Genomic DNA, 230,686 nt, shown 5'->3' on the forward strand with positions numbered 1-230,686 from the left:
TCCTATCCTATACTCTATCAAAAAAACGCACAGAATCAGAGTAATTGGATTTGTCTATTTATATCATGTTACTAAATTAAGGACATTGTGTGAAATCATAAGAATGTAATTTATAGCTATAGAAAAACCAGCACCCCTTATAAGGAAGGAGTACTGGTTTTCTATTAACCAACTTTTATTTCAGATGATGATGGTACTTGTTTTGCTTGCTCCTTCTTCGCTAAACGAACTAGTAAATATGCGATAGGTGTATCAGCAATTGCTACTATAAATTTAAAGAAATATTGTGTGAAAATCATCCCAATTAGAACAGTGGTGGGTACTGTTCCTATAAATGCAACAACGATAAAAATAATGGTATCTAACAATTGACTTGAAATGGTTGATAAGTTATTACGTAACCATAATTTTTTCTCACCATGTTGTTTTTTTAGACGATGAAAAATAGACACATCGATATGTTGACTAACGACATACCCTAATAGACTGGCAATCATAACGCGAAAACTTCCGCCTAATATTGCTTCAAATTCAGCTTGCATTCCAAAGGCAGACGCAGCTGGTAAGTGTATTGCTATAAACACGAAAACCAGTGCCACGACCTGTGTAAAAAAACCTGCTCGTACTGTTTTCATCGCCGCTTCTTTTCCATAAACTTCACCAATAACATCGGTGATAAGATAAGTAACAACGTATACAATTGCAGCTGCAGGTAAGATAAACTCACCAATGCTAAATAATTTAACAGAAATAATATTTGATAAAATTAATAGTCCAACAAATAATGCATTCAAATAGACAAACATATCTTCTCTCCTAACTTATTTAAGGAGATTCTTAGCTAACCCTCATTAGCGATTATCAACTTTTTCTGGATACATATCGTGATTCATTAAACGGTGATCTGCTATTTCTTCAAACTTTGTCCCTTTTTTGCCATAATTACAATATGGATCAATCGAGATACCACCTCTTGGGGTAAATTTACCCCATACTTCTATATATCTCGGATCCATTAAATCTATCAAGTCATTCATAATAATGTTCATACTGTCTTCATGAAAATCACCATGGTTACGAAAACTAAATAAATATAATTTCAATGATTTACTTTCAACCATTTTCTCACCTGGAATATAACTAATATATACGACACCAAAATCAGGTTGATGCGTTTTTGGACACAACGTTGTAAATTCAGGACAATTGAATTTAACAAAGTAGTCACGATTTGGATGTTTATTATCAAATGTTTCTAATACATCAGGTGTATAGTCAAATGCATATTTCGTCTCTTGATTCCCTAATAACGAAAGATCTTGTAAGTCTTCATCTCTTCTTCCAGCCATCTGGCTAACCTCCCTTTTTACATATACATTAAAAAAAGCCCATCCCGATAAGGATATGGCTTTTGTAGTCATATGTCCTTAGTTTTTTATAGAGGGTTTGTTGCTAAGAACCTCTCCCATTATAGAACGGAATCGTATCCATTTACTCGGACTATTATATAGAGCGTGGAGCAAGATGTCAACGTTTTGACTTTCATATAGATACTAAGCCATTTCTTCAAATAATTTATCTAGAATAACAATTGCTTGATCTATTTCTTCTTTGTTTGTAGTGATTGGTGGAAGGATTCGAATAACCCTTTCTCCAGCTATGACAATAAGTAATTGATGCTCTTCACGAGCCTTCGTAACATAATCAATTGCTTTTCCAGTAACTTCAATTCCAATTAAAAATCCTTTTCCTCTTATATTGCTTATATTATCATACTTGGCGCTTAATTCTTCTAATTTCAACCAAAGATATTCAATTTGCACATTAGATTTCTCAAGTAAACTCGTACCTGATAATTCTGTTATCGTTGCTAAACCAGCTGTAGTTGCTAGTGGATTCCCACCAAATGTACTACCATGGGAGCCTGCTTCAAATGCTTTTGCCACATGTCCTTTCGCAATTAAAGCACCAATCGGAAATCCAGATCCTAATCCTTTTGCGACACTAATTACATCTGGTTCAAACCCATATTGTTGATAGGCAAACAGTGTTCCCGTACGTCCCATGCCTGTTTGAATTTCATCAATCATAATAAGAACATCATTTTCTTTACATAATTGAACGATTTTATCAACCCAAGCTTGATCAGCGGGGATAACGCCACCCTCGCCTTGAATTAGTTCTAGCATAACTGCACATGTCTCAGGATGGATTAGGTCTTCTAATGCAGCCATATCATTATAAGGCAAATAACGAAAACCTGGCATCAATGGTTGAAAGCCTTCCTGAATTTTTTCTTGTCCAGTTGCGGATAGTGTCGCTAATGTACGGCCATGAAAGGATTGATTAAATGTAACAACCTCAAAGGCTTTGTTTTGCTTTACTTTTTGTGCATAACGTCTAGCAATTTTTATCGCTGCTTCGTTTGCTTCCGCTCCACTATTGCAAAAGAAAACTTGATCACCAGAACTATTTTCCACTAATTTTCTTGCTAGCGCTTCTTGTGATGGTATCTGATATAAATTGGAGCAGTGCCATAGATTCCCCAACTGATTTTCTACTGCCTCTTTAACTGCATCTGGGACATGCCCTAAATTACAAGTAGCAAGTCCTGCCGTATAATCCAAGTATATTTTATCCTTATCATCCCAGACATAACTTCCCTTTCCTTTGGTTAATGTGATTGGAAAACGATTATATGTTGGCATTATTGCTGACATTTGGGTTGTAGAACTTGTTTCAGACATGACTAATCTCCTCCAATCGAATTCTTGTACCTACGTCTTTGCCATCGATAAAATCAAGTAAAGCTTGTGCATCCATGCCATTAACAATAGCAACTTCTGGCACATTTTCTGCAAGTGCTGCTAATGCCGCTTTCACTTTAGGAATCATTCCGCCTTGAATGACATTTGTAGCTATTAACGATTCAATTTGGATCTTATCCGTATGGTGCAATGTAACTTTCTTATCATTCTCTTCGATATAAATTCCAGGAATATCGCTAATAAAACATAGTTTAGCTTTTAATGCTTGTGCTATTGCAGCTGCTGCCGTGTCTGCATTGATATTATAACGTTGTCCCGCTTCTCCAATAGCAATTGGCGAAACAACTGGAATATAACCTTGCGCAATAACGCTGTGTAATAAATCAACATTGACATGATCAACTTCACCAACGTAGCCAAGACCCTTATCTTGTTTTACTTCTACAGCGTGCAAGAGATTACCATCGACACCACTCATCCCAAACGCCAAAGCATCCTCTTGTATCAAATTACGAACAATTTGTTTATTCACAGAGCCGCTTAAGACCATCTCAACCACATCTAACACTTCAGTAGTTGTTACACGTAAACCATTCACAAACGTTGTAGCAACGTCCATTTGCTTCAGACGAGAGGAAATTAGCGCGCCACCACCATGAACAATAATTGGTTGCACCTTTTCATCTGCTTGAATGCTAGCAATATTTTGATAAAAAGCTTGTGGAAGCTGATCAACAATACTTCCACCACATTTAATTATGATATACTCCATTTTTCCATCCCCTTATGTGCGATAGGAAGCATTAATTCTGACATATTCATAAGAAAGGTCACAACCCCAAGCAGTGGCATTACCTTTCCCATCACCAACACTAGCATGAATTGTTACAGTGTCCTGCATTAAATACTGCTTTGCTTCTGTTTCATCAAACGGTAAGGGCATTCCGTTTTTAACCACTTCAATCTTACCTAGTGCAACACAAACATCATCGGGATCTAACATTTCTCCACTATACCCAATTGCAGTAATCACACGTCCCCAATTCGCATCAGCACCATGAATAGCAGTTTTAACTAGATTAGATGAGATTATCGTTTTACTAATTGCTTGCGCAGCCTTCTCAGTATTGGCACCTGTGACTTGTACCTCAATTAATTTGCTAGCGCCTTCTCCGTCTCTAGCAATCTCTTTTGCAAGTGACTGACAAACAAAATGAAGCCCCTCAAGAAAGACATTCCACTCTGGATGTTCTGGATTCAATGTTTGATTATCTGCCATTCCATTGGCTAACACTAGCACCATATCATTCGTACTTGTATCACCATCAACCGTAATCATATTAAATGACTGATTCGTCAACTGTCTTAATCCGTCTTGTAATGCCTCATATTCAACGTCTGCATCTGTAGTAATAAAACTTAACATCGTCGCCATATTTGGGTGAATCATTCCCGATCCTTTAGCAGCTCCGCCAATTGTCACCTTTTTTCCGTTTATATCAAATTGAATCGCGATTCCTTTTTCTTTTGTATCTGTAGTCAGAATGGCATTTTCAAAACGGTTACTGTCTAAGTTTTTTTCCTCATCTATTTGTTTGATTCCATTCCGAATTGCATCCATTGGTAGGAAATCGCCAATAAGACCTGTCGAAGCAACAGCAGCGTGTTGAACAGGAATTTTTACTTTTTCAGCGAATAGTTTTCTCATCTCATAAGCATCAGCTAAGCCTTGCTTCCCTGTACAAGCGTTGGCAATACCAGAGTTAACAATTATTCCTTGTAACATGTGGTCCGTAGCGATACTTTCTTGGGTAACTTTTAATGGCGCAGCTTGAAAAAGATTCGTTGTATACACGCCTGCTGTTTGTGCAGCCTTCTCTGAGTACACCCAACCAAGATCGAGTTTCTTCTTACGAATACCACAGTGTAAGCCACCAGCAGTAAATCCTATCGGTGATGCAATATTACCGTTTGTAAGTAAATTAAACTTTTCTATTGTACTAATCTGATGCATTTTCCGTTCCCTCCTTATGGATAAATAGGGGGATAATCTAATCCCGATATTTCTTTCCAGCCATTGATGATGTTCATGTTTTGAATTGCTTGCCCTGCTGCACCTTTAACTAAATTATCAATTACCGAGACTATCGTTAGCTTTCCTGTTCGTTTATCTACGTGTAAGCCAATATCACAATAGTTACTTCCATAGACTTCCTTCGTTGTTGGAAGTACCCCTTCAGCTCGTACTCGTACAAAAGGATGATCTTTATAAAAGGTTTCATATAATTGTTGCACGTTCTCTTGGTCAATTGACCCTGATAGATTTGCATAAATCGTTGTCATGATCCCTCTCGTCATTGGTACGATATGTGGTGTAAATGTAACTTGCACTGCCTCATTTGCTTCCAGTCCTAATACTTGCTCCATTTCTGGAATATGCTTATGTGCTCCTAATTTATATGCTTTAATATTTTCATTCATTTCTGAAAAATGAACATTTAACGACAGGCCCCTACCTGCACCAGATACACCTGTTTTACCGTCGATTATAATACTGTTTGGCTCTATCCACCCTTTTTGAATGGCTGGAATTAAGCCTAAAAGTGTTGCTGTTGGATAACAACCCGGATTTGCAATTAGCTTTGTTTTTTTTATTTCTTCTTTATATATTTCACTAAGACCGTAAGTCGCTTGTGCTAAGTATTTTGCGTTCGCTGCTGGTGCTTCATACCACTTTTCATAATCTTCAGATGATTTCAAACGAAAATCTCCAGATAGATCAATACAAGTCACATTGTGATGTAAGAATTCAGGTACAAGTTCTTTACTAATATTGGATGGTGTCGCAAAGAATACTAGATCAATAGTTTCACTTAAAGCTGGAATGTCTAGAGCTGTCATGGGTAGTTCTAGAATGTCTGTCATATGCGGGTATACTTCTGAAAAAGATGTGCCATTTTTTGAATGCGAGATAATGGTAGTTAACTCTGCATATGGATGCATTTTAAGAAAACGAGCTAGCTCGATTGCACCATATCCAGTCCCACCGATAATTGCTACTTTCACGTCATTTTTCACTCCTAATCCGAACTTGATTGTGATTAATTATTATACTTTAAAATGTATGTTTATACAATAGTTATTTCGTTATTTTTGAAATATACATGTATTTTTGAATAAATATACGCTTTTTATGCATGTTTTGAATTATGTTACTGTCTAAAAGAAAACTCTTCTCGTAAAATTTAGACGGAGTAATAGATAGCAACTGTGACGGAGTTAGACTTGATTACCCGCTACGCTCCACAAGTAAAATGGGCTCGCTTTCCGTGGACACGGCTTCAGCTAATTCGGATAAGCAAAGACCGCTTTCCGAGTGGATCTTCAGCCCGTGGGATTGCGATTACTCATCCCATCGAAAACATTTGCTGTTCCCACAGGAGTCTCGCCCATTTCACTTGCTCCGCTGGATAGGCAATAACTGATACATCGTCTACTGTTCAGTATTTTTAATTGTGCTTATGACAATAGTTGTTCACGTTATGCTAATTGATTGTAGCGTAGGACAGTCGACTCCTGCGGGAAAAGCAACAGCTGAAAATCCCCCAGGAAGTGCTTTTTGCTTCCGAGGAAGTTGAAGCGTTGGGTCTGCGATTACTCGACCCATCGAAAAGACTTGCCCGCGGAAAGCGACTGACCGAAGCGAAAATCAACATGGCGGTTTATATCGCAGTTGATGAAAATTACGGTATAGGTTAGGGTGATTTCTCTTTCTTTGTTTATATTCTTTCATCAATGTAAATTTGATTTATTGATTATAATTAGTCACAAAAAAACACCCCGAAAGTCAGGCTTTTACTCTAACTTTTGGGGTGTTGTACGGTTCATACCACTTATAGTGTATGTCGTTTGTATTTTAGGTGTTCATTGCCTAGCACTTTATACTACATCTTATTAATAACTTTGTTTTCGAGTATACCTATTCCTTCAATTTCTAATGTAACCACATCATTCGGTTGTAGAAATTGTGGTGGATTTTGGGCAAAACCAACACCATCTGGTGTGCCTGTTAAAATAATATCTCCTGGCGACAATGTAATTAATTTTGAAATAAACGAAATGAGATATGGAACACTAAAGATAAGCTCCTTCGTGTTGGAGGCTTGACGAACCTCTCCGTTAACTCGGGATGTGATGGAAAGGCAAGACGGATCTATCAATTCATCCGTTGTGACAAGCCACGGTCCAATTGGTGTGCTTCGGTCTAATGATTTTCCTTGTAGCCATTGAGGTGTGCGCTTTTGCAAGTCACGCGCAGAAATATCGTTACCAATCGTATAACCGGCGACATAGTCGAGCGCATTACTCTCTTCAACTTCTTTTGCTTCTTTTCCTATCACCACAGCCAACTCTACTTCATAGTCAAGCTGTTCTGTTGCGGGTGATTTTTCAATTGCATCTTCAGGTCCAATTAACGCATTGGCAAACTTGGCAAATAAAACTGGATAGTCTGGTATATTACTTTTCATTTCGACGACATGATCTCTATAATTTGTTCCAATACAAATGATTTTAGATGGAGTTTGAACAGGAGAACCTATTACAACTTGTTCTTTTGAAAAATTCTCAACAGCTATTTTTTGGTCTATAACAAAAGTAACAGCATCCTTGGCACGATCAAACGCTAATTTTCCTAGTTTAAAAAATTCAGATGGATCAGAAGGTAATAACGTTTCAGCTATATAAGCTTTATCTATTTGTTCCGTATGTACCAACATTTTTAAGTAAGCCCGCTGCAAATCAATAATATAATCTCCTTGGACAAATCCAGTTCTAAAAGGTGCTAGTGTATTTTTTACTTGATACGTTACAAATTTCATCGTTCAATTCCCTCCTATACATTTTTACTTATTGTATCATTACTTTAAATTTTAGTGTGTACCTAATGATTAACACTTCTTTCAATCAACTATTGAATTTTCACACCGAAAATAAAAAAGATAGGCAGTTTTTTATGACTGCCTATCCAAACGTAAGTTATTTAATTAGCGTTCTTATAAATTCTTGATAGTTTTCACACTTAATTAACTGTTGAATTAAATGTGAATTGTCTACCATTTTCCCAAGCATTTCATACATGTTCTGCAAATCCTTTTGGCTGTCCTTTTCTACATTTAATAAGCAGATAAATTGTACGCGTTTTTCCGCCCAATCAATTGGCTTTTCTAATGTACAGATAGTAAGAAATGTACTATTCGTTTGAGCCGTGACAGGATGCGGAATTGCTACTAAATTTCCATATGCTGTTGGAGCGACTTTTTCACGTTCATAGACAAGATTAAGATAATTAGCAGGTATTAATTTCTTTTCTTCTAATTTATCTACTAAAAAATGAAGTACCTCATCTTTCGTCTGAAACGACTGGTGTAAGAATAATAAATCTTGTTTAATATACTCAAACACACTACTTGTATTATCAATTACAAAGGTCTCTATTTTGTCTAAATCTTTATCACTTAATATTGTGTTTACTTCTATTACTGGCACTGAGACTTTCTCTGTAATCGGTACGGAACTTACAATAAAATCGATTTCTTCAAATGGTATCTGTTGTAATTTGTAAAACTCGGTAGTTCCAATAACATCTAACTTGGAACCAAACTTTGATTTTAATTTGTATTTCAGTAACTGTGCGCTGCCTAAACCAGAAGCGCAAACGATTATACAGCGTTTCGGTCCAGTTTGTAATTTACTTCGCTCTATGGCCGCCCCGATATGCAAGGCAATGTAACCAATTTCGTTCTCATCAATGGTAACTGCCATTTCTTCTTCTAATACCATGCCTGCAACAATTCCTGCTTCAAATGCTAACGGATAGTTTGTCTTAATATCATCAATCATTGGATTTCGGACATTCATTCCATACTTATAACGATTAATTGCAGGCTTCAAATGTAAACCAAGACCAATGATCAATTCTCGATCATGCCGAATACCTAAGTGAAGTTTGGATTCAATTGAATTTAAAGCAAGCATTGTCATTCGGTAAATATTATCTTCCATCACTAGACCTATCTCTTGCTCACTCATGTTTGTTTGACTGACCATCTTAGTACCTAATAAATGAATGGCAATATAGGCGATTTCTTCTTGTGGAAAAGTAACACTCAAAATTCCTTCCGTTTTCAAAACAATTTTTTTAGCAACTTCGTACTCTTTTTGATCAATAATTTCATTTAGCTCTTTCTTAAATAGTGAGACATGATGTCCACTCTTAATACGCTTATATGCTATTGCAATATGAATAAATAAATTGTTTATTGCAATGTCAGATAATGTAATACCATTTTCTTTAATTTGATTTATAATAATGGACCAAATAGCATCAAGATTTTCTTGATTTGTGATGGAAGACAACTGATCTTGCCATATGGATTTCGCAACGCTTGCACTTCTATCAAATACATACTCTGACATCGCAAAACGTAACTTTACCTCACTACCAATCACCTTCATACCATAATTCGGTCGTTTATCTAAATGTATCGAATAATTTTCTAGTACCTTTTTGACTTGGCGCACATCATTTTGAATCGTTGATTTACTAATATGCATTTCATCACAGAGTTCATCTAGTTTTAAATAACCTTCCGCTAATAAAAAACGTCTGATTAAATACTTTATCCTTTCATCAGGTGAATCCGGTACAACAGCATCTTCACCTTTTTCTTCATCTAAGAATTGCTGTAAGTATGACCGAAAACGTTGATCGTCTTCTATATCCAACTGATATCCCGTTCCACGAATCGAATGAATTTTCGCACCATTAGACTCCAACAAGCGACCAAGTGCTTTTATATCATCACGTACTGTACGAGAAGTAACATTAATAATATTAGCAAGATACTCACTCGTAACTGCTTCTTCTGAAGCCATTAATTCACGCAAAATTTGAATAATCCGGGAGTGCAATCTATCATCCCCTTTATACTTCCTATCCCTTTACCTAACTCTATCTATTATAATTGATAGTTAGTTAGAAAAGCGTAGCAAATAACACTTGCTACGCTTTTATTTATCCATTAAAACCGTTATTTTTGGAAGCTTCAGCAAACCATGTAGCACTTTTCTTCGCTGTTCGTTCTTTTGTTTCTATATCAACTGAGAAAAAGCCGTAACGATTTTTATATGCGTTCATCCAAGACCAGTTGTCCATGAATGTCCACAAATGGTATCCTTTTGCATTACAACCTTCTTCAATAGCTTTATGAACCCATTTAAGATGTCCTTTAATAAAATCAATACGATAATCATCTTCGATTCTGCCATTTTTTAAAAAACGTTCTTCATTTTGAACACCCATACCATTTTCAGATATAAATGACTCAATATTTCCGTAATTATCTTTTAAATTAACCATAATATCATAAACACCTTTTTCGTAAATTTCCCATCCACGATATGGGTTCATTTTACGACCAGGCATTTCATAATTATCAAAAAACCAATCAGGCATAAATGGACTATATGGATTCGGCAAAGTTTCCTTCGCTTTCACACGACGCGGTTGGTAATAATTCACACCAAGAATATCAACAATATTCTCTTTTAATAATGTTTTATCGCCAGCTTGTGTATTAGGCAATTGTCCATGCTCTTCTAATAATGAAATTAAATCAGCTGGAAACTCACCTTTAACAGCTGGATCTAAAAAACTACGATTAAAAAACAAATCACAAACATGCGAAGCTTTTAAATCTGCAGGGTTCTGGCTACGTGGGTATGATGGTGTTAAATTTAAAATAATTCCAATTTTCCCATCATGTGATGCATGATAAACCTTTACTGCTTTTGCATGTGCAATCATCGTATTGTAGGCAACTTGTACAGCTTTTTTTGCATCTACAATATTCGGATAATGAAAGTCATATAAATAGCCACCTTCAACAGGAACAATTGGTTCATTGAATGTAAACCATTTTTTCACACGATCTCCAAACAGAGCAAAACTTTGGCGTGCATATTCTACAAATGCATCAACAACTTCACGGTTTTCCCATCCACCTTTTTCCTGTAACTCAAGTGGCATGTCAAAATGAAATAAATTAACAAAAGGTTCGATATCATTAGCAAGAAATTCATCAATGACGTTATTATAAAAGTTTACCGCTTCTTGATTGACGTGACCTTCACCACCTGGGATTAAGCGTGCCCATGAAATAGACATACGGAAAGTATTATGACCAATCTCTTTCATATTTTGAATGTCTTCTTTATATCGATGATAAAAATCAGATGTTGTTTCTGGTCCTACACCTTCAAAAAAACGATTTGGTTCTATTTCATACCAATGATCCCAAATGTTTTTTCCTTTTCCACCTTCTTTATCAGCGCCTTCTGTTTGGGTAGCGGATGCGGCACTCCCCCACCAAAAACCTTCTGGAAACTTATATTCTACTGCCATGGTTGCTTACCCCCTTTCTTATTTACTTCGATATATTTCAATAATTTCAATAGCAAGATCTCTTACTGTCATAGCTGTCATTAAATGGTCTTGTGAATGAACTAAGATAACATTGACAGATTGTCCTTCTCCACTAGCTTCTGCTTGTAATAATTTCGTTTGAAACTCATGTGCTTTTCCTAATTCTTCACCTGCTTCTTCTATTTTTTTATCAGCAGCCTCAAAATTTCCATCCTTTGCTTCATGAATACCTTCCATCGCACTTGACTTTCCGTTTCCTGCATAAAGAATTATTTGAAAAGCAATTTCAGTAATCGTATTATCCATTGTCACTGTCACCCCTATTTTAATTTTCTAATGAAAAGGAAATACGCATTCCTTCTCTATAAATACGAAAGAAATACGCATTATCCTTTTTACTTATCTGTTTGTTTTATGCTGCTTCATCTTTTTCATTTTGGTAATATTGTTTATCCATTATTTTCAAGAAAGGGAACCAAATTACGAATACAATTGCAATGTTAACTAGTTGTAGTACCGCACCCATGATATGATTACCAGTTGCCAGGAAACCACTTAATACAGCTGGTGTTGTCCACGGAACAATGACCCCGGCTGGTTTTGGTACAATACCTGTTGCCATTGAAAAGTATGTTACTAACGCTACAATTACTGGCGCTAATAACCACGGAATAATAACTAGTGGATTCATAATAATTGGTAAACCAAAGATAATTGGTTCATTCACATTAAAGATACCAGCTGGCGCACCTAACTTACCTAATTCTCTCATTTGGCGACTTTTCCCAATTATAAATATCCCTATAATTACCGCAAGCGTCATACCAGAACCACCAATACCTACAATAAAGGTATCAATAAACTGTTTTGTTACGATATTCGGAAGTTCCTCACCTGCTTGAAATGCTTGTAAATTTTGGTCATTCAATGCATACCAAATTGGATCAAATACGGAGTTGACGATAATTTGACCATGTAAACCAAAGAACCAAAATACTTGAATCAATAAGACTGCAATAATTGTTGCTGGTAACCCACTACCTAATACAGTCAATGGTTCTTGAATTAGTGTGTAGATAAAATTTTGTACTGTTTCAAATGGTGTATAACTGAAAATAATTCGGACTACTAAAAATACAGTTAGTGTCAATGCTATTGGAATAAGTGCACTAAACGAACGAGCTACAGCGGCAGGAACACCATCTGGCATTTTTATTGTCCAATCTCTCTTAACAATAGCTTGATAGATTTCTGCAGCAAAAAACGCAGTAAAAATACCTAAGAACATTCCTTCTGCTCCCAAAATTGAGGTTGGTATTACACCAGAAACCTCATCTAAAACTTGTGGTGTCAAAATTAAGAATGCAGCTAAGGCAACTACTCCACCATAAATTGACTCTCCACCTCTTTGCTCTACCATCTTATACCCTATACCTATGATAACAAAGAGACCCATAATACTTAAAGTTGCTGCTGATGCGGGACCTAAGGTATCTTGATAGGTTGCGTATGCATCTTCACTTATCCACTGATCTAAAAACGGAAAGTTAGCGATTACAACAAAGATTGAACCGAAAATGATTAATGGTAAAGCTACCATAAAACCATTACGTAGTGCGGTTAAATAACGGTTGTTATTCAGTTTATCCGCAACTGGCATAAGAACATTTTCTAATACCTCCATAAATCTGTTCATAAATTTTTCCTCCTTTATTTAATTTTCTGTTCAAAGATCAATTTATTTTTCGATTTTTTTATGACCTTTAAACAAATTTTTGATTCTTACTCGCCAATTAACTCTAACGCTTTATCTAAAACTGCTTTGCCATCAACACGGCCATATGCCATTGGATCGATAACATCTAGCGGTATTCCAACTTCTTCAGCTGTAACTGCAAATTTCTTCTTCATAAAACGCATTTGTGGTCCAATCAAAAGGACATCCGCACGTTTCATTTCACTTGGTGCTTTATCTTGTGCTACTGCCCAAATCTCAGTTTCAATTCCTCTTGTTTTTGCTTCTTCCTCCATCTTTGTAACCAAGAGGCTAGTAGACATACCTGCTGAACATGCTAGTAGTATTCTTTTCATCTTTATGTCCTCCTTTAAAAGGTAAGTTATTTTGTTCTTAAACTTATTATATTTTACAAGCGCTTTCATCACCACATATTGTTTTTCCGCATCAAAACGGAAATGGTTAATATTACTGCTCCAACACAACATTTCCTTAAGTCGGAATTACCATTAACTGCCGTAAAGTTCTAGTCTTACTCGCTACGTCAGCAAATGCTTTCCCTTTCCACGGGCACGGCCTCAGCTAACTTAGTAAAGCAAAGAACGCTTTACTAAGTGGATCTTCGGCTCGCGCTATTCCCGTAGGAGTGTCAAGCATTTGCTTCCTTTGCTAGTGGATCTAATTTTAAGCGTAAGACACAAAATCAATCGAAACATTTTCAAGAGACTAATGATTAATGTGTTTATTTGTAGTTCATAAAATGTGTAAAGACAAAACTAGCGGATCAAGTGAAATGGGCGACACTCCTGCAGGAACAGCGAATGTTTTTGATGGGATGAGTAATCGCAATCCCACGGGCTGAAGATCCACTCGGAAGCGTACTTTCTTCCGAGTTAGCTGAAGCCGTGCCTGCGGAAAGGGAGTCCATTTCGCTTGAGGAGCGGGGCATAAATTCTATTGTATTGCAATTTATATAAAGAATGTTACGTCGCAGTTTCTCTAAAGTTCGTAGGATGAATCGATAGGAGTACGAAGTCAACTTCAGCTTTAGATTGTGAGACTTCTTAGTTTATTTGCCAATTTCACTATGTGAAGATTGAGTAAATAGCAAAAAAAGCACCTCCTCTGAGCGTGCTTTTTCATAATATAATAGCTAATATAATTGGTAATGTAACGATACTAAGTAAGGTGCTAATTAAAGTAGCGCTGGAAACAAAGTCTGGTTTTGCATTGAATTGTACCGCGTACATTGTCGTATTCGCTGCAGTTGGCATTGCAGCCATCAATATCATTATTTGCTTCACAACATCATCTACAGGCATAAATAGTGTAATAACATATGCAATTAGTGGTGCAATAGCTAATCGAATGACTAACGCGACTGACAATTTCCCTACTTCTAATTTTTTTAATGAAATGGTAGCCAGTTGCATTCCCAAGACAATCATGATAATTGGAATTGCTGCAGCTGCAACCATATCAACTACAGTTTCAACTTGAGCTGGGATTGTCAGATGTAATGTATTTAAAGCCATACCTAATAAAGATCCATATACAATCGGCACTTTAATGACTTCTTTTAAAGGAGATAATTCTCGCTCCCCTTGACTTCCTTGTGCCGCAACATAAATACCGATCGTACACATAATTAACTGTTGTAGTACCATTAAAATAACAGCATAATGAAAGCCTTCCTGGCCAAAGACCAGTAAAACTAACGGCGTACCATAATTACCATTATTCATAAATGAACTAGCTAAAATAAAACCACTAGTATTTTGTTTATCCCACTTTTTAAAATAACCAATAAGATAACATATTGAAATACACGCTACACAAAGTACAAGCAAGTATATACTTAAATATAAATAATCGATGTTGATCGGATTTTGATAAAAAGTCTGAAATGCTAAAAAGGGAGATAAAATATATATTGCCATCGTTGAGATGGACTTTACTTCCATTTTTAATAACTTCATTCCAATAAATCCAAGTCCAAAAACACCGAAAATAGGAAGTAACACGCTGAAAAATCCCATCTGAATCACCAAACCTACTGTATTTTTTTCCATTTTGCTTTGCGAATCATTTGATTAATAATTTCCGAAAAAACTAGACCAATGGCAATAGCACCAGATATTAAAAATGCCTTTGCTGCTAGTTGTATTGCCATATTGTAATCATTCACCACAAAATTTCGCATGGCATCATAAGCTAAACCACCAGGTACCAATGGTATTATTCCAGATACTGTAAATATAATGATTGGAGTCTTATAAAACTTTGCACATAATTGACTTAACACAGCAACTAAGATAGAAGCTGCAACAGTTGCTACGACTGCATCAATACCATTAACTGTACATATTGTATAAACAAACCAACCTAACATACCCACTAACCCACATTGTATTAACCTGTTTTTCGGTGCATTAAAAATGACAGAAAAAGCTGCGGCCGCTATAAAACTAGTTACTAACTGCTCAATAATCATAGCGATCCCTTCTTTCTTTTCATTCTTAAACGATTAAGAAGACAACAGCGACACCAGCACCTATTGCAAAGGCCGTTAAAAATGCCTCTGCACTTTTCGATAAACCAGAAACCAAGTGACCTGCCATTAAATCACGAACCGCATTTGTAATTAATAAACCAGGTACCATTGGCATCACAGATCCAATAATAATTTTGTCTAATTCTATTCCGAACTCCATATAGATAAAGAAGTAGGAGAAGAATCCGATTAATAAGGATGCTAAAAACTCCGCAAAAAAGCGAATCTCAACAACACGATGAAAATAAATCATTGCTGAAAAACCAGTTCCTCCTACAATAAGTGCCGGTATAAAATCAATCCATTGTCCATTAAACATAATCGTAAAGCAACCACTAGCGAGAGCAGCCGCTACTATTTGCAGGTAAATTGGATAGGCGTGTGTCTGTTTCTCAATCACTTTTAACGCTGCACCAGCCTCTTCTAAGGAAAGCGCACCATTTGAGATATTTCGTGAAATACTATTAACTAGTGTAACTTTATTCAAATCTGTTGATCTTTCTACAATACGGACAAAATTTGTCGGTTCTGTTTCACTTATTGAAAACATTATACCTGTAGGTGTTACATGACTCTGGGAATTATCGATGCCAAAAGCAACTGCTATCCGCATCATTGTATCTTCTACACGATAGGTTTCGGCACCACCTTGTAGCATTAATTTCCCCGCCAGCAAACATACCTTTGTTATTTCTTTATTATGCATTTTATCTTCGCTCCACTTTTCATCCATTTATTATTATTCTTTACCATAAGGTAGGATATGATAAATCGTGATGAGGATTGTTCCTAATAAAGCCATCCAACCCATGTAAAAGTACATTGTATTCCCACCTGCTGACTCGATTAATGTACCACCACCAAGTGAACCAACAATACCAGAAAACCCAAAAAACACAGCCATAAAAAATAAGTGTCCTGTCGATTGTAATGCTTGTGGAATGAGTCTTGTTACATACTGAAAAGCCGCTAAGTAAAAAACACCAAATGACAAGCCGTGCATAAATTGCAACGCTACTACAAGAACTGGGCTATCGACTATCGCAAATAAAAACCAACGAAGTGTATAGAGTAATCCAGCCCCAATAATAAAAATAAGCGGATGGTATTTTCGAAACCAACGAGCAGCAAAAGCAAAAACTAACGCTTCACTAGCTACTCCAACGAACCAGGAAATACCAATCAAGCTCTCACTTCCACCCAACTGTGCAATGAATATACCAATATAACTATCATTTGCACGGTGTGTAATTGTAATCAAGAGAACAAGTCCTAAAAAAATAATGAATGGATAATTTTGTATAAGTCTTTTTAAATCCCGAAATTGAATTGGAGGAACTTTCACCCTAACATCTTTTAATTTGAAACAAACTAAAAGTGCCAATCCGCCCATAAATAAATACGGAGCTAGAAGGTATTTAATTCCGATCACTTCCAGCAATTCTCCAACTAATAAAGACGATGTTGCAAACCCAATGGAACCCCATGTTCGAATTGAACCAAATGAAATTCTAAGTGCATCTGCTCGTCTTTGGGAGAGACTATCAGCTAAAGCCCCAACTGGTGCAGTAAAAAAATAAAAAACGCCCGCTAATACTAATAATAATGGCAGTGTGGTCATTTGAAAGAAAATAGAACTACTTATTAATAGACCAACTAAACAGATTAATAACATTCGTTTTACGGTTTGATATTTGTCACTCATATAACCCCAAAATGGTTGGGAAAAAATAGAAACGGTCGGACCAACAGCTAACACCCAACCAATTTGTCTACCATCTAATCCTTTATATTGAAGTAATAAAGGTAAAAAACTAATGATCATTGTATTTGCACCATGAAAGCTAAACAATAACATCTTTAATGGTACAAGTGAATCCTCTTTAGCCATAAACCTCACTCCCTATCGAATTAGTTCCCATTTTGGATCTACTACTCTTTATTCTCTACCCTAGTTTACTATTATACGAGTAAATACTTTAGATGGAAAGGTAAATGAAAACATTAAGAAGAAGCCATTCAAATGAATGACTTCTCACTTCTGGACATTTTTAAAATTTGCACCTTTTTGTTATCCCTCTGATTTTGAAAACTTAAAGGTTGCCAATACAATAAACACAATACTTATTATGGACACTACAATAATTTCTTGTGAGAACGTTATGACATGGTTAAAGACTGTTAAATCTAAACCCATTGCCTCTCTAAGTGCCGGTTCCATTTTTTCTGGTTCAAGTATAATTTTTTTGAACATATCTACAGAATAGGTTAATGGATTAATTTTAACAATGAAATCCATCCACCCCGGCATCCCACTCAAAGGGAACAATGCACCTGATAAAAAGAGCATGGGGAAGATTAAAATTTGAACAACCATTTGAAATCCTTGTGATGTCTTTAAAGAACTAGCAATTAATAGGCCAATTGACGAAATTGCAAATGCCACTAAAAACATAACCGGTATAAGTTGCAATACCATGGATAAGGTTATAGATACACCAATAAACGGAACAAAAAGCAGCATCATTAGTCCTTGAAATACAGCTACCGTACTCCCACCAAGCACCTTGCCTATTGCAATCGTAACACGTGACATTGGTGAAACAAGTATTTCACGCATATAGCCGAACTCCTTATCTTGAACAACAGATAAGGAAGAAAAAATTGCAGTATTAAACACAGTCATCCCGATGATACCAGGAAACATGAATTCAACGAAATCAAAGTCTGCTAGTGGACCAGATGCATTTCCTTCCAGCATCGATGACAACGCTCCACTCATCCCGCTACCAAATAATATTAAAAACATGAAAGGCATTGCAAATGAACCGATCAATTGTGCTTTATCTCTAAAGAATTTAATAACATCCCTTTGCCAGATTGCTAAGATACCTTCCATTCTAACGTGGCCCCCTCATATTCTTTTTCATTAATTCTTTTTGTGAAACAGATTCTTCTCTTATTTCTCTGCCAGTTAAATTTAAAAACACATCATTTAATGTTGGACGTCTCAGATTTACTGTAGTAATCGGAATAGAAAAATTTCTAACAAATTCTACTAAAAAAGCACTCCCATCTTCGACTTGAAAACTTAATTTCCCTTCACCACTTTCTGTTACGTCAGTTTGATAGGTTTCTGTAATTAACCTTTTAGCTTTCCCATTATCAGCAGTAGATACTTCGATAATATCCCCACCAACGTTAGTTTTGAGTTGTTCTGGCGTATCAAGTGCTATTAATTGTCCGCCATCCATGACTGCCACACGATCACAAATTTCAGCTTCATCCATGTAATGCGTTGTTAAGAAAATGGTAATCCCTTGTTTTTCTTTCAGTTTTAAAATGTATTCCCAAATATGATTCCGTGTCTGTGGGTCAAGTCCAACTGTTGGCTCATCAAGAAATAAGACGCGTGGGTAATGCAGTAGCCCTCTAGCAATCTCTAATCGACGTTTCATTCCACCAGAAAAAGTTTCAACAATATTAGGACGTTTGTCCTCTAAGTCTACAATTTTCAGTACTTCTTTAATACGTTCTTCTCGTAATTTCTTCGGTACATTATAAAATTTACAATGCAACATTAAATTTTCATTTGCAGTTAATTTTTCATCTAAAGTTGACTCCTGAAAAATGAGGCCAATACTTTCTCGCACCTTATTTTTTTCCTTTACATTATCAAATCCATTAATTTTTGCTACACCTTCTGACGGCTTAGTAATAGTAGATAGCATATTAATTGTCGTACTTTTACCAGCACCATTTGGCCCAAGAAAACCAAATATTTCACCTTCAGCTACTTGTAAATCGAGGCCTTTAACTGCTTCAAAATCTTTGTATCGCTTTTTCAATCCTTTAACTTCAACAATATTACCCACTATTCAATCACCCTTTCTCGTTTGATTCACTCGTCTCCATCAGTTTTTTAAGTATATTAAGACCTGCTAGTATCGTTGCAAAATCTTCGTCCGTGACATCATCTACTAAATGCGCAAAAAAGCCTGTCATAGCTTTATGATGCTCATCAAATATTTCTGTCATCTGTTCTGTTGCTTTTACATATACAACGCGCTTATCAGTTTTGCTTCGATTTCGACTGATATAGTCTCTTTTTTCTAATCTATCTAAAATGCTTGATACCGTGCTATTCGCTAAACTCATTCTTTTACTAATTTCGCTGACTTTCAACCGCTTTTCTTCTGCTAGCATAAAGATAATCATCATTTGTGGTGGTGTAATAGGTTGATCTTTAAATACCTTACGCAAGCGGTGATTTAAACCTGCATTAATTTCACGAATTAGTGTAGCGATCTCTGTACCATGTTGTTCAGTTACCATCTGTTTACCAGCCTCATTAAATAAATTAATATTCGTATTCTAATATTTCGCATACGAAGTATTATAACATAAATAAATGTAAAACGTACGATAATCCTATATATATTTATAGACAAAAACTAGCGTATCAAATGAAATTGACGAGACCCTTGTAGGAAAAACGCGAGCTGAATTTCCAACGGTTTGAACTTCTAGCAAATAAAAAACAGGATTAGCATTTGCCGGTCCTGTTAAAAATCTTTATTTACCTATAAATAACTGTGTCCAATACGATCCGTTTTCTGCGTATCCTACTCCAATATGGGTAACCTTTTCATTTAATATATTCTTACGATGGCCAGGACTATTCATCCAACCTGTAACAACTTCCTCTGGTGACTTCTGACCTGAAGCAATATTTTCAGCAGCTGTTGTATAATCGACTTCAAATTGTTGCAACATTTCAAATGGCGAACCATAAGTTGGTGAAGTATGTGAAAAATAATTATTTGTTGCCATATCTTCTGATTTCTTTTGAGCCACATTTTCCACTGCATTATCAATTTCTAATTTTGCTAATCCATTTTTTTCACGTTCTTTGTTCGTTAAATTAGTCACTTCTGTTTGAAATTGGCTAGAGGATTGATTGGTTGCTTCATCTTGTTCCGTTTCTTCCGGAGTAGTTCGTATTCCTTCGTCTGTTGCCTGTTCTGGTTCTGTTGTAAAGATATTTTGCTCTTTTCCTGGAATAGGAAACTTAGGTGTACGTGTAGAGTGACGATCACTATCTCTAGACGTTTCATCTCCGCCACCAAAGCTGATTTGATCTGTTGTCATATCCGTATTTTCTGCTGGATTGCGCTCAATCTGTTCTGCCTGTTGATTTCCACAACCAGCCAAAATCACAAAACAAATTAATGTACTACCTATCATATAATTTAGCTTGTTTTTCACTTTCATCCCTCCTGGTCATACTATTTGCTGAATATCACCTTCTTATTCAGTCAAAAGTACTTTAACCAAGATGATGTAAAAATAACGCTAGAAACATACCTAGAGTTGTAATAAATCCAACAATTGGTCCTCCTTCTTTATAAGCTTCTGGCATCATTGTCGAAGCTACCATTGCAATTATCGCTCCTCCAGCGAAAGCACTCGTGATCGCTTTAACACTATCTGAAGCAGCTAAAAGCAAGACCCCTGCACCAGAACTAATAGCAGAAAACCCAACAACGAAAAGCCAGAGAATGAAAATTCTCTTTTTACTATACCCACTTTTCTGCAGGCTTACTGTACTTGATAATCCCTCTGGAATGTTACTTATAAAAATCGAAACAACTAATGCGGCACTAACCTTATCCCCATTTGCAATACTCATGCCAATCATTGCTGATTCTGGTAATGTATCCATAATTGTACCAATGAACATACCCAAACCCGAACTTGATTGATCTGTACCGAATGCTTCCGGCTGTTGATCCGGTTTTGTTTCTTTGCGTCTTTGACCACCGCGATGGGAAACTAAGATGTCTAGTATTGTAAAGATAAGTGCACCACCCAAGAAGCCAATTGCTATTTCGGTAAAGCCACTTATTTCAAGTGCGTCTTCTAATAATTCATAGCTTGTTGCTCCAATAAGTGCTCCTGTCCCAAGAGCCATAATAAATCCAATCAATCGCCTTGGAATAGAAAAATATAATGACATACAAGCACCTAGTAAAGTAGCAGAAGCGGCAAGAGTTCCCCAAAATACTGCGTTGCCCATTTAATCACCTCTATAGATAAAGAAAAACTTCGCAATAAACAATGCGAAGTTTGATTCATTCTTTTCTATAATTAATTTGCACAATCGGAGCAAAACTATTCTTAGGTCTCCACTTCATAATTTTACTTATGGCTTACGAAGTGCTCTTCTTTCTGCATAAGGAACACATTTATAACAAACTTGTACCTTTTTACCTTGGTCATCAAGATATGTTTGAGGTTGGGACGCTTTTTGACCACAAATATAACAACGTTTTGGTGCAAATAGACCTTTTAACCAATTCACATCAAAAACCCCCTTTTTATGATTATAAAATAAAAGAAACAATAAATTCAAAGAAAAAGGTTACCTTTCTTCTACTATTGTGGCGAAACCTTTCGGTAAGAAACTGGAGAAGCCAAAACGGTTGACGTGTTAATCGTTCCGTAGGGCATTAAACTATCTATTAGTAAGCGCATCCGTTCCATATTAGAAACTGCAGCCTTTAAAAAGTAACTGACATCTCCTGTTACACGATGACATTCAATAATATCATGTTTTTGTTGAACGAGAGATTCAAATTCACTTGGAGAAACTTTTAACGCACTAACCTGAATAATCAGTAATATTTCTCTTCCTACTCCAGGCAAAGAAACTCTCGCACTAAATCCTTCTATTATATCTTTCTCCTGCAAACGATGTAATCTTTCTGTCACACTTGGTCGACTTAATGCCAATTTTTTTGATAAATCACTAATCGATAACCTTCCATCTTCCTGTAAAAAATCTAATATTTGTAGATCAAGCTTATCCATTAGCACCACCCCTTAACAAAATGCATATTATACAAGCAATATAACTACTAATTCATATTATATTTATAATTTTATCTTCATTTTTGTATATTTATTTCTTTAATATTATTCTAACATAAAATATAGAAGGTATTTATTATTAACGAAGGGGTTAAAATATGAAAAGAATAATGAACATTATTTTTGGTATTATTATTGTTAGTGTTGGTGTACTCACACTGAAGCATGCAACTATTATTACAGGTGGCACTGCAGGATTAGCCTTAAATCTCTCTTATCTCATATTACATCCATTCTCTTTAATCTTCTTTTTAGTAAATATTCCATTTTATCTCTTTTCCTTTATTCGAATGGGGTGGCGATTCACTCTGACTACCATTCTCTCCGTGAGTTTCCTCTCCATCTTAACAAGTTTCGATCTACTATTGCCAACGATTACGTTACCTATTTGGTTTGGAGCAGTACTTGGAGGAACTTTTATAGGTTTAGGTTTATCTCTTTTATTTGCTAACGGATCGTCTCTAGGAGGCGCAAATATTTTAGCACTATTTTTACACAAGCGTTATAACTTTAATCCAGGTACAACTAATTTTTTATTTGATCTTATTGTCGTAATGACCGGTATATATACAGTTGGTTTCATTCGAGTGCTTGCATCAATCATTTCGATTGCAATGACTTCTTTTATTATTAGCTACTTCAAAAGTAGAATTGCTGAAAAAAATGCAAATATGATAAAGGTCAAAAAGACTGTTAAACTACAAACACAGAAAATACCTACACATTAATAGGTATTTTCTGTGTTTTTTATATAGTAATACTTGATACCATGGCATTTTTCGCTCTTGCCCTTCGATATATTCAGAGCATTAACGTTCCTAATCTTAAAACGGCAGTCTTACGGACGGTCTCACCGAAATAAAGTAATTTACTTATTTTGCTTCTTTGACTATAATTTAATGGTATGATTTTACTATAGGATAGTGAAGGGATGACTTTATAAGTTGAAGAAGAACACGATAATTACACTTGCGATCATATTTATATTAGCTATTGTTGGAATTGTGATACTAAATCAAATCCGAACACCTAAATTAGCAATTGAGGAGTTAGAACGAATTAACTATCAAGATACCTTCTCACAAGAAACTGATGATTATCTTGTGTATTTTTGGCAAAATAGTTGTGTTTATTGTGAAGAGGTAGAACCCGAAGTAATAGACTTTATCCAAAATAAAGAAACCGCTTTACTTCTTGTTGATATGCAAGATGCAAATAACCAGAGCTCTTGGTATGATTGGGAAAGTCACCATGAAGAATATGATATTAAAATCGGGGAAGTAAAAGAAAATGGGGAAGAGCAACTTAGTGAAGATGTTTTGCTTGAAGACTATACAGAAGATACAGATATTCTCTGGGAAATCAAGGTGAATGAAGATGATGAAATTATTATCACACACAACACCCCATACGCTAGCACAGAACCTGCGACAGCCGATGATATCGAGATTACTGGTACACCAACAATGATTCAAGTTAAAAATGGAGAATTTGTTGCCTATGCAAATGGATTGGAAGAAGTAAGAGCTCTATTAGAAGCAAACAAATAAGAGGGGGATATTCCCCTCTTATTTTTATATCCTTATACATATATCCACTTTTGTTTTAGTGCTTTTAACACAGCGTTTGTTCGGTCCGGCACCTCGAGTTTTCTCAGGATAGAACTAACATAATTTTTGACTGTTTTATCAGATAAATATAAGTGTGTTGCAATATCTATATTATTATAACCTTTAGATAATAATTGTAGTACTTCCCATTCTCTATTAGAAAGTAACCCAATTGGTTGGCTTGGTACTTTTGTTTGAATTCGTACGTAATCTGCCAACAAAAGACGAGAAAGCGCAGGATGGACATACTTCTTATCTTTTTGAACAAGTTCAATTGCTTCTATTAATTCTCTTTCTTCCATTCCATTATAGAAATAACCGTCCAAATTTTTTGTGAACAATTCATTTAATTTCTTACACTCTTTATCAGCAACCCAAATAATCACCTTTTTATTAGCTTGCTTATAAATTTCAATTATCTCTTTATGAGAGAGGTCTATCTCTAAGTCTAAAATGATCATATCGCTAAGTTCATTTGTAATTAAATCATCAGAGTAACTCGAGCCATCACTGACACGTATTACTGATTCTTGAAATCTCCGATTAAGCAATTGAACAATACCCTCTCTTAATAACGAGGGTTTTTTAACAAATAATATTTTCATTTTTATCACCTTTAAGTAAATTTAATTCATTTATGTATTTGCTTACAAGTTGTTATAGTAAGTTAAAAAAGGAAGAGAAAACTTGCTTAATCTGTCGTATTTTCTTTATTTAACTAAAAATTAATCCGTACTAAATATAAAAGTATATTTTATAATTTTTAATGATGATTAAAATCAGTAAATTGTGGTATATATGTACTATACCTTTTGTCACCCCCTAAAAGTTTAAAACCATTTTTATTACGTTCTTGTATATAATCTTGCTTTCAGTATTATTTTACCTAAATCAATAGTAATGATTTAAATCAATATAGTCAACTTTATTTTGATAAAAATCACTAATTTTACTAATAATTGTTTATGATTGATACAAATTCCCTATCTTTGTATTAGTATTAAAGTAACGAAATTGAACGGAGGGCTCTACGAAGATGCATACAATAGGGTTACGCATAAAACACTTACGAACCGAAAAAGGCGATTCAATGACAACATTAGGAAAGGCAATTGGTACAGACTCAGCCAATATAAGTAATTGGGAAAATGATAAACGAATACCCGGAGGAAAATTCATTATAGCTTTAAGTGAATATTTTAAAATTACAGCTGATTGGTTATTAAAAGGAAAAATAGGTGAGGAAACAAATTTTATCGAGCCTTCGCTTTTTATATCTAAAAAAAATGAATTGCATTCACATTTTTCTAGTTTAGCTTCAGAAGATCAACACTTTATCCAAGCCTTTGTTAGTTTTTACAGCAATTATAAAAACCGCGAACAAGGGATAACAACAGAATTTTATCAAGAGCTTCCATTACTTAAAAACAAACTAACAGGATCTTTATTATATGCTAATGATAATTTGCTTAAGTATATACCGATACCAAAACAACTCGCAAATGAAGGTGATTTTCTAATAATTGCTCCTGAAACTAAGGGTATTAAACAAGGGATTCAAACTGGAGATATCATTATTATCAAGAAAAAATACAAGGTTCAAAACGGACAACTAGTAATGGCTACGACTACTGATGGGGCCGTTAATCTGTATACTATTAAGAAAAACCAACAAATGATTCAATTAATAGCATTTGACCAGACAAAAGAAAGTGCTAATTCCAGTACAGAAGGCATTCAAATCCATGGTGTTGTTACAGGGGTATATAAATCAGAAGGTATATCGCTAGTCTAATTATACTATGTTGGTTTAGTACATAAAAAACTACAAACAAAAGCACTAACTACTCAAGAGTTGAATAGTTAGTGCTTTTATTTTGCCAATTCATTACAAGTCTTTACGGATTCTAGTAATCACTAAAAATCACTAGTTTTTCCACATAACACTATGTGTACCTCAAAAACTCATAACCATGACTTCCCCATGACATGCACTTTGTATCTATTTAGTAAATTCACTATAGCATGGAAGCAATCATTAACCTAGAATGTTGTTAGATTTTCTTACGTGAATTTTTAAATCCAGAGAATTCTTACAAAGGTCCACTTTGTCAATCTTGGAATAATTTCTTCTCTTTCCACTTCCCAAAACGATAATACATAAATGCAAATATACTGCTTAATACAAAACTTAGTCCCATTCCAATTGCAATACCCTTTTCTCCTATCGTTTCAGATAATAAATATGTTAATGGATAACGAAATAACCAAAAAGATATTACATTTAGAATTAGTACTTGATACATTGCACCAGCAGCTCGAACAATCCCATTTAACACAAAATTAACACCAAGAAAAGGATAAAAGAATGCCACAATCATCAGGAATTCAGAACCAAATCGGACTGCTTCTGGCTCTTGAATAAATAATTGAATGACTATACTAGCTGTCAGTAAAATAACTGACATGATGACTCCCATGATTATAAAGTTATAGATCAGCCCATATTTTGCGATTTGTCGCACTCTCTCCCATTTCTGCACACCAATATTTTGACCTGCCATACTATTCATGGCAGTCCCTAAAGCTTGAGCAGGGAGAATAAATAAGCTATCCAGACGTTGAGCTGCACTAAATCCAGCGACGACAGATTCACCATGCGATGTGACTACGCTAATAATAGCAGCTGATCCCGCAGAAATAACTGCCATCTGTAAACCTGAAGGAATTCCTAATTTCAAAATTAATTTCACTTCTGTTGCTTTTGGTAGGAATGGGAACACAAATGGTGCAAGATTACGTCTAAAGACAAAAATAATCCCATACAAAAATGCCACACCTTGTGATAAAATCGTAGCATATGCAGCACCTGTTACACCCCAATCTAATCCTGAAATGAAAAGGGGATCCAAAATAACATTTAAAATTACGGCTATGATAACAAATCTCAAAGGGGTCCGACTATCACCAAGCGCACGAAGCACTGTCCCAATAAAGTTATATCCTACTAGAAAGAAAATACCTAATGAATTAATACGGAGATAGGTAACTGCATCGTTGTGCATCGATGTAGGAGTTCCTAGTAAATTTACAATCCCTTCGGATGCTAAAAAACCAATAGAACCTAATAAAATCCCTAAAATACTTAACGTAACGACAAATGCATTAAGATAAACTTTTAAACCCTCTTCGTTCTCTTTAGCTTTTTGTTGAGAAAGAACCGTTAATGTTGTATTGTTTATACCTATAATGAAGGAAAGTAGTACGAAAATAATTGTACTAGATACAGCAATAGCACCCAGCGCATTACCTCCAAGTAAATTCCCCACCCATAAACTATCCGTAAATTGATAAGAAACTTGTAGTAGATTTGTCACCATAATTGGTGTTGAAAATACGAGAAGTTGCTTTATAATATTTCCTTCTGTGAAATCTTGCTGTTTTCTCATCAATTTAACTCCTTTGCTGTTCCTACTTGAATCTATTTATTGTATCATCTTTATTTTTAAAAAAGTAAAGATGTGCTTCCTTTTATCTCCAATGAATTAGAAACAAATTAAAAAGCTTCCTAACAATTTTCGTTAAGAAGCCTTTCAGTAGTATAGTATTCTCTAAAATAACTGTCTATTGTAGCTTTTATTATTCCAGTCCCTATCGAAAGTGCAGCTTCATCCAACATAAAATCTGATGCATGAAGTGAATGCTTCGTCTCTTCTGATTGAGCACATCCAAGAAAAAACATTGCACCGGGGATTTCTTTCGTGAAATGTCCGAAGTCTTCTCCACCCATACCGTATGGCGCATGGCTTATTTCCATACCAGGAAACAGCGACAATCCTGCATTTTCAATCATATCTATTAATTGATCATTATTATCTAATACTGGTTCGCCACTTTCTATTTCAAATTGATAATCCCCTTCAAAAGAGTAGACCAACTGAGCTACTTGGTCAATTTCTTTAATAAGTTGCTTTCTTACTTTATCTGAATAAGATCGAATAGTTCCGATAATTTTCACCGTATCTGGAATAATATTTGGATTTTGACCCCCACTTACTTTCCCTACGCTTATTGTTCCCACTTCTAATGGATCTATTTTCCTACTAATTACGCCATAAAGGCCCTGGAGGACAAATCCTAGCATCCAGATTGGATCTTTACTTTCATGTGGATAGCCACCATGTCCTCCCTTTCCCATAATAGTCAGACAAAAATTATCAACATTCGCCATACTTGCACCCTTATTAACTTGAATTGATCCAGTACGTTGCCAAGGACACATGTGTAAAGCTAAAAATGCATCTACTTGCTTCGTTAGACCAGCTTCTATAAAGTAAGGTGCGCCCGTTTTACCATCTATATCAGTATCCTCTTCCGCCGGTTGAAATATGAGCTTTACCGTTCCTCGAAAGTTTTCTGTTTGATAATCAGAAGCAACTAATACTGCTACACCTAATAGAATTGCCATATGGGCATCATGACCACAGGCATGCATGACACCTGGGTATGCAGAAGTATATGGGAGATCATTTTGCTCTGTGATTGGAAGTGCATCCATATCAGCCCGAATACCAATTACTGGACCACTTCCCTTCGTAATAGTTGCTATAATGCCATGTTTAGCAATTCCTCTTTCAATGGTAAATACGTTCAATGACTCTAACACTTCTACAATATAATCACTCGTTTGTGATTCTTGAAAACTCAATTCTGGATATTGATGAAAGTGACGTCTCCATTTATTTAACTGTTCTTCTAGTGCATAAGCCTGGTCCTTAATTAGATCCAATTGTTGTCTCATATGCACGACACCTCCTATCACGTAGTTGCAAAAAGCTTTTCTGGCAACAAGTGAAAAGCTTGCTCTAAATCATCTAGCAAATCTTCAATATCCTCTATACCAGCTGAATAACGAATCAATCCTTCTGGTATTCCCATGGCCGCTCTTTCCTCTGGAGTACATTCAACATGACTGGTCGTTCTTGAAGGACCTACCACTGTTTCAACAGCTCCTAAGTTCGCAGCTCGATTCGCATATTTCAACTTGGGTAACAAGTGACGAACTGTATCCACACCACCTTTTACAGCAAAACTTAACATACCACCATATTGTTTCATTTGTTCTGTTGCAATGGAATGACCAGGATGACTCTCTAATCCTGGGTAATATACCGCTTCAACAATATTTACTGTTTGTAAATATTTAGCCACCGCTAACGCGTTTTTACATTGTTTATCGACACGAAGCTTCAGTGTTTTCATTCCTCGGAGTAACAAGTATGCAGCCATTGGATCCAATGTTGCTCCATTAATTTCTCGATAATGATAAATCGCTTCAACTAATTCCTCAGATCCACAAACAGAGCCTCCTAGTGCATCCGCGTGTCCTCCTAAATATTTTGTTGCACTATGAATTACCAAGTCAGCACCTAATGCTAATGGGTTCTGATTAATCGGTGTTGCGAAGGTATTATCAACAATTACAACAGCTCCTGCCGCTTTTCCAACCTTCGCCATCCGTTTTATATCTGTTATTTTCACTGTCGGATTCGTAGGTGTTTCTAAATATAGTACGTTGCATCCTTTGGCAACTTCTTGCTCAATAGCCTCATGGTCGCCTGTATCACAAAGAACAACGTCAATATTCAATTTAGGTAAGAATTCTGTAAATATTTTATTTGTTCCACCATACGTGTCCTTAATTGATATAATCCGATCACCTGGTGAAAGTAATGTACCTAATGTGTTACTAATTGCTGCCATTCCAGTTGAAAAACTAGTAGCAGCTTTTGCTCCCTCAAGGTCTTTTATTTTTGCTTCAAATGCTTGCACAGTTGGATTCGTATTACGACCATATATATGACCTTCTTTCTTCCCGATTGCTACATCATACCATTCATCCATATCATCATAACCGAAAGATACACTATGAACTACTGGTACTTGTGTTGCTCCAAAAGCTAATGAATCTTTTTCTCCTGCCCATATTGCACGCGTTCCTATTTTTGCCTGTTTCATTATTATTCCCTCCAATAAAAGCTGATTAACTAATTATTCCTGATTGCTGTGTTCGTGGAAATGGATCTTGAACAATTAATTCTCTTGGATAATTTGCTAATGTTTCACATCCATTTTCCGTGATACGTACGGATTCACTTATTTCAATACCGTGTTGATCAAACCATAAAGCTGGAATAAAGTGAAAAGTCATATTTGGCTGCAAAATCGTAGTATCTCCTTTTCGAAGACTAGCGGTGTGTTCTCCCCAATCAGGCGGATAATTTAGTCCAACTGAATAGCCAATTCTCGCTTCTTTTTTAAAGCCGTATTTTTTAATCGACTTTCGCCAAACTTCTTCTACTTCACCACAAGTCATTCCTGGTTTCATCGCCTGAAGAACTTTATCCATTCCTTCCAAGACAACGGATTCTAAGTTTTGTAATTTACTAGTTGGTTTCCCTATAGATACAGTGCGTGCTAATGGAGAATGATATCGTTTATAACAACCAGCTAATTCAACAATTACAGCTTCTCCCTCAATATATTTACGATCTGACCATGTCAAATGAGGATTACCTGTATTCTCTCCTGAAGGAAGTAAAGGAACAATCGAAGGATAGTCACCACCATATTCCTCTGTACCACTAATCATGTTGTAGTACATCGTGGCGGCTGCATCACATTCTCTAACACCCGTACGAATCATTTCTGTACCCCTGAACATCGCTTGTTCAGCAATCTTTGCTGCTCTTTTCATATAGTGAATCTCCTGATCCGATTTAACCATTCGAACATAGTTGACAATCAAATCACCATCTTTAAATATTGCATTGGGTAAACCGCGTTTCAAACTATCATATGCCTTTGCTGAGAAATAATAATGATCCATCTCTACACCAATATTGCGATTACCTTGCCCGATTTGCGTCAATACTTCTGCAATATAATCCATTGGGTGATAGTTAGTCGAATTTACATAATAATCAGGATATGCCATCACATTTTCATCATAAAGCCATGTTGTAGCTTTCACTCCATTTGCATCCATATATCGTCCAATCCAAATTGGCTGTGCTTCATCAATAATAATAATTAGCATTTGATGCACATAAAAAGACCATGCATCATACCCCGTTAAATAGTACATATTAGCTGGATCAGAAATTAATAGGACATCAATTCCGCTTTCAGACATTTTTTGTTTTGTTTCTCTTATCCGATTTTGATACTCGATCAAATCAAAAGCTAGCATGTGCATTCCCCTTCCTGAATTAATAGAATATCTACTAATTCAAGTATTATTATCAGAATATTTATATATTTCTTTCTATTGTAAGGTTTGATCACATTTTATGTAATGTCCAAAATGTATGAAGTGATTTTTTTCTTTCCTACACATTTGCTAGGTGTGAGCACAAGCAATAATAATTTAATTCAACTTTCGAAGACTGAAAAGAGCAGATAAGACTTGGTCTAACTAGAAAATCACACAATACAAAATTTAAGTTGACTTCCCTTCCGTTTCACCTTAAGAACTTGATAGAAACTGCGACATAACATGCCGCTTTGGAAATATACTTCGCTTTCCGTGGGCACGGCTTCAGCTAACTTAGTAAAGCAAAAAACGCTTTACTAAGTGGATCTTCAGCCCGCGCTGTTCCCACAGGAGTCTACGTATATTTCCAAAGCTAGATATATGTTCTTTCGTGAGTTAAAAATTAGAATTATGAAGGAAAGACAATCCCTTTATTGTTAGTTTAATAACGTACACTTTAGCAATAAACAAGCTTATCAATTGTTTTGTTTTAAATTATAATGTGAACCTCAAAAACTAGTGAAAGAAGTAAGTGGTTGAGAGTCCTGTGGGATTGCGATTACTAACCCAATCGAACGCATGTGCTGCACCTACAGGACAAGGAATGCATCTAGGAGTTCATCCATTTGCTTGAGAAGCGGGTCAGGGGATTCTGTTAGGTCGCTGTTGATGGTAATTCAGATGCAAGTAACGTTAGTCAGAGTCTGTGCATGTTTAGTTATATTACAGTCCTTTAGAAAGTAGCTTCTTTTAAAGACCCCATCAAGCAATATATCAGCTGTTAAATCACTTCTCTTGACCAAACCAAATAACCGAACTACAGTTGAGATCTACTATAGTTCGGTTATTTGATTGACTTATTTTACTTTTGTCTCTTTATTGATTATCATTTTTCACTTGTTGCAGTTTCCAAATACGAACACTTAGTTCCAGTAAAAATGCATCGTCTGAATCAACTAAAGATAATTTTGTTAATGTTTCAATATTACGTAGACGATGTAATAATGATTGCCGATGTAAATTTAGGGCTCGGGCCGTTTGACTGACGTTTCCTTTATATTGATTATATGTTGAAAAAGTGTGGACAAGATCTGTCTGACGTTTTTGATCATAAATTAATAAATTATTTAAAGTCTGTTTCACAATATCCTTAACTTCTGGTTGATCAGATAAAGCCATTAACAATCGATCCACCTTCGTATCCTCATACATCGTTCGATTTCCGTAACCACCCTGTTCAATACCAATTTCAAGCGCAATTTTGGCTTTCCGATACGCATCTGAGAAGGAATAATCATCAATTTCTGGAGCTGCAATACCCCATGATATTACAATACCTTTCAACAACTCGCTTACACGACGTTCTACTTTATCTAAAAATTGATTAGCTATCTCCATATAAGCTTCTGGTGTTGCTTCTAAAAAGATGATTACTTTTCCAGCATCAAATGTCGTCATCGTTTTCACTGAAAATAATTCTCCAGCGTAAGTAATCTCCTTTTGAATGGCATAGTTTTGACTTTGTAAAGAAGAATTCTCTGATCGATCATTATCATATTGTTTAATAGCTTCACGATAATATAAATCTCCGACTAGACAAATATAATAGTACGTTAGGTCATATCCAAGTAAATCTGCTTTAGCAATTAAGTGATTGTCTTTGGCTACTTTCTGTTGCGCTAATTGTAAAACAAAATTATCTTTGAGTCGTACTTCAGTTAATTCAATTGCATTTTCTTTAACAAAGTATAAAGCGCATGCCGTTAATGCATGTTCTAATACATTCATTACAAACCACGAAAGTTGTTTTTTTTGTGTTGATTGCACCAATAAATACCCTTGTATCTTATGATTATTAATGACAGGGAGATAATAAATTGTTTGTTCCTTAACCTGATACGCTTCTAATAAATAATATAATGGATGTTCTCCCACTGATAAATCACTTTTACTAGTTTTTTCTTTATGCTTTAATTCTGTTTGAAAAGGTGTTAACCACTCATTAGAAAAACTCCTGTTTGCTCGGATAGAAAACTGGTTATCACTAATAGCAAGTGGTAAGTGTACATATTTATATAAAACCTGCGCTATATCCTGTAATCCCTTGTCATTCAATACACAATTGACCAATTGCTGACGAACGATTTCCGCCTCTTCTCTTTCGTCTTGTTTATCCGCAGTAATTTTCTGCATAATATTTGCTACAATATCACCAAACCGAACTTCCCAGGGTATATCAATTAAAATTAAATGTGACTGATTTGCTATTTGCAATAGATTACTAGGTATATCAAATACATATCTACCCGTGGCAAAGGCTAAAACGGAAGCACCAGATTGAATAATGTCTTTAACAAATGTTTCTAAAGCTTCCGGATCATTTTTGCACCCAATACCTGTCGTTAGTACAAATTCATTTTTACGTACAAAATTCTCAACTGGCGACTCTATGACAGATACCCACTCAATATTATTTGTTACGAGATTAGTTTCTCCTGCTTTTATTGTTGAAGATTCAAAGATTGAAAGTTCCAATATTTCTTGTGCCAATAACCCCATTAACTTCACCCCACAAAAAGGAATAAGATGATCAGACGCTATTCTATCGCATCTTAATCATCTTAGTTACTGTTATTTTAACACCCCTTCATTTTACCAAATATTCAGATAATTAAAATTAAATTTATCCGTTAATTTTAATCTTTTTGAATTCCAAAGCGAGCATTGATTTCCCCTCTTAGCAATTCTTTTCGGCCTTTACGTTCATCTTTACGTTTCTTTTTCAGCATCTCTTGTCTAATTTCGTAAGTTTGTACGCCTTCTTCTCTTTTATTAGCAATATCGATTAGTTGTTCAACATCCGCAAATGAATATTTACGATTACCTTTCGGAGAACGATCAGGAAAAATCAATTTCCTTTCTTCATAATACCGAATTTGTCGTTCGGTTAAGCCGGTTAGTTCACTTACGACGCCAATCGTGATTACTTTCCTCTCCTTATATGAAGGATTGTCAATCATAATTTTCACCGCCAAACTTCTTTTGTGTTTGTATTTTAGTTATTTCTTCTATTATACACAGTTTAATCGGTTATCTATATAGTTATGTCATATTATCTAACAAACAACAGGTAAAATAAACTTCCAATCAGAGAAATCATCTATAGTAAGACCACCATTGTATATTTTTTGACATAAATCACATTATAAAAAGTATAAAAAAGGAGCTCATACGATGGAGACTTTGAAAGATGTATTTTTAGTATTGGGACGGATTATTACAATTTTGCCTTTATTACTTGGTGTTACTATTTTCATGGGGAAACGGGCTATTGGAGAGTTACCTGTGTTTGACTTTTTAATTGTGCTAACACTTGGATCAGTGGTTGGCGCAGATATTGCAGATCCGAGTGTAAAGCATTTCCCAACCGCTGTAGCTATTATGGGCATCGGTCTGCTTGAAAGATTTGTAGCGCATATTAAATTAACTAATCGAAAGATAGGCCGAGCATTGACCTTTGAGCCAACCATTGTCATTAAAGATGGACAATTTTTAAGAAAGAATATGAAAAAAATACGCTATTCTATTGATAATATTCTTCTAATGTTACGACAAAATGATGTTTTCTATACAGAAGATGTTGAACTTGGAATCATTGAAGCAAACGGTAAACTGAGTGTTTTTAGAAAAGCTGAAAAGGACACACCAAACCGTGAAGATTTCGGTATTTTAAAACAAACCGATAGTATTTCACTTCCTATTATAATTGACGGCAAGTTGTATAAGTCTGTTCTAACTAGTTTACAAGTTGATGAAGCTTGGTTAATTGAAAAGCTAGAAAGACAAGGTATAAATCAGATTGAAGATGCTTTCTTTGCTTCCTTAACAGAAAACCTTTCACTTTATGTCACGATGAATTGCACTGATTTAGAGGTACCTCCGCTATATCACTAATAGCATGTAATTAGACTCGTACTGTCTTACTGATTTTGGTATAGTGTAAGGGAAGGAGGCGTCACTCAAATGGAAATATCTATTACGCAACCAGCGGTAAAATGGTTTATAAATGAAATGGAATTAGAAACAGGAGATACGATTCGCTTTTTCGCTCGTTATGGCGGGCATGGGGGAATACACAAAGGATTTTCACTAGGAATATCTACTAATGCTGAAGCGAATAATCCAATTATGCAAATTGAAGAACAGGGAATTACTTTCTTTGTTGAAAAATCAGATGCTTGGTATTTCGACAATATGAATTTTCATATTAAATATTCACGTAAACTTGATGAAGTTGATTTTTTAATAGAGTAGTATGTTGAGCGGCTCGTTTCATAAAAACGGCCGCTTATTTCATGATTAAGCAAATGAGTATTGCTTTCTATTTATCCATAGATCGGATTTTTCTAGTTGACTTGCGATAGTAAAGAGCATGTCTTCTTTACCTTTTGCTGCGATAAATTGTACGCCCATTGGTAGACCCTCATTGGTTAGATAGGTCGGAACACTCATCGCTGGTTGGCCTGTTAAATTAGCTAATTGTGTATATGGCGTATAGGTTAAACTAGGTAAAAACATTTCATATACCAGCTTTTGTTGTTCTGTCATTGTTAATTGATCGATTACTTTTAACTTTTCTATTTGTGCTTTAGTATGCGTTAATTCTCCATTTTTAGGTGCTGGATGTGCATTTGTTGGTGTTACATAAAAGTCATATTTCTGATGAAATTGTGCCATTTGTAGCGCAGCACTATCCCAACCTGCAAGACTTTGGCTATAAGCTGCTGCAGACACCTTTTCTCCAGCCTTATGTAATACCCATGTAACGATCTCCATATCCGCTAACGTTAACTCTCTACCTAACATTTTCTCCAAATTGATAATAACATGATTCATTTCCCCACTGTTCATCAAATAATAATTTTTCATTAGTGCTGTTCCCTCGACTGGATTTTCAAGTTCTTCTACATGGTGGCCCTGACCTTCTAACCACTTGACAACTTTTTGAACCGCTTTTTTAGCATCTTCACTAACTGGGGTCCCTACTGGCGAAGCAGTGGTAAAAGCAATTCGATACGTTTGATCCGTTGGTTTACGAACAAGTTCTGAATAACTCCCATCATATAGAGGTGTTTGAAAGGCTGCCTCAGGCTGGATCGTTTGCAAGAGATCTAGGAGTGCAGCACTATCCCGAACGGAACGTGTTAATGCAAAATCAATCGACGCTCCTTGCCATTGTCTTCCTACACCTGGTCCTACTGGCGTTCTTCCTCTCGTAGGTTTGAGCCCAAATAGCCCAGTAAACGAAGCTGGGATACGAATTGAACCACCACCATCACTCGCACCAGCAACAGGTACAATTCCTGATGCAACTGCTGCGGCAGAACCGCCACTTGATCCACCTGAAGAGTGATTAAGTTTCCATGGATTACGTGTCATACCATATGTTTTAGGTTCCGTAATATTTTTTAAACCGAATTCAGGTGTGTTTGTTTGTCCCAAAAATAAAAAACCAGCTTCTCGTAATTTTGCTACGAGGTTTGAATCAGCTTTGGCTACATTGTTTTGCAATAATTTTGAACCAGAACTCAGCACCTCTCCTTTTATTGATTGGGAAATATCCTTTAATAACATAGGGACACCAAAGAATGGCTGATCTATTCTATCTTCGTTACGAGCTTCCCGATAAACCTTATCTTTTCGTGTCCGAATTACCGCATTTAGGTCTGGATTTACTTCTTCTAATCGACGGAATGCCACGTCTAGTAATTCTTTCTGCGAGACTTGTTTACTTTTAACTAGTTGCGCTAAACCAATCGCATCATTATCTTGGTATGTTTTTATATCCAATGCTGCACCTCCGGAATTTTTTCATCTTTTTCTAGTATAGCCAACTTCCGTTCAAAAGAAAAAGCACATGCCTATTAAGAAGGACATGTGCTTTTTAAGACTCCATTTATTTTACTGTTATCTGAGCTACTACTTTTTGATTAGTCGGTTCAACTGTATCACCCGGTATCCCAAAGTATGGCGTGCCATCTTGATTCCAAAACAGCCTTTGAATTCTACCATGACGATTATGGTCATACAATGGATTGCCTTCTACCTCTTTATATGGACGTGCATGATAAACCAATACATCAAATCCGTCTTCATCTACACTAAAGCTGTTATGACCAGGTCCATACTCACTTGTTTCATCACTTGATACAAAAACAGGTTCTGGTGTTTTAGTCCATGATGCAGGATCTAATAGATTACTATTTTCATCAGCAGTCAATAATCCCATTGCATAGCGATCATCTGTTGCAGCACCAGAATATGCAATAAACACTTTACCATTACGATGAATCATTGCTGGACCTTCATTCACATAAAAGCCTGCCTGTTCCCAATCATATTCTGGAGTGGATAACAATACTTGTTTCTTAATTGTCCAAGGGTTTTCCATCTCTGCAATGTACATATTCGAGATTGTATCATTATCGACTTTTTGTGCCCAAACTAAGTACCGCTTATTATGATGCTCGAAAGTGGTTGCATCTAATGAAAAACTTTGAAATTCAGTATTTATTTGTCCTTTCTCTATCCAATTAGCCTCTAATGGATTAGCTCCGTCAGCTTCTAAAACATATGGTCGAATCTCCCAAACATCATCTTTTTCACCAGCCGCGAAATAAAGATACCATTTACCGTCAATAAAATGTAATTCTGGCGCCCAGATATGTTCAGACATTATTCCACTCTCATGTCTTTCCCAGACAGTTACCTCTTCTGCTTCAGGTAACTCCTCAATTGTTTTAGCACGACGCAATACAATTCGATCATATAATGGATAAGAGCCTGTAAAGTAATAATAGCCATCTGTATGTTTATATAAATACGGATCTGCACGTTTTTCAATTAGTGGTTTAGGAAATGTTTTTACTTTAAGAGTGCCCTCAACAGTAAATGAACCAGGACTTTTTAGATCGACAGCGTTTACATTTTCCCAATCAACCGGAAAATCTGCTTTAATTCCATTCTCTAACTCAACTTCAACATGCTTAGGTAATGTCGGTGATTGCCCTAATGCAATCGTTTCTTTACTAGTAGGTATTGTTTTTATTTGCATTTATTATCATCCTCTCACATAATCTGATTCTATTATAACAAAAACGTACTTATAAGTAACTAAAATTACCTAAATATTTTTTACATGTACGTATGTTTGTTTAAATGCATTATAAATATATTAAATAGGTAAATCCACATCATGAACTGAAAAATTAAGCCTTGGTGAACTTAAGAAGTCTTGCAATTAAAAGTTAAAATTAACCTCGTAGTCTTTTCGTTTTCATCTTACGAACTTGATAGAAACAGCGACATAACATACCGCTTTGGAAATATCCTCCGCTTTCCGTGGGCACGGCTTCAGCTAACTTAGTAAAGCAAAAAACGCTTTACTAAGTGGATCTTCAGCCCGTGCTGTTCCCACAGGAGTCTACGTAAATTTCCAAAGCTAGTTCAGATTCTACATGATGATTGCGTATGGAATAATGACACTTTAGTGAAAGATAAGCTTATCAATTGTTTATATTCTACATTACAATTACAGTTTTTCTTCAAACTAGCGGAGGAAGCACTAGGTTGAGGCTACTCGAATACTTTTTATTTTCATAATAGTTGGTGGCTACGAGACGAGTAACCATGGACGTTGAGTAAAAAAGAAAAAGGCCTCTTTTGGAGACCCTTAGACTTAGAATAAACCGACTGCATTCCCGCTTTCATCTACGTCCATTTTCAGTGCCGCTGGTTCCTTAGGCAAACCAGGCATTGTTAGTACATCGCCAGTTAGCGCAACAAGGAAACCTGCTCCAATAGATGGACGGAATTCTCTTACTGTTATAATAAAACCTTCTGGCCGACCTAGTAAGTTTGGATCATCTGATAAAGAGTATTGTGTTTTCGCCATACATATCGGCAGTTTATCCCAGTTATTAGCAATCATTTCTGTGATCTGTTGCTTCGCTTGCACAGTAAATTGTACACCTTCAGCACCGTAAACTGTTTTTGCGATCTTCTCAACTTTACTCTCAATTGAATCTTCTAATTTATAGAGATAATGAAAGTTGCTCTGTTTTTGTTCAATGATCTTAACAACCTTTTCAGCAAGTTCTAATCCACCTGCCCCGCCATGTTCCCAAACCTCAGTTAATGCAACAGCGACACCTTGTTCTTCACACCATTCCTTAACATAGGCAACCTCTGCCTCTGAATCCGTAATAAAACGATTAATCGCTACGACAAATGGTAGACCAAACGCTTCGATCGTTTCCATATGTTTTTTTAGATTTTTCATTCCAGCTCGTAATCCTACAATATCTTCTTTCTTTAATTCTTCTTTATTAACGCCTCCATGCATTTTCAGCGCGCGAATAGTCGCAACAATTACCACAGCATTAGGATCGAGCTCCCCAATTCGGGCTTTAATGTTTAAAAATTTCTCCGCACCAAGATCAGCACCAAAGCCAGCCTCCGTGACAACAAAGTCACCAAGTTTACTTGCCATCCTTGTAGCAAGTAAACTATTACAACCATGCGCAATATTGGCAAAAGGACCGCCGTGGATAATCGCAGGTGTATTCTCAAGCGTTTGTACGAGGTTCGGCATAATTGCTTCTTTTAATAGCAAAGTTAATGCACCTGCCATACCTAAGTCCTCAACGGTTACAGGAGTACTATCTGATCGATAACCCACAACAATTTTAGCCAATCGACGTCGCATATCTGCTCGATCTTTTGCTAAACAAAAAATTGCCATTATCTCTGATGCTACCGTAATATTAAATCCATCTTCTCTTGGTATACCTTGTTTTGGACCACCTAAACCAACAACAACATTACGTAATGCGCGATCATTTAAATCAACAACACGTTTCCAAACAATACGACGTGTGTCTATTTCACATGTATTCCCTTGAAAAATATGGTTATCAATAAAGGCAGATAAAGCATTATTAGTAGCAGTTATAGCATGAATATCACCAGTAAAGTGCAAGTTAATATCCTCCATAGGGATTACTTGAGAATATCCACCACCACTTGCTCCACCTTTAAGACCCATTGTCGGTCCTAATGAAGGTTCACGTAATGCAACAATAGCTTTATGCCCAGATCGATTAAGCGCTTGACCTAATCCAACGGTAACAGTTGACTTGCCTTCACCAGCTGGTGTCGGATTAATAGAAGTTACCAATATTAATTTACCGTCTTTTGTATCTTTGAGTCGATCCAATACAGAAAGTGAAAGTTTTGCTTTATATTTACCATAGGGCTCCCATTCCTCATCCTGTAACCCAAGATTTGTAGCAATCTCTGTAATTGATTTAATCTTTGCTTGGCTAGCTATCTCAATATCTGTTGGCACATCTGTTGGCACATCTATCTTCTTTTTCATCAACTCAACTCCTATATTTCATAGTAATCACTATGTGAAATTATGAACGAATTAATTATGATTATACCAAATCTAATCGTTTATGTGCATATACTATACTTAAACAAAAAATAGCCTCTAACTACTTTTAACAGTGCATTAGAGGACTTCTTATACTTTTATTGTATTTGTTTCTCTTCAACAAATTTACGCATCCGCTTCATTGCAGTATCCAATTGTTTCATCGAAGTTGCATAAGAACAGCGTACATAACCTTCTCCACTCTCACCAAATACACCGCCTGGAACAACAGCAACTTGTTGCTTCTGTAATAATTCCTCCGCAAAATCTTCCGAGCTCATCCCGGTTGACGTTACAGATGGAAATACATAAAAAGCTCCACCAGGTAAATGACAAGAGAGTCCCATGTCTTTTAGTGCTTTAACTACAAAGTTTCGTCGTTGCCTGTAACTTGTTTTCATTTCCAGCACACTACTTCTACCATTTCGCAATGCTTCTAATGCACCATGCTGCGCCATAGTAGGTGCACACATAATCGTATATTGATGAATCTTTGTCATTGCTTCTATAATTTGTTTCGGGCCAGTTGCATAACCTAAACGCCACCCAGTCATTGCAAACGCTTTTGAAAAACCAGAGATTAAAATGGTTCGTTGTGCCATTTCTTTTATAGCGGCAAAACTTGTAAATGTTTCGTCATACGTTAAATCTGCATAAATTTCATCGGAAATAACAATAAAATCATGCTTCTTTGCAAGCCTTGCAATTTCCTCCATCTCTTGTTTGCTTAAAACAGCTCCTGTTGGATTATTAGGACTACAAATCATTAACGCTTTTGTACGTGGTGTAATCGCCGCTTCCATTTGACTTGCTTGGATTTTAAATGCATATTCCTCTGTTGCATTTACTGTGATCGGAACTCCACCAGCTAAACGTACAGCAGGGACATAAGAAACAAAGCTCGGCTCCACAACAATTACTTCATCACCAGGATTTAATATCGCTCGCAATGCCACATCAATCGCCTGGCTAGCACCTACCGTAACGAGGACTTGATTTTCCGGATTGTATTCCAACTCATATTCTGTTTTTAAAAATTTGCTAATTTCTTGTCTTAACTCGAAAAGACCCGCATTTGCAGTATAAGAAGTAAACCCGCGTTCAAGTGAATGGTAACTAGCTTCAATTACATTCCATGGTGTGACAAAATCAGGTTCTCCTACACCTAATGAAATAACATTCTCCATTTTTGAAGCCAAATCAAAAAAACGTCGGATTCCAGAAGGCTTTAATTGATCGACATGGTGTGCAACATATGATTTCTCTTGTGTTTTCATGGCGATACCATCATCCTTCTATCTTGATCATCATCTTCTTCAAAAATAATGCCATCATGCTTGTATTTCTTCAATACGAAATGCGTAGTTGTTGAAACAACGCTATCTAATGTTGATAATTTATCTGATACAAATCGACTAATTTCCATCATTGTTTTACCTTCTACTGAAATCGATAAATCATAAGCACCAGACATCAAATAGAGGGCTTTTACTTCAGGAAATCGATAAATGCGTTCGGCCACTTTATCAAAACCAGTTCCTCTTGTTGGGGTCACCTTAACATCTATCATCGCTGTAACACCATCATACTCCAATACTTTTGCCCAATTAACTAAAGTTGAGTATCCTAAAATAGCACTTTCTTTTTCGAGTTTTTCCATCATTTCTTTCGTTTTATCAACATCCAAATCAAGCATACTTGCAATAGTTTCTACTTCTAAACGGCCATTTTTCTCTAAAAGTTTTAATAATTCTATTTCCTTCTCTTCCATGCTGTCCACCTACTTTTCTATGCTTTTCAATATTAAGATTATTTTGATAATTATAGCTAATCGTACTACAAAAGTACGATTAGGTAAATAACCAATTAACTACGATTCCATTTTACTATGTTCTTGCATATTCTAACAGTGAATAATTACTCAGGAGGAGCAAACTTAATGAAACTATCCTATACTGATATGGTTGCAATGTTTGGTATTGGCGGTGCCCACCCTGGAGGTCTGGGGATTATAAAGCAATGGGTAAAAAGGGTAAATCCAAATCCTCATCAAAGAATCTTAGATATTGGGTGTGGTACTGGACAAAGTTTACTTTATCTCGCCGAGAATACAGCAAGTCAGATCGTTGGAATTGACCAAAATGTATTGATGCTAGAAAAATCCTCTCAACGATTAAAACAGCATCCTCATGTTAACATCATACAGGCAAACGCAGAGGACTTACCTTTTCCTACACAATCAATTGATCATATCATTTCCGAATCAGTTACAGCTTTCACCAAAATTAAAGTTGCATTAAAAGAATACCAACGTGTACTGAAACATAACGGAATTCTAACGTTACTTGAAATGACGTCCAATCGCCAGTTAACTCCTGCTATACAAGATGAGATCAAACAATTTTATGGTGTTACCGCATTAATGACTGAAGAAGGTTGGATCAATGCGTTAAAGGAAACAGGTTTTAAATCTATTGAAGTTGAAAAAATCCCTGATTCTTTAGAAGCAGTGATTGATTTTGATCTAAACCAATCGATTGACCCTGCATATTTTGATTTAATGGCTAATCATTACAACTTAACAGAAAAGTATAAAGATGATTTAAGCGCACGCTTATATTACTGTCGAAAATAATCCTATAATTGAAAAGGAGGTAATATACCATTGGGGTGATTCAAACTAATAAATGGTTACAAAATTATTTAGCAACTAAAACAGGTAAATTTCCCGAGAACTTTGTTGTTCATATGGACACACTATGTGATCCGTTAGTTGCTTACTTTATAGATACAGATGCCCAAACAATTCAATGGCACCTTCTTCAACACGGCCTATTCTATCCTGATCCCCATGATAAACATACTATCCTTGCGATGTTTAAAAATGATTACTGGGGAATAGTTGAAGAACAATTTAATTCACTAAAACAAAGATGGAAAGGACCTGAAGTTCCGGTATTTCTTTTCCCATCGGACTTTACCAACAATCGTCTACAAGAAGAGTTTAGCGGCCTTTCTGGATTAAGCTATCCAGATAAAGTTTTTTTATTTATTAAAGATGATACCTCTCCCAAAAAACTAGAAGCTTTATTGACACATGAATATAGCCATGTTTATAGATTGCAATATAAGCCATTAAAAGATAAAACACTTAACTTATCTGATGCCATTGTGTTAGAAGGTATTGCAGAAATTGCTGTGCAACAATTAGTTGGCAATACCTATTTATCAAAGGCTACTGGCCTTTATACAAAAGAAGAAGCGCAATTCTATTGGAATGAATGGATAAAACCTAATCAACATCTTGTTAAAACAAACCTTCAACATGATCAATTAATGTACGGTGGAGAAGACATACCTAAATGGGCTGGTTATAACGTAGGGTTTCATCTTGTTAAAAATTATATGGAGAACAACAACATATCTTTGTTAGAGCTATTACAGATGCCCACAGATACTATCATTGAAAAATCTGCGTTCGACAAAAATGTGCGCTAGCCACCCGTCACCTATCCTATACAAATTCTATACTCCTGTCATATAGTATACTAACTCGGCAGGAAAGGAGTTTGCTTATGTCTCATTATCACAATCTTTGTAATAAAAACATTGGTCGTCCTGTATGTATTCGCACGATAGACGGTAGAGAGCACCGCGGTGTTATTCATCGCGTTAATGCTACACACGTTTATTTACAACCTATGCCTTCTAATAACCTTGGTGGATATGGTTATGGATTTTGGGGTCCAGGTGCTGGATTTGGATGGGGCGTTGCCCTTGGTTCAATCGCAACGTTAGCAGTACTACCATTATTCTTCTGGTAATATACCCTTTATGTATAACGAGGTAGGACTGTTTGTCCCGCCTCGTTTTTGTTACGTCTCAACTACCGCGATAAATTTGATAACCCCACGGTGATACCAATAACGGTATATGGTAATGCTCTTCCTTATTCGTAACGACAAAGCGAACCGGAATCTCTTCAAGAAAATGTGGTTCTTCTAAATCCATTCCTTTCCTTCTAAAATAGGAACCAATATAAAAGACTAATTCATATTGTGCTTGCTGTAATTCTGCTGTAGTTAATAATGGACTATCTAAACGGCCATCAGCATTTGTAACAACACTTTTGCGTATTGCCTTTATATTATTAGCTACAATTTCATATAATTCTATTTTAACATTATTTGCTGGCTTTCCATGTGTTAAATCTAATATATGCGTAGTTAATCCCGCCATTGGTAATCTCCTTTACTATGATTGCTTGATTTTCTCTTTTAACCGTAAGAAGGCAATTTTATTTATTTCTGTTAATGCTATTTCAAACTCTTCCTCTTTGGGTTGTAGGAATCGTTTTTCCATCGTTTGATAAATAATTGACTTATCCATACCCTTAACAGCAATAATAAATGGAAATCCGAATTTATCCATATAGGCTTTGTTTAATTTTAAAAAGGAAGCTAATTCATTCTCCGTTAAATCTTGCAAGCCTGCACCCTGCTGTTCCTTAGTCGATGCATCACTCATCTTTATTTTATTTCCTAAATTTGGGTGCGCGCGCATTAATTCCAGCTTTTCTTGTTTTGGGACATTTCCTACCACTTCCGACATTCTCTCAAATAATTGGTCAAAAGACGCAAACGGACGAAATACCTCCACTTTCTTTGCAACCCACGGTGATTTTTCAAAGATGCCACCTAACAATTCAATAAAATCCTCATTTGATAATTGATTGACTTCCTCTATTTGCAGCATTTGCTCATCTCCCCCACCAGATACGGATAATCTCTCTTAGTTTATACTATTACTACTATCTTATAGACAATTCTGAAAATAGTCATTGTCTATTACATACAATAGACAATCTTTTTATTGATCGTATTATACAATCGACCCTCAAAAAGGTTTGCTTATAACTCTAAAATGGTTTGCATCCGCAATGCTAAACGTACACGCAAGGAAAAATCCGGGTCTGTGAGAGGATGCCCGATAATTTCCTCGCACTTTTCTAATCGATAAACAACTGTATTACGATGTACATATAATTGTTTCGCAGTCTCAGAGATTTGGCAATGAGATTCCAAATAAACAAACAATGTTTGTAACAACGTTTGGCGATCATGTTGTGTCGGTTTAGCTAGGTCTTTTAATGTATTATGATAAAAGTCTACTAAATCATTTTCAGGTAGCATGCGTAAAAGCTCCAGTACATCCTTTGTTTGATAATATTGCATAAATCCTTTTTTTCCCGCTAATTGTCCAGCTTTCAGCGCATCTTGTGCTTCTGTGAAACTTGCTTTCACTTGAATGAAACCACGTGCTAAATTGCTAATACCAAAAGAAAGTAAATGATCAAATCGATCTAATATCTTTGTTTGAATGGTAGTTAACGCTTCTGTAATAACTGTATTTATTTCCATATGCACAGCATCTGCTTCAAATAACAAGACTACCAAATCACCTCTTGTAAAAAGATGTATCGATAATGGTAAACCGTCTAATTCTTCTTCGATAAATTCATAGATGGTGTCCATTTTACGTTGATTACTTGTAAAACTTTTTGTAGAGCCTAATTTATCAACTTTTCCTATAGTACATAGATAATAACTATCACTTTGTAGTGCAAATTCCTTTGCACGATTCAATGCCTCTTGATCTGAAGTAAAGCGATTTTCTGTAAAGTGAAAGAAAAATTCATTTCGGATTCTACGTTCATAATGCTTCAATGCATTTTCCTTCATCAATTCGAACGAAATAACATTAGCAGCTTGTTCTAATGTCAACATTTCTGCATGATGATCTGGACGAACATGTCCAAATATAATCAAATAGCCAGCTATTTTTTCATACGTATAAACAGCAGAAACCGTATACGTTTGTTTCTTTTCCATAGTTGAAAAGGTAAACAAAGAAGTTTTTGGAAAATATGCACTTAAATTATTTGAATAAAAATTGTCTATCACTTCACTTATTACATCACTTTTCTCTGAGCTAGCAATTGTTTTTCCGTAAGGATCCACAAGAACCACGGGAGAACGAATTAATTCTGTTACATGCAGCAATAATTTTTGAATGCCTTTTCCACTCATAATATGATCAGAAAATTGCTTATGCGTATCCAATGCAAACCTTAGCTCATCTGTTCTTTTATCCAAAATACTACTTAATGTTTGATTAACAATATCCCCAAGTGATGTATCTATTGGTAATTCAATAATAGGAAACTTCAACTCGTTAGCAAGCGCTTTCACTTCATTTGGGATTTCCATTAAAAATCGCTGTGTTTTAATCCCTAAAGCAGCACAGCCTTTTTTATCCATTGCAACAATTAAATCTAACAGAAGTTGTGGGTCATCTTTTACATGATAAGCTGTAGTTACCAATAACTCATTTGGCTTCAAATAATTACTTATATCAGGAGCATCCATCATATTAACATGTAAGATCTCATTTTCTTCCCCATCTAATCCCGCAATGATACTACAACCAGCTAAGGCCGGAATTTTCAAAGCTTCAGCTATATTCATATCAACATCTCCTTAAATATAAAACGTAACCGTATAGGTATAATTATCTATTCTATCACAATAGTTTGAACTTTTGTTTATTCTGCATAACAAATTAGCCTTATTAGCACATTATTGCTAATGAACAAAAGGAGACATATTGGTAAACTACATATTAAAGGCTTAATTGCTAGTTGAACCCTCCAGTGTAATAGCGTGCTTATACGCTCGTTTCCTTTGTGGAGGTCATACGATATATAGAATAGGAGGCCATATAATTGGTTATCAAATCAAGCCACGAAGTAAAAGTTACAGATGTGGAACAGATGGTTAAGTGGTTAGCTTCTTTCGGGCAATCAGCTGAGGGTGGTACTAATCGTTTATTATATAATGAAGCATGGATCGAGGCACAACAAGAATTAGAGCAAACAATGCAAGGTTTCGGATTAGCAACACATTTCGATGCGGTCGGAAATTTATTCGGAAAATTAGCTGGTACCAACACAGAAGAAAAAGCAATTATAACAGGCTCCCATATTGATACCGTTACAAACGGTGGTGTCTATGATGGCGTTTACGGTATTATAGCAAGTTTACTAGCGACGCAACGTTTGTATCAACGCTATGGATCACCTAAGAAAACGATTGAAGTCCTTTCCTTATGTGAAGAAGAAGGAAGTCGTTTCCCTATTACTTTTTGGGGATCCGGTAATATTACTGGAAAATATCAGATAGAAGATGGCGAGCGCATTAAGGATAACGAGAACACCATTTTGTTAGAAGCAATGAACAATGCAGGCGTTGCAAACAAAAATCAAAAATCAGCTTATCGTAACGATATTGCTTGCTTTATCGAATTACACATTGAACAAGGAAAGGTTCTCGAAAGTACGAATAAATCAATTGGTGCAGTTAGCCATATTGTCGGACAACGCCGCTTCGCTATCAACGTTATTGGAGAAAGTAATCATGCGGGTACAACCCCAATGCCACTCCGTAGAGATGCAATGGCCATAACCGCTGAAATCATTCATTTTATTACCGTTGAAGCAAAATTATTTGATCCCGATCTGGTTGCTACAGTTGGACAATTAAACACAAAGCCGAATACCTCAAACGTTATTGCAGGTGAAGTAGATTTCAGTCTTGATATAAGACACTTTGATGAGACCATCTTAGATCAATTTTATCAGAAACTCACTTTATTTATCGAAGAACTAGCAAACCTTCATAAAATGGAGATAAACTGTTCTCAATGGTTAAACGCAAAACCTGTTGCAATGGACAAGGAAATGACGAAATTGGTGGAGGAAATCGCCACGGAACAATCAATTCCGTATAAATCAATGATTAGTGGGGCTGGACACGATGCACAAATGTTCGGCAAATTTTATCCTACTGCCTTAATTTTTGTCCCAAGTAAAGATGGTATTAGTCATTCACCAAAAGAGTTTACAAGTAAAAAAGATTTAGAGAATGGTGTTGATATATTAACTGAACTTTTATATCGACTAGCTTATTAATAGGAGGAAAAACAAATGACTTATCACGAATTAAATATGCCACTCCGTACCATTATGACTCCTGGACCAGTTGAAGTTGATCCACGTGTGCTTCGCGCAATGGCAACACCAATTGTTGGTCAGTTTGATCCTTCCTTCACATCTGCTATGAATGAGGTAATGGGTATGTTACGGGAAGTTTTCCAGACTGAAAACCAATGGGCTTTTCCTGTTGATGGCACATCAAGAAGTGGCATCGAAGCTCTTCTATGTAGCGTTATCGAGCCTGGTGATAAAGTATTAGTTCCGATTTTCGGTAGATTTGGCCACTTACTTACTGAGATTTGTGAACGCTACGGTGCAGAAGTTCATACGATGACATGCCCCTGGGGAGAAGTTTTCAACCAAACTGATATCATTGAATTTATCAAGAATATTAATCCGAAAATTGTTGCGATTGTACATGGAGAAACATCAACTGGGTGTATGCAACCGCTTGATCAAATTGGAAAAGCATGCCGAGAATTAGACGCTTTATTACTAGTTGATGCAGTCGCCTCAATTGGCGGTGTCGAGATAAAAGTGGATGAATGGTATATTGACGGATTAATAGGCGGAACACAAAAGTGTCTATCTATCCCCTCAGGCATGGCACCGATAACATATAATAATAGGATAGAAGCTGTTCTTAACAAACGAAAGAAAGTTGAAAGTGGCATAGCAACAGAAGAAGACCGACTTCAAGAAGCTAACAACACAAGCAGCTTTATTAAAAGTAATTACTTAGATGTAAGCATGTTACAAGATTATTGGGGTCCGCGTCGTTTAAATCATCATACAGAAGCCACTTCGATGGTTTACGCACTTCATGAAGGCCTAAGAATTGTTTTAGAAGAAGGATTAGAAACGCGATTTGCACGTCACAAAGAACATGAAAAAGCACTTATTGCAGGTATTAAAGCAATGGGATTAGAATTATATGGTGATCCTTCTTGTAAATTACCTACCGTTACTTGTATTACTGTACCAAATGGTATCGATCCTGAATCCGTGCGGAAAATGTTACTTGACCATTTCGGTATTGAAATCGCGAAATCATTCGGTCCACTAGAAGGCAAGATCTGGCGTATTGGTACAATGGGCTATAGCTGTCGAAAAGAAAACATCTTAGCTGTACTGAGTGCATTAGAAGCTGTTTTAGTTCGTCACAGTGCTCCAATAAAAGTCGGAAAAGGTTTACAGGCCGCGCTTGATGTCTATCAAGCAGAAAGCATCGTAACATCTTAACATTGGAGGAAAATTAAATATGGAGATACTTGATTTATTAATTAGAAACGGCAATGTTGTTTTAGCTGATCGCGTTGAAAATCTTTCCATCGGTGTAAAAGATGGAAAGATTGTTCAAATTGAAAAGAAAATTGATAAAGAAGCAATAAAAGTCATTGATGCTAATGACTTATACGTTTTCCCTGGAATGATTGATGTTCATGTTCACTTTAACGAACCAGGCCGAACAGATTGGGAAGGTTTTGAGACTGGTTCCAACATGCTTGCCGCGGGAGGAATTACAACTTTTTTTGATATGCCTTTAAATGGTATACCATCAACAATTACTCTAGAGGCTTTTAAAGAGAAAAATGCAATCGCAAATAAGAAAGCCCGGATTGACTTTAAACTATGGGGGGGCCTTGTGCCAGGGAATTTAGATCAGCTAGCTGCCCTTTCAGAAGCAGGCGTAGTAGGTTTCAAAGCCTTTTTATCCGCATCTGGAAATGATGAATTTGAAGCAGCAGACGATTGGACATTATTAGAAGGCATGCGAGAGATTGCTGCCCAGAATAAAGTATTAGCACTTCATGCAGAAAGTAGAACAATTACTGACTTTTTAACAAAAGAAATGAAACAAAAAAACGCCACAACAGCCATAGACTATAGTACAACAAGGCCTATCATTGCCGAAGTTGAAGCAGTGGAGCGTGCGCTTGCGTACGCAAAAGTGACAAGTTGTGCGCTGCATTTTGTACACATAAGTAGCGCTGCTGCAATCGATAGAATCGAACAAGCACAGCTCAATGGATTAGATGTCACGGTCGAGACTTGTCCACATTATTTATTATATAACCAAGATGACTTAGTAAACAAAGGTGCAGTCGCCAAATGCGCTCCACCACTTCGAGAGGAAAACGAGCGACTACGTTTAATAGAAAAACTACGCGAAGGGAAAATTGATATGATTAGTTCCGATCATTCTCCAGCTCCTTTCGATTTAAAAGATCCTTCTCAGTATGATTTATTACATGCTTGGGGCGGTATTAGCGGCGGACAGTTTTCACTTATGGCGATGATAGAGCTCGCTCAGCTGTATCGCATACCTTTTGAAGAAGTAGGGAACTGGTGTGCCTTTAATCCTGCAAAACGCTTTAAACAACACCGTAAAGGAGCAATCGAAGTTGGGTATGACGCAGATATAGCTATTGTTGATTTGAACAAAGAGACCATTGTAAAGCCCGATAACTTCCTGGCTAAACATAAAGAAACACTTTACATGGATCGTGTTTTCCCATGCAAAGTTATCGAGACATTTAGCCGCGGCAATTCTGTTTATTCAACTGATTTAACAGAATAAGTTTGATAGATTCCTTGTAATTTTTTTGATTTGAAAACATCCTATATGATAGAAATTGCGACGCAGTGAAAATTTCTTACTCGCTTATCAAATGAAATTGACGACACTCCCTTTCCGCAGGAGTGTCGTCAATTTCATTTGATACACTAGTTTAAATTAAAAATACTACACTATGATGTGTATTGAAGTTAATTCAATTTTATTAACAGAAGCTAATCAATTAATTAATCTAGTCGAGGAAGCAAATGGTTTCGATGAAACAAAGTTTTTAATAAAAATAGCCTTTTGGTAATATAGCTAACACCACTAGACTAAAGCAGCTTTTTTATCTACATTGCATACAGTGTTTTCCAGTAAATCAAAACCTGTCACTTTACAGCCAGGTACATCCCCTTTGCGAATCGTTACTGATCCAGGTGTTCCTGTCATGATAACGTCTCCTGGGTTAAGTGTCATAATTTTCGAGAAGAAAGATACAATAAACCATGGAGAATACATCATATTAGCAATTGTATTTTTATGAACAACATGATCATTCAATAACGTTTGCACTTCGATCTTATCAATATCAGCAAATTCATCTCCTGTGATCAACTCACTTCCCAAACTGAAAAAAGTATCAAAGCTTTTTGCGCGTTGCAAGTAAAGCGGATCCTCGGCACGGATATCTTGGGCCGTCATGTCTAATGTAGAAGTGAAACCAGCTACATAAGAGGAAGCATCTATATAACTAACATCCTTACATGTTTCACCAATAACAATTGCTAGTTCAGCTTCTGCAGTAACATGGTTAGATACAGACGGTAATTCAATCCCTTCATTTGGACCGATGAGACTACTCGTAGGCTTCATGAAAAATACAGGATTTAATTTAGGCGCACCACCCGACAATTCCATTGCTTTTGCAACATAATTCATACCAATACCTAAAATTTTACCTGGCGAACGATATAATGTTGCTCGTTTAGCTCCACTTACACTTTTAAAGACATGCTCATGAATCTGTTCTTTGCCATATGATTGATACCATTGTTTTATATCTTTGAACTGATCAGCTTTTAAAATAGCATCCACTGTATGTTCCCAATTCTCATTAATAGCTTCACTAATTGTTTTAATTAAATAATAGTTTTCATCTTCGGCAATTGCCGCTTCTTCTTTTCCGTTATACTCCAAGGTAACTAGCTTCATCATTACACCTCCAAATTTTCTGCTTTACTTGCTTGCGTAAAAATAGTTTGCAACAAATTCTAATAACCGTCGATCTTGTCCGCGATTAGCAATTAGTGATAACCCGATCGGATTACCTTCTATTTGAGCAACCGGAATCGTAACTTGAGGCAGTCCAGACAAACCTGCAATACAAGTCAACTGCATTGCCCTTCCTCGATAATCATTTAATGCTTCACTCGGCATATCTTTCAAAGGGGCTGGACCCGGTGCGGTTGGAATAGCTAGTATTCCATCTTTTCCCAACAAGACATTCATTTGCTTTTGAATCTGCAATTGACGTTCTAGCGCTCTATCAAAAGTGCTCTGCGAGATTTTACTTGCCATAGCAAAACGCTCTTTAATTCCTGGCCCAAAATACGGATCTTCTTTTTCAATCCAAGGACCGTGCTCTGTCCAAATTTCTTTTCCTTGTAGTGTTTTAAAAATATCTGCCCATATCTCCAATCCCTCTACAGAAATTTCTTCTTCAACTAGCTTAGACACCGACTGATCTAGAATTTCTAAACCTTCTGATAATGATTCCTTAATAGTATCATCTACCAAATTCCATGGTTCACCACCAAAAATCAGTTTTTTAAATGGTGACGTATTATCCTCGTCATTAGTAAAAGGCAAGATCGCTTTACCAATCGTCTGTAACAGAATTGGATCACGTGTCATCCAACCAACCGTATCAAAGCTTTTTGCTAGTGGTATCACACCTTTTAAGGAAACTGATCCATGTGTCGGTCGAAATCCAAATATTCCACAATAGGATGATGGGATCCGAACAGAACCACCTGTATCTGTTCCTAATGCAAAATCGACTAGATTGGCAGCCACCGCAACCGCTGAACCACTAGAAGATCCCCCAGGTATGCGATTAGGAGCTTTAGGATTAACAGGTGTACCATAATGATGATTTTCGCCATTCAGACTATACATAATCTCATCTGTATGTGTTGTACCTTTTAACGTCGCGCCTTCTAAAAGTAATCTTTCTATGACTTCAGCATGTTCCTCAGCAGGCTTATGCGTCCGATACCAATCAGGATTCCCAGCTGTATTTAAATATTTTTTAATTGCAAAAACGTCTTTTACGGAAAAAGTTAAATCATCTAAATTACCATTCCCGCTCGGTTTTAACTCAAGGTTACTTTTTACGTATGCTTGATGTAAATCTTTCATCGGTATCAACTCACCTTCCACCTTGTAGTTACTTACGTTTGAGCAACCACTCTTTGTACTGCACGAATAATCCCGCCATAACCTGTACAACGACATAAGTTACCGGATAACGCTGTTTTAATTTGTGTTTCGGTTGGATTAGGTGTCTCCTGGAGCAATGCCTTTACAGCCATTACCATACCAGGTGTGCAATAACCACATTGGTAACCACCCTCTTCTAAAAATGCCTGTTGAACTGGATCGATATCCTCTTGGGTACTTAAGCCTTCAACTGTCGTAATAATAGCTTCATCGACTTGATAAGCCATCACTAAACACGAATTGACTAAGGCGCCATTTATCATAACCGAACAAGCACCACAACGTCCTATCCCACAAGAAATTTTCGTTCCAGTTAAATTCCATTCATCACGAAGTATATCAACTAACCGAATGGTTGGATCCACGTCAACCTGCTTATGTTCACCATTTACTGTCACAGAAATAGAAACAGCACGATTCTCTTTTTCTCTTATACGTTCACTTGTTCCCATTCGGTTTCACTCCTTTTATGTGCTGCAAATAAAATTTCTTCAGAAGAGACTGGTAAGCGATTAACCCTGTAGCCTATTGCATTATGAATTGCCTGTGCAATGGCTGGCGCAACTGCCACCGTACCTATTTCTCCAACTCCACGAGGACCGTAAGCATCCCCTTTTTCTAAATTTTCAATAGCTGTCGTTTCCATAGAAAAAGGAACATCTTCAATACTCGGAATTAAGTAGCTATCTAAGTTTTTCGTTACATAATGCCCTTTATCTATAATCGCATCTTCCATTAATGAATAACCTAATGCCATTACTCCTCCACCCTCAATTTGTCCGACATATCCCATTTGACTAACAACAGGACCTGCCGCAATTGATTGGTCTAGATCAATCATTTTGACCTTTCCGGTTAAAAGATCAATTTCAACTTGAGCAAAAGTTGCTCCAAACGTATATAGGTAATGTCCACCATCTACTGGATCAGGCGTTGTGGGAAAGTCAAAATTAGTCGTAACAACAAACTCTTCTGTTGGCGCTTGTAAAACAGCTTCTTGATACGTCATGATGCAATTTCCACTCGTATCAAAAACACCTCCATGACCTAAGCACAATTGCTCAACAGGAACATTCTTTATTTCACTAACTAAACGCAGGATCTTTTCTTGAAAAGCTGGTTTCATTTTGCGGATAGCCGTCCATACCATACTCGTTCCACGTGATGCTGTAGTTGACCCTGAAGAGGGAACTAAGTTTGTATCCCCAATTACGATCTTTAAATCATCAACTTTACAACCTAGTTCTTCTGTTACAACTGTTTCAATAACACTCAAAATCCCTTGTCCAGCCTCTTCAAAACCAAATGCTATTTCAATTTTACCTTCTTTATTTAATCGTATTCTCCCACCAGCTGGATCTAATCGACCATAACCTAAGCCGCCTCCATGCATCACGATGGCAGTTCCCATTCCTCTTACTTTCCACTTATTTTCCGGGAAATTAGCTACAGCCCTTTTTTTCTCCAAATGTTTTTTTATCGATTGCAGGGTATCTGCCATACCGTTAGTTGCCACTATACGATGACCCATCGGTCCGAGGTCTGTCTTATTTCTAATATTAAGTTGTCGAATCTCTAATGGCTCAAGGCCGACTTTGTCTGCTAATCGGTCAAGTTGGCCCTCCAACGCAAAGGTAATTTGATTACCACCAAACCCTCTAAATTCACCAGCCACTCCGTTATTTGTGAAAACTGATAATCCGTTTGTTTCTATGTGATCTATCATATACGGTCCTGCTGCATGTTCAACAGCAAAGTCTAAAATAGCGGGGCCTAGAGTTGAATAAGCACCAGTATCCGCTAAAATATCTACTTGATGGGCTACTAGTTTTCCAGTTTTGTCGACACCCGTCTTCATCTTTATTCGCATTGGGTGTCTTTTTATTCCAGAAATAACAGATTCTTGTCTTGTTTGATGTATCTTCACAGGACAACCAGTAGCGATCGCTAATAATGCACCATACGGTTGTACATTCAATTCATCTTTTCCACCAAAGGAACCGCCCATCGGACTGGATACAACTCGTATATCCTCCTCTTTCATTGCTAAAATACGTGCTAATTGAAAACGGTCTTTATAACCATGTTGCGTCCCCATATAAATGCTAAGTTTTCCATCATCTTCTGGGACTACAACGCCACCCTCCGTTTCCATATAGGCATGCATTTGGCGCGGTACATTATAAGTCTCTTCAACAATAAATTCACATGTTTCGAATCCTTCTGTTACATCACCTTTTTTATATCCCGCACGATGCAGTAGATTGCCATCCGGATGCAGTTTTGGTGATTCTTTAGACAATGCTTTTTCGGGATCATCAAGTATGGGAAGTTCTTCATACGTTACTTCAATCAACGTCAAAGCATATTCTGCAATTTCAAGAGATGTAGCAGCTACAGTTGCAATCGCATCTCCAACATAACGAACGAACTCTGAACATAGAACCGGTTGATCAGGCGTCACAATACCATATCCATTTAATCCTTGAATATCTTTATGCGTCACAACCGCTTTTACCCCAGAAAGTTGTTCCGCACGTTTTGTATCAATAGCTAGTATTCTTGCATGTGGATATTTGCTACGTAGTATTTTTCCATATAACATACCTGGGAACGACAAATCTGTTAAGTATTGCAATTTTCCAGTGACTTTCCCTTTTCCATCTGGTCGAATTCTTTTTTTACTTTTATAAGATTCCTTCTCAATCATTCGTTATCCTCCCTTTGCAGATCGATTAACTTCTCCAGTTCCGAAACAATCAAATTTGCAACAACGATCTTTCGATATTCTGGTGAAACAAACGGGTCTGAGACAGGTTTAAATACATCTTGTATCTTTTGATGAACAGTGCCTAGCAACTGGGTATCTAGCATATTCTGCGTGACTATTGCTTCGACAGCGGTTAATCTTATTGGTTTTGTGGCACCACCACCGGCTGCTATATATATATATTCCACTCTACCCTCTAAACTTAATCCGATAGATAAGGCAACCGTTACTAGAGAAGGAATAAACGATTCTCTTCTTCCTACTTTTTGGTAAAATGTATACGATTGAGCTGACACTTGTGACTGTGGCAATAAAATGGCCATTAGCAAAGCAGTATCTTGCTCACTTTGTAAATCTAAATAAACAGAAAGATCGTCTACATAAACTTCTCCATCATCAAACCACCGCACTTGTGCACCTAAAGCTAAAAGGGCTGGTATTGTATCACCGACTCGATAAGCGACATTCCCTCCAATCGTTGCTCTATTTCTTACTGCAGGTGAAGCCACTTCTCCAGCAGACTCTACTAAAATTTCAAAGTAATCTAGTGTATCATTATTCATTTGCAATTGTTTTAGAGTTGTAAGCGCACCAATTTCTAATTTCACTGCGTTATTCTCAGTAATCCACTTACATCCTTGTAAACTTCCAAAGTGATCCAAACGAATTAGATTAGACTTTAATGGTGTCCCTTGCTCCCGTTGTAATTGAATTAACGTACCAGCAGCAATATATTGTGCTTTTTCTTGATAAGTTTGTTTGATTTCCCATGCCTCTTTTATCGTATCTGGTTGCCAAATTCGACTACTTGGGCCAAGTCCATCTGATTGCTTCCCATTTATATTTGCGTTCGCATTAACCATGCATAATCACCTTCTGTATCTATATCATGAAAACAATATCTATCTTGAAAATTAATCACTTTCATTTGTGGATTTTCCTTACCGCGAAGAATCGCCCTCGCACCTTGATCACCTTTTAGATCCATTAATAACTCGTATTGTGAAGCATCAAAAAGAATCGGAGGTTGCGGTCGTTCTTGATAAGAAGCAGCGACAATCGGCATATTCTTCTCCTCATAACTTCGAATTAATTGATTGAGTATATCTACCGATACGAGTGGCTGATCTCCCAATAAAATCATCGCCGCACGAGCACCATATTTCCGACAAGTTTGTATTCCAGCTCGGACCGTGAACGCCTGCCCTTTTGAAGCTTGATCTGTTGTAATTCGCGACCACCTTGTTTGTTCATAACCTCTGAAGAAACGATCATCGATCCATTCGAGGGAATCGCCAGGTTTTGTCATAACCAACACGTGATCTAGATTTGAATGAATCGCTGTATCTAAGGCATGACTACCAATCGTATCTTCCTGAAACAGAAGGTTTAATTTATTTTGTCCCATTCTTCTACTTTTTCCAGCAGCTAGTAAAACGCCAAATATTTCACCCGTCATGAAGCTCTCACCTTCTTATCCAACGGCTTCTTTACTAACTTTACTAATTCAGCAACCACACTAATCGCAATTTCCTCTGGGCCTTCAGCTTCAATTGATAACCCAATCGGACTTGTAATGGTTGAAGGGATTTCTTTTCCTGCAAATAGCCTTTTTGTACGTTTAACTGAACCTAATATCCCGAAATAACGAAGCCTTTTTTCAAAAAGTTGTTGAATGATTTCTTTATCTTTTCTAAAGCTATGCGACATCAAAATAACAAAGTCATTTTCATTAATATCAATTGCTTCCATTACCTCTTCCGGAAACCCCAATATTATTCGTTCCGCAGTTGGGAAGACTTGTTTTTTACAGCGAGCTGGACGCCAATCAGCAACAGTGACAGCAAAACCAGTTTTACTAGCAAATTCAACCAAGGGTTCAGCATCTCTACCAGCACCATAAATAATTAAACGCGGTTTTGGTTGGAAATGATGAACATAATAACCAGATTTTTTTATCCCATTCCCTTTTTGATTAGACTGCTTTATATACTGAGCAAATTCATTTTTTAATTCTTCAGAAGAATCTCCGAACACATGACCAGTTTCCCCTTGAAAAATTACAGCATCATGAAAATTTGCATCACTAGGAATAGATTTAAACATAGTGACAGCGGAACCTTCTTGCAACACGCTGTTTAATTCCAAAAAATGATATCTCATGTTTGGAGTTACTGGTTCAATTAGAATGGTAATAACACCGTTACATCCAGACCCCTCACCCCAACTCCATTCATCAGCATTGCGCATATCATACGTGATAACTTCAGTTTTGACTTGATAGTTTTGCAACTCTATTCTAGCTGCTAAGTCTTCTTCCAAACATCCAGCGCTAAGCATACCTACCTGACTTCCATCTTCAGTAAAGAGCATCATTGCACCTTCCTTCTTATATGCCGAGCCTTTAACATCAATGATCGTAGCTAACACTGAGACTTGTTCTTGCTTTAAAGTGATCACATCTAAAACATCATGTATATCACGCATAGTAGCACTCTCCTTCCTGCAGTAGTTGTTTTTATTATATTATTCAGAAAATTAAAGATGATAAAAGGCTATGAAAAAACGCCATTATATAAAGGCGTTCCTTTTATAGCTAATGGATTTCGTTACGTTATATTATCTAACATTAATTGTTATGTTTTTTAACTTAACGTTATACTAATACTTTTCCAATCTTTTGTCACTAGTTATTCTATCTAATATGGAAAATGTATTTTAGCTTATTTAACTAACTTTGATAAACTGCTAGCTTAATTGTTGTACAGCAGTCCGTCTTGTCATACTTAATTCGATATCATTCCAAAATACTCCTTCCAATCATTAGATTTAAAAAAGCACAGACAAGAAGTCTGCGCTAACATTTTTATTCATCTTTTTCTTCTTCATTAAATAATTCAGGAATTTGATCAACTAATTTCTCAGCTAGTTTTCGATACATATTACTTCTGTTAACAAGCGCTACAATTAATAATACTTGTTCAATATAAGCTTGATCTTCTTTATCAAAGTCATCCGCTTCTTTCTTCACGTCAGTTGAAAGTTTGTTAGCGTCTACTTTAAAGTCATCAACATTTTTATCATATAAGTTAATATAGTGATCATATATCAATTCCAAGTCAGTTTGATCTAAGTCTACTTTATCATTTAAATCTGATAAGACGACTTTAATATCATTGATCGAGAGTGTTCCTTTTAACTGGTATATTAAATGAATAAGCATAATATGTTCTTTACTATACTTTTTATTTTTAATTGGGAATAGTAACTTGGCCTTTGCATAGTTATTAATCATTGTTTTGGTTAATACTTTTTCCTCCTCATTACGCTTACTTTTAGAAAAGGTATTCTCAAACAACTGCGTAACTTGATCCATATACAAGTCAATCGATGGAATGTCTTCTCGGTTTATTTTATTATTTAATTCGAGTTCTTCGATAATTTTATCTATGTTTTCCATATCAAAACCTCAACTTTTAGCGGTGGTATTTCGTTCCATTATAGCTTAGTATACCCGCTACGTAAATCTTGACGAGATTACAATATATGATTATTATAGTATGTAGTATTTAAAACTATATGTTGTAATAGGAGTGTTTATTTTGAAACAATATATTCGCGAACCAATAAATGGATTCACTCATTTAGCAGGTGCTATTCTTTCCTTTATAGCTTTACTGGCCATGGTTATTAAAGCCACTGCAACAACCGGATCCCCTATAGCTATCACAGCAGTAATTATTTTTGGGATTAGTATGATTTTGTTATATGCGACTTCAGCAACTTATCATATGGTTATCGCTAAAGATAATGTAATAGCTTGGTTAAGAAAACTTGATCATTCGATGATATTCATTTTAATTGCAGGAACATATACACCATTTTGCTTAATCGCTTTACAAGGAACAATAGGTTGGTTATTATTTGGCATTATTACAGTGATTGCAGTAAGTGGGGTTATCTTTAAGATGGTTTGGTTTGATTGTCCAAGGTGGCTCTCTACCAGTCTTTATATAGTGATGGGATGGATGATCATTTTCGTTGCTACGCCACTATCCTCTTCTATCGATCCTACCGGTATGTTTTTATTAATTTTTGGTGGTATTATTTATACTGTCGGTGGCATTATTTATGCAACAGAACCTAAATTTTTAGCATCTAAATACATGGGTTTTCACGAGATATTCCATATTTTTATTTTACTTGGAACATTAGCCCATTTTCTAAGTGTTTATTTCTATGTATTATAAAAACCAAGAGAATTCACTTGGTTTTTATAAATTCAACTATTTAATAACTAAACTTTCTCACCAAAAAATAAGCACTAATTGTTGACTATTCTAATTTTTCGTACAGCTATTATATCGCTTGAAAGTTTTTTAAAAGCCTACTATTTAAAAGTTTTCGTTTAGTACGAAACACCATCAACTGCGACGTAACAGAATTACCTGACCCGCTTCTCAAGTAAAATTGACTCCCTTTCCGCAGGCACGGCTTCAGCTAACTTGGAAAGGGAGACCATTTGCTTGCGTAGCGTATCTACAGTAATAGATTTTTGTTTGTGATAAGAATGTTACGTCGTAGTTTCTCTCAAGTTCGTATGATGAAACGTAATGGTGCTTATGAAAGAAGCGCGAAGTTGACTTTAATACCTGTTTCACACTTTGAAAGTTGCGTTAATAAGAAATAATTTCTTCACTTTCTGTATCTGAACCTTCTGACCTGATTTCTATCAGTAACTTGTGTGGAAGACAAATAATCGTTTCTCCTGGTTCACTCTTCCAACCCATCTTTACTCCAACTTGATCAGGACTATTATCTTCTTTAATACGAATCTCTTCACCATTAACTTCTATTAAATTATACTGATTTCCTTTTCCTTCTATGATAAATTGGTCATTACCTTCATGACCAGTCAATGTTATTTCTTGTATTACTTCACCATCTTGAATGATTGCTGCGACAACTTGATCTCCTTCATTTACTGTCTTTGACATTGAAAAAACAGTCAATGGAATAAATGATATTGCTATTAAAATAACGATGATAATAACATCGAACGGCTTCATTATTTTCATGACATTGCGCATATTAAAAACCCTCTCTATAATAAGCGTTTACACACATTTCTATATACGCTTATTATACCACTTTTGTTTATAATATAGGTGGCATTTCTAGATTTATGATAAAATGTATCTATTCTTCAAAATGGTTAGGTGATGCATATGCAAAATATTATTGATTTTTTACAGAACTATTTTATCGTTGGTCAACTGGTTATCGTTGCTTCCGTATTGGCATTAATATTATTCACACGTCTACTTATCTTGTGGATAGCAACAAAAAAAGGGACAGACTATCCAGAGCGTAACCAAGCGATTCGCTATTTTTTAAACTGGATTACTTTTTATTGTATTCTTTTGTTTCTATTCTTTTATTTCGGTGAAACCAGTTGGATGTTAAAATCATTCTATCAATTAGGATCAACTAACATTACGTTATCTTTATTCTTAATAATATTCTTAATTTTATCGTTTGCTTACCAGATTTCAAAAGTGTTAACTAGTTTATTCATGCCACGTATTTACGATCGTTATCAACTTGACCGAGGTATTCAATTTACTTTTAATCGTGTTTCTCACTACATGATTATGATTATTGCTGTTATGATCAGCATTTCTACAGTTGGCATCAACCTTAGTGCATTAACTGTTTTCGCAAGTGTTTTAGGTGTTGGTATTGGTTTTGGACTTCAAAATATTACATCTAATTTCATTTCAGGTATTATTTTATTATTTGAACGTCCAATTAAAGTTGGGGATCGTGTCATTGTAAATGACATTATTGGTGATATTGAACAAATCAACATGCGTGCTACCATTATTAAATCAATTGATAACGAGCATATTATTGTTCCTAACTCTTATTTCTTAGAAGAACATGTTATTAATCGCTCTTATAGCGATCCAACGATGCGTCTTGTGATTCCAATTGGTGTTGCTTATGGATCTGATCCAGAACTAGTCCGTGATTTACTCATCCAAGTGGCAAATGATGAATCATCTTCAACAGAATCTGTCTTATTAGATCCTTTACCTTTTGTTTATTTTACTGGATTTGGTGACTCATCATTAGATTTTGAATTATTCATTTGGATTTCTAATCCAAATGACATTGTCCGGGTCAAAACAAATGTTAATTTTCGGATCCATCATATACTAAAAGCACACCAAATCGAAATCCCGTTTCCACAACGAGATTTACACTTACGTTCAGTTGATTCAACCATTTATGAAAAATGGCATCAATAATCTCTCGTTAAAAGAACCGATATCAATTGATATCGGTTCTTTTAACGAGTACAATTATTAACGTCAATGGTTCCTTCTCGCAAAATCAACAAAACGAAAGCGATCTGGTCGATGACGTGATTCTGTATATTGAAATAAACTTGCATCATCTAAATAAACATAATTTTTAATCACAACAATATTATGAAAACCATCCAAATCAAGCAATTCACGATCTTCTCCAGTCGGCTCATCAACTGTTATTTCCTTTTTAGCAAAACTAATCGTCAAACCCACTTCCCCTTCTAGATAAGAATAGATGGAATCCTCACATATTTCCTTTGATAAGTGCGGAACATACTTTTCATTAAAATAATCCTTATCTAAAATCACCTTATCACCAGCAAGGTCTCTAACTCGTATCACTTGCCAAGCCTGATCTTTATTTGATACGTGTAGCTGTTTTTTTAAATATTCATTAGGCGTTGATAGTGATACATCATGAACGATTGTTTTCACTTTATTATCCATCTTGTTAGTCAACTCTTTAAAACTAACTAATCCAGAGACAGGAAAATCATATTTATTCCTCGGAATTACTAAGGAGCCTTTTCCTCTTACTTTTTGAATGTAGCCGTTTTGTGATAATAGATTGAGCGCTTTTCGAATTGTTTCTCGGGATGTTTCATATTGTTCTTTTAATTCATGCTCCGATGGTAACAACTGGTCATCTTGCCATGTACCATTATCGATCTGCGTTACAATTTCATTATAAATCACTAAATATTTATTCGTCATACTACCTACGTCCTTATCTGCCTACATATTTAAATAATATACAATGGACTCATATGGACGAAGTTTTCCAGATCGAAAATCCGTTGAAGAATCGCGATAATTTGAAAGCAAAATGGTAGACTCCATTATATCCAGTTCTAAATTACCCGTTAATTCGAAGTCAGATTCTTCTCCATAAAAATTATTAAGCACTAATAATTTTTCATTTCCATTATTACGTATATAAGCAAAAATAGCATGATGGTCATCTAAAATCAACTGATAATCACCTTCAACAATGATATCATATTCTTTTCGAAGCTGAATGAGCTTTTGGTAATGATAAAAGATAGAATCTTGATCCTCAAGTGCCGCTTCTGCATTGATGGTGGAATAGTTATCCGCTACATTAATCCAAGGAACATCTGCAGTAAAGCCAGCATACGGCTTATCATTCCATTGTACAGGCGTCCTTGAATTATCACGTGACTTTTGTTTGAGAATAGCAATAATCTCTGAGTCTTTAAAACCTTCTTCTTTCTTCATTTTATACATGTTTAGCGATTCGACATCTCGATAATCTTCTATTCGGTCAAACGCCGGATTCGTCATACCAAATTCCTCACCTTGATATATATAAGGTGTACCTTGCATCATATGGATTGTTGTAGCTAGCATTTTGGCTGATTCTTTGTGATACATTACATCATCTCCAAAACGCGAGACAACTCGTGGCTGGTCATGATTACACCAAAACAGCGCATTCCATCCACCACCTTGATGCATCTTTGTCTGCCACTCAGAAAGAATTTGTTTCAGTTTCTGAAAATCAAATCGTGCATTTGTCCATTTCTTACCATTAGGATAATCCACTTTTAGATGATGAAAGTTAAAAGTCATATCTAGTTCTTGACGTTCAGGGTTGGTATATTTAATACAATTATCTATCGAAGTTGATGACATTTCTCCAACTGTCATTATGTTATATTCCGAAAAAACTTGTGCATTCATTTCCTGTAAATAGTCATGAATCTTAGGTCCATCCGTATAAAACTTTCTACCATCACCAGGCGCAACCGAGCCGTCATCATTAGGAAATGCTTGATTCTTTGAAATTAAATTAATAACATCTAACCGGAAGCCGTCCACACCTTTTTCTAACCAAAAATCCATCATTTGATAGATTGTATCGCGGACTATTTCATTTTCCCAATTCAGATCAGCTTGTGTTTTATCGAATAAGTGCAAAAAATATTGACCCGTTGTTGTATCATATTCCCATGCCGGCCCACCAAATTTAGATTGCCAGTTTGTTGGCTCTTTACTATTTATTCCATCTTTCCAAATATAAAAGTCTCGATATGGATTATTTTTTGAGGAAGCTGCTTGTTTAAACCATTGATGTTCTGTAGAAGTATGGTTGACCACAATATCCATAATAATCTTCATATCCCGCTTATGTGCTTCTTCTAATAACTGATCAAAGTCTTGCATTGTGCCATATTCTTTATAGATAGTATAGTAATCACTTATATCGTAGCCATTATCATTCTGTGGGGAGTCATAAATTGGAGTGAGCCACAGTACATCGACCCCTAATTTATATAAGTAATCTAGCTTCTCAATAATCCCTTGTAAATCACCTTTACCATTAGCTGTTGTGTCATTAAAACTCTTCGGATAAATTTGATAAACCACCGCTTTTTTCCACCATTGCGTCATTTTGTGCTCACCTTCTTTGATTTATAGATAGGACAGCATAGCAACTATACGTTCATAGTCGCTATGCTGTCTATTTATTATTTTTTCCCTAAGCGTTGAAATGCATTTTGACCCATTTTCATTTTTGAGAAAAGCATTGTTAAGAATAATGGGACTACAATTGCTACTGCCATTGCTACAAAAAACATTAGCCAATGTGCAGCTTGGATTGATAGAAAACCTGGTATACCACCAACACCAATCGAGTTTGCCATGACACCACTACCAACTGAAATAATTGCTGCAATCGCAGAACCAATCATCGCTGCCAAAAACGGGAATCCATATTTTAGATTAATACCGAACATCGCAGGCTCTGTAACTCCTAAGTAACAGGAGATAGCCGCAGGAATTGAAACCTGCTTTTCTTTTTCATCATTACGGTTAATGATAATCATTGCAACTACTGCTGAACCTTGCGCAATATTAGATAACGCGATCATCGGCCATAAATTCGTTCCATTAAACTCACTCATTAGTTGTAAGTCTATTGCATTTGTCATATGGTGTAAACCTGTTATAACCAGTGGTGCATAGGCAAAACCAAACACTGCTGCAAATAACCAACCAAATGCTGAAGTTAACCCACTATAAACGATATCAGAAATCCATGCACCGATTTCCCATCCAATAGGTCCAAGTACGACATGCGCAATTAGAACTGCTGGTAATAATGCGAAAAACGGAACAAATATCATCGAAATAACATTTGGAATAACCTTCCTTAAGCCAATTTCAAGATAAGCTAACACAAAACCAGCTAAAATCGCAGGAATAACTTGTGCTTGGTATCCAATCATATTAACTGTGGCGAAACCAAAATCCCAAAATGGGATATCTGTTGATCCCGCTCCCGCTACACCATAAGCATTTAATAACTGTGGCGATACAAGCGTAAGCCCAAGCACAATACCTAGAATTTGTGTTGTACCCATTTTGCGTGTAACCGCCCAAACTATACCAACTGGTAAGAAATGAAATATCGCTTCACCTATTAACCATAAAAAAGAATGTGTCCCTGCCCAAAATTGTGATAGTTCGATTAGTGCTTGATCACCATTTGGTCCAAAGTTCGGAATATCACCAATTACATTACGAAAACCTAATATTAAACCACCAACTACCAAAGCCGGAATTAATGGCGTGAAAATATCTGCAAGATGCGAAATCATTCGTTGGATGAAATTCATATTTTGTTTTGCCGCAACTTTCGCATCATCTTTTGATGTATCACCTACACCAGCAATTTTAGAGAATTCTTGATAAAAAGTGGATACTTCATTTCCAATAATGACTTGGAATTGACCTGCGTTCGTAAACGTACCTTTAACTAGATCTATTTCTTCAATTTTATCTGTATCCGCCTTCTCGTTATCATTTAAAACAAAACGCATACGTGTTGCACAGTGTGTGACAACTGAAATATTATCACTACCACCAACGTACTCTAGTAAAGCTTTGGCTGAATCAGTGTATTTACCCATTGTGTTGACCCCTTTCTTCTTTTACGAAGATTAATTTTAGTTTATATCTAAATAAATGACTTATACAATAAGGACAAGATAACTTGTATATACATGTTATCTGATTACGCTTTCATTATATCTTGTATATACATGTTAGTCAATAAAAAATTAAAAGGACATCAACAATTTTTGTTGATGTCCTTGGTTTATCTTTTAAATAATATATTATTTTCTAGATGAATATGCTCAAATGTATTTGCCTCTAACTCCGCTAAGCGAGCATATGTCATTCGATATGAATTACACGAACCTTCTGGTAGAACAAATCCATTAGTAACAGCATACATTTCCTTTAATAAATCACCGATTAGTTGATGTTCATTTTGCATCTTATCCGACAGTTCTTGAATGAGAATTGCCGTTTCTGAATCTTTGGTTTCTTCGTATTGAAGTATGAGTGGAAATAACGTCGTTTCTTCTTCAAATAGATGTGACTCTATGTCTGACATAAATGTGTGATATAAAATATGTAGCTCTTTAAGATGTGTATGACTTTTACCATGCACCCGATATATTTTGGTTACAAATTGACTAAGTGGCTCTAATTCCTTGTGCAAATAATCGTGGTGATGTTCTAGAATATGTTCAACTAAGGCTGTGCTTGATACTTGATTCCAATCTGTCACTACGTTCCCCGCTTCTTTCCAACTATTATACGCTTGATTTATAGATTGAAGAAGGTTCTCAACATCCACTTCTTTATCTACTAATACTTCTTTAAGTGGCGTATCTCCCTCACAACAAAAATTAATTTGCTCTTTTTTAAAAATATCACTTGCTTGCGGGAAAGTCTTAACGATTTCTGCAGGTGTGTCATTTATTTGAAATGCTTGCATAAAATAACCTCCTAATAAAGTGTATATAAAGAACATAACGCACTTTTGTTTAGGAGGTTGTGAGATAAATCACTTATAAGTAAAGTTCATTACTAGTATTATTCAAATGCATTTTTATCTACATGAGCTTCATTTTCTTGTAATATTATTAACGCTTCTCCAAAATCTTCTTCTGCAACCTCACACTCTAACACTGTTTTATGTTCTGTCTGACCTGGTTTTAAAAGACCATCACCAAGTGCAGGAATTGGATAAGGAGAACTACTAGGAGTTGTAGAAGATTGTCCCCCACTTGCAGCTACCAATGGTACAACTACTTTATTTTTCAAACCATCGGAAACCTCATCGATCATTACATTGCGCACATTAACTTTATTGTTTAACTTTGCATGAACGCTTTCTGCATCATTTTCAGTCTTAAAATAAGCTTGTAAGGATTTAAACATTTTGATCATCCTTTCTAATTTTGTTTGAGTTTCTATTTATAATCTATACCATCCGTTACCCTACTACTCACAAAATAAACAATTACTAATTAATATTCTCTAATTCTTCCTTTAATACTAACGCTTGGTTATGCTGTTCATCCTTGGCTGCATACAAAAGTGTCACATTATCATTTGAACGAATAACGTCTTTTAGTTCCTTTAATGCTTCTTGTTTCTCTGAGTCTTCTTTTAACTCTGTTTGATATTTTTGTTTAAACGTTTGATACTTATCAGGATCATGTTGGAACCATTTCCTTAATGACGTTGACGGCGCTAGTTCTTTCAACCAATTATCCAACTGTAAATTTTCCTTGGAGATACCTCTAGGCCAAACACGATCAACTAATATTCTTTTCCCATCATCTTTTCTGATAGTTTCATATACGCGTTTTACTTTTATTGTCATTTATTATCACCTATTTTTTCTATTTCACTTACACAATGAAACTAAACCTCTATAATTGTAAATTTAGTCCAAACTTTTCAAAATAATTGAGACAGCATGTATTTTATTGCGTAACATGAGATTTAGTTATTAATGATAAAAGGTGGAGGTATAAATGAGGAAGTTCTCTAAAAGGGAATCAAGCTGGGTATTTTATGATTGGGCTAATTCTGCTTATTCTATTGTTATTACAACAGCTGTTTTTCCTATCTTTTATAAAGCAGCTGCGACGGAAGCTGGTGTTTCAGGGCCAAATTCAACTGCTTATCTTGGCTATACCATTTCTATTTTCACATTTATTCTAGCTATGATTGCCCCAATTTTAGGGACAATTGCGGATTACCAAGGATATAAAAAACGGTTTTTCACCTTCTTTTTCAGCTTAGGTATTACAGCCACCGCAACACTTGCTTTTATCCCTAGTGATAATTGGCTATTGCTCTTAATTTGTTATTTAGTAGCTTCGATTGGATCAACGGGTGCAAACATTTTTTATGACGCATTTTTAGTTGATGTTACAACAGACAAGCGCATGAATCGAGTTTCTGCACGCGGTTATGGTTTAGGCTACATAGGTAGTGCCATACCATTTTTATTAAGTATCGTCATTATTCTATTGGCACAGCAAGAAGTTTTACCCATATCTAGTATTACAGCAAGTCGAATAGCGTTTTTAATAACTGCAGCTTGGTGGGGTCTATTCTCAATCCCCTTATTAAGAAATGTAAAGCAACGCTATGCGATCAAACCTGAACCACACATTATTAGAAATAGTTTTAAACGACTTAGTGGCACCTTTAAAGAGGTTAAGAAATACCGAGCCGTATTTTTATTCTTACTTGCTTATTTCTTTTATATTGATGGGGTTGGTACGATCATTTCCATGTCTACTGCATATGGAACCGACCTAGGATTGAATACCACAAGTCTCTTAATTGTATTATTTGTTACCCAAGTAGTTGCGGCACCGTTTTCCATTTTATATGGAAGACTATCTGAAATCTTTAAAGGAAAAAAGATGTTGTATGCTGGAATCGGCGTATATATGGTAGTTTGCATCTATGCGTTCTTTTTAGAAACAATTGTTGACTTTTGGATTTTAGCAATGCTTGTTGCAACATCACAAGGTGGTATTCAGGCTATAAGTCGTGCATATTTCGCAAAACTCGTACCAAAGCATCAAGCTAATGAATTCTTTGGTTTTTATAATATCTTTGGTAAATTCGCATCCATTACTGGTCCATTGCTAGTCGGTATAACAACGCAAATAACAGGACGTTCAAACTTGGGTGTGTTTAGTCTTATCTTATTATTCATTGTAGGTATGATTATATTAAGACTTGTACCAAATCCAGATCAAAATCTCACTAATAATAACGCTATTATTCAAACAGATGACATTAACCCTTTATAACTAACTTAACTTTAGCGAGTGAAGGCATTTAAGTCTTGATAAACACGCGAAATTTCGCAATCTAAAGGTGAAGTTGACTTCAAACTACTTTCGTTAGCATCATTACGTTTCATCTTGCTAACTTGATAGAAACTGCGACGTAGATTCCATACTCGCTCCACAATTAAAATGGGATCGCTTTCCGTAGGCACGGCTTCAACTAACTCGGATAAGCATAATTCGCTTTCCGAGTGGATCTTCAGCCCGCGCTGTTCCCACTGGAGTCTCACCCATTTCAATTGCTCCGCTGGATAGGCGATAAAACTGATACATCGTCTACTGTTCAGGAATTTTAATTGTGCTTATGACAATAGCTGTTCACGTTATGCTAATTGATTGTAGCGTAGGACAGTCGACTCCTGCGGGAAAAGCAACAGCTGAAAATCCCGCAGGAAGTGCTTTTTGCTTCCGAGGAAGTTGAAGCGTTGGGTCTGCGATTACTCGACCCATCGAAAAGACTTGCCCGCGGAAAGCGACTGTCCGAAGCGAAAATCAACATGGCGGTTTATGTCTCAGTTGATGATTATTCTGATGCATGGAACGTTTTGTCAGAGTCTATGGATGTTTCACACGCTAAACTTAAAAAGCGACGGATTAGTACTTATTTTGGCTAAAAAGTTATGTGACTAGTATTTCTGTTTATTTACCGATTAACTTTTTGGTCATAGCATCTACTGGCAATGGTTTACTAAAATAATATCCTTGAATCAGGTCACCGTCATGTTCTTTAAAAAATTGCAATTGTTCCTTGGTTTCTACACCTTCAATTAAAACAGTTAGTCCTAATGATTTACCTAGTTGCATAATGGAATGTAACAATGCGGCATCCCGTTTGTTCTCCGGAACATTAATAATAAAAGAACGATCGATCTTTAAAGTATCAACTGGAAAATCTTTTAAATAATTTATCGATGAATACCCTGTCCCAAAATCATCAATAGAGATCGAGATACCTAAAGCTTTTAATTTATGCAGTTTGCTAATGATATGCTCTGGGTCAATTAATAGACTTTCTGTAATTTCTAATTCTAATGAAGCTGGCGACAAGCCTGTTTCATTTAAGGTTTGTTCCACTTTATTAACAAATTTCGGATGAACAAACTGTACGGCAGAAACGTTAACTGATACAGGTATAGCTTCGAACCCCTCTTCTTGCCACTTTTTATTTTGAACACAAGCTGTATACATTACCCATTCTCCAAGCTCAATAATAAAGCCTGTTTCTTCTGCAATCGGAATGAAGTTCGCAGGGCTAATCATGCCAAATTTTGGATCACTCCACCTAATTAAAGCTTCCATTCCTCTTAATTCCGATTCCACCGTATACTTTGGCTGATAATGAAGTGAAAATTCATTCTCTTCTAATGCGTGTTGAAATCTTTTTTCCAACCTCATCCGTTCTGCTAACTGTTCTGATAATTGCAGATTAAAATAAGCATAACTACGCGTTGTGAACTGTTTAGCTTGTTTCATTGCAAGAGAAGCAAATGTAAGCAAACTTTCTACATCCTGTCCATTCTCTGGGAATTGGCTTATTCCAATACTATAATCTAGTTGAATCTCTTCTCCTTGTAATAAATAAGGACGACTTAGTTTTTGCTCCAATTCCGTCAATATATCTTCTAAGGATAGCTCATTCGAATACAAAATAACAAAATCATCAGCAAAACTACGACATATCGGCGTTAATGTACATACTTGACGTAACCGCTCTGCTACTTGCAATAAAATGTTATCACTCAAGGCTTCTCCGTATGTATTATTTACATTACGAAAACGATGTAAATTGATACGTAACAGGCTACCTTTTTTATCTTGATTAATAATTTGTTGAATACGCTTCTTAAAAAAATCTAAGTTCATTAATCCTGTTACACGATCAAAGTTAGACAACTCTTTCATTTTCTTATTGGAGTAATTCTTTTCTTCAATCTCTTCAGTAACATCAAACTGTAATCCAATAAAATAAGTTAATTTACCTTCCGTATCATGGACAGGACTGATAATAAATTGATTCCAGAAATAGCTGCCATCCTTGCGATAGTTTTTTAAAACTACACCAGTTGCTTCTGCTTCCTTAATAGCATCTCTTACTTTATCTACTTCTTTTTGGTCTGTACTATTTCCTTGTAAGAATCGACAATTTTTATTTAAAACTTCTTCCTTATTATAGCCAGTCATTTCAACAAATCCTTGATTAACATAAATAAGTGGTAGTTCCCTTTTTGTAGCATCAACAACAGTTAAACCTACACCCATTGAATTAATAGCATCTAAGAAATGCGGAAGTTTCATTTCAGATTCAAATTGATTAAGAATATCAGTTCGTTGCATTAAATTTTCGACCCCTTTGACTTGTCCGTCTTCTTATTTACTATATCATGAGATGTTACTACTTGTTTAGTCAAAAGCTGTTGTAACTAAAAGGAAATTTACTTGAAACAGATAATTGGAGAAAAAATAAAAAACGGCGTATTCTAAGATTACTTTAATATAGAGGAGCTTTTAAATTGACTACACATAAATATTTCAACGGCGTGCCACTATCTGTTTTAGATCTTGCGCCTGTAAATGAAGGAAGCAATCCCGCTGCATCATTTAAACATAGCGTTGCATTAGCAAAAGACGCTGAGAAATTGGGTTTTCATCGTTATTGGTTTGCTGAACATCACAACATGCCAGGAATAGCAAGCTCAGCCACATCCGTCGTTATTGGACACATTGCTGGAGCCACCAAAACGATTCGTGTCGGTTCTGGAGGAGTTATGCTTCCTAATCACGCACCACTAGTAATTGCGGAACAGTTCGGAACTTTAGAGTCTCTATATCCAGGTCGTATCGATCTCGGTCTTGGCCGCGCTCCAGGTAGTGATCAAGGTACAGCTTATGCTTTAAGACGAACGTTGAACAGCTCAGCTGAAGAATTCCCAGAACAATTAGCAGAGTTACAAGCTTATTTTACTGAAGAGGGTAACAGAGGCGTTCGTGCAGTACCAGGACAAGGTTTAGCTATTCCTACTTGGTTATTGGGATCTAGCGGATTTAGCGCACAACTAGCCGCCGAAAAGGGGTTACCTTTTGCATTTGCGAGTCATTTCTCACCAGATTATACAATACCAGCATTAAACATTTATCGGGATCATTTCAAACCTTCTCATACGTTAACAAAACCATATGCCATGGTTGGCGTTAACATTGTTGCTGCTGATACAACGAAAAGAGCAGAGTGGCTAGCTACTTCACAGCAACAACAATTTTTAAGCATTATTCGTGGTAAGCCTACAAAATTACAACCACCGATTGATGACATTAATACTTTCTGGTCAGCACAAGAAAAAGCAGCTGTTGAAAAAACACTTGATTCGCGTTCAACTATCGTTGGAAATGCAAAACAAGTTCAAGAGAAACTAGCAGCCTTTTTAGCTGAAACAAATGCTGATGAAGTCATTATTAGCTCACAAATTTATCACCAGGAAGATCGACTACGTTCTTATGAGATAGTAGGAGAAATGTTACAAAAAAACGACTGATTGCTCAGTCGTTTTTTTTTGCGTAACTTTTATTATGCCATCCATTTTGGTGGTGTATCTTTACTCCAGTATACTTCGCCAATAGTGTGGTGTGTTTCATATCCATCTTGTTCTGTATGATAGTGGAAATTGAACCAATAGCCTTCTTGTGGACGGTTATCTCTACGAACATGGAAACGTGCAATATCTTGCTTTGTTCGCTCATCATATAAGTCAAATATTTTCTCACCATAACCAGCATATTGTGCTTCTGATACCTTAATATAAGGAACTTCATCACTTCCTACATCTTGTAAGATTGTTGCAACCACCTCTTCAATTCCAGGCAAAATTTCAGAAGTAAAGTTAGCTTCAATTCGATTCGAAATTTTCGGTCCTAACTTTAGGAAAGCTTGCGCCTTTGCTTGCTCTGTTAAGCTACTGATTGGATCTGTATCCGGAATAAATGCATCGACTATTTCAGTCGTTTCATCTATAAAAACAGATCCATTATCTACCAGAGAATCGTCTTTGGACGACTCGATTTCTTTATTACTTGCTTCCGTGTTTGTATGTAATTGTACCGGGGGGACATACATGCCTAACGTCATAATTGAAACCAATACGACAAATATTTTTTTCAACCAAATATTTTTCATCACGTAAGTACCCCCCTTTATCAATTACTGCTGTTATATTAAATTTTAGCATGATTATTTAGAAAGTCTATCTTTATATATACTTTTTAATCAAATTGAAATATTTTTATACATTTTCAGGCGCGCATCGCACATACTATTGGAAAAAAGGAGTGTAACCATGTCAGAAGAAATGAATTTATTAATGTTTAGTGGTGAATATGACAAAGCAATGGCAGGCCTAATTTTAGCAAATGCTGCACGTGAGCTTGATGTTGAAGTAACCATGTTTTTTTCTTTTTGGGGTTTATGGTTAGTTCGTGATCCCGAAAAAATTTCAAACGAGGCCAAGACTATTTACGAAAAAATGTTCAGCTCTTTTTCACCTAAGGGCATAGAGGACCTCCCATTATCAAAAATGAATTTTAACGGTTTAGGAAAAAAACTATTAGTTGATATGATTGATGATAACCATGCACCTCACCTTATACACTTCTTAAAAGGCGCACGAAAAAAAAATGTGAAGTTTTATGGATGTAAACTTTCAGTAGATATCATGGGCTTTAAAGAAGAAGAGTTATTACCTGAATTAGAAATCGTTGATGCAAAAACATATTTAAAAAGTGCGTTACAATCAAACATGCAGTTGTTTATCTAATAAAGTCTTTAGCCGTGACAAAATTATGTCTTATCCCTTTTATGCATAACACTTTCATCATTTAAACATAGGCTGATGGTAGATGTTTTTGATTAGAAGGGCGGATTGACGATGTTTAAAGCAAAGATCGGTAATAATATAAACTATCCAACTGGCGAGTTAGAACAACACTTTCAAGCATTTCGGAGACACATAGTTGGCCATCATCACGTATTTCATTCTCCTTATGGAATAAAAAAAATCATATACGCAGATTGGACGGCTAGCGGTAGACTATATCGTCCAATCGAAACAAAAATCACTAATCTTTTTGGTCCGTTTATCGGAAATACACACACAGAGTCAACTGTTACAGGAACCACAACAACAGAGGCTTATCATTATGCGAAAGAAATAATTAAAAGCCATGTCCATGCAGATGATTCTGACATATTAATCTCAGCTGGAACAGGTATGACGGCTGCTGTAACTAAATTACAAAGGTTACTAGGGATACGTGCCCCCGAAAACATGCAAAAGCAAATGCATATAAAGAAGGAAGATCGTCCAATAATCTTCGTCAGTCATATGGAACATCATTCTAATTATCTCTCTTGGCAAGAAACAATTGGTGACGTAGTTATGTTACCCCCAAGATCAGATGGTACGATCAACATGGATGAGCTTCAATCACTCCTCACCAAGTACAAAAATAGAAAACTGAAAATTGGCGCCTTTACGGCTTGTTCCAATGTAACCGGCATTCAAACAAACTATCATCAATTAGCAAAGATTATGCATCAGCATGGTGGGGTCTGTTTTATTGACTTCGCTGCTTGTGCTCCTTATGTTGAGATTGATATGCATCCTAAAGATAAATTAAAAAAATTAGATGGAATCCTTTTTTCGCCTCATAAGTTTCTAGGTGGACCTGGCACAAGTGGCATTTTAATACTATCGAATACTTTACTTAAAAACGCTATACCCGACAACCCAGGTGGTGGAACAGTTTTATGGACAGATCAATGGGGGGATTATAAGTATGCATTTAATCTAGAAGAACGAGAAGATGGTGGTACACCAGGTTTTTTACAAATGATCAAAACTGCATTAACCCTTCAACTAAAAGAACAGATGGGTATCGAAGAAATGCACCATCGAGAGAAAGAATTGATAGCTTTTTTCCTACCACAATTAGAACAAATGAAAGAGATTACTATATTAGATAATTCATCTTTACATCAACGTCTAAGTATTATTGCATTTTATACAAAAGATATTCATCATCATCTGTTTGTGAAATTATTGAACGATCGATTTGGGATTCAGGCACGAGGTGGCTGTTCTTGTGCTGGACCATATGGTCATTACTTATTTAACATTGATCATTCCTACTCTAAAAAAATGGCCAACAAAGCAGAGGCTGGTGATATGTCATTAAAGCCTGGTTGGGTAAGGATTTCTTTACACCCTGTCATGTCAAATAAGGAAATTCAATATATACTCATGGCCATTAAAGAGGTCATCGAACATAAAGATGAGTGGTGTAAAGACTATCAGTACAATTCTCAAAAGGATACATTTGAACATATTCGTTTAGCTGAAGTACCAGCATTGGATATGAGTCAATTGTTTTCCACATGACTATAGAATTATTTATACCATTTTCTAAAAGGTCCATTGTCAGAAAAGATTGATGAACAATGACGTAGTACTCGCTTTTCATATAATGATGTAAGCGAGTACTACTATTCATATCATATCTATTATAAGTATAGATGAAAATAACGTTTATGATAGAGTCGTTAGTAAAATAGTAATGTACTACTATTTTACTATTGTAATATTTTACATAATCTGTATACTAATATGTGTAATCTATCGGCCGATAGAAAACATCATGAGCTTTTCTTAACATACGTATTCATCAAAAATTCACTAAAATGAAGGAGATGTGCGGAATGAAAAGAAAGGTCTATTTATTATTAGCTTTAAGTTTATTTATCGGTGTTTTTATGATAGCGGGTTCAGTGCAAGCAGCTAGTTTTGAAGCAAGTAAATCCTATAAGATTGTTAACAAATCTAGTGGCAAAGCACTTGAAGTTTATGACTGGTCTACAGCAGACGGTGGAAATATTGTACAGTATGATGATTGGGGTGGCCTGAGCCAACAATGGAAAATTATTAATGTTGGAAATGGTTACGATAAAATTGTAAACGCATTCAGCATTAAGGCAATGGAAGTCCAGGATTGGTCGACTGCAGACGGTGCTAATATTGCACAGTGGTCAGACTGGAATGGCGATAGTCAACAATGGAATATCGTCGACTTAGGTAATGGCTATGTCAAAATTATCAATAGATTCAGTGGAAAAGCGTTAGAGGTGTATGAGTGGTCCGCAGCTGATGGCGCGAATGTCGTGCAATGGGCAGATTTAGGTGGAGATAATCAACAATGGCGGATTACTGAAGTCACACCATCCGATACAATTACAGTAAATCAAACCATTGTTGTAGAAGAAGGACAAACCTTTGATGGTGAAGGGAATAGATATGTTGCTAATCCCAATACAGTTGGAGATGGTAGCCAGGATGAAGATCAAGATCCAGTATTTCGTTTAGAAGATGGCGCAACATTACGCAACGTTGTGCTAGGTGCACCAGCAGCCGATGGTGTGCATACGTATGGGGATGTTCTCGTTCAGAATGTTGTCTGGGAAGACATTGGAGAAGACGCTCTAACCATTAAAGGCGAAGGTAATGTTACAATTCGTGGTGGGTCAGCTCAACACGGCGATGATAAGATGTTTCAAGTGAACGCACCTTCTACATTTAATATTATTAATTTTACCGCAAACGATGCTGGTAAAATGATTAGACAAAATGGTGGCACTACTTTTAAGACAAGTATTAATATTGAAGGCAGTGTAATTACCAATATGGATGAAGCTATTTTTAGAACAGATAGTAATACGAGTGAAGTTAACATGGTAAACACACGTTATTCAAATGTCGGGAATAAGTGGTATAACGTGCAACATGTATCCGAAAATAATAATTTAGAATTTTAATTCAATAGTTACAAAAGGAATTGGATGCATGTCATCCAATTCCTTTTTATTTTATGAACTTCACTTATCCACACACTATCCACATAATCTAATTTAATGAAATAACTGAAACCATTATTGTAATAAAACCTGTGGATTGTCTCAGTCATCCACAGGTTTTTTAAATACTATTAATTTCTTTCATTTCATAATAAGCTACTAAAGCTCGTTCCCTAGCTGCTTTATGATCAACGATGTGTTCTGGATATGTTTGTCCCAGTTTTATCCCCAACTGTGTTAATACTTTTTCCGGAGCGGTCCATGGAGAGAAGATGTATTTATTTGGTAAGTCAGCGATTTCCGGAATCCATTTTCGTACATACTCGCCATCTTTATCAAACTTCTCCCCCTGAAGAATAGGGTTAAACACACGAAAGTATGGAGAAGCATCATAACCTGATCCTGCAACCCATTGCCAACCCATCGTGTTATTTGCAAGATCATGATCAATCAATGTATCACGGAACCATGCTGCGCCTTCTAGCCAATGAATAAGTAAATGTTTAACCAAAAAGGATGCAGTAATCATGCGAATCCTGTTATGCATCCATCCTGTTTCCCATAGTTCACGCATTCCAGCATCAATTAGCGGATAACCTGTCATACCACTTTTCCAACGATCTAACGCTTCCGTATTTTTCAGCCATGGAAACGCCTTAAACTCATCTTTTAACGGTTGGTTAATAACATATGGATAACTAACTAATTGATGATAAGCAAAGTCACGCCATACTACTTGTCGTAAATAGGACTCAATTTGCTTATAACGATCACCTTCCTCTTTACTAACCATATCTAATTTCTCTTTACTTTGATACCAGATACTACGTGGACTAATTTCACCCCATGCAAGATGTGGTGATAGTTTTGAAACACCTTCTTTGGAGGGAATATCTCGCTGATCATCATATTGTTCAATTGCATCTAGTAAAAAATCTTTCCATTTCGTATAGGCACCATTTTCCCCTGGGGTCCAGTAATGATTAAATTTATCTGACCAAGGGTAATCTGACAATAGACCTAGCTCTTCCAATTCTCCAACAACAAAGTCAGAAGGGAGTTTAGAATTTATACGCTTCGGTTTAGGAACTGGCTTTTCTACTATTTGCTGTCTAGCTTGTTTCAAAAAAGGTGTGAATACTTTATAAACATTATCTTGCTTATTTCTCACTGTGCCAGGTGTAAATAGTAAGTTCGAATGAAAGGTTTGCACACTTATTCCTTGCTCTGCGAGAACATTACTGATTTGTTGATCACGCTCACTTATTTGAGGTTCATACCGTTTAGTAAAGAATATACCATCTGCCTGTGTTTCTTCTATTATTCTTTGTAACGTTTCTTGAGTTGGACCTTTTCGTAAAATTAGTGGAACATGATACGTTTTTAATTCCTGTTGCAAAGCTTTTAGACTATGATGTAACCACCACGATTCAGCAGATCCCATCCCCATGTCTTCTTCATCAGGTGCATGTATGTAGACTAAAATAACATTATCTTCTTTAGCGGCTTCATATAAGGCCATATTATCTTGAAGTCGTAAATCTTTACGAAACCAAACGATCATTGTTTTTTTGGACATAACTATCTCCCTTTTAAACACATGTCATAACTTTATTATAATATCTATTCCCTCTAGTACAAGTAACCAACCTTATTATATATAAAAAAGCAGAGGGTCTATTATATCAGAACCCCTCTCCTTCTCTTATCATAGTTTTAGTAAATGTAATGTCATCAGTAAAATACCTATCCAAATCATACAAATTTTTAAAATTACTTGCAGAAGTATAAGTGCAAACGACTTCGTATAGCTTATGAAACTGTTCTAGTTGGTAAAGGCCTTGTTGGAAATGGCTGATTAAATTCATTACTTATATATTGATAGATTGCTTGTTCAAGAGATACTCCTGCCCTTTGCAAACCTTGATTACCGAATAATATATTGAATTCCAGAATATAAAATTTACCTTCACTAATCATGACATCAAATCCAGCATGATTAATATTTAACTCCTTTGCTATTCGGAGAACAAGTTCACTAGCTTCCGGTGGGACAAAATCATAACAAAGCTTGCCGCCTTGGGCAAGATTATGCAGAAATTCCCCTTCCATTCCAACACGCCAATAAGATGCGAAAATTTCATCACCTATTACACATATTCGCATATCTTTCCCATCATTCTCTAAATGTTCTTGTACATAAAGTACATCATTTTGCTTTGCATAATTGATAAATTGTTCTTCACTTTCAATAAGAAAAGTCCCTCTACCCATTGAATTCCGTATTTCTTTAGCGACAAAGGGAAAAGGAAACGTATCTAATATCATCGCGATATTTGTTGGCGTACTTGCCACAATCTCTGTATACGGTACATTTTCTGGCGCAACAGCCCATAACGCTCTTGTCATTTCTGTTTTACTAAAACCGAGTTGCATCGATTCTATACTAGGGAAAATCTTTTTCTTCCATCCATAAACAAGTGCTGGGACTTGCCACGTTTCCGGGAATAGGACAATATCCGCTTTCCTAATTGCATCTATTTCTTTAAACATAAGATCAGGTTTTATATAATGCACGCCTGGCATACCAATCGTGCGAAAGGCATTAAACGATACGATTTTCATGTTGCTATTCTCACACTCCATCTGACTAGAATCAGATATAGCATAGCACCTATTTTCAAATTAGCAAGCGTTATTTTTCATTCTGTTTGCTGTTTTTTTAAAAAGAAATGCAAGCCAACAAAAACAAGCAACGTTGCAATAATGGAAATAATTATGATCAGTGGATCTGAGGTCCACTTGACCCAGATAAATGCTAGTAGAATGATACCATCAAGTATAAAGGCGCTCATCACAATATAAGGATTAGCCCCAACTTGATCACGCAGATGTTTAAATACACCCCAATGAATGATCATATCCATAATTAAATACAGAATAGCACCCATGGAAGCAATACGACTTAAATCAAAAAATATGGTTAATACCATTGCAATTACAATCGTATAAACAAGTGTATGCTTTTGTATTCCACCTGGCATGCCAAAATGTTTATGTGGGATGAGCTCCATATTCGTAAGCATAGCCAACATACGAGATACTGCAAATACACTAGCAATAATCCCTGTAATGGTTGCAATAATAGCAATAATAACGGTGAACCAGACACCAATATTACCGAATGCTGGTCGCGCGGCTTCTGCTAAAGCATAATCTTGGGCTTTAATAATTTCAGTTATTGATAAATTACTAGAAACTGCCCATGCAAGGATTAAATAAACAAATAAACTAATTAAAATTGATATAACAATCGCTCGCCCTACATTTTTCTTTGGTTTAGTAATTTCTGATCCACTATTTGTTATCGTTGTAAAACCTTTAAAGGCTAAAATAGTTAGGGCAACTGCTGCTACATAATTTACCATACCTGGATTCGGTGGATTATCACCAAGTTCTGCTGGCTCAATTGCAAAGTTAGCCACCCATAGTCCACCTATTGCAAAAATAAGCAAACCAATAATTTTTATTAATGATGCAGAGGATGTGAATGATTGAATAAAACTATTTCCTGAGATATTGACAATAAAAGCAAGGATTAGCAAACCAACACCTAATACCGGCACAAGAATACTCGATGTATTTACATCAAATAATTGTAACGTATACGTACCAAATGTTCGGGCTACCAAACTTTGATTAATAACCATCGACAAAGCCATTAGCATTGCAGCTGAGGCCGCAATGGTTCCTTTTCCATAAGCTTTGACTAGATACATTCCAATACCGCCAGCAGATGGATACTGCTGACTCATTTTTGCATATGAATAAGCACTAAATCCAGTTACGATACCACCAATAATAAAGATAATCGGGAACCAAACTCCCGACATCGCAGCTACTTGTCCGAGTAACGCGAAAATACCGGCACTAATCATTACACCTGTACCTAGTCCAACAGCTCCAGTTAATGTAATACTATTCTTTTTATATTCTGACATATAACATAACAACTCCTAAAAAAATCCTTAATGGTTATGTTATTACCTATTTTTATAAAACTAAACACACAGGCGCTACTTGCATTTCAATTAAAAACAGTTCGAATCTCTCAGCTGCTATTTTCGGAACAATAAGTATATTACATTTTTTATCATATTAATCTATAGATTTTCAATAAATAATCGAATAACATCTGTTCCCGCAATAATTGTACCTAATGTACTTCCTAAATTAGCAAGCACTACGATTAGTAATACACGTGTTACTTTATTACGCCAAAAACCTTTCACACTAAAAACATCTTCTGTTAAACTTTCAAAATCGGACACTTGCGGACGTTTTACAAAAGCTTGCACAAATCCAGCAAACCAACCAGCTGCTATTAAAGGATTTAGTGACGTTATCGGCGCTGCGACAAAGGCAGTAATTATTGCTAATGGATGACCTAAACCAATTGCAACTCCAAGAGCTGAAAATCCACCATTCCATAACAACCAACTTACAATTTGCTGTTGACCTGCTGCTGGATTGGCAATAAACGTATAGGCAATTAATGCAATGATTAACATCGGTATTGTCCACCCAATAATTTTAGGGATTTTTGACTTTGGCGGTATCTGATTTAATGCCTTTAAATCGTGTTCTTTCTTTATCTCTTCCTTAATACCCGGTATATGTGCTGCACCTAATACGGCCACTATCTTCTTTCCAGGAGCATCCTTAATTTTTTGGGCTAGATACTGATCTCGTTCATCAATTAACGGCTTTTTCAATTTAGGAAAAGATTGCGTGAATTCACTTAGCACTGCATTAATTGAGTCTTGACTCTTCATCTTCTCTAGATCTTCTTCTGATATTGAATCTTTACTAAAGATACCAGCAACAACCTGCGTTAGCAGCATCATTTTCCCCTTAAAACCTACACCAGACCAAATACGAGCAAATGTAATTTGAATATTACGATCTGCTAACACTAGCTTTGCCCCTGATTCTTTAGCAGATTCAATACCTTGAATCATTTCTTGACCTGCTTCTATACCAAATTGTTTCGCCATTCTTTTTTGGAAAGAGGAAATAGCAAGATTCATTAATAAAAGTGATGCTTTCTTCTCTTTAATAACCTTAAATATGTCCATTTCCTTCCACTTATTGCCGTCCATAATCGATTGGTAACGCTGTTTATCTAATTCAATACAAACAGCATCTGGCTGTTCAGCCTCTATTACTTCTTTTACTTGCTCCGCGCTATTTTTAGATACATGAGCTGTTCCAATCAAAATGAATTCTTTACCATTTTGTTCAATTCGTGTAATATTCTCTTCTACCATGAATTAACCTGCCTTTTACTCAAACTTTTTATATGCATTGACTTATTTTTTAAAAAAATATGTATCTTCGTTATTTTATCATAAAGTTTTAATATTAACAGAATAATATCACGTACATAAAAAGGCTTTTGTCTTAACAAGACAGAAGCCTTTTTATTATTTATTACCTCAATCCAGCAATTTTTCGTGTAATATATTTTTCTATTTCTACAATAACAAATACACTAGCACCAATGATTAGTGGAAAACGCCAATACACCAAATCTATTGGAACTGTTCCTAAGATCGTATTCATAAATGGTAAATATGTAATACCTAATTGAATTAATAATAGCAAGCCTGAAACCATAAACGCTGCTCTATTGGAGAAGAAATCTTTATTAAATGCAAAATCACGTTCATTTCTACAATTAAACAAATAGAAAAGTTGCGAAATTACTAATGCATGCAAGGTTACTGTATTCACAACTGCAATATCATAACCATCACCAAGCAGATCTGCGTTCATCCAAAGAATTCCACCACCTATTAATAAGGAAACAAAAATTATCCGAAAGATATAGTAACCACTTAACAATTTGGTATCTGGACCTCTTGGTGAACGTTCCATTGCACCAGCCTCTAATTTTTCAAAAGCAATAGCCAATGATACCGTTACTGCTGTGATCATATTGACATATAAAATTTGAACTGGTGTCAAAGGCATAACCATACCAAATAATATACTAGCAAATATTAATGAAGCTTCCGCACCGTTTGTAGGTAAAATAAATAGAATTGTTTTCTTCAAATTATCGTAAACACGTCTTCCTTCACTAACTGCATTAACAATTGTGCGGAAGTTATCGTCTACTAAAACCATTTGTGAAGCTTCTTTCGCAACTTCTGTACCTTTTATACCCATGGCCACACCAATATCTGCTCTTTTTAATGCTGGTGCATCATTTACTCCATCACCTGTCATAGCACTTATATGACCACGCGCCTGTAATGCTTTAACTAATTGTAATTTATTATCTGGGCTTGTCCGGGCAAACACATCATATGCTTCTACAGTATCTTGTAATTCTGTTTCAGACATATTATCTAAATCGCGACCTTCAATTGCTCGTTCATTATTTGTAATACCCATCTTCCTTGCAATCGCGATGGCAGTTTCCTTGTGATCTCCCGTGATCATTTTCACTTGGATTCCTGCCTTTTTACACTCTTTAACCGCTTCTATTGCTTCTTCGCGAGGGGGATCCATAATACCAGCTAATCCTAGCATTGTTAATCCATCTATAATATCTTCATGGTCAATTTGTTCTGTAGAAGCATCGACATATTTCATTGCTGCGCCTATTATACGCTCCCCTTTTTCTGTTCGTCTCTGCATCTTGTCTTCCCACATTTTACGGTCTTCTGTATCGTTTTTCAAGTTTGCCATGTCAAACAATCGATCAGGAGCACCTTTTACATAAATGATTTTTTGGCCATCTTCTTCTACAAGTGCCGCCATATATTTATAAGAAGAATCAAACGGGATCTTTGAAATTACATCAAGTCGTGCAACGGGTTCACTAGCTTTTTCAGCTAATGTTATTAAACAACCTTCTGTCGGCTCACCACTAATAACCCATTCATCCTTCTTATTACGTCTAAGCGTTGTATCATTTACTGTTTTTACTGCGGTTAAAAATTGCTGTAAAACCTGATTTTCAGTAACGCTAACTTCCTTTTGACCAGTTTGTATACTTCCTTCTGGGGCATAACCCGATCCAGTAACACGATATTCTGCTTTAGCAGTCATCACTGCTTGTACTGTCATTTCGTTTTTCGTTAATGTTCCCGTTTTATCTGAACAAATTACCGATACTGCTCCTAATGTTTCAACAGAAGGCAAGTTACGCATAATGGCATTCTTTTTCGCCATCGTTTGAACTCCAAGCGCTAAAATAATTGATAATATAGCTGGTAGACCTTCTGGAATAGCTGCAACAGTTAAACCAATTACCGCTAGTAATAATTCTCCCATTTCGTAATCATGAAACAGAGAACCAAAAACAAATAACGCTGCTGCTAAAAATAAAATAACAATTGAGATCATCTTTCCAAATTTCGCAGTTTGTTGTAGCAGTGGTGTTTGAATTTCCTCCACTTCTGTAATTGATTTGTTTATTTTACCAATTTCCGTATGCTCTCCAATTTCCACTACAAGACCTTTACCAGAACCACTCGCAACAGATGTACCTGAGAAAGCCAAATTTGTCCGATCACCTAATACTGTATCTTCTGGTAAAGGTTCTGTATTTTTGTCTACTGAAATCGCCTCACCCGTCAAAGGTGATTCCTCTATTTTTAAATTATCTGCTTGTATTAATCGAACATCAGCTGGTATCTTATCACCGGCTCGCAATATAACAAGATCCCCTGGTACTAGTTCATTAGATGGTATATCTGAACGCTCTCCGTTACGAATAACTGTTGCTTGCAACGATAACATGTTTTTAATCCCTTCCAATGCTTTCTCCGCTTTATTCTCCTGAATATAGCCGATTGTTGCATTGATTAACGCGACAAGAATAATAACAACCGTATCAATATAATGTCCTAATATCGCTGTAATAACTGCTGCTACTAATAATACATAGATTAATACATCTTTAAAATGTCGAATAAACTTTAGCCATACTGGATCTTTTTCCTGCTCTGGCAGTTCATTTTTACCCCATTTTTCTTGTTGCTTATCTACATTTTTAATCGTAAGTCCAGTTTTTCTGTCCGTATTTAAATTCTCCACTACATCTTCTATTCCATAATGGAACCATTTCTGTTTGTTCATATTTCATCTCCTTCCTTCTAAAATTCACATATAGTAATACATTTTCAACTTTATCTGCTATCAAACACATTAATATATTCACTTATTATTTATATTTTAAAAATATCTATACACCAAATAAAAAAACAGCGCCTTTTTAAGACACTGTTTTCACTATTGTAAGGTGAAAATTAAAGTAATTAGGTTTTGGGTAGCACTACGATAAATCAAATACTTCCTCTAAGTGTTTATCAAGCTTTTCTAGATATCCACTTATATCAGGGGTTTTAACCTTGTGAACAGAAAAAGTTTTTAATTGCTTCATCCCAGTGAATTCCTGTGTTTTATGAAGCGGAAGTAATACATCATCAATAGCTTTCCCATCAAAGAATTCCGCTTTATTTAAAAACGCCTCTTCCGGTGCACCCCATGTTGTAGAGAACATATATTGTTTATCCGTTAACAATCCACCACACCCATAACCCTTTCCGCCTGTAAAAAAGAGATCTCGCTTATAGATCTGTTCAAAATATGATTTGAATTTACCTGGTACACTAAACCAATAAATAGGAGTTTGGAAAATGATAATATCTGCCCATAAGAATTTTTCCTGTTCCTCTGTTATATCGTACCCCTGATCAACAATCGTTGTATCTATTTGATATACTGTTTCTAATTTTTTAATTATTGCTTGAAAGATAGTATGATTTAGATCCCCTTTACTATGTGGGTACTTTTGATGACCGTTGATGATTAAAATATGTTTCACTACATTCTCATCCCCTAACATTTATGCATACTTTTAGAGAGTATATGTTCTAACTCTGGAATTTAGTATCTATTTTTGTAAAAAAACTTAAGCACAGTGATGCTTATGAAAGGAGCATGAAGTCAACTTTAGCTTTGAATGGTAAGACTTATTTTTCAGTTTCACTCTGCGACAGTTGAGTTACTTAAAATATGTATTCATGTTAAAATTAACATGGCTCAAAGAAAAAAATGTAAGTAAACAAAAAGGAGAACTGAACGTGCGCACTTCATTAAATAAACAATTAAACCAAACAAACCTATTTACGAAGCCTAGTCGTTCTTTTGCAAGTAGCTTCTCTAGCATGCTTATACTAGCAAATAGCTTAACGATTATAGCAGGAATTGTTTATCTATTAATTGATAGTTCAAATGGGTTATGGAATATCTACGGTATTTTTATGATGTTAACTCTTTTAGGTAACTTTATTGTGGCTGCTATTCCTAGTAATCAGAAGGGTCTCGATTACTTCTATTTAACCTTCACAATCTTAATAATGTTACTCTTGCCTATTCTAAACTCCATCGCTTCTTTTGATCCTTTAAATACAACTTCACGAAGTATGGTTTCTATAATTCTATTACTTAGTTTGTTTATTTTAGGCGGGATAATAGCAGGAACGACACGTAAGAGTCTAAATAACATGGGATACATAAGATTTAGCAACACAATGACGCAAGATAAGAAGGGATTCTTCCATATCCTGATGATAAGTCTATGGATACTCTGTCTGCTTTTAGGAGCATATGTATCGTTTCTACTAATAAGAGGAGAAAATAATGGTAGCATTGTTGAATTATTCGTTCCTGGATATGCTTTGTTTTTCAGTTTAATAACGTTAGCAATCGTCGCACTGATTCTTAGAATGCGGACTGGTAAAAACCTTTCGTTTATTAGTATCATAACTTCTATTATAGGAATAGCTGTTTCTATCACCTTTTCTGTTCCTCTCGTTACAACCGTATTAACCTTTTCAGAGATGGAAAATGACTTTTCAAACACATTAAATGAAGCGGATCAAAATTCATTAACTGATAGTATGACAGATACTTTTTTAGACGTACCTTTTTCATTACCGGCTTACTTTTTCGGATTATCAACTGAAAACTATAATCTTGAACAAGACACTTTATTCTACTCAGGAACAGAGGGTGTGGATGAAGGAATTGAATTACACTTCGATGCTTATCTACCGACATCAAATCCAGCCCAATTGCCTGGAAATAGCTCTGTTTTAATTCGAATTCATGGTGGCGGTTGGACAATTGGTGACAAAGGATCATCTAACAATGCAGCAGTTAATAAGTACTTCGCAAGTCAAGGCTATGTAGTATTTGATATTCAGTACGGATTAAGTAGTGAGGATAAATTTGTTGAATTTGCACCAGTCCCCGAAAATATCGTTGCTGACTTCTCTCTTGATGATATGGTCCGTCACATCGGTCTTTTTACTAATTATTTAGTTGAAAACAATGATGATTATAATGCGAATTTAGACTCCGTTTTTATCTCTGGGGCATCTGCAGGTGGACAATTAGCAAATGCAGCTGGTTTAGGCCTTACAAGTGAGAATTATCAAGATGTTTTAAACCCTGAACTTGATGTAAATGGTATTATCCCGATTTATCCTGCCAATGGATTAGCTAAAAATATTGGAATAGCCGGTTCTGATTCGTTTATGGATACATCTCTCCTAGTTAAAGAAGATAGTCCGCCGGCACTCATATTCCAAGGAGACGCAGATGGCATTGTTGACGCATCTATTTCTCGTGATTTCTATGAAGCGTATCGAGAGAATGGAAATGAGCAAGCTACTTTACTAATGATGCCTTATGCCGGACATAATGGGGACTATTATTTTGCTAGTTACTACAATCAAGCTTTTATTTACTATATGGAACGGTTTATGTATGTAAACAAATAATATCTTTTTATAAAGAATATTCAAATAAATTTAAAAAACCCACTAGACACATAAGATATCTGTGGTATACTCTATTTAACATTAAACATTTATAAAGAGTGGACGAAAGATCTGGCTTAACGACTCCACGGCAACCTGCTCAGCAAGGTGCCCCTACCAGCAAAGCATAAGCTTTGGATGATGAAGTAATTCGCGGATTAAAACCCTCTTTCATCGTCAGTTGAAAGAGGGTTTTTCTTGCAAATAAAACAAAATAACTCTTATCAAGAGTGGTAGAGGGACTGGCCCGATGACACCCAGCAACCATTAAGTTACTACTTAAAAGGTGCTAATTCCAGCAGATTCATTCTGATAGATAAGAAGAGCATGCATTTACCGCCCTCTTCTTAAAGAAGAGGGCTTTTTTATAACATTACAGGAGGGTTTTACTATGACAAAAGAAAAAAACACAACGTATGACATCGAAACTTTAGCATTACACGGCGGGCAAGCTCCCGATCCAACAACTGGTTCACGTGCAGTACCAATCTATCAAACTACTTCTTATGTATTTCATGACTCTGAACACGCAGAACGATTATTTTCGCTTGATGAACCAGGTAACATTTATTCAAGAATTGGCAATCCCACTGTTGAAGTTTTCGAAAAACGGTTAGCTCTATTAGAAGATGGTGTAGCTGCTGTTGCGACTTCTTCTGGTATGTCTGCCATTACGTTATCTATTTTAAATGTAGCCAGTGCGGGAGATGAAATTGTAGCAGCGATTAACTTATACGGTGGAACATATAATCTTTTTGCTATAACGTTACCTCGATACGGAATCAATGTAAAATTTGTTGATCCAAGTAATCCAGATAATTTTAAAGATGCAATTACTGATAAAACAAAAGCAGTTTTCGGTGAAATTATCGGTAACCCTAACTTACATGTTTTGGATGTAGAGAAAGTAGCTGAAATCTCACATGAGGCTGGTGTACCATTAATTATCGATAATACCTTTGCCACGCCGTATGTGTGTAAACCTATTTTACTCGGTGCCGATATTGTCGTACACTCTGCTACCAAATGGATAGGCGGACATGGTACTACAATCGGTGGAATTATCATTGATGGTGGTCGATTTAACTGGAATTCAGAAAAATTCCCAACTTTCACAGAGCCTGATCCAAGCTATAACGGTATTCGCTATGCAACAGATTTCGGCACTTTAGCATTTAGTACGAAAGTCCGTGTGCAATTGTTACGTGATTTTGGTGCATCATTGAGTCCATATAATGCTTTCCAACTTATCCAAGGATTAGAAACTTTACATCTACGTGTACAGCGCCATAATGAAAATGCAATTAAACTAGCCAACTATTTAGATAACCATCCAGCAGTTGATTGGGTTGATTATCCTGGGCTTGAAAGTCACAGTTCACATGCCTTAGCAAAGGATATTCTAAATAATGGTTTTGGTTCCATTCTCGTATTTGGTATTAAAGGTGGCCGAGATGCAGGAAGAAAATTGATTGATAATGTCTCGCTCTGGTCACACGTAGCCAATGTTGGAGATGCTAAATCATTAATAATTCACCCAGCTTCGACAACACATCAACAATTATCAAAAGAGAAGTTAATTGAAACTGGTGTTAAAGAAGAATTGGTAAGATTATCTGTAGGTCTTGAATCGCTTGATGATATTATCCATGATCTAAATCAAGCATTAGTTAAGGCAACAGGTATTGGCAAAGGCGAAACAAATGACATTGTCATCAACGATGAAGGAATCATTAAATGGGCGTTAAACTCCCCTTACGAACGATTTGAAATAGATGGCGTTGAAAAAACAAGACAAAAGACGTTAGCCATTGTTGGATTAAGCGGTAAAGAAGCAAGACCAAGTTACCGTCTAGCAAGAAAAATGCAACGTCTCGGTTATAAAATCATTCCAGTTAACCCACGTGAAACAGAAATATTGGGTGAAAAAGCTTATCCAGATTTAAAGAGTATCCCTGAAGCGATTGACATTGTTCAAGTATTCAGAAGTCCAGAAGCAGCAATTGGCGTTGCAAAAGAAGCAATTGAAGTCAAACCAAGAGTCTTCTGGTTGCAAGAAGGTGTGGTCTCACCAGAAGCTGCTGCAATTGCCAGCGAAGCAGGATTAGAAGTAATCCATAACAGATGTACGTATAAAGAGGCACAACGTTTACGCGGGTCAATTTCAACATATGCATGTGAAATTTAAATGAAACTATAATTGGCTTATAGAGATAAAAGTCGATTAGTAAAAACAAAGGGGCAAATAAAATTGAAAAAAATAGCATTGATTGATGTTAGAAGCTTTCTTGCAATTATTCTTGTAGGTGTTGTATTGGTAATAGCTGTAGGTTGTTCATCTGATACAAGTGGAGAAGAAACAGGTCCAGAAGAAATCCGTTTAGATTACGCATACTACTCTCCAACTAGTTTAGTTTTAAAGAAATTCGGTTGGGCTGAGGAAGAATTTGAAGAAGAAGGTATTGAGATTGAATGGGCATTAAGTCAAGGAAGTAATAAAGCTTTAGAATTCTTGAATAGTGATAGTGTCGACTTCGGTTCTACAGCTGGAGCGGCAGCTTTAATATCTAAATCAAATGGTTCACCAATTCAAAATGTTTATATCTATTCAAAACCTGAATGGACAGCACTCGTAACGAATCCCGATTCTGACATTGAGTCAGTAGCTGACTTAACCGGTAAAAAGGTTGCAGCAACAATCGGAACAGATCCGTATATTTTCCTACTACGTGCATTGGCAGCTGAAAATATCGATCCTGATGAAGTAGAAATTGTTAACTTACAACATGGCGACGGTGCATCCTCACTTGTTTCTGGGCAAGTTGACGCATGGGCAGGACTTGATCCTCATATGGCACGACTGGAAATTGAAGCAGACGCTGAATTGTTCTACCGTAATGCTGATTTTAATACGTATGGATTCTTAAACGTAAGAAATGAATTCGCTGAAAATTATCCTGATTACGTAAATCGTGTGATTAAAGTATACGAAAAAGCTAGAAATTGGATCCTTGAAAACCCTGAGGAAGCCGCTGAATTATTAGCTGAAGAAGCAGATATTGATGTAGAAGTTGCAAAAATCCAATTAGAAAGAAATGATTTTTCTAATCCAATTCCTGGTGATGTTCATATCGAAGCATTAATTGAATCTGGAGGCATTTTGCAAGATGGGGAAGTTATTGATGCAGATGCTAATATCGAGGAACTTACGAATGAATTAATTAACCCCGCTTTTGCAGAAGAAACAGTTGAATAAGTGGGAGGAATAACAAATGTCTAAAAATGAAGCTGATGTTTCAAGTGCATATGTTACGAGTCAAGTGAAAAAGGATAAACTTAAAAAAGCTAGAAATAAACGTTCACAAACTATTATTTTAGGCAGTATATTACCAGTTATATTGCTTATCTTCTGGGAGCTTCTAAGTAAAGCGGGGGTCTTCCCCTCCTACCAACTCCCGGCTCCTTCAATAATATTCTTAACCATTCTGGAAATGGGCCAGACTGGCGAATTATGGGGGCATATTGGCATTACCGTTTATCGTGTCTTTGCTGGTTTTGTAATTGGAACACTTGTAGCCATACTATTAGGTTCTCTTGTTGGTTTCTATCAAAAAGCGGAACAATTATTTGATCCAATTATACAAGCCTTTCGTTCGATTCCATCACTAGCATGGGTACCCTTATTTATCTTATGGATGGGTATCGGGGAAACATCTAAAATCACGATGATTGCAGTCGGGGTATTTTTCCCCGTTTATCTAAATCTTGTTAGCGGTATTTTAGGTGTAGATCGGAAATTAATTGAAGTTGGAAAAATGTATAAATTAACGCCTTTTCAGCAAGTACATCGCATTATATTACCAGCATCCTTACCTTCTTTTTTAATTGGCTTACGCAGTGGACTAGGACTTGGTTGGATGTTCGTTGTTGCAGCAGAATTAATGGGGGCAAGTCAAGGTCTAGGATATTTACTTGTATTAGGACAAAATACACTATCACCAGAAACGATTATCTCCAGTATTATTCTCTTTGCAATTATTGGTAAATTATCAGACTGGTTGCTAAAGATTTTAGAAGAACGCTCACTACACTGGCAAGATCGATTCGTAAAAACATAACAGGGGGAAACCGACATGAGCTTAGCATTACGTAACGTTAGCAGAACCTTTGCCGGAAACACAGCCGTCCGAAATGTTAATTTATCTGTTCAACCTGGAGAGATAATTGGCTTACTAGGTACAAGTGGTTGTGGAAAAAGCACGATATTACGTGCAATATCTGGTTTGGATGATGGTTACGAAGGGGAAATCGAAATTAACGGAAGTACCTCTAAAGGTGTACATGATACCACAGGATTTATCTTTCAAGAACCACGCCTATTACCCTGGCTGACCGTATTAGACAATGTCACTTTTGGCCTAAAAGGTGATAAAGCAACTAGAGAGAAACGTGCGAAAGAATATATTGCGAACGTTGGGCTTGTTGGTAATGAAAATCTATACCCTCGTCAATTGTCAGGAGGAATGGCTCAACGCGTAGCAATTGCACGTGCACTCGTAACATCACCAGAAATTCTTTTATTAGATGAACCTTTTAGCGCGTTAGATGCATTTACGAAAATGCAACTACAGGACCTACTTCTGGATATATGGAAAGCATATCAATCAACTATTGTACTCGTAACGCATGATATAGATGAAGCTACTTATTTATGTGATCGAATCCTTATCCTTCGTGGTCAACCTGGCGAAGTTGATCGTGAAATAACCTTAACCGAACAAAGACCAAGAAATAGAGGAAGTCAGGAACTCGCAAAATGCAAATCTGATATATTACAAAGTTTAGACCTTAATCGAACAAATTAGAGATAGAATAATGTTAAACAGACAAAGGGGAAAGCAGCGATGGCTATTGAACTGACTCCTGTAAATGGAGTATATAATCTATCAAATTATCAAAAAACGAAAGATACATTCGACTGGGATCAAGCTAAAGAAGCTTTATATTATGGTAAGACAGGGAAAATGAATGCAGCTTACGAAACAATTGATCGGCACGTCGCCGATGGTTATGGTGATAAAATCGCGCTACATTATGTTGATCAAGAGGAAAGCTATTCACTTACTTTCCAACAGGTAAAAGAAAAAACAGATCATTACGCTAGAATTTTAAAAGAAAATGGCGTAAGAAAAGGCGATCGTGTTTTTATCTTTTTACCAAAAAATCCTGCATGCTATATCTCTATCTTAGCAGTAATTAAAATAGGTGCAATTGCTGGTCCGTTGTTTGAAGGTTTTATGGATGAAGCAATACAAGATCGTATCAATGATTGCCAAGGGAATTTATTAATTACTGATAAAAATCTCGGGAAACGTGTACAGAAAAAACTAATTCCCTCATTAAAAGAAATTTTATATACAGAAGATATTGAATCGAAAACATATGTTACAGAAAATAATACATCCTTGATTGAATGGGTAGATCCCGAAGATGGTTTGCTTATTCATTATACGAGTGGTTCAACCGGCAAACCAAAAGGTGTACTTCATGCCCACCGATCGATCATTCATCACTACCAAACAGGAAAATGGGTGCTGGACATACAAGAAAACGATGTATATTGGTGTACATCACATCCTGGTTGGGTTACCGGAAGTGTTTACGGTCTGTTCGCTCCATGGCTTAACAGAGCAACAATCGTAATACAAGGTGGACGTTTTAAAGCTGAAGATTGGTACCAATTGATTGAAACGTTACATGTTACAACATGGTATAGTGCACCAACAGCTTTCCGCATGTTAATGTCTCAGGGAGATCTTCATAAAAACTATGATCTATCATCCCTTCGTCACGTGCTAAGTGTTGGAGAACCACTAAATCCAGAAGTAATTAGCTGGGCATGGAATACTTTGAACTTACGCATTCACGACACATGGTGGATGACCGAAACAGGTGGACATCTAATTGTGAACTTACCTTCGGAAACAATTAAAGCTGGATCCATGGGTAGGGCATTTCCAGGAATTCATGTTGGCATTTTGGATGAAGAAGGTAAAGAAGTCCCAAACGGTGAAGTAGGACAGTTAGCTGTGAAGACGCCATGGCCTGGATTAATGAAAGAAATTTGGGGGAACCACGACAAATACAACTCTTACTTCCAATATAAAGGTTGGTATATTTCAGGTGATCTAGCTATTCAAGATTCGGAAGGATACGTCTTTTTCCAAGGCCGAAATGATGATATGATCAACTCCGCTGGCGAAAGAATTGGACCTTTTGAAGTTGAGAGTACATTGATTGAACACCCTGCAGTTGCAGAAGCTGGCGTAATTGGTAAACCTGATGCATTACGCGGTGAAATTGTGAAAGCATTTATTACATTGCGAACTGGATACACTAGTTCAACTGAATTAATTGAAGAAATCCGTCTTTTCGTTCGAAATAAATTGGCAGCTCACTCTGCCCCAAGAGAAATTGAAGTAGTGGACGAATTACCTAAAACAAAAATCAGTGGTAAGATTTTGCGTAGAGAACTAAAACAGCAAGAAATAGAAAAAAGCTCAGTAAAGTAAGGCAGATGTGATTTCTGCCTTACTTTTTTATTTGTTTACCATTTATTTATATAGCGCGGTTGATAGTCCGTCATCCTACTTAGTAAAGTATCAACGTTTTCCTCTAAAATAATTAGCTCTTTATATTCTTTTTTGACAAAGCCTTCAGCTATCATGTGGTCAAAAAGCGCTACGATTGGATCATAATAATGATTTATATTTAAAAGTGCACACGGCTTGTGATGGTAGTCAAGTTGAGCCCAAGTGAATACCTCAAACCACTCTTCTAATGTCCCAGAACCTCCAGGCAATGCTATAAAACCATCCGCTAATTCAGCCATTAACGCTTTCCTTTCATGCATCGTTTCTACTACATGTATTTCGGTTAAGTTCTGATGAGCGATTTCAACGTCAGCTAACTTTTTAGGAATCACACCAATTACTTCTCCTCCTGCCTCTAGAACACCATCTGCCACAGCACCCATACACCCTACCGTTGCTCCACCATAAATGAGATCTATTCCATTTGCTACTAGAATTTCACCTAACTTTCTTGCTTGTTCCATATAGATCAGGTTATTCCCTTTACTAGAACCACAATATACTGCCACTGTTTTCATGAACATCTATCCTTTCCTGTTATCTGCTTTTATTCTAACGTATTAAAATAAAGTTAGCATTATATATGTAAAGATATTTTGACACTTTTTTGATGAGAGGAGCGTGGCTCGTGAAGGTTATCAACCACATTCAGGAAGTACGTAAAAGCAGACAGATTACACAAGTGAAAATGGCAGAAGACTTACAAATCACGCGTCAAACTATTAATGCAATTGAAAAAAATAAATATAATCCTAGTTTAGAACTTGCTTTAAAATTAGCTAGCTATTTTGATATACCATTTGAAACTTTATTCTATTTAGAGAAAGGAGAAACCAAAAAGTGAAGAAAAAGCATCAAATACTTATGTATGTGTTCCTAATTATCTGTATTCAATTTGGAGGATTTTTAGGCCTATATTTAATTGAAAAAAGGAGGGTAAGAGATTCCCTTATCACTTTTGGAAATAATCACATATAGTTTAATCGGCACAATAGGCGGCTTTGGAATTGTCTTTTTGCAATCCTACTATCGCAAGAAAAAACATGGGAATGTACCAACAGTAGATGAGAGAAGTCTTTTACTATTTAAACGATACTTTTTGCTTGTTTTGTATATAGTGTTATTTGGTAGTAGTGCTCTACTCCTTATCCTTTTCGCAATAGGTGTTAAAACAATCGAAATCGAAATCCTAATAGTCTACATGATGTTTTTGTTTATTTTCATCGAACTAGGTGCGTTCATTACCAAAAGATTATAACTTTCACAAGTTGCTCTTAAACTATTCTATTGATGTTCTATCCTGAAGGACTACCAGACTAATTTTCAGAAGTCCTTCAGGATTTATCAGCACTTTTCTTTTCAATTTCACTCCAATCGACCTTTTTGTTCACCTCCTCAATTTCCACATTACAACAGTCTTTTTCCTTTTTTACAAATAGTTTACTAAAAACAGACTTCTTTTCCGTCATCTCTTTCACCTCCTTAAAGTATCGATTGTGCAATAAAACCAGCTATGATTGCCACTGATAAAATTGAGATCAAAAATGCAATAACTAATCTTCGTTTAAATAACTTACTAAGCAATACCACTTCAGGAATACTTGCTCCTGCACCACCAATTACAAGCGCAATTATCGAGCCGATCCCCATTCCCTTTGATACCAGCGCGTCCGCAATTGGTAGAATAGCCTCCGCACGAATATACATTGGAATACCAATAATAGAGGCGACCGGAATTGCCCAAGGCTGATCTCCACCCGCAAAACGTACAATTATTTCTTCTGGTAGAAAGCCATGAATGAAAGAGCCAATCAGAACGCCAATTACTAAAAATGGTAAAACAGGATAAAAGAATCCCCAAGCATCTTGCAACGCTACTCTCCATTTTGGTTGTTCTGTGTTGTGTTCTGTTTCTGTTTTACTCTTTCGTACACGAACTTCTTTCACAAAATCTGCTAAACCTAATGTCATCCAAACAACTCCAATTAAAATTGCAAATATCGCTACAATTACCGTATAAAATAATGCTGCATTCCAGCCCATCAATGTCCCGATCAGGATGATAATGACTGGGTTTAATAATGGCGATGCAATTAAGAAAGTCATTGTTGGGCCAAAAGGAGCGCCAGACGATAATAATCCTGCTAATATAGGTATGGTCGAACATGAACAAAAAGGGCTTATTGCTCCTAGACCAACACCATATAAATAGCTGATAAATTTATTGGGTCGATCTAACATCCGTTTTATCTTATCTTCTGATATATTTTGCTGTAACAAACTAATTAAAAAGCTAATAAAAATAAATAAAACTGCTAATTCCAGAAAAAGCGTAACAAACGTTATTATAAAATCTGTCCATCCATTCATAAAGAAAACTCCTCTCATAATCTTTTTATTACACATTACATCAAAAAAAATTGATGTATGGCGCAAAAAAATTATTTTTTACTCGGATAAAATATGCAACATAGTTCTTCGGACAATAGACCTTTGACTTCTTTATCATTTAAACGATAATAATTCCATGTACCAATCTTTTCTCGTTCTATTAGATTCGCGTCCAACAAAATTTTTAGATGATATGATAATTTAGATTGTGGTAAATTTACCTTTTCCGTTAAATCACAAACACATAGCTGTCCATGCTGATTAAGTTCATACATAACTTGTAACCGTAACTGATCTGCTAATGCCTTAAACTTTAATTCATACGTTTCGAATTGAACTTTATTATTTATCTGTTTTGTCTGCAACAACCTTACCTCCTCTAATATATCAAATAAAATTGATGTATCCTCATTATATTACTTATTTTTAAAAACACAATACTTTAGATCAAAATAATTTGATGTATTGTGTTTATTTAAAACTTCGTAGTCAATAGAAACTGCGACGTATATCCTAACCCGTCGCGTCATCAAATGTTTTCGCTTTCCGGTGGGCACAACCATTTGCTTCCGTAGCTGGCGTCTAATTACAAACGATATCAGTATGGACAGATAAGATGAATTAATCTGGTTGAAAGTAACAATTAACATGCTGATTGTTACTTTCAAAATTTGATTAGAACCCATCACTTTACGTTCACATTTATACTCACTGTTAGTGATGAGCAGACGGGTACTAGCGTATCAAGTGAAATTGACGACACTCCTGCTGGAACAGCAAATGTTTTCGATGGGATGAGTAATCGCAATCCCACGGGCTGAAGATCCACTTTGGAAAGCGATTTTTGCTTTCCAAATTTAGCTGAAGCCATGCCTGCGAAAAGGGAGTCAATTTCACTTGAGGAGCGGGGCAGGAAATTCTATTAAGTCGCAGTTGATGAAAATTGTGACCTAATAGAATTTTTAATTCGTTGCGTAAGTAAAATATTTTTTTGATTATTAGACCTCAGTTTTTTTAGACTTTCTTTCGATAAAAAAGAAGAGCTCGTTTCGCTCTCCTTAAAATCACGCTTATAAATTCGATCCATTTGTTTTAATTACTTGCTTGTACCAATCAAAACTTTTCTTTTTCTTTCTATCCAAGGTACCATTTCCTTCGTTATCTCTATCAACATAAATATAACCATAACGTTTCTTCATCTCGCCAGTACTAGCACTTACAATATCAATTGGTCCCCAACTTGTATAACCAAGAATTTCAACACCATCTTTAATTGCCTCAGACATTTCAACAAAGTGTTGCTGTAAGTAATCAATACGATAGTCATCATTTATACTACCATCTTCTTCTGGCACATCCACTGCACCTAAACCGTTTTCCACAATGAATAATGGTTTTTGGTAACGATCATGTAACTGGTTTGCTGTAATACGTAAACCTTTAGGATCAATTGTCCATCCCCACTCAGATGTTTTTAAATATGGATTTGCTACAGATTCAAAAACATTCCCTGCCGTTTGATCTTTTAATACTTCTGGATCAACACTGGTACAGCGGCTAGCATAATAGCTAAATCCGATATAATCTACTGTATTATTACGTAAAATTTCTTCGTCACCATCCTCCATCTTAATATCAAGGTTCTGATCTTCAAAGAAACGCTTTGCATATCCTGGATACTCTCCTCTAGACTGTACATCAATAAAGAAGAATGACTCCCTATCCTTATCCATTGCTTTCCAAACATCGTCAGGATTTGATGAATAAGCATAAGTCATTCCAGCTGCAAGCATACAACCAATTTTGGCATCAGGGATTATCTCATGACATGCTTTAACCGCTAAAGCACTTGCCACTAATTGGTGATGCGCTGCTTGATAAAGCACTTGATTTTTATCTTCACCTTCTTTTATAACAATACCCGCTCCCATATAAGGAAGGTGTAGTAGCATATTGATTTCATTAAATGTCATCCAATATTTCACTTTATCTTGATAACGTTTGAAAATTGTTTTTGTATATTTTTCATAAAGTTCAATCATTTTTCTGCTTTTCCAACTACCATACTTCTCAACTAAATGTACAGGTACATCAAAATGGCACGTTGTGACAACTGGTTCAATATTATATTTCAACAATTCATCAAACACATCGTCATAAAATTTTAATCCTGCTTCATTTGGAACTTCTTCTTCTCCAGTTGGAAAGATTCTTGACCAAGCTATTGATAAACGTAAGCTTTTAAATCCCATCTCAGCAAATAATGCGATATCTTCTTTATATTTATGATAAAAATCAATTGCCTCATGAGATGGATAATAGACGCCTTCCTTTGGCTCGAAAGAATCTATATTGCCTAACATAATACGAAAACGTTCCTTTCCAGTTGGCAAAAGGTCCACTGTAGTTAACCCTTTTCCACCTTCTAAATATGCGCCTTCTACTTGGTTAGCGGCAATTGCACCACCCCATAAAAAATCTTTCGGAAAGTTTGTTTTATTTGTCATATTTCATTCCTCCTATTTACGTTTATCAACTTCTTATGTAGAAACAACATACAGCAAGGAGAGTATCAGTCAGTACTCACACCTTGCTGTCATATTGTTTATTACTTATTAAACTGCCTTATCTTAATTTCCAGAATTCTCATTTTTTAGCGTAATTAATGTTTCTGTTGGTTTAACTATATGTTGCTCTGTAAAGGAAATTACCGCATAGTTATCTGGATTGGTTACAATCACTGGTGTTGTTACAAGATAACCAGCTTTCTTAATTTCAACTAGATCAAATTCAACAAGTAATTTACCTTTTTCTACTATATCACCTTGTTTTACATAGCTTGTGAAATATTGACCACCCAGATTAACAGTATCCATACCAACATGAATCAGAATTTCTGCACCATCTTCTGTTGTAATTCCAAGTGCATGCTTGGTAGGGAATAATGCTGTAATTGTTCCTGTAACTGGTGAGAATAATTTACCCTCGATTGGTTCAATCGCAACCCCTTTACCCATTGCACCTGAAGCAAATGATTCATCTTTAATTTCTGATAATTGTCTTACTTCACCAGCAAGTGGGCTAGCGATAACTTCTCCATTAATTGCTTTTTCTTCTACAACCACTTTATCTGTTGCAGGTGTAGTTGTTTCTTCTTTAACCGTTTGTTCTGAAGTCTTTTCGTTTTTCACACCGAATAGATACGTTAAAACGATACCTAAAACAAGCGCACCTATCATTGCAATGATCATACCCCAGAATCCTGCATCCATTCCTTCAGGACTAATGTAAGATGGTATACCAAAGATTCCTAATCCACCAATCATATAACCTCTTGTACCTGCAATACCTAGCACAGCACCACCAAGACCAGCGACAATACAACTTATAATAAAAGGTCTTTTCAGTGGAAGTGTAACACCATAAATTGCTGGTTCCGTTACACCAAAGATACCTGAAATAGCTGCTGGAATACTTAATGTTTTAATTTTTTTGTTTTTCGTTTTCATTAGAACACCAATTACAGCACCAGTTTGTGCAAATGAAGCTGTAAACATCATTGCTAAGATTGGATCTGAACCTAATGTTGTTAAATTGTTAATAGCAATTGGTATAAGACCCCAGTGTAGACCAAAGATAACTAACACTTGCCAGAACGCTCCAATGAATGCTCCTGCAATAATAGGACTTAGATCATAAATACCATTTGTCGCCATACCGATAAGGTTAGCCGCCCAAGTTGCAATTGGTCCAATTACCATAAATGTTATTGGTACAACTATAATAAGCGTTAAGAATGGAACAACAAATACTTTTACTACATCAGGGATTAATTTCTTAAGGAATCCTTCTACTCTTGATGCAAAGAATGCTGCTAAAATAATTGGAATAACAGATGATGAATATGTCATAAGAATTACTGGAATACCTAAAAACTCAACAAAAATCGGAGCTTCAAATAACGCTGAACCTGCAAACAAAGTATATAATGGTTCACCTGCTGATAGAGCTGTAATATCAGGATAAACTAACGAACCACCTATTGCCATACCGATAAATGGTGATCCACCAAATTTTTTAATCGCGGTATATCCTAAGAATATTGGGAAGAAGTAAAATAATGAATCCCCTACAGCATTTAATATTTGATACGTACCTGAAGTATCTTCTAACCAACCTAAAGCTAAAAATAGTGCATTAAAACCTTTGATCATACCTGTTGCTGCTAACACACCAAGTACAGGAGTAAATATACTAGCAATAATATCTATTAATTTATTAAATATGCTTTGATTTGAATTATCTTCCTCTTCTTCAGTTGCAGCAGTTTGGAATCCACCAAGTTCAACAATTTCTTTAAATACATCTGGTACGTGATTACCAATAACAACTTGGTATTGACCACCACTCTTCATTACTGTAACGATACCATCCATATCTTTTAAGACTTCTGTGTTTGCTTTACTTTCATCTCTTAACTTAAAACGTAAACGTGTAATACAATGAACAACGCTGATAACGTTTTCTTTTCCGCCGACGTTTTGGATAATGTCTTTTGACAATTGTTCGTATTTCATAATAAACCCTTCCTTCTGTTATTATATTTTAAAAACAAAAAACCCGAACTGATTTGAGCACACACACGTAAATGTGGCGTTCAAACCAGTTCAGGTTATGCCCGAAAGCGGTAACATTCCTAACTGATAAATTTATTATAGCACCACAAGAAAACGTTTGCAATACTTTTTTAAAAAATATTTTACTAAAGATCTATTAAAGGGATTTTAGCTCATTTGATTTTAGCTCATTTTACTTATTAGGTTTTCAATTTGCATTCAATCCTATATAATTCAAAGTAACTAAATGATCTTCATTTAACTCGTATAAAAGCAGGAATATGGCCTGCACGTTTCTACCAGCTTACCGTAAATAGGCTGACTATGAGTAAGCATTTATAATTTTGAAAATTCTGTATCTATTCGATAGATAGAGTCTATATTATAAACCGCGGCTTACTCTTATGAGTATGTCGCTTTTTTATTTAATTGAAGGGGGAATATATAATGAAGTTATTAGAAGACAAAATTAAAGCTGAAGGGATTGTGTTAAGTGATCATGTACTTAAAGTCGATTCCTTTATTAATCATCAAATGGATCCAATCCTAATGAAGGAAATCGGAATCGAATTTGCTAAACTTTTTGGCGATAAACAAATTACAAAGATATTAACAATTGAATCCTCAGGTATTGCTCCTGCAATAATGGCTGGACTTGAACTTAATGTTCCTGTTATTTTTGCTAGAAAGAGAAAGTCACTGACGCTTATAGACAACTTATACACAGCAACTGTTTATTCCTTCACTAAAAAGGAATCGAATGACATTACCGTATCCAAACAGTATATTCAACCAGGAGATCATGTATTAATTATCGATGACTTTTTAGCAAATGGACAAGCAGCACTTGGACTAGCTGAAATTATTGAGCAGGCAAAAGCAACAGTAAGTGGAATTGGCATACTAATTGAAAAGTCTTTTCAACCAGGTGCAACTACATTACTTTCTAAAGGCTACCATGTCGAGTCTTTAGCAAGAATAGCATCATTAACTGATAGTAAAGTCACCTTTAAACAAGATTAGCACTATCTGTATTTATAAAAGAAACCACGCAGCTTGCTTGCCACGTGGTTTCTTTAAAATGTAAATCAGTTAACTTTTCTTCTTCTTTGAAAGATAAACAATAAACCACCGATAAGGAGAACAACTACTCCTATTCCAACCAAATTAAAAATATTTGTCGCCGTGCTAGGTAGATTACTACCACTTGTGGCTGTTTCTCCTTTTGTTGAGGCAGTTACAGCTTCACCTGCACCTGTTTTTCCTCCTTTATTCCCAGACGTTTCTGTACCTGTTTTCACTTCATCGTTATCTTCAGCCGTTTCCGAGTCAGTCTCTTCCTCTTTTGTTAGAGCATTAATCGTAACGATTCGCTTAGCAATCGTTTCATTTCCAGAGGCATCTTTAACTGTATAGATTAGAGTATAGGCACCGACCTTATCTACATCAAGATCGCCTGAAACACTTACCTTATCAGTTAAGTCGCCATCTGCACGATCACTCGCCACGTAACCTGGTTCCTTATAAGTAGTTCCTTTATCCATCTCAACTGGATTACTTCCTTTTAATTTAATAACTGGTGCTATTGTATCTACTACTTTGACGGTACGTATTGCCGTGGTTTCATTTCCAGATGAATCTGTTACAGTATAATTTACGGTATATTCTCCAACAGCAAAACCAACTTTACCAGAAACAATAACATTATCTGTAATGTTCCCTTCATAGTTATCTGTAGCTGTAAATCCTTGCTCCAAATAAGCTAAGCCAGCTTCTAAAATATAAGGATCAACGCCCGCCAATTCAATAGTAGGCGCATGTGTATCAATAATATGGACAGTCCTTGTAATCGTTGCTTCATTTCCAGATTCGTCTATCACCTTATACGTCAACGTATATTCGCCAAGTACGTCCGTATCTACTGAACCTGTAACTGTTACGATATCTGTTACATCTCCATCGTAATTATCCGTAGCGCTAATACCTGCATCTTCATATACCGCACCTACTTCCAATGTAACAGAAGCATCCCCTTTTAATTCAATTATCGGGGCTGTATGATCAACCACTAAAACAGTTCTCGTTACCGCAAATACATTATCATTTTCATCTGCGACTGTATAAACTAAGGTATATTCTCCAACTGTTTCCGTATCAATTTCTCCAGTTACAACAACTTGTTCCGTAATATCACCGTCCAAGTTATCTTCCGCAACATAGCCTAATTCTTGATAACTCGTTCCCACCTGTAGTTCAATAACAGTATCACCAGACAGTTCAATATAGGGAACCTCTTCATCAACAACATGGACTTTACGAACAGCAATTGTTTCATTCCCTGCCGTATCCGTTACGAGATATGTTAGGATATATTCTCCTAAAACTGTATTGTCAACCTCTCCAGTAATTTCAACACTATCCGTTATATCTCCATCACTTTCATCTATAGCCATGTATCCTGGCTCCGTATATGCAGCTCCAGCTTGTAATACTAATGGATTATCACCTTCTAAAGTGATTTCCGGTATTGTATTATCAAGTGTGAATTCTTGTGAATGCCAATCTAGTACATTTCCTACCGCATCCGTTGCCCTAACATGCAAATACCAGCTACCATTTTGATCTGATAGTTTGAGCGTATCACCGTTATCAAAGTGAGTCCAACCGTCAGTCGGCAAATCTTCAGATTCAGACCAGACGTATTGCAGAGAGTCAGATTCTGCTTCTTGAATATTGACCTTAACACTTGCTTCTTTACTACTATCTTGATTACCATCTTGATCTACTTCAATTGTTGGTTTTTCATTATCCACTGTAAAAGTTCCTTCATCCGTTACAGTATTCGTACCGTCATTAGCTGTCATTTTGAGTGTGTAGATACCAGATGATATTCCTTCTGGCAACTTCAAACTGACATCTAAAGAAGTTTCCTCATTTTCAGCAACAAAAGATTGATCATCTGTCGCCACAACTTCTCCATTTGGATCAATCACCTCAGTTTCAACCGTTACTTCCTCACTGAGATTAGGATCATATGCAGCCACTTTCAGCTCAAGTAAATGATGACTTTCTTTGCTAGAGTATACTTCACTCAATCCTTCAAATGATAAAGTAGGTTTTCTTGTCTCATAATTTAATAACAACTGTGCCACCGACAAGTCCTGTGCCTGATCAGTTATCGCTACCGTCAAACCATAAGGCAACACATTTCGTCCAGCATATATTTGACCTGGATTCGTATAATCAAACGCATCATTAAACACGGAGACTGCGGCTTGGGATTCCATCTCTAAACTTGTCCCATTAATATCAAGATAATCCAGAAACAGTTTATCTGTTTCATTTAGCGAAAATGCCGCATCTTGTATTTGGTATCGCGTAACAGCTGTCTCACCATTTGACCATACTGCTGTTTCCTGATGTGCATCTACAACACCTAAGAACCCATCACCAGGATGATCACCTACCCAATTATTATCATATTTATTATCGACATACCACACAACCATTCCTGGATCTAAAGTCATTACTGAATTACCACGCGTGATCCGCTCTAGAGCTGTATCCGCTGCTGCGTAATTCCTCCACTCAATCAGATAATAATGGTCTGACTTCTTATTACCGTCTGATTTAGTGAATCCTTCCATAGTAAAGATGGTATCCTCAGATTCCGCATCATCAGTTAGAAGCACTGTATCATTTGCGATAACTTCTAAATCATCCACATATAAACCCGGTAGTGAAGCAGCAACATCTGTCCAATAATTAATACGTAATTGAATTTCCTTTCCGACATAGCTATCTAGATTGAAAACAGCTTCAATCCAACCTTTTGAATCACCTGTAATCCCATGACCAGGGTTTTGTCCATAGGGGTCAGAATCCGTTGTAATGTTTCCTGGAATTGCAACCCAACCAGATCCGTCATTTACCTGAACAGATCCATAATCCCAATCTAGTTCAATATCATAGAAAGCATTAAATTTAAAAGAAGCGTTTGACACATCTTTCAGATTTATAGTTGTCACTAAACTATTGTTAAGATCATTTCCATTTCCACTAAAGTATTGATATTCACCACTTGTTGGTGTATTAATCGTTGTTAATTTATCTGGCAAGGTCACTTTCACGGCATCAGCGTTTGTCCCTTTTACACTTGCTTGATCTATGTTAAGCGAAATATCTCCAGCCTTTATATCGTCTAAGCTATATTCAGCGTCCTTAAACCAATTCGATTCCGGCATCCTATTTTGCAAAAACTCTTTATCATAAGGACTAAAGCCAGTTGGTTCTGTCCCATTAATTAAACCAGCCCAGCTACCTGCAGCCATAATAGTCCAATAGTCAGTAGGCGCACCAACACCACCCGCCGTACTATTTGTATCATAGGAATCAGGTAATCCCAAATCATGACCGAACTCATGTGCAAAAACACCTACCGCACCATCTTCAGGCTGTACTGTATAGTCGTAAGCAGCTATACCACCCCAATATGGAACATCGGTTTCGTCCTCTGTACCTGGGACAACTGTCGGGGCATCTAAATTCCAACTATGGGACCAAATTGCATCCCCATTTAAACTTCCTCCACCAGCTTCTTCACCAGTCCCTGCATGAACAATCATTAGGTGATCAATGATACCATCTGGCTCACGATAATCTCCGTCACCATCTAAATCGTATAAATCCTCTTTGTCAAAATCAGCTAGATTAATAGATGGATCAGCAGCAGCTTGCGCTAATGCCTCTTTTACTAATTCACGCGGCCTAATGTCATTACCATCTGGAGCAGGCTCATTTGCTCCATAATAAGCGGCCGGATGTTCTGCTGTATACCAACCTGCTACTTGGCCATCAATCGTATAGCTACCACCAGATTGTTGCTCATAAAAAGCCTTCATCGAGATAAAGTCTTCTCCATTTCCTCCCTTATACGTTTCATCTGCAAATACCATATTTTCATAGTGTTCCTTTGTGTAATTATCATATAGTAACACTGGATTATCCGCTTCTGTAATATTACTATTTTGATAATCAGCAAAATCAATTAATAAAACAAGAACTTCATCCGTTTGTACTGCCCCGTCCCAACTTTCTTCTACAATTGATTCAATGCCATTCGATTTTGCTTTAACACCGCTCTCTTCTGACTGTTTCGCAACACCAGCAGGTACTTGTTTTAGATCTGCCTGTTCTAATAACTCATTCCTGAGCTTTTTTTGGTCATGTCGGTCAACAGCTAATTCTTCTGCATTTTCAGACCGCTTTAGTAAATATTCATTCAATTGCTCTTCTTGTTTTTCCTTAGATAAACTACCATCAATAATCCCTTGTTCTATCAAAGCTAACAGGATTTTATCTTGATTAACTATACCTATATCAAAAGGGCCACTGGCATGCTGTTTCATAAATGGATAAATATATTCTTCTTCCGTAGTTTCTTTTGCTGCATTCACCTCAATTAGAGACATATTACTAACTAAACCACATATAATACTTAAAACTACCAAACTATATAAAGCTTTTTTTGCAATTAACAAAGTATGACCTCCCCATTTTTATGTAATAGGATTTCATTTCCCTCCTTCGACCTATTCTCTATACAACCCTATTTATTGGAAAAATTTAAATAATAGATTTATTTATAGCATAGAAATAGCGAACAATATATCCTTTCAAGTAAAGTTCATAAAAGTCTACAAAGGTTCTAATAATTCTCTTTTAGGCTTGGAAATACGACTTTTATTTTAGACAAGTTATCACAATAAATTATTCTTTTTTTACACTCTTTCTTTTGTTCTAGCTCTTTTCATAAACAATATTTCTTTTCGGCATTTGAACTTAATGACTTTATTTTAAATAAGAAGGGATTTGTAGATAGAATAGTGAATTTAAATATGTGAGAAAAGAGGGAATTAGATATGACTAAAATTTATGCAATATTAATCATTCTACTTATTTTGATAGGGGGGTATAAAAATATGGACATCAAGTTGTCTACAACACCTTCAAAAGACATCCAAATAGAAGAAACAAATGTAATAGATAATATGGTTCCAATAATTTTATATGATGAGCCTAATAAGACAGTTACCTTTACCATTACAAATGAGTCCACTAATATGTTTACATTTCATTTTGCATCAACCCGACATTTTAGTTATCAAATCAAAAATAAAGATGGACAAGTAGTACAAGAATCACCGAAAGATAACCAATCGCCAAAATTACCAAGCACCTTTCCGGTCAAACCAGGGGGCCATATTAGTTATGAGGTAAGTATAGATATGTTACCAAAGGGGGATTACACCATTCAATTTGTTTTATTAGCTAAAGAAATTCAACCTAAATTAATGCTAGAATTTCACGTAAATTGAAACGCGCTCTTTATTAGATATCTTTGTGTAGCTTTTGTAAAATCTATTTTTATTAACAATACCATCGTCGTTTAGTTTTATCGGCAATGAATAATAATTTTCTAATCTTTAAAAAGAAGATTAGAAGAAGCCTCATAGTTTGTAGAGCTTTATAGATAACATGTTATGTACTCTTTAATTAAGCAAGTCTTTTCTGTTCACTGAATGTGGTGGGTATTCTAACCAACCATTATTTATCATTAATTCAGCACCGTCTTCACCGTACAAGCCTATCTTTGTCATTTGTTTAACGTATTTAGCAGCTAAATCTCTTCTAAAACTTAATGCAACAGAACCACCAATATTCGCCAATGAAATGGAAGTTAAAGCATTACATTGGAATAGCATTAGCTTGTCCGAAAAAGGAGGTATTGTTGAATCGCTTACTTCTGCATCCCATGTCATAGGCGACGGTAAATTACTCTCATCCATTAGAACCTTTAGTACCTCTAAAATTCCTCTAGACAATTCCATCCCCTTAATGAAGTGTTTTTTTACTTGTTCATTTTTTGCTACTTGTGCAAAACCCATCAAAAGAGAGGAACCGTAAATATTATTTGTATAATTCATATAAATATGAGATATCTCTTCAGCAGTTAATGGTCTTCTTTCACCGAGCCAACCTTGTAAAAACTTTTCGCTTTTCACAAACGTTACTTCTTTCGGAACCGGCAAATGAGGTGGTCTAATAAATAAGCCTTTAGACAGAAGAACTTGCTTTGTAACATCTTCCACATGAATTGAATCATTAATATATCTAATGTAAATATTTCTCATATCCTCTCTAGCTGAAAAGGTTAACGCCGCGCCATTGCTAGCAATCCCAGCTTTACCTAAATTGCGTAAAAAATAAAGAGCGTATGTATCTGAATATAACCGAGGTGCATTCAAGTCCACACCTGCTTTTGTAAAACCAATTGGCACAGGATAATTCTCCTCATTAAAAATATTGATTACTTCTAAGATGTGTTCTTCACTATAATTTAATGCTATTTTAAGAACTGATTTAACTTCTTTATCCTCAACTTTTTCGAGAAAGTACTTTAATAACGGGATTGCACCACTTTCAGTCATGTAACTTGCCCAAAGTGCACCTATTTCTGATGATGTTAAATTTATTTTAGGTTGCTTCATTAAATAACTAACCTCCATGTATTCATTTTAGGTTAGTTTATCTATTTAGTTACAATTAATACAATTTTAGTGATACATTTCTAATAAAATGGGATTTCGAATTATAGCTCAATAATCGTCCATGTTAAACACAGCAAAAAAATCACACCTTTTTAAATCAAGGTGTGATTCTTAACTATCCAAGTCTCTATTTCTTTTACTGTCATTGGTTTGGCAAAGTAATAACCTTGCAATAGTAAATCTGATCTATGCTTGGTTAAAAATAGAAATTGTTCTTTTGTTTCAATTCCTTCAATAACTACGGTTAAATTAAGCGACTGCCCAAGGTCGATAATTGCTTTTACTATTGCTGCGTCTTTTTCTGATTCTGGAACATGCTCAATAAATGTTTTATCTATTTTCAATGTAGAAATAGGCATTTGTTTTAAATAAGATAAAGATGATACCCCTGTTCCAAAATCATCTAGTGCGACTTTAAAACCGAGCGAACGGAAAGTTTCTATAGAATACATTGCCGTATCAATAGATTCAACAAAACTCGTTTCGGTAATTTCTAGTTCTATCTTTTGTGCATCTAGTTGAGTTTCCTTTATTACATGCTGCAATACCCCAACTAATCGGGATGAACTAACATATTCACCAGGAATATTAATCGCAATATTCCATTCTATATGACCTTCTTCTTGCCAGTCTACCAACTGCCTACATGCCTTTTTTATAATCCAGTCCGTTAAGTCTCTCATCCGCTTATATCGCTCTAATATTGGAATAAAGACGGCGGGTGATAACAGCCCATATTCTGGGTGTTGCCAACGAATTAACGCTTCAAATCCCAACGTGGACATTGTATCAGCCCACACTTTAGGTTGGTAAACGAGAAAGAGTTGATTCTCCACCATCGCTCTATCTATTCCCTCCATTATTTTATGATCGAAAGAATAGGTGTGAACAGCTGAATCATAAAGAACCACCTCTTGTTGAAAACCAGTGGTTGGGTGTTCCAATACAGATAATGCATGATTGTATAAATCTCTGATATCATCTTTATGCGTAATCGTTGAAATTGCACATGCACCTTCAATCATAATATGATTATCTGAAATCAATACAGGATTATCCCAACCCTGAGACACTTCTTTCATTGCCAGTTTCAAACGTTCTAAATGATCTGAACGATTCAGTAAGAAAGCAAATTGATTATCTCTTAAACGATATAGTGTTAGTTGCGGAATATGGACTTTTTTTAATGTATCCACCACATAATCAATTAATTCATCACTAGATTGATAACCGTACACCATATTCATTTTTTCAAAATTATTAATTTGCCAAACCGCTAAAGACTTACTTGAACTCGTTTGTCTAATTGCCTTCTCATACAGACGAGCATTAGGAAGCTTTGTACGTGTATCGAAGAAACTTACACGATAATCAATATAACGATCAAGAAATACGGATAGCATTAACAAAACCAATAAGCTTACAACACCAATAGATATACCTGTGATTAAAAGCGGCGTATTCATTTGATGGGTAGTACCATCCGTAACTAAGTAATTTCGGTTCAGATAAAAAGTTGTTCCAAACATTGCGGTATAATGCATACTCGTAACAGCAAGTCCTAAAAAAATAGACGTTACCGCTTTTATGAATGATCCTCGCGTTTTCCTTTTTCGAGAAGTCGAAAAAATATATAATGCACCAAAAGAAGCAATTACTGCAATAGCAATGGAAAAGAATACAAAAAGCGGATTATATGAAAAGTTAGCATCCATAACCATGGACTCCATTCCAATATAATGCATTCCAGTAATCCCAAGACCCATTATAAATCCTGACAATATATAGAGAGACAAGGACTTATCTAGTTGATTCACTAAATAGAAGGCTATGAAGGATGCACCAAATGCTGGAATCATCGACAACAATGTTAAACTATGATCATAGCTCATTGAAACTGGCAACATATATGCGCCCATACCAACAAAATGCATCGACCATATCCCAAAACCCATCGCAGCTGAGGCTAATAATAGCCAAATTCTACGATCAAAAAAACTATTTTTTTGTATGCGATCATTCATTGAAATTGCTACATAAGAAGCGAAACAAACCATAAGAACAGATAAAAATACAATAGGCCAATCATATTCACCATTTAAAACAATAAAGTAGTTAAGATCTGGTTGTGTGTACAAAAGTTACCCTCCACTTGTACTAAGGTTTCGAAAGAATATTATTTATAAGATATCTTCTATCTTATATCGGGCATAATAAACTAATTATTAGTGAATAATAAATTTCTCTAATACATATTAGGTAAACACAATAAAATCCCCGAGGTTCATACTTTCAAACTTTAAGGGATTCATGATTATGCACTATTTTTATTCTATTCCATCTATTTCTTCAATATCTTCAGTTATTTCTTGCGATACATCCTGACCACCAAAGAATTCCGCGGATATTTCAGTCAGTGTTCCATCCTCTTTCATTTCACCAATGGTTTGTTCGATTCTCTCCGCTAGTTCGTCACTACCTAAGTCAGCCACAACACTAACTGTTTGAGGATGGAACCTTAAGTCGGAATGCAATTCTATTTCCATCTCAGGAAAAGCCTCAAGAGCAAGGGATTGTAAATAGTAATCGTTAATCACAACATCAGTTCGGCCATTTTCCACATCACGTAAATAGACATCATTGGTTGCATTACCGTACGTTACTACCTCAGCCCCATACTTCTCTGCTATATCGCTATATACAGTTGTCGCAGCTCCACCAGCCTTTTTCCCTTCAAGGTCTTCCAACTTCTCTATTCCTGAATGATCTTCTGAACGAACAATCATAGTTGAATAAGAATATTTAATAGGTTGACTAAAAATAAAATTGTCTTTGCTCTCTTCTCTAGGACCAGCTGTAATTATATCAACACGTCCAGATTGCAATGCAGCCAGCATAGCATCATAAGCCATAACTTCAAATTTAACTTCCAAGTCTAAGCGTGAAGCTACCTCTCGGATTACCTCAACGTCATACCCAGTTAACTCATCAGAACCTTCAGGATAATAAGAAGCTGGATATAGCGTACCTGCTGTCGCAAAAACAATTTCACCTGATTTTTCTATTTCATCCCAATTAGTTACTTCTTCACTGCTACTGCTATCACATGCAGCTAAAACAACTAGCAAAACAAAAACACTTACTAATTTCTTCAAAAAAATCCCCCCTGTTATACTTTAATTACACTATATAATATAACAGTTTTATATCGTCAAAACAACGTTCTATTATACTGTATTACTGCATAATTAAAAAAACAAAAAACAAAAAAAAAAAAAAAAAAGATGACCCTCACACTAAAATAGGAGGATCATCTTTCTACATTATTTGGCTGGTTGTTGCCCATCATTTGTCGTAATAACGTGATAAAGCTCTGGACGGCGGTCACGGAAAATACCCCATTCAATTCGTTGTGCATCTAACGCATCTAAATCAAATGTAGCAAGTAAGATTTCTTGCTCAGTTCTTCCAGCTTCTGCAATTCTATTCCCTTCTGGACCTGCAATAAATGAAGAGCCATAAAAAGTAATTTCTGATTCTTCATCTTTTTCAACACCAATTCGATTGGATGCAATTACAGGCATTAAGTTCGCAGCTGCATGACCAAGCATACATGCTTGCCAATGATTTTTTGAATCAATCGATGCGTCTTCTGGTTCTGAACCGATTGCTGTTGGATAAAGCAACACCTCAGCACCCTGTAACGCCATCACCCTTGCTGCTTCTGGATACCATTGATCCCAACAGATTCCTACACCGATTTTTCCAAAGCGCGTTTCCCAAACTTTAAAGCCAGTATCACCTGGGTTAAAGTAAAACTTTTCTTCATACCCAGGACCATCTGGAATGTGACTCTTTCGATACGTTCCTAATATTTCACCAGTTGCATCAATCATCGCAAGCGCATTGTATCTAGCATAGTTCTTTTTTTCATAAAAACTGATTGGAAGAACAATCTTTAGCTCTTTAGCAATCTGTTGAAAGTGTTGAATTGCCTTGTTTTCACTTAATTCAGTCGCATAGCTATAATAAGCAGGTTTTTCCTTTTGACAGAAGTATGGTGTTTCAAATAGTTCTTGTAATAAGATGACTTGTGCACCTTGTGCTGCAGCGTCTCTAACTAGTGCTTCTGCCTTCGTAATATTATCTTCTATCTGATTGGAACAACTCATCTGGGTCGCAGCAAATGTTATATTTCGGACCATTACTATCTCTCCTTCTTTACCTGTTAACGGGCATTTGTTGTGTCATACAATGGATATTACCACCTTCGCGAATAATTGCCATTCCATCAATTGGGTGTATAACACGTTCAGGAAATAACTGCTTGAATTGTTCGATCGCAGCTTTATCTGTTTCTATTGCATCCTCACCAAAAACCGGTAGTATAATACCTCCATTAACAAAATAGAAATTAAGGTAACTCAATGTTAACCGGTCGTCACCATCTGTTCGAAGTGGCGGCTGTTTGACCGGTACGATTTCTAACTTTCTTCCCTTTGCATCTACTTCCGCTTCTAATATCGCAAGATTCTCTTGAGTAGTCTTATAGTTCGCATCAGTTGGGTCATCACACACCTGGATCATTATTTTCCCAGGTGCAATGAAACAAGCAATATTGTCGACATGACCATCTGTTTCGTCACCAGCAAGACCATTCTTCAACCAGATAACTTTCGAAACATCTAGGTGTTTTTTTAGATAACCTTCAATTTCTGTCTTTGTATAGGATGGATTTCGATTTGGATGGAGTAAGCATTCTTCAGTCGTAATTAATGTTCCTTCTCCATCAACATGAAACGAACCACCTTCCATTACGATTGGTGCATCTATTTGTTTCACTTGATAATTCGCTAATACTTTTGATGCAACAAGATCATCTAAATCCCAAGGCGTGTATTTTTCTCCCCACGCATTAAATATCCAGTTGACACCTGCAACCTCACCTGCCTCTGATACAACAAATGTTGGTCCGTTATCACGTAACCACGCATCATCATGTTCAATTACAAGTAGTTCAATAGCCGCGTTATTAAAAAGTGATTGTACCTTCTCTATTTCTGCCTGATTGACCAAAACAGTAACAGGCTCATAGACTGCTATCGCTTCTACAATAGCACGATAACCATCGGAAACAGTCGCGTAATCTTCAGGGTAACACATCGATTCTTTTACAGGCCATGAGATAAATGTACGTTGATGTTCTTCCCATTCTGCCGGCATTTTATAGGATATATTTATTGGATTCATATGCTCTCTCTTTTCCCTTGTAATATAACGTAAAAACAAATTATAACAGCATTATTAGCAAAAAACACTTATTTTTTATACGTGATCATCACTATTATCTCACAACAAAAAAGAACCATTCCACGATGAATAAGAATTGTCCTTTTGTCTAAGATAAACCTTCTGTTAATGTATGTTGTTCAAGTTTCAAGAGATGCTTTTTCATTTCTATACCACCACGATAACCTGTTAATGTCCCGTCTTTACCAATTACGCGATGGCAAGGAACCGAAATAAGCACTGGATTTGCACCAATCGCTGTTCCAACTGCACGAACAGCAGTCGGTTTTCCAATTAATTCAGCTATTTGTGCGTAATTATACGTTTTTCCATATGGTACGTGGTGAAGTGCTTGCCACACTTTCTGTTGGAAGGGCGTTCCCTGTAAATCAGTAGCAAAGCTTAAGTTTGTTAATTCACCTTGGAAGTAGGCGATTAAATCATTTTTATATGGTTCTAGCTGATCAGTATCTTCTATTAAGTTAACAGAAATAAACTTCTTAGTGATCCAACTTTGAAGCTCTTCCCGCTTACTATTTGGTGAACTAACATAACATAAACCTTTTGTAGTCGCAGCTAAATAAAAATGCCACTCTCCAACAGTAAAATCTGACCAATAGATACACGTATTTTCATTCATCACTAACCCTCCGATCTGACACCTTGCATAGATTCAACTTATATAAAAAGGTGGCAATGATAGAATCATTACCACTCCTGCTACCTATTTATTTATAATTCTCTTCAAATTCTTTCATAAAACCAACTAACTTTTCTACACCTTCTAGTGGCATTGCATTATAAATACTAGCTCGCATGCCGCCAACAGAACGATGACCTTTTAGTGTTTCCAAACCTAATCCTTGTGCTTCTTTAATAAAGGCACTTTCTAAATCTGCATCTCCATTAACCGTAACAAATGGGATGTTCATAATCGAACGACTATCTGCCCTAACTGGTGACGCAAACATCGATGAATCCTGTATAGCCTCATACAAAATTTGTGCCTTCTTACGATTAATCCGTTCCATCTCTTGAATACCACCTAGTTCATTCAACCACTCAAAAACTAACTTAGCAATATAAATGGCATAAGTCGGTGGCGTATTATAAAGTGATCCACTTTCACTATGTGTTTTATAATCCATCATTGTAGGACAATTATCCGATGCATGACCAATTAGATCCTCACGAATAATCACAAGTGTTAACCCTGCTGGTGCGATATTTTTCTGTGCGCCAGCGTAAATTAAACCGAATTTAGATACATCAATTTCTTCTGATAATATGTTAGAAGACATGTCTGCGATTAATGGAACATCACCTGTATCTGGGAACTCTGTATAAGCTGTTCCTTCTATTGTATTGTTGGTAGTAATATGAACATAGTCAGCTTCTGGATCAATCATGCTTCGATCTATCTTTGGTATGTAAGTGAAGTTCTCCTCCTCAGAAGAAGCTATGACGCGAATATCACCGAATTTCTTTGCTTCACTTATTGCTTTTTTAGACCATGATCCTGTGTTTATATAATCAGCTCTACCGTTTTTAACAAGTAAATTCATCGGTATCATCGCAAATTGTTGCGATGCACCACCTTGTAGAAATAGTACCTTATAATTATCAGGAATGGTCATCAATTGTCGCAAATGCTTTTCTGCCCCTGTAATAATATCCGTAAACAAAGCCGAACGGTGGCTTAACTCCATTACAGACATGCCAGAACTACGATAGCTCAATAATTCTGATTGCGCCTTCTCTAAAACTGGTAAAGGAAGCATTGACGGTCCAGCTGAAAAATTATACACTCTATTCATATCACCACACCCATCTATTTTTATCTATAAAATCCCAAACAATTTATCTAGTAGACTTATTCTATAAAAAGCAATTTAATCTTTGTGATCATTTTAACAGCATTCGTATTTACTTTCAACTTACAATATTCAAAAAATTAAGGTAATTATTTATCAATCCAAAAAACCCTTCATCCTTATCAATCTAGCATGTTATGATTAACAGTGGACTTGGATAGAATGACGGGAGGCAACAATCTTGGATACAATCATTTTTGATCTGGATGACACACTTTATGATCAAACATTACCTTTTAAAAAGGCAGTAGTTAAACAGTTTAAACAGACGTTTACGGATGAAGAGCATACTAAGCTTTACATAGCTAGTAGAAAATATAGTGATGCATTATTTCATAAAAGTATAACTGGCGAAGTAACTACCGTTGAATTACAAACATATCGAATCACTGAAGCTTGTAAGGAATTCGGCATTACGATTAGCTATCAAGAAGCAATTGAATTTCAAGCTACATATTTAGCGGAGCAAAAGAAAATCACTCTTTTTAAGGAAGTGGAAGAATTATTAGAGGCACTTTTTAAAGAGAAAAAGCAATTAGCTGTCCTTACCAATGGAGAGAAAGCACATCAAACAATGAAAATTAAACAACTCGGTTTATCAAAGTGGATTCCAGAAGATCATCTTTTTATTTCTGGGGAAATTGGACATGCAAAACCGGAATCAGAAGTATTTAACTATATTGAAGAAAAGCTACAATTAGACAAGGCAAAAACAATCTATATTGGGGATTCATTTGAAAATGATGTTGTAGGAGCAAAACAAGCTGGATGGCAATCGATTTGGTTAAATCACCGGCATAGGATGCCGACAACACTAGCGCAACCAGATAAAGTTATTTATCATGCGAAAGACCTTATAGAAGTATTTCGAAATGACTATTCACTAATAGATTAGTTTAATGATTAGAGATACATCTTGCATCTCTAATCATTCCCTATGACTTTACTCCTTCGTTCAAGTATTACTACATCTCGCCACTTACCATCCATTTTACTTATCCGTTCTTTTGTGCCAACTATTCTAAAGCCTGCTTTCTGATGAAGTTTTAAACTGGCACTATTCTCAGTAAAAACACCTGCTTCAAGTGTCCAAAATCCCGTCTTTTCACTTTCTTCGATAAGCGCATCCATCAACTTACTTCCAATCTTCTTACCCGTATAACCATTTTTTATATAAATACTTACTTCAGCAACACCTTGATACACGCAACGACTTGAAACTGGACTAAGTGCAACCCAACCAACTGCTTCATTATTAACTAGCGCTACTAAGCGACAAGTAGCAAGATGTCCCTTGTCCCATGCTTCCCAAGTTGGTGCTTTTGTTTCAAAAGTTGCATTACCTGTAGCAATTCCATCTTCATAGATTTGTTTTACTCGTTCCCAGTGCTCTTGTTGCATTTTACTAATCACTATTTCCATTTACACACCCTCTTCTCTTTTATTATCTTACTAAGATTATACACGTTTATTACTTACTTTCAGGCCATATCCTTTTAAATAATGTAAGCAAACGCGTATAATGATAAATGAAAGCGCAATCAAATTAGAAGAGGTGAATTTATTGAAAAAAGTAGTTATTACTGGTGGTAGTGGTTTACTAGGTCCTTCTGTTATCGAAGAGTTTATTAATAGTGGGTATAAGGTATTAAATGTTGATCATAAACTACCTGATAATCCAATTTGCGAAACAATTATTGCAGATTTAACAAATTTAGGTGAGGCATATGACGTATTGGTCGGTGCTGATGCAGTTGTACATTTAGCAGCTATTCCGAGAGCATACATGGCCCCAACTGATGTTACATTTCAGAATAATACAATGGCAACATTTAATATTTTAGAAGCAGCAGGGAACTTAGGTATTAAAAAGGCTGTTATTACATCAAGCGAATCTATTTATGGCATCGTTTTTTCAAAAAGCGGGTTAACACCACAATATGTTCCTATAGATGAAGAACATCCGACATTACCAGAAGATAGCTATGGTCTATCTAAAATAGTTAACGAAAAAACCGCTAAAATGATCCATAACCGAACAGGAATGCAGGTTGTCTCATTACGGATTGGAAACGTTATCGCAGCACCACATATGTATAAAAATTTCCCGGGGTTTATAGATAATCCTAAAGAACGTATAGCAATTCTATGGAGCTACATTGATGCCCGTGATGCAGCAATCGCTTATCGATTAGCAGTAGAAAAGAACGAACTTGGAACGGCAGTTTTAAATATCGCGGCAGATAACAGTAGTATGAATATAAAAAGTACTGATTTAATGAAGGAAGCTTTCCCTGGTGTAACCGATTTCCGTGAACCACTAACAGGTTATGAAACATTGTTAAGTAACAAAAAGGCAAAAGAAATCCTCGATTGGAAGCCTATTTATAATTGGCGCGATGAAGTGAAGAAATTATAAGGAATGTGACTGGTGATAATTTAGTTGCAATGAAAGAATATAAAAGATGATTTTTTTCGTATAAAATAAGTCCTTGTTTCTCATCTTATACCTAGAGGTGACGAAATGTTGAATCGATCAATAACAACAGCTTTATCTGGAATAGGTATCGCGCAATTTTTAAAAGTACCGTTAAATTATTTAGAAAACGGCAACTGGGACTGGACAAAGCTTTTTGGTACAGGGGATATGCCAAGTTCGCATTCCTCCGCCGTTACATCCCTCACTACATATGTAGCCTTGAAAAAGGGGGTGCCATCAATAGATTTTGGTGTTAGTACTGTCTTTGGTTTGATTGTCATGTACGATGCAATGGGGATTCGCTGGCAAACAGGAGAAATTGCAATTGCGGTAAATGACTTGAATGAACAATTGGATGATCTTTCATACGAACATTCTGGTGTTCGCCATGATAAAAGGGAGAAAGAATTAAAAGAAATGCTTGGACATTTACCAATTGAAGTAGCCGGAGGTGCTGTACTAGGAGTTGCCATCGGGGTATTAAGCTATTTAACCGAAACGAAAAAACAAGAAAAGCGTCAGACCTCTGAATAGGTTGTGACGCTTTCTTTCTAGTTAATTTGCGCTAAGAACTCCTCATAGCTAGCTATCGCATAATCCATTTTTTCATTTAGGACATGGTCAATAGTTTGTAATTCTGGATTCTCTTCAAAATAAGCAATCGACTCTCGTATCCCTTGCTCAAAGTTAGTTGTTGCTTTATAACCTGGAACGAAGGATTTTATTTTGCTATTATCAACAACATAACTAGTAGAAGCATCCCCAAATAACGGCGCCTTAAACTCCGGCATAAAAAGAGATATAGATTCTGAAGTCATATGGATGATCCTTGGTTTAACACCAACAACCTTACCCAAAACAGCAAGATATTGATCCCATGTTTTCACCTCATCAGAAGTGATATGAAAGGCTTCCCCAATTGTTTCGCTATTCCCTAATAAACCAACTAAACCCTTTGCAAAATCGGTATTGTGCGTGATTGTCCATAAGGAGCTTCCATCACCAGGTACGATAATCTTTTTCCCGTTTATAATCCGATCGATCAATGTCCACGGATGAACACCGCTTGTAACAGCAAAAGGGATACTAGTATTTCCATATGTCTGTGAAGGTCGGACAATTGTCATTGGAAAGCCATTTTCACGAAGTTCCTGTCTTAACCTATCTTCACAGGCTATTTTTTCACTAGCATATTTCCACCATGGATTATGCTGTGGCGTTGATTCGTCGACCATATAGTGAAGCGGAGGTCGCTGATATGTAGCGACAGTACTAATGAATATATACTGTTCTGTTTTTCCAGTAAAGTAAGCAATATCTCGCTCGATATCTGCCTCTGTAAACACGATCCAGTTAACAACAACATCAAAATGGTGCTCATCTAATAATGTATTCATTTCCTTTCGGTTATTAATATCACCATAAATCACTTTAGCTCCTTCTGGTACAAAAGAGTTTCGATTCCCTCTATTTAATAAGTAAAGATCCACACCTTCTTCCACAGCCAGCTTGGAAACTTCTTTACTAATAAGCCCCGTTCCTCCAATAAATAATACTTTCATTTAATCGCTTCCTCTCAAACAGTGTTTATCTACGCTCCTATTCTATCACTTTTTGTAAGCGATTACTCTGTTTGTGTGTTTAAAAAGACTGAATAGTATGTTTTTAATCTTTTTATAAGACTTTTTATTAAAAATAAGATATGATTGCTAGTAAACATACGTTGGATAGGGTGATGAAATGCGCTTAAAAAAACATACAGACTATGCCTTGCGCGTTTTAATGCTGGCTGGGTCAAAAGAGGATAATGCGTTAACAAATATTAAAGAAATAGCAGACACCTATTCTATATCTGTAGAACATGTCCGAAAAGTTGTTTTTCAGCTCAACAAATTAGGGTTTATTCAAACTAGTAGAGGCAGAAATGGTGGATTAAAACTTGCACAAGACCCACAAGATATTAACATTGGAAAGGTTGTACGGTTGATGGAGGATGACTTTGTCATTCTAGAATGTTTTAACAGGGAGACCAATCAATGTATCCTCAGTCCGGCTTGTAAGTTAAAACACGCATTAAATAAAGCACTACTAGCATTTTTACAAGTACTAGATGACTACACACTAGCAGATGTGATTGAAAACCAAGTAGATTTAAGAAGTCTAATGGACTTCAGTTAATTGCGATCTATATCATGGAAAAGATCTCTTTTTACAATTAAATGAAGTAATAACCAAAGCTATCTTCTCCCAAATTGAAGAGAGGCTTTTTTATTTACGTGCTCTTTTCTTGACATTAGCTTAACTATTAATTATGATGGTTTTCATGAACATTGACCAATCGGTTACCTAAAATGACCGTTCGTTTATATTAGGAGGGGTGACCAATCGCAAAAAAACAAGAGCTAAAACAAATTGCCATTAAGTTATTTGCTGATCAAGGTTATCATCATACTTCTATTCAGCAAATTGCTAAAACTGCCAATATTTCTAAGGGCGCCTTCTACAACCATTTTGATTCCAAAGATCAATTATTTATTGAATTAATGAAAAATAATCATGAAGAATTATATCAAAAATTGGATTCACTTCACTTATCTACTTCGTTAACTAAAAAAGAAGTATTCACGAAGAAGTTAGAAATTGAGTTAGAACAAATCCACCGAGATCGCTCCTTTTTGTTAATAATGTTCAAAGAGTTTCCACACAAAAATGACGATGTCATGTCTAAAATAAATGAGGATTTTCGTATACGTTTAATTAAACGACATAAAGATGAACTTTTAGAAGTCTATGGTGAACGAATCAAAGCAACGGTTTGGGATTTAACGACTATTCTTGAAGGTATGATGAAAGAGTATATCTCACTCATTGTCTTTCAAGGTATAACGATCTCTATTAAAAAGCTCACCAAATTTATCGTTGCCCATATGGATACACTTGCTGAATCAATAGTAAATATGGAACCAATTCTAAACGAGGAACTGTTATGTAACTCAAATCGAACAAGTCATGTTTCAATAGCTGAACAGCTAGATGATATGCTCTCGATGCTAAAGCCTAAAGTGGAGAGATTAACCATTTCTGATAACGAAAAAGAGAAGTTATTGGATTGCTTAACTAACCTTCGAAAAGAATGTCAACAAGAGGTCCCTGCTTTATATCTAATAGAAGCATTGTCCTTATATTTAAAGACACAACCTGAATTAGAGAAAAAAATATTACAATTCGAAAAGTTAGTTCATAACTTGATCGAGGGGGAGAAATAATTTATGTCACAAGCAATAAAGCAAGATAAAGTAGAAAATGAAAAAATGGGAGCAATGTTAGCAGTAATGTTAATTGGTGCCTTTGTCGGTATCTTAAATGAAACGTTACTTGCAACTGCATTACCTAGTATTATGGTTGATTTAGATGTAACACAAAACAAGGTCCAATGGCTCACCACTGCCTTTCTATTAACAAACGGAATTATGATACCCATTACCGCCTTTTTAATTGAGACTTTTTCAACAAGGAAATTGTTTTTAACCGCTTTTACTGTTTTTGGAATAGGTACAACAATTAGTGCGTTCGCTCACACGTTTCCGGTATTATTAGCAGGTCGGATCGTGCAGGCTACTGGTTCTGGAATTATGTTACCACTTATGATGACAGTAATTTTAACTGTTATTCCTAAGGCACGACGTGGAGCAGCAATGGGTATGGCTGGAGTTGTCATTTCCTTTGGACCAGCAATCGGACCAACTTTATCAGGATTATTATTACAATACTACTCATGGCGTTCACTTTTTTATGTCGTATTACCCATCGTTATTTTAACAATTATTTTAGCTATCTTTTCGGTTAAAAACGTTACGAAAGTTACCAAACCCAAAATTGATATTCTATCAATTTTGTTATCTTCATTTGGTTTTGGTGGATTATTATATGGATTCAGTACTGCTGGAGAAAAAGGTTGGTCTAGTGAGATTGTAGTTATTTCTATTATAGCTGGGGCAGTCATTCTTGGACTATTCATATGGAGACAATTAAAATTAAAGACACCGTTGTTGCAATTTAGAGTATTTAAATTTAACATCTTCACATTATCACTTATTATCACCATGATTGTAATGATGTCGATGATTGGTGCCGAAATGATTTTACCTATGTATATACAGACATTACGAGGTTTCTCTCCACTTGATTCAGGGTTAATGTTACTCCCTGGTGCAATTGTAATGGGAATTATGTCTCCTATTACCGGTATGCTATTTGATAAATATGATGCAAGAGTACTTGCTGTACCTGGATTAACTATCGTAGCAGTTACGACATTTGTTTTTACCAACCTTTCAATGGATACACCATTAGTATTCATATCAACCATTTATGCAATTCGTATGTTTGGACTTGCAATGGCTATGATGCCTGTTATGACAGCTGGCTTAAATCAAATTCCAGATAGTTGGCATGCACATGGTTCAGCGATGGCTAACACAATGCAACAAGTTGCTGGTTCTATTGGAACAGCCATATTGTTCACTATATTATCAACTGGTATTTCTAATTATGAACCTGACATGTCAGCATTGGCAGAACTATCACAGAGTGAGGCAAAGTTACAACTGGCTAATGACGCTATGCTAAATGGTTATAATAACGCATTTCTATTTGCTTCTATTTTAGCAATTTTAGGTGTTATCATTGCTTTATTTATCAATGAAAAAGCTAGCAAAGCAGCCAAGAAGTAAATAACAATATGTAGCACCCACATTGTTTTACACGAATTGTGGGTGCTTTTATCTATATATATTTTCAATTCGGGCAGTCGCTTTCCGCAGGCAAGTCTTTTTGATAGATCGAGTAACCGGAAATCAAACAACATAAGGAGCATTTTAACTAAAACGCTAACAAAACAAGCTTTAACTAAAGGAGATCTATATGTATAAAATCATTGGTTTATATTTGTTCGCACTTTTATTTTTAATAGCTGGAATTGGCCATTTTCTTATGGCTGACTTTTTCCTTTCTGCCTTACCAGAGTGGACCCCGTTTCCCTATACTGTAATATATTTGTCTGGAATGGTCGAAATTTTACTAGCATTATTTTTACTATATCCAAATACAAGAAGGAAGACCGGAGTTTTGGCAACAGTATTCTTACTACTAGTATTTCCTGTTAATATTTATATGGCATTAACAGCAGAGCAATATACTAGTATCCCATCACTTGCACTATGGATAAGACTACCAATCCAATTTGTGTTAATTTGGTGGGTGCTAGCCGTAACGAAAGATAGAAAACGATAATTAGATATTGTAATTTATAGTTGATCAATTTTCTTCTCAAATAATTGTATTATCATTTTCGATGTAGGGGGAATCTATATGTTTGAGACAATCGGCTATTTAGAACGTGGCAATAAGAAACAGCACCTTGCCTATGAAGCGATAAATAGTCTAAGAATTATCAGAAACTTATCGGAATATAACCCAATCTTATGTGGTACCTTGCCGATTGGAATTGATATGGAGGATTCTGACTTAGATATTATTATGAAAGTTTTTGACCCAAACAAGTTTGAGAAAAAGGTAAAGTCTTTATATGGCGATAAAGAAAAGTTTTTATTTAAAAAGTCCGTGATTAGGAATATCAACGTTTCAAAAGCGAATTTCTTTTTTCAAGGATTTGAATTTGAGTTATTTGGTCAACCTCAATACGTAAAAAAACAACATGCTTATCTACATATGGTAATTGAAGACTTCTTAATGACTAACCATCCCTCTATAAAAGAAAAAGTGATATTACTTAAACGAAAGGGATATAAAACGGAGCCTGCATTTTGTGAAGTTCTAGGATTAGAAGGGGACCCCTATGAAGCACTTATAAACTTTGGTAAAAATAACAAAATTATTTAATAGAGAATGCACGCGCTGTTTTGAGTTGAACAAGAATATCATTAAACTCTTATTATAACTTATTATTTATTCAAGACTCCCAGCAGGACCAAAGAATTCAAAATGTATTTCTTCTTCCTCAACATTCCACTCTTTTAATGCTCGATTAATGACGCGCATGAATCCTTCTGGACCGCAGAAGTAAAATGAAGCTTGGTTTGTTGGAATAATAGATTGAAGCCAAGGTAAATCTACATATCCTTCTTTATCAAACTGGTCATCTTCCAACGGATTATCGTATACTACATAACTACTTACGTTACTGAACTTATCTGTAATATCTTTGACCGCATCTCTTAAACCGTGCACATTACTATTTTGTGTAGCATGAATAAAATAAATTGGTCGATTCGGTTGTTCTGCAACAGCTGTTTCTAACATGCTAACTAAAGGTGTTAATCCAACACCACCACTAATTAAGACGAGTGGTTTCTCGCTTTCTACTAGAAAAAAGTCCCCTGAAGGCGCACTCAAAGGAAGCGTATCACCTTCTTCTACTGTATCATGCAAATATGTTGATACAACACCATCTGGATTTCCATCTATTCCAGCTTCACGTTTAACACTTATTCTAAAATAATTATCGTTGGATTTACTAGACAAACTATATTGGCGCAAGAAGTTATAAGGTGCGCCCTCTTTTTCTATCTTGACTGTTATGTATTGCCCTGCTTGATAAAATGGTATAGATCCATTGTCACTTGGTTTCAAATAAAACGAGGTGATAACATCACTTTCTTTTACCTTTTTGATTACATTAAAGTCACGATATCCCTTCCATCCTCCTATTTTTTCTTCGTTTTCCTTATACATATCAACCTCAACTTGAATAAATACATCAGCAATAACACCATATGCTTCTCCCCATGCATTTATAATATCGTCTGTTGCAGCATCACCAAGAACCTCTTTTATCGCAGCTAATAAATTTTCACCTACAATCGGATAATGTTCAGGTAAAATGTTCAGACTTCTATGTTTATGAGCAATTTGTTTAACTGCTGGCAAAATAGCTTCTAGATTGTCAATATGAACAGCTGCAGCATAAACAGCACCCGCTAATGCTTTTAATTGTTTTCCCTTTTGTTGATTCGTTTGATTGAATATGTTTTTTAATTCTGGATGGTTTTCAAAAAGTCGTTGATAAAATCGGCTCGTAATACTTTCACCATGAACTTCAAGCACTGGTACTGTTGATTTCACAATTCGTATTGTTTTTTCATCTAAGATAGGTTGGTCTTGAATTGTCATACTAACTCCCCTTTTATACTTTATTGTTTAAAAAGTGTATTTTAAATACATCTTTAATTGTAATGAAAAGTAATATATCGATTCAATAGCAAATCAACGAAAGTAATGACAATTGTGTTACAAACCTTTTTAAAGAACCTCTAAAGGAGCCTCAGCTTAATGCCAGGCTCCCTTAGATCACCCTATTGGTAGTAGTTTAGACAAAAATATCTAGCATTTTGGCGCATGAAACGCCTTTACTGTAATAAAATAAAGAAGGTTATTCGGGTTTTGCTTGTTGCTGTTGTTCTTGAGCCATTATAGAACTTTGTACTTGGCTAACTGCAGTTTGTGCCTGTGCAAGTTCAGTTTGCGCTTGTTTAATTGCTTCTTTTGACATCGCTTGATCTGACGATGACTTTTCAATAGCTTGTGTTAATAGTTCTTTCGTCAATGCTGCACTACCTTTTGCTTGATCTAATTGATTTACATCAATTTGTTGTGGCATAAAGACTCTCCTCAAAAAAATTATTTTATTACTCTGGATATGATTATTAATGGATATTTTTCACAGAAGTATAAATTAGTGGTGAACGGATATGAAGAAAGTGAATTGTGCAGTAAATCAAGAAATTATCAGTGAATTTTCTTGCATATTTAACATTGAATCTATAACCAAAATATTCGATCTATATATTTCCACATCATATAGTGAACATAATCTCCAAGCTCTTTGGCATAATAAACATGTACTTTGTTAAAATAAAATGCAATAAAAAAGCCCCTCAATGAGGGGCTTACATTTAACAACATACTTCTTCTTTTTCCATATCAATTAACTCAGCACAATACGCTCCTGATAGGATTTTCGGCTGTAGTTCTGTTATATACACTTGAATATCTTCACGTTGGTTTTCTATATCAGTTAAGTTAAAGTAAACAAATCCATCCTCACTATGAAGAACAGTTAATAGTATTTCATCTTCAACCTTTGTTGTTGCTACAAGTCTACACGTTTCACATTTTGGTGCCATTTCAAATGAGATCGTAATCTCCTCCTGATAGTTGTTTTATAGAATTTTTTCAATCGCACTGTTAAAAATTCTAACATAGTATTTAGTACAAATAAAATGAGATTAGACCTGTAGAGCTTGCATATACGCTTATTTAAAACAGTGCAAAATGAATAAAACATCGATTCTTATAAATGATCAAAAATGCGCTAGTTTATAAGCAGTTGCTTAAAAATAACATCTTAGGAAAAACAGATGGCAAATTACGAAGCCAATATATACTTTTTAAACACCAAATTGGGCCGAGACAAATAAATTATAGTGTATATCAATTAATACTATTTATCATATGTCTCTAGTAAAAAGTTATAAAACAACTCTTCTGTCGGGAGTAACTTTCGTTGTGTTGGATAGATTACACCGACAGTTCTAGATAGATTTGAGTTACTTAATGGAACCATTATTGTTGATTGTGGTGTATTATCAATCAATGTCATTTCAGGCATTAACGCTACACCTAAACCAGCTGAAACTAGTCCTTTTAAAGCGTCAATATCTTTCCCTTCAAATGCAATTTTAGGTGAAAATCCTACTTTATTACACGCCTCGATAACCTGATCATGAAACACAAAACCTTCTGGAAGAACGACGAACGAATCATCTTTTAATTCTTCTAACTTGATAGATGTTCTATTTGCTAATGCGTGGTGAATAGGTACGAGTGCTATTATATTTTCTGTGAATAAAGTAGTCCCACTTATTCTTGTTTCCTGCTCCTTTAACGGCATCGGTGCAATCATTGCAAGATTGAAATCACCATGTACAACCCCATTTATTAAATCATAATAGAGCGCATTACTCATTTGAAATTTAGCCTCTGGATATCGCATACGAAAGGCATAGATAACCGATGGTAATGTATGGGCTGCCATACTGATTGGAAAGGCAATTCTAACAGTTCCACTTTCTGGATTCAGGTATTCTTTTACTTCTCTTTTTGCCTCTTCCATCATGTTTGTCGTTTTTATCATTCGCATTAAAAATATTTTACCTATTGGCGTTAATTTAACTCTTCTTCCATCACGTATAAAAAGATCTATCCCTAGCTCAGCTTCTAAATTAGATATCTGTCTACTAACGGAAGATTGTGCGACATGTAGTGCATCGGCAGCTTCTGTCATATGTTCTCTTTTAGCAACTTCCATGAAATAGTTGATTTGACGCATCTCCATAGATAACACCTCCAACAATCAATGCGTTAAACGCATTAACTTAATCGTTTCTTTATATTGTAACTATCAATCAATTAATTATAAAATTAATTGACAGTAAAAAGCAATTTACTGAATTTTAAAATAGTAATAGGAGCTGATTTATATCAAAGTAATTGAAAAAGTTGATGAAACCCAAATTCAAATCGTAAAGGATTACGTTAATCATAAATTTAAAATTGTCGAAGAGCGCAATGCAGGTGAATTAGAGTTCCAACAAGCTGTTAAAGAAGTCTTTGATTCATTAGTACCTGTACTTGTTAAAAATCCAGTATATATTAAACAGGGAATTCTAGAAAGAATAGTAGAGCCGGAACGATTAATTCACTTTAGAGTCCCATGGGTGGACGATGAGGGAAACGTAAAAGTAAATCGAGGATTTCGTGTTCAATTCAATAGCGCAATCGGTCCATATAAAGGTGGATTACGATTTCACCCTTCAGTAAACGCTAGCATTATTAAGTTTTTAGGATTTGAACAAATATTAAAAAACTCTTTAACTGGTCAACCAATCGGTGGCGGTAAAGGCGGTTCTGATTTTGATCCAAAAGGTAAATCAGATTTAGAAATTATGCGCTTCTGTCAAAGTTTCATGACAGAGCTAAGTAAACATATCGGACCAGATACTGACGTACCAGCTGGTGATATAGGTGTTGGAGCGAGAGAAATTGGTTATATGTTTGGTCAATACAAAAAATTACGCGGTGCTTACGAGGCTGGTGTTTTAACCGGGAAGGGCATCAATTATGGTGGAAGCTTAGGCCGAACAGAAGCAACAGGATATGGCTTGGTTTATTTTGTCGACGAAATGTTAAAAGGTAAAGGATTAAGCTTTAACAATAACACTGTTGTTATATCTGGTTCAGGTAATGTATCAATTTATGCTATGCAAAAAGCAATACAATTAGGTGCAAAAGTTGTTGCATGTAGTGATTCAAGTGGCTATATATATCACAAGAGTGGTATAAATCTAGATACGGTCAAGCAATTAAAAGAAGTCGAAAGCAAGAGAATATCCGAATATGTTGCCATTCATCCGGACGCTATCTATGTAGAGGGATGCGCAGGAATTTGGTCACTTCCATGTGATATTGCTTTACCATGTGCAACACAAAATGAACTTGATAAAGAGGCAGCGAATCTCCTACTATCAAATGGTGTAAAAGCGGTTGGAGAAGGTGCAAATATGCCTTCCACACAAGAAGCAATTGATCTATTTATTGATCAAGGCGTTCTATTTGGACCTGCTAAAGCTGCAAATGCTGGTGGTGTTTCTGTATCCGCATTAGAAATGGCACAAAATAGTGCCAGATTAGCTTGGACAGCACAAGAAGTCGATACGAAATTGCAAGAAATAATGAAAAACATCTATCGTGAATGCGTTAAATCTTCAGAAGAATATGGTGCTCCAGGTAATCTCGTTGTTGGTGCCAACATAGCTGGATTTGTTAAAGTAGCCGATGCAATGGTTTCACAAGGGGTAGTATAAAATAACCGTATCGATAATAAAAAAGATGATTCCTATTACGCAGGAATCATCTTTTTTACTTTTATTTATTTTTTAAAAATCCCAAATGGCTTTCCTATCGGTAAGAATACATATCCAAAATGTTTGTTTAACACGATTGCACCTGCACCGTAGAAGGATAGTAAGGCAATACACATTTCTGATACTGCAGCTAACATATGTGTCACCTCATACATAACACCAAATGTACTTAAAGATAAGCCGATAAATAAGAAGTCTATAAAGACGAAGATAAAGAATAGAACTTTATGTGTTTCCATAGCTCCAATTGTCAAAAAGAGACATAGGATTAAATAACCTATAAATGCGAACCCAAATTGTTTAGGATCTGCATTTGCTGCCAATGTTTCTCCGAATACACCTAATTGCATTAGCCACGTTGTGCCGACACCAAACCAAAATAGGCCAAATGCGCCAAATGCCGTAGTTCCAAAAATATTATTATGCTTGGCATCTTGAACAGCAGCAAATAATTGTGCTAGTCCACCTAAGAAAAATGCCCAAGGTAAAATCAATGCTAGTCCTTCTGTTAATCCTAATTTCTGCGATGATGCTACAAACGTTACCATTGCAAGACCAAATAGGCCAAGGGCAGATGGATCTGCTGTTGCGATTTTTACTTCTGTCAATTTCTGAGTCTCCATTGTATCCTCCTTAAAATAAAACATACTTTAGTAATTTACCGAATAAAGACTGTTGTGTCAATCCCTAATTAGTTTTTGCATTATTAAATCTGGTTACTTTAGCTATCCGATAGTTCAACAGAAGGACGCCATCTCTTTGAGAGCTCTGTAATATGATGTGGCGTTGTTCTACAACACCCACCAATTATACGTGCTCCAGCTTTAAACCACTCTTCCGATTTCACATCAAATCTATCAGCTGACTTCAGTCCATGCCATTTGTTTGTTTTCGGATCGTAGGTTTCACCAGAGTTTGGATAAACAACAATTGGTTTTTTTGTGTATGAAGCTATGTTCGTGATTGCTTCTGTAGTAATAGAAACTGGCAAACAGTTCATACCAATTGCGACTATTTGCTTATTCTCCTCTAGCACATTTACACATTCCTCTAACAAACTGCCATCACTGATTTCTTTTTCATTTTTCACAGTAAAAGTTAACCATGCATATGTATGTGGAAACTCTGTTACTAAGCGGCTTATTACTTTTGCTTCTTGTAGAGATGGTATTGTTTCAAATGCTATTAGGTCAGCTCCCGCTTCAATTAGTGCATGCATCCTAGCCCGATGAAATATTTCTAATGTTTCATCTGTCACACCGTAATTACCAACATACTCCGATCCATCTGCAAGGAATGCCCCATATGGTCCAACGGAGGCTGCAACAAGTGGTTTCGGTCGTTTCTTTTGCGCTCCTTCTTCTCGCCAAAAGTTATCTCTGGCTCTTCTTGCAAGGTAAACTGTTTTCTTTATTAACTCCAGTGCGTCATATTCATCTATCCCACGCTTTACAAAGGCATCAACCGTTGCCTGATAGCTTGCTGTTATTGCGCAATCCGCTCCTGCATGAAAATAATCAAGGTGGACTTGATAAATTAACTCAGGGTTCTCAAGTAGTACACGTGCAGACCATAGCGGATCATCTAGATTACAGCCACGTATTTCAAGCTCTGTTGCTAAAGCACCATCTAAAATCATTATCTCGTGATCTTGGAGAATCGCCTCAATTGGATTATTAATCAACATCCAGCATACCTCTTTTCTATCTATTACTAGTCTCTAATATATTTTGCATTTTATCCGTATATCCGATTTATAGTCAAAATGTTAAATAGTTACCTTTACAACTAAAACTATTAGTTCTTTTATTTTAATTTTTTCATACAAAAATGATCTATACGTTTGCCGTATATATCATTGAATTCCACTTTAAAAACGGAGAGGCTTTTTAGCTACCTCTCCTTTTATTTTACTTTTATATACTCAACAGTTCTCTAATATCGTCTTCCGATATACTCGATAGCATCGTATCACCTGGTTGAATAACTTTTTCAATCAGTTCTTTTTTGCGCTGTTGAAGCTTTTCAATTTTTTCCTCAATTGTTCCTTTGGTTATTAAACGAATGACTTGCACAACATTCTTTTGTCCCATACGATGAGCCCTTCCTGCAGCTTGATCTTCCACAGCAGGATTCCACCATAGGTCATACAAGATTACCGTGTCTGCACCAGTTAAGTTTAGTCCAGTTCCACCAGCCTTTAACGAGATAAGAAATATATCATTCTCACCTTGGTTAAATCGTTCAACCATCTCAACCCGTTCTTTAGAAGGTGTGTGGCCATCAATATAAAAGAAGCCAATCCCTTGTCTCGTAAGCTCTTCCCTTATAATGTGAAGCATACTAGTGAATTGAGAGAAAATTAACATCCGCTTTTTATTCTCTAAGGCATTACCTACAATGTCTATTAATTGTTCCAATTTACCCGATGAACCTTGGTAATTCTCGATAAATAAAGATGGATGACAACATAATTGCCGTAGACGTGTCAAACCAGCTAATATTTTAATCCGACTCTTATTTAATCCTTCATCCATTAGTGATTGCTTTGTTTCCCTTTGGATTCTTTCTAAATAAGCGAGATACAATTCTTTTTGTTCCACAGTTAACTCAGATACATGTGTGGATTCAATTTTGTCAGGAAGCTCTTTTAAAACATCCTTCTTTAAACGTCTTAATATAAATGGACGTGACATTTTGGAGATCTTTTCTGGTGAAAGTTTACGAAACAATGCATGCGTCGGGAAAAATCCTGGCAAAATCGCCTCGAAGATTGCCCACAGTTCATCTAAAGAGTTTTCAATTGGTGTACCACTTAAAGCAAAACGTTTATGTGCACGAATAGTTCGAACTGCTTTGGATGTTTTGGTTGCAGCATTTTTAACTGCTTGTGCCTCATCTAAGAAAAAAGAGCTAAATTGAACATCTTTATACCAATCAAGATCATGTCTTAACATGGGATAAGACGTGATAAAAACATCCGGCGCAACTTTTCTCTCCAAAATTGCTGCACGCTCAATCGGTGTCCCGATCACCACTTCTACATCAAGATCAGGAGCAAACTTGTCGAATTCCATTTTCCAATTGTAAACAAGTGAGGCTGGCGCTACAATTAAAGCTGGGTTTGTTTCTTTTAACTCTTCTTTTTCAGATAGCAAGAAAGCGATCCCTTGAACGGTTTTACCTAAGCCCATATCATCTGCAAGAATACCACCTAACGAATAGTGTGCTAAAGTTTTTAACCACTGAAATCCGATTTCCTGGTAATCTCTAAGTTCTGCTTGTAAGTTCGCTGGAATTTCAAAGTCTAATTCATCCGGATTTTTTAATGTTTGGATAAGGTGACGGAACTGTTTCCCAATTCGTACCTTATTCTTGTTTCCTTCATTGATAATATCGTCAACTTGCAAAGCGCGATAAACTGGAAGTTGTAAGGAACCTGACCGAATATCCGTTTCATTTGTATTTAATTCAGAATACAGCTGTCTTATATGTTGAAACTGTTCATTACCCTCTATTGAGACGAATATTCCATTTGGAAGACGATAGTAGTTTTTCTTTTCAATGACAGAGTCTAAAATATTTTGAATATGTTCTTGTCCGATGTCCTTCATATCAAAACTAACTTCAAGTAAGCTTCCATCACGATTAAAATCAAATGTTGTCTCTGGTGCTTGGCTTTCTGGTAAAAGAAGGTCCTTTACTGCATTTGTTAGGAATATATCTGCTTTATCCTCTAGGAAAGGAACGGATCGGTATAGAAAATTATAAATTTCCTCTTCACCTTCGACATAGAGTTTTTTTCCATTATATTTTAATAACGCACTTTCTATAACAGACATAATTTGTTGCTCTTTCCGTGTATCTCGAATCATTAATTCCTTTGTTTCATCCATATCTGGTTCAGTCTCATTAAATGGATTAATTATTTTATCACCATAGTGATATTCTAAGTCTACTAGTAAAGTATCTTCTTCTCGATCAATTAATAGTTTCGTTTTTAATGGGTATTGGATAATTTGATTCGAAATTTGGTCTGCAATCTCTATCTGACCTACCTTTTTCATTTCAGGTATTACAATAGATAGAAAGGACTCAATCTGATCAGAAGAGATCGTAATATATTGTTCTTCATTTACGGTCGGTACAGTTGGAAGCAATCCAGAAGAAATCTCTAATAAGATATTTTGTTGCTCGGTAGTTAACTTATAAAGATAATTGTCCTTTAAGACATAATTGTAAAGCTCAAAAAACGACATATCTATCATTTCCGTAATATCTAAATGAAATTCTTCCTCTGCACCTTTATCCAACTTGAAATGAAATGGTAGATCTTTATCAATAAGCTCTATCTGGTTATAGACTTGATCCCCATTCTCAAATGTGTATGTAGTATGTAGTATTTTTGACAAAAATTCATCCACAACCATTGGCGGAATATATACAACACGGTCTTCTTTTCGATAGGAAAAATAGGGATCCATATAAGCTTCTTCGTTTCGACTTACATCTATTAATAAATGGATCAAATCTAAATCTTCTTGTTTAAAAACTTGTTCCATTGGTTCATACGTATAGTTATCGGTAAAATAATAATTTCTTTGTTGCTCAACAGCTTTTAGAAACTGTTTCAAATCTTTCACAACATAGGTTCGTTTTATACCTATTTTTAATTCCAGTGTCCATAAACTTGATGATCGGTACATTGTTTTCACAATAAACTCAACATGCACCTGATGCTTGTTTATATGTTCTTGCGTATAGCCTTCTGATTGATAAAAGTTTGAAAAGGTATTAATAAAGTGGTTAACCATCTTCTGTTGTACCCTTTTTTGTTTGTTTTCATCAGGCAGATAACTGCGATTCCCCTGTCTTCTTTCTATTTCTAATAGGCAAGCAACGATATGTTTACATTCGCCATATTCCGAAGAGGCTAAACACTCACACTCATACGCCATATCGTTTTCGTTTAGCTGAATACTAACAGCATATTCATCACTTCCAACAATTTTGCCGTGCCATTTATTCTGGTTTTTTTCATAATAGAGATGTCGAATATGTCCGTTATTAAAATAGGCTTGTCCTTGACGGTAAATCGGTTCAGAAAATGATTCTTGTATCTTGTTTTTTAAAATAGGAAAACTTCTCATATTTCATCAACTTTCTGTTCTCTAAATTTTTGCTTATCCCTTCATTATACACACGTTATGGAAATTTATAGTCAAAACAAAGAAAAAGGTTATACAATAATTACTATTTATATATGTTGCATAGATGGTCAGTGATTTAAATGCTCAGCTTTAAGTCTAACTCTTACCTTCTTTTCATTTAAACCTAACCATTCAATTGTTTTGCCGCTAAAAATCGTATGCGATAAGCATTCATTGCTGTCTCACCTAACGTGTCAAAGAGATTGTGATTCGCATATGCCCCGACAATTGCTCCAAAACCTGGAATCAGTTGCAACAATTTAACTAAATCAATATAGTCTCGATACTCTTGTTGAAAAACTTGCCAATCCATATCAACGAGCGTTTCTTTTTTTTCTTCCCAATTCTCAATAATAGCGAGCGTTTCTCTACGCTTATCATCACTAGAAAAAGCCAATTGAAAGACATGGAGTATGAATAAACGTTCTTCATACTTATTCGCATCATATCCATAAACGGCAGCAGCATCAAATAGAAACTTCATTTTAATTGACAATAACAAAGGAAAATCAGCGAGACCTAAAAAGATACCACCAGCACCCGTACCAGCACCTTCAACCACCGCTGTTTTTCGATAAGTAATAAGTTTTTCCTTTAAAAGTTCATCCCGTTCATACAGACTTTTATCATTTAATTGTTTTTTATTCGTAATCATATTGGAACCAACTAAAGTTGCCTTAACCATATTCTTAATACTATTGGTAATAATCTTATGCGCCTTTTCTGGAATCAACCCATTTATTTTTGTTTGGGCTTTTTTTGATAGTTGATTAAATAGACCTGAACGCTTCAATACCTTACTACGCCAAATAATTAAATCCTCACGTACCTTTTCTTGATATTCCATCTTAATATGCCACTCCTTTTTACGCACTATTTTAATACGTTTCAAGTAAAAAATGAGTCGACTTTCATTTTAACACGCTTAGCTATTTATCAATTTTACACATTGCATTTTTAATTAGCCTTTTTGAACGATAATAACTATAAATTCCGATCACCAAAATCATAACTCCAAAAAATATTGCGCTATATGCTATAATTTCTAACTTTACATTCTGATCAAAGAATTCGATAAGTGCTGCTGCAGTTGCAAAGAATGCCAATGATGTACGGATAAAGGCTAGTATCGTTCGATCATTAGCTAGTTTTGTTCTTTCCATAGCAAGTAAATCACCTACAGAAGCTACATTTTTCAACGAATCATTACTTCCACCCATTTTAACTACACCTCACTTAAAAAATATCTATCTTAATAATTATTGCCATCATAGGGTAACTCCATTCCCTACAGCAATTTTAATTGTCTTTATTTAACTTATGAACCTCTAGCATTAATTGCTTCATTTCTTTTATATCCTGCTTCATTTCTTGATTTTCTTCATATAAACGTTCGAGCTGTTTATCACGATTACTATCATCCTCTTGACCTAAATAACTTAGGATAACAGCTACAACAAGATTTAATATAACCAACGCACCAATGATGATAAAGGATACAAAGTAAGTCCAAGCCCATGGCATTTCATTAACGATTGGTCTAGCAACCTGGCTTGCCCATGATTCAAATGTAACAACTTGTAATAATGTAAAAAGCGATTCATGGAAGCTACCGAAAAATTCTGCTGGAAGCACTTCACTATATAATGTTGTTCCTATAATCGCGTATATCGAAAAAATCAAAAAAGATAACCCTAAAATCCCCGTTAAGGCAGGAATCGATTTCATTAAAGCGTCAACTATTTTTCGTAAAGCCGGTATGGCAGGAATCATTCTTAATAAACGTAATACCCTTAATAATCTAATTACACTTACGAAATTGGTTGCATAGAAAAGTAAACTTGCTGCCACAATTAAGAAGTCAAATATGTTCCAACCTTTAGAGAAGTAACCCTTAACACCAAGCCCAGCTACTTTTAAGACTAATTCTATGACAAAGATCCAAACGATTACTCTATCTAAGAGTTGGAGTAGATCATTACCCCTAAAGTATGTCTCAGCTATTATAACAAGTCCGTTAAATACAATAATACCAATTATGATCGCTTGGAAGCTCTTACTATCTACCAACTGTTTTAATTTACTTCGAAGCAGATTATTCATCATTTTATCACCCTCATTTCACATATATTTAATGATGATGCTCTGTTTCCTCACTCGCCGGGCTTTCTTCTAACGAATCTAACATAGCATCTGTAAGTGTCCCTACTATTAATTGCCTTCGCGGTGTAATAATAGATTCATTATTTTCTGCGTGTACTTCTAAATAATAGAGACCATCCTGTTTAAAACTGACCGTTCTTCTATATATTCCCTTTCCGATTTCTATAGCTTCTTCCATCGAGGCTATTATAGTAGCATTTTTGTCGGTAATTTCAAAATGGACAAGGTCCGCACTCTCGACTACTTGATCATTTTGGGTTAATAGTACTTCCATTATAACCTCATCACCTACCGAGATAGTTGTAGGGAGATGAAATTCTATTTCTAATGGCTCCTCTTTTAAATATAAATTCTCCGCATCGCTGCGAACGGAACAAGCACTAATCATTAAAATACTAATGAGCAAAATTGAATTCCTTTGAAGATTTTTCAGAACAAACACCACCTTTTCAAGTCATTTATGCATTAAAGTATTTTTTTAGACGAGCTATTCTTTGAATAATAAGCCAATCTATTAACCAAACGAGAATGATAGATATACCAACAAGTGGGAAAACCACTCCCAATAACACCATTACTGGTAAAAATGTTTTCTTTCTTCTTATCAAAGGTGCAGCAGGGGCACCCAAACCCTTTTCTGGTTTTCGCTTCCACCATAAATAGATACCACTAATCACTACAAAAACGACACCTAAACAAATGAAAAGACTAATTAGTTGGTTTATTAAACCGAACTGGGAACCTTTGTGAAGGGTAATTCCTAATGCTACTACCTTACCAATAAATCCATAGTTATCATATCGATAATCAGCTAGGATTGCTCCCGTATATTGATCAATATGCATCGTTGCTTCATCTTGGGCTTTTGGTGGAAATACAGAGAGGGTATACACGCCCTCCTCATCTTGTGGAATATATACGGCGTATGTAGGATAAATATTTTCTTCTTCTGCGATTTCTACAACTCTATCAATCGATAGCGGAAGCACCGCTTGTATACTTGAAACTGGTACATCTAGATTCTCAGCTGCCCATGGTACTTCTACTACATTTTCCGTTTCTATATTTGACGCTGGTACTTCACCAACCCAAATAGAAGGTGGATAGCCTTCACCTGTATTTGTAATAATAGACTGAAAGTTTTCTCCCCAAAAACCTGACCAAGGTAGGCCTGTCATAATCAAGAATAGCAAGCCGCCAGTTAACCAAAAGGCAGGCACAACATGTAAATCTCTTCGCAATATTTTTTTACCTTTATTAAAACGTGGGAAAAATATACCGGTTAAATTCTTTCTTTTTTTCGGGAACCACAAATAAAAGCCAGTTACAATTAGCACAATAGCCCAGCAAGCAGCTAATTCTACCAAGCGATCTCCCCATGTCCCAGCCATCAATTCACCGTGTATTTCTTCTATTTTATCCATAATTCGATCATCATTATTTAATTCACCAATTGTTTTTCCTGTGTAAGGATTTATGAATACTGTTAAGGATTCATTATTCAAATTGATTGTCACTTCACTCGACCTTCTATCATCTTCACCAGGACGATACTGCGTGACAACCGCATCTGGATACAAGTCCTTTACTTCTTCAATTTGTAAAGAAGGAGCTACTTCTTCTCCTTCTGGCACTACTTCATAATAATCCTGATAAATAACAGCTTCAATCTCAGCTTTAAACAAATAAATCGAACCTGTTATAGCTAGTAAAACTAGAATAGGAGCAAAAATAATACCAGCATAAAAGTGCCATCTCCAGATAGTTTTATATAGACCTTTATCGGTTTTTCTTCCTATTTGCTTTTTTTGTGCATCTATTCTTTTATCTATTCTCATTTTTATTCTCCCTTTTTTATTGCTAACCAATTATAAACGGTTCTATCAAAAACGGCAAAACTAGCCAAGGGTTTATATGATAGTCTTTCATTTGTAAACGATTTACATTGTTCAATAAGCCATATTTATTATATACTATACTAAATACTAGGCATGCACAGAAAAGGATGATATTTTAAAATTGACTCATACAGAATCGACACATTTTAAGCACGAAGACATAACTATCTTAGATAAATATTTAGATGTAATTCCTATGTTTCATACTATGTTCCCAAAAATGGCAATCGGTGTAACAAACCTAGAAGAATGGCTTGCTTATTATCCAGGCGAAAAAGTCGATTTAGGTGTTAAAAAAGGACAAAAGATTGATCCAAATGAACCTTTAGCAGATTGCTTGAAAAATAATAAAGTAATTAAAGATGTTATCCCTGAAGACTTTTATGGCTTTCATTTCACGGGAATGGCGAATCCAATATTAGAAAATGGGAAAGTAATAGGGGCCATTGCAATTCAAGTACAAGAGCAAAACGAAAGAGAGTTACGAAAAATATCAGAGCAAATCGTCACATCATTAACGCAGGCAAATGATCGTGTAACAACTATATCGCAAAGCGCTAATGGACTGTCTGAGCTAAGTAATACGCTGCTCAATCAGTCTAATCATACAAACGAAGAAATGAAGAAAACAGGAGAAGTAATAAATTTTATTAATAAAATTGCTTCTCAAACCAATCTACTAGGTGTAAATGCAGCAATTGAAGCAGCACATGCAGGTGACAAGGGGAATGGTTTTGGAATTATCGCGAAAGAAATTCGCAAGTTATCAGAAGAAACGATCACTTCGACAGAAAAGATTAAAAATGTTCTAGAAAATACGCAAAAATCAGTAGATGAAATTACCGTTTCTATTGATAAAATGGTAGCATTCGGGAAAAATCAAGCTAACTCAACGACAGAAATTTCTGCTTTCATTGATGAAATTGAAGCAATGAGTAAAAAGCTTAATAAATACGCATCTGATTTATAAAAAACGGATAGGATTAAAGTCTAGATTACTAGATTTTAATCCTATCCATTTATTTTAGGTTGTTTTTGCGAACTACTTAAGTTCATAATAATTAAAGTACACTGATATAATCAAACCAATAAAAGAACCCTTTAGCTACATATTGTAACTAAAGGGTTCTTTTACTTTACTAGTATTAATTCGCTTGATTCTTTCTTCTTCGTAGTACAAGAAGACTACCAAAACCAATGATTAATAATGCTCCACCTAACACTAACCAATTGTACTGATTTGTTGCAGTTTCTGGTAACTTCTCACCATTAACTTCAGCTTCGTCAGACTCTTCGCTTGTCACTGGGTCTGTTTCTTCTACTGTATTATTTTCTTCGCTATCGTCACCTTCAGTCTCCTCTGTTACTGGAGTTGTTGGCTCAACTGGTTCTTTTGGTTGCTCTGGCTGCTCTGTCTCTTCTACCTGTAGTTCCTCCAACCCATCAATTCCAGCCTGTAATGCCGTTAATGCTTCAGTCAATGTTTCCTCTGAATCAATCGATTCAAGCGCTTGTTCCGCTTCTGTAATCGCTGCTTGTAACGATGCAAAAGAGGCTTCCGTATAACCGTCCGCATTTATTTCTTTTGCAGTATCGATTAATGCTTCTAGCTCCGTTGTATCGATTTCTGGTTCTGGTTCTGGCTCTACCACTTCCAGTCCATCAATGGCAGCTTGTAATGCTGTTATAGCTGCAGTTAATGTTTCCTCTGAATCAATGGTTTCAAGTGCTTGTTCCGCTTCTGTGATTGCTAATTGCAAATTATCAAATGATGTTTCCGTATAATCTACACTAGCATATTCTTTTGCTGTCTCAATTAATGTTTCCAATTCTGTTACATCTACTTCTGAAGCAGGTGTTATTTCAAAGACACCATAAATACTAAAGTGTGTTACTTCTGCAACTACCTCACCTGTTTCTGAATCATAGGAGATTGGCGTGATCTCTTCTTCTTTCACATCATCTTCGTTTATATAGACAACTTTTACATTTTCCCAATCGGTTACTTTCGTTGGATCAACAGTAAAGGTTAATGATACTGGCGTCTCCAAACTAATATCCTCATCACCTGAAGTTAATGTAAAGTCATACAAGGTACTTAAAGCGTCCGCATGCGTAACGTTTGTCATACCTGATATCGTACCAAAACTAAATGTAACATCTTCACCCGTTTTTAAAAGCTCGATCGGGAATGATGCTTTGACATTATTATAGACCATTTCAATTGAAGTTCCTTCTTCTAAATTTTCAAGAACTTCTTTTGTCAAAACTGTAACTTTTTCATTTAAATTCGTTTTATAAACATTATCGGTAAATTCTAAATCCCCAATATCACTTATTGTTACTGGTTCTATTTCTGCAGGTGTAAGACCCTCAACTGCTGTTTGTAATGCTGTTATAGCTGTAGCAACGGTATCTTCTGAATCAATCGATTCAAGCGTTTCTTTCGCTTGTTTAATTGCTTCTTGTAATGCTGAAAACGTATCTTCCGTATAACCATCAGCCTGTATTTCTTTTGCCTTTTCAATTAATACTTCTAACTCAGTTACATCAATTTCAGGTTCTGGCTCTTCTTCCACCTGTTCTACCAGTACATCAATTGCCCCTTGCAAGGCATTTATTGCTGCAACTAAAGACTCCTGTGAATCAATCGATCCAAGTGCCTCTTCCGCTCCTGTTATTGCTACTTGTAAATCAGCAAATGACGCTTCTGTATAGTCTTCCTCAGATAACTCTTTTGCTGTTTCAATTAATGTTTCTAATTCGATTGTATCAATTTCTGGTTCTGGCTCTTGTCCAGGTTCTTCATATTCCCCTATAACAAGATCATAATAAGCTTTAATCTCATTTTTAGATATAGCTGTTTCGCCGTATATACGCAGATCATCCATTAAACCTTTGTATGGTGCATCCCAATAGTTAACACCTAAGCCAAAGCTTGCATCTGAGGCGCTAAACACATCAGGGAAGTCCGTACCAGCAAATGCTTCCTCACCATTGATATATACAACAATCTCTCCATTATCAACAGTAAAAGCTACATGTGTCCATGCGTTAGTTGGGATCGTTTCACCGATTGATGCATTATAACGTCCACCACTACTATCAGCCATTAGATTGGTGTTTTTTTCCTCACCATCAATTGGGCTAATCGGAACAAAACTAACCCATTCACTGTTTGTTTTTGTGCCAAAGAATGTTGTGGTATAGTCATTTATTTCATCTGGATTTAACCACATGGATACAGAATACGTATCCGTATCAATTAAACCATTTGGTAACCTTATACCAGATTCGCCATTGAATAATGCAGCTTGACCATTTATACCACTATCAAAGGAAATGCTCCCACCCGTATTATCAATAAGATCACCTGTAATAGTTCCTGCTTCTAAATTCCCTGTTTCTTCTTCTAAATTATCATCAAACTTATAGTTAGCTGTTAACCCATTTGGATTTTGATAAAGTTCGTTTACATCAGTTTCTAAAAGAGCCACTCCGTCATAAATACGAACCTCATCCATTAAACCTTTAAATGGTGTATCCCAGTAGTTAACACCAAGACCAAAGACTGCATCTATCGATGTAAATATATCTGGGAATTCATCACCCGTGAATTGTGGTTCACCATTAATATAAAATACAATATTTCCTGCTTCAACCGTCAAAGCTACATGTGTCCACTCGTTAGCAGGAATATTTGTGCTCGGTACTGCATCATACCAATCAGCTCCATTATGCGCCCATAACTCCGTATTTCCATCAGATGGCCCACTTGGCACAAGACTAATCCAGTTGTTCTCTGTCCTCGCACCAAAAAATGTAGTTGTATACTGTGTAATTTCTTCTGGTTTCATCCATAATGATACAGTATACGTATCACTCGAAACTAAACCATCCGCTAAGCGTAAGCCCGATTCACCATCAAACTTTGCTGCCTGACCAACCACACCATCTTCAAATGTAATCGATCCACCATCATTATTAATTCTGTTACCCGTTACTGTGGCATCTTCTTGTTTGCCAGATTGATCTTTCAAATTATCACTAAAGTTGTAATAAGCAGATAAGCCACCTTCAGCCTCAGCTAAAACAGTAGTAGTAATCGACAATGTTTCAGTAACATCTCCTAATGTAATCGTCGCCTTAAGCTCCACAGGCGCGTCTTCCATACCAAATCTTGGTCGCACAACAGTCCCATCATTCGCTAGTACGTCAGGTGCTGAAGACTCCCATGAAATTTGTGTTCCTCTTGTTGCTACAGTTTGAAGTGATACGTCACTAATGACAGTAGTTGGAATCGCGTTACTTAATTCATCTTTTATCGCTGCTACCAACTCGGCATCCGATGAACTTTCCACGTGACTTCCCCAAATAACGACTCCTTCACCTGACATCGCACTAAACGTCATAACCCAACTCTCGGAAGTAGGATCCCACTGCCGAATAAATACGCCATCATAGGTGTTATTATCAATCGATAATTCCACTCGATAATCGTCATACAATTCCCATGTACCTGTTACAGCTCCAGAGATTGTATAATCGGCATTTAATTTTATCCATGATGATTCGGTTACATCTCCAGTAATTTCTTTTCCATGGTTAATGTACTTATAGTCGCCAACAATAGCCTCAGTCGAAACCGTTTCGATTGTTTCACCTGCATAGCGATATGGTGTTGGTACCGGCCATTGATCCGTGTTCTTAAATGTTTGATGTACACGAACCTCATGTGTCTCCCCTTGTTCTGGGAAACGTGTATGCGTAACCAAAAATTCTTTTCCTGTATCGGAATCGGTATAGTAAGAGTTATGTCCTGGTGCGGCATAGCCTGTTCCAATTCCAGTGCCTGCTTCTCCAAGATCCCGTTTAAACAAGAAGTTACCCATCATTTTATTTCCTATTTCTTTATGGTCATCCATTGCAGGGAAATTCCCAACACCTTCGTCAAATGACTCTGGGAAAACGGCTTCGTTTCCTGCAGCATCTACATACGGACCTTCGATATTTTCTGATCTAAACTGGCGCATTTGATAGCCACCATCAGAAGCTAAGCCGCCATATGTGATATAAAGATAGTAATAGCCAGTCTCCTCATCATATACTGCATAAGTTCCCTCGCCAGATCTTCCATATCCACCAGCAATCTTAGTACCGAAATATCTATCAATCATTCTTCCATCTTCTGTTTGCCCATCTTCTCCAGGATAAAGTGGTTGACCCGTTTCTTTATCTAGTTCTAAAATGAAAGTTCCGCCAGACCAGGAACCATAAGTCATCCATAACGTTCCATTCTCATCATAGAGAATATTCGCATCAATGGCATTTGTATAAAGTGCATTATTGTAATTACCATTTTCTTCACTAGTAAACCAATCTGGATTTACATCTTCAATAACACCATCCTCTATTAATTCTGGAAGATTTGTATTTTCATAGTGTTTATTTACATCACTACTATTATCATATGTTTCATAGTTCGTGAAACCAGAGTACATAATTGTATCAACGTATTGATACGGTCCTTCAATATCCTTTGAAACCGCGATCCCAATTGCAGATCGAATATACGTAGAAGAAACACTATAGTACATCATATAAGCTCCAGTTGTCCCATCTAGATTTACATAATCTTCATTCCAAAAAATATCGGGCGCCCATACAGCAAATCCGCCACTACTATCCGCGTCATCTTCCCCTGCCCAAGCAAATGATTCCGCTAAGTTTTCGGATAAATCACCATAAAGTTGATTATCCTCTGGCGTACTATACTCAGTAGTGAATGTATCCCAATTAATTAAGTCGGTCGATTTAGCTGACGCGATATGTGAACCAAACACATAGTAAGTCTCACTGTCCTCAGCCTTAATTATTGATGGATCATGTACGGAGGCATTTCTCAATTCAGGCACTTCAAGTTCATCCCCTTCTTCAACACCTAAAACAGTGGATGGCATAAATAAAACAAGCAATAAAAAAACAGATATAAATAATTTAAAAAAATGTCGCATTACTTCTTTCTCCTCTCTTAACACAATTTTTGAAAGCGTAACCATATTGCTCCATAAATCTATATTGAGTAGTTAGACACTAACTTCAATAAAGACTTTCTTGTTGTTAAGAACGTTAGATTCTGTTCCTTTTTTCTGAGTATGTAAAATAGAGCAGGGAAGAGGGCTCTTAGATGTGCAATAGAAATACGAGTCGTTGAGTGAGCTTTACTAAACAGCAATTGTAGATGGTTGTATTAAATTTCCGTCATATAAAACCTCCAATAAGTAGATGTACCCATAATTTTTAAAACGCTTACATCAAACTTGTCAATAAGTTAAAAGCTTTGAACATTACTTAATGTAATACACCTGACAGTAATTGTCAACCGGATTTTTCTCTTGTTTTTTACAAACACTCAAGTTAATAAGAATTATTAGAAAGTTGTACGGTTTACTTTACATATAATAGAAAATAATTAAAAGAAACAGTAGGGGATAGCTATTCCCTACTGTTAAAGCCCAGTTAGTTACAAACAATAACTTCGCGGGTGAATAATCTTTTTTTAGCGACAGCCCTATCAACTATTGTAAAACCAACTGTTAGTAAAATTTCGTCAATTGGTTCAACGGTTATCACTACTACTTTCTTTGCAAATCTACGCGCACTTGCAAGCATCTCAATTTGTTCCTCATGCGTTATGACAGAACACAAGTTATAAGGCAAATCAATGATAGCTACATCATAATTCATTGTGATATCTCGGATATCTGCTAGATTCACTTCTCCCGTAAGACCAAAGTGTGCAATATTTTCTCGCGCCCCATCTAGAATGAGATAATTTCTATCGCTACCTACAATATCAATACCCATTGATCGAGCCTCAACTAATACAGTTCCGATTCCGCAGCAAGGATCAATCGCTTTGATACCCTCTGTTTTTGGAATAGCAATATTTACAACTGATCTTGCAACACGTGTGTTAAGCGCTGTCGAATAACTATGTGGCTTCTTTTGATGATGTAACCACACTGGTTCATTTTTAACATAGTCACCAAATACCCAACGACCATTCACAAACATAACCCCAAGTAATCGATCTGGATTATGAAAGTCAGCTTCACTTGTAACATGTAGTCCAATATCTTTCTCTATTGTACGTCGTAGCTCAAAACCCTCTTTTTCTTTCTTGGTTAAGCCAAGGTTTTTGACATAGATTATTTTAAACGTTTCCTCAGCCAAGTCTAAGTCTTTCACTTGATTGATTAGATCTTCTAACGTTTCGCCTTCATAAATTACACGAATTCTTTCCTTTAGAAATGGACTTCGTGTAGGATCAACTTCCACCGTACTTTCCAAAACGTTAGACGTTGCTTCCTTCCCAAAGAAAGTGCGCATTTCCAAAGCAAATAATGATCTCTCATCTTCGGGAAATGAGCAACTATATATATAATTATTCGAAGTTTGTAGGTTATTCGTATGCAATTTATTAGTCATCCTTTAAGTTATCAATTTCATGTTCAACAAGTAAATGTTCTTTATAACATAACAAAAGCAATAGGCATAGTCTACATTTGACTGTACGTATTGCTTTTCGTTTATCGATTTTATTTAAAAAACGCTTTCTCTACATTATATTTAGCTTTAAGTTTATTAACAATGTACGTTTCATAAATTTCTCTGTCGACAGGTTCTTCAATTTTACACACTTCAATCTTGGTAACTTCATGTCTGTGTTCTTTTATTACAGATACAGAGTCCTCAAAATGTTTCTTAACTCTAGGTCTTAGCTTTCTTGCCTTCCCGACGAATAACAGTTCATTATCGTCATTGTAAAACAAAAAAATACCACCCTTATCTCTAGGTATAAGGTGAAAGTCCGTAAAACCATAGATGTTACTTAACTCTGGATGGTCTTTCTTTTTAATTGTAATATCCGGTGTCGGAATTGTTATTTCTATCACGTATGCTCACTTCCTCTTTCTGTATTAATCTAAATGCTATCACAAATTGTCATGTATTGCTATCCTAGCTATTTTTAGTAGATAACAGAATGCTTATATAATAAAATTTCCAAATAGTTAAAAAGTAAAGTGAACTTACTTTATTAGATCGAACCTTTTATGAAAATAGAGACAGTGCTTTATCAAGCATTAGCTCATGTCCTAGCGCTGAATTATGCGTCCACGGATAAGAATTTGATATATATACATTATCGCTTTTTGTTGCCATTAATTTATGCCGATATTGTTCAGAAAACTCATCAATTAAGTAAATAATCCGATCCGCATCAAAATCCTCAAGGTCGCTCCAACGCTTCACTTCAAGATAAGAGATTCCTTTTAATGATTCTGGCTGCTTTAAGCCGAGACTCTGGTAAACAAATTCTCCAATTCTTCTTCCCTTTTTTGAACCGTAAATACCTAAAGAATTCTGATTATCCTTTACTAATAGGAATGATTCCCCTTTTGTCTCTTGATAGAGGTGTTTTCGAACTTGCTCTTCTCTTGTATAATAATTACTAAGCCAAGCAAAAGCGGCTTCCTTCATTCCAAGTATTTCAGCTGTTTTTATTAAATTTGAATCCCAGTTTTCCCCTCTCCAGTCAATGAAATAAACTGGAGCAATTTCAGATAAAATTTCCATACAGGCTTCTTCTCCAGAAGGTGCAATTATTAAATCAGGTTTCGCTTCCCTAAGTTGGTCTGCTAAGCTATCAATCACTTTCTCCCAACGCCATGGCCGTGGTGTATTCATTATAGCAACGCATGGTTTGATCCCCAATGCAAGTAGCGTTTCTTCAATCTCCCAAGATAATGCCGCAATCTTCTTTCGTGAACAATGCATAAATTGGATAGGTGAGAGACCAACTTTTTTCTTGAAAATTCTACTAAAATAATATTCGTCACTATAACCTACGGAATGAGCTACTTCTGATACTTTGAACGATGAACCAGATAGGAGCTCTCTTGATTTGCGAATACGATGTTCAATTATATACTGACCAGGACTCAATCCCATTCTTTTTTTAAAACGTTGATAAAACACAGAAACACTTGACCCTGACTTTTCAGCTAGTTCCTCTATCATAAACTCTTCTTGTGTGTTTGCCTTCATTAATTTTGCTATTTGCAAGATGCCTGCATCTTCATCAAACACGCTTTTATCATTTATTCCATCAGCTTCTATTAAGTTTTCTAATAAGTTTCTAATTAAAACTTGTATTTCAATTTGTTGATTATTTCTAGTATCATCCACTATTTCCCAAAGACTTTCCATGACAGACCTAGCATTTGTTGCAGACTTGTGAGTAAGAAAACTATTGAATGGAATGATATAAGCTACCGCCTGCCAATCACCTTTAACTCGACTAATTTTACTACAAGTAAATGTAAACACCTTTACTTTCAACGGACTATCACCAATATTTACAATGCGTGTAGTTTTTGCGGGATTACAATAAAGTAAATCACCATTTAAAACCATCTTAGACTTAAGATCATCATAAACCTCTGCTTCTCCTGTTTGGACATATATGAGCGTATTAGTATTTGTCATTAATTCATGAATCTGTCTTGTGTTTAATTTCAACGTATAATGACCTTCAATAGTAAACCAAAGATGCTTTATCTCATTCTTAAAATTGTCCATGATATCTATCCTTTCTCAGTTGCTTTTCTGTTGAAGTGAAATCATGGTAAAAACCAATTAATCTCTTGCTAATTTCCAACTAATTTTTAATGTAGAGGTCTTCTTAACTAAGATGATAGAATAAATTCACATAATAACAAACGAATAAATGATAATGATTATCATTATCATTTTATACAAAACTTAAAATTCTGTCAATTAGAATGCCAAATAGTGGTGCAGGTTATAATCCCGCACCACTATTCTAAAATGTCTTACCTGTATTATCATGTTATCTAAAAAGACTTTTTATTAATAGCTATTTCTTAGTCTTTATTCGACTCAATAATTTCCCCAATAGCTTTAACTGCCTCATTTTCATCAATACCATTAGCTATTACAATAATCTCCTCTCCTCCTTTAGCTCCAAGCTTTAAGAGACTCATTATACTGTTTGTATGAGCAACCTCAGTATCCCTGCAAAGTGTAATCTGACAGGTGTATAATAATGCTTTTTCAATAATTAAACTAGCTGGTCTGAAGTGTAAACCCAGAGGATTTACTAGAATGTAAGATTGTTTTTTCATAGTAATTAACTACTCCTACTTAAATCTATAATTAAAAAAGATCACTCTCTTCATCGACCTTTTCAAAAAGATTAATAAATTCTTTTAAAGAAGACGCCGCAAAAACTTTTTCTGAATTCTTGATATCTTCAAACATCGTTGAGACTTTTAATAAAACGTCTAAATGGTATTGTCTTTCGGCTGCAATACCAACCATTAAATGAACCTTCTCACCTTCATAATCAATACCATCTCTGAAATGCATGATAATAATTCCGGATTTTACAACAGCTTCTTTGGCTGACTTTGACCCGTGAGGTGTCGCAATTCCGTTGCCAAGATATGTAGACTTCATGCTCTCTTTTTCATGCATACTGTCAACATACGCTTCCCCAACATACCCTAGCTCTACTAATTTCTCTCCAGCAAATTGTATCGCAGCTGTTTTAGACATATCAGGAAGGTCAAAAAAAACATTACTTTGATTGATGTCTAACTTAAATTTATCTTTTTTATCTTTATCCATAAACCTATCAATTACTGTTAGCTTTTTAGTTGCAGGTATTCTTTTAGAATATCTTGGGATTGCATCTGGATATCCTACTTGCAAAAGTCCAACAATTTTTTCACCTGGTACTACATCTATCCCCTCTCTAAATTTAGGCGAAGAAATATATTCATCCGTTTTCCAAACAACACCAAGACCACGCTCCCATGCTGTAAGCTGGAAGTTTTGAATTAATGCACACACAGCAGCATAATCTTCTTCCCAAACCTTCGTACGAGGATCTTCATTCATAACTATAACGATATGACAAGGAATAGATAAAAGATATTCCAATTTAGCTCGTTTGAGTGGCCTTCCCATTTTTCCTTTTTCACTTTCTGACTTAATCAACTGAACTACTTTTTTTCGTCCATCTCCAATGAATGCTATAAAACGCCACGGTTCTCTTAATCTATGAGTTGGAGCCCAAACTGCTGTATCAAGAATTTCCGTTATCAATTCTACCGGTGTTTTTTTATCCTTAAACTTCTTTATTGTTCTTCGATCACGGATTAGTTGAGCAATTGGATAAGTTTCTTTATTTATCATATCTAAATCCTCCCTAAGTAATATAAACTTATAGTTTAGTTAATACGCGGTTAGTAATTTTCAATATATTCCCTCATAAGATAGATGATACGCAGCTTTTCTATCTAGTGAATTTGATTCGGATGTGTTTCCCTTTTCTTCCTTGACATACGGTAAACATATTGGAAGTCCGCTCCTTGGATGAGTTATAATATCCGAATAAATGCCAAAGACATCAAAAAGCAACTCGGGTTCCATAACTTCTTGAGGGGTTCCGCTACGCATCACCTTACCTTCTTTGATAGCAACCATATGATCAGCAAAACGACTGGCATGATTTAAATCATGAACTACCATTACAATAGTTCGTCCTTCTCTCTCGTTTAAATGTTTTAATAGATAAAGCACCTCATATTGATGAGCAATATCAAGGTAAGTTGTTGGCTCATCAAGCAATAAAACTTCTGTATCTTGAGCTAGGGCCATAGCTATCCAGACCCTTTGTCGTTGTCCGCCTGATAGTCTATCTATGGACCTGTCTGCAAACTCTCTCATATTAGTCACATCGATAGCCCATTGAACCATTTTTTTGTCATGTTTACTTAATACACCAAATCCTCCTTGATGAGGTGAACGTCCATAGCTGACTAATTCTGCAACAGTTAATCCATCAGGAGCAACTGGATTTTGTGGAAGTACAGCTAACTGTTTTGCTATTTCCTTTGATCTTTGCTCCTTAATGGTTTTACCATTTATATAAACAGCGCCACCAACAGGATTTAAAATACGAGAAATAGCTTTTAAAATTGTTGATTTACCCGAACCATTTGCTCCAACTAATGCAGTAATACGATGTTTAGGAATCTTTAAATTCAAATCCTCTACAATAATCGCTTCTTCATAGCCTATATTCAACTTCTCGGTGACGATAATGTCCTTCATTGACAATTCCTCCATCAAAAGCATGATATCCCACTAGTACAGTGGGAGTTCAATAAGCAAACTATATTACTTTGTAGCAATCTCTTCAGCTAATTCTAGTATTTCAAATTGGGAAGAAAATACTGGCTCAATAAACAATTTATCCATCACATAAACATTATCGTTTTTCACTGGTTCTAAGCTTTGCCATACGGAATTATCATGCCACATATTAATTAAAGAATTTGGGTTTTCTGGATCTGAATTCCGAGCCCATTCTGCGATAATAATATGATCAGCGTTCGCTGCACTTACCCCTTCAATTGTTAATTCTCCACCATACTCTATATCAGCAACAGGTGAAAAGCCTAGTTCCTCATACAAAAGACTAAAATCTTCTGTACTAATAGCTGTAAAGTTTTTTCCGTTTGCACGAAGTACAAGAACGGTTTCATCGAATTCTGAACCAATTACCTTTTTAGTTTCTGCCACTTTCGTTTCATAGTCTGTAATAATTTCTTCTGCCTTTGCTTCTTCACCGATTAACTCTGCAATTTTTCGAATACTACTAGGATAGTCTGTCCCCCACTCTATAACTGCAGTTGGTGCAAGTGGTTCAATTTGTTCTAATTCATTTATTTTGTCTGTTGTTAAAATAGCTAAATCTGATTCCATATCTAGAAGTGTTTCCAAATTTAATCTATTACCTAAATCAATGATATCTTGACCTTCTAAGTAAGGATCCATAATAGTTGAATTGCTGACCTCCTCTATTGCTTCACTGGCTATTGGTGGATGTCCTAACATAACTAAAACATCTATAATATGTTCGTTAATAGCTACTATTTTTTCAGGCTGTTGTTCAAGCGTGATCTCTCCATTAGTGTGTGTTACTGTACGTGGATAAATAGCTTCCTCCGCCTCTTCTGATTCCTGATTCGATGTTTCCTCTGAGCTTACTTCTTCTGTTTGCGTGTTGCAGCCCACTATTAGAAACATTAATGCCGTTAAACTAACGATTGAAAACAATAGATTTTTTTTCATTTATCGATCCTACTCCCTTTATTTTGATTTAATTAATAAGTATAAAAAATATGGTGCTCCTATTAAAGTAATGATGATGCCAGCAGGTAGTTCAGAATATTTCATAATACTTCTGGCAATTGTATCTCCTGTTAATACCAAAAGCGATCCGATTAACGCTGTTACTGGAAGCATAAATTGATGTTTAGGTCCTACTAATTTTCGCGCAATATGCGGTCCCATTAATCCAATAAAACCAATACCGCCTCCAATAGCTACAGCAGATGCTGCTAAACCAACAGCCACAGCTAGTAAATATAACTTTTCTCTCTCTAATGAAAGTCCAAGACTCGTACCTAGGGCATCATTTAAATTTAATAAATTCAAAACATGTGATTTATAATAAACATACGGTAATAAAAGTAATGTCCATGGAAGTAAAGCTAAAACAAAGCTCCAATTTCCACCATAAAGATTTCCTAAATTCCACTGAAGCACAAAGTCATATTCATTCGGATTAAGTCTTAAAGTTAAAATAATCGAGACAGCTGATAGTCCTGCACTAACTGCAATACCAACTAAAAGTAGCCTAGTCGGCGTCATTCCTTCTCCTTTTTTAAAGGCGAGTAAATAAATCAACAATGCTGTAAGTGCAGCTCCTATTAAAGCAAATAACGGTAAAATATAGGGGTTAACTCCTGTTGAAGTTGGTTTCATCACAACGATAAGCAATACCACTAAACCCGCACCCGAATTTATCCCTATAATTCCAGGGTCTGCTAAACCATTTCTTGATATCCCTTGTAAAATAGCCCCCGAAATCGCAAGACTCGCTCCAACCATAATTGCAATTATCATTCTCGGTAATCGAAGTTGATATAGAATAATATGGTGCTTATCTGATGAATTTCCTAATAGAGTATCGAATACTTCTTGCGGTGACAATCTGACTGTTCCAGTATTCATACTAATAACAAAAACGATCGCTAAAAGAATAGCAAAGATAAGTATTAACTTTAAACTTTTAACCATTCGTTTATGTTGAATTTCCGTTATTGTAACTAGCTTCATATTAATTCTCTCTTTTCTTTTCTAGCTAGATATAAGAAAAATGGAACACCAAGCACAGCCATAATTGAACCTAATGGAGTTTCATAAGGCATGTTTATCAGCTTGGCACCAATATCGGCAATAACCACGATTACTGCACCAACAACAGCTGAACAAGGTATAATTAATCGGTAATCGACACCAACTAAAAAACGCACAATATGTGGAACGATTAATCCAATAAACCCCACTCCACCAACAGTTGACACAGAAGCACCAACAAGAAGGAGTACAACAACTGCCGCTAATGCCTTAATCACTTTCGTTCCTTGTCCTAATCCAATTGCCACTTCTTCACCAAGACTTAATATTGTTAGTTTAGGAGATATTGCAATAGCCCCAAGTAAGCCAATGGTAATCCAGGGTATGATCACCTTTACTTGAAACCATTCAACAGCCGAAATCCCTCCCGCTGACCAAAAAGCCAATTCATATGATACACCCGAAACCAATGAAATAATTTGTGTGATTCCTTTTACAAGTGAACCAATAATTGCTCCAGCTAAGACTAATCGTAGTGGTGTTAGTCCACCCTTAGCAAAATAGGCAATTGCATAAATAAGACCAACTCCAAGTCCTGCCCCAATAAACGAGAACAAGATTAAATACTTAAACTCCATATTAGGATAAAATGCAAATACCACTACTAAAACAAATCTTGCACCTGCGTTAATTCCTAGTAAGCCTGTATCTGCAAGAGGATTCCGTGTCATTCCCTGCATAATTGCACCTGATACTGCGAAACCCGCCCCTATTAGTGCTCCAGTTAAAGCACGAGGAAAACGAAGATTGTATACTATTTGGTGTTGTTCTAGGCTTGGATTAAAGTGAAATACTGCATCCAATACAACAGAAAAAGAGATCCCTGCAGCACCAGTACTTATTGATGTAACCATTCCTATTAAAATAAGAATAATGCCTACTGCAATAATACTTATTGCAAATATAGGACGTGATTTTATTACAATGTCTTCTTCTGACTTCACCTTTTCTTTCACAGGTTTAACTAAAGTAGTCATAACAACTCTTTTTCCTCCTAATAACAACTAATGCACAAATTAATAATGATAATCATTCTCATTGTTATTGTAGAGGAGGCTATACTTTCTATGAATGGATTTTTCTGTTTTTGTTAATGGACTTTTCTATTATTTCTAAAATTAGAGCTGCCATAAATAAAATATTTTCCATATAAGATATAAGTCAATACGTCAATAAATCATATTGTTCACCTTATATAAATACAAATAAAAGGAGTATAGGTTTCAAATTTCTATCTTAATACCAGTTTGTGTGTACGTTTCTTTATTAGTTATCTATGAATAATTTCAATAAGGAAAAAAGATGGGCTTATACAAATGAATTTGTCGGACAATCTTATCTGTTAAAAATAGCAAAGACAAAAATTTCCGGAAATCCGTTATTATAATAGCTATTCTCAGTAATTAATAATACAGTTATACAGTAATTAGCCTGAATAGTTTAAAAAAAGGTGAACTTACTTAATTTAATGGTATATTAAGTATATAATGAAAAATAATGAGAGGAGGTTTCCTCGAAAATGAGCTTAAATCAAGTGTTGTTTTTACTATTGTTGGCCATCACTGGTTGTTTGCTTTATATTGCATATCTCGCATGGAGAAAAAGAGAATCACCTGTTGCTGTCAGCTTATTTTTAGGTATGTGCTCAGGGGCTTGTTATTCATTTGGTTATGCTTTTGAAATAATTAGCTCAGACTTAAACCAAATACACTTTTGGCTTAAAGTGGAATATATCGGTATCTCTTTTGGAACACTTATTTGGTTTATCATGGTGTTGCAATTTACGAGTCATCATATGCTTCTGCAAAAGTGGATACTAGTAAAGCTCTCCATTATACCTATTCTTACATTTGTAAGTCATTATACGAATGAGTGGCATCATTTATTTTATAAAGATACTTGGCTTTATGAGTGGAATAGCTTTTCTCTAGTTTCCATAAAAATCGGCCCATTTTATATGCTTCACATCATATATTCTTTCGTACTTTTTATTGTCGGAATGTTATTTTTATTGCATATGTACCGAAAAGCTGCAAGCCATATGAAGAATCAAGTTTTAGTAATGATGATAGGCTCTTGTGGACCTTATCTTATTTCCATTATATATTTAAGCGGTTTTATGGAAACACCTATCGACCTTTCTCCATTTGGACTTCTTTTTTCAGGTATTCTTATTATATGGGGAATCTATCATTTAAACATGATGAAATTGTTGCCACATGCATTAAATCAAGTTTTTAATTCAATGAAGGACGCAGTAATAATACTTGACCTAGATAATAACATCACAAGCTTTAACTTCTCCGCTAGCCAAGTTTTTCAAGAGCTTGACAAGACAGTAATTGGACAATCTGCCACTACTATACTCTCCTACTATCCAGAACTACTTAAAACTATTACAGCTGGCGATTCCTTGCAAAGAAAAATAAAGTTAGCGAACGAAACAGGTTTTCACTATTATCATGTTTACATTTCACATGTTCGTAATAAGAGACAGAAAATCGTTGGGAAAACACTCTGGTTAAATGACATAACAGCATTAGTACTTAATGAGGAAAAACTACTTGCTAGTTCAAAACAGTTAGAAGAACTGAATGCGTTTAAGGATAAGATGTTCACAATTGTTGCTCATGACATTCGTGATCCACTTTCATTACTGATGAATCTGATGGAGATCCTTAAAGATGAATTACAAGAGTATCAAGACAAGCACGCTGAAATTGCCCGTGAAATGGAACAACAAATTCAAAATGCCTTTTCACTGGTAGAAAGCCTACTTGACTGGTTCCGAAGTCAAAAAGGTGGCATGTCATTTAATCCTGTATCATGGAATTTATCGCAAATTATTCGGAAGAATACAGATTTATTACACATTCAGAGTGATAGAAAACAAATTACGGTCATCTCAGAAATAGCTAATGATATGGTTGTTTATGCGGATAAAGAAATATTAGATCTACTTATCAGAAATATTCTTTCGAATGCTATTAAATTCTCAGAATTTGAAGGGATTATCCTATTACGTGCAGATCAGGTAAAAGACAAAGTAATAATATCTATAAAAGACAGTGGTCAAGGGGTACCTCCAGATCAAGCGCTTAGATTACTACAAGATCAAGAAGGATATCTTGAATCTTTGAACGGAACCGCGGGAGAAAAAGGTATTGGTATTGGACTTACTTTATGTAGAGAATTTGCTCAAATAAATGGTGGGGAACTGTGGTTTGAAAGTGTCCCTAATCAAGGTAGTACTTTTTATTTCTCTACTCCTATTGGAATGAGCCCAGACGCTGTAAAACAAGAAGAGGGAATGAGTACAAGATGAAAGTAGTAATTATTGACGACGAATTTGCTATGCACTTGATTATGAAACGCATGCTTGCGAAGATTGATAACGTTGAAATCGTTGGAAGTTTTCAAGACACGACAATAGCCTTTTCCTATCTAAAGAACTGTAAAGTTGACTTAGTATTTATTGATATTAATATGCATAAAGAAAATGGTCTTGATTTTGCCAAGCGTTTAAGAGAGAGCGGTTGGCGAACGAGGTTGGTCTTTGTGACATCGCACAAAGAATATGCCTTATCTGCTTTTGATGTGCATGCCTATGATTACATCGTCAAACCTCTTTCTCAAGAAAGACTTACCACTACAATTGAACGCTTTCGCTCTGATGAAAATACCACCGAAGTAACAGAATTGGTTACAAAAGGGCTAACACCTAAGCTTATTGAGTCGTTAACCAAAAGGGAATTGGAAATTATCAATCTTATGAGTAACGGACTAACAAACAAAGAAATTGCTCTGACATATAAGTTGGCGGAAGGTACAGTCAAAAATCATATTGTTAATATTTTCGGGAAATTACAAGTGAAAAATAGAGTCCAAGCTATCACTGTTGCAAAGTCATTTAATCTAATTAAATAACGAAACTTTTAGGATGCTTTTTAAAATAAAAAGCTAATCTTAAATGTATGAATCATCTTGCAAGAGAAAACGTATAAATAAATTTTAAACAAGGAGGGATTCGTACTATGGATGATACACATGAATTTGTTGAAAAATTGCACGATACACAACACAAAGCGGAGCAAATTGAAAAGCGACAAGGAAAGGCACACGCCGATCGTACATTACCTAGTAAACAACATAACACAAATAAATAACAGTCTATATCTACCAAGCAAATGTTTAAATTAAATCGATAACGGTTAATGATAAAGTATAAGTTAATAAATTATCGGAGGCGATTTAGGTGAATCTTATGCGAGCAAAAGATATAAAAGACAATCCTGTTATGAAAGATGTTGTTTATAATGGGAAGTATGTCTACATTCATGATGTTGATGATGAGTCACAAAAGGCCCTCATTAATTATACAAAAAAATCCGAGACTGAGTTTGAAGTAGATGTAACAGAACTGAAAGAAGAAGAGCACCAGTAAACCTTAAGTAATTAGGAGCATTCCCAAATTTGGGAATGCTCTATTTTTGGGCGGTCTTCAAATGATTTACATGATCTATTGCCTGTTGAAGATTAGAGAAGGTTTGAATAGTTTTAAATTCTATTCCTAACCCTACAAGCTTTTGTGCTATTTCAGGGCGAATCCCACTTAATTCTGCCTCGATCCCAATTAACCTAAGTGCTGTGACAAACCGGATTATTTGCGAAGCTACCCATTCATCAATAGCAGGGACACCAGATAAGTCAAAGATGATATACTTAACCTTTAATTCACTTCCTTGTGTCAACGCTGTCTCCATTAACTGTTTTGCTCGATCATTGTCAATAGCACCAATCAAAGGAAAAAAACCAATACTTTCTGTAAGCTTCAACATCGGGGTAGACAATTCCCGTACTTTTGAATTAAATACTTTCGTTTTTTTCGTGTGCCCTTTTTTATATGCTAAACCTAATAATTGTCCAGCCTGCTCCACTGTAGTATGAAACGACGAAATAATCGCATAAAAATCATCAATTGTTAATTCATAATAATTTGCCTCTTCTTTAATTAGAAGGTCAATTGCCTCTCTAGAAAAATATGCCTCTTCTATCACCTCTTCTATTGATAGCTGTTGCTCTAATAGCTCTCCAGAAATTGCACAACTCCAGTTTTGTAGTCGCACAAACAAATCATTCGTGTTAGACGTCACAGAATCGGCGTATATGATAAGTAGGGTTTCCCTAAAATCAATTAAATTCTTATGTGTATTATCTCTATCATTCAAAAGATGATACTGAAACCCAGCCAATTTAGCTTTATTCTTAATGATATTGGTCTTAATTTCCTTTTTCGCCTTTTCTAAAATTGGAATTCCCATGGTTTCAATCACCTCATAATCGGGTATTTACTATCTAACTAATACACCTATGATAGTAATAGAATAAGATATTATTCAAGTAGGCACTTTTTGGTGTAATAGTTACTAGATAGTTACCTATGGAGTGTGAAAAAATGGATAAAACATATGAACATCCAATTGAAGTAACCTTAAATGTTGTTTGTGGAAAATGGAAAGCGCTAATTCTTTGTCATTTACTTGATAGAACAATGCGCTTCGGAGAATTACAAAAAAAGATTCCAAAAATAAGCAAGAAAATGTTAGCACAACAGCTTCGCGAGTTGGAAAAAGAACAGCTCATTGAGCGCGAGATCTTCCCTGAAGTTCCACCAAAAGTTGAATATACACTAACTAAGTACGGAAGAGATCTTGAGGAAACACTATATTTTATGACCGAATGGGGTAAAGAGCATCGGGACAAATTTGAAAAAAGCGGAGCTTAAGAACAAATAAAAGGACTACACATGTCAAAATCTCTTGACGTCTGTGTAGTCCTTTAAAATTTGCCGTAATTTACTTATTTATTATACTGTTGATCAGCCACTTTCACAAGTTGCTTGCCAATATTATTTCCCTTAAAGAGATCAAGAAAAGCATCAGGAATATTCTCAAATCCCTCTTTAATTGTTTCGCGGTATGTTAACTTTCCTTCTTTAAACCATTGGGCTAATTGCATCGTTCCTTCATTAAAACGACTGGAGTAGTCACCTAAGGTAAAACCTTTCATTAGCGCACTTTTCTTAACAAGTTTTGTTTGAACACGAGGTCCGATGTCTAATGTTTCTAAATTATAAGAAGAGATTGCTCCACAAATTGGGATACGGGCATGTTTATTTATTTGCGTTAAAACTGCGTCAGAGATTTCCCCACCTACATTATCAAAGTAAACATCAACACCATTAGGACAAGCTTCTTTTAATGCTTCTTCCATGTTAGCTGTTGTTCGATAATTTATCGTTGCATCAAAGTTGAATTCTTCTTTTAATAGTTTGGTCTTCTTATCTGAACCAGCTATACCAACTACATGTGCACCTTTTATTTTTGCGATTTGGCCAACTATTGATCCTACTGCTCCTGCCGCTCCAGAAATAACAACTGTCTCTCCTGCTTTTGGATCACCTATATCAAGCAAACCAAAATAAGCAGTTAAACCAGTCATTCCTAATATACCTAAGTGTGTTGATATAGGAGCAAGTGATGGGTCAATTTTTCTTATTTCATTTTCATTTGCAATATAGGACGTTTGCCAGCCATATGATCCAATAACAATATCTCCCTGCTTAAAGTTAGCTGACTTTGATTCCACTACTTCCCCAATTGAGCCTCCCTCTATTACACCATTAACTTTAAACGGTTCAATATAAGACGCTACATCTTGCATTCTTCCTCTCATATATGGATCAACGGAAACATATATCGTACGGACCAGTACTTCTTCAGCCTCTAGTTCTTTCAGGTCTGTTTCAATAAATTTAAATGTATCATTATCTGGCATTCCTTGAGGTCTTTTTGCTAAAACGATTTGTTTATTTTTTATCATATAAACGTCTCCCTTATTCATTACTATGGGTTATTTTAACAGAATATTGCTCTTTATACATTTATTTTGATTTGAACGTAACGTATTGAAAAGGCTATGTAGCGTCAACAACTCTTTGACACTACATAGCCTTTTAGGTTTTAAAGTTTTTTAACAAATTTTGATTTTACTAACATTGCTCCAAAACCATCAATTTTACAATCAATATCATGTCCATCTTCTCCATCAGCAACTAAACGAATGTTTTTAATTTTTGTTCCCATTTTTAAAGGATTTGAGCTTCCTTTTACTTTAAGATCTTTAATTACTGTTACAGAATCTCCATTGCTTAGCACATGACCATTCGAGTCTCTGTATACTTTTTCATCTTCACTGTTTTCATTTTCAGAATCCAAAGTCCACTCATGTGCACATACAGGACATACTAGTAGACTTCCATCTTCGTATGTATATTCTGAATTACATTCGGGGCAATTTGGTAACTCTACCATACTATCATTTCTCCAATCATTATTAATTTTACCAACATAAACTACTATTCTCTAGTAGTATCATTTATATAGTATACGATAAAAAAATTATTTAAACTATGTACCAGTGAAATTGGGGCATAGAGTTTCTCGACCCCATCCCCATTTTCACTCTATCACGTGCCACAAAAAGTCTGGTAGTAACGATCTGTTCTAGCTGGTACAAAAGCATATACTTCCTGGTCTGTAGTGTGTGCATATGGCTTTTTAAGAACGGCAAGAAGTTGCTCCATTACACTATAATCGTTATTTTTCACCGCAGCTTCTAGCGCCTCTTCCACTCGATGATTTCGAGGTATAACTGCAGGATTACTCTTTTTCATTAAATTGTGTATAACATCTTTTGATTCTCGTTGAATATCCAATCGTGCGTGCCATCTTTCTTTCCATTTCGCAAACGCTGGGGTTTCAAATAGGACTTCATCTTCATAATTATCAAATGTTAGTGCACGAAAAGTATTGGTATAATCAGCATCATGCTCCTCCATCATACGTAGGAGATCTACAATAAGCGCTTCATCCTCATCCTCTTCTTTAACTATCCCTATTTTCGCTCTCATTCCTTGTAACCAATTTGAACGATAATGCTCCTCATACTTTAACAATTCATCTTGTGCTATCTTCACCGCTTCTTCTTGATTTTCATGCAACAGAGGTACTAGTGTTTCTGCAAATCGTGCAAGATTCCAGCCTCCAATAGGTGGTTGATTTCCATAGGCGTAACGACCTTGTCTATCGATAGAACTAAATACCGTTTTCGGGTTATAAACATTCATAAATGCACATGGACCATAATCTATTGTTTCCCCACAAATAGCCATATTGTCGGTATTCATTACACCATGGATAAAGCCAACTAGCTGCCATTTTGCAATTAGTGCTGCCTGACGCTTGATCACTTCTTTTAGCAAAGATAGGTAGCGATGTTCACTTCTTTCTACCTCTGGAAAATGCCGTTCTAGCGTGTAATCAGCTAATGCCTGTAAATCGTCATCTTCACCCCATTTTAACGCATATTCAAACGTTCCTACTCGCAGATGACTAGCAGCCACACGAGTCATAATCGCACCAGGTAGATCCGTTTCACGAATAACTTGCTCTCCTGTTGTCACAACAGCGAGACTCCGGGTAGTAGGAATTCCTAACGCATGCATAGCCTCACTAATAATGTACTCTCGTAACATAGGACCAAGTGTTGCTCTACCATCACCACCTCGTGAATAAGGTGTTCTACCTGAGCCTTTTAATTGAATATCAAATCGTTTTCCTTGAGGAGTTATCTGCTCGCCATGTAGTATGGCTCTTCCATCACCCAACATTGTGAAATTCCCAAATTGATGTCCAGCATATGCTTGGGCAAGAGGTAATCCTCCATCAACAGTCTGATTACCTGCGAGCACTTCCACACCAACTTCAGCTTTTAATGCCTCACTATTTAAACCTAAAGATTCGGCTAATGAATCATTTAGAATAACCAATTTAGGTGCACGAACTGGGTTTGGAGTAATCTTTGAAAAAAACAGATCAGGAAGCGTAGCATATGTGTTTTCTAAATTCCAACCAGTTTCTTTTACACTTTTTGTCATTATATCCCTCTTTTCGTAAACTTTATTGTTAGTTGAACTGCCCTATTAGTTGTAATTAGCCCTTAAAGTTAAATAACTACAAACAGCTAGATATTTTATTGGCGTAGTAAGTGGGAAGTTTGTTTCAAAGCCGCTTTTTATATCTTTTTCTGGATTTGAATTTACTTCTTTTAGTGTATACCATAGCTAATTTAATATCCATTTATGAAAAGAGCTAAAAAAGGAAAATTCACATCAAAAAAACATCCATTAACTTCCTTTTATCCTTGGTTTCCTATACTATATAACTAAGCGATCTATAAATATAGTTTCTACTTTTTGATTAAATATTCTCATTACCATGTGTCAGTTATAGAAATTATACTTCAAAGTACGTTCTCTAATATAACAGTGGTGAAATGGAATCAAAAACTTTTAAACTGTTCTAAATTACTCAACTTTCGCACTGTAAAACAGGCACTTAAGTCTTGGTACAACAAGAAAGTCTCACAATCTAAAATAGGAGTTGACTTCACACTTCTTTGGTAATCATCAGTCCGTTTGACCTGACGCACTTGAGAGAAAATCTGTCGTAAATATTTTACAACTTTAGATACGCTACGGTAGCAAATGGTCTCCCTTTTTGTGGGATTGCGATTACTCATCCCATCGAAAACATTTGCCCGCGGAAAGCGACTGCCTGAAGCGGAAATCAACATGGCAGTTACGACAGAGTCTATGTTTATTCAGTATTAAACACACTTCAAACTCATAAAAGCAAACAATTAGCACTTATTTTTTAAGTGAGAAAGTTGAGTAAATTATATTCTTATTTCGGTATTGGATAACCACTATGAAATAAAGTTGGTGTATATAAAGTTCTAGGTATATTTTTATAATTAACCTTATCAATACCTTTAGTTATTTTAATACATGAAACTGGACATGCGATATTCATTAAATTATTCAATGGTACTTTGTACACTTTGATTATCTCCCGGTTAGAGGATTTATTTTTTACTCATACATTACAGCTTTCTATACCGCTATCTCACAGTATTATAAAGATGGCTTTTTTAGTGACGGAAGAGCAATTATAGACTTATTAGGAAGGAAGAAAAAAATCAATCAAAAAGATGATTCTTACCAAATATCCATCCAATAAATTCGATTATATTCTCACTACGAAAAGGAGATAATTTTTATGGTAGAACCAAGATACCCTTTAGAATTAATAGAAGGCGTTAAAAAGACGATTAATAGTAAGAAGTATTCGTATTCTGAACTTGACGTAGTACAACAAATTGAACAAATGACAAAGATAGAGTTAATGGATAATTATTTAGCTTCTCTGGGACCTGAGCTTACTAGCACGGCGATTTGTTGGATTGTTAAACAAGTTTTTGGATTCGATTTAGAGAAAATTCCATTACACGAGGATAAGCAAGAGCAAATTACTATTGCTAGAGATTTAATAGATTCTAAACTAAATTCTTGCGGAAGCAATGTTTCAGGTGATGAAATTCGAACAATCATAAATGACTTCTTTGGTGTTAACTTAAATGCGATAAACGCATTAGAAGATGCTCGATTATCCTTATACTCAAAAGGACAGTGGGTTATTAAAAATGAGAACGATTTATTTGTTGTTTATACTGGAACGGGTGATGTAGATGTAAAGGTTTACCCAACAGCATACTTTACGCAAAAAACTGGTTTAGAGCAAATCCCCGATAAATTACAACATGCATTAAAAGGTATTGGCTTTCATTACAACGAAGATATCAATGCTTATTATTTCTTAAGTCCTACAAACGAACCGGTTGATGGTGCATTTAAAGGACAAACTATTGGAGCAATTATTAATGAAATCAAAAGCTCCTACTCGCATATATAGATTTCTAACCTACTATTAAATAAGAGAGGCTGACTTATTAAAGTCAGCCTCTCTTATAAAAAACATCCTTTTATTTAGACTTTTTTTGTAAAAAATATTACTTTGCTATTGGGATTTGATAGAATTCAGCGGAACTAGCTATTAATCCGGCGGAGCGAGCGCTAATTCGGCGGAACTCACCTTTAATCCGGCGGAGCGAGAAGCTAATTCGACGGAACTCACCTTTAATCCGGCGAAGCGAGAAGCTAATTCGACGGAACTAGCCTTTAATCCGGCGGAGCGAGCGCTAATTCGGCGGAACTCACCTTTAATCCGGCGGAGCGAGAAGCTAATTCGACGGAACTCACCTTTAATCCGGCGGAGCGAGAAGCTAATTCGACGGAACTCACCTTTAATCCGGCGGAGCGAGAAGCTAATTCGACGGAACTCACCTTTAATCCGGCGGAGCGAGAAGCTAATTCGACGGAACTCACCTTTAATCCGGCGGAGCGAGAAGCTAATTCGACGGAACTCACCTTTAATCCGGCGGAGCGAGAAGCTAATTCGACGGAACTCACCTTTAATCCGGCGGAGCGAGCGCTAATTCGATAGTAAATAGCCTTTATTTACTAAATGATGAAAGGAATTTGACGCGATCGCCCATTGGTGGTGTATTGTTATCTACCAAAGCGATTTCTAAAACTGCTGGACCATCAGATTCAAGCAAATTTTTAATCGCTGCTTCATCCAAATCTTCTAATTTGTCTACGCGATAACTTGGTATATTCATAGCTGCTGCCATTGCTGCAATATTAACGGGTTCCTGTTCAAAGCTCTGGTGGGAACGTTTATATTGTAGCGAGTGTCCGTGATACACCATCCCTAAACGCGCATTATTCATAACCACAAACAGTATCGGTAGCTTATTTTCCTTTGCCGTTAATATTTCCATACCGTGCATAAAGAAGCATCCATCTCCTGTTATACAAGCAACAGGTCGTTCTGGCTCAGCCAATTTTGAACCTATAGCCGAACTAATCCCAGTTCCCATCGCACCATAATGTACGTTAATATCAAAGCTATCTGAATCAAGCACATTCATATGATGAATCACATAAGACATAAACTCACCTATATCGATTGTATATCTAGTAGAAGTAGGAAGGTGTTTTTGTATGTTTAACAGGATATTTTTTGTATTATAGGCATCTTGATCAACATTATCCAACTTTCTCTCACTAGTATTCATGTCATTTTTGGAGAACCCTAATTCTTTTAACTCTTCGATTAGAAATAATAAACTTAAATCAATATCGCCCCATACTGGAAGATCAACTTTGTATTTTCGATTGAAAACTGTCTCATCAAAATCAATTTGAACAGTAAAGCGATTCTTGTTTAAATTTACATTCCAATTATTTGTCGCTGTTTCCCCCAAACTTGATCCTATTACCAATAAGGCTTCTCCGTTACCCTCATTAATTAACGACGAGGCATTATCATGACCAGCAAATCCAAAGACACCCGCTAGTAATGGATGATCGTCTTTTATAAATCCTTTCGCTTGTGGGGTTGTTATGATGTCCCAGTTAAGAATTTCTGCTAATTCTATTGTTTGTTCTACAGAATTTCTAATTCCTTGACCAACAAAAACATAGCCTTTCTTTCTACTAGCTAACTCTTTAGCTACCATTTGTATTGTTTCTACATCAGGGATAATAGGCTCTCTTTTAGGAGGCGCGAGCATTTCTGTCACTTGAACTTCTTGTAATTGAACATTAATGGGAACTGCAATATGGACTGGACCTGGAACCCCTGATATAGCTATCTCATTTGCTTTAGCAACCTCCGCCAACAGATCATCTGCAGTGTTAACCGTTACACTGTATTTCGTTACATTCCGATAAATTGGCTCAGCATCTAGCTCTTGAGAAGCATTTAATCCTACTGTATTTACAGGAACTGCTCCTGTAATAAATAATACAGGTAAATGTTCACGCATTGCGTTTGCCGCACCCGTCATTAGGTTTGCTCCACCGGGACCACTACAAGCTATACACACGCTCATTTTTTTTGCATATTTAGCATAACTAGCCGCCATATATGATGCTGCACCCTCATGTTTCGTTACTATTGGCTGTATTTCAGGCATATCATAAAGCTCATCGAATATCGCGTTAACTGATCCTGCTGGAATCCCAAAAATATATTCCACTCCACTATTTCTTAAGTAATTTAATACGGAACGAGCTGCTTTCATATAATTCCTCCTGCTTCTATTTTATTATCTATAAAAATTTGCTGCGCAAAATCAGTGGCACTAAGCGGACGACTAAAGCAAAATCCTTGCATGAAATAACAGCTCCTTGAAGCTAGAAATTCTGCTTGTTCTATTGTTTCCACACCTTCTGCAATTACGTTAAGATTTAAATTTTGGGCCAATGTAATAATTGTATTCGTAATCGCTGCATTATTGTTATCTTCTATAATATCCTGAATAAATGACTTATCAATTTTCAATGTATGGATAGGGAAATTCTTTAAATAGCCTAAAGATGAATAGCCTGTACCAAAATCGTCAATAGCTATTTTTATCCCTAACTCTTTAAGTTGCTCCATTGTTCGTAAGGTGCTATCCTTATTCTTAATAATTTGATTCTCAGTAAGTTCCACTTGTAAAAATTCAGGAGATAAATTAAATTTCTTAAGAATAGTTTTAATTTTAGTAAATAAGTCATTCTCTTCAAATTGTCGAACAGATAAATTAACAGCTACACTTATCAATGGATATCCTTGCTCATGCCAGGTTTTTAATTGTTCACAAGCTTTTTCGATTACCCATTCTCCTATCGAAACGATTAGACCTGTCTCTTCAGCAATTGGTATGAATTTATCAGGTGGTATCATACCTTCTGTCGGATGGTTCCATCTCAATAGCGCTTCCATACCGATACATTGTTTGGATTGATAGTCTACTTGAGGCTGATATTGAATGACTAGTTCATCTTGCTCTAAAGCTCTGTATAAAGCGTTCTCTAATTTGATACTTTCAAAAGTTCTCGTATCCATTCCCTTTACAAAAAAATTACAGTTGTTACCAGACACTTCTTTTGATCTGTACATAGCCGTATCTGCATTTTTAATTAATTCTTCAGTATTATCACCATCACTAGGAAACATACTTACACCTATGCTAACTTTAATATAGATCTCGTGTCCTTTTAAATTAAATGGCTGACAAAGGGCTTTATTTATACATTTAATAACAGCTAATATTTCATTTTTACCTTTTATATTTGGTAAAAATATTGAAAATTCATCACCACCTTGACGAGATATTGTATCGCACTTAGAAATACAGGCTCTTAAACGATTTGCAAAATCCTTCAATAATAAATCCCCATAGCTATGTCCTAGAGAATCGTTAATTAATTTAAATCTGTCTAAATCCAAATACATAACAGCTAACTTTTGACTTGTATATTTCGCTTTTATAATTCCCTGGTTAAGTCTATCTTTAAAGAGATTTCTATTAGGTAAATCTGTTAAACTATCATAATACGCATAATATTTAATTTCTTCCTCCATTTGTTGTCGCTGTGTTACATCTTTAAACGTAATAACATCACCTATTATTTCACCTTGTTCCTTTATTGATGAGATAACATATTCAACTGGAAAGCTTGAACGGTCTTTTCTATAAAAGCTATCATTCTTATTAAATCCTTCTGAATCCACATCAAAACCTTTAATTTTATAATTATTCTCTTTTAAATTTGCTTTATTTCCATTAAAAATAACCTTATACGATTTCCCTATTAATTCACTCTTCTCATAGCCCAGCATAGAATCACTAGCAGGATTACAAAACGTAATATTACCTGCAAGATCTAAACCAAAAATCCCTTCTCCTGCTGAATTAAGAATTAGTTCTTTTTCTCGACTAATTGTCTTTAATTCAGAGATAGCGCTTTCTAATTCTTTATTTTTAGTTGTTATTTCTGATGTTCTTTCTTCAATAATTTGTTCTTGTTTCTCCATATATAATAAGTTAGCTAATGTTGATGCTGTTGTATCTACAATAGATTGCGCTAACTGCATACTCGCTTCTGAATAAACGATGTGTTGCTCTTCCAATTTAGCAACTGCTACTAAACCTAATACTTCACCCATAGAAACTAAAGGAACCATAAATAAACCTTTAATACCAAAATTACGACAAACAAGATGACTTGGTCTTGTATCTTCGTACACATTTGGAATTAGAATGGCCTTCTTGGTTTTAATAACTTCTTGAAATAAAGCATCATTGTTTTGACCTAAATTAAATGTTTTATGTGTATTCATCCAATTTTCTTCTGTCCAATCACTATCCTTGCTTAACTTTGCTGGTTTAAATTCTCTATTCCTAATCGGATCTAATAAATGAACGCCTACATTCGTGTTGTTTAAAACTTTACCTACATAGTAAAAACACTTATCCAATACATCTTGCATAGTGGAACACATGGATAAATCACGTGTAACATCAAGTAATAGTTGCTTTTCCTTAATAAGATTTTCCTTACGCGCTAAATTAGTTGAGTTTCGAATCGCAACAGCAGCCATATTCACATAAGCCTCTACGGTTTTTATTTCCACATCTGTTAAGTTCATTGGAATACCGTAATCAAACAAAAAGACTAAACCAAATAATTCCTGTTCATGTGAAATAGGTAATACTAGTAAAGACTTAATCTGAAATCCCTTGACAGCTCTTGAATCAGGACGATCATCTTTCATTGTATCTGGAATGTAAATTGCCTTTTGTGTATCAACAACTTCTTTAGCAAGTAAGTCTTCTTCCATATCAATGACTTGCATATCAAGTGTCATGCCATTAATCACCTGAGGTTTACCTACATATCCTCTAAATGTACCATCAGCTTCAGGTAAATAGATCCCAACAGAGTCACATTGAACGATCTCTTCAGATATTGCGGTTACAACATTCTCCAACACCTCTCGTAATTCTAACTTTGTATTTATTAACTTTGTAATATTAGCAAGTCTTGAATACCTCGTTTGATTCAACCTTACACCCCCTCTGTTAACTTTTTAGACAGTTAAATTCGATTTTCTCTATATATGTACTAATTCCACAACAGTAGCTAATAAACCTCTATAAAAGACAAATTTTACAAAATATTGTTTTATAAATACCAATACTAGCAATAAAACTATTGAATTATCAAAAAAATTAGTATTATAGTACTAGATAGAGAAACATTATTTAACTAGGTTGAAAATTAAAAAAACGGGTATATAGAACTAGCACGGAATAAGCACAGACGGTGAGGCACACACACATGAACATACGTAAAAAGAAACAATTATCCATATTATTCATATTTATTTATACAGGTCTTTATTATATTTTTTTGATCACATGGAAAAGTAATGAAGGTGTCCTATCCTTGGTCGGGAACTTCCTTTCTCTTTTCGGCTGTTTCATAGCCGCCATTTGGTTATATACTGCAACCAAAGAAAGCGAGAAAACAGAGCGGAACTTTTGGCTTCTCTTATTATTAGGAACATCGAGTACATTTATAGCTGAATTCTTCTGGCATTTTTATGAGAACATCCTCAAAATAGATGTCCCCTTTCCTGGATTGCCTGATTTGTTTTACCTTTTACAAATTGTTTTTTATTTTGTTGCTATTACATATAAATTATCAGGTACCAAAAGAAAGTATCACTTTACGAAGTTTATTTTCGACCTTGTAATTGTGATGACAGTTGCCTCTACTTTCAGTTGGCATTTTCTAATCCATCCCACTATTGCTGCAGGTGATGTATCTCTCTTTCCTTTAGTCGTCTCCTTGGCATATCCTATCGGAGATTTAGTCTTATTAGCAGGGATAATAAGTGTTTACTTCCAAAATCAACTAGTCAAAGAAAACAAATTACTATATTTACTCTTTATCGGTTTATTGATACAGATCTTTGCTGACTCTTATTTTTTATATTTAATATCTATAGACGGTTATTCTTCCGGAAGCCTGATAGACCCTTTATTTATATTAGCTATTCTATTTGTAGGCTTAACAGGTGTTTTTAAAAAGACCGAAACCACGTTGAATCAAACAGATGAAAGAGCCATTCATAAAACGGGAGTTTTTCGTCTTATTCTTCCATACTTAACTGTTACTTTTCTATTTGTCTTTATGATCTATCGTAATACCAATACTGATATTGTTACGATTGGTTCAGCTATTTCCATTTTACTAGTTATGATAAGACAAATTTTTATAGTTTCAGAAAACCAGCAACTGCTTCAACAACTTCATAAGAAGAAAGAACAACTAGAGATAGGTAAAAAACGTTATAAATCTCTTTATGAGTATCATCCAGATGCAGTATATTCACTTGATTTAAAAGGTAGATTTGAAAGTGTCAATAGTGCCTGCGCAAAATTACTCGCGAGCGATAAAGAAGAACTAATTGGTATTTCTAGTTCTAACTTTATACTAGAGAAAGACCATAAAAAAGCATACGCGCATATGGAAGTTGTCATGCGCGGGCAAGCACAGAATTATGAAATATCTTTGCGCGATAGTGTGGGACAAACATATATTGCAAACATTACTAATATCCCTATACTTGTGCGAGGCAAACTTGTAGGTATTTATGGAATAGCAAAAGATATTACCGAGAACAAACAAAATGAAGAAAAGATACAATTTCTTGCATATCATGATGCGTTAACAGGTTTAGCAAACAGAAGATTGCTGGAAGACTCATTAGTATCAGCAACAACCCAAAATGAGCCATTTGCAATTATGTTTATCGATTTGGATAATTTTAAAAAAATTAATGATACATTAGGGCATGATGTAGGAGATAAATTACTTGTGTCGATATCCGAAAAATTAAGAAAATGTGTTAATAAAGATACACTTGTAGCGCGTAATGGAGGCGACGAGTTTACTATCTTACTTAAAGGTATTTCAAATCGAGAAGAAGTAAGTCAAATAGCTAATGATTTGATTAACACTTTGATACAACCACATGTAATAAATGACGATAACGTTCTAAGTTCACCTAGTATCGGTATTGCGCTTTACCCTTTTGATGATACAAATCCATCTGGATTAATGAATAAAGCTGACCTGGCAATGTATCAAGTGAAAAGTGAAGGAAAGGGAAAATATAAATTCTATGTTGAGAAATAGAAATTTGTTCATAAGACATACTACTATGTAGTACTTCTTTAGTTGTAATCATGAAGAAAAAACAATTTGATGTTATTAAAAATGGAGAAGGCTTTATCGCAGCATTAGACCAAAGTGGCGGAAGTACACCTAAGGCATTAGCAGAGTATGGCGTAGCAGAAAATTCTTATACTAGTGAAGAAGAAATGTTTGACCTTGTTCATGAAATGAGAACACGTATTATTACCTCACCAACATTTGATTCTGATTATATACTCGGTGCTATTTTATTCGAGCAGACTATGGACAGCAAGATTCAAGATCTTTTTACCGCTAATTATTTATGGGAGAAAAAAGGGATTGTTCCCTTCTTAAAAGTAGATAAAGGCTTGGCAGATGAAGCTGAGGGTGTTCAATTAATGAAGCCCAATCCAGGTTTGGATAATTTATTAAAAAGAGCAAGTGAAAAACATATTTTTGGAACTAAAATGCGTTCCGTTATTAAAGAGGCAAACCCTGAAGGTATAAAGAAAGTTGTTGCACAGCAGTTTGATACTGGTAAACAAATCCTTGCTGCTGGTTTAGTTCCAATTATTGAACCCGAAGTAGACATTAACAGTGCAGATAAGGAACAGTCTGAGCAAATCCTAAAAGATGAAATCTTAAATCAACTAGATACATTAAATGCTAATGAAAATGTTATGATAAAAATCTCTATTCCAACTGTAGATAATTTTTATAAAGAATTAATTAACCATCCACAGGTGGTGAGAGTAGTCGCACTTTCTGGAGGTTATCCAAGAGAAGAAGCAATTGAAAAATTAGCTAATAATTCAGGTCTAATAGCAAGTTTCTCAAGAGCACTATCTGAGGATCTAAATGCAAATCAAACAGATGCAGAATTTAATGCGATGATAGAGAAGTCCATCAAGAATATTTACACAGCATCCTTAACATAGAATCATTAAAGAATAAAGAGAGCCTCCATTTTAATGGAGGCTCTTATCATAAACAATAATCCTTAAGAAAACAGCTTTAGTTGTTTAAAATGTGTGTGCTACATCTTTTGCACGGTTAATACCGTCTACTTTAATCTCTTCTGCTTTTTCAGGCATTGCGGCATGGCCTTCAACAAACAAACCTTCAAAGGATGGTACACCAAAGAAATTCATAACAGTATTTAAATAACGATGTCCCATTTCCATATCAGCAGCTGGGCCTTTAGAATAAATTCCTCCACTAGCTTGAATATGCAAAGCTTTTTTGTCAGTCAAAAGGCCAATAGGACCTTCGGCTGTATATTTAAATGCTTTATTTGCAACCGCAACTGAATCAATATAAGCTTTCATTACAGGTGGAAAAGAGAAGTTCCATAAAGGTGAAACAAATACATATTTATCCGCTCCGATAAACTGTTCACTCAATTCATTGAGACGTCCTACTTTTTCTTTCTCTTCTTTACTAAGTTCTTCAAATCCTTTACCAGACTGAAGTTTTCCCCAACCTTCAAAAACATCTGCATCAATCGAAGGAATGTTTTCTTTATAAAGATCTATGTGTATCACTTCATCATTAGGGTTAACATCCTTATATGTATCAATAAACGCCTTACCTGTAGCCATACTAAAAGAGATCTTTTCATCGTGCGGATGTGCTGTAATATATAATACTTTAGACATAATCATAACACCTTTCTATTTTTTCAATCTTATTTATAGTCATAAAACAACTATCTCAGTATAATATCTCAATTCAGAGATATTAACTGTGATAAACATCATAAAACAGTTAAATATTTTAAGTCAACTATTTGATTTTGGAAGTATTATTTATTTCTTTGTTAACTAAAACGGTTGAAGTTATTAGAGCAGTAATCGGGATAATCAAGGCAACACCAATCCCACCACAAAGAATTGTGATCATCTCGGCACCAAATACCTTTGAATTAATTATTTCACCAAGTGAATAGTCTAAATCTTTAAATCGGATTAACAAAGCTAGATAACCACCAAAAAAAGCAAAGAACAGTGTGTTGGCGCTTGTACCCAGTAAGTCTTTTCCAATACTTAATCCAGCCAGAAAGAGTTCTTTTTTCGATATTTTAGGATTATGTCCTTTTATTTCAAACATCGGTGAACTGATAGAAATAGCCACATCCGTTACTGCTCCAATCGTACTCATAATTATCACAGAAGCCGCTACCTTCACAAAATCTATACCAATATAGAAAGAATAAATATAAAGTTCCTCAACTTCCTCCACGCCAAAACCTTGAATCATCGTTTTTTCTGTAACAATAAAAATAAATAAAAGTAAAATTGAAGTCGTCAATACCGTAGATATAAAAGCTGTTTTCGTTTTAATATTTACTTCATTAATAAAGAACAAATTAATACAGCTTATGATCGTACAAGCAATTAAAGTCAATATTATTGGATTAGCATTTTGATCTGTCATCATTAATACCGTAATTAATAACACGATAAAATTTATGAATAATGCAATAAATGAACGTACTCCTTTCTTCCCACCAATGACGGCCATCATTACAAAGAGAATACCTGCTAATATTACTAAAGCATTCATAATTTCGCCCTCTTTCGGTTAATAAAGAAAATTGTAGTATATAATCCAATCGGAATTGTTAAAACAATACCAATTCCTCCAGCTAATGCGCGAGTCAATTCCAATGATAAATTCATTGAAAGTGTAAAACCTAACGTAACATCATTGAGAAAGTAAAGAAGTAGTGTCGGAATTGTCCCACTAACGTATGCAAAAAATAAAATATTTGTCATGGTTCCCATGATATCTTTACCTATTTCAAGACCTGATGCTTTAAGATCTTTAAAAGAAATATGATGATTTTTTTCATATAAACCAAATAAAGAGGAAGACATTGTCACCCCAACATCCATTACAGCACCTAATGCACCAACAAGTACGCCCGCCATGAATATCGCTTGAGGTGGCCGGGTTAGAAAGGCCATTTCTTCAAAACGTAGGCCTTGCTCATTTGTTAGCCAAAGTACAAACATTGTAATAAAGAGTAACGCAAATGTTCCTAGCGTTGTTGATACAATTGCAGCATACGTTTTTTCATTAAATCCACTAATTAACAACAGAGACACTGCTGTCATTATAATCACGACGATACTCATAATAAATAAGAGACTAGCATCCGCAGTGTTGATATAAATATCCAACGCATAAGCGATCAAAGCAGCATTAACTAGTAAACTAATAATCGCGAATATACCTTGGCGTCTTCCAATTGCCATTAATACAAAAATAAAGATCCATGCAACGAGCAATAAAGATTGATCCCGTTTTACATCGATTATACTTCCAGTCAAATCACCATTATCTTCACTAGAATCAATTGAAATAAATAAATCATCTCCAATATGAAATTCGGGCTGATAAATTCCTGAGCCAGAGTACTCATTACTTAAATGAACAAGCTCACCTTTTGACTCCCCATTCTTCAACTTTGCAATAAGCTGTTGTGTATAAATAACATCTTCATTTTGATGCTCATCTGTTACTTCCGTTTGATCTTCACTACTTATTTCGATAACTTCAGCGATTGACTGATCATAAAAGGAATGATTATTATAAACGAATAGAAGGGACGCAACAAAAGAAATTGCTAGTATTGCAATAAATATAAAGTGTTTGTGTTGTAGTTTTTTTAAGAGATTATTCATCTAGTACCTCCTGTTTTTCGGAGCAATAATTTACATCTTATCATAATTAATGAGGTTAAGCAGATTTTGCTAACTATTATTCTCGAATTTTGATACCAAGGGTTTCGATTACTTATCCGTTTGTTCATTACGTTTTATTCTTTCATTCTATTAAGAAACTATAAAAATAAATCAGTACTTATCATATTACTTTAAAAAAATTAAAAAAAATCATATTCACGTCATCTATTTTAATATAAAATAGAGTTAATTATATCTTGATAGATTGGAGTGGGATGGTTGGATAAGTACAAGTTTAATTCTGAATACAATGAAATGATCGTACACGCTATTGTAGAAGGGTATCGAGAATATATTGAACATCGAAAGGAACGTAGTGAAAAAATGCAGATTAGCTCTGCGTTCGCTTGGACAAAAGGTAATTTTATTGAAAGCAAATTGGCAGAAGAGTGTATCAATCATGGTTTCTCTTTCAAGAAGTCGAAGGCAGGTCTAACATGGGATTATCTCCAATTTATTCATGGAGAGACAAAAAAGTTATTTCTTATCAAAAACGCGGCTTATTTTGATGAAAAATGCTTTTCACAAGCAAAGTCACCGAATAGCTTAGCCAATAGTAGTTATCGTACCTACCTTCATGAGCTTTCCAAAATAAATAACGGTTTATTTCCACAATCTGAGGAAAAACTTACATTTGAACATCCCAAACAACTCTCTTTGTTTGTTGCAGAAAATCAAATAAAAGAAGAGTTAGATCACTACCAAACATACGATGAATTTCATATTCTTACTTATGAACTTGATGATGCATATCAAATAGCTAAAATTATGCATTATTTGCCCAATCCCGAAGATAATATTGCTTATAAGATAGAAGAGCTTTCCTCCTATATTTCTGGAGCGGAATTAACAGATGAAGAGAGGGAAGTTATTGCACCAACAGCTAATGAAGAAATCATAGATCCAGCCGCATTCGATATTGGAATCTTTGAAGAAAAACAAAATGAATGAATACACGATTGATTTCTGATTACATGAGGAGGAACGATATGTTTATTGGTGAGAATTTAACCAATCTTCGTATCATGCGCGGATATTCACGAAAACAGCTCTCTGAACTATTGGATGTTACAGAACAAGCAGTTTGGCAATATGAAAACAAGTACACATCGCCAAAAATGCAGGTGGTTAATGCATTAAAAAATACATTTGGTGTAAAAAGTAAGTACTTCTATACGCAGGATATTCTAGATCGCACTATGATACGAGATAATATTAAAATGACACATATTGCTTATCGCTCTAAATTGATAAATGTTATATCAAAAACACAGGCAGAAGCAAAACACATGGAATATCTAGATACGTTTGTAAATTACTTAACAGCTAAAATCAGTTATCCTTCCCTAAAAATTATTGATTTAAGAAATGACATCATTAATTACCTATACACTTCAAGTGAAGATAGATTTACACAAATAAATAAAGTAGCCAAGCTAGCCCGCAATAGATTAGGATTTAGAGATGATACAAATGATGACCTTTTGTTTTTAGTAGAGAAGAGTGGGGTCTTTATTTTTGAAAAAGCAATTGGAGACGATATTGACGCTTATAGCCTTTGGACAAATCAAGAACGTCCTTACATCATTTTAGGAAATATGAAACGTTCATCTGTACGAAGAAACTTCGATATTGCACATGAATTAGCACATTTATTGCTTCATTATCGATCAGAATTTTCTAGTCTAGATCGCAAGGAACATAAAATATTTGAAAAAGAAGCCGATATATTTGCTGGTGCATTCCTTTTACCAGAAGACGCCTTTATAGCAGACATGAATGATATATATCACGTTACTAACCCAGATGCGTATATCGATTTAAAAAAGAAATGGGGTACCTCTCTTCAAGTACTAGGTTATAGAGCAGCTAATCTAGAAATTTTTGATGCAAAAAGTCACCGGAATTTCTATGCAGCTCTTCACAGAAAAGGGTATTTAAAGAAGGAACCACTTGATGACACTATCCCAATTCAGAAACCACAAAAAATAAAATCTATTATTGATCTAGTGCTTAAAAAGGGAATTATAGATATACGCCAAATGATTGAACATGATTGGATGGTAGACGTTTCTTTCTTTCATCACTTAACAGGAATAGATCAACGTTTCTTTTCTAACTACTTGGTTAGCGAAAAAGATTTTGGGTTGGATAATGTCACTCCGTTACCTTCTCGTATAGTTGGTCGATAAAGAAGCGAGCAGAAATTAGCTGAAAAAAGCTATTAATAGACAAAAAAACGTTCAGAACCAATTTAAACTGAGCGTTTTTTGACGTTAATTTCACTATTCTTCTTCCATTATTCCCTTTAGATAAATCATCACTACTCTCTTAACCTACCATTGTTTTCTAAATATATCCATGCTATGCTTTTATTACTATTTGTGAATTAATTAACATAGTAGTCTAACAAAAGGAGCGAATGATATGAAAGCTTTAATTGTGTTTTCCCATCCAAGAGAAGGTAGTTTTTCTCATGCTTTACTAGATCGCTTAACAAAAGCACTAGAATCAAAGGGGTATCAAGTAAACATAAGAGATTTGTATAAGATGAACTTTAACCCTATTTTAGGCAGAGCAGATATGATCCATATTGAAGATGGGAAATTTGTAAGAGAACAGAAAGCGTTCCCTAAAGATGTCCAAATTGAAATGCAATACATGTTAGAAAGTGATTTATATATCTATATTTTCCCTAGCTGGTGGAATGGTATGCCTGCAATGATGAAAGGCTATATGGATCGTGTCTTTCAACACGGCTTTGCCTATAGCTTTGAAGATGCTGAAGTACAAAAACGTTTTGAAGGAAAACGAGCTTTATTCTTTACTCCTACTGGTCAACCACAGCAAATAGATGGGAAAGAAAATCCATTAACAGAACCTATTCGCACCATTACATCCGGCTGGTTATTTAATGGAAATAGTGTCGAAGTGATTGATCACGTTTTTTATGGTCAAGTTCCCTATCTAACAAGAGACGAACTTGAATTATACTTACAAGATGCTGAGAAAAGAATAGATCAGCTATAAATAAGTAAAGAATTGAGGAATAAACCAACCGCTAATTTCTCTATTCTCATTTTCTAACTACACTATAATGCAGGGACAACACATTATGCCCCTGCAACTTATTTTATTATTCTTCTAAAGCTGTTAATAACGTATCAAGGTTTTTGTTCATTATAGTAAAATAATCTTCATTATTTTCCACATCCTCTTCTGTTAGCACTGACAGATTATGAATATTCAGAGAGGCAACATTAGTCTCATTTTGAATCACTTTAGCAACCTTAGGCTCTATATTCTGTTCGAACAGTAAGTAACGAATACCATGTTCATTGACAATATCTATCACTTCTTCTAATTTTTTTTGTGACGGTTCATTACTCGAAGATAGACCAGAAATAGCCACTTGCTCAATTCCATATGCTTCTTCCCAATAACCGTATGCCGCATGGGTTACCAAGATCTCCTTTCTTGCTGTGTTCGCAAGCTCATCTCTAAAACTTCTATCCAATTCTTCTAATCTTGTTTTTAAATCTTGAAAATTCTTCTCAAATTCTTCTTCTTCACCCGGCATTAATTCAACCAACGTATTCTTTATATTTTCTGCTAATTCAATAGAACGAATAGGCTCTAACCAAACATGCGGATCTTCATCACCATGGTCATGTTCTTCTTCTTCCTCGTGATCATCAGCATAATCTAATAACTGTATATCCTCTGCTGCTTCTGAAATAATTACATTTTCACCTTCTAGTGCTTCTTCTATACTCACTGCATATGTTTCCATCTCGGCTATGTTATAAATAAAGGCATCTGCCTCAGCAATTTCGATCATTGTTTTAGAGGTTGGCTCGTATGTATGAGCATCTGCTCCAAGTGGTAAAATTGATTCTACTTCAACATGGTCTGCTCCGATTTGTTCAGTAAAGTAAGCCAATGGATATAACGTTGTATAAATAGCTAACACTTGATCCGTTTGCTCAGCAGTTGCTGCGACCTCATCATTCTTCTCTGTAGTCTCTGTTGCACCACAACCTCCTAAAATCAGAAGTGCTATTAGACTAAACATGCCCATATTAATACTGTGTTTTCTCATATTCCCCATCCTTCACTTTTATTCTCGTTTTCCTATATAAATAGTATGAAACTTACAATTCCTACTCAATTTATTTACGAAACTAGGCATTTACCAGCTTGATTTCTTTATCCCAGGTAATTGACCTTTATGTGCGTACTCTCTAAAGGCAATACGTGACATCTTAAACTTTCTCATATATGCTCTAGGTCTACCTGTTATCTGACAACGATTTTTCAAGCGTATTGGCGACGAGTCACGTGGTAACTTACTAAGTGATACATAATCACCTTTAGCCTTTAAGTCCTTTCTTATCTCTGCATACTTTGCTACCATTTCTTGACGTTTTTTCTCCTCCACAACCTTTGATTTTTTAGCCAATTCTTATGCCTCCTCGCAAATAGCAATGGTTACGATTTGTAAATTAAAAACCCGCTTTACGTTTTTATAAATCGTAATAATTACGTTTTGATGACTATTATAAATTATGTTTCTATGTTTGTAAATAGTAATAGTTACGATTTGTTTGTATTCATTGCTGTTTTTTTGAGAAAATAGGAATAAGGACGTTTTATGACATCTTCCTTAAATTATATAACTCTGGTTCGATTGGATATATAATTAGTCGATACAAGGAGGAATTGCGATGCATTTTTCAACAGTTCTATACCATGAAATTAGAAAAAAGAATGATTTCAATCCAGATCAACCATCACATATTGACGTTAATCAGAATTACGATGACATTTTACCTGCTTCTTTATTTGTTACACTTGAGCAATTCAAAGAACAAATGGACTATCTGAAAGAAAATCATTATCACACACTCACATTAAAAGAAGTCAAAGACTTTTATAAGCATCAAAAACCACTACCCGAAAAATCAATTTTACTTACTTTTGATGATTGTTTTCAATCTGTGAAAGAATATGCCTATCCAATTTTGAAAAGCTATGGATTTAAAGCAGTTGCCTTTGTTGTTACGAGCTGGTTGCACGAGGAGGTAAAACCATTCGATACTAATAAATCTATTTGTATGTCTAAACAGGAGCTAGAAGAAATGACTGATGTATTTGAATATGCAAATCATACCGATTCTTTTCATCAACGTAAAAATGACTCCCTTAGTCTGATGATGGAAGCAACAGACGAGGCGTTTGCTGAGGATTTAGGAGTTTGTAACGAATATGTACCTGTAAATGACGTGTTTGCTTATCCATTTGGATTATTCACCGAAAGAAATGTCTCTCTTTTAAGGGAAAAAGGTTTCTCTCTCGCATTCACTTGTGAAATGGGCAACAATGATGAACATACTGATCCATTATTACTCAGACGAAATGTCATTCCATATTTTTTAGATTTAGCACAATTTGATAAACTTATTTAGAAGCAGAAAACCGTCTCCTGATTTTTCACTAAAAAATGAGCAACAATGGCCGAGTCACTGGCCATGTTGCTCATTAATTGAATAAAATTGATCATAATAGTGCCAATTAAACAATTACTTTAATAAAGTCCTCACCTACTGCAACATTTCCTTGTTGTTTCACATTAGCTATTTCTTTATATGCTGCTGTGTTCGTAATAATAATAGGCGTGATCGTGTCATATCCAGCAGCTTTGATTGCATCCATATCAAATATAAGTAGGGCATCACCTGCATTTATTTGATCGCCCTCTTTTACAACAGCTTGAAAATGTTTTCCATCTAGTTTAACTGTATCTAAACCAACATGAATTAAAATTTCTGCTCCATTTTCACTTGTAATACCAAGAGCATGTTTTGTAGGGAAAATCGTTGTAATCGTACCTGTAACTGGTGACATTACCTTACCTTCTGTTGGAAGAATAGCATAGCCTTTACCCATCATTTCTTGGGCAAACGTTGGATCATTAACTTCTGATAACGGCTTTGACTCACCTTTAATCGGACTAACTAGTACTTCAGATGTTATCTTGTCTTCTGTTTTAGGTGTAGTTTCTTTACTCGTTTTTTCTACTTCAGTTGAATTATCGGCAACTGGTACATCTTTAAATCCAATAAAATACGCAACTACGAAAGACACGATTAACGAAATAATAAGGGCAATAATTGCATGCACTATAGTTGGACCTATAAGTACTGGAATTCCAGGTAGTCCTGCATTACCAGTGATTACAAACGCTTTAGTATTTGTTAAGCCATTATATAGACCACCAGATGCACCACCTATCATTGCAGCAATAAATGGTTTCTTTAATTTCATGTTAACACCATACATAGCTGGTTCTGTTATCCCCATCAATGCGGTAACACCTGTAGAGAACGCCAATGACTTAAATTTCACATTTTTAGTACGTAATGCAACAGCTAATGCAGCACCAGCTTGTCCCATATTTGCAACGAACATTGCTGGAATCATATAATCATAGCCATTAACTGCAAGGCCATTAATAATAATTGGCGATAATGCATAATGCATTCCTGTCATAATAATTAATGAGAACGTTGCACCTAATAACGTTGATGAAACAAAAGCAGCGTTATCAAATAAGAAGTTAACACCAATTGAGAGATAATCCCCGATAACAGTTCCGAGTGGTCCAACTACTATTAACGTAAATGGCACAATAATTAATAGCGTCAAGGTTGGAACAACGATTAATTTTAATGATTGATGCGTAACTTTATCAACCCATTTTTCCACATAAGATGAAGCCCAGATTGCTAGTAATATTGGAATTACTGTTGAGGAATAGGTAGCAACAACCGTGACTGGTATTCCAATAAAAGATACACTTTCACCGGTTGCAAATAGAGTAGCCAAATTAGGGTGAAGAATTGCAGCCCCGACAGATGCGGCGATAAATGGATTACCCCCAAATTTCCTTGCTGCACTAACTGCTAATAGAACAGGTAAGAAGTAAAATGCACCATCTCCAATTATATTTAAAATTTGGTAGGTCTGACTCGTATCCGTAAGCCAACCTAATGTTACAAAAAGAGCTAGAAAACCTTTGATCATACCTGCCCCTGCTATTGCAGGAATAATGGGTGTGAAAACTCCAGCAATTACTTCAAATAGAGCTGAAACAACGTTCTTTTTCTCTCCATTTGATTTTTTCTCATTACTTGTTTCCTCACTTAAATTACTATTTGCAATCAATTCTTTATATACATTTGATACCTCATTACCAATAATAACTTGGAATTGACCGCCACTAAGATTGGTACCCATAACGCCATCCAAATCTTCTATTTTGTTTTTTTGCACCTTATCATTTTCATTGAGATTAAAGCGTAAACGCGTCATACAATGAACAACACTTTGTACATTGTCTTCTCCGCCAACTGCTTGTAATATTTGTTCTGCTGTTTTTCTGTGTTCCATGCTTATACCTCCGATTTTTTTAAATATTATTTCTAAAACAATTAACCTATAATGGCTAAATCCTTATGTACTAATGTACTTTAAAGCGTGATACCCATTCGTTTTTCCCACAAAAAAAACCTAAGTTACCTCAGGGCACAAGAGTCTTTAACTCTTCCGCACTTGAAATAACTTAGGTTTTGCCCGCTTAACCAGTAACAATCCTAAATGGATGATTAATTTGTAAACAAACTATAACAAGCTCAATCTTATTTGTCAACGTTTACTTCTGTTTAATAGAGCATGAAGTTCCGATCATTTTATAAATTATTACCATTTGTTGCAATTACTTCTTTATACCAATCAAATGATTTCTTTCTTTCTTTTTCTTTCTAATGTACCATTACCGTAATCGTCTTGATCTACATAGATAAAACCATAACGTTTAGACATTTCTGATGTACTTGCAGCAATCAAATCGATACAACCCCAGCTAGTATATCCCATGACGTCTACACCTTCTTTAATAGCTATTCCCATTTGCTCAATATGAGCACGTAAATATTCAATTCGGTAATCATCGTTAATAGACCCGTCTTCTTCTACTTTATCATATGCTCCAAGACCATTCTCAACTATAAACAACGGGACTTGATAACGATCATATAGCTTTTTCAATGTAAGACGTAAACCTTTCGGATCAATTTGCCATCCCCAATCAGATGCTTCTAAGTAAGGATTTTTAACGCCACTAAAGAAGTTACCCTTTTCTTTCTCTTTATCTGGTGCTCCACTTGCAACCATCGTCATATAGTAGCTAAAGGATAGAAAGTCTACCGTATGCTGCAATAGAATTTCTTCATCTCCTGTATGCATTTCAATATTGATATTATTTTCTTCAAAGTAATTCAACATAAAACTCGGATAATAACCACGTACTTGAACATCTGTAAAGAAAAGATTTTTTTGATCTTCTTCTAATGCTGCTAAAACATCATCTGGATTGCATGTTTCTGGATACACTTCCATACGTGCTAACATACAACCAATTACTGCATCAGGTATAATTTCGTGACATGCTTTTACAGCTCTTGCACTTGCCACAAATTGATGATGTAATGCCTGATAAACAGCTTGCTCCTTGTTTGTGACCCGATCAACCAATATCCCGCTTCCAATGTAAGGTGAAAAAGTAGATACGTTGATTTCATTAAATGTTAACCAATATTTCACTTTATCTTTATATCGTTTAAATACTGTTTCTGAATAATGGACAAAGAAATCAACTAAACTGCGATCTGCCCATCCATTATATTTTTGCACTAGATGTAGTGGCATTTCATAGTGAGAGATTGTTACTAATGGCTCAATATTATATTTTAGTAATTCATCAAACACTTTATCGTAAAATGCTAAACCTTCTTCATTAGGTTCTGTTTCATCACCATTCGGAAAAATTCTCGGCCATGAAATCGATAGGCGGAAAGTCTTAAACCCCATTTCTGCATACAAAGCAATGTCTTCTTTATAGCGATGGTAAAAATCATTTCCACGACGTTTCGGAAAGTTATCTCCTCTTTTTCCTTCTAACAACTCTTGTAATTCCTTTTCGCTTGTAACATCCATCTCAATGTTATTACCACGTTCCTCTTTAGGAATAAATGAAACCATATCAAAAATGGATAGACCTTTACCACCTTCGTTATATGCACCTTCTATTTGGTTAGCAGCTGTAGCTCCTCCCCATAAAAAACCTTCAGGAAAATACGTTTTCTTCATATAAATACCTCCATATTTAGTATCTAAAATAGTTTTCTTCACTATCGACTACTTCCATATTACTTCACTAGGTGAAACTATAATCAGCATAAGCGGATTAGTAAGAAATGTATATATAACGCATTGATCTTGTTCGTTTTAACACAGTAAGTCACTTGTGTCATATTTGTAACACACTGTTTTATCAGATGGTTTATGCTATAATTAATGCAACAACCAAACAGACTGAAGGTGAAGATAATAGCTATATTTACAAGCGAGATCATTGGATCTTTTAATGAATTAGAAACTTCTATATACAACTTTATTAGTAAAAATAAAGAAAAGGTTGCCTATATGCGCATTCGCGAATTAGCAGCTGAAACCCATGTTTCAACAGCAACCGTTTTACGCTTCTGTCGAAAATTAAATTGTGAAGGTTACTCAGAATTTAAAACAAAGTTAAAAATGGAATTAGATAAGAGCGAGAAGACTACAATTAAAAGCTCTCAACATGCACTGGTTGAATTCTTTGAAAGAACATTAAACGGGGAAAGTGATGAAAGAATTACAAAGGTCGCAGCTTTAGTAGCAAAATCAGATAATGTTATATTTATCGGTAATGGCAGCTCTGGCATTCTTGCTGAATATGGTGCAAGGTACTTTTCAAGTTTAGGCTCTTTTTCCACTTATATTAGAGATTTTTCTTACCCAATCCATTCTAAACTAAGGTATAACAGTGTAGCACTTGGCTTATCTGTTTCAGGAGAAAATCCCTTTACCATTTCTCAATTAAATCAGCTTAAGCAAGAAGGAAGTAAAATTATTAGTATTACAAATAATAAGCTTTCTACCATAGCAAAAATTTCAGATATAAATATTCCTTATTATATGTCTGAAGAATTCTATCAACAAACCAACATCACGACGCAAGTTCCAGTCATGTATATCTTGGAATCTATCGCTCGTGAAATACATAACCTATAATTAATTAAAAACCTTAGACCTAAATTCACTTTAGGTTTAAGGTTTTTAAGTGTTTCACCTTGATTTCTTAAAGGCAGACTACTAATATAGCGCGTCCTTTTTGCCTAAACGAAGCGTCTGCTCTATCGATTTCTCTAAATCTTTATAAAAATCCGGATTTTCAGATAGTGATATGCCATAAGATGGTATCATTTCTTTTATTTTCGGTTCCCACTCATCGAGATATTCAGGGAAACATCTTTCAATTAACTCAAGCATAACGTGAACAGCAGTAGAAGCTCCAGGTGATGCACCTAATAATGCTGCTACAGAGCCATCAGAACTATTAATAATCTCCGTACCAAATTGAAGTGTTCCTTTACCCCCAGCTTCCGTATCTTTAATTACTTGTACACGTTGACCAGCTACCATGATATCCCAATCGGCACTTTTAGCATCTGGGATAAACGCCCGTAATTCTTCCATCCGCTTTTCATTTGTTAAAATAACTTGTTGCATCAAGTATTTTGATAATGGTAACTCTTTTACTCCGGCTGCCAACATTGTTAATAGATTATCTACTTTCACAGAAGTTAACAAATCAAGGTTTGAACCTGTCTTTAGAAACTTTGGTGAGAATCCGGCGAAGGGACCATATAGTAAAGTTTTTTTGTTATCGATAAATCGTGTATCAAGATGCGGAACAGACATTGGTGGAGAACCAACCTTAGCTTTACCATATACTTTCGCATGATGTTGCGCTACAACATCCGGGTTGTTACACACCATGAATAAGCCACTTATCGGAAATCCGCCGATTTGTTTTGATTGAGGAATACCTGTTTTCTGTAATAAATGCAGACTTCCACCTCCACCACCGATAAAGACAAATTTAGCACGATGATATTCGATTTTATCGTTACCTTGCACTTTCACTTCCCATAGACCGTTATCCTTACGTTTAATGTCTTTAACAGCGTGCATATAATTCACTTCAATATTTTCGCTTTGTAAGTGGTCAAATAACAGACGTGATAAAGCACCAAAGTTAACATCTGTACCCGAATCGATTCTTGTTGCTGCTATTGGTTCACTCAAGGTACGTCCTTCCATGATTAGCGGCATCCAATCCTTCAATTTTTGGGGTTGATCCGTATATTCCATCCCTTGAAACAAGGGATTATATGATAGTGCCTTGAAACGATTTCTTAAAAACTTTACATTTCTTTCTCCTTGGACTAAACTCATGTGCGGCAAAGGCATAATGAAATCTTGTGGGTTACGAATAATATTTCTGTTTACAAGATAAGACCAAAACTGTCTGGAAAGCTGAAACTGTTCATTAATATCAATTGCTTTACTAATGTCGATCGAGCCATCCTGTTTTTCTGTTGTATAGTTAAGTTCACACAATGCAGAATGTCCAGTACCCGCATTATTCCATTCATTGGAGCTTTCTTCTCCTGCATTTGCTAGTTTCTCAAACACCTTTATTTTCCAGTCTGGTGCTAACTCGTTCAATAATGATCCCAAAGTTGCACTCATTATACCGGCACCAATTAGGATAACGTCTGCTGGTTTTGTATTTTGCATTATAGCTTTCCTTTCCCCAAATAGTCGCCAAAAAAGACAGCAGTGTTAGTCTAAAATTCAGATGTAAAACGAATCAAACACGGCTTAGCATCGCACCTTTTTTGTTTCAATTACAACTCTATAGTAGTAAAGTCTGTCTATGAATTCATCTATCAATTCGTATCTACTAATTATAAACTACTTCATTCTATTTAAAAATAGCTCTTTCACAAAATGAGGTAGATAGTTATTCCATATTTATAAAAAAGAGAAGCGCCTAAGCGCTCCTCCCATACTTTTTATCAATTTTTAAATAAATTCAGCAATCGGGCCCAGAAACCTTTTGGTTCTTCCTCTTCTTCCTCTTCATTTGATTCTTGTTCTTGCTTTTCAATACTTTCTGTTTTAATCACAAATTGTACCGAGTTTACTTTCTCATTTTCTGCAGAGACAAATGATACAGCATCAAAATCAGATTTATCAAAATCAGCAATCATCTGGTCGATTTCCTCTTGCATCTCTTCAGGCATATCTTTAGTAGATTGATACAGTGTATCTGTACCATCATCAAGTTCATCAACACCAGATTCTAGTTCATCGGTTCCACCTGACAATTCCACGATTCCACTATGAATTTCATTATACGAACTCGATAATTGGCCAACACCATCTGTGTAGCTTACGAGTCCCGCATGAAATGTTTTGTAATTACTAGACAAGGTCGCCAATCCAGCTTGTAGTTCTTCTATAGAGTCTGCCACATTCATTCCTTCCAATGAGGTTGTAATATCAGTAGCCATCGTATCCATACTGTTTGCCATTTCCGTAACTGATGTGCTAACTTCTGTAAGCGTTGGATTTACTGCCTCAAAGGCTTCTTTTGTAGCGGTATAAGTCCCTTTAGCTTTACGTGTAGCTTCATACGTTTCAAGCAATTTTTCAACCACTTCACTATCCGCATCACTCGTTTTAAGGGCTTCAATCTCTTCTTTCGTTATCTCGTATTCAGGGATTGCCACCATTGCCTCATCTAATGAGCTATAAGCAGCAGTGTAATTCTCGTTTAGTTTTGTTAAGCCATCCGCCGTTTGACGCAAGCCTTCTGCTAATTGTGAGAGCCCATTTGGTAGCTCTTTTAATGCACTTAAGTCCATCTCACTTGAGCTCTCACTAAGCGAACTATTAATCTGAGCTAGCCCTTCGTCAATTGCTACCGATGCATCAATAAGTCCACTAGAAGACCCGTTGATCTCGGAAATACCATTTAAATATTGACCAGAGCCATCACGCAAACTTGCAACGCCACTGTTTAAATCTGAGACCCCTGTATTTAGTTCTCCAACACCATTACTAATCTCTCCAATTGCATTTGTTAATGAATTCATCTCACCCGTCATTTCATCAATATCTGGGGCATCAATTGACATCGATTGTGGCACCGCTGCTATTTCCATAGCCTGTAACTCGAAATCAACGGCATCAGCTTTAACAGCAAGATCTCCGGCTTGTTCAGGCATAACGGTGAATGTTACTTGTTTATTTTTACCCGCATTTGCAATTACTCCACCTTCTGTTTCGATATTATCAAAAATCTCAGGTTCTAAATTAAGTGAAATTTGTAAAAGATAGTTCTCAAAAAATATAGGATCAACATTTTCATTGGCAGACGTTTCAATTTTTATTTCTACATTTCCGTCTTTTCCCGCAAGTTCAGTTGGCTCTATTTCATTACCATCTAATAAATAAGAAATTGTAATATCCCATGGTAATGCTGCGTTATCCAAGTTTCCTTGATAATAGAATTTATCTTCTGGTAAAGTAAGTTCGATTTTATCTTCCTCTTGTTTAATTTCCGATAGGTCAGTTAGATTCTTAAGGTTAGAATACATACCGTAATCGACAATATTTCCTTCTTCGACTACATCAAAAACATTAACAACATAAACTTCTTGTCTTTCTCCGTTAGGACTAAGCGTTGCATATACTACCTCATCCTTTGAAGCGTACTCTCCTGTTGCAACTTCTGCCGCTTCCACATGATCATTCAAATTAGCAGTTACTAGAAATGACGGCACGACAAGGACTATAGCCATTAATACATAAAACATCCGTTTGTTTCTCATCATCATTCCCCTTTTGTAATTCTCTTATTATTTCTTATAAAAATTTGCTTTCCAAGTTGTTTTATCAATAACTTTATCAAATACCAATAGCATCGCTGGAAGGAATAAAAGCACCATAATAAACGCTAATAGCGCTCCCCTTCCAAGTAGTAATCCAATCGAACCAACAATCGGATTACTCGACGTAATCCATAAAATAAAGCCAACACTTGACAAAATAGAAGCTGAAATCGCAATCGAGAAGATTTTCTCATCGATTGTTTTCTTGATTGCCTCAAGCGCAGTCATTTCCTTACGATTCTCTTTGTATGCTTCCATCAGAAGGATCGCATAATCAACTGTTGCAGCAAGCTGTACCGTACTGACAATTAGATATCCCACATAGACTAGTGGGGAATCTGTAAAGTAGGGAACAGCTAAATTAATCCAAACAGCTGATTGAATCGTAAGCAGTAGGACAATCGGAATTGAAACGGATTTAAACGTAACTAATAAAACGATCGCTATTGCGATTATCGTCAATAAGTTAACTAGTTTGTTATCCTCTTGGACGACATTTTTCATATCATATAAAGTCACACTTTCCCCGAGGGAATATGCATTATCATCATAATAGTTAGCAGCTGTCTCTTGAACAGACTCCACTAATGAAAAGGCCTTGTCACCTTCTGGACCTGCATCTGTATAAAGAATAATTCGACTGTAATTATCTGAATAAAATTGCTCTGTTATCGATTCATCCAAATACTCTGGAGGAATTGCTGAGCTAACTGTATTAACATAAGACAGAACAGTTGTTACCGATCCAAACGCTTCCAAATCTTGAACTAAATCTTCTTCTTTAGCAACATCGCCCTTTGGCACCAGTAACACCATAGAAGTATATTTACCAAATGCATCTTCTACTTCAATTTTATCACTACCAGCTCGTGTTTGTTCTGGTTGATCTCCGGTCCCGTAAGTAAACGTTGTATTACTTTGTGCTAAAAATGCCGGAATAATTAGTAGGAATACAAGTAGCAACACTGGTATTCTTACTTTCACCACACTATTACCGATTTTCCTCATGTTTGGCAGCAATGGTTTATGTTGCGTTTTATCAATCCATTTGTAAAACATAACTGTTAGTGCTGGTAAGAATATCATGACACTAAGAAAGCTTAAAACAATACCTTTTACAAGGTTCAAACCTAAGTCTGAACCAATCTCGAAGTTCATAAAGGTAAGTGCCATAAAACCAAAAAATGTCGTGGCTGCACTAGCGGCAATCGCAGGGAAAGATTTCTTAATTGCAAATCGCATTGCTTCGGCTGGATCAGCTATTTTCTTCCGATAGTCGGAAAAACTATGCAATAGAAAGATCGCATAATCGAGCGATACCGCAAGTTGCAGGATTGGTGCAACGGATTGAGTAACAAATGATACTTCGCCGAAAAAAACATTTGTTCCTAAGTTGATTAAAACAGAGATTCCAATAGCTGTAAGAAAAAACAATGGTTCCAGCCAAGAAGTTGTTGAAATAACTAAAATTAAAATAATAATTGGTACTAACAATGCGGCAGCATACATCGATTCAGATCCTGCCATTTCTTGTGATATAGCAGTATCAAGTGCTTCTCCAGCCATCGCATTGTCTTCACCAATTAGTTCATAGATAGTATTCGTTACTTGTACTTCATCTCCATCTCGAATGCTGAAAGAAAAAATGGCATTATCATCCTTATAATAGGTTTCCACCGTATCTATATCAGCTAATTCTAATGGGGCTTTTATATCAATCGAATCATCTAACCACGTTACATCTTCCACACCATCGATCGCAGCAAGTTGTTCTTTAACTTGAAGTGCTTCTTGAACTGTAACATCGTTGATCATGACTCTAGTATCTGGAACTGCGCCATCGAACTCTTGCTCCATGACCTCCATTGCCTCAGTCGACGGGGCATCGTATGGTAGATAATCTACCATATTGTAGTTAACAGACACAAAGGACTGTGAGAATACAGAAATGGCAGCAATCACCATAAAAGCAATAACTACTAATTTATTATGTTTAATTATTCGTGCTGCTATGTCGATCGAAATCATTCCCTTCTTGCATCTATTTCCTCATACAATTATAATGACACTGTGTTGGATTATCAACAAACAGTTTATTATCATATGTTTTTTGCACAACACAAATGCTTTTTTTGTTGAATAAGTAATAAATAGGAGTGATTTTCATTGAATTCTAAAGTAGATCGAAGAAAAAAATATACGCGAATGGTTTTAAAGGAAAGTTTAATGAAATTATTAAAACAAAAATCAATTTCAACTGTTACAGTCAAAGAAATATGTGCGCTAGCAGATATTAATAGGTCGACATTCTATTCTCACTACCTTGATCAATTTGACCTTCTTACTCAAATAGAGGAAGAAATCATTGACGATATGAATGATAAGCTTATGTCATATAATCACCATCAAGATGAGGAATCGTTAAAAATGACAGAAAGAATTGTCGAGTATGTGGCGCAAAATAGTGATGTTTGCTTAACACTCTTTGGGGAGCACGGAGATTCCACCTTCAAAAAAAGAGTCATGGTTGTTGCAAGTGAGCATACTGTTAAAAACTGGTTATCCATCTATCCTATAGATCCAGAAATCTCAGAGTACGTTAGTATCTTCGCTATCAGCGGTAGTATTCACGTGTTAGAAAACTGGCTTAAAAACGGAATGGATAAAACACCAAAAGAAATAGCAGAACTTATTAATACCCTCACAAATAAAGGGCTTTCTTTTTTACAGAAATAAATTAAGTGCATTTTAAATAACATCTCTTTAATCCGTTATTTAAAATGCAAAAGTATCAGCACTTATTTTATCTACTTGTGTTAATCTAACTAACTGTTAATGATAATTATAATGGCCTACTCATAGTAATTGTTCTATTTTCAAACCCTAGGCCTTCATATATTTTAATTGCTTGATTTCCTTCAAATACACTTAATCGAACTTCTGAATAGCCTTCTTGTTTAAGTTGCTCAATACCAATTTTAATCAATTGTTTTGAAATGCTTTTCCCTCTATATTCATCTAAGACGAATACTTCATAAATAAATCCGATTGTTTTATTTGAAAACTGGTCTATGCTTCCTCCTAGAAGAATCCAACCCTTTAATTCATTGTTTTCTGTTGCTATCAAATAGTAACTACCTTTTTTGAGGATCGATTCTATCAGTTCTTTTGCTTTTTCAAGCGTTGGTTTTGTTAGACCCAAAGTGCCTTCAAATAATGCTTGTGGAGAAAGTGCCACTATCTTTTCTATTTCCAACTCATTTGGTTTTCTTATATCCATTGACTTAACTCAACTCCTCGACATTAATTAGATATATTTGTTCATTAAACCCACCTCGTTCTTCAAGTTTCTTTTGCCTTATTCTTTCAATATCTTTGAACTCTTTTCCGTGAATTTTCGATAAGGCATGTATAATTTCGAGAACATCAGAAAGCTCTTCAATTGCTTCTTCGTCATTTTCCGTCTCTAGATATTCGTTCAATTCTTCTTTAAGCTTTGTTCTAAGTTCTCTATAATATTCTACTTGATCTAGCTTTTTGACTTTACACATTTGGCCATTTCGACTGATTAAGTCTGGGATTTTATCTCGAACAAGTTTATTATAAGTCTTCATCTACCTTCCTCCTTTTTTCTAAAAGCTTCCTATTAGATTAATAATTTTGTAACGCTGTCCTTCACTTCAATTGGCAATGGCTGTTTCAGTGCTTCTTCTAACAATTGTGGATATGCTACGCCATTATTTCTTAAATAACGTTCAATGAGCAATGCTTTTTCCTGTTTATTTGGAATTAACCAGTATAGAATATACCAATCTTCGAGTGAACATAAAGGAATGTCTACTCCATTTATGTTTTTATGGGTAACAATAGAATCCTGGTTCAGTGATAGTTTATAAATCCCTTTCTCATGTTTTATTGCGAATCCACCCATGACATCAATATCAACACCGTTAATTTTATATTTCGAGAAATCCTTTGTATGATAAGGGTTTAAATTTAATGCTTCTTTCGGTTTCCCCATAGATAACATGAATTCATTTAATCTTATTACATTTGTTTCATCCACCAAAATATCTATATCATTGGGTTTATCAATTATTTTATAAAAGCTAAGCAGAAGTGATCCCCCAACTCCCCATGTAATATTCCTCCTTTCTAATCTGTCGCCAATAAAAGATAATGTATGTAGCATATTCATTCTCCTTATATTTCAGCTAGTTTTGTGTGTCCTTTATTAAATGATTGTAGGAATCCAGTTTTTCATTTATTTCCTTTTCTTTTCTTTTAACTTTAGAGTAATACTGTTTACAATTTCAGATATAGACAAAGTCCCATCCACAATAAACTCAGAATTCGGTTTTATCGTTTCTAGCATATTTAGATAACCTATTCTTCCTCTTCTAATATAATTATTCATATCCAACAAAATGTTTTTAACAGAACTATCTTTAAAATCCCTAGTTACTCTGCGTGCCATTGCAATATCTAATGGCGTATCAATAAACACGGCGAAATCAATATATTCACTTGTTTTAGAGTGCTTATAAGCATAAGGGAAATCGAGCAAAATGTAATCCAATGGTTCCATAAGTAACATCTTTAAATCCTTAATTAGAGGTGACAAATTCCACTCATTAGGATTACATCCATTATTCATCCATTCTATAAAGTCATCAGGACCATCGAACTCGTAGTCATCAAAAAAGAGTGCTTTAACATTTGGTAAACTGCTATTCAAGTGTGACACTATTGTTGTCTTACCACCACCAGAAACCGAAGCAATTGCAATAACAATTGGATGTTTTCCTTTATTCATATAATCCTCCCGGTTAATGACATCCTTTAATAAACCACTACTTAATCGAACATTTTCATTTCATTTCTGGAAACCAGATGTCCACCTATGAGGTTCATAGGTTGTGAAGAAAAAATTTTTAAATAAAATACCTCTGTCAATTATATCATGATATAACCCCGATACGTCTTAGGGATGAGACCTTCCTGTCTATTTGATTTGTATCAAAATTGAGTTTTTTAAATCATAAGACGGAGGAAAATAGCTGATAAAAAAGTGCCAATTTCTATTAATATAGAAGATTGGCACTTTCAAATAGAATTTAACATCACGTTGTTAAAATATTGATACGGTTAATATTCCTTATTTTTACTAATAAACAAATGAAATCAGTTGTTGAATGCAGACAACTCTTCACAACCAATTCTATCAACATGATGTCGTCCAATCGGTACCACAAAAGGAGAGCCTGAAACTGGGTCTATTATCACCGTGCAATATAGATCAAAAATATCTTTAATCAATGTACTTGTAATAACATGTGATGGAGCACCTTCAGATACAAGCTTTCCTTGATGTAGTGCAAAAATATTGTCTGCATATCTCGCGGACAAATTAATATCATGAAGTACCATTACAATCGTGGTACCATGTTTTTGGTTAAGGTCTGTCAGCAGGTCCAGAATTTCTACTTGATAGGTGATATCTAAGAAGGTAGTCGGTTCGTCGAGAAATAGAATATCAGTTTGTTGAGCCAGAGCCATTGCTATCCAAACACGCTGTCTCTGACCACCTGAAAGTTCGTCAATGTGATGATTGGCAAGTTCAGTAATATTCATGATTTCCATAGCTTCAGCTACTGCCTCATAATCCTTTTTTTTCCATCCACTAAACAGGGATTGATGTGGAAACCTTCCTCGTCCAACTAAATCTGCGACAGTTATTCCTTCTGGGACAATAGGAGATTGTGGAAGAAGCCCTATAGTACGAGCTAATTCTTTAGTAGGGATTTTGCTTAGTGACTTTTCATCAAGGGTCAATTTACCTGATATAGGTTTGATAAGTCTGGCCATTGTTTTAAGAAGTGTAGACTTTCCACAGGCATTTGCCCCAATAATAACACTAATTTTATTACTGGGAATGACAAGACTTATTCCTTGGATAACTGCTTTATTATCATAGCCTGCAACGATTTCTTCACCTTTGAAAACATGTGTCGGTTTCATTATAAATCTCCTTTTCGATTCATTCGGATTAGCAAGTAGAGCAGATATGGCGCTCCAAGTATTCCCGTTACAATACCGACAGGATATCTGACTTCAAACGCAAATTGACCGATTAGATCTGCTAGCAAAACTAAGTTCACACCAACTAGACCCGCCGGAATTACGTTCGAAAAACCAACTCCGACTAGTCTTTTTGCGATTGGTCCTGATAGGAAAGCGACAAATGCGATCGGACCAGTAGTAGCAGTAGCCAGAGCAATCATACAGACGGAACTAACAATAAGTGCAATTCGAGTCTTATCTGTATGAACTCCAAGAGAAGTCGCAGATTGTTCTCCGAGCTCCAACATGCTTAGATTTTTTCTTAGCACTATAATGATAGGTGCAAAGATCAGAACCGTAATAATAAGGGGCGGAAGTTCGTGCATTTGAGAACCATTAAGGCTCCCGCTAAGCCATCTAATCGCTGCGGGTAGATCTTGTTCTGCTCCAACAAGCATCAGGTATGATACCACTGCATTAAGCATAGCCTGTACGCCAATACCAATAAGGATTATTCGACCTACTGAAAATGACTTTCCTCTAGATAATATATAAATCACTAAGACTGTAGCAAGACCAGCGAGCACTGTAGCAATAGAAACAATAGCACCGCTTGTTTGAAGAATGATGATGCAAAAAACTGCCGCTGCGCTTGAACCGGAGGTAATACCTATTACATCCGGACTTGCAAGAGGGTTACGCAACATCGTTTGAAATGTATTTCCAGCAACGCCAAAAGCAAATCCAGCAAAAAGACCTGCCAGCATTCTCGGTAGACGTATCGTATTAATTGCAAAAGATGCACCTTGCGTTTGCTCTCCCAAAAGTGTTCGAACTACAACATCAATAGGATAAATGGTGTTTCCGAGTATCAGCATGGCACTGCATAGAATCATTGAAAGTAACACTAGAAAACCGGTTACAAGTATCCAGCGGCGGCGTCTTTGACGTCTACCTGCCATAATATATTTAATTGAATTATTATTTTTCATAATGATCGCACTTTCAATCTCATGGCTAATATTATTAATAACGGCGCTCCTATAAACGCTGTAACTACACCGACTTCAAGCTCTCCAGGGTTACCAATGAGCCTCCCTGTTACATCTGATACTGTCAAAATGACTGCCCCTGAAATTGCTGACAAGGGTATAACGTAACGCAGATCTGGACCAAGCGTAAGGCGTATGGTGTGAGCTGATAAAAGTCCGATAAAACCAATCGGCCCTGCTAGTGCAGTAGTAGCCCCGCACAAAAGAACAGCTGCAACAGCTGCAATAAGCCTTAATGTTCCTGTTCGAACGCCCAATCCACTCGCCAATTCGTCTCCGAGTGCCAGCGCATTTAGCGCAGGAGCAGTAATAATCGCTATTACTATTCCGATTACCAAAAACGGAGCGAAAGTAGCTATAGAACTCCAGTTTGCTGCACCAACGCTACCCACTTGCCAAAATCTGAATTCATCCATGACATTAGTCCGAGAAATCATGATGGCAGTAATCAACGAAGAAAGGGCTGCGCTCGTTGCAGCTCCCGCTAGAACAAGTTTAAGGGGAGTGGCTCCGCCACGCCCCATAGAACCGATTCCAAACACAAAGACGGCCGTAATTGCAGCCCCAGCTAAAGCTAGCCATATGTATTGATTTGCTGTAGTTATGTTTAAGAAGGCAATGCCGCAAACAACAAACAATGATGCACCTGTGTTCACTCCGAGTATACTTGGATCTGCGATCGGATTTCGAGTTACTGCTTGCATAAGTGCTCCGGAAACGCCGAGTGCAGCACCACAAAATAGGCTAAAAATGGTTCGTGAAATCCTCTTACGAACTACGTTTGCCCCATAGGAATCTACATTTTTGTGAAATAAACCATCTATTAATTCATTAAACCCCACTGGTCGAGAACCCAAGACCAGTGAGGCTATCACGCATAAAGTCAACAACACAATAGAGATTACCAGTAATGCTTTGAAATGTCGCGGAACATGCGGGTTAAGCCATTTCTTTTTTGAATCTACTAAACTACTCATCGATCTTTTCTATAGCTCCCCCAATTAATTCTAGGTACTCATCAATAGTATAAGCAATAGAAAGCGGTGTTGGGGTACCAGCTGCCGCTAAAGCCGTATTATCACCAATAAATGCAACAGAGTCTCTTTCAATTGCCGGGATTTTCCCAAGAAGTGGATCGTCTTGTATTGCTTTATAGGATTCATCACCATAAGTAACTAATATATCAGCATCGTTCAGGATGTCTGCGTTCTCAGCACTTACTGTCAAATAGAAACTTTCTGGATCCTCAATCGCATTCAATACACTTTCAGGATACTCCATTCCTAGCTCAATCAGAAACTCAGCACGAGGATCTGCAGGTGTATACACAAATAATTCAGACAAGTCACCAGGCGTGAAGGCGATAAAAACAGCTTTTAAACCTTCTATTTCAGGATATTCACTTGCTTTTTCCTGAATTAAATTTTCTGTATCCTCAATAAGTTGTTCACCTTCTTCTTTCATCCCCATACCTGTTGCATTTAACATTACTTGCTCACGCCATGTAGTAATCCATGGATCTGTCTCATAAGCTACAACTGGAGCAATTTCACTTAGAATATCGTAGTCTTCCTGTGTGATACCGGAATAACCCGCAAGAATTACATCAGGGTTTGAATCTGAAATTGCCTCAAAATCCAGGCCGTCTGTATCTTGATAAATATTAGGGTCATCTTCGCCAAGTTCCTCAAGTTTTTCAGCAGTCCAAGGCAACATGCCACTGTCATCTTGAACACCGTAATTTGCCGCTGAGAATCCGACAGGTACAACGCCCAGATCAAGAGCAACATCATGATTACCCCATTGAATAGTAGCAACGCGTTCAGGTTTACTTTCAATTACTGTTTCGCCAAAAGCATGTTCAATTACAATCGGGTATTCTGAGGTCTCTTCTGTATTAGCCGAAGCACTCTCCGTTTGTGTTGAATTGGAGTCTTCAGTTGAGCAGCCAAATAGTAGTAACATACTCATAGCCGAAAGAAATAAAGTTGTTATTGACGTTTTTCGTTTTGTATTCATTTGCATATCCATCCTTATCCTGTTTTGATTTTGAAAATTTCGCTGACACCTTTACTGACATAAACTATTATGTACTATATAAGAGCTTTGTTTTCTACCCAAGTATTATTATCCATTCGGGTTTTCTCTATGTTAACGCGCATTGTTACTCTAGTTATCTTACAAGCCACAAGATCAGCAGTAAGGGGTAATTCTTAATTAGGAGTTACTTAAGTTAACTGATAATGATTATCATTGTTAATGATATACACACTATCCCATATTGTCAATGAAAATTTAACAGAATATTTAAAATCAAGTTAGTCCGAAGATCAGCAGATTTATTCAAAATAGACTCTCAACTGATGATCTTTTATATAGTACTTTTTTTCTATGATAGTAAATTTTAAGAGACTGCTTCAATTTAATGAAACAGCCTCTTATTTGTTAAGAATACAGTCTTAATTTTTATTATTTAATTCTCGTTTTCGCTTTTGCACAATTATTAACATTCCAGCTATCATTATCACTAACACACCTAGCAATAGGTAATTAAATGTACTTGTTGCTGTGTCTGGTAATTCATTTCCGGATTTCTCTGCTTTATCTCTATCATCTTTATTCGTTACAAGCATTTGGTTACCAAGCCATTCCATTATTGTTGTTGTTTTCCCATCAATTTCTGTTGTTGGATCATTGTTATAAACATGGATCCATGAAAAGTGGCCCAGGTAATCATATGGATTACCATTTTCATCAGTGTACAATCCCGTTTGATCAACAACATTTTCATATAAACTTAGGTGAACATCTGCACCAGTTGCTACTAATCGATCATATGTTGGAACAACTGTTGTATTAGGATCAACAACTGTATCACTTTTAGCATGAACAAACCAAATTGGTGTTTTAGCTAAATTATCGATATCGGCATCCGTAATTAATACGTCATCCAATGCTTCACATGTCGGAATACCCGCTGCAAAGTAACCTGGATAATCACGAAGCATAAGCATTGTCATGTAGCCGCCATTTGAAGCTCCACCGATATAGATTCTGTTAGGATCAATATCAGGATTCTTCGCAATGTGACCTTCAATTAAAGCCATCAATGCTTCTTGATAAATAGAAGTACCGTCTCCGAACTCAGTATGATCATCCATCCACATTGTCGGCGTTTGTGGTGCTAAAACATACGCGTTATCAAGATCTCCTTGAATGTTAACTGTGATAAAGTTAACTACTTTGTTGCCACCAATAGCAACGGTTGGATCTGTTCCACCTTCAGCTGCACCATGTAACCAAATAAATAATGGGTTTTGTTCATTATCTTTTTCTGGTGAATAATTTGCGTAAGATAATGTAACGTCATCATATATAGCTTCACCTGTGTTAAATTGATCAACTAGAACGCGAGTTTCATTTGCTAAAGTATTAATAATTAGACCAGAAATAGTATTCGGACCTGACACGATATCTTCAAGTTGTGAAACAGTATAACTGTAGTCTATCCAGTCATTATGACCCGTCGTCGCAAAATCATAGTTCATTGCGTTACCTAATGTAACCGTTGGACCAATTTCCATTTCTAAAACCACATAATTACTTGTTCCTTCTTCTACTATAATTCCTTCAGCGTCAGAAAGATAAGCACTTGTTACTGTTCTAGTACCCTCAGCAACTGTTGAAGGTTCCGCTCTATCGTCTGTTAATACGACATTGACATCAAAAGTGTCTACCGTAACTGAATCAGCTGAAACCTCAGCACCTAAATTAATAATTACTTTTGTAATCGCTGGTCCCCAATCTTCTATTTCGATAACGGTACTATATGTTAGTGGTGTACTTTCTGATTCTGCAGCCGTTACTTTAAAGTGATAACTAGAGAAAACCAAAGCAAAACCAGCTATCAAAAATACAATGGTGAAAATCACTTTTTTCTGGCCTATATTCGTTTTTCCCAACTCCCTTTACTTTATTTTGGGTTAATTGTTTTAAGGTTTTTTTAGCCATTTCAAAATAAAATAACCAAGAAAAATTCCAACGAAATTTAAAATCCAATCGTCAATATCCACAGTTCGTGTAACATAACCTATTTCATGGAAGAATAACTGACCCATTTCCATAATAACCGGAACAGTTGCAGAAAACAGTATCGCATGCTTTACTGCGATCCGTTTGTAGCCAAGCCATAATCCTATTGGGACAGTAACGACTATATTTCCTAATAAATTAATCGCAATAATGCGTAAAGGTAAGAAACCTTCTAACAATTGGTTAACATATAATGCAATAGTTTTGAAGGGGATAAAATTATAGGACTGATTAGCCATTACATAACCAGGATCAAGCCATAACAAATAAACTAAGATAACTGTATACAAAAGCATCGTTGTATTTATGATTTCTATTTTTAGAGTTTTAAAAGATTTTGTTGAAAATTTAATGATTATGTATAGCACTATGATTGGTAAACCAAATACAATACCAACTTGAAAGATAGTTTGCAACATTTTAATTCCTCTTTCTTAATTCATTTGTTTTAACTATTCTAGCATAAAGATTGAAATTACTTCTTCAACACTTTGCTCAACTTGCACAAAAAGCTGAACCCTCGATACTAGGTTCAGCTCGTTCCTTACTATTTTCATCTATTACTAAAAAATTAATAAGGCTAACAATGTTGACACTACCAGACCTATCATAACTGGACCAAAGTTTTTTCGCACTAGCTCCATTACTGGGACCCCACAAAATCCCGCTACAGCTACGAGAGAAGACCATGCAATAATTGTTCCTCCCCCAGTCCAAATGGAACCCATTTGACCAATTGCAGCAAGAGTTGTAGGGTCAATTGAGCCATTTGCAAGCGCTCCGGATAATGCACCAGTTAAGGGTAAACCGGAAAACCCAGATCCATCCAATCCGGTAATAATACCAATTACCAAAACACTAAATGCTGCTAAAACCGCACTTTGTGGTAAAAAGCTTTGGCTTGATTGTACTAAATCAAACAGTAATGCCGGTGGATCACCATCACCAATCGATAAGATACTTCCAGCAAAATCAGAACTTCCTAAAAAGAAAAAACCTGCAATTGGAATTACTGGCCCCATTGCCTTAAATGCAAACACAAAGCCTTCAATAATATGCTCACTAATATAGTCTAAAGCACGATGTTGACCAAAAGCGACTGTAGAAAGCAGTAGAAGTATTACAGCTACTCCACCTATAAAGGCAGCACCCTCTCCTCCTTCAAATCCTCCCATACGTCCACCAGTTAATTTAGTTGATATCATGAAAATCATAACGATTAGCATTGAAATAGGAACTAGTACAGCGAATATTTTACTCCACATGGGCAGGTGCTTACTTTCCGTTTTCTTGGTATTTTCATCTTCTAATCCTTGCATAGTTGCTAATTCCTTATCAATTTCGGGATCATTTTTCATCCGAATTGATTTCCTGTTAAAGAAATAAGCTAGAGCTATCGCTATTCCCCCGGTAATAAACGATAAAATTAACGCTTGGTCTACTAAACTAGATGTTTCAACACCTGCAGCTTTAGCTGACAACCCTGGCGCAACTTGGATAATGTAGTCTGATGACAACGCCATACCTTGCCCTGCAAGAGCAACAGCCATTGCCGCTACCATAACTGGCAATCCCGAACGAACTGCAGCTGGAACTAATAATGCGCATATAAGTGGAACTGCTGGTGTAGGCCAGAAAAACAATGAAATAACATAGGTAACGCCTATTAAAACAAAAAATGCAACATGGCCATTAATCATGAATTTTTCAATTGGTTTAATCATACGGATGTCTGCACCTAAATCCTTCAATGAATGCAACAAAGCAACCATGAATGTAATAATAAGAAAGATATTAAATAACTCTTTAGCCGCCACAAGGTTCGCATTGAATGTCGCAGTAAAACCGTCAACAATGCTTCCTTGATAGATCCATGCGACCAAAAACGTTCCAAGTATAGTAGGAAGTACAACACCTTTTCGAAAAATCATTGTAATAATAATCAATAATGTAAACAAACCATATATCCAATGGGAAATAGTTAATTCCACTTGCTTTCCCCCTTAAAGTTTAACTGTGCTATAGCCTATGCATACAGGGGTGAGTCGGTGACGCGTCCATTGTATCGATCATTCCAAAGGAAAAACGCTTTTTTAAATGATCAAAGCCTCGATTGTCAATAGATAAAATAAGTGTTCACGGACTTGTCAAAATTTTGTTAACTAATTGTGAAGTATTGAACAAAACTATTTTACATACTTTTTAAACATGTTAATATACAAATATAGAAAACAAACAAGATATCTTGAATCACATTATGTGAATTGTTGAACAAAAAAACTAATTTAGGAGTGGTTATCATGTTGGAACTTTTAAGAAGAAATAATATCATTAGTGGTGTATTAGCAATTATTAGAGTTTATATTGGTTATTCTTGGATTACAGGTGGATGGGGTAAAATTACCGGCGGTGGTTTTGATGCTAGTGGATTCATACAAGGTGCTATTGCAAACTCTGCAGGTGAAAATCCAACTGTACAAGGCTGGTGGGCAGCATTCTTAGAAAACGTTGCTTTACCAAATGCAGAGATATTCTCATTCTTAGTTATGTGGGGTGAGGTACTAGTTGGGGTAGCGCTGATTCTTGGGTTATTCACTAACTTCGCCGTACTAATGGGTCTGATAATGAACTTCTCATTCTTATTCAGTGGCACAGTAAGCACTAACGGGCAAATGATCCTTCTAGGTATCTTCGTTCTTGTTGCTGGAGCAAACGCTGGGAAATTTGGGTTAGATCGTTATGCAATCCCTTATCTAAAAGGCTTAATTAATCAAAGACAAACGCGTTCAAGTAAAACCGTTGAAGTATAACACCTATAAAATGCATGGATCAAGTTGATCCATGCATTTTTTGCTTTTTTCTTTTAAATTCCTCTGACATTGCAAATGCCTCCCTTAAAATTAAGGGAGGCATTTTAGTTTCGTATGGTATTCAACTATTAAATGTAATTACTCTGCTGGTTCAAGGTCTTCAATAGAATCAATGTCCATATATGCAGGAACAACTAGACCATTCCTAGCACCTGTTAAGTTTTCTCCTAGGTCTACAAACTCACCTTCATATTCTTCATAGAAGGAAGCATGAGTTGCAGGCAACCATGGAGCAACAGAAGCATCAGCATCACCTGTTGCAATTGCTTGAAACATTACAGAAGGATCAACAGGGGTAAGTGTAACATCATAACCTTGTTGTTCTAATACTAGTTTAACAACATTGGCGGAAGCACGTTCCGAATCCCAAGGAGTTAATGCTAACTCAATTGGAGTACCATCTACTGGCTCTGTACCTTCTGTCCATGAATTAACCGTATCCTCGTTTTCATCTATCCACTGTTGGGCTGCTTCTTCAAATTCTATATCCAGGGCAGCAAGCATGACCTCTTCAATGTCTTCTGGTTCCCAGTGGAAGCTATCAAGGATGGCATAAGCATCTGGCATATCATCTTCCAGACCTTCTCTTACTATTGTTGCTATATGTTCTACGTCACCAAAAACACCGTTTGGATCTTCTAATATCTTTATGTCATATTGTGAAAACATGTAGTGAGGTGTCCATCCAACAACAACAATTGGCTCCTCATTTTCAATAGCGCTATCTAATGCTGTTAACATAGATGCCGTTGAAGATACTTCATGCTCCCAACCAGAAAGATTTTCATATTCAGTTAAAGCATTATCGGCTTGTTGCGTAATTCCAGCACCAGGTTCAATGCCTGTAAGAGTGTAATCTACTTCCTCACCAACATTTATGGAAGTCTCTGACTGATCATCTCCACTGCTACTTGAACTGTCTTGTCCACAGCCAGCTAATACAATAGATAAAGATACACCTGTAATTATCCCCATCTTTTTCCACTTTAAATTAAACATGTTATGAAACACTCCTTTAAATTTGTTCTTTCTTTTAAACTTATTTTTCATTTGAAAATTATCATAATTTTCAAACAATAAAGAATAAAGTACACCATACAAAAAATAAATTCGCTAATTTATTGCTAAGACTCCCTACATTATATAGCTTTTGTTAGCTTTTACTCAAACTCCATATATAATGATTATCATACATATTATTCATTTAATATGTATTAAACGTAGTTAACATCAAGATAATGTAAAGATGCTCACCTATGGTCCTTTTACCTCTATAAAGTGAACTTTACTTTTCTCTAATGAACATGTAGTCTAAATTAAACATAGTGTGAGCACCTTATATAGGATGTGATTTAGATGGAAAACATGAAAGCATTAGACCAATCTAGAGCTAGAGTAATAGATGCAATTTCACAAAATATGACCCTTTATGGTGTAACCCCCTCAATTGGAAGGTTATACTGCTTACTTTTTTTCTCGGATAAAGCCCTTACACTTGATGAGATGAAAGAAGAGCTAGGAATGAGTAAAGCAAGTATGAGTCTTGCGGTTAGAAGCTTACTTGATTTAAATATGGTTGAAAAGTCTTGGATAAAAGGTGTGAGGAAAGATTTATATATTGTGAAGGACGATTCTTTTCAGCGCTTTTTCGATTACTTTATAAATAAGTGGCGACCAGCCGTTACGATGAATACTACGGCAATCGAAAAATCGATCACTGAATTGCAGGAACTACTTACTAACTCAGATTCTTCTAAAGAAGTTTATGAGCATGCTCAAAATGATATTAACAACCTTCAAAATTGGCTTGGTTATTTTGATTGGCTCAACAGACTAATCGATAGTTTTGAAACACAGGAAATATTTGATTTCATTCCAATCGATAAAAAGGATGATTCAAAAGAATAACTTTAAGCGTCTTTACTAACTTGAGTGCTCAACCAAGTAGCTCTGAAAGGCTTTAAGAAAAGAGTCACAACTAGCTTACTATGCTAGATGTGTCTCTCTTCTGTATATTTACTTTAACTATGCTGAGGACTTGCCATCTTATTTAAAAATGCTTGAGGGATAAATTGAGAAGAAGAACAGACTTTACACCATTTTTAATTTTGTACTATTTTTAACACTACTTAATTTTTAATAAAAAAAAGTTGCCAACTATATCAGTTGACAACTTTTTATATAAGTAGACTTTTAGCGTAGGTCCATGTAATACAGATTTGCCACGTCATCTTTCGTAATAACATGATCGCCCGACTTAAGTGATACTATGACAATTCCATCTCTCATTTGATGAATTGTTCCATCTATCTTGATTTCTGCATCATCTCCAGTATTAAACACTAAAGTTAATGTTGACTCTTCTGAAGTTGTAAACGCAATCCTTGTTGAACTCTCAATTTTTAGACTCTGCGTTAGTGTTAAGCCGCTATATTCTACTGTTCCTTTACTTGATGATAGATTTCCTTCGATCGTAAAGAAATCGCTATCCTTTCCATCAGTCGTGAAATTATGAGAATACTCTCCAGTTACTGGCTCCGTTGGGTTGGGATCTGTTGGATCTGTTGGATCTGTTGGGTCTGTTGGAGTTGGGTCTGTCGGCATTTCTATTGAATTCCCTCCTACAGATAAAAGGCTTGTTGTGTAATTTTTTAATTTTGTCATAAGTTCTGAGTTAAGTTTATATGATTTATCATCAACTGCATCATTAAACTCCCATGTGAAGTCCCCGTTATTTAGGCGACCAGATTCTTCTTTAACAATTTGTTCTACAGCACTTACTTCATCAATAGCCGATACATTTACGCCCATATCTATACTAGTATCAAAGTTATTATAAGTTGTTCCCCCTACTAGTGTTTTGTATGTGCTTGGTACCGTTTCGTTTCTAGACGAGGCTAGGTATGCGTCAAATGAACTTGTATTAGCCGAAGCTGTTCCTTCATTTGAATTTGCGTAAACTAAACTTGTAGCATCAACAATTGTATTATTGTATGCTTTAATCATTCCTCCATCTTCATCAGAGAATGTACCACTCCCTAACGTATCAGTACCCTGTAAGGAACTCATCATAGGATATTTTGCATTTCTAAAATAATTGGATTCTACAAACGCCGAACCACCTGTTGTCACCCCAATTCCATATTTCGAGATTCCATCAAAAAAGTTATTATACACATGAACAGATGCCACTCTTATACGTGGATGGCGAGAGTCTGAATGGTCAAACCAGTTATGGTGAAAGGTTACAAAGAACTCTGATGATTCACTCAACCCGACTAGAGAAGATTTTCCTGAATCCCAGTAATGATTGTGGGAAATTGTAATATCTGTTGAACCTTTCTTAAGGTCTGTTGAACCATCACCTTTTGACTGGTCAGAATCTGATCCTGCAGTTCCATAGAATAGATCATTATGATGGACCCAAACATTCACATTATCTGTATCAAGTGAAATTGCATCGTCAGGGAATAAAGCCATGCCTAAGTTTCTAATTTCTAGATTACCAGTATATCTCGCTAGTATTCCCCATCCATAGGCATACGTATCTTCTCCGATACCTTCTAAAGTAATATTCATTTCTGAATAACTTGTATTACCTTTCACTTCAAGGTAACCATTACTATTAAGTTGTCCACTCATGTTGTCATCAGTAATTTTGCCAATAAACCGTATTGCAAGTGGTGTTTTATCATATCCCTTTTTTCTTAATGATAAAATTTCTCCTATACCAACTCCAGTTTCCTTATCACCTGAGCTATTGATTATTACTTCTTGCTTAACTGTTGTTGCAGTCTCAGATGTTACATAAATAACTTGAGCTCCTTCCCTAAGTGTCCCATCCTCATTATAAGCTCCTGAAGCTGTGCCATATTGTGAGTTCCCTGCAAAGGCAAATCCAGATCTGTCATGTTCCTTTACGGAAAGTGTATTTGTGTAATCGCTTACACTAGAGCCATCTTTAAGTAAACCGTCCACTTTCATTACATAATCTCCAGCTGCAAGACCTACGGCGTCAGCTCTCCAATAAGAAGCGTAGTTACGAATTAAATCATTGTCAATTTGTTGATATTGAGAATCTGGAGCGCTTGCAGGTTTAATATATACATTATATCCTTCTGCATTACTTATAGGTGACCACTCTACATATGCAGTTTCAAACCAAGCCCCACTGTTAGATATAGAAAGACTTGCAGCACTTACTGTCTGATTTGCGAATCCGACCGTCACCAAAGATAGTATAAAAGAATACAATAAAAAACGCGTAAATACCTTTGTGATTACATTCTTCATTAAAATTCCTCCAATGTTTTAAATTTTCACACCCTGAGCTTACCACCATGACTGTATTTTCATATGACTTAACTTCTGCCTTAATAAGTTGATCTTGTCCATTCACCTCCTTAAACGAAAACCTAAGTTCTCATTTCATATAAGTGCAATTTTCAAAACCGTCTCGACAGAGCAAAAAACCTAACGACTTCTTGTCATTAAGTTACATTACAAAAAACAACACAAGTCATTTGTTTAAATAACTATAGTCATTAATATGCAACCCGACGATCATAGAAAATTACTTTACCTTAGATTCGTAGCTTTGCGTCCCTATTTTTCAATAGGTTTGCCAAATATAATATTATGTTATTCTTGATATTATTAATTTTAACAAATTTTTCTATAATAAGTAAATAATTAGATAGTCCTGTTTTTACTGGCGATTTTTCTTTTATTCTAAAATATTCGAATTTAAAATTTTAAATATGTTGAATTCAATGTTCTAATAATTTAGAATTAATTTATATTAGAAAAAGAGGTGCTTTAATGAATGTTTTAAATACCACAAGTAGAAAAAGAGAGACATATGAAGTTCAACTCGAATATTCGTTACTTTGGGAATGTGCATTGGGGATTGCTGCTGTGACAAACAGTCCTTTAATTAAGACTTTAGAAAAGCCTCAAGAATATTGGGAACAAGTAAAAAGCTCTATCTCGGATGACTTATTAAATCACCTAGCCACCGTAGAAGAGAAAAACACTTGGAAGTCTTTATTACAGCTGCTTCACCAAGAAGAATTTACTGAAATCAAGCATTTCATTTCATACATTACAGAGCTATCTGAAACAGATTTAAAGTATATTTGTCTACCTTTCATCGGCCAGAAATATGACGAAATAAGGCTAAGGGCGGCAATCGGACAACACGTCGCAGCAACCGAATTAATGACGTTAACAAAAGACAACCCTTTTTTTCCTACTTATATCGAATTTATTTGCGATGTAAATGCTGCTTATTTAAAGGAGCATCTCATTGCTGTTATGAAAGGCTGGTTCGAACAGGTTATTAAAAATGAAAAACCAGAAGAGGTTACTACCTATCTAAAAACGGATTTAGAATCAAAAATTCACATGTCTAAGCGGATGTCTCCTGAAGCGTTGGTAGAATGGGCAACTGGTGGGATTATCTATTTACCAGAGCCAAGTATCGGTAGAGTCTTGCTAATTCCACAATATGTTTATCGACCTTGGAATATTGAAGCAGATATAGAAGGAACAAAAGTTTTCTACTATCCGATAGCAAATGAAAGTATATTTCCTAATAAACCGCATATCCCTAATAACTTTCTAGTTCTGAGATATAAAGCTCTAGGTGATGAGGTTAGACTCCGTATGATCAAACTATTATATGAAAATACCTTAACATTACAAGACATCACAAATGAACTAGACATAGCAAAATCTACGGTTCATCATCATCTCAAAATCCTTAGGTCAGCTAGATTAGTAGAGATAGTGAATGGAGTGTATTGTTTGAAGAAAAATGCACTAAAATCATTACCAAAAGAGATGGAACAATATCTAAATCCAAGATAAGGGGAACAAGAGATGGCAGAATCATTAAAAAGAAGTGTTAACGAAGTATCTGAATTTAAGAAAAATCACTCTGCTTTTCGTTTTATTGGTGGAAATGTCATATCTTTTTGTGGTGACCAAATTTATTTGATCGCTATTCCTCTTATGGTTTTGGCTATAACAGGTTCTCCATTGAGCATGGGGTTGGTAGCGGCACTTGAGCGTTTACCAATTTTATTTCAACCACTTACCGGGATATTAGCAGATCGTTATAATAGAAAACATTTGTTATTACTATGTGATCTGGCAAGATGTATAATTGTTGGTTTAATTGGGGTACTATTTATTTTCGACTTATTAGAAATTTGGTTCTTAAATAGCGCGGCTTTTCTTATTGGGATACTAAGTCAAGTATATAATATTGCTCAATTTGCTTCCATCCCAAGGTTAGTACGTAAAGAGGACCTGCAAGCTATCAATTCTATAAATACAGGTTTATTTAATACTGCTGTATTAGTTGCGCCAGGTCTAGGTGGATTGATTATTAGTTTTTACAACCCCGGGTATGCGCTTTTAATAAATAGCTTTAGTTTTCTTGTAGCATTTTTTGCGATTCTAAGTATCAATTTAAAACAAGAGCCTCAAAAGCATGATAAGAAAAGTTCATTCTGGCTAGATATTAAAGAAGGTTTCCAATTTGTTATTCAAACAAAGCCAATACTTTATACAAATCTAGCAATGCTAATTTCAATCTTTGGTACAACCTTATTTTTAACCATGATGGTATTTCATTTAACTGATACAATTAATTTAACAGTAGAACAGACTGGTATACTCATATCGATTGGAGGAATCGGAGCGATAACCGGTGCATTAGTTACTAATTTATTAAGTGAACGTTTCACATACAGGCGCATCTTATTTTTTGCTTCTTTTATCGGTGGGTTTTCGATTATTTTATTTGGCGTAGCATCTAGCTATTTTCTGTTAATTGTATTCAATGCTTTAGGCACTTTTGCTGCCTCATTGATGAACCCTTGTATTGTTACAATAAGACAGACACTAACTCCCGATCATTTATTAGGACGTGTCCAAGCTACGAGTCGATTTATGGCATGGATTCTTATGCCTTTAGCAGCGTTTATAGCTGGTCTATTAGCTAATGAATTTGGAACAAATTTTACGATAGTATTAGGAGGCGTTGTATCAACTTTCGCTTCATTATTTTACCTACATCAATCATTGAAATATAACTAAATAAATTGTTTTTAGAAGAGAGCTATACACTAATTCTCCTCTACGTAATCCTTTTAGATGTTTTATAGGGCTCTTATTTTACATTACTTGATTAATTGTTCCTTCCATACTTTTAGGAAGAGTTGATATCCCATCCATAAATTCCTTTAAAGAAAATAACAATGGTTTACAATTTCCACCAACACCAACAATAATGCTCAAATTATCGGGTGAATAGACAACTGTATGCAATGTACCAAAGTACTCTTTATAGTATTTTGAAAATAATGGTGAAGTTTCATCATTAAAATGATGATAAGCAGCTATAGGCGACAGACTCTCTCGCAATAAGCAACTTACATATTCCTTACGTTTTAATGAGCCTTGTATATCAACACTATTTTTCATTCTCAATATATCCGATTCAAAGTGATTTGTGCATATTCGAGGATTAGAGAAATTTATGACCTGTTGATCTGGGGATGCTTCTATTATTATACTTTTTCCACTTTGATCTGTAATGGAATAGTTGTAGCAATAACCATGCGGAATAGTCTTGATAAAACTTACTGTATCTTCAATGTTTGCGCATTGTTCTAATAGCATTCTAACAATAGTCGTAGCAACAAAACCTTTCTCACTGTGTTCGTTATTTACAAAATGCAACCCTACTACAAGCCCTTTTTCATTCATTCCATCAAGTCTACCAATTACTTGGTGACTAAAACCTACACTAGCATAGCCATTTGTAGGATTCGTAATTACAAGTCTTGCATCGTATAGTTCTGGACTGAAATCGTAATTCCGAGCATAATATCCATCGTTTATTAAAGTAGTACAACCCATCTTAGGAAATCTCACATCATATCCACTAAAGTGTTTAATAGTCGCATCTAAATCCAAGTCTAAACCTTCTGCCAAGCCTTTCAGTTCTTGATAAAGATTCGGTGAAATACCTTTGATTAATTCCTTTACATCTTCCTCATTTTCATTAATCGTTAATTTCCTCAGGTGATCCCAATTCGGTAATGCGATTAATTCTTTTCCTTGCTCTATACCAAATTGGTTATAGTCCCCTTTTAATTCTACTAGTCTTAGAACTAACTCTTCATTCCCAAGCATTTACACGTCCTCCCTTTTTCCAATCTGAGTGACAGGCATTAATAAGTCAAGATCTGAAAAATCCTCGCCACGGTAACATTCTAGTATCGAACCTGTAGGAGCCCATTTATTTTCAATTGCATAACGCATTAATTTCTGATAACCATCTTGAATTTTTGAAATTGGACTTTTAAAAGCCAGTGCTATACAAATACAAGATGCAGTATGCTCAATTGAGTGAATTTCAGAAAGCTTATTTGCATGTGTATCAACTGGTACACAAAATCCAATCTTTGCTTTAATTAAATCTTTTCCAGATAGATAGTTTAAATAACAGCTTTTTATTGGAATATTTAATTTCTTAAGTTCTTTCATCCTTTTTCTAACATGTTCTTTGAATTGTCCAATGTTAGATTCAGCCAAAAACCAAATAATAGTCTCCTCGCTCTTTTCTATCAGATAAATTTGTTCACTTTCACAATTACTATCTAAATAATGTAAACTTACATTCAATCTATCAAGTCTTCCACGTATAATTTGGATCCACTCATCCATCATTCTTTTTTTTGATTTTGTATCGTTTTCCTTTAAATATGCCTCAATGTCTTTAATAGGTATATCTGCTAATCGTAAACTTGAAATTAACTTTATTTTTGCAACTTGACCTTCAGAATACATCCGATACCCACTGCTGTTTCTTTCTACTGACCTTAGTAGATTTTTCGATTCATAATACCTTATTGCACTTTTAGAAATCCCAGTTCTTTCAGATATATCTTGTATTCTCATAAAACCACTCATTTCATCCCCCCTAAATTCTATCTTACATCTTAAAGTTACTTTAAGGTCAAGCGATATTACGAAGATAAAAAGACTTACTATATTAGTAAGCCTTTTAAAAGATACGATTGGTTTCATACGCCTTAAGATCTATGCTTTTACTTTAAATTTTTAACTCCCGTTTCTAATAATTCCATTTGTAGAAGTGTTTGTTCATCTGTAATGACTTTATCTTCACCATTTATGATGGCTTCATATAAATCATCATATACTTTCCCATAATCACCATTTACCGATTTCACTTTTTCTTCGTGGGTCGTACCTTCTTCATCGATATATGTTAGTACACCATAATATTCTAGTGTATCAACGCCAAAATCCTTGTTATCAGGCATGTAAAATAGCTTTAAATGTTCTTCTTGGCGATCTTTCGTCTCTTTCACAAAACAACCCTTAGTGCCGTAAACGACGAAGCTAGGTCTTTGTTTCATTCTAAAATAACTTGATTTAACTGATACTTTTAACCTGCCATAATATAAATCCAGATCAAAATAGTCATTCATTCTTCCAGGTCCTAATAGTTGTCTTACATCATAATGTGTAGAATCCGGCTTACCAAAATAGCTAATGACTTGATCTAGTGTGTGACAGCCATGTTCATATAAAAATGAAAAAGCCGGAATAAACGAATGAACAGACTCTGGTACATGTGGGCGATAATAGTCATAATGCATTTCTACTTCGAGCAATTCCCCTAATTTTCCTTCTTCAATGACTTTTTGAACAGTTAGAAAATCACTATCAAAACGTCTATTTTGATAGGATTGAACAATTAATTCTTTCTCTTTTGCCAATGCAAATATTTCTTTTGCCTGTTCTGAAGTTTCCATAAATGGCTTTTCAACCAAACAGTTTTTATTATGCTCTAATACTTGTTTTGCATATTCATAATGGCTGTCATGTCTGGTGCAAACTACAATGAGTTGAATGTCCTTGTCATTTAATAACTCATCTAAGTCAGAAGTATAATTTACGCCTGCAATTTTGTCCCAATCATCATGCGCAGGGTTTCTTCGATAAATTGTTTTCACATTAATATTGTCTCGTTGCAGTACGAACGGTAAATGATATCTGTTCGTGCTTTTCCCATTTCCAATATAACCGATTGTTAGCATGGTGACCTCCTGATATATGTAATTAATACTGTTAAAACTTAAAATCTGCTTTTACCCTAACTGAAAGGTCTTCAATATTTCCTTCCATTCAGCCATATAAAAAAGCACCTCCTAATGACTAATTTATCATGTTAGGAGGTACTTCTCAATTTATATAGCTAACACTTATTCATTGAATACAACTAAGTAAGTGTCTACCGTATTACATTAAGCCAATTACGTGGAAAATAATACCAACAACGAACAATCCAAGAATCATTGTAATTGGAGAAATTTTCTTTCTAAGTAACCACATGCAAAGAATGGTAAGCAATAAACCAGATAAACCTGGAATTAGACTGTCTAAGTTATCTTGTAAAGTCGTTACGTTATTTGGACTTAACGACATACCAGCAGCTTGTTGTTCCAGTGCAGTTCTAATTCCTTCTGCACCAGAAGGTAAGTTATCCCAATCAATATAGGCACCTTCATCCAATGGAACTTCGGATACAGTTGGTGCAAATGATACAGCTACCCAGCGGTTAACTAAGGAACCTAGAATGAACATACCCAGTATCGAGGCGCCTTTGGTTATATCCTGAAGTATTCCACCAGATAGATCTTCCGTAATTTTGGAACCGGCTTTGTAACCAAGTTCTTGTGTATACCACATGAATCCCATGCGAAGAAGATTCCATAAAACGAAGTAAAGAATTGGGCCAAGTATATTACCAGTCAGCGCTAGAGAAGCCGCTAATGCACCGATAATTGGTTTAATTGTGAACCAGAAAACTGGATCTCCAATACCAGCCAATGGACCCATCATACCAACTTTAACCCCTTGGATTGCTTTGTCGTCAACTGGCGCACCATTTGAACGTTCTTCTTCAAGTGCTAAAGTCACACCAAGAATAGGTGATGCTACATATGGATGTGTATTAAAAAACTCTAAATGACGTTCTAGTGCAGCAGAACGATCTTCTTTTGTTTGATATAACCGTTTAATTGCAGGAATCATTGCAAATGCCCAACCACCGTTTTGCATACGTTCATAGTTCCAAGAACCTTGAATGAAAGTTGAACGCCACCAAATAGCGATGCGATCTCTTTTAGTTAATTTCATTTCTTGTGCCAATTTATGTCCTCCTCCTTTTTAATAGTCTTCAATAATATTGCCTAGCGGATCACCAGTGTTTCCGTTTCCACCATTACCTGATCCACCTTGTTTCGAAAGTGTTATATAAATAAGTGCAAGTGCTACACCGATACCACCAAGTCCCACTAGTGTAATAGAAGAAACTGTGGCTAATACGAAACCAATTGCAAAGAACGGCCATACTTCTTTTGTTGCCATCATGTTGATAACCATAGCAAAACCAACTGCTACGACCATTCCTCCACCGACTGCCATACCACCTGTTAACCAATCTGGCATCGCTTCAAGTAAATTTCTAACAGGCTCTGCACCAATCGCAATGATTAATGCCGCTGGGATTGCAATACGTAACCCTTGTAGTGCGATAGCAACCATATGCCAAAATTCTATTTTTCTGAAATTTCCTTCTTTTGCTGCCGCATCCATGAAATGCACCAATGCTGTTGCAATTGTACGAACAAAAATTGTTAATAGTAAACCTGCAACTGCAAGTGGAATTGCAATCGCAATTGCTGAATCAACACCCGCTTCACCCCGACCACTTAAAACTAGGATAATTGCAGACGCAACGGATGCCAACGCAGCATCAGGTGCCACAGCCGCTCCAATATTTGCCCAACCTAAAGCAATCAATTGTAACGTACCACCTAAGATAAGGCATGGGACTAAGGTTCCTGTCGCTAAGCCGATTAATGTACAAGCAATGATTGGTTGGTGGAAGTGGAACTCATCCAATATTCCTTCAATACCAGCAATAAATGCTATGATAACAACTAATATTATTTGAATCATCGTCAAATCCATGATTATTTATCCTCCTTTTTTGTCTAATAATTAAGATTGTTTCTCTTTGTTTAACTCTGCTTGAGCTCTTTTAAGAATGTCGTCCATCCTTGCTTGCGAATCATTTGGTACTTTACGCACATCGAATTTCACACCAAATTCTTTTAATTTAGCAAAAGTATCTACATCTTCTTGACTAAAAGCTAATACCTTATTCGGTTGAACTTTACCAATTGAGTGTGACATAGAGCCAACGTTAATCGTATCTAATGGAACGCCACCTTCAACTGCTCTAAGTACATCTTGTGGGTTCTCGAAAAGAAGCAATGCTCGTTGTCCACCAAAATGTTGATCATCTTTTGCAAGCTCGATCATTTTCGCAATAGGAACAACGTGAGCTTTTACCCCTGAAGGAGCAGCCTGTTGAATTAATTTCTTGCGAAGTTCATCCTGAGCCACTGTATCAGATACAACGATAATACGTGTAGGCAATGTATTTCTTGTCCACGCAGTCGCCACCTGTCCATGAAGCAAACGAGAATCAATACGCGCTAACACGTATTCAAATTTACCAGGAGCACCAGTATCTGATGGTCCGGTAGCAGTTTCAGTAGAAGCTGCTGGCTCTAATTCTTCAGGTTGTACTCTAACCGCCTCTTTAGCTGTACTTAAAATATGTGCCGCAACTTCATGTGCTGTGTTCATAGATAAGCGTGATGCGTAAGATTCGATCACCATTGCTAAGTTCACCCCGGCAACAATGGCCCACCTGTCTTTGTGTTCTTCCATTAAGCTGTTGGCTTGGTTGAAAGGAGTTCCACCCCAAAGATCAACTAAGAATAACACTTCATCTTGGTTGTCGAAAGAGGCGATTGCTTTTTGCATTTTTGCCTTTATATCATCAGGTCCTTCACTAGGCATCAATGTAACAGCTTTTACATTTTCTTGTTCTCCGAAGATCATCGCTCCAGATTGCAAGATACCATCAGCAAATTCACCATGACTGGCAATTACAATTCCTACCATCTTTTTACCTCCTCTTATTTATTGTTAAAACTTAGAACTAGTAAACTCCTAAAGTAGTAATTTTTAGAATGTTGCAATCGATTACATTTCCGACACAACTAAAAAGAAATAAAAAAAAGTAAAAAGTATATTAAATGAAGGCATAGGTCTACAAATTCCCTAAATTCTTCGCTTTAATCAATACTTTTTACTCATGCCTGATCGAATCAGTAACACGCAAAAAATAATTGCGATAACTATATAATTTTATCTAGCTACTATTTTGTAGTACAAATAAATAGCATATGAGTTACTTTAAGAGTTTACAAGATGATTATAACACACCACTTTTTGCCTATCAAGAGAAAGTTTTTTATTTTTTTAACAAGTGAACACTCTTTTGAAAGAAATAGATAGTATACTGTAAATTTTTGTGTAAAAAAGAATATATATTAACTGTGTAACAGTTTGTCCAAACAATAAAGACAAATTTGTTTCTATCTTACTTTTTAGATTTTCTCTTAAAAGTTCGTTTAATTACACCAAAGAAACCTAATGATTGGACCATACGATTCGGATCAACATATTCACGAATTGCTCGGAAAACTTTTTTTGGATCTTTAGAAGAAAATGTATACGTTCCACTGCTCTTCGTTTTGATAGCGTAACGTGGAATCCATTTTCCTTTGAACATGACGGAAGCCACTACATAATCAACTTCTTCCCAAGGAATTTGAATAAACTTACGCGCATCTCGCTTATTGAAAAATTCAAACCCTTTATCTCCAATCATGATTTCACCATAATCGGAAACTCTTATATGTGAGGTTGCTTTAATAACTAAATCAACTTTTGTATTAATTGATTGGACCACATTGATTACCCCTTTTCTTTCTTTTACTATTAATTATTATACACGTTTTATCAAGTACAGCAAAAAAAAATTAGATGCGTTTCTGTATTTATTTAAACAGAATAGCGTTAAATTTGCACGTGTTGCATATAAAATGTCCAATTCTGGTTTATTTCATAAGTATTCAAGATACTACCTAAGGCAACAGTTGAGTTGAAGAATTGATAGAATCAACCGGAACGATTAAACTTATACTAACATTTAATACTTAGGTAGTAATTATGCTTTACTTAACGTTGATTATTAAGGTGAAAGTTAAACTTTTATAATGAGTAAAAGGGGAGTGCGTATATGTCATGTTTAAACAACCAGGTCATTCTTGTCACTGGCGCTAATCGAGGACAGGGAAGAGCTATTGCTCAGCATCTTGCCACATTGGGGGCTATAGTAGCGATTGGGGCTCGTAACTATAATGAGGCTAAAGAAGTAGCCGAGATGATTGGTGAGAATCATGCTATTCCAATTCAATTAGATGTAACAAAAGAATTAGAATGGAAATCAGCGGTAGATGAGGTCATAAATAAATATGGCAAGCTTGACGCATTAGTGAATAATGCTGGAGTAATAAAACGCAAACCATTTACAGAAACAACCCTAGATGATTATCAACAGCTAATTAATACTAATCAACTTGGTGTTTTTATGGGGATGCAAGCAGTTATTCCACAAATGGAAAAGCAGCAAAAAGGATCCATTGTAAATAATGTATCGATTTCTGCTTTTGCTCCAATTAGCCAATCCTCTGTTTACGCTGCGACAAAAGCATCTGTTGTTGCAATGTCTAAAGCTACAGCTATTGAATTAGGACCAAAAGGAATTAGAGTAAATATGGTTCATCCAGGTGGCATCGAAACAACAATGGCTACACAAGGAGAAGGTGTTCCAGCTTATTACGATTCCGTACCTTTAGGGCGTATTGGACAACCAATTGAAATTGCTCGAGCTGTAGCCTTCCTTGCATCTGATGAAAGCTCGTATTGTACGGGTACAGAAATTGTAGTAGACGGTGGAATGACCCTGGGTACTTCAGATGAGTAAGTGAAATTCTCAGTAAATAGTATATACTCAAAAAGAGCACTTTCTTTCTAAGAAATGTGCTTTTTTATTTTATATTGCTACCTAATTGATTATAATAACCCCAAACTTTCTATTAGTAAGTAAATCCCTGTAAATAATAAGATTATATATGTAAATATACGGAAAACACTTTGGTTAATCCTTTTAAATAATAGTTGTCCCAAATACAATCCTACAAAAACTAAAGGTAAGGCCCATAAACTTGATACCCAGATTATCTTATTTGTTCCAGCAAAAATCACTTGAATGACTAAACTAATAAAATATATAAATAAATAAAAGGCTAGTGTAGTTCCTCTTAATTTCTCCTTTTTAGTATCTGTACCTGAAAAATATAATAATAATGGTGGTCCTGGCATACCGATACTTGTTGTGAATAAACCTGATAGTCCACCAACAATTAAATCTCTCTTCTTATTTTGGTTAATTCGAAACGTAAGAATGAGCATTATTGTTAACACTAAGATAATAAGGCTCACGCCCAACTTTAATCTATCTATATCAACTAACAAGAAGATCATAATTCCAACAGGCAGACCCATAACACTTCCTACCACAAATCTTCGAAGGATGCCAAAATCAATATCTTTTCTAATTTTTATTATTAATGCACTAGAAATAACTAAAGACAATATTAAGTTAATTTGAATTGCCTCAATTGGTTCAAATAATAAAAAAAGAAATGGAGTAGCCAAAATTGAGAATCCGAATCCTGTACTCGTTTGAAGTACGGAAGCGATTAAAATAATTATTATAAATGCTAGTATCTCCATAAAACACCCTCTTTTCTATCAAAAAGCTACCGTTAGCTACAGCTATCTTAACATTTCATTAATTGTTCGACTATCCTAAACCAATTTCATTCTTTCTTTTTTGTATTATTCAAAAGTTTCATTCTACACCTCAAATTCACTGCTATAATAGAAAATAGTAGCAAATATAGGAAATGAATTGTTATTTGACAATGATGAAACTCGCTTTTTCAAGGAAAGGGTGAAGCAAATTGAACGAATTGATTTTAGTAGTGGAGGATGATCAGCAGATTCATGAAATGGTTGCTAATCATCTTAAGAAAGAAGGATACAGGGTTGTCTCTGCATTTGATGGAGATGAAGCAATAACGCTTTTTTCTCAGGAAAAAATTGATTTAATACTGCTTGATTTAATGCTCCCATCTAAGAATGGGATCGATATTGTAAAAGAAATCCGTGAAGAAAATTTACTACCAATTTTAATCATGTCCGCAAAAGATAGTGATGTTGACAAGGCACTAGGACTTGGTTTTGGAGCAGATGACTATATTGGCAAACCATTTTCCTTAATTGAAATGACCGCAAGAATAAATGCCGCATTACGACGATCAAACCAGTATACACAGAGCCCCTCCGCTAATCAGGGAAACAAAGTAGCGATAATGAACCTTATAATTGATTTGGATAACTTTACAGTCTTAAAAAACGGAAAAGAAATCAACTTAACGGCAAAAGAATTTCAAATATTAAGTTTATTAGCTATACATCCCAACCAGGTATTTACCAAAGGACAACTTTTTGAGAGTGTTTGGAAAGATGTCTATTATGGGGACGAAAACGTCATAAATGTTCATATTAGAAGACTGAGAAGTAAAATTGAAGATGATCCTTCCAAACCAACGTATATAAAAACCATTTGGGGAATTGGCTATAAAATGGAGCTAAGCAAATGATCATTATCTTATCAATTATTATACTTATTCTGCTTCTATTACTCTTTCAAAACTATCTTTCCAAGAGAAGGTTAGACAGCAATCTGCGCTACATATCCAAAAAGGTCAATCATCTCATCTCCAACAATTCATCAGACCGTATTTTATTAATGACGGAGCACACAGCGTTACGCGAACTGTTAGTTGAAGTCAATCAATTACTTGATTACCATCAAGAATACATAGCTGATAATACTCGTATGCGCATGTCTATGAACCGTATGCTAACCAATGTTTCACATGACCTAAAAACACCTTTAACAGTGGTTTTAGGCTATTTAGAAAACCTGCAATACGACAAGGATTATACATCCGAAGAGCGTAATGCTTTGTTAGCCAAGGTATCTGTAAAAGTCATCGATGTAGCAAGTCTTATTAATAAATTCTTTGATTTGGCAAAGCTTGAGTCCGGTGACTGGCAACTAGACTCCAAACGCATCCATATCAATGAAGTGTGTCGAAAAGTTATAGTTGGATATCATGATACGTTAATCCACAAAGGTTTTGACGTGGAAATAGATATTCCCAAAGAACCCCTCTATCTTTATGGTGATGAAGATGCCTTGATTCGTATCTTAAATAACTTATTGTCAAATGCGATTCGTTACGGACAAGACGGCAATTTCGTCAGTTTAAAGTTATATGATGATAACGAACTTGTAACGATTGAAGTGACAGATAAAGGAAAGGGCATCTTACATTCTGATCAGGACCGCATTTTTGAGCGCCTCTATACAGTTAAAGATTCGAAGAGTGAATTTACACAAGGAAGTGGCTTAGGCTTAACGATTAGCAAACGACTTACAGAACAGATGCAAGGAAAGCTTGCATTTTCTAGTAGTCCTACTACTCGAACAACTTTTGTCCTGTCATTCAAAAAAGCTTAATTATTGAAAACGTAAGATTTACTTAAGGAATTGGTAAGAAAAAAGACAATTTCCTTTGCTATAGTTAAGTTAGATCGAAAGGGAGGCAAGAAGATGACCTATATTATGCGGACACACAACTTAACAAAAGCTTACAAAGGAAAAGAGGTAGTATCAGAAGTAAATATGCAGGTGAAAAAAGGGGAGATTTATGGATTTCTGGGTCCTAACGGTTCAGGGAAAACGACTCTCATGAAGATGATAACGAACCTTGTAACACCAACTGGTGGAGACATTGAAGTCTTAGATGAAAAGTTAACTCCATCTTCCTTTGAGGTGTTAAAAAGAATCGGTAGTATCATTGAATATCCTGTTTTTTATGAAAAGCTATCCGCCAGAAAGAACCTTGAGCTCCATTGCGAATACATGGGCTATTACAATAAAGGCGCCATTTCTGAGGCGCTAAATCTGGTAAATTTAGTTAACATTGAAAATAAAACCGTCAAGGAATTCTCGCTTGGAATGAAGCAAAGGTTAGCCATTGCAAGAGCGGTTATCACGAAACCAGATCTACTAATACTAGATGAGCCTTTAAACGGACTAGATCCCTTAGGAATTCGCGAATTACGTGACTTGTTTTTAAACCTTAGCAGACAATACGGCATGACTTTATTGATATCCAGCCACATTCTCGGTGAGATCGAGCAGATTGCAGATACGATTGGTGTAATACGAGAAGGGAAATTGCTAGAAGAGTCCTCAATGGATCTGATACGAAGTAAACATGTAGAGCATGTCGAGTTAATTGTGAAAGAGCAAGCAAAAGCTGCATTTGTTCTAGAAAGTGAGTTAAATATCGCTAATTTTAGAATAAAAGAACACGATGGTTTGATTCATATCTATGATAGTAACATTTCGCAAAATGACATTATTCATGCGATGGTTATAAACCAGATTGAAGTTGGATCGATTACCAAAAAAAGTAAATCGCTAGAGGATTATTTTTTACAGTTAATTGAAGGAGGCAATAAAAATGCGTAGCCTGATAAAGTTAGAAATGCGTAAGATGAATAGTGGAAGTATGATACTAACATTCCTGTATATTAATGCTGGAATTATCGGTTTGTTTTTATTGTTCGGATTAGATGAAGAGGCTACTGCAGAATTTTTAACGAGCTATGAAAGTGTATTTATGTTAATAGAAATATTTATCGTGGCTGCTTTTGTTATTTATGCCTCCGTCCTTCTCTCTCATATGATTATAGAAGAATTTAGGGACAAAACAATCTCTGTCTTGTTTATGTATCCGATTGATCGCAAAAAACTATTAATAGCAAAAGTTCTTATCATAAGTATGGTAACCTTCGTCTTTGTCATTCTCTCGAACATTATTGTATTTGGTAGTTTTACCTTATTAAATTCAACTTTTCACTACATCAGTGGACCCATCACACAAGATATGTTGACTGAAAAAGCTTTACGCACGATTTTGATTGCAATCAGTTCTGCTGGAATGTCTTTAATACCGTTATTTTTCGGAATGAGAAAATACTCTGTTCCAGCAACGATTACATCCTCAATTCTGATTATTGCGGTCATCTTTTCCTCGACAAACAATAGTAACCTTTTTTCGTTTATTGCTATCCCGATTTCATTAGGCATCGTTGGATTTTTGATTGCCTATCTCGTTATTAATAAAGCAGTAAAAGCTGATTTTTGATGATCAAGGGGAGATGCTGTATCTCCCTTTGTTTGTTTTTATTGATTTGAAGACATGGTTAGCTATAAATAGATTCACAAACAACAATCTGGCCCGATTGCGAAACAAGACCCCATCTAATCCAATTAGAATGACATGGGGCTTTCCACCAACTACAACCCTTATTCTAATGGTAGTATCAAAGCTAAAAATTAATACTTGAAAAGTTAGGTGATACCTAGTAAACTATTCAAAGTACTCGTTTATAAGTTAATCTACCTGTATAACCTCAGAATATGGATGAGGGTCTCTACCAGGAACCTTAAAATCCTGATTACAGAAAATGAATTATTCATTTTTTGTAATCAGGATTTTTTTGTTTTCTAAAAATATCTTTATTATTTTTTCATTTGAAAGGACGTAAAACAGAATATGAATTTAAAAGTCTTTATCCTAGCATTATCAACTATAGCAGTTGGAATGGTTGAATTAGTCATTGGCGGCATCCTTCCAACTATCGCAAACGATTTAAACATCTCACTAAGTTCTGCTGGACAACTAATAACAATTTTCGCACTTATTTATGCTATTTTCGGTCCAGTGTTACTAGTCATCACTAGCAAAATGGAGCGGAAAAAGTTATATCTGATATTCTTATCTATTTTCTTTATTGGTAATATCATGACATATTTCAGTCCGAATTTTACCTTTATGATGATTGCAAGGGTCTTAACCGCAATGAGTACAGCACTTATCGTTGTACTATCCTTAACCATAGCATCAAAAGTTGTTGCACCAGCACATCGTGCAAAGGCTCTGGGTCTGATTTATATGGGCATTAGTTCGTCACTTGTCATGGGAGTGCCACTGGGAATTCTGATTTCTGACAGATTTGGCTGGCGCATTATTTTTCTAGGGATTGCTATTTTATCTATCGGTTCTTTTGTGCTTATTTCTATCTTTTTGGAGAGGATTCCTGGGGAAATTTCAATTCCACTTTCAAAACAATTAAAGGCAGTGAGTAGTATAAAAATTGGTAGTGCACACCTTGCAACCATGTTTATGCTAGCAGGGCATTATACGCTTTATGCGTACTTCACTCCATTTTTAGAAACGGAACTTCATCTGAACTCCAGTTGGATAAGCATATGTTATCTATTATTTGGGATTGCAGCGGTTAGTGGCGGTGCATTCGGAGGAATTCTTTCAGATTTGATTGGAGCCGGGAAAAGCATCATTGTAGTAATTATTTCATTTGCCGTTGTACTATTTATATTACCATTTACAACTTTTTCACTTATTGTATTCCTACCGATTATGATGGTCTGGGCTGCATTAAGCTGGAGTCTTGCTCCACCACAACAAAGCTATTTGATTCAAACAGATCCTGTCACATCTGATATTCAGCAAAGCTTTAATAACTCAGCATTGCAAATAGGGATTTCTCTTGGATCAGCATTCGGTGGTATCGTGTTAAATCAAACCGGAACTGTCACGCACACAGCTTGGTTCGGTGGCATCCTTGTCATCATATCCTTGGCATGCGCCGTCTTATCTTTAACAAGAAATACCAGCGCAAGAGAAAATAAAAAAATGACCTTGGCTGTACAAAATCAGACTTGATTAGCTTAAGTTTATAGAGTATTTTTTAGGTAACTTGTCCTGTTTTAGTTTAGATTAGCTTTCATTCCCAAAACTATACCACTGGAAAATTAAATTAACACGTTCCGCCTTGGGGAGAGAATTAGGAATTCACAAGTTGGATTATTCAGGGAAAAATAGCGCCATTTTAGAATGGTGCTATTTCAATTTCTAAAATCTCCTTTACTTATGATAGGGTTCTCCGTAGTATATCTAAATGAGGTTTTTCTACAATTTTTATTGAAATTAATCTGAAATATAGATTTTAAGAACACGAAATTAAAGATAAGAATGCAATGTATGCCACCCTTATCTTTATTCAGATGCACTTTCTATAAACCGTATTTCAAGTGTCTTAGATTTTTGGGTTTCACTTTTAATTACCCCTTTTACAATTATTACGTCATCCAGACATTCTTTCAAGTCTTCCATAAGACTCTCATTAATATGTCCAATTATTTCATGAATACCATTCTCATCCTTTACCTCGCGTAATTTAAATGATCCCTTATCTAGGTCTACTTCTCTAACTCGACCTTCAAATGATAGAATTTGCTCATCTTCAACCTTCTTAGCTAAGTTTTCAATAATATAATCTCTTGATTGCTTGTTTAAATATATATTCTCATTTACAAGAGAACCATATAAATGTACACGATTTACTTTCTTTGTACTCTTAGGTATTAACCTTAAAATACTTTTTAAAGCGACCTCCCTCAGTTCATCATCTGGTATATTCCTTTTTAGTAATTCTATTGAATCGTTTTTAGATGCCCAACTTGCTGCCTGAAGGTACAATTCAACAGTTTTGTTAAAGTCTGAATCCTCATCAAATAATGAAATTTGTTCTGAAGGCCTTTGTAAAGCAACTTGTAAACTTCCCTCAAACATCCCTGCTAAAGACATATCACAAGCTTTTAATATGCTTTGTGGTACTTTTCGAAAGTTTTTAAAACCGTTCAAGTAAGAATATAAATTTTGAAATCCCTTTCTCGTTTCATCTAAAATACTAGAAACAACGCTTATAGGAGCTCTCCCATAACCTATTTCTGGACCTTTTAATCTGATTACTATATCAGATTTTTCAATGTCCTTTAGTTCATTTACTCCTAGGAATGTATCTATTTCCTTTCTTAACTCCTGTATTTTATCAACATAACTAATAGACATAACTTTAAATATTTCGGGATTATCAGGCAATAATTTAAATTTTAAATCGGCAAGTGCATTTTCTAAATGCATGATTTGCTTATTTATAAATTTTTTTTCCTCAAGGTTACTTATCATAATCTCACCCTTAAAATTCCTTTTTTTAGGTGTTGCCTTGGAGGCTTTACACCTTGATAAAAATTAATTATTTCCCTTAAACTTTCTGTTTCATAAAAAACTGGATACATGTTAAAACCATATTTACTTTTTACAAGCTCTTTATGCATAACCTCTAAATGAGATTGTTTAAAATCCATTGGTGAGAAATCAAGAGTAGTGATTAGAGCAATATCAATATCTGAAGGTTCCTCCTTGTTAGTCACATAACTTCCATCTATTAATAGATGATAGCAAGGGAATTTTATTGACTTGATTTTCTCTATATATTCTAACAAACTTTTAAAATGCTTTTTTCTTGTATGTGTATTCGGAATATTTGTAAATATGTCTTCAAGTTCCTCTATTGAGCAATCATAGACCCCTTCTGGTAAGAACCCATGTTTATTTAAATCAGGTATCGGCACTATACTCATCCCTTCAATAAACTTCTAATTATTACTATCATAGCAAATATTCACTGAAATTAGTATGTTATTTCCAGAATGAGTTACTAAAAATTATAGACTTATTTTGCTTTATATATACTTACCCTTATTTTTCAACTTCTAATATAGATTTATCATAAAATCATTGTATAAGGATAAATAGAGTAGTAAATCTGTACATCTTCTGATTGGTATACTCCAATTCTTAATAGTGTAGTTATATTTAACTTAATTTCTTCAACAAACTCTAACTCCAGAATATTAGTCAAGACTTGATTGGTTTCTGCTTTAGATTCCAGTATTATCATAGCTTGGTGTGTTAGAAGCAGAAACTCTCCAATCTCCTCACCATTACTATAGTACTCAAACAAACCATGAAATTCTTCTTTTAGATATTCCAATACATCTACAGGAAACAATTCTTTCACCACAAGCAACTCATTATAATTATGAATCTTTTTCAACTCCAATTCCTCCCATACTGCTTTTCTACATATTCAGTACCTATACATATAGCAATCCCAACCACAGTTCCCAATAAGAAATATTGCAATATAATCATCTCCTTTTATTTTTCGAGAATTATGTTCTTCTTAACATACATGTAAATGGATACTCCAAATGACACACCTGCCTTGAATATATTAATCGGTGACATTCGTTCACCTCCCTTGATGTATTTTTAGACATAAAAATAGAGAATGCAGCCCCAAAGGCGAATTCTCGGTAAAAGATTAATATAAAACTAATATTGGTTAACTTTCATAATATAATAGCGTTCAACAGTTCACCATTCTTTAATAACCCTATTGCAATACTCGTTTCTGCTTTATTATCCTGCAAAAGGTATACAACATTCTTGGTTCCTCCCTTATAGAAAAACACAAAACAATTAACATTTATCATACCTTCGGGAACCATTGCCCTTACTTCATTACTAACGATATCTTCCCTTCTCATTAATTGGCTATCAACCAACCAATCATAGATAGCTAACTCTGGATGGTATTTGTATATAAACAACCAAAAGATATCCATTACACTCATAGCATTCTCTCCTTTTTCAAATTGATATATCGCCTTTTAACCCCCACGAATCTAGATATTAAAATACATAGAAAAAGGGGGAGAAAAGTCATCGCTAATGGATGACTTTTCTCCCCCTAGAATGGTGAAGTGTCGAACAACTTCTTTATTAAGTTGGATTTGTATAGATTCAATTTCTCTACTTTCGGATATTGTTATCTGATTTATAAGCAAGCGTAATAATTGCTTGCGTTGCTCCCTTGTCATAGCTTCTTTAAAGCTTGCTGTAAAGTTCCTCATTACTTGTTCAACTATCTTGAAGCTAACTTCCTTTACCGCTACTTGTCCTAGTTGATTCTCAATAGGAGATATTCGTTCTGTAAGGCTGCCTTTTTCCTCGTTTAAGCTGGTAAGACGTGTAATAAGGTCTGCTTTAACAATGAGCCCTTCTTCATACAAACCTAGTACTTTATCCCTCTTAGACTCAATGGTATCTAGGGACTTTTTAATATATTCATATTCCTGTCTAAGTGGAGCTTCACCATTTTGGTTCTTTCCATTTATCTTTTCAACAATTTTTTGTATAAGAATCTCATTATTAGCCACATTTGCAATCTTCTTTAATACATACTCATCTGCATAATCAGTTCGGACACCATTAGAACGGCAAACAGTAGTACCTTTATTCTTCCACGCACCACAAGCATAGTATTCTAGTATTCGCTTCGTTCCATCTTTTTTTCGATTGGTTGTTCTGCTAAGTACCATCCCTGCTCCACACATAGGGCAGCGCATGATACCAGTAAGTGGAAACTCACCACTGTGGACTCGATTTGGTTTCCCTCCTCTAGTTTTCATTATGGCTTGTGCTTTCTCCCATACTTCACTTGAAATAATCGCTTCGTGCTTCCCTTTTTCCATAATAGGATTAGGATTGATGTTGTTTCGTCGTTTTTCATTCCAGTCTCTCCTAACATTATAGCGGATTATTCCTTTGTATAATGGATTTGTCACGATAGTCTTAATTGAATTGATAGAAAACCCCTTGTTACGTTTCGTTCGATGTCCACCACGGTTCATGTAACCCGCTATAGACTTGTATCCATGACCTTCTGTGTAAAGTTGAAAGATCTTTCTAACAGATTGGGCTTCTATATCGTTCACCACTAATCCGGACGCTTTTCTTTTGGAATTGTTGCTAGGTGTACTAACTACATCATAGCCAAGCACGTGTCCTCCATTCCATGATCCTTCTTTCGCACGTGCTAACATACCCATCTTTACGTTTTCTGCAATATTAGATCGTTCAAATTCAGCAATAGCTGCCATCATTTGAAACTGCAGTACACCTGAAGGACTTTCTGTTTCATATTTTTCTGTGTATGAACGAAAGCCAATACCTTTATTCTTCAACTCATCAACAATGCCTAGTAGATCAAGGCTTTTACGAGAGAATCGGTTCATTTTCCATACAAGTACTAAATCAAATGCCTTTTGCTGTGTATCACTAAGTAATTGCTGTAATGCTGGTCTACCTTTAATATTCTTACCACTTTTACCTCGATCTACGTATTCCTTATATACAACGTAGCCTTCTCGTTCACACCATTCTTTAAGAACTCTTACTTGCTCATCGATACTGTAACCTTCTTCCGCTTGCTCAACAGTAGATACTCGAGCATATATTGCAGCTTTTTTCTGCGGTCCTAACTGGATCGTTTGATCAAAATGGCTAGATGGAGCTATCGCATGATTATTCACAGATTTCACCTTCTTTCATGTCTTCTTCTTCCATTAACCAAGTAGCTACCTGTGACAATGGAATTCCTTGCATAGCCGCTAATTCCAAATGTCTCGTATTAAGTAATTTAGACATGTACTCAAACACTCTCAACCCTTCTTCTGTAGAAGTATCAATATGCTCCTTCGATGAACAAATCTCTACATCATATCTAGCTAACTCTCTTTCTATTTGTTGAAGCTCATCTCCATCAGAAGCAAGTGTAAATACATCCCATACAACAACAACTCCAAAGTAACCATTAGCGGCATCTTTCAACATTTGCTTTAATACTGGTCTTACTTTGTTCGGAGATTTTAAGCTTGGCTCAGAGTAAACTTTACTGACTTGATATCCAGCTTGCTCGCACTTTTCTATTAAGACTTGGACGTTTCGATGGACTCGATACCCCGTCGGTTGAGTACGCGATGTATTACTCGTGTAAATTACTAGCTTGTTTTGATTCTGTTGTGTATTTTTATCTCTATTAATCATTAGAATCTTCTCCTTTAGTTTGTTTTACAAGATATCCTGTAACCATCTCTGCTAAAATATCTATCAAGTTTTGATACTCGTAATCAGAGGTTTCCATGTTATTCATTTTAAGTTC

202 protein-coding genes, 3 pseudogenes and 6 riboswitches are annotated in these 230,686 nt (G+C 35.6%); of the genes and pseudogenes, 63 read left to right on the forward strand and 142 right to left on the reverse strand.

Annotated features, from left to right (window positions below; all coding sequences use genetic code 11):
• Nucleotides 1-164: 164 nt before the first annotated feature.
• From DM447_RS16870 to DM447_RS16975, 23 genes are all read right to left on the reverse strand, one after another.
• Nucleotides 165-806 carry a queuosine precursor transporter gene (locus tag DM447_RS16870; protein WP_112182348.1) on the reverse strand — a complete coding sequence of 214 codons (642 nt, stop codon included), beginning with the start codon at nucleotides 804-806 and terminating at the stop codon, nucleotides 165-167.
• A gap of 45 nt (nucleotides 807-851) precedes the next feature.
• Nucleotides 852-1,349, reverse strand: coding sequence for a preQ(1) synthase (gene queF / locus DM447_RS16875; RefSeq protein ID WP_112182349.1), 498 nt, complete (start codon nucleotides 1,347-1,349; stop codon nucleotides 852-854).
• 72 nt (nucleotides 1,350-1,421) lie between these two features.
• A riboswitch (PreQ1 riboswitch) is annotated at nucleotides 1,422-1,469 on the reverse strand.
• Nucleotides 1,470-1,553: 84 nt separating this feature from the next.
• Entirely contained in the window at nucleotides 1,554-2,747 is a 1,194-nt protein-coding gene (locus DM447_RS16880; RefSeq protein WP_112182350.1) for an acetylornithine transaminase, read from the reverse strand.
• Nucleotides 2,740-3,540 carry an acetylglutamate kinase gene (gene argB, locus DM447_RS16885; RefSeq protein WP_112182351.1) on the reverse strand — a complete coding sequence of 267 codons (801 nt, stop codon included), beginning with the start codon at nucleotides 3,538-3,540 and terminating at the stop codon, nucleotides 2,740-2,742. The genes DM447_RS16880 and argB overlap by 8 nt, the downstream gene beginning before the upstream one ends.
• A 12-nt stretch (nucleotides 3,541-3,552) precedes the next feature.
• Complete coding sequence (gene argJ / locus DM447_RS16890; protein ID WP_112182352.1) at nucleotides 3,553-4,782, reverse strand: bifunctional ornithine acetyltransferase/N-acetylglutamate synthase; 1,230 nt, start codon at nucleotides 4,780-4,782, stop codon at nucleotides 3,553-3,555.
• 14 nt (nucleotides 4,783-4,796) lie between these two features.
• On the reverse strand, nucleotides 4,797-5,834 hold the full coding sequence (argC, locus tag DM447_RS16895) for an N-acetyl-gamma-glutamyl-phosphate reductase (protein ID WP_112182353.1): 1,038 nt from the start codon (nucleotides 5,832-5,834) through the stop codon (nucleotides 4,797-4,799).
• 878 nt (nucleotides 5,835-6,712) lie between these two features.
• Nucleotides 6,713-7,648: a fumarylacetoacetate hydrolase family protein gene (locus tag DM447_RS16900; protein WP_112182354.1), complete on the reverse strand. Its 936-nt coding sequence runs from the start codon at nucleotides 7,646-7,648 to the stop codon at nucleotides 6,713-6,715.
• Between the two features lie 157 nt (nucleotides 7,649-7,805).
• Nucleotides 7,806-9,740, reverse strand: coding sequence for a BglG family transcription antiterminator (locus DM447_RS16905; RefSeq protein ID WP_112182355.1), 1,935 nt, complete (start codon nucleotides 9,738-9,740; stop codon nucleotides 7,806-7,808).
• A gap of 103 nt (nucleotides 9,741-9,843) precedes the next feature.
• Complete coding sequence (locus tag DM447_RS16910) at nucleotides 9,844-11,232, reverse strand: glycoside hydrolase family 1 protein (protein ID WP_112182356.1); 1,389 nt, start codon at nucleotides 11,230-11,232, stop codon at nucleotides 9,844-9,846.
• Between the two features lie 18 nt (nucleotides 11,233-11,250).
• Nucleotides 11,251-11,559: a PTS sugar transporter subunit IIA gene (locus DM447_RS16915; RefSeq protein WP_112182357.1), complete on the reverse strand. Its 309-nt coding sequence runs from the start codon at nucleotides 11,557-11,559 to the stop codon at nucleotides 11,251-11,253.
• 106 nt (nucleotides 11,560-11,665) lie between these two features.
• Complete coding sequence (celB, locus tag DM447_RS16920) at nucleotides 11,666-12,949, reverse strand: PTS cellobiose transporter subunit IIC (RefSeq protein ID WP_112182358.1); 1,284 nt, start codon at nucleotides 12,947-12,949, stop codon at nucleotides 11,666-11,668.
• Between the two features lie 86 nt (nucleotides 12,950-13,035).
• The gene (locus DM447_RS16925; protein WP_112182359.1) at nucleotides 13,036-13,344 is read right to left on the reverse strand and encodes a PTS sugar transporter subunit IIB; all 309 of its coding nucleotides are present in this window, start codon (nucleotides 13,342-13,344) and stop codon (nucleotides 13,036-13,038) included.
• 783 nt (nucleotides 13,345-14,127) lie between these two features.
• Nucleotides 14,128-15,027, reverse strand: a complete 900-nt coding sequence (locus tag DM447_RS16930; protein WP_112182782.1) for an AEC family transporter — start codon at nucleotides 15,025-15,027, stop codon at nucleotides 14,128-14,130.
• A 14-nt stretch (nucleotides 15,028-15,041) separates the two neighbouring features.
• Complete coding sequence (locus tag DM447_RS16935; RefSeq protein ID WP_112182360.1) at nucleotides 15,042-15,482, reverse strand: threonine/serine exporter family protein; 441 nt, start codon at nucleotides 15,480-15,482, stop codon at nucleotides 15,042-15,044.
• 25 nt (nucleotides 15,483-15,507) lie between these two features.
• Nucleotides 15,508-16,248 carry a threonine/serine exporter family protein gene (locus tag DM447_RS16940; protein WP_198663123.1) on the reverse strand — a complete coding sequence of 247 codons (741 nt, stop codon included), beginning with the start codon at nucleotides 16,246-16,248 and terminating at the stop codon, nucleotides 15,508-15,510.
• 33 nt (nucleotides 16,249-16,281) lie between these two features.
• Complete coding sequence (locus tag DM447_RS16945) at nucleotides 16,282-17,433, reverse strand: MFS transporter (protein WP_112182362.1); 1,152 nt, start codon at nucleotides 17,431-17,433, stop codon at nucleotides 16,282-16,284.
• A 180-nt stretch (nucleotides 17,434-17,613) separates the two neighbouring features.
• Nucleotides 17,614-18,441 (reverse strand): ABC transporter permease, encoded by an 828-nt coding sequence (locus tag DM447_RS16950; protein WP_112182363.1) that lies wholly within the window; start codon nucleotides 18,439-18,441, stop codon nucleotides 17,614-17,616.
• 1 nt (nucleotide 18,442) lies between these two features.
• Complete coding sequence (locus tag DM447_RS16955) at nucleotides 18,443-19,417, reverse strand: ATP-binding cassette domain-containing protein (RefSeq protein WP_112182364.1); 975 nt, start codon at nucleotides 19,415-19,417, stop codon at nucleotides 18,443-18,445.
• 7 nt (nucleotides 19,418-19,424) lie between these two features.
• Nucleotides 19,425-19,877: a MarR family winged helix-turn-helix transcriptional regulator gene (locus DM447_RS16960; RefSeq protein WP_112182365.1), complete on the reverse strand. Its 453-nt coding sequence runs from the start codon at nucleotides 19,875-19,877 to the stop codon at nucleotides 19,425-19,427.
• A 240-nt stretch (nucleotides 19,878-20,117) separates the two neighbouring features.
• The gene (locus DM447_RS16965) at nucleotides 20,118-20,810 is read right to left on the reverse strand and encodes a CAP domain-containing protein (RefSeq protein ID WP_232824069.1); all 693 of its coding nucleotides are present in this window, start codon (nucleotides 20,808-20,810) and stop codon (nucleotides 20,118-20,120) included.
• Between the two features lie 61 nt (nucleotides 20,811-20,871).
• Nucleotides 20,872-21,621, reverse strand: a complete 750-nt coding sequence (locus DM447_RS16970; RefSeq protein WP_112182367.1) for a ZIP family metal transporter — start codon at nucleotides 21,619-21,621, stop codon at nucleotides 20,872-20,874.
• A 126-nt stretch (nucleotides 21,622-21,747) separates the two neighbouring features.
• Complete coding sequence (locus DM447_RS18445) at nucleotides 21,748-21,906, reverse strand: hypothetical protein (RefSeq protein ID WP_198663124.1); 159 nt, start codon at nucleotides 21,904-21,906, stop codon at nucleotides 21,748-21,750.
• A gap of 74 nt (nucleotides 21,907-21,980) precedes the next feature.
• The gene (locus DM447_RS16975) at nucleotides 21,981-22,415 is read right to left on the reverse strand and encodes an Lrp/AsnC family transcriptional regulator (protein ID WP_112182368.1); all 435 of its coding nucleotides are present in this window, start codon (nucleotides 22,413-22,415) and stop codon (nucleotides 21,981-21,983) included.
• 158 nt (nucleotides 22,416-22,573) lie between these two features.
• Here DM447_RS16975 and DM447_RS16980 point away from each other — a divergent pair, with 158 nt between their 5' ends.
• Nucleotides 22,574-23,203 (forward strand): YitT family protein, encoded by a 630-nt coding sequence (locus DM447_RS16980; protein ID WP_112182369.1) that lies wholly within the window; start codon nucleotides 22,574-22,576, stop codon nucleotides 23,201-23,203.
• Nucleotides 23,204-23,419: 216 nt separating this feature from the next.
• The gene (locus tag DM447_RS16985; RefSeq protein WP_112182370.1) at nucleotides 23,420-24,025 is read left to right on the forward strand and encodes a hypothetical protein; all 606 of its coding nucleotides are present in this window, start codon (nucleotides 23,420-23,422) and stop codon (nucleotides 24,023-24,025) included.
• A gap of 32 nt (nucleotides 24,026-24,057) precedes the next feature.
• Here DM447_RS16985 and DM447_RS16990 read toward each other — a convergent pair whose 3' ends face one another.
• Complete coding sequence (locus tag DM447_RS16990; RefSeq protein ID WP_112182371.1) at nucleotides 24,058-24,690, reverse strand: response regulator transcription factor; 633 nt, start codon at nucleotides 24,688-24,690, stop codon at nucleotides 24,058-24,060.
• 431 nt (nucleotides 24,691-25,121) lie between these two features.
• Here DM447_RS16990 and DM447_RS16995 point away from each other — a divergent pair, with 431 nt between their 5' ends.
• Nucleotides 25,122-25,880, forward strand: coding sequence for an XRE family transcriptional regulator (locus tag DM447_RS16995; protein ID WP_112182372.1), 759 nt, complete (start codon nucleotides 25,122-25,124; stop codon nucleotides 25,878-25,880).
• Between the two features lie 316 nt (nucleotides 25,881-26,196).
• Here DM447_RS16995 and DM447_RS17000 read toward each other — a convergent pair whose 3' ends face one another.
• The 6 genes from DM447_RS17000 to DM447_RS17025 all read right to left on the reverse strand — a co-directional run bounded on the left by DM447_RS17000 (nucleotide 26,197) and on the right by DM447_RS17025 (nucleotide 34,420).
• Nucleotides 26,197-27,534 (reverse strand): MATE family efflux transporter, encoded by a 1,338-nt coding sequence (locus tag DM447_RS17000; RefSeq protein ID WP_112182373.1) that lies wholly within the window; start codon nucleotides 27,532-27,534, stop codon nucleotides 26,197-26,199.
• 119 nt (nucleotides 27,535-27,653) lie between these two features.
• The gene (locus tag DM447_RS17005; RefSeq protein ID WP_112182374.1) at nucleotides 27,654-28,886 is read right to left on the reverse strand and encodes a M20 metallopeptidase family protein; all 1,233 of its coding nucleotides are present in this window, start codon (nucleotides 28,884-28,886) and stop codon (nucleotides 27,654-27,656) included.
• 17 nt (nucleotides 28,887-28,903) lie between these two features.
• The gene (locus DM447_RS17010; protein WP_198663125.1) at nucleotides 28,904-30,103 is read right to left on the reverse strand and encodes a cystathionine gamma-synthase family protein; all 1,200 of its coding nucleotides are present in this window, start codon (nucleotides 30,101-30,103) and stop codon (nucleotides 28,904-28,906) included.
• 25 nt (nucleotides 30,104-30,128) lie between these two features.
• On the reverse strand, nucleotides 30,129-31,337 hold the full coding sequence (locus DM447_RS17015) for a M24 family metallopeptidase (RefSeq protein ID WP_112182375.1): 1,209 nt from the start codon (nucleotides 31,335-31,337) through the stop codon (nucleotides 30,129-30,131).
• Nucleotides 31,338-32,276: 939 nt separating this feature from the next.
• Nucleotides 32,277-33,959 carry a PucR family transcriptional regulator gene (locus tag DM447_RS17020; RefSeq protein WP_112182376.1) on the reverse strand — a complete coding sequence of 561 codons (1,683 nt, stop codon included), beginning with the start codon at nucleotides 33,957-33,959 and terminating at the stop codon, nucleotides 32,277-32,279.
• Between the two features lie 137 nt (nucleotides 33,960-34,096).
• Complete coding sequence (locus DM447_RS17025) at nucleotides 34,097-34,420, reverse strand: MerR family transcriptional regulator (protein WP_112182377.1); 324 nt, start codon at nucleotides 34,418-34,420, stop codon at nucleotides 34,097-34,099.
• 214 nt (nucleotides 34,421-34,634) lie between these two features.
• On the opposite strand from DM447_RS17025, the gene DM447_RS17030 reads away from it, so the two are divergent.
• Both DM447_RS17030 and DM447_RS17035 read left to right on the forward strand, forming a co-directional pair.
• Nucleotides 34,635-35,354: a DUF421 domain-containing protein gene (locus DM447_RS17030; RefSeq protein ID WP_112182378.1), complete on the forward strand. Its 720-nt coding sequence runs from the start codon at nucleotides 34,635-34,637 to the stop codon at nucleotides 35,352-35,354.
• Nucleotides 35,355-35,423: 69 nt separating this feature from the next.
• On the forward strand, nucleotides 35,424-35,714 hold the full coding sequence (locus DM447_RS17035) for a HesB/YadR/YfhF family protein (protein ID WP_112182379.1): 291 nt from the start codon (nucleotides 35,424-35,426) through the stop codon (nucleotides 35,712-35,714).
• A 45-nt stretch (nucleotides 35,715-35,759) separates the two neighbouring features.
• Here DM447_RS17035 and DM447_RS17040 read toward each other — a convergent pair whose 3' ends face one another.
• The 5 genes from DM447_RS17040 to DM447_RS17060 all read right to left on the reverse strand — a co-directional run bounded on the left by DM447_RS17040 (nucleotide 35,760) and on the right by DM447_RS17060 (nucleotide 42,670).
• Nucleotides 35,760-37,250, reverse strand: a complete 1,491-nt coding sequence (locus tag DM447_RS17040) for an amidase (RefSeq protein WP_112182380.1) — start codon at nucleotides 37,248-37,250, stop codon at nucleotides 35,760-35,762.
• A gap of 106 nt (nucleotides 37,251-37,356) precedes the next feature.
• Entirely contained in the window at nucleotides 37,357-38,514 is a 1,158-nt protein-coding gene (locus DM447_RS17045; protein WP_112182381.1) for a family 43 glycosylhydrolase, read from the reverse strand.
• Nucleotides 38,515-39,138: 624 nt separating this feature from the next.
• Complete coding sequence (locus tag DM447_RS17050; RefSeq protein WP_304466260.1) at nucleotides 39,139-40,827, reverse strand: formate--tetrahydrofolate ligase; 1,689 nt, start codon at nucleotides 40,825-40,827, stop codon at nucleotides 39,139-39,141.
• A gap of 170 nt (nucleotides 40,828-40,997) precedes the next feature.
• Nucleotides 40,998-42,176 carry an aminotransferase gene (locus DM447_RS17055; RefSeq protein ID WP_112182383.1) on the reverse strand — a complete coding sequence of 393 codons (1,179 nt, stop codon included), beginning with the start codon at nucleotides 42,174-42,176 and terminating at the stop codon, nucleotides 40,998-41,000.
• Nucleotides 42,173-42,670: an Lrp/AsnC family transcriptional regulator gene (locus DM447_RS17060; RefSeq protein ID WP_112182384.1), complete on the reverse strand. Its 498-nt coding sequence runs from the start codon at nucleotides 42,668-42,670 to the stop codon at nucleotides 42,173-42,175. The genes DM447_RS17055 and DM447_RS17060 overlap by 4 nt, the downstream gene beginning before the upstream one ends.
• A 168-nt stretch (nucleotides 42,671-42,838) precedes the next feature.
• On the opposite strand from DM447_RS17060, the gene DM447_RS17065 reads away from it, so the two are divergent.
• The 3 genes from DM447_RS17065 to DM447_RS17075 all read left to right on the forward strand — a co-directional run bounded on the left by DM447_RS17065 (nucleotide 42,839) and on the right by DM447_RS17075 (nucleotide 44,723).
• On the forward strand, nucleotides 42,839-43,534 hold the full coding sequence (locus DM447_RS17065; RefSeq protein WP_157967315.1) for a class I SAM-dependent methyltransferase: 696 nt from the start codon (nucleotides 42,839-42,841) through the stop codon (nucleotides 43,532-43,534).
• 35 nt (nucleotides 43,535-43,569) lie between these two features.
• Nucleotides 43,570-44,397, forward strand: a complete 828-nt coding sequence (locus tag DM447_RS17070) for a DUF2268 domain-containing putative Zn-dependent protease (RefSeq protein ID WP_112182386.1) — start codon at nucleotides 43,570-43,572, stop codon at nucleotides 44,395-44,397.
• Between the two features lie 77 nt (nucleotides 44,398-44,474).
• The gene (locus DM447_RS17075; protein WP_369974631.1) at nucleotides 44,475-44,723 is read left to right on the forward strand and encodes a hypothetical protein; all 249 of its coding nucleotides are present in this window, start codon (nucleotides 44,475-44,477) and stop codon (nucleotides 44,721-44,723) included.
• Between the two features lie 58 nt (nucleotides 44,724-44,781).
• Here the strand turns inward: DM447_RS17075 and uraH are convergent, their stop codons facing one another.
• From uraH to DM447_RS17090, 3 genes are all read right to left on the reverse strand, one after another.
• Nucleotides 44,782-45,138, reverse strand: a complete 357-nt coding sequence (gene uraH / locus DM447_RS17080) for a hydroxyisourate hydrolase (protein WP_112182388.1) — start codon at nucleotides 45,136-45,138, stop codon at nucleotides 44,782-44,784.
• Between the two features lie 15 nt (nucleotides 45,139-45,153).
• Nucleotides 45,154-45,654 (reverse strand): 2-oxo-4-hydroxy-4-carboxy-5-ureidoimidazoline decarboxylase, encoded by a 501-nt coding sequence (gene uraD, locus DM447_RS17085; RefSeq protein WP_112182389.1) that lies wholly within the window; start codon nucleotides 45,652-45,654, stop codon nucleotides 45,154-45,156.
• Between the two features lie 155 nt (nucleotides 45,655-45,809).
• Complete coding sequence (locus DM447_RS17090) at nucleotides 45,810-47,426, reverse strand: PucR family transcriptional regulator (protein ID WP_112182390.1); 1,617 nt, start codon at nucleotides 47,424-47,426, stop codon at nucleotides 45,810-45,812.
• Between the two features lie 257 nt (nucleotides 47,427-47,683).
• Between DM447_RS17090 and allC the strand changes: the two genes are divergently transcribed.
• Genes allC through allB form a run of 3 tightly spaced genes read left to right on the forward strand, consistent with a single transcriptional unit; the run spans nucleotide 47,684 to nucleotide 51,533 of the window.
• Complete coding sequence (allC, locus tag DM447_RS17095; RefSeq protein WP_332871733.1) at nucleotides 47,684-48,928, forward strand: allantoate deiminase; 1,245 nt, start codon at nucleotides 47,684-47,686, stop codon at nucleotides 48,926-48,928.
• 15 nt (nucleotides 48,929-48,943) lie between these two features.
• The gene (locus DM447_RS17100) at nucleotides 48,944-50,194 is read left to right on the forward strand and encodes a pyridoxal-phosphate-dependent aminotransferase family protein (RefSeq protein ID WP_112182391.1); all 1,251 of its coding nucleotides are present in this window, start codon (nucleotides 48,944-48,946) and stop codon (nucleotides 50,192-50,194) included.
• Between the two features lie 19 nt (nucleotides 50,195-50,213).
• Nucleotides 50,214-51,533, forward strand: coding sequence for an allantoinase AllB (gene allB, locus DM447_RS17105; protein ID WP_112182392.1), 1,320 nt, complete (start codon nucleotides 50,214-50,216; stop codon nucleotides 51,531-51,533).
• Nucleotides 51,534-51,839: 306 nt separating this feature from the next.
• Here allB and DM447_RS17110 read toward each other — a convergent pair whose 3' ends face one another.
• From DM447_RS17110 to DM447_RS17145, 8 genes are all read right to left on the reverse strand, one after another.
• On the reverse strand, nucleotides 51,840-52,724 hold the full coding sequence (locus DM447_RS17110; protein WP_112182393.1) for a fumarylacetoacetate hydrolase family protein: 885 nt from the start codon (nucleotides 52,722-52,724) through the stop codon (nucleotides 51,840-51,842).
• Nucleotides 52,725-52,748: 24 nt separating this feature from the next.
• A complete protein-coding gene (locus tag DM447_RS17115) occupies nucleotides 52,749-53,933 on the reverse strand; it encodes an amidase (RefSeq protein WP_112182785.1) in 1,185 nt (394 codons plus the stop codon).
• A 32-nt stretch (nucleotides 53,934-53,965) separates the two neighbouring features.
• Complete coding sequence (locus DM447_RS17120) at nucleotides 53,966-54,466, reverse strand: (2Fe-2S)-binding protein (protein ID WP_112182394.1); 501 nt, start codon at nucleotides 54,464-54,466, stop codon at nucleotides 53,966-53,968.
• Nucleotides 54,445-56,724 (reverse strand): xanthine dehydrogenase subunit D, encoded by a 2,280-nt coding sequence (gene pucD / locus DM447_RS17125; protein WP_112182395.1) that lies wholly within the window; start codon nucleotides 56,722-56,724, stop codon nucleotides 54,445-54,447. Before pucD ends, DM447_RS17120 begins: the two co-directional genes overlap by 22 nt.
• Complete coding sequence (locus tag DM447_RS17130) at nucleotides 56,721-57,647, reverse strand: FAD binding domain-containing protein (RefSeq protein ID WP_112182396.1); 927 nt, start codon at nucleotides 57,645-57,647, stop codon at nucleotides 56,721-56,723. Before DM447_RS17130 ends, pucD begins: the two co-directional genes overlap by 4 nt.
• Nucleotides 57,623-58,243: a nucleotidyltransferase family protein gene (locus DM447_RS17135; protein WP_112182397.1), complete on the reverse strand. Its 621-nt coding sequence runs from the start codon at nucleotides 58,241-58,243 to the stop codon at nucleotides 57,623-57,625. The genes DM447_RS17130 and DM447_RS17135 overlap by 25 nt, the downstream gene beginning before the upstream one ends.
• Entirely contained in the window at nucleotides 58,240-59,271 is a 1,032-nt protein-coding gene (locus DM447_RS17140) for an XdhC family protein (RefSeq protein WP_112182398.1), read from the reverse strand. Before DM447_RS17140 ends, DM447_RS17135 begins: the two co-directional genes overlap by 4 nt.
• Before the next feature lie 379 nt (nucleotides 59,272-59,650).
• On the reverse strand, nucleotides 59,651-60,244 hold the full coding sequence (locus tag DM447_RS17145) for a DUF1836 domain-containing protein (RefSeq protein WP_112182399.1): 594 nt from the start codon (nucleotides 60,242-60,244) through the stop codon (nucleotides 59,651-59,653).
• 142 nt (nucleotides 60,245-60,386) lie between these two features.
• On the opposite strand from DM447_RS17145, the gene trhA reads away from it, so the two are divergent.
• A complete protein-coding gene (trhA, locus tag DM447_RS17150; protein WP_112182400.1) occupies nucleotides 60,387-61,034 on the forward strand; it encodes a PAQR family membrane homeostasis protein TrhA in 648 nt (215 codons plus the stop codon).
• Nucleotides 61,035-61,460: 426 nt separating this feature from the next.
• On the opposite strand, the gene DM447_RS17155 is transcribed toward trhA, so the two are convergent.
• Nucleotides 61,461-61,874 carry a NusG domain II-containing protein gene (locus DM447_RS17155; protein ID WP_112182401.1) on the reverse strand — a complete coding sequence of 138 codons (414 nt, stop codon included), beginning with the start codon at nucleotides 61,872-61,874 and terminating at the stop codon, nucleotides 61,461-61,463.
• Between the two features lie 138 nt (nucleotides 61,875-62,012).
• On the opposite strand from DM447_RS17155, the gene DM447_RS17160 reads away from it, so the two are divergent.
• The gene (locus DM447_RS17160) at nucleotides 62,013-63,098 is read left to right on the forward strand and encodes a mechanosensitive ion channel family protein (RefSeq protein WP_232824071.1); all 1,086 of its coding nucleotides are present in this window, start codon (nucleotides 62,013-62,015) and stop codon (nucleotides 63,096-63,098) included.
• A gap of 63 nt (nucleotides 63,099-63,161) precedes the next feature.
• Here the strand turns inward: DM447_RS17160 and treR are convergent, their stop codons facing one another.
• From treR to DM447_RS17190, 6 genes are all read right to left on the reverse strand, one after another.
• Nucleotides 63,162-63,875, reverse strand: a complete 714-nt coding sequence (gene treR / locus DM447_RS17165; RefSeq protein WP_112182402.1) for a trehalose operon repressor — start codon at nucleotides 63,873-63,875, stop codon at nucleotides 63,162-63,164.
• Nucleotides 63,876-63,896: 21 nt separating this feature from the next.
• Nucleotides 63,897-65,576, reverse strand: a complete 1,680-nt coding sequence (gene treC / locus DM447_RS17170) for an alpha,alpha-phosphotrehalase (protein WP_112182403.1) — start codon at nucleotides 65,574-65,576, stop codon at nucleotides 63,897-63,899.
• Nucleotides 65,577-65,653: 77 nt separating this feature from the next.
• Complete coding sequence (gene treP, locus DM447_RS17175) at nucleotides 65,654-67,099, reverse strand: PTS system trehalose-specific EIIBC component (RefSeq protein ID WP_112182404.1); 1,446 nt, start codon at nucleotides 67,097-67,099, stop codon at nucleotides 65,654-65,656.
• A 188-nt stretch (nucleotides 67,100-67,287) separates the two neighbouring features.
• Entirely contained in the window at nucleotides 67,288-67,977 is a 690-nt protein-coding gene (gene ric, locus DM447_RS17180; RefSeq protein WP_112182405.1) for an iron-sulfur cluster repair di-iron protein, read from the reverse strand.
• Nucleotides 67,978-68,075: 98 nt separating this feature from the next.
• Nucleotides 68,076-68,423 carry a hypothetical protein gene (locus DM447_RS17185; protein ID WP_112182406.1) on the reverse strand — a complete coding sequence of 116 codons (348 nt, stop codon included), beginning with the start codon at nucleotides 68,421-68,423 and terminating at the stop codon, nucleotides 68,076-68,078.
• A gap of 85 nt (nucleotides 68,424-68,508) precedes the next feature.
• Nucleotides 68,509-68,871, reverse strand: coding sequence for a DUF488 domain-containing protein (locus DM447_RS17190; protein WP_112182407.1), 363 nt, complete (start codon nucleotides 68,869-68,871; stop codon nucleotides 68,509-68,511).
• A gap of 154 nt (nucleotides 68,872-69,025) precedes the next feature.
• Here DM447_RS17190 and DM447_RS17195 point away from each other — a divergent pair, with 154 nt between their 5' ends.
• Nucleotides 69,026-70,324 carry an MFS transporter gene (locus tag DM447_RS17195; protein WP_112182408.1) on the forward strand — a complete coding sequence of 433 codons (1,299 nt, stop codon included), beginning with the start codon at nucleotides 69,026-69,028 and terminating at the stop codon, nucleotides 70,322-70,324.
• A gap of 678 nt (nucleotides 70,325-71,002) precedes the next feature.
• Here the strand turns inward: DM447_RS17195 and DM447_RS17200 are convergent.
• On the reverse strand, nucleotides 71,003-72,697 hold the full coding sequence (locus DM447_RS17200; RefSeq protein WP_232824073.1) for a bifunctional diguanylate cyclase/phosphodiesterase: 1,695 nt from the start codon (nucleotides 72,695-72,697) through the stop codon (nucleotides 71,003-71,005).
• Nucleotides 72,698-72,873: 176 nt separating this feature from the next.
• Here DM447_RS17200 and DM447_RS17205 point away from each other — a divergent pair, with 176 nt between their 5' ends.
• Nucleotides 72,874-73,893, forward strand: coding sequence for an LLM class flavin-dependent oxidoreductase (locus DM447_RS17205; protein WP_112182409.1), 1,020 nt, complete (start codon nucleotides 72,874-72,876; stop codon nucleotides 73,891-73,893).
• Between the two features lie 32 nt (nucleotides 73,894-73,925).
• Here the strand turns inward: DM447_RS17205 and DM447_RS17210 are convergent, their stop codons facing one another.
• Entirely contained in the window at nucleotides 73,926-74,531 is a 606-nt protein-coding gene (locus DM447_RS17210; RefSeq protein WP_112182788.1) for a YpjP family protein, read from the reverse strand.
• Nucleotides 74,532-74,691: 160 nt separating this feature from the next.
• Here DM447_RS17210 and DM447_RS17215 point away from each other — a divergent pair, with 160 nt between their 5' ends.
• The 3 genes from DM447_RS17215 to DM447_RS18725 all read left to right on the forward strand — a co-directional run bounded on the left by DM447_RS17215 (nucleotide 74,692) and on the right by DM447_RS18725 (nucleotide 78,218).
• Nucleotides 74,692-75,168 carry a DsrE/DsrF/DrsH-like family protein gene (locus tag DM447_RS17215; protein ID WP_112182410.1) on the forward strand — a complete coding sequence of 159 codons (477 nt, stop codon included), beginning with the start codon at nucleotides 74,692-74,694 and terminating at the stop codon, nucleotides 75,166-75,168.
• Nucleotides 75,169-75,279: 111 nt separating this feature from the next.
• Nucleotides 75,280-76,791 carry an aminotransferase class V-fold PLP-dependent enzyme gene (locus tag DM447_RS17220; protein WP_112182411.1) on the forward strand — a complete coding sequence of 504 codons (1,512 nt, stop codon included), beginning with the start codon at nucleotides 75,280-75,282 and terminating at the stop codon, nucleotides 76,789-76,791.
• Nucleotides 76,792-77,162: 371 nt separating this feature from the next.
• A complete protein-coding gene (locus DM447_RS18725) occupies nucleotides 77,163-78,218 on the forward strand; it encodes a pectate lyase (protein WP_255421357.1) in 1,056 nt (351 codons plus the stop codon).
• A gap of 160 nt (nucleotides 78,219-78,378) precedes the next feature.
• On the opposite strand, the gene DM447_RS17230 is transcribed toward DM447_RS18725, so the two are convergent.
• From DM447_RS17230 to DM447_RS17255, 6 genes are all read right to left on the reverse strand, one after another.
• A complete protein-coding gene (locus tag DM447_RS17230) occupies nucleotides 78,379-79,836 on the reverse strand; it encodes a cryptochrome/photolyase family protein (RefSeq protein ID WP_112182413.1) in 1,458 nt (485 codons plus the stop codon).
• Between the two features lie 233 nt (nucleotides 79,837-80,069).
• Nucleotides 80,070-80,882, reverse strand: a complete 813-nt coding sequence (locus tag DM447_RS17235) for an ATP-grasp domain-containing protein (protein WP_112182414.1) — start codon at nucleotides 80,880-80,882, stop codon at nucleotides 80,070-80,072.
• Nucleotides 80,883-80,959: 77 nt separating this feature from the next.
• Nucleotides 80,960-82,258 (reverse strand): APC family permease, encoded by a 1,299-nt coding sequence (locus DM447_RS17240; protein WP_112182415.1) that lies wholly within the window; start codon nucleotides 82,256-82,258, stop codon nucleotides 80,960-80,962.
• 162 nt (nucleotides 82,259-82,420) lie between these two features.
• Nucleotides 82,421-83,587 carry a TraB/GumN family protein gene (locus DM447_RS17245; protein WP_112182416.1) on the reverse strand — a complete coding sequence of 389 codons (1,167 nt, stop codon included), beginning with the start codon at nucleotides 83,585-83,587 and terminating at the stop codon, nucleotides 82,421-82,423.
• Between the two features lie 163 nt (nucleotides 83,588-83,750).
• On the reverse strand, nucleotides 83,751-86,411 hold the full coding sequence (locus DM447_RS17250) for a cation-transporting P-type ATPase (RefSeq protein WP_112182417.1): 2,661 nt from the start codon (nucleotides 86,409-86,411) through the stop codon (nucleotides 83,751-83,753).
• 196 nt (nucleotides 86,412-86,607) lie between these two features.
• The gene (locus DM447_RS17255) at nucleotides 86,608-87,159 is read right to left on the reverse strand and encodes an NAD(P)H-dependent oxidoreductase (RefSeq protein ID WP_112182789.1); all 552 of its coding nucleotides are present in this window, start codon (nucleotides 87,157-87,159) and stop codon (nucleotides 86,608-86,610) included.
• Between the two features lie 259 nt (nucleotides 87,160-87,418).
• On the opposite strand from DM447_RS17255, the gene DM447_RS17260 reads away from it, so the two are divergent.
• From DM447_RS17260 to acsA, 6 genes are all read left to right on the forward strand, one after another.
• A complete protein-coding gene (locus DM447_RS17260) occupies nucleotides 87,419-89,122 on the forward strand; it encodes an alpha/beta hydrolase (RefSeq protein ID WP_157967316.1) in 1,704 nt (567 codons plus the stop codon).
• A gap of 86 nt (nucleotides 89,123-89,208) precedes the next feature.
• Nucleotides 89,209-89,309, forward strand: a riboswitch (SAM riboswitch).
• A 70-nt stretch (nucleotides 89,310-89,379) separates the two neighbouring features.
• Nucleotides 89,380-89,484: riboswitch (SAM riboswitch) on the forward strand.
• A 68-nt stretch (nucleotides 89,485-89,552) separates the two neighbouring features.
• A complete protein-coding gene (locus tag DM447_RS17265; protein WP_112182419.1) occupies nucleotides 89,553-91,349 on the forward strand; it encodes a PLP-dependent aspartate aminotransferase family protein in 1,797 nt (598 codons plus the stop codon).
• 63 nt (nucleotides 91,350-91,412) lie between these two features.
• Nucleotides 91,413-92,417 carry an aliphatic sulfonate ABC transporter substrate-binding protein gene (locus tag DM447_RS17270; RefSeq protein ID WP_112182420.1) on the forward strand — a complete coding sequence of 335 codons (1,005 nt, stop codon included), beginning with the start codon at nucleotides 91,413-91,415 and terminating at the stop codon, nucleotides 92,415-92,417.
• Nucleotides 92,418-92,433: 16 nt separating this feature from the next.
• Nucleotides 92,434-93,279, forward strand: coding sequence for an ABC transporter permease (locus DM447_RS17275; protein WP_112182421.1), 846 nt, complete (start codon nucleotides 92,434-92,436; stop codon nucleotides 93,277-93,279).
• A gap of 15 nt (nucleotides 93,280-93,294) precedes the next feature.
• Complete coding sequence (locus tag DM447_RS17280; RefSeq protein WP_112182422.1) at nucleotides 93,295-94,026, forward strand: ABC transporter ATP-binding protein; 732 nt, start codon at nucleotides 93,295-93,297, stop codon at nucleotides 94,024-94,026.
• A gap of 39 nt (nucleotides 94,027-94,065) precedes the next feature.
• Nucleotides 94,066-95,733 (forward strand): acetate--CoA ligase, encoded by a 1,668-nt coding sequence (gene acsA / locus DM447_RS17285; protein WP_112182423.1) that lies wholly within the window; start codon nucleotides 94,066-94,068, stop codon nucleotides 95,731-95,733.
• Nucleotides 95,734-95,768: 35 nt separating this feature from the next.
• On the opposite strand, the gene DM447_RS17290 is transcribed toward acsA, so the two are convergent.
• The gene (locus DM447_RS17290) at nucleotides 95,769-96,332 is read right to left on the reverse strand and encodes an LOG family protein (RefSeq protein WP_112182424.1); all 564 of its coding nucleotides are present in this window, start codon (nucleotides 96,330-96,332) and stop codon (nucleotides 95,769-95,771) included.
• Between the two features lie 110 nt (nucleotides 96,333-96,442).
• Here DM447_RS17290 and DM447_RS17295 point away from each other — a divergent pair, with 110 nt between their 5' ends.
• Nucleotides 96,443-96,658, forward strand: a complete 216-nt coding sequence (locus DM447_RS17295) for a helix-turn-helix transcriptional regulator (protein ID WP_112182425.1) — start codon at nucleotides 96,443-96,445, stop codon at nucleotides 96,656-96,658.
• Nucleotides 96,659-96,772: 114 nt separating this feature from the next.
• Nucleotides 96,773-97,072, forward strand: a complete 300-nt coding sequence (locus DM447_RS17300) for a hypothetical protein (RefSeq protein ID WP_112182426.1) — start codon at nucleotides 96,773-96,775, stop codon at nucleotides 97,070-97,072.
• A gap of 76 nt (nucleotides 97,073-97,148) precedes the next feature.
• Here the strand turns inward: DM447_RS17300 and DM447_RS18730 are convergent, their stop codons facing one another.
• The 5 genes from DM447_RS18730 to DM447_RS17320 form a co-directional block, all read right to left on the reverse strand.
• Nucleotides 97,149-97,283 (reverse strand): hypothetical protein, encoded by a 135-nt coding sequence (locus DM447_RS18730; RefSeq protein WP_255421354.1) that lies wholly within the window; start codon nucleotides 97,281-97,283, stop codon nucleotides 97,149-97,151.
• A gap of 13 nt (nucleotides 97,284-97,296) precedes the next feature.
• The gene (locus tag DM447_RS17305; RefSeq protein ID WP_112182427.1) at nucleotides 97,297-98,184 is read right to left on the reverse strand and encodes a permease; all 888 of its coding nucleotides are present in this window, start codon (nucleotides 98,182-98,184) and stop codon (nucleotides 97,297-97,299) included.
• Between the two features lie 71 nt (nucleotides 98,185-98,255).
• On the reverse strand, nucleotides 98,256-98,570 hold the full coding sequence (locus DM447_RS17310; RefSeq protein WP_369974629.1) for an ArsR/SmtB family transcription factor: 315 nt from the start codon (nucleotides 98,568-98,570) through the stop codon (nucleotides 98,256-98,258).
• Between the two features lie 705 nt (nucleotides 98,571-99,275).
• Nucleotides 99,276-100,712, reverse strand: a complete 1,437-nt coding sequence (locus tag DM447_RS17315) for a 6-phospho-beta-glucosidase (protein ID WP_112182428.1) — start codon at nucleotides 100,710-100,712, stop codon at nucleotides 99,276-99,278.
• A 123-nt stretch (nucleotides 100,713-100,835) separates the two neighbouring features.
• Nucleotides 100,836-102,782 carry a beta-glucoside-specific PTS transporter subunit IIABC gene (locus DM447_RS17320; RefSeq protein ID WP_112182429.1) on the reverse strand — a complete coding sequence of 649 codons (1,947 nt, stop codon included), beginning with the start codon at nucleotides 102,780-102,782 and terminating at the stop codon, nucleotides 100,836-100,838.
• Between the two features lie 282 nt (nucleotides 102,783-103,064).
• Nucleotides 103,065-103,166, forward strand: a riboswitch (purine riboswitch).
• Nucleotides 103,167-103,268: 102 nt separating this feature from the next.
• Here DM447_RS17320 and DM447_RS17325 point away from each other — a divergent pair.
• Nucleotides 103,269-103,844, forward strand: a complete 576-nt coding sequence (locus DM447_RS17325; RefSeq protein WP_112182430.1) for a xanthine phosphoribosyltransferase — start codon at nucleotides 103,269-103,271, stop codon at nucleotides 103,842-103,844.
• Nucleotides 103,845-103,909: 65 nt separating this feature from the next.
• Here the strand turns inward: DM447_RS17325 and DM447_RS17330 are convergent, their stop codons facing one another.
• Nucleotides 103,910-108,361: an immune inhibitor A domain-containing protein gene (locus DM447_RS17330; RefSeq protein ID WP_112182431.1), complete on the reverse strand. Its 4,452-nt coding sequence runs from the start codon at nucleotides 108,359-108,361 to the stop codon at nucleotides 103,910-103,912.
• A 441-nt stretch (nucleotides 108,362-108,802) separates the two neighbouring features.
• On the opposite strand from DM447_RS17330, the gene DM447_RS17335 reads away from it, so the two are divergent.
• Nucleotides 108,803-109,198, forward strand: coding sequence for a BsuPI-related putative proteinase inhibitor (locus tag DM447_RS17335; RefSeq protein ID WP_157967317.1), 396 nt, complete (start codon nucleotides 108,803-108,805; stop codon nucleotides 109,196-109,198).
• 174 nt (nucleotides 109,199-109,372) lie between these two features.
• Here the strand turns inward: DM447_RS17335 and DM447_RS17340 are convergent, their stop codons facing one another.
• The 7 genes from DM447_RS17340 to serC form a co-directional block, all read right to left on the reverse strand.
• The gene (locus DM447_RS17340; protein WP_162632680.1) at nucleotides 109,373-110,371 is read right to left on the reverse strand and encodes a DUF3231 family protein; all 999 of its coding nucleotides are present in this window, start codon (nucleotides 110,369-110,371) and stop codon (nucleotides 109,373-109,375) included.
• 152 nt (nucleotides 110,372-110,523) lie between these two features.
• Complete coding sequence (locus DM447_RS17345) at nucleotides 110,524-112,569, reverse strand: bifunctional diguanylate cyclase/phosphodiesterase (protein ID WP_112182434.1); 2,046 nt, start codon at nucleotides 112,567-112,569, stop codon at nucleotides 110,524-110,526.
• Between the two features lie 189 nt (nucleotides 112,570-112,758).
• The gene (locus tag DM447_RS17350) at nucleotides 112,759-113,586 is read right to left on the reverse strand and encodes a transporter substrate-binding domain-containing protein (RefSeq protein ID WP_112182435.1); all 828 of its coding nucleotides are present in this window, start codon (nucleotides 113,584-113,586) and stop codon (nucleotides 112,759-112,761) included.
• 168 nt (nucleotides 113,587-113,754) lie between these two features.
• A complete protein-coding gene (gene aguB, locus DM447_RS17355; RefSeq protein ID WP_112182436.1) occupies nucleotides 113,755-114,636 on the reverse strand; it encodes an N-carbamoylputrescine amidase in 882 nt (293 codons plus the stop codon).
• A 16-nt stretch (nucleotides 114,637-114,652) separates the two neighbouring features.
• Entirely contained in the window at nucleotides 114,653-115,681 is a 1,029-nt protein-coding gene (locus DM447_RS17360; RefSeq protein ID WP_112182437.1) for an agmatine deiminase family protein, read from the reverse strand.
• Between the two features lie 148 nt (nucleotides 115,682-115,829).
• On the reverse strand, nucleotides 115,830-116,360 hold the full coding sequence (locus DM447_RS17365; protein WP_112182438.1) for a methylated-DNA--[protein]-cysteine S-methyltransferase: 531 nt from the start codon (nucleotides 116,358-116,360) through the stop codon (nucleotides 115,830-115,832).
• Between the two features lie 88 nt (nucleotides 116,361-116,448).
• On the reverse strand, nucleotides 116,449-117,537 hold the full coding sequence (gene serC, locus DM447_RS17370; protein ID WP_112182439.1) for a 3-phosphoserine/phosphohydroxythreonine transaminase: 1,089 nt from the start codon (nucleotides 117,535-117,537) through the stop codon (nucleotides 116,449-116,451).
• Between the two features lie 238 nt (nucleotides 117,538-117,775).
• Between serC and DM447_RS17375 the strand changes: the two genes are divergently transcribed.
• Nucleotides 117,776-118,489: an HAD family hydrolase gene (locus DM447_RS17375; RefSeq protein ID WP_112182440.1), complete on the forward strand. Its 714-nt coding sequence runs from the start codon at nucleotides 117,776-117,778 to the stop codon at nucleotides 118,487-118,489.
• A 29-nt stretch (nucleotides 118,490-118,518) separates the two neighbouring features.
• Here DM447_RS17375 and DM447_RS17380 read toward each other — a convergent pair whose 3' ends face one another.
• Nucleotides 118,519-119,016, reverse strand: a complete 498-nt coding sequence (locus tag DM447_RS17380; protein WP_112182441.1) for a GNAT family N-acetyltransferase — start codon at nucleotides 119,014-119,016, stop codon at nucleotides 118,519-118,521.
• A gap of 142 nt (nucleotides 119,017-119,158) precedes the next feature.
• Here DM447_RS17380 and DM447_RS17385 point away from each other — a divergent pair, with 142 nt between their 5' ends.
• A complete protein-coding gene (locus DM447_RS17385; RefSeq protein WP_198663127.1) occupies nucleotides 119,159-120,013 on the forward strand; it encodes an NAD-dependent epimerase/dehydratase family protein in 855 nt (284 codons plus the stop codon).
• Between the two features lie 108 nt (nucleotides 120,014-120,121).
• Nucleotides 120,122-120,607 carry a divergent PAP2 family protein gene (locus DM447_RS17390; protein ID WP_112182791.1) on the forward strand — a complete coding sequence of 162 codons (486 nt, stop codon included), beginning with the start codon at nucleotides 120,122-120,124 and terminating at the stop codon, nucleotides 120,605-120,607.
• 17 nt (nucleotides 120,608-120,624) lie between these two features.
• Here DM447_RS17390 and DM447_RS17395 read toward each other — a convergent pair whose 3' ends face one another.
• A complete protein-coding gene (locus DM447_RS17395) occupies nucleotides 120,625-121,635 on the reverse strand; it encodes an NAD-dependent epimerase/dehydratase family protein (protein WP_112182443.1) in 1,011 nt (336 codons plus the stop codon).
• Between the two features lie 178 nt (nucleotides 121,636-121,813).
• On the opposite strand from DM447_RS17395, the gene DM447_RS17400 reads away from it, so the two are divergent.
• The 6 genes and pseudogenes from DM447_RS17400 to DM447_RS17420 all read left to right on the forward strand — a co-directional run bounded on the left by DM447_RS17400 (nucleotide 121,814) and on the right by DM447_RS17420 (nucleotide 125,974).
• Nucleotides 121,814-122,251 carry an RrF2 family transcriptional regulator gene (locus DM447_RS17400; protein WP_112182444.1) on the forward strand — a complete coding sequence of 146 codons (438 nt, stop codon included), beginning with the start codon at nucleotides 121,814-121,816 and terminating at the stop codon, nucleotides 122,249-122,251.
• A 239-nt stretch (nucleotides 122,252-122,490) separates the two neighbouring features.
• Nucleotides 122,491-122,604 (forward strand): annotated as a pseudogene (locus tag DM447_RS18890) (TetR/AcrR family transcriptional regulator); the annotation flags it as partial.
• A 12-nt stretch (nucleotides 122,605-122,616) separates the two neighbouring features.
• Nucleotides 122,617-123,339: a hypothetical protein gene (locus DM447_RS17405; RefSeq protein ID WP_232824075.1), complete on the forward strand. Its 723-nt coding sequence runs from the start codon at nucleotides 122,617-122,619 to the stop codon at nucleotides 123,337-123,339.
• 3 nt (nucleotides 123,340-123,342) lie between these two features.
• The gene (locus DM447_RS17410) at nucleotides 123,343-124,806 is read left to right on the forward strand and encodes an MDR family MFS transporter (RefSeq protein WP_112182445.1); all 1,464 of its coding nucleotides are present in this window, start codon (nucleotides 123,343-123,345) and stop codon (nucleotides 124,804-124,806) included.
• A 190-nt stretch (nucleotides 124,807-124,996) separates the two neighbouring features.
• Complete coding sequence (locus tag DM447_RS17415; protein ID WP_112182446.1) at nucleotides 124,997-125,365, forward strand: DoxX family protein; 369 nt, start codon at nucleotides 124,997-124,999, stop codon at nucleotides 125,363-125,365.
• Between the two features lie 78 nt (nucleotides 125,366-125,443).
• Nucleotides 125,444-125,974: a DUF4269 domain-containing protein gene (locus DM447_RS17420; protein WP_112182447.1), complete on the forward strand. Its 531-nt coding sequence runs from the start codon at nucleotides 125,444-125,446 to the stop codon at nucleotides 125,972-125,974.
• A gap of 66 nt (nucleotides 125,975-126,040) precedes the next feature.
• Here DM447_RS17420 and hmpA read toward each other — a convergent pair whose 3' ends face one another.
• From hmpA to gltC, 4 genes are all read right to left on the reverse strand, one after another.
• The gene (gene hmpA, locus DM447_RS17425; RefSeq protein ID WP_232824077.1) at nucleotides 126,041-127,264 is read right to left on the reverse strand and encodes an NO-inducible flavohemoprotein; all 1,224 of its coding nucleotides are present in this window, start codon (nucleotides 127,262-127,264) and stop codon (nucleotides 126,041-126,043) included.
• Between the two features lie 259 nt (nucleotides 127,265-127,523).
• Nucleotides 127,524-127,751, reverse strand: a complete 228-nt coding sequence (locus DM447_RS17430) for a hypothetical protein (protein ID WP_112182448.1) — start codon at nucleotides 127,749-127,751, stop codon at nucleotides 127,524-127,526.
• Between the two features lie 295 nt (nucleotides 127,752-128,046).
• A complete protein-coding gene (locus DM447_RS17435; RefSeq protein WP_112182449.1) occupies nucleotides 128,047-128,277 on the reverse strand; it encodes a hypothetical protein in 231 nt (76 codons plus the stop codon).
• A 317-nt stretch (nucleotides 128,278-128,594) separates the two neighbouring features.
• Nucleotides 128,595-129,488, reverse strand: a complete 894-nt coding sequence (gene gltC / locus DM447_RS17440; protein ID WP_112182450.1) for a glutamate biosynthesis transcriptional regulator GltC — start codon at nucleotides 129,486-129,488, stop codon at nucleotides 128,595-128,597.
• Between the two features lie 145 nt (nucleotides 129,489-129,633).
• Between gltC and gdhA the strand changes: the two genes are divergently transcribed.
• Nucleotides 129,634-131,016: an NADP-specific glutamate dehydrogenase gene (gene gdhA / locus DM447_RS17445; protein WP_112182451.1), complete on the forward strand. Its 1,383-nt coding sequence runs from the start codon at nucleotides 129,634-129,636 to the stop codon at nucleotides 131,014-131,016.
• 65 nt (nucleotides 131,017-131,081) lie between these two features.
• On the opposite strand, the gene DM447_RS17450 is transcribed toward gdhA, so the two are convergent.
• The 8 genes from DM447_RS17450 to DM447_RS17485 all read right to left on the reverse strand — a co-directional run bounded on the left by DM447_RS17450 (nucleotide 131,082) and on the right by DM447_RS17485 (nucleotide 140,287).
• A complete protein-coding gene (locus tag DM447_RS17450; RefSeq protein WP_112182452.1) occupies nucleotides 131,082-131,699 on the reverse strand; it encodes an acetate uptake transporter in 618 nt (205 codons plus the stop codon).
• Nucleotides 131,700-131,797: 98 nt separating this feature from the next.
• Nucleotides 131,798-132,763, reverse strand: a complete 966-nt coding sequence (mmuM, locus tag DM447_RS17455; RefSeq protein WP_112182453.1) for a homocysteine S-methyltransferase — start codon at nucleotides 132,761-132,763, stop codon at nucleotides 131,798-131,800.
• 229 nt (nucleotides 132,764-132,992) lie between these two features.
• On the reverse strand, nucleotides 132,993-136,226 hold the full coding sequence (locus tag DM447_RS17460; protein WP_112182454.1) for a DEAD/DEAH box helicase: 3,234 nt from the start codon (nucleotides 136,224-136,226) through the stop codon (nucleotides 132,993-132,995).
• Between the two features lie 184 nt (nucleotides 136,227-136,410).
• Nucleotides 136,411-137,133 carry an EcsC family protein gene (locus tag DM447_RS17465; protein ID WP_112182455.1) on the reverse strand — a complete coding sequence of 241 codons (723 nt, stop codon included), beginning with the start codon at nucleotides 137,131-137,133 and terminating at the stop codon, nucleotides 136,411-136,413.
• Between the two features lie 82 nt (nucleotides 137,134-137,215).
• On the reverse strand, nucleotides 137,216-137,506 hold the full coding sequence (locus DM447_RS17470) for a DUF202 domain-containing protein (RefSeq protein ID WP_112182456.1): 291 nt from the start codon (nucleotides 137,504-137,506) through the stop codon (nucleotides 137,216-137,218).
• 79 nt (nucleotides 137,507-137,585) lie between these two features.
• Nucleotides 137,586-138,392, reverse strand: coding sequence for an ion transporter (locus tag DM447_RS17475; RefSeq protein ID WP_112182457.1), 807 nt, complete (start codon nucleotides 138,390-138,392; stop codon nucleotides 137,586-137,588).
• Between the two features lie 25 nt (nucleotides 138,393-138,417).
• Complete coding sequence (locus DM447_RS17480) at nucleotides 138,418-138,855, reverse strand: FixH family protein (RefSeq protein WP_112182458.1); 438 nt, start codon at nucleotides 138,853-138,855, stop codon at nucleotides 138,418-138,420.
• A 52-nt stretch (nucleotides 138,856-138,907) separates the two neighbouring features.
• Nucleotides 138,908-140,287, reverse strand: coding sequence for a PepSY-associated TM helix domain-containing protein (locus DM447_RS17485; protein WP_112182459.1), 1,380 nt, complete (start codon nucleotides 140,285-140,287; stop codon nucleotides 138,908-138,910).
• A 181-nt stretch (nucleotides 140,288-140,468) separates the two neighbouring features.
• Between DM447_RS17485 and DM447_RS17490 the strand changes: the two genes are divergently transcribed.
• Entirely contained in the window at nucleotides 140,469-141,317 is an 849-nt protein-coding gene (locus DM447_RS17490) for a methyl-accepting chemotaxis protein (RefSeq protein ID WP_232824079.1), read from the forward strand.
• Nucleotides 141,318-141,492: 175 nt separating this feature from the next.
• On the opposite strand, the gene DM447_RS17495 is transcribed toward DM447_RS17490, so the two are convergent.
• From DM447_RS17495 to DM447_RS17540, 10 genes are all read right to left on the reverse strand, one after another.
• Nucleotides 141,493-146,361 carry a LamG-like jellyroll fold domain-containing protein gene (locus DM447_RS17495; protein WP_112182460.1) on the reverse strand — a complete coding sequence of 1,623 codons (4,869 nt, stop codon included), beginning with the start codon at nucleotides 146,359-146,361 and terminating at the stop codon, nucleotides 141,493-141,495.
• Between the two features lie 505 nt (nucleotides 146,362-146,866).
• Complete coding sequence (locus DM447_RS17500; RefSeq protein ID WP_112182461.1) at nucleotides 146,867-147,838, reverse strand: TRM11 family SAM-dependent methyltransferase; 972 nt, start codon at nucleotides 147,836-147,838, stop codon at nucleotides 146,867-146,869.
• Nucleotides 147,839-147,948: 110 nt separating this feature from the next.
• Nucleotides 147,949-148,305 carry a nucleotide excision repair endonuclease gene (locus tag DM447_RS17505; RefSeq protein ID WP_112182462.1) on the reverse strand — a complete coding sequence of 119 codons (357 nt, stop codon included), beginning with the start codon at nucleotides 148,303-148,305 and terminating at the stop codon, nucleotides 147,949-147,951.
• A gap of 157 nt (nucleotides 148,306-148,462) precedes the next feature.
• The gene (locus DM447_RS17510) at nucleotides 148,463-149,992 is read right to left on the reverse strand and encodes an AraC family transcriptional regulator (RefSeq protein WP_112182463.1); all 1,530 of its coding nucleotides are present in this window, start codon (nucleotides 149,990-149,992) and stop codon (nucleotides 148,463-148,465) included.
• A 305-nt stretch (nucleotides 149,993-150,297) separates the two neighbouring features.
• Nucleotides 150,298-150,558: an HPr family phosphocarrier protein gene (locus tag DM447_RS17515; protein WP_112182464.1), complete on the reverse strand. Its 261-nt coding sequence runs from the start codon at nucleotides 150,556-150,558 to the stop codon at nucleotides 150,298-150,300.
• A gap of 31 nt (nucleotides 150,559-150,589) precedes the next feature.
• On the reverse strand, nucleotides 150,590-151,633 hold the full coding sequence (locus tag DM447_RS17520; RefSeq protein WP_112182465.1) for a PTS sugar transporter subunit IIA: 1,044 nt from the start codon (nucleotides 151,631-151,633) through the stop codon (nucleotides 150,590-150,592).
• A 60-nt stretch (nucleotides 151,634-151,693) separates the two neighbouring features.
• Nucleotides 151,694-152,554, reverse strand: a complete 861-nt coding sequence (locus DM447_RS17525; protein ID WP_112182466.1) for an ABC transporter ATP-binding protein — start codon at nucleotides 152,552-152,554, stop codon at nucleotides 151,694-151,696.
• Nucleotides 152,555-152,620: 66 nt separating this feature from the next.
• Entirely contained in the window at nucleotides 152,621-153,577 is a 957-nt protein-coding gene (locus DM447_RS17530; RefSeq protein WP_112182467.1) for an ABC transporter substrate-binding protein, read from the reverse strand.
• 18 nt (nucleotides 153,578-153,595) lie between these two features.
• Nucleotides 153,596-154,627 carry a FecCD family ABC transporter permease gene (locus DM447_RS17535; protein WP_112182468.1) on the reverse strand — a complete coding sequence of 344 codons (1,032 nt, stop codon included), beginning with the start codon at nucleotides 154,625-154,627 and terminating at the stop codon, nucleotides 153,596-153,598.
• On the reverse strand, nucleotides 154,624-155,685 hold the full coding sequence (locus DM447_RS17540; protein WP_112182469.1) for a FecCD family ABC transporter permease: 1,062 nt from the start codon (nucleotides 155,683-155,685) through the stop codon (nucleotides 154,624-154,626). Before DM447_RS17540 ends, DM447_RS17535 begins: the two co-directional genes overlap by 4 nt.
• 542 nt (nucleotides 155,686-156,227) lie before the next feature.
• On the opposite strand from DM447_RS17540, the gene DM447_RS17545 reads away from it, so the two are divergent.
• From DM447_RS17545 to DM447_RS17560, 4 genes are all read left to right on the forward strand, one after another.
• On the forward strand, nucleotides 156,228-158,033 hold the full coding sequence (locus DM447_RS17545) for a sensor histidine kinase (protein ID WP_112182470.1): 1,806 nt from the start codon (nucleotides 156,228-156,230) through the stop codon (nucleotides 158,031-158,033).
• On the forward strand, nucleotides 158,030-158,635 hold the full coding sequence (locus DM447_RS17550; protein WP_112182471.1) for a response regulator transcription factor: 606 nt from the start codon (nucleotides 158,030-158,032) through the stop codon (nucleotides 158,633-158,635). The genes DM447_RS17545 and DM447_RS17550 overlap by 4 nt, the downstream gene beginning before the upstream one ends.
• Nucleotides 158,636-158,742: 107 nt before the next feature.
• Nucleotides 158,743-158,874: a DUF4023 family protein gene (locus tag DM447_RS17555; RefSeq protein WP_112182472.1), complete on the forward strand. Its 132-nt coding sequence runs from the start codon at nucleotides 158,743-158,745 to the stop codon at nucleotides 158,872-158,874.
• Nucleotides 158,875-158,972: 98 nt separating this feature from the next.
• Nucleotides 158,973-159,152 (forward strand): H-type small acid-soluble spore protein, encoded by a 180-nt coding sequence (locus tag DM447_RS17560; RefSeq protein WP_232824087.1) that lies wholly within the window; start codon nucleotides 158,973-158,975, stop codon nucleotides 159,150-159,152.
• Between the two features lie 40 nt (nucleotides 159,153-159,192).
• Here the strand turns inward: DM447_RS17560 and DM447_RS17565 are convergent, their stop codons facing one another.
• Nucleotides 159,193-160,029, reverse strand: a complete 837-nt coding sequence (locus tag DM447_RS17565; RefSeq protein WP_112182474.1) for an STAS domain-containing protein — start codon at nucleotides 160,027-160,029, stop codon at nucleotides 159,193-159,195.
• A 134-nt stretch (nucleotides 160,030-160,163) separates the two neighbouring features.
• Between DM447_RS17565 and DM447_RS17570 the strand changes: the two genes are divergently transcribed.
• Nucleotides 160,164-160,493, forward strand: coding sequence for a winged helix-turn-helix transcriptional regulator (locus DM447_RS17570; RefSeq protein WP_112182475.1), 330 nt, complete (start codon nucleotides 160,164-160,166; stop codon nucleotides 160,491-160,493).
• Between the two features lie 74 nt (nucleotides 160,494-160,567).
• Here DM447_RS17570 and DM447_RS17575 read toward each other — a convergent pair whose 3' ends face one another.
• From DM447_RS17575 to DM447_RS17585, 3 genes are all read right to left on the reverse strand, one after another.
• Nucleotides 160,568-161,590, reverse strand: a complete 1,023-nt coding sequence (locus DM447_RS17575) for an NADP-dependent oxidoreductase (RefSeq protein ID WP_112182476.1) — start codon at nucleotides 161,588-161,590, stop codon at nucleotides 160,568-160,570.
• 140 nt (nucleotides 161,591-161,730) lie between these two features.
• Entirely contained in the window at nucleotides 161,731-162,081 is a 351-nt protein-coding gene (locus DM447_RS17580) for a zinc ribbon domain-containing protein YjdM (protein ID WP_112182477.1), read from the reverse strand.
• Nucleotides 162,082-162,236: 155 nt separating this feature from the next.
• A complete protein-coding gene (locus tag DM447_RS17585) occupies nucleotides 162,237-163,706 on the reverse strand; it encodes a protein adenylyltransferase SelO (protein ID WP_112182478.1) in 1,470 nt (489 codons plus the stop codon).
• Nucleotides 163,707-164,889: 1,183 nt separating this feature from the next.
• Between DM447_RS17585 and DM447_RS17590 the strand changes: the two genes are divergently transcribed.
• A complete protein-coding gene (locus DM447_RS17590; protein ID WP_112182479.1) occupies nucleotides 164,890-165,582 on the forward strand; it encodes a hypothetical protein in 693 nt (230 codons plus the stop codon).
• A 601-nt stretch (nucleotides 165,583-166,183) separates the two neighbouring features.
• Here DM447_RS17590 and DM447_RS17595 read toward each other — a convergent pair.
• Nucleotides 166,184-167,821, reverse strand: a complete 1,638-nt coding sequence (locus DM447_RS17595; protein WP_112182480.1) for a thiamine pyrophosphate-binding protein — start codon at nucleotides 167,819-167,821, stop codon at nucleotides 166,184-166,186.
• Nucleotides 167,818-170,634, reverse strand: coding sequence for a bifunctional diguanylate cyclase/phosphodiesterase (locus DM447_RS17600; protein WP_112182481.1), 2,817 nt, complete (start codon nucleotides 170,632-170,634; stop codon nucleotides 167,818-167,820). The genes DM447_RS17595 and DM447_RS17600 overlap by 4 nt, the downstream gene beginning before the upstream one ends.
• 275 nt (nucleotides 170,635-170,909) lie before the next feature.
• Here DM447_RS17600 and DM447_RS17605 point away from each other — a divergent pair, with 275 nt between their 5' ends.
• Nucleotides 170,910-172,775: a DUF4084 domain-containing protein gene (locus DM447_RS17605; RefSeq protein WP_112182482.1), complete on the forward strand. Its 1,866-nt coding sequence runs from the start codon at nucleotides 170,910-170,912 to the stop codon at nucleotides 172,773-172,775.
• 50 nt (nucleotides 172,776-172,825) lie between these two features.
• Nucleotides 172,826-173,713 carry a fructose bisphosphate aldolase gene (locus tag DM447_RS17610; protein WP_112182483.1) on the forward strand — a complete coding sequence of 296 codons (888 nt, stop codon included), beginning with the start codon at nucleotides 172,826-172,828 and terminating at the stop codon, nucleotides 173,711-173,713.
• 84 nt (nucleotides 173,714-173,797) lie between these two features.
• On the opposite strand, the gene DM447_RS17615 is transcribed toward DM447_RS17610, so the two are convergent.
• The 3 genes from DM447_RS17615 to DM447_RS17625 form a co-directional block, all read right to left on the reverse strand.
• Nucleotides 173,798-174,433, reverse strand: a complete 636-nt coding sequence (locus DM447_RS17615; protein WP_112182484.1) for an FMN-dependent NADH-azoreductase — start codon at nucleotides 174,431-174,433, stop codon at nucleotides 173,798-173,800.
• A gap of 127 nt (nucleotides 174,434-174,560) precedes the next feature.
• Entirely contained in the window at nucleotides 174,561-175,340 is a 780-nt protein-coding gene (locus DM447_RS17620) for a YibE/F family protein (RefSeq protein WP_112182485.1), read from the reverse strand.
• Nucleotides 175,337-176,464 (reverse strand): YibE/F family protein, encoded by a 1,128-nt coding sequence (locus DM447_RS17625; protein ID WP_112182486.1) that lies wholly within the window; start codon nucleotides 176,462-176,464, stop codon nucleotides 175,337-175,339. The genes DM447_RS17620 and DM447_RS17625 overlap by 4 nt, the downstream gene beginning before the upstream one ends.
• Before the next feature lie 279 nt (nucleotides 176,465-176,743).
• Here DM447_RS17625 and DM447_RS17630 point away from each other — a divergent pair, with 279 nt between their 5' ends.
• The 3 genes from DM447_RS17630 (at nucleotide 176,744) to DM447_RS17640 (ending at nucleotide 179,554) form a co-directional block, all read left to right on the forward strand.
• Complete coding sequence (locus DM447_RS17630; RefSeq protein WP_112182487.1) at nucleotides 176,744-177,475, forward strand: spr1630 family ClpXP-sensitive toxin; 732 nt, start codon at nucleotides 176,744-176,746, stop codon at nucleotides 177,473-177,475.
• A 38-nt stretch (nucleotides 177,476-177,513) separates the two neighbouring features.
• The gene (locus DM447_RS17635; RefSeq protein WP_112182488.1) at nucleotides 177,514-178,716 is read left to right on the forward strand and encodes a spr1629 family repressor/antitoxin; all 1,203 of its coding nucleotides are present in this window, start codon (nucleotides 177,514-177,516) and stop codon (nucleotides 178,714-178,716) included.
• A gap of 235 nt (nucleotides 178,717-178,951) precedes the next feature.
• Nucleotides 178,952-179,554 (forward strand): NAD(P)H-dependent oxidoreductase, encoded by a 603-nt coding sequence (locus tag DM447_RS17640; protein ID WP_112182489.1) that lies wholly within the window; start codon nucleotides 178,952-178,954, stop codon nucleotides 179,552-179,554.
• A 106-nt stretch (nucleotides 179,555-179,660) separates the two neighbouring features.
• Here the strand turns inward: DM447_RS17640 and DM447_RS17645 are convergent, their stop codons facing one another.
• Both DM447_RS17645 and rpsN read right to left on the reverse strand, forming a co-directional pair.
• On the reverse strand, nucleotides 179,661-180,626 hold the full coding sequence (locus DM447_RS17645) for a metal ABC transporter solute-binding protein, Zn/Mn family (protein WP_112182490.1): 966 nt from the start codon (nucleotides 180,624-180,626) through the stop codon (nucleotides 179,661-179,663).
• A gap of 90 nt (nucleotides 180,627-180,716) precedes the next feature.
• On the reverse strand, nucleotides 180,717-180,986 hold the full coding sequence (gene rpsN / locus DM447_RS17650; RefSeq protein ID WP_112182491.1) for a 30S ribosomal protein S14: 270 nt from the start codon (nucleotides 180,984-180,986) through the stop codon (nucleotides 180,717-180,719).
• A gap of 265 nt (nucleotides 180,987-181,251) precedes the next feature.
• Between rpsN and DM447_RS17655 the strand changes: the two genes are divergently transcribed.
• Nucleotides 181,252-181,992 (forward strand): polysaccharide deacetylase family protein, encoded by a 741-nt coding sequence (locus DM447_RS17655; RefSeq protein WP_112182492.1) that lies wholly within the window; start codon nucleotides 181,252-181,254, stop codon nucleotides 181,990-181,992.
• Between the two features lie 106 nt (nucleotides 181,993-182,098).
• Here DM447_RS17655 and DM447_RS17660 read toward each other — a convergent pair whose 3' ends face one another.
• On the reverse strand, nucleotides 182,099-183,976 hold the full coding sequence (locus DM447_RS17660; RefSeq protein WP_112182493.1) for a beta-glucoside-specific PTS transporter subunit IIABC: 1,878 nt from the start codon (nucleotides 183,974-183,976) through the stop codon (nucleotides 182,099-182,101).
• A gap of 299 nt (nucleotides 183,977-184,275) precedes the next feature.
• Nucleotides 184,276-185,734: pseudogene (locus DM447_RS17665) on the reverse strand (glycoside hydrolase family 1 protein).
• A gap of 246 nt (nucleotides 185,735-185,980) precedes the next feature.
• On the opposite strand from DM447_RS17665, the gene DM447_RS17670 reads away from it, so the two are divergent.
• Nucleotides 185,981-186,700, forward strand: coding sequence for a MurR/RpiR family transcriptional regulator (locus tag DM447_RS17670; protein ID WP_112182795.1), 720 nt, complete (start codon nucleotides 185,981-185,983; stop codon nucleotides 186,698-186,700).
• 81 nt (nucleotides 186,701-186,781) lie between these two features.
• Here DM447_RS17670 and mqo read toward each other — a convergent pair.
• The 3 genes and pseudogenes from mqo to DM447_RS17685 all read right to left on the reverse strand — a co-directional run.
• Nucleotides 186,782-188,293: pseudogene (mqo, locus tag DM447_RS17675) on the reverse strand (malate dehydrogenase (quinone)); the annotation flags it as partial.
• Between the two features lie 260 nt (nucleotides 188,294-188,553).
• The gene (locus DM447_RS17680; RefSeq protein WP_338418767.1) at nucleotides 188,554-190,374 is read right to left on the reverse strand and encodes a YhgE/Pip domain-containing protein; all 1,821 of its coding nucleotides are present in this window, start codon (nucleotides 190,372-190,374) and stop codon (nucleotides 188,554-188,556) included.
• A 27-nt stretch (nucleotides 190,375-190,401) separates the two neighbouring features.
• The gene (locus DM447_RS17685; protein ID WP_112182496.1) at nucleotides 190,402-192,462 is read right to left on the reverse strand and encodes an efflux RND transporter permease subunit; all 2,061 of its coding nucleotides are present in this window, start codon (nucleotides 192,460-192,462) and stop codon (nucleotides 190,402-190,404) included.
• 138 nt (nucleotides 192,463-192,600) lie between these two features.
• Here DM447_RS17685 and DM447_RS17690 point away from each other — a divergent pair, with 138 nt between their 5' ends.
• Nucleotides 192,601-193,170: a TetR/AcrR family transcriptional regulator gene (locus tag DM447_RS17690; protein WP_112182497.1), complete on the forward strand. Its 570-nt coding sequence runs from the start codon at nucleotides 192,601-192,603 to the stop codon at nucleotides 193,168-193,170.
• A gap of 106 nt (nucleotides 193,171-193,276) precedes the next feature.
• Here the strand turns inward: DM447_RS17690 and DM447_RS17695 are convergent, their stop codons facing one another.
• The 11 genes from DM447_RS17695 to DM447_RS17745 form a co-directional block, all read right to left on the reverse strand.
• Nucleotides 193,277-193,714 carry a GNAT family N-acetyltransferase gene (locus tag DM447_RS17695; protein ID WP_112182498.1) on the reverse strand — a complete coding sequence of 146 codons (438 nt, stop codon included), beginning with the start codon at nucleotides 193,712-193,714 and terminating at the stop codon, nucleotides 193,277-193,279.
• A gap of 4 nt (nucleotides 193,715-193,718) precedes the next feature.
• Nucleotides 193,719-194,048 (reverse strand): nucleoside triphosphate pyrophosphohydrolase, encoded by a 330-nt coding sequence (locus DM447_RS17700; protein ID WP_112182499.1) that lies wholly within the window; start codon nucleotides 194,046-194,048, stop codon nucleotides 193,719-193,721.
• A gap of 32 nt (nucleotides 194,049-194,080) precedes the next feature.
• On the reverse strand, nucleotides 194,081-194,626 hold the full coding sequence (locus DM447_RS17705) for a nucleotidyltransferase family protein (protein ID WP_232824089.1): 546 nt from the start codon (nucleotides 194,624-194,626) through the stop codon (nucleotides 194,081-194,083).
• 72 nt (nucleotides 194,627-194,698) lie between these two features.
• Nucleotides 194,699-195,250: a nucleoside/nucleotide kinase family protein gene (locus DM447_RS17710; RefSeq protein WP_112182501.1), complete on the reverse strand. Its 552-nt coding sequence runs from the start codon at nucleotides 195,248-195,250 to the stop codon at nucleotides 194,699-194,701.
• Nucleotides 195,251-195,618: 368 nt separating this feature from the next.
• Entirely contained in the window at nucleotides 195,619-196,455 is an 837-nt protein-coding gene (locus DM447_RS17715; RefSeq protein ID WP_112182502.1) for an ABC transporter ATP-binding protein, read from the reverse strand.
• Nucleotides 196,455-197,459 carry a FecCD family ABC transporter permease gene (locus tag DM447_RS17720; protein WP_241964539.1) on the reverse strand — a complete coding sequence of 335 codons (1,005 nt, stop codon included), beginning with the start codon at nucleotides 197,457-197,459 and terminating at the stop codon, nucleotides 196,455-196,457. Before DM447_RS17720 ends, DM447_RS17715 begins: the two co-directional genes overlap by 1 nt.
• Nucleotides 197,460-197,485: 26 nt before the next feature.
• A complete protein-coding gene (locus DM447_RS17725) occupies nucleotides 197,486-198,526 on the reverse strand; it encodes a FecCD family ABC transporter permease (RefSeq protein WP_112182504.1) in 1,041 nt (346 codons plus the stop codon).
• The gene (locus tag DM447_RS17730; RefSeq protein WP_198663129.1) at nucleotides 198,519-199,568 is read right to left on the reverse strand and encodes an iron-siderophore ABC transporter substrate-binding protein; all 1,050 of its coding nucleotides are present in this window, start codon (nucleotides 199,566-199,568) and stop codon (nucleotides 198,519-198,521) included. Before DM447_RS17730 ends, DM447_RS17725 begins: the two co-directional genes overlap by 8 nt.
• Nucleotides 199,569-200,008: 440 nt before the next feature.
• Complete coding sequence (locus tag DM447_RS17735; protein WP_241964540.1) at nucleotides 200,009-201,460, reverse strand: prolyl oligopeptidase family serine peptidase; 1,452 nt, start codon at nucleotides 201,458-201,460, stop codon at nucleotides 200,009-200,011.
• An 81-nt stretch (nucleotides 201,461-201,541) separates the two neighbouring features.
• Nucleotides 201,542-202,060 (reverse strand): VanZ family protein, encoded by a 519-nt coding sequence (locus DM447_RS17740; protein ID WP_112182507.1) that lies wholly within the window; start codon nucleotides 202,058-202,060, stop codon nucleotides 201,542-201,544.
• A 144-nt stretch (nucleotides 202,061-202,204) separates the two neighbouring features.
• Nucleotides 202,205-203,632 (reverse strand): hypothetical protein, encoded by a 1,428-nt coding sequence (locus tag DM447_RS17745; protein ID WP_112182508.1) that lies wholly within the window; start codon nucleotides 203,630-203,632, stop codon nucleotides 202,205-202,207.
• 309 nt (nucleotides 203,633-203,941) lie between these two features.
• On the opposite strand from DM447_RS17745, the gene DM447_RS17750 reads away from it, so the two are divergent.
• A complete protein-coding gene (locus DM447_RS17750) occupies nucleotides 203,942-204,451 on the forward strand; it encodes a DoxX family protein (protein ID WP_112182509.1) in 510 nt (169 codons plus the stop codon).
• Nucleotides 204,452-204,589: 138 nt separating this feature from the next.
• Here DM447_RS17750 and DM447_RS17755 read toward each other — a convergent pair whose 3' ends face one another.
• Entirely contained in the window at nucleotides 204,590-205,510 is a 921-nt protein-coding gene (locus DM447_RS17755; RefSeq protein WP_112182510.1) for a glycine betaine ABC transporter substrate-binding protein, read from the reverse strand.
• Between the two features lie 357 nt (nucleotides 205,511-205,867).
• Between DM447_RS17755 and DM447_RS17760 the strand changes: the two genes are divergently transcribed.
• Complete coding sequence (locus tag DM447_RS17760) at nucleotides 205,868-206,419, forward strand: GbsR/MarR family transcriptional regulator (protein ID WP_112182511.1); 552 nt, start codon at nucleotides 205,868-205,870, stop codon at nucleotides 206,417-206,419.
• Between the two features lie 285 nt (nucleotides 206,420-206,704).
• On the opposite strand, the gene DM447_RS17765 is transcribed toward DM447_RS17760, so the two are convergent.
• Nucleotides 206,705-208,804 carry a pectate lyase family protein gene (locus DM447_RS17765; RefSeq protein ID WP_112182512.1) on the reverse strand — a complete coding sequence of 700 codons (2,100 nt, stop codon included), beginning with the start codon at nucleotides 208,802-208,804 and terminating at the stop codon, nucleotides 206,705-206,707.
• A gap of 254 nt (nucleotides 208,805-209,058) precedes the next feature.
• A riboswitch (cyclic di-GMP riboswitch) is annotated at nucleotides 209,059-209,147 on the reverse strand.
• 185 nt (nucleotides 209,148-209,332) lie between these two features.
• Here DM447_RS17765 and DM447_RS17770 point away from each other — a divergent pair.
• Together DM447_RS17770 and DM447_RS17775 are read left to right on the forward strand one after the other, a co-directional pair.
• Nucleotides 209,333-210,382: an ArsR/SmtB family transcription factor gene (locus DM447_RS17770; protein WP_112182513.1), complete on the forward strand. Its 1,050-nt coding sequence runs from the start codon at nucleotides 209,333-209,335 to the stop codon at nucleotides 210,380-210,382.
• A gap of 12 nt (nucleotides 210,383-210,394) precedes the next feature.
• Entirely contained in the window at nucleotides 210,395-211,618 is a 1,224-nt protein-coding gene (locus tag DM447_RS17775; RefSeq protein WP_112182514.1) for an MFS transporter, read from the forward strand.
• A gap of 78 nt (nucleotides 211,619-211,696) precedes the next feature.
• Here DM447_RS17775 and DM447_RS17780 read toward each other — a convergent pair whose 3' ends face one another.
• From DM447_RS17780 to DM447_RS17810, 7 genes are all read right to left on the reverse strand, one after another.
• Complete coding sequence (locus DM447_RS17780; protein ID WP_112182515.1) at nucleotides 211,697-212,719, reverse strand: C45 family autoproteolytic acyltransferase/hydrolase; 1,023 nt, start codon at nucleotides 212,717-212,719, stop codon at nucleotides 211,697-211,699.
• Nucleotides 212,720-213,499: a MerR family transcriptional regulator gene (locus tag DM447_RS17785; RefSeq protein WP_112182516.1), complete on the reverse strand. Its 780-nt coding sequence runs from the start codon at nucleotides 213,497-213,499 to the stop codon at nucleotides 212,720-212,722.
• 137 nt (nucleotides 213,500-213,636) lie between these two features.
• A complete protein-coding gene (locus tag DM447_RS17790) occupies nucleotides 213,637-214,653 on the reverse strand; it encodes an oxidoreductase (protein WP_112182517.1) in 1,017 nt (338 codons plus the stop codon).
• A 202-nt stretch (nucleotides 214,654-214,855) separates the two neighbouring features.
• Nucleotides 214,856-215,755 (reverse strand): PTS system mannose/fructose/sorbose family transporter subunit IID, encoded by a 900-nt coding sequence (locus DM447_RS17795; protein WP_369974632.1) that lies wholly within the window; start codon nucleotides 215,753-215,755, stop codon nucleotides 214,856-214,858.
• A 30-nt stretch (nucleotides 215,756-215,785) separates the two neighbouring features.
• Entirely contained in the window at nucleotides 215,786-216,592 is an 807-nt protein-coding gene (locus DM447_RS17800; protein WP_112182519.1) for a PTS mannose/fructose/sorbose transporter subunit IIC, read from the reverse strand.
• A 30-nt stretch (nucleotides 216,593-216,622) separates the two neighbouring features.
• Nucleotides 216,623-217,597: a mannose/fructose/sorbose PTS transporter subunit IIA gene (locus DM447_RS17805; RefSeq protein ID WP_112182520.1), complete on the reverse strand. Its 975-nt coding sequence runs from the start codon at nucleotides 217,595-217,597 to the stop codon at nucleotides 216,623-216,625.
• Between the two features lie 481 nt (nucleotides 217,598-218,078).
• Nucleotides 218,079-218,450, reverse strand: a complete 372-nt coding sequence (locus DM447_RS17810; protein ID WP_112182521.1) for a DUF956 family protein — start codon at nucleotides 218,448-218,450, stop codon at nucleotides 218,079-218,081.
• Nucleotides 218,451-218,780: 330 nt separating this feature from the next.
• Between DM447_RS17810 and DM447_RS17815 the strand changes: the two genes are divergently transcribed.
• The gene (locus DM447_RS17815; protein WP_112182522.1) at nucleotides 218,781-219,527 is read left to right on the forward strand and encodes an SDR family NAD(P)-dependent oxidoreductase; all 747 of its coding nucleotides are present in this window, start codon (nucleotides 218,781-218,783) and stop codon (nucleotides 219,525-219,527) included.
• A gap of 89 nt (nucleotides 219,528-219,616) precedes the next feature.
• Here the strand turns inward: DM447_RS17815 and DM447_RS17820 are convergent, their stop codons facing one another.
• Entirely contained in the window at nucleotides 219,617-220,339 is a 723-nt protein-coding gene (locus tag DM447_RS17820) for a sulfite exporter TauE/SafE family protein (protein WP_112182523.1), read from the reverse strand.
• A gap of 230 nt (nucleotides 220,340-220,569) precedes the next feature.
• On the opposite strand from DM447_RS17820, the gene DM447_RS17825 reads away from it, so the two are divergent.
• From DM447_RS17825 to DM447_RS17845, 5 genes are all read left to right on the forward strand, one after another.
• On the forward strand, nucleotides 220,570-221,271 hold the full coding sequence (locus DM447_RS17825) for a response regulator transcription factor (RefSeq protein ID WP_112182524.1): 702 nt from the start codon (nucleotides 220,570-220,572) through the stop codon (nucleotides 221,269-221,271).
• A gap of 149 nt (nucleotides 221,272-221,420) precedes the next feature.
• Nucleotides 221,421-222,197 (forward strand): sensor histidine kinase, encoded by a 777-nt coding sequence (locus tag DM447_RS17830; protein WP_241964541.1) that lies wholly within the window; start codon nucleotides 221,421-221,423, stop codon nucleotides 222,195-222,197.
• A gap of 93 nt (nucleotides 222,198-222,290) precedes the next feature.
• The gene (locus tag DM447_RS17835) at nucleotides 222,291-223,217 is read left to right on the forward strand and encodes an ABC transporter ATP-binding protein (protein WP_112182526.1); all 927 of its coding nucleotides are present in this window, start codon (nucleotides 222,291-222,293) and stop codon (nucleotides 223,215-223,217) included.
• Nucleotides 223,210-223,896 carry an ABC transporter permease gene (locus tag DM447_RS17840; RefSeq protein ID WP_112182527.1) on the forward strand — a complete coding sequence of 229 codons (687 nt, stop codon included), beginning with the start codon at nucleotides 223,210-223,212 and terminating at the stop codon, nucleotides 223,894-223,896. The genes DM447_RS17835 and DM447_RS17840 overlap by 8 nt, the downstream gene beginning before the upstream one ends.
• 238 nt (nucleotides 223,897-224,134) lie before the next feature.
• Nucleotides 224,135-224,232: riboswitch (purine riboswitch) on the forward strand.
• Nucleotides 224,233-224,307: 75 nt separating this feature from the next.
• On the forward strand, nucleotides 224,308-225,498 hold the full coding sequence (locus tag DM447_RS17845) for an MFS transporter (protein WP_112182528.1): 1,191 nt from the start codon (nucleotides 224,308-224,310) through the stop codon (nucleotides 225,496-225,498).
• A gap of 333 nt (nucleotides 225,499-225,831) precedes the next feature.
• Here the strand turns inward: DM447_RS17845 and DM447_RS17850 are convergent, their stop codons facing one another.
• The 6 genes from DM447_RS17850 to DM447_RS17875 all read right to left on the reverse strand — a co-directional run bounded on the left by DM447_RS17850 (nucleotide 225,832) and on the right by DM447_RS17875 (nucleotide 230,571).
• On the reverse strand, nucleotides 225,832-226,803 hold the full coding sequence (locus DM447_RS17850) for a hypothetical protein (RefSeq protein ID WP_112182529.1): 972 nt from the start codon (nucleotides 226,801-226,803) through the stop codon (nucleotides 225,832-225,834).
• Nucleotides 226,800-227,249, reverse strand: coding sequence for a DUF6932 family protein (locus DM447_RS17855; RefSeq protein ID WP_162632683.1), 450 nt, complete (start codon nucleotides 227,247-227,249; stop codon nucleotides 226,800-226,802). The genes DM447_RS17850 and DM447_RS17855 overlap by 4 nt, the downstream gene beginning before the upstream one ends.
• A 155-nt stretch (nucleotides 227,250-227,404) precedes the next feature.
• The gene (locus DM447_RS17860; protein ID WP_112182531.1) at nucleotides 227,405-227,734 is read right to left on the reverse strand and encodes a hypothetical protein; all 330 of its coding nucleotides are present in this window, start codon (nucleotides 227,732-227,734) and stop codon (nucleotides 227,405-227,407) included.
• 298 nt (nucleotides 227,735-228,032) lie between these two features.
• Nucleotides 228,033-228,317: a hypothetical protein gene (locus DM447_RS17865; RefSeq protein WP_112182532.1), complete on the reverse strand. Its 285-nt coding sequence runs from the start codon at nucleotides 228,315-228,317 to the stop codon at nucleotides 228,033-228,035.
• A gap of 51 nt (nucleotides 228,318-228,368) precedes the next feature.
• Nucleotides 228,369-230,057, reverse strand: coding sequence for a recombinase family protein (locus DM447_RS17870; RefSeq protein ID WP_112182533.1), 1,689 nt, complete (start codon nucleotides 230,055-230,057; stop codon nucleotides 228,369-228,371).
• On the reverse strand, nucleotides 230,050-230,571 hold the full coding sequence (locus tag DM447_RS17875) for a recombinase family protein (RefSeq protein ID WP_112182534.1): 522 nt from the start codon (nucleotides 230,569-230,571) through the stop codon (nucleotides 230,050-230,052). Before DM447_RS17875 ends, DM447_RS17870 begins: the two co-directional genes overlap by 8 nt.
• Nucleotides 230,572-230,686: the final 115 nt, after the last annotated feature.

Origin of the sequence: Paraliobacillus zengyii (assembly GCF_003268595.1) — a bacterium.
Taxonomy (GTDB): Bacteria; Bacillota; Bacilli; order Bacillales; family Amphibacillaceae; genus Paraliobacillus_A; species Paraliobacillus_A zengyii.

Coding starts and splice junctions, on each gene's coding strand:
- DM447_RS16870 (WP_112182348.1), bottom strand. CDS start 806: ATGTTTGTCTATTTGAATGCATTATTTGTTGGACTATTAATTTTATCA.
- queF (WP_112182349.1), bottom strand. CDS start 1,349: ATGGCTGGAAGAAGAGATGAAGACTTACAAGATCTTTCGTTATTAGGG.
- DM447_RS16880 (WP_112182350.1), bottom strand. CDS start 2,747: ATGTCTGAAACAAGTTCTACAACCCAAATGTCAGCAATAATGCCAACA.
- argB (WP_112182351.1), bottom strand. CDS start 3,540: ATGGAGTATATCATAATTAAATGTGGTGGAAGTATTGTTGATCAGCTT.
- argJ (WP_112182352.1), bottom strand. CDS start 4,782: ATGCATCAGATTAGTACAATAGAAAAGTTTAATTTACTTACAAACGGT.
- DM447_RS16900 (WP_112182354.1), bottom strand. CDS start 7,648: ATGAAATTTGTAACGTATCAAGTAAAAAATACACTAGCACCTTTTAGA.
- DM447_RS16910 (WP_112182356.1), bottom strand. CDS start 11,232: ATGGCAGTAGAATATAAGTTTCCAGAAGGTTTTTGGTGGGGGAGTGCC.
- DM447_RS16915 (WP_112182357.1), bottom strand. CDS start 11,559: ATGGATAATACGATTACTGAAATTGCTTTTCAAATAATTCTTTATGCA.
- celB (WP_112182358.1), bottom strand. CDS start 12,949: ATGAACAGATTTATGGAGGTATTAGAAAATGTTCTTATGCCAGTTGCG.
- DM447_RS16925 (WP_112182359.1), bottom strand. CDS start 13,344: ATGAAAAGAATACTACTAGCATGTTCAGCAGGTATGTCTACTAGCCTC.
- DM447_RS16930 (WP_112182782.1), bottom strand. CDS start 15,027: ATGGGATTTTTCAGCGTGTTACTTCCTATTTTCGGTGTTTTTGGACTT.
- DM447_RS16935 (WP_112182360.1), bottom strand. CDS start 15,482: ATGATTATTGAGCAGTTAGTAACTAGTTTTATAGCGGCCGCAGCTTTT.
- DM447_RS16940 (WP_198663123.1), bottom strand. CDS start 16,248: ATGCATAATAAAGAAATAACAAAGGTATGTTTGCTGGCGGGGAAATTA.
- DM447_RS16945 (WP_112182362.1), bottom strand. CDS start 17,433: ATGGCTAAAGAGGATTCACTTGTACCATTAAAGATGTTATTGTTTAGC.
- DM447_RS16950 (WP_112182363.1), bottom strand. CDS start 18,441: ATGGAAGGTATCTTAGCAATCTGGCAAAGGGATGTTATTAAATTCTTT.
- DM447_RS16960 (WP_112182365.1), bottom strand. CDS start 19,877: ATGGTAACTGAACAACATGGTACAGAGATCGCTACACTAATTCGTGAA.
- DM447_RS16970 (WP_112182367.1), bottom strand. CDS start 21,621: ATGGGCAACGCAGTATTTTGGGGAACTCTTGCCGCTTCTGCTACTTTA.
- DM447_RS16975 (WP_112182368.1), bottom strand. CDS start 22,415: ATGGATAAGCTTGATCTACAAATATTAGATTTTTTACAGGAAGATGGA.
- DM447_RS16980 (WP_112182369.1), top strand. CDS start 22,574: ATGAAAAGAATAATGAACATTATTTTTGGTATTATTATTGTTAGTGTT.
- DM447_RS16990 (WP_112182371.1), bottom strand. CDS start 24,690: ATGAAAATATTATTTGTTAAAAAACCCTCGTTATTAAGAGAGGGTATT.
- DM447_RS16995 (WP_112182372.1), top strand. CDS start 25,122: ATGCATACAATAGGGTTACGCATAAAACACTTACGAACCGAAAAAGGC.
- DM447_RS17000 (WP_112182373.1), bottom strand. CDS start 27,534: ATGAGAAAACAGCAAGATTTCACAGAAGGAAATATTATAAAGCAACTT.
- DM447_RS17005 (WP_112182374.1), bottom strand. CDS start 28,886: ATGAGACAACAATTGGATCTAATTAAGGACCAGGCTTATGCACTAGAA.
- DM447_RS17010 (WP_198663125.1), bottom strand. CDS start 30,103: ATGAAACAGGCAAAAATAGGAACGCGTGCAATATGGGCAGGAGAAAAA.
- DM447_RS17015 (WP_112182375.1), bottom strand. CDS start 31,337: ATGCTAGCTTTTGATTTGATCGAGTATCAAAATCGGATAAGAGAAACA.
- DM447_RS17020 (WP_112182376.1), bottom strand. CDS start 33,959: ATGGGGTTATTGGCACAAGAAATATTGGAACTTTCAATCTTTGAATCT.
- DM447_RS17025 (WP_112182377.1), bottom strand. CDS start 34,420: ATGATTGACAATCCTTCATATAAGGAGAGGAAAGTAATCACGATTGGC.
- DM447_RS17030 (WP_112182378.1), top strand. CDS start 34,635: ATGGAGACTTTGAAAGATGTATTTTTAGTATTGGGACGGATTATTACA.
- DM447_RS17035 (WP_112182379.1), top strand. CDS start 35,424: ATGGAAATATCTATTACGCAACCAGCGGTAAAATGGTTTATAAATGAA.
- DM447_RS17045 (WP_112182381.1), bottom strand. CDS start 38,514: ATGCAAATAAAAACAATACCTACTAGTAAAGAAACGATTGCATTAGGG.
- DM447_RS17055 (WP_112182383.1), bottom strand. CDS start 42,176: ATGAAAACACAAGAGAAATCATATGTTGCACACCATGTCGATCAATTA.
- DM447_RS17060 (WP_112182384.1), bottom strand. CDS start 42,670: ATGGAAGAGAAGGAAATAGAATTATTAAAACTTTTAGAGAAAAATGGC.
- DM447_RS17065 (WP_157967315.1), top strand. CDS start 42,839: ATGAAACTATCCTATACTGATATGGTTGCAATGTTTGGTATTGGCGGT.
- DM447_RS17075 (WP_369974631.1), top strand. CDS start 44,475: ATGTCTCATTATCACAATCTTTGTAATAAAAACATTGGTCGTCCTGTA.
- uraH (WP_112182388.1), bottom strand. CDS start 45,138: ATGGCGGGATTAACTACGCATATATTAGATTTAACACATGGAAAGCCA.
- uraD (WP_112182389.1), bottom strand. CDS start 45,654: ATGCTGCAAATAGAGGAAGTCAATCAATTATCAAATGAGGATTTTATT.
- DM447_RS17090 (WP_112182390.1), bottom strand. CDS start 47,426: ATGAATATAGCTGAAGCTTTGAAAATTCCGGCCTTAGCTGGTTGTAGT.
- DM447_RS17100 (WP_112182391.1), top strand. CDS start 48,944: ATGACTTATCACGAATTAAATATGCCACTCCGTACCATTATGACTCCT.
- allB (WP_112182392.1), top strand. CDS start 50,214: ATGGAGATACTTGATTTATTAATTAGAAACGGCAATGTTGTTTTAGCT.
- DM447_RS17110 (WP_112182393.1), bottom strand. CDS start 52,724: ATGAAGCTAGTTACCTTGGAGTATAACGGAAAAGAAGAAGCGGCAATT.
- DM447_RS17115 (WP_112182785.1), bottom strand. CDS start 53,933: ATGAAAGATTTACATCAAGCATACGTAAAAAGTAACCTTGAGTTAAAA.
- DM447_RS17120 (WP_112182394.1), bottom strand. CDS start 54,466: ATGGGAACAAGTGAACGTATAAGAGAAAAAGAGAATCGTGCTGTTTCT.
- pucD (WP_112182395.1), bottom strand. CDS start 56,724: ATGATTGAGAAGGAATCTTATAAAAGTAAAAAAAGAATTCGACCAGAT.
- DM447_RS17130 (WP_112182396.1), bottom strand. CDS start 57,647: ATGGTTAATGCGAACGCAAATATAAATGGGAAGCAATCAGATGGACTT.
- DM447_RS17135 (WP_112182397.1), bottom strand. CDS start 58,243: ATGACGGGTGAAATATTTGGCGTTTTACTAGCTGCTGGAAAAAGTAGA.
- DM447_RS17140 (WP_112182398.1), bottom strand. CDS start 59,271: ATGCGTGATATACATGATGTTTTAGATGTGATCACTTTAAAGCAAGAA.
- DM447_RS17145 (WP_112182399.1), bottom strand. CDS start 60,244: ATGGAAAACATAGATAAAATTATCGAAGAACTCGAATTAAATAATAAA.
- DM447_RS17155 (WP_112182401.1), bottom strand. CDS start 61,874: ATGCGCAATGTCATGAAAATAATGAAGCCGTTCGATGTTATTATCATC.
- DM447_RS17160 (WP_232824071.1), top strand. CDS start 62,013: ATGCAAAATATTATTGATTTTTTACAGAACTATTTTATCGTTGGTCAA.
- treR (WP_112182402.1), bottom strand. CDS start 63,875: ATGACGAATAAATATTTAGTGATTTATAATGAAATTGTAACGCAGATC.
- treC (WP_112182403.1), bottom strand. CDS start 65,576: ATGACGCAATGGTGGAAAAAAGCGGTGGTTTATCAAATTTATCCGAAG.
- treP (WP_112182404.1), bottom strand. CDS start 67,099: ATGGGTAAATACACTGATTCAGCCAAAGCTTTACTAGAGTACGTTGGT.
- ric (WP_112182405.1), bottom strand. CDS start 67,977: ATGCAAGCATTTCAAATAAATGACACACCTGCAGAAATCGTTAAGACT.
- DM447_RS17185 (WP_112182406.1), bottom strand. CDS start 68,423: ATGTTTAAATCCTTACAAGCTTATTTTAAGACTGAAAATGATGCAGAA.
- DM447_RS17190 (WP_112182407.1), bottom strand. CDS start 68,871: ATGACAATAAAAGTAAAACGCGTATATGAAACTATCAGAAAAGATGAT.
- DM447_RS17195 (WP_112182408.1), top strand. CDS start 69,026: ATGAGGAAGTTCTCTAAAAGGGAATCAAGCTGGGTATTTTATGATTGG.
- DM447_RS17200 (WP_232824073.1), bottom strand. CDS start 72,697: ATGCAACGAACTGATATTCTTAATCAATTTGAATCTGAAATGAAACTT.
- DM447_RS17210 (WP_112182788.1), bottom strand. CDS start 74,531: ATGAAAAATATTTGGTTGAAAAAAATATTTGTCGTATTGGTTTCAATT.
- DM447_RS17215 (WP_112182410.1), top strand. CDS start 74,692: ATGTCAGAAGAAATGAATTTATTAATGTTTAGTGGTGAATATGACAAA.
- DM447_RS17220 (WP_112182411.1), top strand. CDS start 75,280: ATGTTTAAAGCAAAGATCGGTAATAATATAAACTATCCAACTGGCGAG.
- DM447_RS18725 (WP_255421357.1), top strand. CDS start 77,163: ATGATAGCGGGTTCAGTGCAAGCAGCTAGTTTTGAAGCAAGTAAATCC.
- DM447_RS17230 (WP_112182413.1), bottom strand. CDS start 79,836: ATGTCCAAAAAAACAATGATCGTTTGGTTTCGTAAAGATTTACGACTT.
- DM447_RS17235 (WP_112182414.1), bottom strand. CDS start 80,882: ATGAAAATCGTATCGTTTAATGCCTTTCGCACGATTGGTATGCCAGGC.
- DM447_RS17240 (WP_112182415.1), bottom strand. CDS start 82,258: ATGTCAGAATATAAAAAGAATAGTATTACATTAACTGGAGCTGTTGGA.
- DM447_RS17245 (WP_112182416.1), bottom strand. CDS start 83,587: ATGGTAGAAGAGAATATTACACGAATTGAACAAAATGGTAAAGAATTC.
- DM447_RS17250 (WP_112182417.1), bottom strand. CDS start 86,411: ATGAACAAACAGAAATGGTTCCATTATGGAATAGAAGATGTAGTGGAG.
- DM447_RS17265 (WP_112182419.1), top strand. CDS start 89,553: ATGACAAAAGAAAAAAACACAACGTATGACATCGAAACTTTAGCATTA.
- DM447_RS17275 (WP_112182421.1), top strand. CDS start 92,434: ATGTCTAAAAATGAAGCTGATGTTTCAAGTGCATATGTTACGAGTCAA.
- DM447_RS17280 (WP_112182422.1), top strand. CDS start 93,295: ATGAGCTTAGCATTACGTAACGTTAGCAGAACCTTTGCCGGAAACACA.
- acsA (WP_112182423.1), top strand. CDS start 94,066: ATGGCTATTGAACTGACTCCTGTAAATGGAGTATATAATCTATCAAAT.
- DM447_RS17290 (WP_112182424.1), bottom strand. CDS start 96,332: ATGAAAACAGTGGCAGTATATTGTGGTTCTAGTAAAGGGAATAACCTG.
- DM447_RS18730 (WP_255421354.1), bottom strand. CDS start 97,283: ATGACGGAAAAGAAGTCTGTTTTTAGTAAACTATTTGTAAAAAAGGAA.
- DM447_RS17305 (WP_112182427.1), bottom strand. CDS start 98,184: ATGAATGGATGGACAGATTTTATAATAACGTTTGTTACGCTTTTTCTG.
- DM447_RS17315 (WP_112182428.1), bottom strand. CDS start 100,712: ATGACAAATAAAACAAACTTTCCGAAAGATTTTTTATGGGGTGGTGCA.
- DM447_RS17320 (WP_112182429.1), bottom strand. CDS start 102,782: ATGAAATACGAACAATTGTCAAAAGACATTATCCAAAACGTCGGCGGA.
- DM447_RS17325 (WP_112182430.1), top strand. CDS start 103,269: ATGAAGTTATTAGAAGACAAAATTAAAGCTGAAGGGATTGTGTTAAGT.
- DM447_RS17335 (WP_157967317.1), top strand. CDS start 108,803: ATGGACATCAAGTTGTCTACAACACCTTCAAAAGACATCCAAATAGAA.
- DM447_RS17340 (WP_162632680.1), bottom strand. CDS start 110,371: ATGAAGCAACCTAAAATAAATTTAACATCATCAGAAATAGGTGCACTT.
- aguB (WP_112182436.1), bottom strand. CDS start 114,636: ATGGTCCGAAATATAACATTTGCTGCGACCCAGATGAGTTGTTCCAAT.
- DM447_RS17360 (WP_112182437.1), bottom strand. CDS start 115,681: ATGAATCCAATAAATATATCCTATAAAATGCCGGCAGAATGGGAAGAA.
- DM447_RS17365 (WP_112182438.1), bottom strand. CDS start 116,360: ATGAATGAAAATACGTGTATCTATTGGTCAGATTTTACTGTTGGAGAG.
- serC (WP_112182439.1), bottom strand. CDS start 117,537: ATGAATAGAGTGTATAATTTTTCAGCTGGACCGTCAATGCTTCCTTTA.
- DM447_RS17380 (WP_112182441.1), bottom strand. CDS start 119,016: ATGGAAATAGTGATTAGTAAAATGCAACAAGAGCACTGGGAACGAGTA.
- DM447_RS17395 (WP_112182443.1), bottom strand. CDS start 121,635: ATGAAAGTATTATTTATTGGAGGAACGGGGCTTATTAGTAAAGAAGTT.
- DM447_RS17400 (WP_112182444.1), top strand. CDS start 121,814: ATGCGCTTAAAAAAACATACAGACTATGCCTTGCGCGTTTTAATGCTG.
- DM447_RS17405 (WP_232824075.1), top strand. CDS start 122,617: ATGAAAAATAATCATGAAGAATTATATCAAAAATTGGATTCACTTCAC.
- DM447_RS17410 (WP_112182445.1), top strand. CDS start 123,343: ATGTCACAAGCAATAAAGCAAGATAAAGTAGAAAATGAAAAAATGGGA.
- DM447_RS17415 (WP_112182446.1), top strand. CDS start 124,997: ATGTATAAAATCATTGGTTTATATTTGTTCGCACTTTTATTTTTAATA.
- DM447_RS17420 (WP_112182447.1), top strand. CDS start 125,444: ATGTTTGAGACAATCGGCTATTTAGAACGTGGCAATAAGAAACAGCAC.
- hmpA (WP_232824077.1), bottom strand. CDS start 127,264: ATGACAATTCAAGACCAACCTATCTTAGATGAAAAAACAATACGAATT.
- DM447_RS17430 (WP_112182448.1), bottom strand. CDS start 127,751: ATGCCACAACAAATTGATGTAAATCAATTAGATCAAGCAAAAGGTAGT.
- DM447_RS17435 (WP_112182449.1), bottom strand. CDS start 128,277: ATGGCACCAAAATGTGAAACGTGTAGACTTGTAGCAACAACAAAGGTT.
- gltC (WP_112182450.1), bottom strand. CDS start 129,488: ATGGAGATGCGTCAAATCAACTATTTCATGGAAGTTGCTAAAAGAGAA.
- DM447_RS17450 (WP_112182452.1), bottom strand. CDS start 131,699: ATGGAGACTCAGAAATTGACAGAAGTAAAAATCGCAACAGCAGATCCA.
- mmuM (WP_112182453.1), bottom strand. CDS start 132,763: ATGTTGATTAATAATCCAATTGAGGCGATTCTCCAAGATCACGAGATA.
- DM447_RS17460 (WP_112182454.1), bottom strand. CDS start 136,226: ATGAGAAGTTTTCCTATTTTAAAAAACAAGATACAAGAATCATTTTCT.
- DM447_RS17465 (WP_112182455.1), bottom strand. CDS start 137,133: ATGGAATATCAAGAAAAGGTACGTGAGGATTTAATTATTTGGCGTAGT.
- DM447_RS17470 (WP_112182456.1), bottom strand. CDS start 137,506: ATGGGTGGAAGTAATGATTCGTTGAAAAATGTAGCTTCTGTAGGTGAT.
- DM447_RS17475 (WP_112182457.1), bottom strand. CDS start 138,392: ATGATGAATAATCTGCTTCGAAGTAAATTAAAACAGTTGGTAGATAGT.
- DM447_RS17485 (WP_112182459.1), bottom strand. CDS start 140,287: ATGAGAATAGATAAAAGAATAGATGCACAAAAAAAGCAAATAGGAAGA.
- DM447_RS17495 (WP_112182460.1), bottom strand. CDS start 146,361: ATGCGACATTTTTTTAAATTATTTATATCTGTTTTTTTATTGCTTGTT.
- DM447_RS17500 (WP_112182461.1), bottom strand. CDS start 147,838: ATGACTAATAAATTGCATACGAATAACCTACAAACTTCGAATAATTAT.
- DM447_RS17510 (WP_112182463.1), bottom strand. CDS start 149,992: ATGGACAATTTTAAGAATGAGATAAAGCATCTTTGGTTTACTATTGAA.
- DM447_RS17515 (WP_112182464.1), bottom strand. CDS start 150,558: ATGAAAAAACAATCTTACATTCTAGTAAATCCTCTGGGTTTACACTTC.
- DM447_RS17520 (WP_112182465.1), bottom strand. CDS start 151,633: ATGATAAATAAAGAAACTTATCCAATTGCTCAACTAATCCGTGATCGA.
- DM447_RS17525 (WP_112182466.1), bottom strand. CDS start 152,554: ATGAAGGACATTATCGTCACCGAGAAGTTGAATATAGGCTATGAAGAA.
- DM447_RS17530 (WP_112182467.1), bottom strand. CDS start 153,577: ATGAAAAAAAATCTATTGTTTTCAATCGTTAGTTTAACGGCATTAATG.
- DM447_RS17535 (WP_112182468.1), bottom strand. CDS start 154,627: ATGAAGCTAGTTACAATAACGGAAATTCAACATAAACGAATGGTTAAA.
- DM447_RS17540 (WP_112182469.1), bottom strand. CDS start 155,685: ATGACTACTTTAGTTAAACCTGTGAAAGAAAAGGTGAAGTCAGAAGAA.
- DM447_RS17545 (WP_112182470.1), top strand. CDS start 156,228: ATGAGCTTAAATCAAGTGTTGTTTTTACTATTGTTGGCCATCACTGGT.
- DM447_RS17550 (WP_112182471.1), top strand. CDS start 158,030: ATGAAAGTAGTAATTATTGACGACGAATTTGCTATGCACTTGATTATG.
- DM447_RS17555 (WP_112182472.1), top strand. CDS start 158,743: ATGGATGATACACATGAATTTGTTGAAAAATTGCACGATACACAACAC.
- DM447_RS17560 (WP_232824087.1), top strand. CDS start 158,973: ATGCGAGCAAAAGATATAAAAGACAATCCTGTTATGAAAGATGTTGTT.
- DM447_RS17565 (WP_112182474.1), bottom strand. CDS start 160,029: ATGGGAATTCCAATTTTAGAAAAGGCGAAAAAGGAAATTAAGACCAAT.
- DM447_RS17570 (WP_112182475.1), top strand. CDS start 160,164: ATGGATAAAACATATGAACATCCAATTGAAGTAACCTTAAATGTTGTT.
- DM447_RS17575 (WP_112182476.1), bottom strand. CDS start 161,590: ATGATAAAAAATAAACAAATCGTTTTAGCAAAAAGACCTCAAGGAATG.
- DM447_RS17580 (WP_112182477.1), bottom strand. CDS start 162,081: ATGGTAGAGTTACCAAATTGCCCCGAATGTAATTCAGAATATACATAC.
- DM447_RS17585 (WP_112182478.1), bottom strand. CDS start 163,706: ATGACAAAAAGTGTAAAAGAAACTGGTTGGAATTTAGAAAACACATAT.
- DM447_RS17590 (WP_112182479.1), top strand. CDS start 164,890: ATGGTAGAACCAAGATACCCTTTAGAATTAATAGAAGGCGTTAAAAAG.
- DM447_RS17595 (WP_112182480.1), bottom strand. CDS start 167,821: ATGAAAGCAGCTCGTTCCGTATTAAATTACTTAAGAAATAGTGGAGTG.
- DM447_RS17605 (WP_112182482.1), top strand. CDS start 170,910: ATGAACATACGTAAAAAGAAACAATTATCCATATTATTCATATTTATT.
- DM447_RS17610 (WP_112182483.1), top strand. CDS start 172,826: ATGAAGAAAAAACAATTTGATGTTATTAAAAATGGAGAAGGCTTTATC.
- DM447_RS17615 (WP_112182484.1), bottom strand. CDS start 174,433: ATGTCTAAAGTATTATATATTACAGCACATCCGCACGATGAAAAGATC.
- DM447_RS17620 (WP_112182485.1), bottom strand. CDS start 175,340: ATGAATGCTTTAGTAATATTAGCAGGTATTCTCTTTGTAATGATGGCC.
- DM447_RS17625 (WP_112182486.1), bottom strand. CDS start 176,464: ATGAATAATCTCTTAAAAAAACTACAACACAAACACTTTATATTTATT.
- DM447_RS17635 (WP_112182488.1), top strand. CDS start 177,514: ATGTTTATTGGTGAGAATTTAACCAATCTTCGTATCATGCGCGGATAT.
- DM447_RS17640 (WP_112182489.1), top strand. CDS start 178,952: ATGAAAGCTTTAATTGTGTTTTCCCATCCAAGAGAAGGTAGTTTTTCT.
- DM447_RS17645 (WP_112182490.1), bottom strand. CDS start 180,626: ATGAGAAAACACAGTATTAATATGGGCATGTTTAGTCTAATAGCACTT.
- DM447_RS17655 (WP_112182492.1), top strand. CDS start 181,252: ATGCATTTTTCAACAGTTCTATACCATGAAATTAGAAAAAAGAATGAT.
- DM447_RS17660 (WP_112182493.1), bottom strand. CDS start 183,976: ATGGAACACAGAAAAACAGCAGAACAAATATTACAAGCAGTTGGCGGA.
- DM447_RS17680 (WP_338418767.1), bottom strand. CDS start 190,374: ATGAGAAACAAACGGATGTTTTATGTATTAATGGCTATAGTCCTTGTC.
- DM447_RS17685 (WP_112182496.1), bottom strand. CDS start 192,462: ATGATTTCGATCGACATAGCAGCACGAATAATTAAACATAATAAATTA.
- DM447_RS17695 (WP_112182498.1), bottom strand. CDS start 193,714: ATGGATATAAGAAAACCAAATGAGTTGGAAATAGAAAAGATAGTGGCA.
- DM447_RS17700 (WP_112182499.1), bottom strand. CDS start 194,048: ATGAAGACTTATAATAAACTTGTTCGAGATAAAATCCCAGACTTAATC.
- DM447_RS17705 (WP_232824089.1), bottom strand. CDS start 194,626: ATGCTACATACATTATCTTTTATTGGCGACAGATTAGAAAGGAGGAAT.
- DM447_RS17710 (WP_112182501.1), bottom strand. CDS start 195,250: ATGAATAAAGGAAAACATCCAATTGTTATTGCAATTGCTTCGGTTTCT.
- DM447_RS17715 (WP_112182502.1), bottom strand. CDS start 196,455: ATGAAACCGACACATGTTTTCAAAGGTGAAGAAATCGTTGCAGGCTAT.
- DM447_RS17720 (WP_241964539.1), bottom strand. CDS start 197,459: ATGGCAGGTAGACGTCAAAGACGCCGCCGCTGGATACTTGTAACCGGT.
- DM447_RS17725 (WP_112182504.1), bottom strand. CDS start 198,526: ATGAGTAGTTTAGTAGATTCAAAAAAGAAATGGCTTAACCCGCATGTT.
- DM447_RS17730 (WP_198663129.1), bottom strand. CDS start 199,568: ATGAATACAAAACGAAAAACGTCAATAACAACTTTATTTCTTTCGGCT.
- DM447_RS17740 (WP_112182507.1), bottom strand. CDS start 202,060: ATGTTGCAAACTATCTTTCAAGTTGGTATTGTATTTGGTTTACCAATC.
- DM447_RS17750 (WP_112182509.1), top strand. CDS start 203,942: ATGTTGGAACTTTTAAGAAGAAATAATATCATTAGTGGTGTATTAGCA.
- DM447_RS17755 (WP_112182510.1), bottom strand. CDS start 205,510: ATGTTTAATTTAAAGTGGAAAAAGATGGGGATAATTACAGGTGTATCT.
- DM447_RS17760 (WP_112182511.1), top strand. CDS start 205,868: ATGGAAAACATGAAAGCATTAGACCAATCTAGAGCTAGAGTAATAGAT.
- DM447_RS17765 (WP_112182512.1), bottom strand. CDS start 208,804: ATGAAGAATGTAATCACAAAGGTATTTACGCGTTTTTTATTGTATTCT.
- DM447_RS17770 (WP_112182513.1), top strand. CDS start 209,333: ATGAATGTTTTAAATACCACAAGTAGAAAAAGAGAGACATATGAAGTT.
- DM447_RS17775 (WP_112182514.1), top strand. CDS start 210,395: ATGGCAGAATCATTAAAAAGAAGTGTTAACGAAGTATCTGAATTTAAG.
- DM447_RS17780 (WP_112182515.1), bottom strand. CDS start 212,719: ATGCTTGGGAATGAAGAGTTAGTTCTAAGACTAGTAGAATTAAAAGGG.
- DM447_RS17785 (WP_112182516.1), bottom strand. CDS start 213,499: ATGAGTGGTTTTATGAGAATACAAGATATATCTGAAAGAACTGGGATT.
- DM447_RS17790 (WP_112182517.1), bottom strand. CDS start 214,653: ATGCTAACAATCGGTTATATTGGAAATGGGAAAAGCACGAACAGATAT.
- DM447_RS17795 (WP_369974632.1), bottom strand. CDS start 215,755: ATGAAATTAACTAAAAGAGATCGCATCGCTATTTGGTGGCGTTCAACT.
- DM447_RS17800 (WP_112182519.1), bottom strand. CDS start 216,592: ATGGATTTGACGATGATTCAAATAATATTAGTTGTTATCATAGCATTT.
- DM447_RS17805 (WP_112182520.1), bottom strand. CDS start 217,597: ATGGTAGGAATTGTAATTGCCAGTCATGGTGAATTTGCTGATGGTATC.
- DM447_RS17815 (WP_112182522.1), top strand. CDS start 218,781: ATGTCATGTTTAAACAACCAGGTCATTCTTGTCACTGGCGCTAATCGA.
- DM447_RS17820 (WP_112182523.1), bottom strand. CDS start 220,339: ATGGAGATACTAGCATTTATAATAATTATTTTAATCGCTTCCGTACTT.
- DM447_RS17830 (WP_241964541.1), top strand. CDS start 221,421: ATGACGGAGCACACAGCGTTACGCGAACTGTTAGTTGAAGTCAATCAA.
- DM447_RS17835 (WP_112182526.1), top strand. CDS start 222,291: ATGACCTATATTATGCGGACACACAACTTAACAAAAGCTTACAAAGGA.
- DM447_RS17840 (WP_112182527.1), top strand. CDS start 223,210: ATGCGTAGCCTGATAAAGTTAGAAATGCGTAAGATGAATAGTGGAAGT.
- DM447_RS17845 (WP_112182528.1), top strand. CDS start 224,308: ATGAATTTAAAAGTCTTTATCCTAGCATTATCAACTATAGCAGTTGGA.
- DM447_RS17850 (WP_112182529.1), bottom strand. CDS start 226,803: ATGATAAGTAACCTTGAGGAAAAAAAATTTATAAATAAGCAAATCATG.
- DM447_RS17865 (WP_112182532.1), bottom strand. CDS start 228,317: ATGAGTGTAATGGATATCTTTTGGTTGTTTATATACAAATACCATCCA.
- DM447_RS17875 (WP_112182534.1), bottom strand. CDS start 230,571: ATGATTAATAGAGATAAAAATACACAACAGAATCAAAACAAGCTAGTA.